Origin of the sequence: Paraburkholderia sp. Tr-20389 (assembly GCF_017104565.1) — a bacterium.
Lineage (GTDB): Bacteria > Pseudomonadota > Gammaproteobacteria > Burkholderiales > Burkholderiaceae > Paraburkholderia.
In genome coordinates this window covers 1-194,510 of sequence record NZ_JAAGPD010000014.1, presented here as the reverse complement: position 1 = coordinate 194,510, position 194,510 = coordinate 1, and the positions used below count along the sequence as shown (strand labels likewise).

At 62.9% G+C, this 194,510-nt stretch carries 180 protein-coding genes and 2 pseudogenes; 103 read left to right on the top strand and 79 right to left on the bottom strand.

Annotated elements, in window-relative coordinates; genetic code table 11:
* Positions 1 to 143, top strand: a pseudogene (locus G3N95_RS16560) (formyl-CoA transferase); the annotation flags it as partial.
* A gap of 61 nt (positions 144 to 204) precedes the next feature.
* Positions 205 to 762: an NADP transhydrogenase subunit beta gene (locus G3N95_RS16555; protein WP_205971155.1), complete on the top strand. Its 558-nt coding sequence runs from the start codon at positions 205 to 207 to the stop codon at positions 760 to 762.
* A gap of 75 nt (positions 763 to 837) precedes the next feature.
* Here G3N95_RS16555 and G3N95_RS16550 read toward each other — a convergent pair whose 3' ends face one another.
* The gene (locus G3N95_RS16550; protein WP_205971154.1) at positions 838 to 1,095 is read right to left on the bottom strand and encodes a hypothetical protein; all 258 of its coding nucleotides are present in this window, start codon (positions 1,093 to 1,095) and stop codon (positions 838 to 840) included.
* 96 nt (positions 1,096 to 1,191) lie between these two features.
* Positions 1,192 to 2,136: a LysR family transcriptional regulator gene (locus G3N95_RS16545; RefSeq protein WP_012403975.1), complete on the bottom strand. Its 945-nt coding sequence runs from the start codon at positions 2,134 to 2,136 to the stop codon at positions 1,192 to 1,194.
* 338 nt (positions 2,137 to 2,474) lie between these two features.
* Between G3N95_RS16545 and oxlT the strand changes: the two genes are divergently transcribed.
* The 3 genes from oxlT to G3N95_RS16530 all read left to right on the top strand — a co-directional run bounded on the left by oxlT (position 2,475) and on the right by G3N95_RS16530 (position 6,390).
* Positions 2,475 to 3,815, top strand: a complete 1,341-nt coding sequence (oxlT, locus tag G3N95_RS16540) for an oxalate/formate MFS antiporter (RefSeq protein WP_205971153.1) — start codon at positions 2,475 to 2,477, stop codon at positions 3,813 to 3,815.
* Positions 3,816 to 3,848: 33 nt separating this feature from the next.
* Positions 3,849 to 4,871 carry a LysR family transcriptional regulator gene (locus G3N95_RS16535; RefSeq protein ID WP_205971152.1) on the top strand — a complete coding sequence of 341 codons (1,023 nt, stop codon included), beginning with the start codon at positions 3,849 to 3,851 and terminating at the stop codon, positions 4,869 to 4,871.
* A 67-nt stretch (positions 4,872 to 4,938) separates the two neighbouring features.
* Positions 4,939 to 6,390 (top strand): aldehyde dehydrogenase family protein, encoded by a 1,452-nt coding sequence (locus G3N95_RS16530; RefSeq protein WP_205971151.1) that lies wholly within the window; start codon positions 4,939 to 4,941, stop codon positions 6,388 to 6,390.
* A 77-nt stretch (positions 6,391 to 6,467) separates the two neighbouring features.
* Here the strand turns inward: G3N95_RS16530 and G3N95_RS16525 are convergent, their stop codons facing one another.
* Together G3N95_RS16525 and G3N95_RS16520 are read right to left on the bottom strand one after the other, a co-directional pair.
* Entirely contained in the window at positions 6,468 to 7,091 is a 624-nt protein-coding gene (locus G3N95_RS16525; RefSeq protein ID WP_205971150.1) for a LysE family translocator, read from the bottom strand.
* A 148-nt stretch (positions 7,092 to 7,239) separates the two neighbouring features.
* Positions 7,240 to 7,866 (bottom strand): hypothetical protein, encoded by a 627-nt coding sequence (locus tag G3N95_RS16520; RefSeq protein ID WP_241018590.1) that lies wholly within the window; start codon positions 7,864 to 7,866, stop codon positions 7,240 to 7,242.
* Between the two features lie 230 nt (positions 7,867 to 8,096).
* On the opposite strand from G3N95_RS16520, the gene G3N95_RS16515 reads away from it, so the two are divergent.
* The 5 genes from G3N95_RS16515 (at position 8,097) to G3N95_RS16495 (ending at position 13,631) form a co-directional block, all read left to right on the top strand.
* The gene (locus tag G3N95_RS16515) at positions 8,097 to 8,885 is read left to right on the top strand and encodes a hypothetical protein (RefSeq protein ID WP_205971149.1); all 789 of its coding nucleotides are present in this window, start codon (positions 8,097 to 8,099) and stop codon (positions 8,883 to 8,885) included.
* Between the two features lie 3 nt (positions 8,886 to 8,888).
* Positions 8,889 to 9,821 carry a glycosyltransferase gene (locus G3N95_RS16510; protein ID WP_205971148.1) on the top strand — a complete coding sequence of 311 codons (933 nt, stop codon included), beginning with the start codon at positions 8,889 to 8,891 and terminating at the stop codon, positions 9,819 to 9,821.
* Between the two features lie 240 nt (positions 9,822 to 10,061).
* Entirely contained in the window at positions 10,062 to 11,504 is a 1,443-nt protein-coding gene (locus tag G3N95_RS16505) for a M23 family metallopeptidase (protein ID WP_205971147.1), read from the top strand.
* 275 nt (positions 11,505 to 11,779) lie between these two features.
* Positions 11,780 to 13,201, top strand: a complete 1,422-nt coding sequence (locus G3N95_RS16500; RefSeq protein ID WP_205971146.1) for a DUF2252 domain-containing protein — start codon at positions 11,780 to 11,782, stop codon at positions 13,199 to 13,201.
* Between the two features lie 178 nt (positions 13,202 to 13,379).
* Positions 13,380 to 13,631 (top strand): GlsB/YeaQ/YmgE family stress response membrane protein, encoded by a 252-nt coding sequence (locus G3N95_RS16495; protein WP_205971145.1) that lies wholly within the window; start codon positions 13,380 to 13,382, stop codon positions 13,629 to 13,631.
* A gap of 26 nt (positions 13,632 to 13,657) precedes the next feature.
* Here the strand turns inward: G3N95_RS16495 and G3N95_RS16490 are convergent, their stop codons facing one another.
* Positions 13,658 to 14,521, bottom strand: coding sequence for a polysaccharide deacetylase family protein (locus tag G3N95_RS16490; protein WP_205971144.1), 864 nt, complete (start codon positions 14,519 to 14,521; stop codon positions 13,658 to 13,660).
* A 188-nt stretch (positions 14,522 to 14,709) separates the two neighbouring features.
* On the opposite strand from G3N95_RS16490, the gene G3N95_RS16485 reads away from it, so the two are divergent.
* The 10 genes from G3N95_RS16485 (at position 14,710) to G3N95_RS16440 (ending at position 23,629) form a co-directional block, all read left to right on the top strand.
* On the top strand, positions 14,710 to 15,585 hold the full coding sequence (locus G3N95_RS16485; RefSeq protein WP_205971143.1) for a LysR substrate-binding domain-containing protein: 876 nt from the start codon (positions 14,710 to 14,712) through the stop codon (positions 15,583 to 15,585).
* A 123-nt stretch (positions 15,586 to 15,708) separates the two neighbouring features.
* Positions 15,709 to 16,959 (top strand): D-amino acid dehydrogenase, encoded by a 1,251-nt coding sequence (locus tag G3N95_RS16480; RefSeq protein WP_205971142.1) that lies wholly within the window; start codon positions 15,709 to 15,711, stop codon positions 16,957 to 16,959.
* Positions 16,960 to 17,036: 77 nt separating this feature from the next.
* Positions 17,037 to 17,897 carry a glutamate/aspartate ABC transporter substrate-binding protein gene (locus tag G3N95_RS16475; protein WP_241018609.1) on the top strand — a complete coding sequence of 287 codons (861 nt, stop codon included), beginning with the start codon at positions 17,037 to 17,039 and terminating at the stop codon, positions 17,895 to 17,897.
* Between the two features lie 48 nt (positions 17,898 to 17,945).
* A complete protein-coding gene (locus G3N95_RS16470; RefSeq protein ID WP_205971140.1) occupies positions 17,946 to 18,722 on the top strand; it encodes an SDR family oxidoreductase in 777 nt (258 codons plus the stop codon).
* A 94-nt stretch (positions 18,723 to 18,816) separates the two neighbouring features.
* Complete coding sequence (locus G3N95_RS16465) at positions 18,817 to 19,041, top strand: oxidoreductase-like domain-containing protein (protein WP_205971139.1); 225 nt, start codon at positions 18,817 to 18,819, stop codon at positions 19,039 to 19,041.
* 39 nt (positions 19,042 to 19,080) lie between these two features.
* On the top strand, positions 19,081 to 19,932 hold the full coding sequence (locus G3N95_RS16460; protein ID WP_205971138.1) for an NAD-dependent protein deacetylase: 852 nt from the start codon (positions 19,081 to 19,083) through the stop codon (positions 19,930 to 19,932).
* A 38-nt stretch (positions 19,933 to 19,970) separates the two neighbouring features.
* Positions 19,971 to 20,576, top strand: coding sequence for a pyridoxamine 5'-phosphate oxidase family protein (locus G3N95_RS16455; RefSeq protein WP_205971137.1), 606 nt, complete (start codon positions 19,971 to 19,973; stop codon positions 20,574 to 20,576).
* A gap of 6 nt (positions 20,577 to 20,582) precedes the next feature.
* Positions 20,583 to 21,197, top strand: a complete 615-nt coding sequence (locus G3N95_RS16450) for a DUF938 domain-containing protein (protein WP_205971136.1) — start codon at positions 20,583 to 20,585, stop codon at positions 21,195 to 21,197.
* 364 nt (positions 21,198 to 21,561) lie between these two features.
* Complete coding sequence (gene gndA / locus G3N95_RS16445) at positions 21,562 to 22,971, top strand: NADP-dependent phosphogluconate dehydrogenase (protein ID WP_205971135.1); 1,410 nt, start codon at positions 21,562 to 21,564, stop codon at positions 22,969 to 22,971.
* Positions 22,972 to 23,308: 337 nt separating this feature from the next.
* The gene (locus tag G3N95_RS16440) at positions 23,309 to 23,629 is read left to right on the top strand and encodes a DUF4148 domain-containing protein (RefSeq protein WP_012403994.1); all 321 of its coding nucleotides are present in this window, start codon (positions 23,309 to 23,311) and stop codon (positions 23,627 to 23,629) included.
* Between the two features lie 173 nt (positions 23,630 to 23,802).
* Here the strand turns inward: G3N95_RS16440 and G3N95_RS16435 are convergent, their stop codons facing one another.
* Positions 23,803 to 24,564: a DUF2968 domain-containing protein gene (locus G3N95_RS16435; RefSeq protein WP_346778379.1), complete on the bottom strand. Its 762-nt coding sequence runs from the start codon at positions 24,562 to 24,564 to the stop codon at positions 23,803 to 23,805.
* Positions 24,565 to 24,619: 55 nt separating this feature from the next.
* The gene (locus G3N95_RS16430) at positions 24,620 to 24,940 is read right to left on the bottom strand and encodes a hypothetical protein (protein ID WP_205971133.1); all 321 of its coding nucleotides are present in this window, start codon (positions 24,938 to 24,940) and stop codon (positions 24,620 to 24,622) included.
* 238 nt (positions 24,941 to 25,178) lie between these two features.
* Here G3N95_RS16430 and G3N95_RS16425 point away from each other — a divergent pair, with 238 nt between their 5' ends.
* The 3 genes from G3N95_RS16425 to G3N95_RS16415 all read left to right on the top strand — a co-directional run bounded on the left by G3N95_RS16425 (position 25,179) and on the right by G3N95_RS16415 (position 27,072).
* Entirely contained in the window at positions 25,179 to 25,490 is a 312-nt protein-coding gene (locus G3N95_RS16425) for a cupin domain-containing protein (protein ID WP_205971132.1), read from the top strand.
* A 272-nt stretch (positions 25,491 to 25,762) separates the two neighbouring features.
* Positions 25,763 to 26,509 carry a peptidoglycan DD-metalloendopeptidase family protein gene (locus G3N95_RS16420; RefSeq protein ID WP_205971131.1) on the top strand — a complete coding sequence of 249 codons (747 nt, stop codon included), beginning with the start codon at positions 25,763 to 25,765 and terminating at the stop codon, positions 26,507 to 26,509.
* A 284-nt stretch (positions 26,510 to 26,793) separates the two neighbouring features.
* The gene (locus tag G3N95_RS16415) at positions 26,794 to 27,072 is read left to right on the top strand and encodes a hypothetical protein (RefSeq protein WP_205971130.1); all 279 of its coding nucleotides are present in this window, start codon (positions 26,794 to 26,796) and stop codon (positions 27,070 to 27,072) included.
* A 260-nt stretch (positions 27,073 to 27,332) separates the two neighbouring features.
* On the opposite strand, the gene G3N95_RS16410 is transcribed toward G3N95_RS16415, so the two are convergent.
* Together G3N95_RS16410 and G3N95_RS16405 are read right to left on the bottom strand one after the other, a co-directional pair.
* Entirely contained in the window at positions 27,333 to 28,976 is a 1,644-nt protein-coding gene (locus G3N95_RS16410) for an NRAMP family divalent metal transporter (protein WP_205971129.1), read from the bottom strand.
* Between the two features lie 41 nt (positions 28,977 to 29,017).
* Entirely contained in the window at positions 29,018 to 29,182 is a 165-nt protein-coding gene (locus G3N95_RS16405; RefSeq protein ID WP_205971128.1) for a hypothetical protein, read from the bottom strand.
* Positions 29,183 to 30,002: 820 nt separating this feature from the next.
* On the opposite strand from G3N95_RS16405, the gene G3N95_RS16400 reads away from it, so the two are divergent.
* From G3N95_RS16400 to G3N95_RS16385, 4 genes are all read left to right on the top strand, one after another.
* On the top strand, positions 30,003 to 31,925 hold the full coding sequence (locus G3N95_RS16400) for a potassium transporter Kup (RefSeq protein ID WP_205971127.1): 1,923 nt from the start codon (positions 30,003 to 30,005) through the stop codon (positions 31,923 to 31,925).
* A 126-nt stretch (positions 31,926 to 32,051) separates the two neighbouring features.
* Positions 32,052 to 32,729 (top strand): nitrile hydratase subunit alpha, encoded by a 678-nt coding sequence (gene nthA / locus G3N95_RS16395; protein WP_241018589.1) that lies wholly within the window; start codon positions 32,052 to 32,054, stop codon positions 32,727 to 32,729.
* Positions 32,726 to 33,391 (top strand): nitrile hydratase subunit beta, encoded by a 666-nt coding sequence (gene nthB / locus G3N95_RS16390; protein ID WP_205971125.1) that lies wholly within the window; start codon positions 32,726 to 32,728, stop codon positions 33,389 to 33,391. The genes nthA and nthB overlap by 4 nt, the downstream gene beginning before the upstream one ends.
* Positions 33,388 to 33,774, top strand: coding sequence for a nitrile hydratase accessory protein (locus G3N95_RS16385; RefSeq protein ID WP_241018588.1), 387 nt, complete (start codon positions 33,388 to 33,390; stop codon positions 33,772 to 33,774). The genes nthB and G3N95_RS16385 overlap by 4 nt, the downstream gene beginning before the upstream one ends.
* 55 nt (positions 33,775 to 33,829) lie before the next feature.
* Here G3N95_RS16385 and G3N95_RS16380 read toward each other — a convergent pair whose 3' ends face one another.
* The 3 genes from G3N95_RS16380 to G3N95_RS16370 form a co-directional block, all read right to left on the bottom strand.
* Entirely contained in the window at positions 33,830 to 33,976 is a 147-nt protein-coding gene (locus tag G3N95_RS16380) for a hypothetical protein (RefSeq protein WP_205971124.1), read from the bottom strand.
* A 144-nt stretch (positions 33,977 to 34,120) separates the two neighbouring features.
* Entirely contained in the window at positions 34,121 to 34,837 is a 717-nt protein-coding gene (locus tag G3N95_RS16375; RefSeq protein WP_205971123.1) for a PIG-L family deacetylase, read from the bottom strand.
* A 276-nt stretch (positions 34,838 to 35,113) separates the two neighbouring features.
* The gene (locus tag G3N95_RS16370; protein WP_205971168.1) at positions 35,114 to 35,701 is read right to left on the bottom strand and encodes a nucleotidyltransferase family protein; all 588 of its coding nucleotides are present in this window, start codon (positions 35,699 to 35,701) and stop codon (positions 35,114 to 35,116) included.
* A gap of 859 nt (positions 35,702 to 36,560) precedes the next feature.
* Between G3N95_RS16370 and G3N95_RS16365 the strand changes: the two genes are divergently transcribed.
* Positions 36,561 to 36,710: a hypothetical protein gene (locus tag G3N95_RS16365; protein WP_205971122.1), complete on the top strand. Its 150-nt coding sequence runs from the start codon at positions 36,561 to 36,563 to the stop codon at positions 36,708 to 36,710.
* Here G3N95_RS16365 and G3N95_RS16360 read toward each other — a convergent pair.
* The 4 genes from G3N95_RS16360 to G3N95_RS16345 form a co-directional block, all read right to left on the bottom strand.
* Complete coding sequence (locus G3N95_RS16360) at positions 36,685 to 38,898, bottom strand: xanthine dehydrogenase family protein molybdopterin-binding subunit (protein ID WP_205971121.1); 2,214 nt, start codon at positions 38,896 to 38,898, stop codon at positions 36,685 to 36,687. The genes G3N95_RS16365 and G3N95_RS16360 overlap by 26 nt on opposite strands.
* Positions 38,895 to 39,905 carry a xanthine dehydrogenase family protein subunit M gene (locus G3N95_RS16355; RefSeq protein ID WP_205971120.1) on the bottom strand — a complete coding sequence of 337 codons (1,011 nt, stop codon included), beginning with the start codon at positions 39,903 to 39,905 and terminating at the stop codon, positions 38,895 to 38,897. Before G3N95_RS16355 ends, G3N95_RS16360 begins: the two co-directional genes overlap by 4 nt.
* Positions 39,906 to 39,918: 13 nt before the next feature.
* Positions 39,919 to 40,698, bottom strand: coding sequence for a 2Fe-2S iron-sulfur cluster-binding protein (locus G3N95_RS16350; protein WP_205971119.1), 780 nt, complete (start codon positions 40,696 to 40,698; stop codon positions 39,919 to 39,921).
* A gap of 334 nt (positions 40,699 to 41,032) precedes the next feature.
* Positions 41,033 to 42,325 carry an aspartate carbamoyltransferase gene (locus G3N95_RS16345; protein ID WP_201656863.1) on the bottom strand — a complete coding sequence of 431 codons (1,293 nt, stop codon included), beginning with the start codon at positions 42,323 to 42,325 and terminating at the stop codon, positions 41,033 to 41,035.
* Between G3N95_RS16345 and G3N95_RS16340 the strand changes: the two genes are divergently transcribed.
* From G3N95_RS16340 to G3N95_RS16320, 5 genes are all read left to right on the top strand, one after another.
* Positions 42,324 to 42,578, top strand: a complete 255-nt coding sequence (locus G3N95_RS16340) for a hypothetical protein (protein WP_205971118.1) — start codon at positions 42,324 to 42,326, stop codon at positions 42,576 to 42,578. The two genes, G3N95_RS16345 and G3N95_RS16340, sit on opposite strands and share 2 nt — an antisense overlap.
* Positions 42,579 to 42,704: 126 nt before the next feature.
* The gene (gene dapA, locus G3N95_RS16335) at positions 42,705 to 43,568 is read left to right on the top strand and encodes a 4-hydroxy-tetrahydrodipicolinate synthase (RefSeq protein WP_205971117.1); all 864 of its coding nucleotides are present in this window, start codon (positions 42,705 to 42,707) and stop codon (positions 43,566 to 43,568) included.
* A gap of 223 nt (positions 43,569 to 43,791) precedes the next feature.
* Entirely contained in the window at positions 43,792 to 44,976 is a 1,185-nt protein-coding gene (locus tag G3N95_RS16330) for a M23 family metallopeptidase (RefSeq protein ID WP_205971116.1), read from the top strand.
* Positions 44,969 to 45,340 carry a hypothetical protein gene (locus G3N95_RS16325; protein ID WP_205971115.1) on the top strand — a complete coding sequence of 124 codons (372 nt, stop codon included), beginning with the start codon at positions 44,969 to 44,971 and terminating at the stop codon, positions 45,338 to 45,340. Before G3N95_RS16330 ends, G3N95_RS16325 begins: the two co-directional genes overlap by 8 nt.
* 37 nt (positions 45,341 to 45,377) lie before the next feature.
* Complete coding sequence (locus tag G3N95_RS16320; RefSeq protein ID WP_205971114.1) at positions 45,378 to 45,824, top strand: polymer-forming cytoskeletal protein; 447 nt, start codon at positions 45,378 to 45,380, stop codon at positions 45,822 to 45,824.
* A gap of 30 nt (positions 45,825 to 45,854) precedes the next feature.
* On the opposite strand, the gene G3N95_RS16315 is transcribed toward G3N95_RS16320, so the two are convergent.
* Positions 45,855 to 47,924 (bottom strand): EAL domain-containing protein, encoded by a 2,070-nt coding sequence (locus G3N95_RS16315; protein ID WP_205971113.1) that lies wholly within the window; start codon positions 47,922 to 47,924, stop codon positions 45,855 to 45,857.
* 212 nt (positions 47,925 to 48,136) lie between these two features.
* The gene (locus G3N95_RS16310) at positions 48,137 to 48,571 is read right to left on the bottom strand and encodes a rhodanese-like domain-containing protein (RefSeq protein WP_205971112.1); all 435 of its coding nucleotides are present in this window, start codon (positions 48,569 to 48,571) and stop codon (positions 48,137 to 48,139) included.
* A gap of 98 nt (positions 48,572 to 48,669) precedes the next feature.
* Between G3N95_RS16310 and ftrA the strand changes: the two genes are divergently transcribed.
* From ftrA to G3N95_RS16290, 4 genes are all read left to right on the top strand, one after another.
* Entirely contained in the window at positions 48,670 to 49,635 is a 966-nt protein-coding gene (gene ftrA, locus G3N95_RS16305) for a transcriptional regulator FtrA (RefSeq protein WP_205971111.1), read from the top strand.
* Between the two features lie 41 nt (positions 49,636 to 49,676).
* Entirely contained in the window at positions 49,677 to 50,249 is a 573-nt protein-coding gene (locus tag G3N95_RS16300; protein WP_205971110.1) for a nitrogen fixation protein NifQ, read from the top strand.
* A gap of 244 nt (positions 50,250 to 50,493) precedes the next feature.
* Positions 50,494 to 51,561 carry an ABC transporter substrate-binding protein gene (locus tag G3N95_RS16295; RefSeq protein WP_205971109.1) on the top strand — a complete coding sequence of 356 codons (1,068 nt, stop codon included), beginning with the start codon at positions 50,494 to 50,496 and terminating at the stop codon, positions 51,559 to 51,561.
* A 101-nt stretch (positions 51,562 to 51,662) separates the two neighbouring features.
* A complete protein-coding gene (locus G3N95_RS16290) occupies positions 51,663 to 52,577 on the top strand; it encodes a recombination-associated protein RdgC (RefSeq protein WP_205971108.1) in 915 nt (304 codons plus the stop codon).
* Between the two features lie 778 nt (positions 52,578 to 53,355).
* Here the strand turns inward: G3N95_RS16290 and G3N95_RS16285 are convergent.
* The 5 genes from G3N95_RS16285 to G3N95_RS16265 all read right to left on the bottom strand — a co-directional run bounded on the left by G3N95_RS16285 (position 53,356) and on the right by G3N95_RS16265 (position 57,136).
* Positions 53,356 to 53,577, bottom strand: a complete 222-nt coding sequence (locus G3N95_RS16285) for a hypothetical protein (RefSeq protein WP_201656897.1) — start codon at positions 53,575 to 53,577, stop codon at positions 53,356 to 53,358.
* A gap of 144 nt (positions 53,578 to 53,721) precedes the next feature.
* Positions 53,722 to 54,630, bottom strand: coding sequence for a glutamate/aspartate ABC transporter substrate-binding protein (locus G3N95_RS16280; protein WP_205971107.1), 909 nt, complete (start codon positions 54,628 to 54,630; stop codon positions 53,722 to 53,724).
* A 215-nt stretch (positions 54,631 to 54,845) separates the two neighbouring features.
* Positions 54,846 to 55,121 (bottom strand): hypothetical protein, encoded by a 276-nt coding sequence (locus G3N95_RS16275; protein WP_205971106.1) that lies wholly within the window; start codon positions 55,119 to 55,121, stop codon positions 54,846 to 54,848.
* Between the two features lie 91 nt (positions 55,122 to 55,212).
* Positions 55,213 to 55,818, bottom strand: a complete 606-nt coding sequence (locus G3N95_RS16270) for a hypothetical protein (protein ID WP_205971105.1) — start codon at positions 55,816 to 55,818, stop codon at positions 55,213 to 55,215.
* Between the two features lie 385 nt (positions 55,819 to 56,203).
* Positions 56,204 to 57,136, bottom strand: coding sequence for a LysR family transcriptional regulator (locus G3N95_RS16265; RefSeq protein WP_205971104.1), 933 nt, complete (start codon positions 57,134 to 57,136; stop codon positions 56,204 to 56,206).
* 131 nt (positions 57,137 to 57,267) lie between these two features.
* On the opposite strand from G3N95_RS16265, the gene G3N95_RS16260 reads away from it, so the two are divergent.
* Entirely contained in the window at positions 57,268 to 58,125 is an 858-nt protein-coding gene (locus G3N95_RS16260) for an NmrA family NAD(P)-binding protein (RefSeq protein ID WP_205971103.1), read from the top strand.
* Here G3N95_RS16260 and G3N95_RS40875 read toward each other — a convergent pair.
* Together G3N95_RS40875 and G3N95_RS16255 are read right to left on the bottom strand one after the other, a co-directional pair.
* On the bottom strand, positions 58,111 to 58,242 hold the full coding sequence (locus G3N95_RS40875; RefSeq protein WP_277398015.1) for a hypothetical protein: 132 nt from the start codon (positions 58,240 to 58,242) through the stop codon (positions 58,111 to 58,113). The genes G3N95_RS16260 and G3N95_RS40875 overlap by 15 nt on opposite strands.
* A gap of 682 nt (positions 58,243 to 58,924) precedes the next feature.
* On the bottom strand, positions 58,925 to 61,249 hold the full coding sequence (locus tag G3N95_RS16255) for an FdhF/YdeP family oxidoreductase (RefSeq protein WP_205971102.1): 2,325 nt from the start codon (positions 61,247 to 61,249) through the stop codon (positions 58,925 to 58,927).
* A 191-nt stretch (positions 61,250 to 61,440) separates the two neighbouring features.
* Here G3N95_RS16255 and G3N95_RS16250 point away from each other — a divergent pair, with 191 nt between their 5' ends.
* Both G3N95_RS16250 and G3N95_RS16245 read left to right on the top strand, forming a co-directional pair.
* Positions 61,441 to 62,868 carry a PLP-dependent aminotransferase family protein gene (locus tag G3N95_RS16250; protein ID WP_205971101.1) on the top strand — a complete coding sequence of 476 codons (1,428 nt, stop codon included), beginning with the start codon at positions 61,441 to 61,443 and terminating at the stop codon, positions 62,866 to 62,868.
* A 33-nt stretch (positions 62,869 to 62,901) separates the two neighbouring features.
* Positions 62,902 to 63,210 (top strand): helix-turn-helix domain-containing protein, encoded by a 309-nt coding sequence (locus tag G3N95_RS16245; protein WP_205971100.1) that lies wholly within the window; start codon positions 62,902 to 62,904, stop codon positions 63,208 to 63,210.
* Positions 63,211 to 63,246: 36 nt separating this feature from the next.
* On the opposite strand, the gene G3N95_RS16240 is transcribed toward G3N95_RS16245, so the two are convergent.
* Positions 63,247 to 64,401 carry an FUSC family protein gene (locus tag G3N95_RS16240; RefSeq protein WP_205971099.1) on the bottom strand — a complete coding sequence of 385 codons (1,155 nt, stop codon included), beginning with the start codon at positions 64,399 to 64,401 and terminating at the stop codon, positions 63,247 to 63,249.
* A gap of 29 nt (positions 64,402 to 64,430) precedes the next feature.
* A complete protein-coding gene (locus G3N95_RS16235) occupies positions 64,431 to 65,042 on the bottom strand; it encodes a LysE family translocator (RefSeq protein ID WP_205971098.1) in 612 nt (203 codons plus the stop codon).
* A 156-nt stretch (positions 65,043 to 65,198) separates the two neighbouring features.
* Between G3N95_RS16235 and G3N95_RS16230 the strand changes: the two genes are divergently transcribed.
* Positions 65,199 to 65,729: a GNAT family N-acetyltransferase gene (locus G3N95_RS16230; RefSeq protein ID WP_205971097.1), complete on the top strand. Its 531-nt coding sequence runs from the start codon at positions 65,199 to 65,201 to the stop codon at positions 65,727 to 65,729.
* A gap of 67 nt (positions 65,730 to 65,796) precedes the next feature.
* Here the strand turns inward: G3N95_RS16230 and G3N95_RS16225 are convergent, their stop codons facing one another.
* Both G3N95_RS16225 and G3N95_RS16220 read right to left on the bottom strand, forming a co-directional pair.
* Entirely contained in the window at positions 65,797 to 66,858 is a 1,062-nt protein-coding gene (locus tag G3N95_RS16225; protein WP_205971096.1) for an alkene reductase, read from the bottom strand.
* Positions 66,859 to 66,936: 78 nt separating this feature from the next.
* Positions 66,937 to 67,269 carry a metalloregulator ArsR/SmtB family transcription factor gene (locus G3N95_RS16220; RefSeq protein WP_205971095.1) on the bottom strand — a complete coding sequence of 111 codons (333 nt, stop codon included), beginning with the start codon at positions 67,267 to 67,269 and terminating at the stop codon, positions 66,937 to 66,939.
* Between the two features lie 291 nt (positions 67,270 to 67,560).
* Here G3N95_RS16220 and G3N95_RS16215 point away from each other — a divergent pair, with 291 nt between their 5' ends.
* Complete coding sequence (locus G3N95_RS16215; RefSeq protein ID WP_205971094.1) at positions 67,561 to 67,875, top strand: helicase; 315 nt, start codon at positions 67,561 to 67,563, stop codon at positions 67,873 to 67,875.
* Positions 67,876 to 68,003: 128 nt separating this feature from the next.
* Here G3N95_RS16215 and G3N95_RS16210 read toward each other — a convergent pair whose 3' ends face one another.
* On the bottom strand, positions 68,004 to 69,683 hold the full coding sequence (locus G3N95_RS16210; protein WP_205971093.1) for an ATP-binding cassette domain-containing protein: 1,680 nt from the start codon (positions 69,681 to 69,683) through the stop codon (positions 68,004 to 68,006).
* 362 nt (positions 69,684 to 70,045) lie between these two features.
* Positions 70,046 to 70,522 (bottom strand): DUF3455 domain-containing protein, encoded by a 477-nt coding sequence (locus G3N95_RS16205; protein WP_346778378.1) that lies wholly within the window; start codon positions 70,520 to 70,522, stop codon positions 70,046 to 70,048.
* Between the two features lie 681 nt (positions 70,523 to 71,203).
* On the opposite strand from G3N95_RS16205, the gene G3N95_RS16200 reads away from it, so the two are divergent.
* From G3N95_RS16200 to G3N95_RS16180, 5 genes are all read left to right on the top strand, one after another.
* Positions 71,204 to 72,259 carry a DUF262 domain-containing protein gene (locus tag G3N95_RS16200; protein ID WP_205971091.1) on the top strand — a complete coding sequence of 352 codons (1,056 nt, stop codon included), beginning with the start codon at positions 71,204 to 71,206 and terminating at the stop codon, positions 72,257 to 72,259.
* A gap of 2 nt (positions 72,260 to 72,261) precedes the next feature.
* A complete protein-coding gene (locus G3N95_RS16195; RefSeq protein WP_205971090.1) occupies positions 72,262 to 72,966 on the top strand; it encodes an MAE_28990/MAE_18760 family HEPN-like nuclease in 705 nt (234 codons plus the stop codon).
* Between the two features lie 226 nt (positions 72,967 to 73,192).
* Positions 73,193 to 74,131 (top strand): ATP-binding protein, encoded by a 939-nt coding sequence (locus G3N95_RS16190; RefSeq protein ID WP_205971089.1) that lies wholly within the window; start codon positions 73,193 to 73,195, stop codon positions 74,129 to 74,131.
* 358 nt (positions 74,132 to 74,489) lie between these two features.
* Positions 74,490 to 75,455 carry a hypothetical protein gene (locus G3N95_RS16185; RefSeq protein ID WP_205971088.1) on the top strand — a complete coding sequence of 322 codons (966 nt, stop codon included), beginning with the start codon at positions 74,490 to 74,492 and terminating at the stop codon, positions 75,453 to 75,455.
* 140 nt (positions 75,456 to 75,595) lie between these two features.
* Positions 75,596 to 76,249, top strand: coding sequence for a hypothetical protein (locus G3N95_RS16180; RefSeq protein ID WP_205971087.1), 654 nt, complete (start codon positions 75,596 to 75,598; stop codon positions 76,247 to 76,249).
* 395 nt (positions 76,250 to 76,644) lie between these two features.
* Here the strand turns inward: G3N95_RS16180 and G3N95_RS16175 are convergent, their stop codons facing one another.
* The 4 genes from G3N95_RS16175 to G3N95_RS16165 form a co-directional block, all read right to left on the bottom strand.
* A complete protein-coding gene (locus G3N95_RS16175) occupies positions 76,645 to 77,061 on the bottom strand; it encodes a hypothetical protein (protein WP_346778380.1) in 417 nt (138 codons plus the stop codon).
* Positions 77,058 to 81,710: a PDZ domain-containing protein gene (locus tag G3N95_RS40570; RefSeq protein ID WP_241018587.1), complete on the bottom strand. Its 4,653-nt coding sequence runs from the start codon at positions 81,708 to 81,710 to the stop codon at positions 77,058 to 77,060. The genes G3N95_RS16175 and G3N95_RS40570 overlap by 4 nt, the downstream gene beginning before the upstream one ends.
* A 2-nt stretch (positions 81,711 to 81,712) precedes the next feature.
* Complete coding sequence (locus tag G3N95_RS16170; protein ID WP_205971086.1) at positions 81,713 to 83,125, bottom strand: toll/interleukin-1 receptor domain-containing protein; 1,413 nt, start codon at positions 83,123 to 83,125, stop codon at positions 81,713 to 81,715.
* 423 nt (positions 83,126 to 83,548) lie between these two features.
* Entirely contained in the window at positions 83,549 to 84,124 is a 576-nt protein-coding gene (locus G3N95_RS16165) for an FCD domain-containing protein (RefSeq protein ID WP_241018586.1), read from the bottom strand.
* 227 nt (positions 84,125 to 84,351) lie between these two features.
* Between G3N95_RS16165 and G3N95_RS16160 the strand changes: the two genes are divergently transcribed.
* The 5 genes from G3N95_RS16160 to G3N95_RS16140 all read left to right on the top strand — a co-directional run bounded on the left by G3N95_RS16160 (position 84,352) and on the right by G3N95_RS16140 (position 89,291).
* Positions 84,352 to 85,551 (top strand): mandelate racemase/muconate lactonizing enzyme family protein, encoded by a 1,200-nt coding sequence (locus tag G3N95_RS16160; RefSeq protein ID WP_205971084.1) that lies wholly within the window; start codon positions 84,352 to 84,354, stop codon positions 85,549 to 85,551.
* A 140-nt stretch (positions 85,552 to 85,691) separates the two neighbouring features.
* Positions 85,692 to 86,441, top strand: a complete 750-nt coding sequence (locus tag G3N95_RS16155) for an electron transfer flavoprotein subunit beta/FixA family protein (RefSeq protein WP_205971083.1) — start codon at positions 85,692 to 85,694, stop codon at positions 86,439 to 86,441.
* Between the two features lie 13 nt (positions 86,442 to 86,454).
* Entirely contained in the window at positions 86,455 to 87,387 is a 933-nt protein-coding gene (locus tag G3N95_RS16150; RefSeq protein ID WP_205971082.1) for an electron transfer flavoprotein subunit alpha/FixB family protein, read from the top strand.
* A 31-nt stretch (positions 87,388 to 87,418) separates the two neighbouring features.
* Positions 87,419 to 88,258 (top strand): CoA ester lyase, encoded by an 840-nt coding sequence (locus G3N95_RS16145; RefSeq protein WP_205971081.1) that lies wholly within the window; start codon positions 87,419 to 87,421, stop codon positions 88,256 to 88,258.
* 79 nt (positions 88,259 to 88,337) lie between these two features.
* A complete protein-coding gene (locus tag G3N95_RS16140) occupies positions 88,338 to 89,291 on the top strand; it encodes a LysR substrate-binding domain-containing protein (protein ID WP_205971080.1) in 954 nt (317 codons plus the stop codon).
* Positions 89,292 to 89,321: 30 nt separating this feature from the next.
* Here the strand turns inward: G3N95_RS16140 and G3N95_RS16135 are convergent, their stop codons facing one another.
* The 5 genes from G3N95_RS16135 to G3N95_RS16115 all read right to left on the bottom strand — a co-directional run bounded on the left by G3N95_RS16135 (position 89,322) and on the right by G3N95_RS16115 (position 95,094).
* Positions 89,322 to 90,725: an MFS transporter gene (locus G3N95_RS16135; protein WP_205971079.1), complete on the bottom strand. Its 1,404-nt coding sequence runs from the start codon at positions 90,723 to 90,725 to the stop codon at positions 89,322 to 89,324.
* 93 nt (positions 90,726 to 90,818) lie between these two features.
* Positions 90,819 to 91,997, bottom strand: a complete 1,179-nt coding sequence (locus tag G3N95_RS16130; protein ID WP_205971078.1) for a CaiB/BaiF CoA-transferase family protein — start codon at positions 91,995 to 91,997, stop codon at positions 90,819 to 90,821.
* A 13-nt stretch (positions 91,998 to 92,010) separates the two neighbouring features.
* Positions 92,011 to 93,174 (bottom strand): acyl-CoA dehydrogenase family protein, encoded by a 1,164-nt coding sequence (locus tag G3N95_RS16125; protein ID WP_205971077.1) that lies wholly within the window; start codon positions 93,172 to 93,174, stop codon positions 92,011 to 92,013.
* 22 nt (positions 93,175 to 93,196) lie between these two features.
* Positions 93,197 to 94,039, bottom strand: a complete 843-nt coding sequence (locus tag G3N95_RS16120; protein WP_205971076.1) for a MaoC family dehydratase N-terminal domain-containing protein — start codon at positions 94,037 to 94,039, stop codon at positions 93,197 to 93,199.
* A 326-nt stretch (positions 94,040 to 94,365) separates the two neighbouring features.
* Positions 94,366 to 95,094 carry an aldehyde dehydrogenase family protein gene (locus tag G3N95_RS16115; RefSeq protein WP_241018585.1) on the bottom strand — a complete coding sequence of 243 codons (729 nt, stop codon included), beginning with the start codon at positions 95,092 to 95,094 and terminating at the stop codon, positions 94,366 to 94,368.
* Positions 95,095 to 95,477: 383 nt separating this feature from the next.
* On the opposite strand from G3N95_RS16115, the gene G3N95_RS16110 reads away from it, so the two are divergent.
* Entirely contained in the window at positions 95,478 to 96,599 is a 1,122-nt protein-coding gene (locus G3N95_RS16110) for a hypothetical protein (protein WP_205971075.1), read from the top strand.
* Positions 96,600 to 96,715: 116 nt separating this feature from the next.
* Here the strand turns inward: G3N95_RS16110 and G3N95_RS16105 are convergent, their stop codons facing one another.
* On the bottom strand, positions 96,716 to 97,129 hold the full coding sequence (locus G3N95_RS16105; protein WP_205971166.1) for a cupredoxin domain-containing protein: 414 nt from the start codon (positions 97,127 to 97,129) through the stop codon (positions 96,716 to 96,718).
* Positions 97,130 to 97,599: 470 nt separating this feature from the next.
* On the opposite strand from G3N95_RS16105, the gene G3N95_RS16100 reads away from it, so the two are divergent.
* Positions 97,600 to 97,899, top strand: a complete 300-nt coding sequence (locus G3N95_RS16100; RefSeq protein WP_205971074.1) for a hypothetical protein — start codon at positions 97,600 to 97,602, stop codon at positions 97,897 to 97,899.
* 63 nt (positions 97,900 to 97,962) lie between these two features.
* Here G3N95_RS16100 and sulP read toward each other — a convergent pair whose 3' ends face one another.
* Positions 97,963 to 99,702: a sulfate permease gene (gene sulP, locus G3N95_RS16095; RefSeq protein ID WP_205971073.1), complete on the bottom strand. Its 1,740-nt coding sequence runs from the start codon at positions 99,700 to 99,702 to the stop codon at positions 97,963 to 97,965.
* A gap of 260 nt (positions 99,703 to 99,962) precedes the next feature.
* Here sulP and G3N95_RS16090 point away from each other — a divergent pair, with 260 nt between their 5' ends.
* The 4 genes from G3N95_RS16090 to G3N95_RS16075 all read left to right on the top strand — a co-directional run bounded on the left by G3N95_RS16090 (position 99,963) and on the right by G3N95_RS16075 (position 103,998).
* On the top strand, positions 99,963 to 100,550 hold the full coding sequence (locus G3N95_RS16090; protein ID WP_205971072.1) for a hypothetical protein: 588 nt from the start codon (positions 99,963 to 99,965) through the stop codon (positions 100,548 to 100,550).
* Between the two features lie 84 nt (positions 100,551 to 100,634).
* Complete coding sequence (locus G3N95_RS16085; RefSeq protein WP_241018584.1) at positions 100,635 to 101,063, top strand: hypothetical protein; 429 nt, start codon at positions 100,635 to 100,637, stop codon at positions 101,061 to 101,063.
* Positions 101,064 to 101,130: 67 nt separating this feature from the next.
* Positions 101,131 to 102,303, top strand: coding sequence for a monovalent cation:proton antiporter-2 (CPA2) family protein (locus tag G3N95_RS16080; protein ID WP_205971071.1), 1,173 nt, complete (start codon positions 101,131 to 101,133; stop codon positions 102,301 to 102,303).
* A gap of 357 nt (positions 102,304 to 102,660) precedes the next feature.
* Positions 102,661 to 103,998, top strand: coding sequence for a hypothetical protein (locus G3N95_RS16075; protein ID WP_205971070.1), 1,338 nt, complete (start codon positions 102,661 to 102,663; stop codon positions 103,996 to 103,998).
* 62 nt (positions 103,999 to 104,060) lie between these two features.
* On the opposite strand, the gene ald is transcribed toward G3N95_RS16075, so the two are convergent.
* The 5 genes from ald to G3N95_RS16050 all read right to left on the bottom strand — a co-directional run bounded on the left by ald (position 104,061) and on the right by G3N95_RS16050 (position 108,269).
* Positions 104,061 to 105,179, bottom strand: a complete 1,119-nt coding sequence (gene ald / locus G3N95_RS16070) for an alanine dehydrogenase (RefSeq protein ID WP_205971069.1) — start codon at positions 105,177 to 105,179, stop codon at positions 104,061 to 104,063.
* A 195-nt stretch (positions 105,180 to 105,374) separates the two neighbouring features.
* Complete coding sequence (locus G3N95_RS16065; protein WP_205971068.1) at positions 105,375 to 106,256, bottom strand: NmrA family NAD(P)-binding protein; 882 nt, start codon at positions 106,254 to 106,256, stop codon at positions 105,375 to 105,377.
* 154 nt (positions 106,257 to 106,410) lie between these two features.
* Positions 106,411 to 106,983, bottom strand: coding sequence for a TetR family transcriptional regulator (locus G3N95_RS16060; RefSeq protein ID WP_205971067.1), 573 nt, complete (start codon positions 106,981 to 106,983; stop codon positions 106,411 to 106,413).
* A gap of 102 nt (positions 106,984 to 107,085) precedes the next feature.
* Positions 107,086 to 107,727 carry a DUF1109 domain-containing protein gene (locus G3N95_RS16055; RefSeq protein ID WP_205971066.1) on the bottom strand — a complete coding sequence of 214 codons (642 nt, stop codon included), beginning with the start codon at positions 107,725 to 107,727 and terminating at the stop codon, positions 107,086 to 107,088.
* The gene (locus tag G3N95_RS16050; RefSeq protein WP_205971164.1) at positions 107,724 to 108,269 is read right to left on the bottom strand and encodes a sigma-70 family RNA polymerase sigma factor; all 546 of its coding nucleotides are present in this window, start codon (positions 108,267 to 108,269) and stop codon (positions 107,724 to 107,726) included. Before G3N95_RS16050 ends, G3N95_RS16055 begins: the two co-directional genes overlap by 4 nt.
* A gap of 292 nt (positions 108,270 to 108,561) precedes the next feature.
* On the opposite strand from G3N95_RS16050, the gene G3N95_RS16045 reads away from it, so the two are divergent.
* The 3 genes from G3N95_RS16045 to G3N95_RS16035 all read left to right on the top strand — a co-directional run bounded on the left by G3N95_RS16045 (position 108,562) and on the right by G3N95_RS16035 (position 110,299).
* The gene (locus G3N95_RS16045) at positions 108,562 to 109,200 is read left to right on the top strand and encodes a cytochrome b/b6 domain-containing protein (RefSeq protein ID WP_205971065.1); all 639 of its coding nucleotides are present in this window, start codon (positions 108,562 to 108,564) and stop codon (positions 109,198 to 109,200) included.
* A gap of 20 nt (positions 109,201 to 109,220) precedes the next feature.
* Positions 109,221 to 109,997, top strand: coding sequence for a molybdopterin-dependent oxidoreductase (locus tag G3N95_RS16040; RefSeq protein ID WP_205971064.1), 777 nt, complete (start codon positions 109,221 to 109,223; stop codon positions 109,995 to 109,997).
* A gap of 68 nt (positions 109,998 to 110,065) precedes the next feature.
* On the top strand, positions 110,066 to 110,299 hold the full coding sequence (locus tag G3N95_RS16035) for a pentapeptide MXKDX repeat protein (protein ID WP_205971063.1): 234 nt from the start codon (positions 110,066 to 110,068) through the stop codon (positions 110,297 to 110,299).
* Between the two features lie 71 nt (positions 110,300 to 110,370).
* Here G3N95_RS16035 and G3N95_RS16030 read toward each other — a convergent pair whose 3' ends face one another.
* Positions 110,371 to 111,432, bottom strand: a complete 1,062-nt coding sequence (locus G3N95_RS16030; protein WP_205971062.1) for a class I SAM-dependent methyltransferase — start codon at positions 111,430 to 111,432, stop codon at positions 110,371 to 110,373.
* Between the two features lie 183 nt (positions 111,433 to 111,615).
* Between G3N95_RS16030 and G3N95_RS16025 the strand changes: the two genes are divergently transcribed.
* Positions 111,616 to 112,035, top strand: a complete 420-nt coding sequence (locus G3N95_RS16025; protein WP_205971061.1) for a MarR family winged helix-turn-helix transcriptional regulator — start codon at positions 111,616 to 111,618, stop codon at positions 112,033 to 112,035.
* Between the two features lie 105 nt (positions 112,036 to 112,140).
* A complete protein-coding gene (locus G3N95_RS16020; protein WP_205971060.1) occupies positions 112,141 to 113,448 on the top strand; it encodes a chloride channel protein in 1,308 nt (435 codons plus the stop codon).
* A gap of 202 nt (positions 113,449 to 113,650) precedes the next feature.
* Here the strand turns inward: G3N95_RS16020 and G3N95_RS16015 are convergent, their stop codons facing one another.
* Complete coding sequence (locus tag G3N95_RS16015) at positions 113,651 to 115,816, bottom strand: SulP family inorganic anion transporter (RefSeq protein ID WP_205971163.1); 2,166 nt, start codon at positions 115,814 to 115,816, stop codon at positions 113,651 to 113,653.
* Between the two features lie 301 nt (positions 115,817 to 116,117).
* Between G3N95_RS16015 and G3N95_RS16010 the strand changes: the two genes are divergently transcribed.
* Complete coding sequence (locus tag G3N95_RS16010) at positions 116,118 to 119,405, top strand: adenylate/guanylate cyclase domain-containing protein (RefSeq protein ID WP_205971059.1); 3,288 nt, start codon at positions 116,118 to 116,120, stop codon at positions 119,403 to 119,405.
* 243 nt (positions 119,406 to 119,648) lie between these two features.
* Here the strand turns inward: G3N95_RS16010 and G3N95_RS16005 are convergent, their stop codons facing one another.
* A complete protein-coding gene (locus G3N95_RS16005) occupies positions 119,649 to 120,587 on the bottom strand; it encodes a LysR family transcriptional regulator (RefSeq protein WP_205971058.1) in 939 nt (312 codons plus the stop codon).
* A 92-nt stretch (positions 120,588 to 120,679) separates the two neighbouring features.
* Here G3N95_RS16005 and G3N95_RS16000 point away from each other — a divergent pair, with 92 nt between their 5' ends.
* Positions 120,680 to 120,913 carry a hypothetical protein gene (locus G3N95_RS16000; RefSeq protein WP_205971057.1) on the top strand — a complete coding sequence of 78 codons (234 nt, stop codon included), beginning with the start codon at positions 120,680 to 120,682 and terminating at the stop codon, positions 120,911 to 120,913.
* A 14-nt stretch (positions 120,914 to 120,927) separates the two neighbouring features.
* Entirely contained in the window at positions 120,928 to 121,698 is a 771-nt protein-coding gene (locus G3N95_RS15995; protein ID WP_205971056.1) for a response regulator transcription factor, read from the top strand.
* On the opposite strand, the gene G3N95_RS15990 is transcribed toward G3N95_RS15995, so the two are convergent.
* The 7 genes from G3N95_RS15990 to G3N95_RS15960 form a co-directional block, all read right to left on the bottom strand.
* Positions 121,695 to 122,663, bottom strand: coding sequence for a quinone oxidoreductase (locus G3N95_RS15990; protein WP_205971055.1), 969 nt, complete (start codon positions 122,661 to 122,663; stop codon positions 121,695 to 121,697). The genes G3N95_RS15995 and G3N95_RS15990 overlap by 4 nt on opposite strands.
* 16 nt (positions 122,664 to 122,679) lie before the next feature.
* The gene (locus G3N95_RS15985; protein WP_241018598.1) at positions 122,680 to 123,420 is read right to left on the bottom strand and encodes an alpha/beta hydrolase; all 741 of its coding nucleotides are present in this window, start codon (positions 123,418 to 123,420) and stop codon (positions 122,680 to 122,682) included.
* A gap of 138 nt (positions 123,421 to 123,558) precedes the next feature.
* Entirely contained in the window at positions 123,559 to 123,888 is a 330-nt protein-coding gene (locus tag G3N95_RS15980; RefSeq protein ID WP_205971053.1) for a DUF4148 domain-containing protein, read from the bottom strand.
* Positions 123,889 to 124,228: 340 nt separating this feature from the next.
* Positions 124,229 to 125,974 (bottom strand): cytochrome c biogenesis protein DipZ, encoded by a 1,746-nt coding sequence (locus G3N95_RS15975; RefSeq protein WP_205971052.1) that lies wholly within the window; start codon positions 125,972 to 125,974, stop codon positions 124,229 to 124,231.
* A gap of 200 nt (positions 125,975 to 126,174) precedes the next feature.
* Positions 126,175 to 126,930 (bottom strand): response regulator, encoded by a 756-nt coding sequence (locus tag G3N95_RS15970; RefSeq protein ID WP_205971051.1) that lies wholly within the window; start codon positions 126,928 to 126,930, stop codon positions 126,175 to 126,177.
* Between the two features lie 54 nt (positions 126,931 to 126,984).
* Positions 126,985 to 128,028 (bottom strand): alpha/beta hydrolase, encoded by a 1,044-nt coding sequence (locus G3N95_RS15965; RefSeq protein ID WP_205971050.1) that lies wholly within the window; start codon positions 128,026 to 128,028, stop codon positions 126,985 to 126,987.
* A gap of 236 nt (positions 128,029 to 128,264) precedes the next feature.
* Positions 128,265 to 129,992, bottom strand: a complete 1,728-nt coding sequence (locus G3N95_RS15960) for an FAD-dependent oxidoreductase (protein WP_205971049.1) — start codon at positions 129,990 to 129,992, stop codon at positions 128,265 to 128,267.
* Positions 129,993 to 130,467: 475 nt separating this feature from the next.
* On the opposite strand from G3N95_RS15960, the gene G3N95_RS15955 reads away from it, so the two are divergent.
* From G3N95_RS15955 to G3N95_RS15925, 7 genes are all read left to right on the top strand, one after another.
* The gene (locus G3N95_RS15955) at positions 130,468 to 131,739 is read left to right on the top strand and encodes an epoxide hydrolase (RefSeq protein ID WP_205971048.1); all 1,272 of its coding nucleotides are present in this window, start codon (positions 130,468 to 130,470) and stop codon (positions 131,737 to 131,739) included.
* Positions 131,740 to 131,880: 141 nt separating this feature from the next.
* Positions 131,881 to 136,977, top strand: a complete 5,097-nt coding sequence (locus G3N95_RS15950; protein ID WP_205971047.1) for a trifunctional serine/threonine-protein kinase/ATP-binding protein/sensor histidine kinase — start codon at positions 131,881 to 131,883, stop codon at positions 136,975 to 136,977.
* Between the two features lie 133 nt (positions 136,978 to 137,110).
* Positions 137,111 to 137,773, top strand: coding sequence for a response regulator (locus G3N95_RS15945; protein ID WP_205971046.1), 663 nt, complete (start codon positions 137,111 to 137,113; stop codon positions 137,771 to 137,773).
* 141 nt (positions 137,774 to 137,914) lie between these two features.
* Complete coding sequence (locus tag G3N95_RS15940) at positions 137,915 to 138,292, top strand: response regulator (RefSeq protein ID WP_205971045.1); 378 nt, start codon at positions 137,915 to 137,917, stop codon at positions 138,290 to 138,292.
* Between the two features lie 200 nt (positions 138,293 to 138,492).
* Positions 138,493 to 138,876: a BON domain-containing protein gene (locus G3N95_RS15935; RefSeq protein ID WP_205971044.1), complete on the top strand. Its 384-nt coding sequence runs from the start codon at positions 138,493 to 138,495 to the stop codon at positions 138,874 to 138,876.
* A gap of 104 nt (positions 138,877 to 138,980) precedes the next feature.
* Positions 138,981 to 139,418, top strand: a complete 438-nt coding sequence (locus G3N95_RS15930; protein ID WP_205971043.1) for a DUF3331 domain-containing protein — start codon at positions 138,981 to 138,983, stop codon at positions 139,416 to 139,418.
* Positions 139,419 to 139,457: 39 nt separating this feature from the next.
* Positions 139,458 to 140,858 carry an amidase family protein gene (locus G3N95_RS15925; RefSeq protein ID WP_205971042.1) on the top strand — a complete coding sequence of 467 codons (1,401 nt, stop codon included), beginning with the start codon at positions 139,458 to 139,460 and terminating at the stop codon, positions 140,856 to 140,858.
* 45 nt (positions 140,859 to 140,903) lie between these two features.
* Here the strand turns inward: G3N95_RS15925 and G3N95_RS15920 are convergent, their stop codons facing one another.
* Positions 140,904 to 141,344, bottom strand: coding sequence for a universal stress protein (locus G3N95_RS15920; protein WP_241018582.1), 441 nt, complete (start codon positions 141,342 to 141,344; stop codon positions 140,904 to 140,906).
* Positions 141,345 to 141,769: 425 nt separating this feature from the next.
* Here G3N95_RS15920 and G3N95_RS15915 point away from each other — a divergent pair, with 425 nt between their 5' ends.
* From G3N95_RS15915 to G3N95_RS15895, 5 genes are all read left to right on the top strand, one after another.
* A complete protein-coding gene (locus G3N95_RS15915; protein ID WP_205971041.1) occupies positions 141,770 to 143,239 on the top strand; it encodes an aldehyde dehydrogenase in 1,470 nt (489 codons plus the stop codon).
* A gap of 46 nt (positions 143,240 to 143,285) precedes the next feature.
* The gene (locus tag G3N95_RS15910) at positions 143,286 to 144,239 is read left to right on the top strand and encodes an AraC family transcriptional regulator (protein WP_205971040.1); all 954 of its coding nucleotides are present in this window, start codon (positions 143,286 to 143,288) and stop codon (positions 144,237 to 144,239) included.
* A gap of 22 nt (positions 144,240 to 144,261) precedes the next feature.
* Complete coding sequence (locus G3N95_RS15905) at positions 144,262 to 144,717, top strand: cupin domain-containing protein (RefSeq protein ID WP_205971039.1); 456 nt, start codon at positions 144,262 to 144,264, stop codon at positions 144,715 to 144,717.
* A gap of 210 nt (positions 144,718 to 144,927) precedes the next feature.
* A complete protein-coding gene (locus tag G3N95_RS15900) occupies positions 144,928 to 145,953 on the top strand; it encodes an alpha/beta hydrolase (protein WP_205971038.1) in 1,026 nt (341 codons plus the stop codon).
* A 22-nt stretch (positions 145,954 to 145,975) separates the two neighbouring features.
* Complete coding sequence (locus G3N95_RS15895; RefSeq protein WP_205971037.1) at positions 145,976 to 146,515, top strand: cytochrome P460 family protein; 540 nt, start codon at positions 145,976 to 145,978, stop codon at positions 146,513 to 146,515.
* Positions 146,516 to 146,605: 90 nt separating this feature from the next.
* Here the strand turns inward: G3N95_RS15895 and G3N95_RS40565 are convergent, their stop codons facing one another.
* The gene (locus tag G3N95_RS40565) at positions 146,606 to 147,046 is read right to left on the bottom strand and encodes a hypothetical protein (RefSeq protein ID WP_241018613.1); all 441 of its coding nucleotides are present in this window, start codon (positions 147,044 to 147,046) and stop codon (positions 146,606 to 146,608) included.
* On the opposite strand from G3N95_RS40565, the gene wecB reads away from it, so the two are divergent.
* The 6 genes from wecB to ilvD all read left to right on the top strand — a co-directional run bounded on the left by wecB (position 146,948) and on the right by ilvD (position 157,170).
* Positions 146,948 to 148,063, top strand: a complete 1,116-nt coding sequence (gene wecB, locus G3N95_RS15890) for a UDP-N-acetylglucosamine 2-epimerase (non-hydrolyzing) (protein WP_241018580.1) — start codon at positions 146,948 to 146,950, stop codon at positions 148,061 to 148,063. The genes G3N95_RS40565 and wecB overlap by 99 nt on opposite strands.
* 98 nt (positions 148,064 to 148,161) lie before the next feature.
* Positions 148,162 to 149,289, top strand: coding sequence for a glycosyltransferase (locus G3N95_RS15885; RefSeq protein WP_205971035.1), 1,128 nt, complete (start codon positions 148,162 to 148,164; stop codon positions 149,287 to 149,289).
* Between the two features lie 5 nt (positions 149,290 to 149,294).
* Positions 149,295 to 150,143, top strand: a complete 849-nt coding sequence (locus G3N95_RS15880; RefSeq protein WP_205971034.1) for an ABC transporter permease — start codon at positions 149,295 to 149,297, stop codon at positions 150,141 to 150,143.
* Complete coding sequence (locus G3N95_RS15875; RefSeq protein WP_241018578.1) at positions 150,133 to 151,545, top strand: ABC transporter ATP-binding protein; 1,413 nt, start codon at positions 150,133 to 150,135, stop codon at positions 151,543 to 151,545. Before G3N95_RS15880 ends, G3N95_RS15875 begins: the two co-directional genes overlap by 11 nt.
* The gene (locus tag G3N95_RS15870) at positions 151,542 to 155,105 is read left to right on the top strand and encodes a glycosyltransferase (RefSeq protein ID WP_205971033.1); all 3,564 of its coding nucleotides are present in this window, start codon (positions 151,542 to 151,544) and stop codon (positions 155,103 to 155,105) included. The genes G3N95_RS15875 and G3N95_RS15870 overlap by 4 nt, the downstream gene beginning before the upstream one ends.
* Positions 155,106 to 155,310: 205 nt before the next feature.
* Positions 155,311 to 157,170 carry a dihydroxy-acid dehydratase gene (gene ilvD / locus G3N95_RS15865; RefSeq protein WP_205971032.1) on the top strand — a complete coding sequence of 620 codons (1,860 nt, stop codon included), beginning with the start codon at positions 155,311 to 155,313 and terminating at the stop codon, positions 157,168 to 157,170.
* 107 nt (positions 157,171 to 157,277) lie between these two features.
* Here ilvD and G3N95_RS15860 read toward each other — a convergent pair whose 3' ends face one another.
* Complete coding sequence (locus G3N95_RS15860; RefSeq protein WP_241018576.1) at positions 157,278 to 158,375, bottom strand: TIGR03118 family protein; 1,098 nt, start codon at positions 158,373 to 158,375, stop codon at positions 157,278 to 157,280.
* Between the two features lie 339 nt (positions 158,376 to 158,714).
* Here G3N95_RS15860 and G3N95_RS15855 point away from each other — a divergent pair, with 339 nt between their 5' ends.
* Entirely contained in the window at positions 158,715 to 160,004 is a 1,290-nt protein-coding gene (locus G3N95_RS15855; RefSeq protein WP_205971031.1) for a condensation domain-containing protein, read from the top strand.
* A 34-nt stretch (positions 160,005 to 160,038) separates the two neighbouring features.
* On the opposite strand, the gene G3N95_RS15850 is transcribed toward G3N95_RS15855, so the two are convergent.
* The 4 genes from G3N95_RS15850 to G3N95_RS15835 all read right to left on the bottom strand — a co-directional run bounded on the left by G3N95_RS15850 (position 160,039) and on the right by G3N95_RS15835 (position 162,685).
* On the bottom strand, positions 160,039 to 160,449 hold the full coding sequence (locus G3N95_RS15850; protein WP_205971030.1) for a hypothetical protein: 411 nt from the start codon (positions 160,447 to 160,449) through the stop codon (positions 160,039 to 160,041).
* Between the two features lie 63 nt (positions 160,450 to 160,512).
* Positions 160,513 to 161,490, bottom strand: a complete 978-nt coding sequence (locus G3N95_RS15845) for a sulfonate ABC transporter substrate-binding protein (protein ID WP_205971029.1) — start codon at positions 161,488 to 161,490, stop codon at positions 160,513 to 160,515.
* A 93-nt stretch (positions 161,491 to 161,583) separates the two neighbouring features.
* Positions 161,584 to 162,411: a MetQ/NlpA family lipoprotein gene (locus G3N95_RS15840; protein ID WP_205971028.1), complete on the bottom strand. Its 828-nt coding sequence runs from the start codon at positions 162,409 to 162,411 to the stop codon at positions 161,584 to 161,586.
* 79 nt (positions 162,412 to 162,490) lie between these two features.
* A complete protein-coding gene (locus tag G3N95_RS15835; RefSeq protein ID WP_205971027.1) occupies positions 162,491 to 162,685 on the bottom strand; it encodes a hypothetical protein in 195 nt (64 codons plus the stop codon).
* Positions 162,686 to 162,817: 132 nt separating this feature from the next.
* Here G3N95_RS15835 and G3N95_RS15830 point away from each other — a divergent pair, with 132 nt between their 5' ends.
* Entirely contained in the window at positions 162,818 to 163,060 is a 243-nt protein-coding gene (locus G3N95_RS15830) for a hypothetical protein (RefSeq protein WP_205971026.1), read from the top strand.
* 35 nt (positions 163,061 to 163,095) lie between these two features.
* Here the strand turns inward: G3N95_RS15830 and G3N95_RS15825 are convergent, their stop codons facing one another.
* The 9 genes from G3N95_RS15825 to G3N95_RS15785 all read right to left on the bottom strand — a co-directional run bounded on the left by G3N95_RS15825 (position 163,096) and on the right by G3N95_RS15785 (position 171,269).
* Positions 163,096 to 163,851, bottom strand: coding sequence for a hypothetical protein (locus G3N95_RS15825; RefSeq protein ID WP_205971025.1), 756 nt, complete (start codon positions 163,849 to 163,851; stop codon positions 163,096 to 163,098).
* 162 nt (positions 163,852 to 164,013) lie between these two features.
* The gene (locus G3N95_RS15820; RefSeq protein WP_346778377.1) at positions 164,014 to 165,261 is read right to left on the bottom strand and encodes an ATP-binding protein; all 1,248 of its coding nucleotides are present in this window, start codon (positions 165,259 to 165,261) and stop codon (positions 164,014 to 164,016) included.
* Positions 165,262 to 165,447: 186 nt separating this feature from the next.
* Entirely contained in the window at positions 165,448 to 166,359 is a 912-nt protein-coding gene (locus G3N95_RS15815; RefSeq protein WP_205971024.1) for a LysR family transcriptional regulator, read from the bottom strand.
* A 65-nt stretch (positions 166,360 to 166,424) separates the two neighbouring features.
* Positions 166,425 to 167,675, bottom strand: a complete 1,251-nt coding sequence (locus G3N95_RS15810; RefSeq protein ID WP_205971023.1) for an acyl-CoA dehydrogenase family protein — start codon at positions 167,673 to 167,675, stop codon at positions 166,425 to 166,427.
* A 21-nt stretch (positions 167,676 to 167,696) separates the two neighbouring features.
* Positions 167,697 to 168,461: an SDR family oxidoreductase gene (locus G3N95_RS15805; protein ID WP_205971022.1), complete on the bottom strand. Its 765-nt coding sequence runs from the start codon at positions 168,459 to 168,461 to the stop codon at positions 167,697 to 167,699.
* A 40-nt stretch (positions 168,462 to 168,501) separates the two neighbouring features.
* Entirely contained in the window at positions 168,502 to 169,530 is a 1,029-nt protein-coding gene (locus G3N95_RS15800; protein ID WP_205971021.1) for a phosphotransferase, read from the bottom strand.
* 24 nt (positions 169,531 to 169,554) lie between these two features.
* Entirely contained in the window at positions 169,555 to 170,229 is a 675-nt protein-coding gene (locus G3N95_RS15795) for a histidine phosphatase family protein (RefSeq protein WP_205971159.1), read from the bottom strand.
* A gap of 234 nt (positions 170,230 to 170,463) precedes the next feature.
* On the bottom strand, positions 170,464 to 170,697 hold the full coding sequence (locus G3N95_RS15790; RefSeq protein ID WP_012404300.1) for a hypothetical protein: 234 nt from the start codon (positions 170,695 to 170,697) through the stop codon (positions 170,464 to 170,466).
* Between the two features lie 107 nt (positions 170,698 to 170,804).
* Entirely contained in the window at positions 170,805 to 171,269 is a 465-nt protein-coding gene (locus tag G3N95_RS15785) for an Lrp/AsnC family transcriptional regulator (protein ID WP_205971020.1), read from the bottom strand.
* Between the two features lie 135 nt (positions 171,270 to 171,404).
* Here G3N95_RS15785 and G3N95_RS15780 point away from each other — a divergent pair, with 135 nt between their 5' ends.
* Positions 171,405 to 172,034, top strand: coding sequence for a LysE family translocator (locus G3N95_RS15780; RefSeq protein WP_205971019.1), 630 nt, complete (start codon positions 171,405 to 171,407; stop codon positions 172,032 to 172,034).
* A 36-nt stretch (positions 172,035 to 172,070) separates the two neighbouring features.
* Here G3N95_RS15780 and G3N95_RS15775 read toward each other — a convergent pair whose 3' ends face one another.
* A complete protein-coding gene (locus G3N95_RS15775; protein ID WP_205971018.1) occupies positions 172,071 to 172,244 on the bottom strand; it encodes a DUF1289 domain-containing protein in 174 nt (57 codons plus the stop codon).
* Between the two features lie 173 nt (positions 172,245 to 172,417).
* On the opposite strand from G3N95_RS15775, the gene G3N95_RS15770 reads away from it, so the two are divergent.
* Positions 172,418 to 172,738: a YnfA family protein gene (locus tag G3N95_RS15770; protein ID WP_205971158.1), complete on the top strand. Its 321-nt coding sequence runs from the start codon at positions 172,418 to 172,420 to the stop codon at positions 172,736 to 172,738.
* 84 nt (positions 172,739 to 172,822) lie between these two features.
* On the opposite strand, the gene G3N95_RS15765 is transcribed toward G3N95_RS15770, so the two are convergent.
* On the bottom strand, positions 172,823 to 173,329 hold the full coding sequence (locus tag G3N95_RS15765) for a DUF1993 domain-containing protein (protein WP_205971017.1): 507 nt from the start codon (positions 173,327 to 173,329) through the stop codon (positions 172,823 to 172,825).
* Positions 173,330 to 173,621: 292 nt separating this feature from the next.
* On the opposite strand from G3N95_RS15765, the gene G3N95_RS15760 reads away from it, so the two are divergent.
* From G3N95_RS15760 to G3N95_RS15740, 5 genes are all read left to right on the top strand, one after another.
* On the top strand, positions 173,622 to 175,184 hold the full coding sequence (locus G3N95_RS15760) for a S53 family peptidase (RefSeq protein WP_205971016.1): 1,563 nt from the start codon (positions 173,622 to 173,624) through the stop codon (positions 175,182 to 175,184).
* Between the two features lie 129 nt (positions 175,185 to 175,313).
* The gene (locus tag G3N95_RS15755; protein ID WP_205971015.1) at positions 175,314 to 176,978 is read left to right on the top strand and encodes a peptidase S1; all 1,665 of its coding nucleotides are present in this window, start codon (positions 175,314 to 175,316) and stop codon (positions 176,976 to 176,978) included.
* A gap of 228 nt (positions 176,979 to 177,206) precedes the next feature.
* The gene (locus G3N95_RS15750; RefSeq protein WP_205971014.1) at positions 177,207 to 177,818 is read left to right on the top strand and encodes a hypothetical protein; all 612 of its coding nucleotides are present in this window, start codon (positions 177,207 to 177,209) and stop codon (positions 177,816 to 177,818) included.
* A 95-nt stretch (positions 177,819 to 177,913) separates the two neighbouring features.
* Complete coding sequence (locus G3N95_RS15745) at positions 177,914 to 178,258, top strand: hypothetical protein (protein ID WP_205971013.1); 345 nt, start codon at positions 177,914 to 177,916, stop codon at positions 178,256 to 178,258.
* A 130-nt stretch (positions 178,259 to 178,388) separates the two neighbouring features.
* Positions 178,389 to 178,658, top strand: coding sequence for an RNA-binding protein (locus G3N95_RS15740; protein ID WP_205971012.1), 270 nt, complete (start codon positions 178,389 to 178,391; stop codon positions 178,656 to 178,658).
* Positions 178,659 to 178,676: 18 nt separating this feature from the next.
* Here G3N95_RS15740 and nadE read toward each other — a convergent pair.
* Positions 178,677 to 179,425 (bottom strand): annotated as a pseudogene (gene nadE, locus G3N95_RS15735) (ammonia-dependent NAD(+) synthetase).
* A 180-nt stretch (positions 179,426 to 179,605) separates the two neighbouring features.
* Here nadE and G3N95_RS15730 point away from each other — a divergent pair.
* Entirely contained in the window at positions 179,606 to 180,667 is a 1,062-nt protein-coding gene (locus tag G3N95_RS15730; protein ID WP_241018573.1) for a L,D-transpeptidase, read from the top strand.
* A 40-nt stretch (positions 180,668 to 180,707) separates the two neighbouring features.
* On the opposite strand, the gene G3N95_RS15725 is transcribed toward G3N95_RS15730, so the two are convergent.
* Positions 180,708 to 181,589: a DMT family transporter gene (locus G3N95_RS15725; RefSeq protein WP_205971011.1), complete on the bottom strand. Its 882-nt coding sequence runs from the start codon at positions 181,587 to 181,589 to the stop codon at positions 180,708 to 180,710.
* A gap of 101 nt (positions 181,590 to 181,690) precedes the next feature.
* Complete coding sequence (locus tag G3N95_RS15720; RefSeq protein ID WP_205971010.1) at positions 181,691 to 183,247, bottom strand: AarF/UbiB family protein; 1,557 nt, start codon at positions 183,245 to 183,247, stop codon at positions 181,691 to 181,693.
* A gap of 277 nt (positions 183,248 to 183,524) precedes the next feature.
* Here G3N95_RS15720 and G3N95_RS15715 point away from each other — a divergent pair, with 277 nt between their 5' ends.
* The gene (locus G3N95_RS15715; RefSeq protein WP_205971009.1) at positions 183,525 to 184,280 is read left to right on the top strand and encodes a DeoR/GlpR family DNA-binding transcription regulator; all 756 of its coding nucleotides are present in this window, start codon (positions 183,525 to 183,527) and stop codon (positions 184,278 to 184,280) included.
* A gap of 15 nt (positions 184,281 to 184,295) precedes the next feature.
* Here G3N95_RS15715 and G3N95_RS15710 read toward each other — a convergent pair whose 3' ends face one another.
* Complete coding sequence (locus tag G3N95_RS15710) at positions 184,296 to 185,405, bottom strand: 2-aminoethylphosphonate--pyruvate transaminase (RefSeq protein ID WP_205971156.1); 1,110 nt, start codon at positions 185,403 to 185,405, stop codon at positions 184,296 to 184,298.
* A gap of 349 nt (positions 185,406 to 185,754) precedes the next feature.
* On the opposite strand from G3N95_RS15710, the gene phnS reads away from it, so the two are divergent.
* From phnS to G3N95_RS15670, 8 genes are all read left to right on the top strand, one after another.
* Positions 185,755 to 186,852 carry a 2-aminoethylphosphonate ABC transporter substrate-binding protein gene (gene phnS / locus G3N95_RS15705; protein WP_205971008.1) on the top strand — a complete coding sequence of 366 codons (1,098 nt, stop codon included), beginning with the start codon at positions 185,755 to 185,757 and terminating at the stop codon, positions 186,850 to 186,852.
* Positions 186,853 to 186,975: 123 nt separating this feature from the next.
* Positions 186,976 to 188,079 (top strand): 2-aminoethylphosphonate ABC transport system ATP-binding subunit PhnT, encoded by a 1,104-nt coding sequence (gene phnT / locus G3N95_RS15700; RefSeq protein WP_205971007.1) that lies wholly within the window; start codon positions 186,976 to 186,978, stop codon positions 188,077 to 188,079.
* A complete protein-coding gene (locus tag G3N95_RS15695) occupies positions 188,057 to 188,992 on the top strand; it encodes a 2-aminoethylphosphonate ABC transporter permease subunit (protein WP_205971006.1) in 936 nt (311 codons plus the stop codon). Before phnT ends, G3N95_RS15695 begins: the two co-directional genes overlap by 23 nt.
* Positions 188,992 to 189,852 (top strand): 2-aminoethylphosphonate ABC transport system, membrane component PhnV, encoded by an 861-nt coding sequence (gene phnV, locus G3N95_RS15690; RefSeq protein ID WP_205971005.1) that lies wholly within the window; start codon positions 188,992 to 188,994, stop codon positions 189,850 to 189,852. Before G3N95_RS15695 ends, phnV begins: the two co-directional genes overlap by 1 nt.
* A 79-nt stretch (positions 189,853 to 189,931) precedes the next feature.
* Positions 189,932 to 190,675: a phosphonate utilization associated transcriptional regulator gene (locus G3N95_RS15685; protein WP_205971004.1), complete on the top strand. Its 744-nt coding sequence runs from the start codon at positions 189,932 to 189,934 to the stop codon at positions 190,673 to 190,675.
* Positions 190,676 to 190,718: 43 nt separating this feature from the next.
* A complete protein-coding gene (gene phnA / locus G3N95_RS15680; protein WP_205971003.1) occupies positions 190,719 to 191,990 on the top strand; it encodes a phosphonoacetate hydrolase in 1,272 nt (423 codons plus the stop codon).
* A complete protein-coding gene (gene phnY / locus G3N95_RS15675) occupies positions 191,987 to 193,444 on the top strand; it encodes a phosphonoacetaldehyde dehydrogenase (protein ID WP_205971002.1) in 1,458 nt (485 codons plus the stop codon). The genes phnA and phnY overlap by 4 nt, the downstream gene beginning before the upstream one ends.
* A 4-nt stretch (positions 193,445 to 193,448) precedes the next feature.
* A complete protein-coding gene (locus G3N95_RS15670; protein WP_205971001.1) occupies positions 193,449 to 194,009 on the top strand; it encodes a phosphonate degradation HD-domain oxygenase in 561 nt (186 codons plus the stop codon).
* Positions 194,010 to 194,510: the final 501 nt, after the last annotated feature.

The following is a 194,510-nucleotide window of genomic DNA, read 5'->3' as shown; positions in this document are numbered from 1 at the left end:
TGGGCAACCCGATCAAGCTGTCGGACAGCCCGACGGAAGTCACACGTTCGCCGCTGCTCGGCGAACACACCGACGAAGTGATGGCCGAACTCGGCTACTCGTCCGCACAGATCGAAGCGCTCAGGACGGCGGGCGCTATCTGAGCAAGCAGCATAGATAAGTATCGAACGAATTTGGCGCGAATGCGCAACGCAAGGAGATGACATGCCGGATGGTGCGGACTTCATCGCGTGGTCGGGACTCGAGCGCCTCGAACTGTATGTATTTGTCTTCTCGGGCGCATTGATGTTCGCGATCGCGTCGATCGTGTTCGTCAAGCGGTTCACGCATGGCAGGCGAAGCGCGCGGCAAGCGGCAGCAGGCGACAAGATTGTCGATCTGCTCGCCATGGGATTGTGTATCTGGCTCGGTTACGCTTTTGTCAACGAGCCGGCGCAACTGCCTGGCGCTGCGGCGCTGTTCGCGGTCAGCCTGCTCGCTGCGGCACTCGGGGCACACGTGATGCTGACCACACATGAGCACGATATGCGTGCGCCTGCGCATTGCGGCATGTTGGCGCGGCGCAGCGCATCGCTGCGCGTCACATGGGACGGCGACGCCGCGCGCATGCAGCCATCCGACGATTTCACGCAGTGCTGGACTTATACGAGCAATCCGCGCCGTACTCAGGCGCGTTGTCTGTCATCAGCGAGAAACGCGCACATGGCGCATGCAACGCTGCGCGTGCGCAGCCGCCAGCGACATCAGGTCAACCGTCACTGAGGAAAACACATGATGTCCGCGCCTGTCTGAAAGCGCGGACGTCGGAGTGAAAAGTCGATGAACTGCAACCCTGCGTCATTGAGCCGTGGACTCGCGAAAGAACTGATTCTTCCTGTCGAAGATCAGTTGCGCGAGAAAGTCGGCGTCATAGGCGTTGAGCAGATGCGCCTGAAAGCGCTCGATGTAGGCGGTGATGCGCGTCACTTCGTTGCTGACGTCGTCGAAGAAGTCGAGCGTGGCCTGGCTCCAGCGAAAGCGCAGGCCGAGATCGCTGAACGCGGCGTTGTAGGCGCTCAGCAGCGCTTCATTGTGCAGTTCGGCAGACTGATTCATCGCAATGCTCCTGGGTCGGGTGACGACGTTCGAGAGAAGCATAGAAGCCGCAACGAATCCGCAATAGTTAAAGTTTTATTGGCAATCCATAGCTCGTCATTTATGGACGGCCAGCTGGTTCACGCGCGTGATCTGCTCGATCAGATTCGCACCTTCTTCCATCAGAAAACGCTTGAACGCCACCGCGACGGGCGGCAAGCGCTTGTTCTTGCGATGCACGACGTACCAGTTGAGCATCACGGGAAAACCCTCGACATCGAGCACGACCAGGTGCCCGACCTGCAGTTCGAGGCTAATGGTATGCGCCGACAGGAACGCGATGCCCATGCCCGCGATCACGGCCTGTTTGATCGTCTCCGTGCTCTTGATTTCCATCGCGATCTTGAGGTTCGTCAGACGTCCCGCAAAGCCTTCCTCCATCGAATTCCATGTATCGGAGCCGCGCTCGCGCACCACGAACGCTTCGCTCGCGAGCTGGCTGAGCTTGATGTTGCGCTTGTTCGCAAGCGGATGCGTGGGCGCCGCGACGATCACATACGGATGCGGCGCGAATGCTTCGTTGATCGCGTCCATCTCCTGTGGCGGACGCACCATCACCGCGAGATCGGTCTGATTGGTCGACAGCTGATGCAACAGTTCTTCGCGGTTGTGCACGGAAAGATTCAGTTCGACACCCGCATAGCGGCGCGTGAATTCACCGAGCAGGCGCGGAAAGAAGTAGTCGCCCGCACTGATCACCGCGACGTTCAGCCTGCCGCCCGACACGCCCTTCAACTGGCCCATCGCTTCATCGACTTCATGAAACTGCTGAATGATCGCGCGGCTGTAGTGAAGCATTTCGGTGCCCGCCGGCGTCAGGTAGATCTTTTTGCCGAGCTGCTCGAACAGCGGCAGGCCAGCATGCTCTTCGAGCTGCCTGACCTGGGTGGATACGGCGGGCTGCGTGAGGTGAAGTTCCTCCGCTGCGCGCGAGAAGCTCAGATGCCGCGCCACCGTTTCGAAGACTTTCAGCTGGCGCAGGGTCGCGTTACGCATTGTCATGGCAGATGTATAAGCGAAGATGAATCTTTATGGTAACAAACTTTAATTATCAGTAATTCAGCATTGACCCTAGCATGGATTATGTAATGGCCGAATCGCAGCGCAAGCATCGGGTTAACGCCTAAAACAAGGCCCCGATGAGGCGACAAGAAGAACAGGCGACCGGAAAAGATCTAATGGAACCGGTAAATCGGCTTAAAGGCTTTTTAGAAAAGAAGAAGTGGAATTGGCATTGCGAATATCCCCGAAGCGGTCGGATCGGGGCACAACTATAAGGTGGCATGCATACAGACCGGCGCTTTGGCCGGCTGCCCTAAATAGATAGCGGAGACAGGCACATGAACAGCATTTCACAGCAAGCTCCGGTTGCGTTCTGGCGCAGCCGTTGGTGGCAACTGGCATTCGGCATTCTATGCATGGCGCTCGTCGCCAACCTGCAATACGCATGGACGCTGTTCGTCGCACCGATGAGTGCGAAGCATCATTGGGGGCAGGCCGAAGTTCAGCTCGCGTTCTCGATCTTCATTCTGACCGAGACGTGGCTGGTGCCTGTCGAAGGGTGGCTCGTCGACCGCTTCGGTCCGCGTCCTGTCGTCGCGGGCGGCGCGATCTGCGCGGGTCTTGCGTGGGTGATGAATTCGTATGCGACGACGCTGCCGGAGTTGTACATGGCGTCCGTGATTGCCGGTATCGGCGCGGGTGGCGTGTATGGCACGTGCGTCGGCAATGCGCTGAAGTGGTTTCCGGACAAGCGCGGTCTCGCAGCCGGCCTGACGGCTGCGGGCTTCGGTGCAGGCGCTGCCGTCACGGTGATCCCGATTGCAAACATGATTACGCGCACAGGTTACGAGCACACGTTCCTGTTCTTCGGCATCCTGCAAGGCGTTTCGATCTTCGTGCTGGCGTTGCTGTTGAGAAAGCCGGAAGGCGTGAAGGTGGCTGCCGTCAAGCGCAAGTTCGCCGTCACGAAGCAGGATTACACGCCGGGCCAGATGATCAAGTCGCCGGTGTTCTGGGTGATCTACGCATCGTTCGTCGCGGTCGCCGCGGGTGGTCTGATGGCGACGGCGCAGATCGGTCCGATCGCAAAGGACTGGGGCCTCGCGAAGCTGCCGATGACGCTGTTCGGCGCCACGCTGCCGCTGCTCACGATGACGTTGTCGATCGACAACATCTGCAATGGCTTCACGCGTCCGTTTTGCGGTTTCATCTCGGACAAGATCGGCCGTGAGAACACGATGTTCGCGATCTTCATCGGCGAAGGCCTCGCGCTGCTGGGCTTGATGCAGTACGGCCAGAACCCGTATGCGTTCATGACGTTCGCGGCGCTGATCTTCCTGTTCTGGGGCGAGATCTTCTCGATCTTCCCGGCGATCTGCGCGGACACGTTCGGCAGCAAGTATGCGGCGGCGAATGCCGGCACGCTTTACACCGCAAAGGGCACGGCCTCGCTGATCGTGCCGATCGCCTCCGTGCTCGCGGCGACGGGCGGCTGGAACCTGGTGTTCATCGTGTCGGCCGTGATCACGATCGCCGCCGGTGTGTCGGCGAAGTTCGTGCTCGCGCCGATGCGCGCACGCTGGATCGCTTCGTCGAACGAGACCTCTCACGAACTCGAGTCGGAACTCGCGGCAAATGGACCGGGCCTGCGTCACTGGCCGGAACAGACGGGCGAATAAACCCGTATCACTTCAACATGGCGACGTGAACACATGAACGTATCGTTGCAGCAATTGAAGGTGTTCGTCGCCGTCGCGCGTCAGCGGAGCTTCACCCGTGCGGCGCGCGAGTTCGATCTGACGCAGTCGGCCGTGAGCCGGTGCGTGCGCGAACTCGAAGAGTCGATTGCCTTGCGCCTCTTCGATCGTACGACGCGTCAGGTCGAGCTGACGACAGCCGGCTCGCGGCTCGAACGGCGCATCGGGCGCCTGATCGAAGAGATCGAGCTCACCTTGCGCGAGGAGCGCGCCGCGCACGAAGAGCACACAGGGCTGGTCGTGGTCGCGTGCGATCCCGTGACGTCGTCGGGCTGGTTGCCCGAACGGCTCGCGCGTAGCGCCGCGCATTTCCCCGACCTGATCGTCACCGCGAAAGAACAGCCTCAACATGCCGTGCTCGCAGCCATCGAGCAGGGCGAAGTCGACTTTGGCGTGCTGTGCGACGCGAACGTCGCGGGTGCGGATGCCTTTCACATGCAGCCGCTCGTGTCGACGCCGCTGTGCGCGGTGCTGCCGCACGCGCATCCGCTTGCGTCCGGCGCCGCGCTGCACTGGGAAGCGCTGCGCAACAGCCGGAGCGCCACGCAGCTCGTCACGCTCAACGCGGAGGCGGGCACGCGCAACGTCACCGAGCGCGCGTTCAACACACACCGGATCGACGCTGCCCGCGCCAACGAATGCGGGCATCTCGCCGCCGCGTTGCGTATGATCGAACTGGGACTCGGCATTGGCGTGCTGCCTGTCGACCCGCACGCTGCCGCGTTGCCGGCTGCGCTCGTCGCGCTTCCGCTCGTGCCTGAAGTGTCTGTGACGACGATGCTCGTGCGGCGCCGCAACCGCTCGTTGCGTCCGAATGCGGAAGCCGTGTGGTCGCTGTTCGCCGGCAAGGAGTTGCCCGCCCATGCCAGTGCGCCCGCGAGCGCTGGCGCAGCAATTGCACACTCGACAATCAAAGGAGCCACACACGAACCGATCCCGTGCGTACCCGATGACGAGGCGCTGATGCGGGCCTCATAGCGCGGGTGCGGGCGGTTCAGCCATCGGTTCGCGAACATGCAATATCGCCAATCGCAAGGAGTATGTGATGGACACTGAAACCGACCTCAGACGCCATGATCTTCTCATCGACGGTAAGCGGCTGCCGCCCGGCACGGGCGAATACTCAGTCAATCTCAACCCCGCGACGGAAGAGCCGATAGCGCTCGTCGCGCAAGGCAGCGCGCAGGATGTCGATACGGCCGTGAAGGCCGCGCGCGCTGCCCTCAAAGTCTGGAACGGCATGCGCGCTGCCGAGCGCGGCCGGATCCTGATGCGCTTCTCCGAAGTGCTGCGCGAGCACCAGGACGAAATCGTCGCGCTGGAAAGTCTCGACGCGGGCAAGCCGCTCGCGGCCGTCAAACGCCAGGACGTGCCCGCCGCCATCGACACGCTCGCTTACTACGCGGGCTGGTGCGACAAGATCAACGGGCAGGTCGTCCCCGTGCGCCCCGATGCGCTCACTTACACGATACGCGAGCCCGTCGGCGTGGTCGGCGCGATCGTGCCGTGGAATTTTCCGCTGATGATCGGCATGTGGAAGATCGCACCCGCGCTCGCGTGCGGTTGCACGATGGTCGTCAAGCCCGCCGAGATCACGCCGCTGTCCGCGCTGCGCGTCGCCGAACTCGCGCTGGAGGCGGGCGTGCCGCCCGGTGTGCTGAACATCGTGACGGGCAAGGGGCGGGTGGTCGGCGACGCGATCGTCGCGCATCCGGACATCGACAAGGTTACGTTCACGGGCTCGCCGTCGGTTGGGCGCGGCATTCTGCAGGGCGCGGCGGGCAACTTCAAGCGCGTGACTCTGGAACTGGGCGGCAAGTCTGCGAACGTGATTTTCGCCGATGCAAATATCGACAACGCCGTGCGCGCGGCCGCTTCCGGCATCTTCTTCAACACGGGGCAGGTGTGTTCGGCGGGCTCGCGCATTCTTGCGCATCGCGATGTCTACGATGAAGTGGTCGAACGGCTCGCGGCGCGCGCGAAAGGGATCAAGGTCGGCGATCCCGCCGAGCGCGAGACGACGATGGGGCCGCTCGTGTCCGCCGCGCAGATGAAGACGGTGCTCGATTACGTGGATATCGGCAGGAACGAGGGCGCGTCGATCGTGACGGGCGGCGCGCGTATCGGCCAGAAAGGCTTTTTCGTCGAGCCGACGGTGTTCGCAAACGTCGAGCACGAGATGCGTATCTCGCAGGAGGAAATCTTCGGGCCGGTGGCGAGCGTGGTGCGTTTCAACGACGAAGAGGACGCGGTGCGCATCGCGAACGGCACGGCCTACAGTCTGGCGGCGGGCGTGTGGAGCGCGGACATTGGCCGGGTGCATCGCGTCGCCCATGCGCTGAAGGCCGGCACGGTCTGGATCAACACCTACGGCTATACCGACGTGCGCCTGCCGTGGGGCGGTTCGGGCGATTCGGGCTTCGGCCGCGAACACGGCGACGTCGCAATCGAAAACTTCACGGAACCGAAAGCGATCTGGCTTGCCATCGAACATTGACGCAGGCTTCGCCATGAAAAAAGCGGATCGTGCGATCCGCTTTTTCTTTTCGTACGACCACGCGCCCGGAAGGCCGTTCAGGTGGTGCGCCGCACCAGCAGAAAGCTCACGCCGATCGCGCCCAGAAACGCGCCGCAGCAGCGATTGAACCAGCGGCGCACGGTGGCGCGCGTCAACCACTTGCCGAGATGCATGCCCGCCCACGAATACAGCGCAATCGCGAACCATTCGAGCACGAGGAAGCTCGCGCCGAGCACGGCAAACTGCGGAAGCATCGGCTTCGAAATATCGACGAATTGCGGCAGGAACGCGGTGAACACGAGAATCGCCTTGGGATTGCCCGCCGCCACGAAGCACTCCTGACGCGCGATGCGCCACAGCGACGCGTCGTCCTGCTTGAGCGCGTCCATCGGTCCCGCGTCGCTGCGCCAGAGCTGGATGGCGAGCCAGATCAGATAGGCCGCGCCCGTCAGCTTGATCGCGAGGAAAAACAGTTCGGACGCATGCAGCACGACGGCAAGGCCCGTTGCGGCCAGCACCAGCATGCCGGCAAACGCCACCAGCCGCCCGCTTCCCGCGACGAAAGCGGTCATGAAACCGTGCCGTGCCGCGACGTTGATCGACAGCAGGTTGTTGGGGCCGGGCGCCATGTTGATCGCGAAGCACGCGGGGAGAAAGAACAGCCAGGCGGTGAGGGACATGACGGCTCGCTCGGATGAGCCGCCGCGCGGCGCGGCGGCGAATTCGGATGGGGAATTCCTGATTGTAGCGAAACGTCGGCCGCGCATGGGCGGCAGCGGAAAGGAGCGCGCTGCGATGGTGCGGCGCGAGGGCGGGTTGTGTCGCGCGCTATTGCACGGGTTGAAGCGCCTGATGAAACGACGGGTCTCTGACGAGCGTATCGACGCTGAGCTTGACGACGTCGTCGAGTGCGAACGCGGGGTTGGTGAACTTCTGCCGGTACAGATGCACCGTGTTGCTCTTTACGTAGACGGTTTCCTTCGTCGACTCGTTGGTGACGAAGTAGCAGACCGTCATCGACCATGTGGCGGGCGAGCGCGCATCGTCGACCGAGAGCACTTCGATCCGGCCGCTCAGCACCAGTCTGTCGTGCGTGGTCACGGCGATGCCCGACTTGCGCCACGCGGACACGACCGCGTCGCGCACGACCGTCCCGACGCCCTTCTTCAGCAGGATCGACGTCGTCGCCGTGTTGGCGATCCGGTCGGCGGTGATATGGCCATCGAGCGCGGGCATGTAGGCGAATCCGCGAGCGGGAGCGATGACGAGCGCGTTGTTTGCGGGCGTCTCGTTCGACGACGCGGAGCGCGGCACGAAGAACGAGCAGGCGGACGTCAGGAGCGCGAAGCAGGCGAGGCTGGAGCGTTTGAGCAGGAGCGGGTTCACGTCGATGGCGCAGCAGGCGTGACGCTGCGTGATGAAGGTCGAAAGCGTGAGAGTCTGTCGTGCAGACATCCCGGCGAATATGAGACGCATCCTAAAATGAGTGCAGCTTCGTCAGAACGCGATGAAAAGCGAGCAAAGAGATGATTACCCGCAAAGCGGCCAGTTTGCATCGCAGGCGCCTTGGTGCAGATCCCGAAAGCGCGCGCCGCTTATCGCATTAAGATTGCTCCTACATTTATTTTTTAGATGGTCAGTGATACTCGTCGACGTTCACTTTCGACTCGACAGGAATCATGTCCATGCTCCCACCGTCCGCACTCCAATCGATGAAGCCGCTGTTCATGACGCCATGCTATGGCGGCAACGTCGCGGCGAACTTCGCAAACAGCATGCTTGCGCTCAATAACGCGTTATGGACGACGGGCATGCAGGGGGCAGTGCGGATCCGTTCCGGCGAGAGCCTGATCACGCGTGCACGCAACGAAGCCGTCGCCGAATTCCTGCTCGATCCGGGCTTTACGCATCTGTTCTGGATCGACGCGGACGTCGGCTTTTCCGTCGATCAGGTGCTCCGTCTGCTGCTGGCCGATCGCGATGTCGTGGCGGGCGTCTATCCGCTCAAGCGCTTCGACTGGCCCGGCGTGCTGCCCGCCGGCATCACCCAGGAAACCTTCGCGGCGCGCTACTTGCGCTATCCCGTGAATGCGCACGACGGCGTGTCTTCCGGGATCGACGGCGACGGATTTCTCGAAGTCAGCGAAGCGCCGACGGGCTTCATGTGCATCCGGCGCAGCGTGATCGAAACGATGATCGCCCGCCTGCCCGAACTGAAATACGTGCCAGACGGTCCGCCCGATTCGCCGCTCTACGATCTCTGCTATCGCTTCTTCGACGTGATGGTCGAACCGTCGACCCAGCGCTACCTGTCGGAAGACTATGCGTTCTGCCGACGCTGGCGCGAGATCGGCGGCCGGGTGTTCGTCGATACGCAATCGAAGCTGTCGCATCAGGGGCTGTACACGTGGCACGGCGACTTCGGCGCGTCGCTCGCGGCGAGTCCGCAGACGGCGATCGGCGGCGAGTGCTGACGCATGGAAGCCAACGAATTGAGCGTGCGTGCGCGCGGCGGCACGGAATTGATGCTGCACGCGCTTCACGCGCGACTCGACCCGCAGCTGGCGCGACAGTTTCAGATCATTCCATCACGCGTGCGCCGGCTCGATCCTGAGCGTAAGCGGATTCTCTGGCTGCACGACAAGCCGAGCCGGGAAGAGGCCAGCTTCCTGGAACACGCTGAGAACCGCGCAGCGTTTGCCGGCATCGTGTGCGTGTCGCATTATCAGGCGGCGTTGTACCAGATGATTCCAAACGTGCCGTACGCGGACATGACGGTGCTTCAGAACGCAATCGAGCCGTTCGACGCCTATCGTCCGCGGCGCGGCGAACGCATCCGCCTGATCTACCACACGACGCCGGATCGCGGCCTCGAAATTCTCGTGCCGGTATTCGAGTACCTCGCGACTCGCCACGCCGACATCGAACTCGACGTTTTTTCAAGCTTCGGCATCTATGACTGGGCGGAGCGCGACGCGCCTTATCGGTCGCTGTTCGAGCGATGCCGCGCGCATCCGCGTATCCGCTATCACGGCGCGCAGCCGAATGCCGTCGTGCGCGGCATGCTGAGCGAATGCGACATCTTCGCGTATCCGAACATCGAGCCGGAGACCAGTTGCATTGCGGCCATCGAAGCGATGTCGGCCGGCTGTCTCACCGTCTGCGCGGCGTATGGCGGTCTGCCCGAGACCTGCGCGAACTACGCGAAGCTCTATCCGTTCACCGAAAACATGCAGGTTCACGCGCAGCGTTTCGCTGCCGCGCTCGATGCGGCGATCGCGGCGGTCCGGGCGCGCAATGCCGACGACGAGCGCTTGCGCGCGCAGCAGGTCGACTACTTCACGCGCTTCTATTCGTGGGACAGGCGCATCGGTGAGTGGGACGCGTATCTGCGCAGCCTGTTGTCATGACGGTCCGATAATCGACGCGACGAGTCTCAGATCGCCTTGAGAGAAATTAAGAATCTGGCGATTCAACCGGACGCGTCCGCTCCTTAAACTTCAAAGATCACTTGCCGGGCCGCGCGGCGCGATGCAACGATCGACAGGTCGCTGGATCGATCGATCCGTTATCGCCACGCGCCGCAGCCGTGCCTCTCAGGCGCGGCTGTTCATGCCCGCAGCCTTTTGTTTCCAACGCGAGATCTTGACGTGAATCACCTGCGATCATTCCTCGCGCGCGGGCAGGGCATCTCCGTGGCACCGGTTCGTCCGCTGCCATTCAAACGCAAGACGCTTTCCAGCGTGGCCGCATTTTCGGCGTTGTGGATCGGGGCCTCGATGGCGCCCGGTGCGTCCACCGCGCTCGCCGCCCAGAAGGCGCACAAACATGGTTTCGCTCACAAGCGGCGGCACCATCTTGCTGTTGCACGGAAGATGACGTTGCCGGGCGCGCAACCCGCCACTTCGTTCGATGCCGTACCGCGTTCGTCGCGTGACGCCGATGCCGCGCGTGCCGAATCCATTGTGAATCCGCCCAAGGCTGGCGCGTCCGTATCGCCGCCCGCCCGCAGCGACGCTGCTACGCAGATGCAGGGCTATTCGATGGCGTCGCTCAGTTTGCGCATGCCGTCGAACGCACTGGTGCTCGGCACGGTCTGCGCGACCACGCCGACGATGTGCGTACCCATCGCCCACGATGACCAGAGTGAGGTCCACGAATGGTCCGGCCGCGTCAAGCAGCAAGGCGCGCCCGATGACGCCGGCGAGGCGACGACAGCGTTCGGCGACGTCGCGGGCTTCAGCATGCAGGGCGGCGACGTCCGGTCGAGCGCCGGCCCGATCGACACGTCGCTGCGTGCGTCGCTCGAACACGCGGGTTTCGCCGCGAGCGTCGTCGAGCAGATCGCCGGGATATTCGCGGGCCGCGTCGACGTGGACGCACCGGCGCAAGCGGGCGACGAGTATCGGATCGTGATGGAGCCAGCCGGCGATTCGGCCGAACCGCGCGTTGCGTCGCTCGAAGTCCGTCTGAACGGACGTGCGTACGATGCGCTCTGGTTCGCCGCGCCGGGCGCGGAGCAAGGCGCGTACTACACGCTCGACGGCGCGCGGATCGCAAGCGAGCCGTTCACGATGCCGCTGGACTATGGCCGGGTGAGTTCGCCGTTCGGCATGCGCCGGCATCCCGTCTACGGCGAGCGCCGCTTCCACACGGGCGTCGATCTGACCGCGCCCGCCGGCACGCCGATCTACGCGGCGGCGGGCGGCATCGTCGAGATGGCCGTCGACGGGCGCGGGTATGGCAAGCACGTCGTGCTGCGTCACGACGACGGCTATTCGACCTGGTACGCGCATTTGTCGCTGTTCGCGGGCGAGTTGAAGCCAGGACAGCGCATCGAACAGGGGCAGGTGATCGGTTATGTCGGCCGCACCGGGACGACGACGGGGCCGCACCTGCACTACGAAGTGCGCAAGGACGACCATCCCGTCGATCCGATGACGCTGACCGCCCATCGGTTCGTCGCGCCGCTGTCGGGTGCCGCGCGCGTCGCGTTCAACGAGCGCGCCGAGGCCGCGCGCACGAGCCTGGCTGCGCTGTCGTCGCAGCCTCCGCGCATCGCGTTGATCCTCCAGCCGCCGCGTTTCTTCTGATGCGGCCACGATGGCGCGCCGCGCGCCATCGCTTCTTTCCTATTGCCTGTCCCGTTGCCGTTCGCCGTTCCGCGGCGCGTGGACTTGCGCGCCTGGGCGCCGCGAGATTTAATACAGTCCATCCGATGGACGTGCGCGCCCCGTTTTCGCTGTGCAGCGCAACACGACCGAGGCGAACATGTCCGCCAGCCCGAAGCCGTCCAACGCATGACGCGCCTTCGGCACGCGGTCGCAGCGCTCCCGATGCAAGCCGATTCACAAGAACGGAGAAAAGCATGAAGGCCAGCACCATCGCGGAACGGGAAGCCAGCGGGCGCTCGGCCCGCGAACACGCAAGACGCTCCAGTCATCGCGCGATCGGTCCCATGCATCGCCATCCCATCGACCTGCTCCGGCAAAGCAGCGAAGGACGCGTCGAGCGTCTCGTGCCGCTTCGTTACGGGCGCATGACGGCGTCGCCGTTCGCGTTCTTTCGCGGCAGCGCGATCCTGCAGGCGCACGATCTGAGCTTGACGCCGCACACGACGCTCACGCTGCCGATCTGCGGCGACGCGCATCTGCTGAACTTCGGCGGCTTCGCGACGCCCGAGCGTCAGCTGATTTTCGACCTGAACGATTTCGACGAAGTGTCGCCTGCGCCGTTCGAATGGGATCTGAAGCGCCTCGCCGCGAGTTTCGTGCTCGCGGCGCGGCACATGCGCTTCAGCCGCGGCGCCGCTCACGATCTCGTGATGACGGCCGTGAAGCAGTATCGCGATCGCATCGCGCAGTACGCGCAATTCGGTGCGCTGGAGCTGTGGTGCGAGCGGATCACGTTCGACCGTATGGTCGATACGGCCGTGAACGCCGAGAACCGCCGGCTGATCCGGCGCGCGATGGAAAAGGCGGCCGCCCGCACGCACGAGAGCATGCTCGACAAGCTGGCCGAGCGCGACGGCGAGCGTTACGTGATGCGCGACCTGCCGCCCGGTCTTTTCCACGTGCATGGGGCCAACACGCTGTTCGATCCGGAAGACGACTGGTTCAAGACCGGCGACTGGCACAAGCTGATCCACGAGACATACCAGGGCTATCTGAGGACGCTCGACGACGACCGCCGCGAGTTGCTCGGCCAGTTCGCGCTGCACGATCTCGTCTTCAAGGTGGCCGGCGTCGGCGGCGTGGGCACGCGTTGTCTCGTGCTGCTCACGGCCGATCCGCAAGGCAAACCGCTCTTTCTGCAGGTCAAGGAGGCGCGGCGCTCGGTGATCGCTCAACATTTCAACGCGGGGACGCGCAAGTCCGAGCCGAAGCACGAGGGCGAGCGCGTCGTGCTGGGCCAGCGGATGCTGCAGGCCGCGAGCGATATCTTTCTGGGCTGGTCGACGGGACCGTCGGGGCGCCCGTTCTATGTCCGGCAGTTGCGCGACATGAAACTGGCGCCGAGCATCGAGCTGTTCGACGTCGAGCAGATGAACGGTTACGCGCGGCTATGCGGCTGGGCGCTGGCGCGCGCGCATGCGAAGGCGGGCGGCAAGGCGATCGAGATCGGCGCGTATATTGGACGCAGTGACCAGTTCGCGGAAGCGCTCGCGGAGTATGCGTCGGCCTATGCCGATCAGGTCGAGCGCGATTATGACGTGTTCATGAAAGCGTGTCGCAGCGGCGATCTCGATGCGCGCACGGACGAGGACATGGCCGCCGATTTCCGTGTCTGATTCGAGTGCGCGCCGCCGTCTGCGAACGATGGCGCGCGTTCGATGGGCTGTGTTCGATCGCGTGCACAGCGACGCGGTACAGTCGCCAAGGGCACCATGGGCGGACGGTTCAGCCGTTAGCCCGTCCGTAGCAGGCAGTAGCAGGGCAACGTAGTGCTAACTCTGACTGGAGGTTCGCATGCTTTCCCTCATTGGCACGATAGTCGTCGGCCTGGTCGTCGGTCTGATTGCACGCGCGCTCAAACCGGGCGACGACAGCATGGGTCTCATCATGACGATCATCCTCGGCATTGCCGGCTCGCTGCTGGCGGGCTATATCGGGCGCGCGCTCGGTTGGTATCAGCCGGGGCAGGCGGCGGGCTGGATCGCGTCGATCGTCGGCGCGATCGTGCTGCTGCTCATCTATCACCTGATCCGGCGACGCACCTAGCATTTCGCACCGTCGCGCGGCGCGTATCAGGCGGCGCCGGCCGCGTCGCGCAGCGTCACGAAGCGCAGTCCGCGCGCGCGCACGGTGTCGATCAGGCGCGGCAGCACGTCGAGCACGACGGGCTCGCCTGACGCGCCTATTGCCGCGCTCGCATCGTGCAACAGCAGGATGTCGCGCGCGGCGAGGCCATCGACGAGCCTTTCCAGCACGCGCTCCGGGTTGCGTTCACGCGTATCGAAGCCGCGGCGCGTCCAGGCGGCGAGCCGCAGGTCGAGCTTTTGCAGCACCGGTTCGAGAAACAGGTTGCGCAGGCCGGCCGGCGCGCGGAAGAACATCGGACGCTCGCCCGTCAGTGCTTCGAGCGTGTGCTGCGCGGCGTCGATTTCGCGCGTCAGCCCGCCCGGCAGCGTGACTGAGAACGTGTGCACGTGAACCTGCGAGTGATTTTCGACGTCGTGCCCACGCGCGACGATCTCGCGCATCAGCGCGGGATGGCGCTGCGCGCGGGCGCCGATGCAGAAAAAGGTTGCGCGCACGCCATGCGCGTCGAGCAGGGCGAGCACCTTCGGCGTGACGACGGGATCGGGGCCGTCGTCGATCGTCAGCGCGACGGCGTCGGCGTTGCGCGGCGTGTCGGGCAGGCGCGTCCAGTTCGGCCCGAGCAGCGACGAGCGCGGCCACAATCCGATCGATACGACGACCAGATGGCTCGCGAAGATGCCCGCGAGCCACCACGGCCACGCGGAAGGCGCGAGCGCCCAGCCGGCCAGCATCGCGACATGCCACGCAATGGTGGCGTTGAACATCGGCGGATTGCCCGTGCTGGGCCAGCGGCGCGCGGGCGCCGATTGCGCGGCCGCGCGCGGCAGCGGCGGATTCGGTGGATTCATGATGCGTTGGGTCTGCCGGATTTCGCGTTCGCGGGAACCGTCAGACTTTCTTGATGCACGTCAAACGCGAACGATACCATTCGCGCGCGTCCCGTCTCGAAATTGGGAGGGTTGGAAAGAGAAAGTGCTCGCCGAAACCCAGTATCCTTGACGCCTTTCCACCGCTCCGCCGCCTGCGGATCCGCGCCATGCGCCTGCGCCACATCGAAGTCTTTCACGCCATCATGCGCACCGGTTCGCTGTCGAAAGCGGCCGAGCTGTTGTGCGTTTCGCAGCCTGCCGTCAGCAAGGTGCTCGCCCACGCCGAGCGCAGCGCGGGCCTCACGCTGTTCAACCGCGTGCACGGCCGCCTTCAGCCGACGCGCGAAGCCGAGCTGCTGTTCTCCGAAACGCAGAAGCTCCAGGCGAATCTCGACAGCATCCGCGACCTCGCGCGCAATCTGGCGCTGCAGCCGGAAGGACATTTGCGCATCGGCTGTCTGCCGAGCCTGGGCCTGAGCCTGATTCCGCCCGCCGTCGAGGCGTTTCGCGCGGCGTACCCGCGTGTGTCGCTGCGCATCCAGACGCGCCACACCGAGGAACTGCTGAACGCGCTGCTGACGCGCGACCTCGATCTGGCCGTGGCGCTGAACCCGCCCGCACGGCCGGGCATCGCGTCCGTCGAACTGGGGCGCACGCCCGTCGTATGCGTCGGTCCTCGCAACGAGACAGCCGCTGATCAGCCGATAACGCTGCAGACGTTCGTCGAAGGCGACTGGATCGGCATTGGCAGTACCGATCCGCTGGGCGAGATGATCGGCAATGCGCTGGAAGCATTGGGACTCGACGGGCACGCGCCGGCTGTCGAGGCGCATACCTGGCATGTCGCCCGTGCGCTGGCCGCGCGCGGCATCGGACATGCGCTGCTGGACGAGTTGACCGCGAAGAGCGGTGCCGAAGCCGTGAGCGTGCGGCCCATTGCGCCGCCGTTGTCGATTGGCGTGTTTGCGTTGTGGCGCGACGGCGGTTTGACTTCGCAGGCGGGCAACGCATTCGTCGACGTACTGCGCGCACGCTTCGCGTAAGACCGATATCAACGGATGCGCCGGCCTTAACCTGAGGTTATGCAGCATCGCATCTCGTCATTTGATGCGCCGTTTTCGGCGCGCGACACTCGCCTGCAATGCAATCGCAAGGTTTGAGCATTCATGCGTGTGTGTGTTCTCGGAGCAGGCGTCGTCGGACTGACGACGGCCTGGAGTCTGGCCCGCGACGGCCATGACGTGACGATCGTCGAAGCGCGCGGCGGCGCGGCGCTCGAAGCGAGCTTCGCCAACGGCGGGCAGCTGAGCTACAGCTATGTCGCGCCGCTCGCCGACCCCGCCGTGCTGCCGAAGCTGCCCGCGTGGCTGTTGAAGCGCGATTCCGCGCTGCGTTTCGTTCCGCGTTTCGATGCGCAGCAATGGCGCTGGTGCGCCGCGTTTCTGCTCGCGTGCCGCAGTCATCGCGCGCGGCAGACGGCGCTCGAGATGCTGAGCCTCGGTGCGCTCAGCAAGGCAGCCTTGCATGAGATCGTCGAACGTGAGTCGATTGCGTTCGACTACGTGCGCAACGGCAAGCTCGTCGTCTATCGCGATCCGCACGAGTTCGAACGCGCGCGGCACAAGATGGAACGGCTCGTCGCGGCGGGCTCGGATCAGCGCGCGCTGGACGGCAGCCAGTGCACCGTGCTCGAACCCGCGCTCGCGCATGCGCAACCGTTGATCGCGGGCGGCATTCATACGCCGTCGGAAGAAGCGGGCGACTGTCAGCGCTTCAGCGTCGCGCTCGCGGATGCACTGCGGGAGCGGCATCGCGTGACGTTTCGCTATGACACGCCGGTGCGCGAACTCGTCACAGCGGGGCCGCGCATCGTCGCGGCGCGCACGGCATCGGGCGATATCGAAGCCGATGCGTTCGTCGTCGCGTTGGGACTCGGCAGCGTGCCGCTGCTCGCTGCGCTCGGCGTGCGTTTACCCATCTACCCGCTGACGGGCTACAGCCTGACGATCGACGGCGCCGATCCACGGCACGCGCCGCGCGTCAGCGTGACGGACCTGCATCGCAAGGTGGTGTACGCGCCGCTTGGCGAGCGCTTGCGGATTGCGGGCATGGTCGAGATCGCGGGCTTGCGTGACGCGCAGCGGGCAGCGCGCATCGACTTGCTCAAACGCCAGGCGCAAGAGATATTTCCCGCCGCCGGCGACTACGCGAACGCGCAGACCTGGTGCGGGCACCGCCCCGCCACACCCGACTCGAAGCCGCTGATCGGCCGGACGCCCTTCGGCAATCTCTGGCTCAACACGGGTCACGGCGCGCTGGGTTTCACACTCGCATGCGGCAGCGCGCGCGTGATCGCGGATTTGATCGCGGGCCGCCCGCCATCCGTCGATATCGCGGCTTACGCATACGACCGCTGAATTCGTTGTACATACACCCACACAACAGGAGACACGACTTGAAAACAAACATCGTAAAGTGCGCTGCATTCGTCGCATTGGCCGTCGCAGGCGGCAACGCCTCAGCGCAGGAGCCGAGCGCGACGTTGAAGAAAATTCGCGAAACGGGCGCGATTTCGCTGGGCGTGCGCGAATCTTCGGTGCCGTTTTCGTACTACGACGAAGAGCAACATGTGATCGGCTATTCGCAGGCCATCGCACTGAAGATCGTCGATCAGGTGAAGAAAGAACTCAACCTGCCCGACCTCAAGGTGCGCGAGATTCCCATCACGTCGCAGAACCGGATCCCACTCGTGCAGAACGGCACGATTGACATCGAATGCGGCTCGACCACGCACACGAAAGAGCGCGACAACCAGGTCGCGTTCTCGAACAGCTTCTTCCAGTACGGCGTGCGCATGATCGCGAAGAAGGACTCGGGCGTGAAGGACTTCGGCGATCTCGCGAACAAGACGGTGGTAACGACGGCGGGCACATCGGAAGAGCGTCTGTTGCGGCAGATGAACGCCGAGAAGTCGATGAACATGCGCCTCATCAGCGCGAAGGATCACGCCGAGTCGTTCCTCAACGTGAAGACAGGGCGAGCCGTTGCGTTCGTGATGGACGATCCGCTGCTGTACGGCGCGAAGGCGAAGGAAGCGAACGCGGACGAGTATCTGATCACGGGCACGTCGCCGATGTCCGAGGTCTATGCCTGCATGTTCCGCAAGGACGATCCCGGCTTCAAGAAACTCACGGATGGCGTGATCGCGCGCTTGCAAACTTCGGGCGAAGCGGCGAATCTCTATCAGAAGTGGTTCACGCAACCCATTCCGCCGAAGGGCATCAACCTGAACTACCCGTTGTCGGCGGAGATGAAACAGCTGTTCGCGAAGCCGAACGACCGGGCGCTCGACTGACGTGTCCGCGTCGTGCGGTGCCGCGCGCAGCCTACCTGGAGATAAGGTGTGACGCAGACATCGGAAACGACGAAAACGGACAAGGTGGCGCTCGTGACGGGCGCGGGTAGCGGCATCGGCCGTGCGACGGCGCGCAAGCTGCTCGCCAGCGGCTACAGCGTCGTGCTGACGGGGCGCAGGCAGGCCCCGCTCGATGCGCTCGCAACGGAAGCTGAACAGCAGGGCAAGGACGCGTTCGCCGTTGCTTGCGACGTGACGGATGCGGCGAGCGTCGCCGCGCTGTTCGACGCGATCCGGTTGCGTTACGGCCGGCTCGATGTGCTGTTCAACAACGCGGGCCGCAATGCGCCGCCCGTCGAAATCGACCAGATCGAACTCGACGACTGGCGCTCCGTCGTCGATACGAACTTGACGGGCGTGTTCCTGTGCACGCGCGCGGCCTTCGCGATGATGAAGGCGCAAACGCCGCGCGGCGGGCGCATCATCAACAACGGCTCGATCTCCGCACACGCGCCGCGGCCCTTGAGCATCGCCTACACGGCGACCAAGCACGCGATCACGGGCCTCACGAAATCGGTGTCGCTCGACGGCCGGCCGTACGACATCGTGTGCGGCCAGATCGACATCGGCAACGCGTCGACGGAAATGGCCGAGCGGATGGCGCGCGGCGTGCCGCAAGCCAACGGCACGATCGCCGTCGAACCGCTGATGGACGTCGAACACGTTGCCGACGCCGTGCTGCACATGGCGAGCCTGCCGCTTTCGGCGAACGTGCAGTTCATGACGATCATGGCGAGCAAGATGCCGTTCGTCGGGCGCGGGTAAGGCACGCGTGACCCGAGACATGACGCAGGCATGACACAGCGCGGCAATCTCGCCCGACTTATACTGGACGCCTCCCGAACCACTGGAAGTGGATGTGACTGCTGACGAGGCGCCGCGCCCGAACGCGCCCGCCGACGACCCGCGCCCCACGCCGCCCACACGGCCCGATCCCGACGATTGCTGCCATAGCGGCTGCGATCCGTGCGTGTTCGATCTGTACGAAGAGGAAGTCACGCGATATCGCGCGGCGCTGGCGGCATGGGAAGCGCGGCATGCCAGGCACGCAAAGCGCGACGGCAAGCCGCGCGGCAAGCGCTGAACCTGCGTCCCGTCCACGTCCGCTCGCTCTATCGACCTCATGTCTACGCTGATCGAACCTCACACGCTCGCCGCGCTGCAAGACTTCGTCGAACGCTATCCGCGGCTCTTCGTGCTGACGGGCGCGGGCATCAGCACCGATTCCGGCATTCCCGGTTATCGTGACGAGAACGGCGAGTGGAAGCGCTCGCCGCCCATTACGCTGCAGGAATTTCTCGGCTCGATCGCATCGCGCCAGCGCTACTGGGCGCGCAGCACGGTCGGCTGGCCCGTCGTTGCGAAGGCGGAGCCGAACGCGGCCCACCGCGCGCTCGCGCGGCTCGAAGCGGCCGGCCATGTGCGCACGCTCGTCACGCAGAACGTCGACGGCCTGCATCAGCGTGCGGGCAGTAGCGACGTGATCGAACTGCACGGCAGCATCGGCGAAGTGACGTGCCTCGATTGCGGCACGCATCACCGTCGCGCGTCGATCCAGCAGACGCTGATCAACGAGAATCCCGCGCTGCTCGATGTCATAGCCGAACCTGCCGCCGATGGCGACGCGCATCTCGAATGGCACGATCTCGGCTCGTTTCGCGTGCCCGCTTGCCCGAATTGCGGCGGCTTGCTGAAGCCCGCGGTCGTGTTCTTCGGCGAAAACGTGCCGAAGCCGCGCGTCGAGGCGGCCTCGCACGCGCTCGACGCCGCCGATGCAATGCTCGTCGTCGGTTCGTCGCTGATGGTGTATTCCGGCTACCGTTTCTGCATGTGGGCGCAGAAGATGGGCAAGCCGATCGCCGCGATCAACCTCGGACGCACACGCGCCGACGCGTTGCTGTCGCTGAAAGTGGAAGCGCCGTGCGGCGATGCGCTTGCTGCGCTCGCGGCGGGTCTGGCGGCCAGTCGATCCTGACGCGCGCCCATCATTTGTCAATTCGAACAGGAACGCCGATGCTCACCTCGATCGAAGAACTGGAAGCGCTGTACGGACAGCCGCACGAGCGCTCGGTGCGCAAGGAGATTCCGTACGTCAACGACTGCTATCGCGCGTTCATCGAACACGCGCCACTCATCGTGCTGGCGACGGCGGGGCCCGACGGACTCGACTGTTCGCCGCGCGGCGACGCACCCGGTTTCGTGCGGCTGCTCGACGAGCGCACGCTGGCGATTCCCGACCGCGTCGGCAACAACCGCATCGACAGCCTGCGCAACGTGATCGTCAATCCGCACGTGGGGCTGCTGTTCATCGTGCCGGGTGTCGGCGAGACGCTGCGCGTGAATGGTCGCGGGCGCGTGTCGGCCGAACCGGCGCTGCTGGAGAGCTTCGCGGTCGACGGCAAGCTGCCGCGTTCGGTGCTGATCGTCGATATCGACGCCGTCTACTTTCACTGCTCGAAAGCGCTCGTGCGCTCGAAGCTGTGGGACCCGGCGCGCCATGTCGAGCGCTCGCGGCTGCCGAGCGCGGGCGACATGCACAAGCGGATTTTCGGTGAGACTTTCGATTCGCTCGCGTATGATCGCGACCTCGCAGAACGCATCCGCACCAGCCTGTACTGAATCACGATGACTACGCCCGATCCGAACCAGCGCCAGCACGCGCCCGCCACCGAACGCAACCGCGAGCCGATCCTCGCCGTGCTCGAACGGGTGCTGCCCGCGACGGGCACCGTGCTCGAGATCGCGAGCGGAACGGGGCAGCACGCCATCCATTTCGCCGCGGCACTGCCGCAACTCGTCTGGCAGCCGAGCGATCCGGACGAAGACTCGCGCGCATCGATTGCCGCATGGACGACGCATAGCGGCCTCGCCAACGTGCGCGCGCCGCTCGCGCTCGACGTGCGCGATGCGTCGTGGGGCATCGATGCCGCCGACGCCGTCGTCTGTATCAACATGATCCACATCTCGCCGTGGGAATCCGCGCAGGGGTTGATGAGCGGCGCGGGCCGGCTGCTGGGACCGGGCAGCGTGCTGTTTCTGTACGGGCCGTATCGGCGCGGCGGCGCGCACACGGCGCCGAGCAACGCCGCGTTCGACGCGCAGTTGCAAAGCCGCAATCCCGCATGGGGTGTGCGCGACATGGAAGCCGTGGTGGCGCTGGCGGACGCAGCGGGTTTCGATGGCGACGAAGCCGTTGCGATGCCCGCCAACAACTTCAGCCTGGTGTTCCGGAAACGTTAGCAGCGGCGCTCGGTCTGACGCTAGAGTCCGCACTTGCCGGACTGCCTGCACGGCGCCTGCGCATGGCGCGTTTCGCGGACTAAGCTGTAGAAGACCGGCACGGAGCAGCGCGGGCAACGCGGCACGGCACAGCCGGTCGAGCGAACCGCAGCGTCGACAGCGCGGCATCACGACAGCACCGGCACAGCGGCGGACGGCGCGAAAGCGCGGCGAAAGCCGATATGCATCGTCCGTGCCCGTCATGGGCATGACGGGCGGGGAGTACGCGAGCGGCATCCCGTCATTTCTTTTATTCTTTCATCCTCGACGCTGCGCCTTGATGGTGGGCGCAGCTTCACGACTTACTGGAATCTGGAGAATTCACATGGGCAAACAGGCAATCGGCGTAGTGGGGCTGGCGGTGATGGGCCGGAATCTGGCGCTGAACATCGAGAGCCGCGGTCACGCGGTGTCCGTGTTCAACCGCACCCGCGAGAAAACCGACGAACTGATCGCGGAGTTTCCCGACCGTAAGCTGGTTCCGACCTACACGCTGGAAGAGTTCGTCGCATCGCTGGAAAAGCCGCGCCGCATCCTGATGATGGTCAAGGCGGGCGAAGGCACCGACGCGACGATCGCGTCGCTGCGTCCGCTGCTGGAGAAGGGCGACATCCTGATCGACGGCGGCAACACGCATTTCACCGACACCATCCGCCGCAACCAGGAACTCGCGAAATCGGGCCTGCACTTCATCGGCACGGGCGTGTCGGGCGGTGAAGAGGGCGCGCTCAAGGGCCCGTCGATCATGCCGGGCGGCCAGCGCGAAGCCTATGACCTCGTTGCCCCGATTCTCACGGAAATCGCCGCGAAGGCGCCGGACGGCGAACCGTGCGTCGCGTATATGGGTCCGGACGGCGCGGGCCACTTCGTGAAGATGGTGCACAACGGCATCGAATATGGCGACATGCAGCTGATCGCCGAAAGCTACGCGGTGCTCAAGCAGGTGGTCGGTTTGTCGAACGAAGAACTGGGCGCCGTCTACACCGAATGGAACAAGGGCGAGCTGGACAGCTACCTGATCGAGATCACCTCGAAGATCTTCGACAAGAAAGATGAAGAGACAGGCAAGGATCTCGTCGACGTGATCATGGACCGCGCCGCGCAAAAGGGCACGGGCAAGTGGACGAGCCAGAACGCGCTCGATCTCGGCGCGCCGCTGCCGCTCATCACGGAAGCCGTGTTTGCGCGCGTGCTGTCGTCGCTGAAGGATCAGCGCGTCGCCGCGAGCAAGGTGCTGGAAGGCCCGGCTGCGAAGCCGTTCTCGGGCGACCGCGCCGCATTCATCGAAGCCGTGCGCCGCGCGCTGTACTTCAGCAAGGTCATTTCGTACGCACAGGGCTTCGCGCAACTGCGCGCGGCGTCGGACGAATACAAGTGGGATCTGGACTACGGCACGATTGCGAAGATCTTCCGCGCCGGCTGTATCATCCGCGCCCGCTTCCTGCAGAAGATCACGGACGCCTACACAAAGGACAAGCAGATCGCCAATCTGCTGCTCGATCCTTACTTCCGCGACATCGCGGCGAACTATCAGACGGCGCTGCGCGACGTCGTGATCGCGGCGACGACGGCGGGCGTACCCGTGCCGGCGTTCTCGTCGGCAATCGCGTACTTCGACGGCTACCGCTCGGCGCGTCTGCCCGCGAACCTGGTGCAGGCGCAGCGCGACTTCTTCGGTGCGCATACGTTCGAGCGCCTCGACAAGCCGGGCAGCTTCCACGCGAACTGGTCCTGACGGAACCGGCTGACGGATTCCCGCTTTCTTCGAGGCGGGGATTCGTGAAGGTCAAAACGCCTCGGCGCCTGCATGGCGCCGGGGCGTTTTGCTTTGCGTGGCGGCCCGTCCGAGCACGATTGTTTCAGCAAGTGCACAAATTCTGGAACACAGTGTTGCAATTACCCGATCCAAAGAAGCAGCATGGTCCGGAAAGGCGACGAATTGTTTCAATCGGCGCAACATAGTTTCGCCGGATAAGGGATTTCCCTAGGGCATTCTCTTCCATAAACTTGCATCAACGCTGACGAACACGGTGTTCGCAGCGAATCAAAAAACAAGTTCTCGGAGGTTGTCCATGAAAGCCCTGATTTCCGCAGTCGTTCTCGCCGCCGCTGTTGCCGCTCCCGTCGCATCGTTCGCACAATCGAGCCAGCAGCCGCTGACGCGCGCCGAAGTTCGCGCCGATCTCGCCCGTCTGGAAAAGGCCGGCTACGATCCGCTGTCCGATCGCCAGAACTACCCGAACAACATCCAGGCCGCCGAAGCAAAGGTCCACGCGCAAGACGTCGCGCAAGCCACTGCAACGGGTTACGGCGTGCAGACGAACGGCACGTCGCAAGCCGGCCGCTCGCTGGCCGATGAAAAGGGCCCGCGTTCGGTGTTCTTCGGCAACTAAATTTGCAGTAGCCGCGCCGTAGACGGTGGCTGAGGTCCGCGAGCTTCAGCCGTCGCAAGCAGGCAGACAATGTAAAAGACGCCCGTCAGGTTGACCCTGACGGGCGTCTTTTTCATTCAACGTTCATTCCGGCTGGAAAAAAGACACGCGCCACGGAAGAAACTTGCAAAGCGTCAGCGCGGAATATGCGGAATCGCCTCGTTATTCGCGACGTTCAGCTGATGCACCTGGCGGTGCGCCTTGTTCAACTGCGCCTGTGCCGCCGTGCGTTGCGCCTCGAGTTGCGCCAGATCCTTGCGCAACTGGTGCTGTCTGCCCGTCACCGCCTGATCCTGCTCGGTCGTGCGCTGCAAGCCTTGCCGCAGCCGCTCCGCATGCGCTTCGGACTCGGCGATCAGGCGCTTCAACTGCTCGTTCTGCGCTTCGAGCTGCAGGCGGCGCGTTTCGCCGTCGGCGAGCCGCGTGGCCTGTTCCTGCATGTGGTGGAACAGCTGCTTGGCCGTGTTCATGTCGCTCGTGGTGAGCACGCGCCACATGCGGTCCTCCTGAAACAGTGCGACGTAGTATTTCAGTTCTTTTGGATAAAACAGCAGGCTGACGGAATAGTCAAAAGTGCGAAATGTGTGAAACGTCTTGAGTTCCGCATCGTCGGCCATGCGTTCTACATCGTTTGCATCTGCCAGTTGGACGGCACGCCCATTCGGCGCGGAAGGCGTGACCTGTACCGCATGCAGCGGCGTGACGGGGCGCGGGGACTGACTCGCGGGCCGCTCGTCGATGGTTGCGCTCGCATCGCTCTCACTTTCAGCGAGGTCGTCGAGCCGGGCGGGTTCGGATTGGGAGGCGGATGGAACAGGGCGTTGCGGCGGAAAATGAAGGTGAGCTGCTGCGCCATTGCTGACGGCGGTGCGGCGCATATTCAAAAGATTTTTCACGATCGATCCTCGGTAGGCGGCCGGGAAGCCATACCTCTTCAGGTTTGCGGGCGCATCAATGCAGCGTGCGTTGCCCACGCGCGATATCGTCGAATAGCGCACCGTCCGGCTCCAGCGCGAACAGCCACGACTGGTCGTATTCGCTGAGCGTTTCGAGCGCCTGGCGCAGCTGCTCGAGCGCGACAGCGGGAATCTCGACACTCGCTTCCACGCCGCTCGACAGACGGCGCACGCTTGCGAGTTGCACGAGGGCATCGGCGGCTTCGGCGACATCGACGGCAAAGACGAGATGGGCATTGAGCAGTTCGACCAGCGCGGGCGATGAAGTCATCTCGTCGACATTCAACTGCACGGCAAGAAACAACGCCTTGTTCATGAGACCTCCTCGTTAAACGGAAACGCTGAAGTGGATGAACCGTCTCGCCGCGCATCGGCTTACGGACATGCGCATTTCATTGCCTGCGGCAAAGTTCAGTATAGGCGAGCACTCCAGCTATGCAATGGCGCGCAAGCCGCATGCAACGGTCATCTCCGGGCAAGTGAGCAAGAGACGTGCATGCTCGCGCGCAACACTATAATGAGCAGTTCGACCACCATCATTGCGCAAGCTCGCCATGAAGATCGTCCGCAGCAGCACCTTTACCGCAGATCGCGCATGGGGCGCACTCGATATCGCCAACATGAACGGCATCACCACTCGCCTTCACTGGACCGACCAGCCCTACAAGTGGCACGTCAACGATGGCGAGGAAGTCTTCGCCGTACTGGACGGACGTGTGGAGATGCGTTATCGCGAAGGGGGCGTCGAGCATTCGACGGTGCTCGAAACAGGTGATGTGTTCCATGCATCGGTCGGCACCGAGCATGTCGCGCATCCGATCGGCGAGGCGCGCATTCTCGTGATCGAAGCCGAAGGCAGCGTATGAATTCGTGCTCTCGCTGAGTGCGATAAATTGATTTGGATTGCAGAAGGAATATCGCCGGCAGGCGGGGAAGCTATCCACGCAGGTGCTTTGCGCGGTCCGGACACACCTGAAAAGAAACCTGTCGAGCCCGCCCGGTTCGCGTTTGCCGACCGTCATTTTTCCGACCGGCGGCCGAGGCATAATATTTGCACTGCATAACCCGCTACACGTTCGAACGATGGGCGGCCAACCTGAGCGCCGTCCAGTCCCACACCGCGTCGAGGGCCACAAAAATGACAGTAAAACGGCAATACGTCGTCACGCAGGCTTTGATCTCGCTCGCCGTCGCGAGCATGCTGGGCGCGTGCACCACGTACCCGTGGGAACCGCAGCAGACGTCCGCGCCCGCTTACCGGACGACGCCTGGCGGCGCGGCCGCCAACGGCGTGCCCGCCGGGTTCTATCGCGTGAATCCGGGCGATACGCTGCAAAGCATCGCGGGCGCGTACGGCCAGCGCACGCAGGATCTCGCGGCGTGGAACGGGTTGACGTCGTCGTCGGCCGTCGCACCCGGCCAGTTGCTGCGCGTCGGGCCGCCTACCTATGCGCAGACCACGCCCGTGCCGACGCCCGTGCCTTCCACCACGCCCGTTCAGCCGGGACCGGCCGCGCAGCCGCAGATCGTGCTGGCGTGGCCGCTGCGCGGCCCGATCCTCAAGCCGTTCGTGGCGGGCAAGTCGAAGGGCATCGTGATCGGCGGACGTCCCGGCGATCAGGTGCGCGCTGCCGCGACGGGGCGCGTGGTCTACGCGGGCACGGGCATCGAGGCGTACGGGCCGCTCGTCATCATCAAGCACGACGACACGCTGATCACCGCCTACGGCCAGAACAGCAGACTGCTGGTGCAGGAAGGCGACGCCGTCACGCAAGGCCAGCCGATCGGCGAAGTGGGCGTCGACAACAACGGCGTGCCGTCCATTCAGTTCGAAGTGCGCAAGGACGGCAAGCCGGTCGATCCGATGGCGTGGCTGCCGCACTGATACTGATTGGGCTGCCGTTCATCATCTCCGGGTAACGTCAGGCGGGAGCGCACACGGCGGGCCACACGCCCGCCGGTCGTCAATCGCCGGCCGCCGTCGAACCGCATCGAACGGCCAACACTTGTTCGCCCGACAGTTGGTCAGGATCAACCAGCCGGCTTCTCCTCTATCGATCAAAGGCCCGTCGCAGCAGGCTTCGCCCCGTTTGGCATGGTGCGTGCAGCACGTCCAGCGAGCGCGGCGCAGCCCGCGCTCGCCATCCTTATCGTTGCTGGAGAACCATCATGACTCACCTGCTTGTGAAAGACCTGTCGAGGGTCGACGAACTCGACCGTCAAACGGCGAAAGCCGTGCGCGGCGGCATCCTCATCATCAGCAAGCCGACGGAGCCGGGCCCTTGGCCGAGCTTCCCGGGCATGCCGTCGATGCCCTGGATGCCGGTGCGTCTTCCGGTTCCACCCGTGCACGCGGGCGGCGGCTGCAACGATGGCGGTAACGGCGGCGGCCCAGGCTACATCGTGCCGTATCACGCCGAAGCGCCGCTGGATCCGCGCCTGCAATGACCTGCGGGCTGACGGCGAACGCCGGGGCGAGCCCTCACGAGGCTCGCCCCGGCGCTTTCATTTCAGGGGAACTGGACGGGCGCGTGCGGACACCGATCCACGTCCCATCAACCGCAATGCAACGCTGATCGCATGCGCTGCTGCTTTACATTGCGTCGGCAGAAACCTGCACCGTGGATCGGCGGCGATACTGTGTCACAACAGTCCCCGCCGGGGTATCAGGATTGTTCGAAAGTCACGTGGGACTGTTCTGACTGTCCTCAGGTCAATGCGAGTTGCACGACCTTCACGATCACCAGCGCGACGGCCACTACCAGATAGCCGCGCAACGCACCCATCCAGATGCGCCGCGACAGCGTCATCACGGGCCTCGGCAACTCGTCGAGCGGCGGCGTGCGCCACGTCGTGCGTTCTGCCTTGCTGATCGCGGGCACGCTTTCCGTCGCGGGCGTGCCGCGCAGACGGCGCAGTGCGCTCGCGGCCACGAGTGCGACCACGGCGAGCAGCGTGCCGCCCGCCAGAATGTCAATGATCGCGTGGCCGCTGATGTCGGGATAGACCACCGACGCCGTCAGCACGACGGATAGCAGCACCAGCGCCCACACGACGGCACCCGTGAACAGATTCAGGCCTTTCGAGTTGACCCACGGCCCGAGCACCGCGCGATCGTTGCACAGCAGAAGCAGGAACACGGTCGCGCTCGGCAGCAGCACGCCCGCGAGCGTCTGCACGGCTTCCGTCAGCAGGCCGAGCGGGCTGCCCGGAATCAGCACGAGGCCCGCCGCCGCGGCGACGATCCCGAAGTACACGAGATAGAAGCCCTTTGCGTCGGCGACACCGCGATGCAGCGAGTGACGGATCTTGAACACGTCGCCGATCGCATACGCCGTCGACAGCGACACGGCCGCCGCGCCGATGATGCATGCGTCGATCAGCGCAATCGCGAACAGGACGGCAGGCGTGCGGCCCGCATACTTTTCGAGCCCGGCGATCACGCCGCCTGAATCGGTGAACTGGCCGAACTCCGGCTTGCCGCCGAACAGCGCCGCGCTGAACGAGATCATCGCGATTGCGCCGATCAGCACGAACACGATGCCGATCCACAGGTCGGCCTTTTCGTACTTCATGAAGCGCGGCGTGATCCGCTTGTCGATCACATAGCTCTGCTGGAAGAACAGCTGCCACGGCGCGACCGTCGTGCCGACGATGCCGATCACGAGCAGCATCACGTCCGACAGCTTCGCGTGCGCGGGCCATGCGGGTATGAAGAGATGATGGGTCATCTGCGAGACGGGCGGATGGATCGTCACGAGCACGGGCACGAGCAGCAGGCTCAGCAGACACAGTACGATCGCAAAGCGCTCGAAGCGCTTGAAGTCGCCGGTGCTGACGGCTGCCATTGTCAGTGCAGCCGCGATGCACACGCCCGCCACCTTCGATACGCCGAAGAAGTCGAGCACGAAGGTAATGCCGATGAACTCGGTGACGATGGTCAACGCGTTGAGGATGAACAGGTCGATCACGCTGAACGCGCCCCAGAACTTGCCGAAGCGTTCGAAGATCAGGCGCGCGTGACCGACGCCCGTCACGGCGCCAAGACGCAGCACCATCTCCTGGTTCACGTACAGCACGGGCACGAGCAGCAGCAGCGTCCACAGCAGCGTGGTGCTGTAGTTCTGGCCGGCTTGCGTATAGGTGCCGAAGGCGCCAGCGTCGTTGTCGCCGACCATCACGATGAGGCCGGGGCCGACGATCGCCAGCAGGGTGCGCAGCCGCGCGCCCCAGCTATTGCGCGGTGCCGTGTCGTGATGCGCGATCGTGCCGAGTGCGCCCCGGATGTCGCCGACATGCGCGTCGTCGAGAACGGCGGAGCGCGTCGGCAGTGCTTGTGGTGGCGTTGCCATTGTTATTCTCCCTTGAACGGATATAGGTCGAATGATTTCCGTTACGCAGCGCTGCGCTTTCTGAGCAGGGCGGCGGCGATGCGATGCAGCGTGTTCGCGAGCGGCGCGGATGCGAGGCGTCGCTCGTGTTTCAGCGAAAGAAACGCGTCGTAGTGCGCGCGTGCTTCGCGGGTTCGAGGCAAGGTCGAAAGAAGCAGGAAGTACATATCGGTTCTCCGGCACGAGGGCTCGTGCGTGCGAGGCGGCAAGCGCCGGAGAATCGATGGGATCGAATAGCCGTGGGCTCGCTTGCCTCAGTTCATTAAAGGCATGTCGGTGTTCAAGGGATGACTGTCACTGTCAGGCATGGCGGCTCCCGGTTGATTGATGAAGCGCATCGCCCATTACGATGCGCGCGTCTGTGCAATGCGTGGCCACGGACGTATCGAATTTTCGCAACGGCAAGCGGCGGTGAGCGATGAAACCAGCGCGGGCATCAGCGCGCGTGCGCCTGTCGGAACGCCGTCGCACGCATGAGCACGCACACGCCGGTACGCGAAACGACGCCGCGATGGCGGCTGCGTATCACGCGCGAACGCGCTGCGCACTCACGGTGTTCAAACCGATGGCGCTAAACAGGATGCACGAGGGATGAAACTGCGACGCGCACCGTCTGCCTGCTGGCAAGACGGCGGCTAGATGAGGAAGGCGCGGACGTCTTGCCGTTCAGGCGGCGAAACTGTTCGAAAACGTACTACTGCAACTGTCCAAGGCAACGCCCCTCAAATTTCAAGATAAAAGAATTTTATGCTCTTACGCAAAGTCTCGTCAATGCACTTTCTTAAGCAGAACCGAAATATGCGGGGCAACGCACATCCGCTGTCGCGCAACGTTCACGTCCGTTCGCTGCGCTTTTCTCGCGGGGCTTTCTATACTGGATTGAGCCGCCAATACAGGTCGCGCGTCCGTGATACGTCCGACCATTCATCCGGCTTTCAGATCGCCCGCTAATAGCCAACGATTACATGGCGATCACTGGAGGGAGACATGAGCCTGTCAGCTGCGCATCCCGGCGCTGATCCGATTGGCGCGCCTGCGCCGCACAAGCCGGCGCTCCGTTCGCTGGCGCTTGCCGCGTTGGGTGTCGTCTATGGCGATATCGGCACGAGTCCGCTGTACACGCTGCAGACTGTCTTCGCGACGTCGAGCGGACTGCCGCTCACGCCGTTGAACGTGATCGGCATCGTGTCGCTGATCTTCTGGTCGCTCACCATCGTCGTGTCGCTCAAGTATGTGGCGCTGATTCTGCGCGCGAACAATCACGGCGAAGGCGGGATCATGGCGCTGCTCGCGCTGGCGGCGTCGTCGGTGGCGGACCGTCCGCGGCTGCGGCATGCGCTGCTGATCGTCGGCGTGATGGGCGCGTCGCTCTTTTACGGCGACAGTATCATCACACCCGCCATTTCCGTGCTGAGCGCCGTCGAAGGACTGGAAGTCGCCGCCCCGTTTCTCAAGAGCTGCGTGATACCCGTCACGCTCGTCGCGCTCGTCACGTTGTTCGTGATGCAGAAGCACGGCACGTCTGGCATCGGTGCCGTGTTCGGGCCGGTGATGGTGTTGTGGTTCATCGTGCTGGCCGTGACGGGCGTGACCAACGTGGTCGCAGCGCCCGCGATTCTCGCCGCGCTCGATCCGCTCGCCGGCCTCGCGTTCTGTCTGCGTCACGAGTGGCTCGCGTTCGTCGCGCTGGGCGCCGTCGTGCTGTCGTTGACGGGCGCGGAGGCGCTCTATGCCGACATGGGGCACTTCGGCGCGCGGCCGATCCGTCTCACGTGGTTCGGTCTCGTCTTCCCCGCGCTCGCGCTGAACTACCTCGGTCAGGGCGCGCTGCTGATTTCGAATCCCGCCGCGCTGAAGAACCCGTTCTACCTGCTCTTTCCGCAATGGGCGCTGTATCCGATGATCGTGCTCGCGACGGTCGCGACGGTGATCGCATCGCAAGCCGTGATTTCCGGCACTTACTCGATGACGAAGCAGGCGATGCAGCTCGGCTTCCTGCCGCGCATGAACGTCGTCTACACGTCGGAGAAAGAGATCGGCCAGATCTACGTGCCGGGCATCAACTGGACGCTGCTCGCTGCAGTGGTCGCGGCCGTGCTCGGCTTCGGATCGTCGACGGCGCTCGGGTCCGCATATGGCATCGCGGTGACGGGCACGATGCTGATCACCACGCTGCTGACCTTCTTCGTCGTGCGCTATGCATGGCACTACAACTGGGCGCTGTGTGTGTTCGCAACTGCGTTCTTCTTCGTGATCGACGCGACGTTCTTCTCGGCGAACCTGCTGAAGATCGTCGAAGGCGGCTGGTTCCCGCTGATGATCGGCTTCGTGGTGTTCACGATCATGGCGACGTGGGGCCGAGGCTGGGAAATCATGCTGGCCGAGGCGCGCGTGCGGGCGGGCACGATGCCGCTCAAGACATATCTGGAGAAGCTGGTCGCGCGGGAACCCGTGCGCGTCGGCGGCACGGCGATCTTTCTCACGCCGAGCCCGGACAGCGTGCCGCACGCGCTCGTCAACAACCTGATCCACAACCATGTGCTGCACAAACGCGTGGTGTTTCTCACGGTAATCAGCGACGAGATACCTTGGGTCGCGGAACAGGACCGCGTCAGTCTGAAGACTGTGTGCGAGGGCGGTTATCAGCTCACGATCCGCTATGGTTTCAAGGACGAAGTCGATCTGCCGAAAGCGCTCGCTGCGGCGAAGTCGCTCGGTCTCGATGTCGAACCGGACGAGGCGTCGTACTTCCTGAGCCGCGCGACCGTCGTGCCGACACCTGGCTCGGGCATGGCGATGTGGCGCGAGCGGCTCTTTGCGGTGATGCTGCACAACGTCGGCAACGTGGCGGCGTATTTCAAGCTGCCTGCCAATCGCGTGATCGAGGTGGGGGCGCGCGTGGAAATCTGAGGCGGTGCCGTTTGTGTGTTGTGTTCAGGTCGGCGCGGGTCCGCGTTGGTCCGCGTTGGTCCGTTTGCATTCGATAATTTGCCCGACCATACTGCGGGCATGTCGTCATCCTTGGGGCACGGACCGATGAGTCACGACGCATCTCACGATCACACGCATACGCACGATCACGCGCACGACGGCAGCGAGCTGCCGGAGATGGATCTGCGCGTTCGCGCGCTGGAATCGCTGCTGATCGAAAAGGGCTACGTCGATCCGAAGGCACTCGATGTGCTGATCGACACCTACGAACACAAGGTCGGTCCGCGCAACGGCGCGCGCGTGGTCGCGAGGGCGTGGAGCGACGCCGGCTTTCGTCGCTGGCTGCTCGACGATGCCACAGCCGCGATCGCGTCGCTCGGGTTCACGGGGCGGCAGGGCGAGCACATGGTCGCGCTGGAGAACACGCCAGGTGTGCACAACATGGTCGTGTGCACGCTGTGTTCGTGCTATCCGTGGCCCGTGCTCGGCCTGCCGCCCATCTGGTACAAATCGGCGCCGTACCGGTCGCGTGCCGTGATCGATCCGCGCGGTGTGCTCGGGGAATTCGGCGTTACCTTGCCCGACGACACCGAGATCCGCGTCTGGGATTCGACGGCGGAAGTGCGCTATCTCGTGCTGCCGATGCGTCCGCCCGGCGCGGACACGCTGAGCGAAGAAGAACTGGCCGATCTCGTCACACGCGATTCGATGATCGGCACGGGTCTCGCGCTCGCGCCGCATGAAGCGAAACCGACGACGCCGGCTCAGGGAGTCCAGTCATGAACGGCGCACAGGATCTGGGCGGCATGCAATCGTTCGGGCCTGTTGTGTCCGAAGCCGGCGAGCCGTATTTCCACGCGGACTGGGAGCGCCACGCACTGGCCTTGACGATCGCGATGGGCGCGACGGGCACATGGAATATCGACATGTCGCGCGCGGCGCGCGAAAGTCTGCCGCCCGCGCAGTATCTGTCGAGCAGCTATTACGAGATCTGGTTCGCCGGGCTGCGCAAGCTGCTGATCGAAAAGGGCCTCGCGACGGCCGATGAGATCGAGCGCGGCGTGTCGCAGCAGGCGGGCGTACCGCTCGCGCGTGTGCTGGCCGCCGACCAGGTCAATCCGATGCTGTTTCGCGGCAGTCCCGCGTCACGGCCGGCGCCGCAACCGGCGCGCTTTGCCGTCGGCGATGCGGTGCGCACGCTGACGCTCAATCCGCCGACCCACACGCGTCTGCCGCGCTATTGCCGTGGCAAGCGCTGCCGGATTGTCGCCGTGCACGGCGCGCATGTGTTTCCGGATTCGAACGCGCTCGGACGCGGTGAGGATCCGCGATGGCTGTACACGGTGCGCTTCGATGCCGTCGAGTTGTGGGGCAAGGACACGACGGCGTCGTCGGTGTGCGCCGACTGCTGGGAGCCGTATCTCGAAGCGGACGACGCGGAATGAGCGCGCACGTTTTCATGTCGACGGAATCGGCCGGTGCGCGCGAATTGCTGGATGCGCTACCCGACTTGCCGCGCGACGACGCCGGCCCGGTGTTCGCCGCGCCCTGGCAGGCGGCAGCCTTTGCGATGACGCTCGCGCTTTACGAGCGGGGCGTGTTCACGTGGCCGGAATGGGCCGCGACGCTCGCCGATGCGATCCGCGATGCGCAGGCGCACGGCGATGCCGATCTCGGCGATACGTACTATGCGCACTGGCTGACGGCGCTCGAACGAATCGCGACGGCCAAAGGCTGCGTGACGCGCGACGGACTGAGCGAGCGCCGGGATGCGTGGGACGCGGCGGCGCGCCGCACGCCGCACGGTCAGCCGATCGAACTTGAATAAATTCCACGTTGCCGGCGCACCGGCGCACCGGCGGATCGTCACAGAACCGTCACTGTCATTGAATGACGGGATCTTTGTCGGGTGGCGCTTCGGGACGCTGCGGCTCGTCGTTGTGATGACCCGGCGACGGCGGCGTGAGCGGATCGCCTTCAGGGTCGCGCGTCGGATCGGCGTGCGGGTCGGGAATCGGACTGGTGTGCATGGTGTGACCTCGTGGCGATGGCCGATGTCGCAATCGGCGGTGGACGTTTCGTGCTGCTCTGGCGGCGAGAAACGAAGCGTCGTGCTTTCACTAGCGTAGGCGATGGCCGCGAAGACTGCTGACGCGATCGGCTGCGACACCCATTCAATGCCACACCCGGCGCGTGAGTTTCCGGTCGACGGTGAGGCGCCAGTAGCGCTCGGCGGCGAACACGTCGTCGCAGCCATGCGGACCGAACGCGCGCAACTGGCTCTCATACGCGGACACGGCCTCGCGTTTGAGCAGAGCCTGGCGCTCATGGTCGAGCGTGTGATCGTCGGCGGGACTTGCGGGTGTCGCGACGATGCCGCGCCCGGCCAGATCGACGAGCCGCTGCTGCACGAGCCCCGGTATCGGCCGGTAGATCGCTTCCTCGTACGCGAACCACAGCAGGTGTGACATGCGCGGCAGGATTTCGCAGCACGCGTCGAACACACGCGCGTGATCGTCGTGAAAGAGGCCGAGCGGCATCAGCAGCGTGTTGGCCGTCGAACCGTAGATTGCTTCTTCGAGCGCGGCGGCGAGCTTGCCGATCGACGGCGAGTCGCCATATTGCGCGTCGCGAAACGGCAGACGTACGGGAATCGCGTCGAGCACGGAGAGCGCGTTGTTGTCTTCGATCGTGCGCGCATGGATCGATTCGTACGCGCTTGCAAAGCCCGCCTTTCCGTCCCAGTCGGTCTGCATGTCCTGCGCGGGCGGCGCGGCGAACACGGTGCAGACGGCGGCATCGGGATGCGCGGCGAGTAATGCGCCGCAACCGAAGACGGCGTCGTCGAAATGCGGCGATACGATGAAAAGACGCGGGCTGGTTTCGCTCATGGGATCCTGGGTCGAATGCGGGATGAGTCGTCCGGCGAGAGGCAGTGTGTGGTGCACGGCCCGGCTTTGTCGCGCTGCACCGTGAACAGCTTAGACCAACGATGCGAAGCGTGCTCGGCCGTTTCGCCGCGCCGCAGCAGCGTGCAAGCGGCGTGCCCGCGGCAGTGCGCGGCGCATCGGCGGCGGGCGCCGCGATCCACGATTTGCTCGCCGTGTGCCGGGGCATTCTTTTAATTCAAGCGCACGGATATTTCAAAAGCGTGAGGGGTGTGGCGCCTAGACGTTGCGCAGGTCGTCGGGCGTGTCGACGTCGCTGAGTATGCCTTTATCGTCGACGTCGATTCGTGTGACGGCGTGTGTGGCGAAGAGGGCGCGCGCGCCGGTGTCGCCGTCGAGTGCGATCAGCGCGTCGCGGTGTTCGATGCCGAAGCCGACCGGATGACCGCGTTGTCCCTGATAGTAGGGTGCGACGATCGACGCACCGTCGTCGACTGCGCGCGCGACGGCTTCGATGGTGGGTATGGCGATGCGCGGCATGTCGGCGAGGGCGACGATCCAGCCGTCCGAGTCGCCGCTTGCTTCGATGCCGGCGGCGAGGCTGGCGCCCATGCCGCGCTCGGCGTCGGCCGAGAAGATTACGTGACAGCCGGCGTCGTTGAGTTCGCGGGCGAGCAGTTCGGAGCCGGGGCGGACGATCGCGATCACATGCGGGACGACGAGCAGGAGGCGGTGTGCGGATTCGTGAGCGACGGGCATGCCGTCGGGGAGGCGGGCGAGGAGCTTGTTGTGGATGCCTTCCGGGTCGAAGCGCGATCCGTAGCCGGCGGCGAGCAACACGCCGGTGGCGAGCGAGGCGTAAGCCATTGGCGGCACCAGAAGGAGGGAATAGCGGTGATTGTGCGGCGCAACCGGGAAGGGGTGCAAGCTGTTTGCTTGCACGGTTTTGGTTTTTGTCTGCGACGCAGTCGCCGTTCTGGTTTTTTTCTGGCGAGCGCCCGTTCTTCGCTGGCATTCGCGATTTGCCTGCGGCGCAGTGTTGCCGGTTTTGGTTTTTTGCTTTCGCTTTTGCTTTTGCTTTTGCTTTCGCTGGCCTCCGCGTTTTGCTCTGGTTTGCTAGCGTTGCCCCTGTGCGGGGCGGCACCTACTTTTCTTTGCAGCGGCAAAGAAAAGTAGGCAAAAGAAAGCCGCTCACACCGCCAGCCCGTGTGATTGCCCAGGAGCCCCGACGTCCCCGTCCTTCTAGCGGCAACACGTTGTTTTCCGCCCGTTGCCAACGCCTTGAACCGGCGCATCACCCACTTCAATCACCCGCAGGCAGCCAGCGGCAGCGACCCGTCTGCGCCGCCCAGGTGGCAAACTGTGTGTAGCTTGTCGCGCCGTATGCGTTGGCGATACTACGACACCGATCCGCTTTCAGTCCGGAGTGGTGCATCTACGTCGAGACGGCCTACACATAGTTTGCCACCTGGGCGGCCGTCGACTTCTGGTAACGCAATTCGTGACGCGGGAGTGTGATGCGGGGGATGCGTGAGTTAGCACGCTGGCAATGGGCGCCAACAAGCGCGTTGCCGTGTGGAGCGTAAGAACTGTTGGGGTCCCGCAGGCAAAAACTAGCACTGGCGGGGTTAGCCCGCTTTCTTTGCTTACTTTCTTTGCGGCGGCAAAGAAAGTAAGTGCCGCCCCGCACAGGGGCAACGCATGAACTACCAACACCAAAACGCGGATGCCAGCGAAAGCGAAAAACCAAAAACCAAAAACCGGCGACGCCGCGCCGCAGGCAAAAACCAAAAACCAAAAACCAAAAACCAAAAACCAAACCGGCGAAGCCCGCGCCACGCAGGCCAAACTCAAACTAGAACCTTATCGAGAGTAACAGGCAAATCCCGAACCCTCACGCCGGTAGCGTGATAAACGGCATTGCCAATAGCGGCAACAACGCCAGTGATGCCAATCTCCCCAATGCCTCGGGAGCCAAGCGAATTGATGAAAGGATCCGGCTCATCGAGCACCACAACATCGAGAGCGCCGACATCGGCATTAACCGGCACGTGATACTCGGCCAGATTCGCATTGATAAACCGCCCATACTGCGGATCGAGCAGGGTCTCCTCCTCGAGGGCCGCGCCGATTCCCCACACCAGACCGCCCATCAGCTGACTGCGGGCAGTCTTCACATTGAGCATCGTGCCGACGTTATAAACGGCGGTAATCCTGGCGACGCGAAGCGTGCCGAGATCCGCATCGACGTGCACCTCCGCGAACACGGCACCCCACGAATGAAACGAGTAGCGCTGCTTTTCATCGCCCGGTTTCGTGCTGGCCGCAGCCTCGACAGGCTGCCCGCCCGCGCGCGCGAGAATGGCCGCAACAGGATCGCGCTTCGCAGAGTCGGACCTGCTCGTCACCCAGCCGTTCTGCACACTCACGTCGTCAGGAGATAAGCCGAACACCGGCGAGCCATGATCCGCCAGCGCCATCGCGACGAGCTTGCCGCGCACCTGCTCGCACGCGTCGCGCACGGCAGGCGACACGCTCGCGACCGACTGCGAGCCACCCGACACGGGCGCCTTCGGCAGCGACGAATCGCCGAGCCCGAAGCGGATGTTCTCCGGCGCGATGCCGAGCGCGTCCGACGCGACCTGCGTCATCACCGTGTAGGTTCCCGTGCCGAGATCCTGCGTGCCCGACACGACCATCGCCGTACCGTCCGGCAGGATGCGTGCAAGCGCCGCCGCTTCGCTGCGATTGGCAGGATACGTGGCCGTGCCCATGCCAAGGCCGATCAGCGTATTGCCGTCGCGCATCGAACGCGGCTGCGGCTTGCGGCGCGACCAGCCGAAACGCTCCGCGCCGACGCGATAACACTGGCGCAACGCCTTGCTCGACCACGGCTTGTTCTCCTGCGGATCGCTTTCGGCATAGTTCTTCAGACGCAGCGCAAGCGGGTCCATCTTCAGCTGATACGACAGCTCGTCCATCGCCGTTTCGAGCGCCCATGAACCCGTCGTCTCGCCCGGCGCGCGCATGAAGGTCGGCGTGCCGACGTTCAACTGCACGAGGCGATGCGTCGTCACCTGATTCGGCACCGCGTACATCATCCGCGTGACCATGCAGCAGGTCTCCGTCCAGTCCTCGATCATCGACGTGTTCGAGAAACTGTCGTGCCGCATCGCGGTGAGCGTGCCGTCGCGCTTCGCGGCGATCACCATGCGCTGCTCGGTGTACGGCCGTCCGCCGACGGGCCCGAACATCTGTGGACGCTCCAGCGCGAGCCGCACGGGACGTCCCGTCTGCTTCGCAGCCATCGCGCACAGCACGACGTGCGACCACGCCGAGCCCTTGCAGCCGAAGCCGCCGCCGACGAACGGCGAGATCACGCGCACGTCGTCGGGCGACATGCCGAGCGTCTTCGCAACAGCCGTGCGCGTGCCCGTCACGCCCTGCGTCGAATCGTAGAGCGTCAGTTGCGGACCGTCCCACACGGCCATCGTCGCGTGCGGCTCCATCGGATTGTGATGCTCCATCGGCGTCGTATAGACGGCATCGACGCGCACCACGCCCGCCGCGAGCCCCGCGTCATAGTCGCCACGAGAAGTGTCGGTCTGCCGGCCTTGCGGCTTGTCAGGTGCGTGCGCGCCTGCTTTGGCCTGGGTGAAATCGAGCGCCGGCGGCTGGGCAGCGTAGGTCACGCGCAACTGACGCGCGGCATCGGTCGCGTGTTCGAGCGTATCCGCGACGACGATCGCGATCGGCTCGTTGCTGTAGTGAATCTGGTTGTCCTGCAGCAGCGACAGATGCCGCCCGGCAGGCGGCGCGAGCGTAGGGCGTCCGCCGTTCGGCAGACGCGGCGCGTTCTGATACGTCATCACGAGCAGTACGCCGGGCAATGCCGACGCGCGGCTCATGTCGATCGAAGCAATCGAACCGCGCGCGATCGCGCTCGTCACCAGCACGCCATGCGCGAGGCGCGCTTCGGGAAACTCGGCCGCGTAGCGCGCCTCGCCCGTGACCTTCAGCAGACCGTCGGTGCGGTCCAGCGGATGTCCAACGATCGTGCTCATGCGAAACCTCCCGCGCCGCTCGTGCCGAGCGCTGCCTGGTTCACCGCGCGCACGATCGCGTTCTGCGCGAGGCGCACCTTGAACGCGTTGTCGCGCAGCGGTCTTGCATCGCTCAACGCGGCATTCGCTGCGTTGCGCAGCGTCGCGCTGTCGAGCGGCTTGCCCGCGATCATCTGTTCGGCCGCCGTCGCGCGCCACGGCTTGTGCGCGACGCCGCCCAGCGCGATGCGCGCGCTGCGCACGGTGTTGCCGTCCATCTGCAGCGCGGCCGCGACCGACACCAGCGCGAACGCATAGCTCGCGCGGTCGCGCACCTTCAGGTAATGCGCGTGCTCGCTGTAGATGGGCGGCGGCAGATCGACGGCCGTGATCAGTTCGCCGGGACGCAGCGTCGTGTCGAGATCGGCACGCTCGCCGGCCAGGCGATGAAACTCGCCGAACGGAATCACGCGCTCGCCTTGCGGGCCGGTCACGCGTACGTTCGCATCGAGTGCCGCGAGCGCGACGCTCATATCCGACGGATTCACGGCAATGCATTGCGTGCTTGCGCCGAGGATCGCGTGCATGCGGTTGTGGCCGTTGATCGCGGCACAGCCGCTGCCCGGTTCACGCTTGTTGCAGGCGGTGAACGCGGTGTCGTAGAAGTAAGGGCAGCGCGTGCGCTGCATCAGATTGCCGCCGACGGTCGCCATATTGCGCAACTGCGCTGAGGCCCCCGCGACCAGCGCCTGTGTCAGCAGCGGATAGCGCTCGCGCACCAGCGAATGATTCGCGGCGTCGCTGTTGCGCACCAGCGCGCCGATCCGCAGCCCGCCATCGGGCAGCGTCGATACGGCATCGAGTCCTTGTATGCGCGTGATATCGACGAGCTTCACGGGCCGCGTCACGCCGCCCTTCATCAGATCGAGCAGATTGGTGCCGCCGCCGATGAACATCGTGCCCGGCTGCTGCGCGGCGCGCACAGCGCCCGCGATGTCGGCGGCGCGTTCGTAGGAGATCGCTTCCATGATGGTCTCCCCGTTACGCGACGTCGCTCGTCTTGATGACGAACGTCGTATAGGTATCGCCCGTGCCGCTGCCGACCGTGCCGCGATGAGCGGACTGCACGGCCGCGACGATGTTCACATACGCGCCGCAGCGGCAGATGTTGCCGCTCATGCGCTCGCGGATTTCTTCGTCAGAGAGTTGCGGCGGACGGCGCCGCACATCCGCTGTGACCGTGCTGGCTGCGCCGGCGTCGAATTCCGAGAGCAAAGCCGTCGCCGAACAGATTTGCCCCGGCGTACAGTAGCCGCACTGGAACGCGTCCTGTTCGATGAATGCGCGTTGCACGGGGTTCAGCGTGCCGTTGCTCGCGAGCCCTTCGATCGTGGTGATCCTGTCGCCTTCGTGCATCACGGCGAGCGTCAGACATGAATTGATGCGGCGTCCGTTCGCGAGCACCGTGCACGCGCCGCATTGTCCGCGGTCGCAGCCTTTCTTCGTGCCCATGAGTCCGGCGTATTCGCGCAGCGCGTCGAGCAGCGTCACGCGCGGTTCGAGGTGCAGCGCGTAATCGCGTCCGTTGATGTTGAGCTTGACGGGGCGCGGCGGCACCGTTGCGCGTGCAACCGGTTGTTGCTGTGGCGTTTGCGTCTGCGCATGAGCGTAGGGCGCGGCGCCCACGGCTGCGGCAGCCGCCGCCGATTGCAGGAAGCGGCGCCGTGCGGCGCTCGAAGGCGTGGCGTCATGCTCGTCGTGGCGGTTCGTGTCCGCGTCATGTTGCGAACACGAGCCCTGACAGTCGATGTGGTGGGACATGATGTTCTGCTTGCTCCGTGAAAGATCGATGCAGGCTTGCGCCGCATCGCAGCCGAAGCAGGCGGACGGTGCATGGCAAGCCTTGTCGTTGAGCAATTTCGATGCCGCTCGTGCGGAACATCACAGGAGCACGCGCACGCGCGGCGAACTGCTGCGAGTCTTCATCGTGGCATATCGGGCGTGGCGCAGCCGTGACGGGTAGATGGCGCGAAGATGGCGCCACGCTGTCTGTAGCGCCATGTGCGATCGTTCGCATGGAGCGCAGAATAAAAAACGCGCGTCGAACTTCGACGCGCGTTTTGCAAGAGCGTGCTGCGAATCAGGCTTGAGACCGTCAATCGATGCCGTGAAAGACAGCGTCGTCCGGTCCGAGATACGCGGGCGGGCGCCACGCGGCATCGCGCATCGAATGCTGAACCAGCTTCTCGACGCCGAGCAGCACCGCGAAGATCGCCATCCGCACGGGAATGCCGTTGTCGGTCTGACGGAAGATCGCGAGACGCGAATCGTGGTTCAGGTCGGTGCTCAGATCGTTCGCGCCGGGGCGGCTGTCGCGCGGCAGCGGGTGCATGATCAGCGTGTCCGCGCCGCACACGGTGTCGACGAGCGCCTGGTTGATCTGGAAGTCGGGCGTGTAGCCTTCGAACGATTCGTCGGCGAAGCGCTCCTTCTGGATCCGCGTCGCGTAGACGACGTCCGCGCCGCGCAGGCCGTTGGCGAGATCGTGGGTCTGCTCGACCACGTGACCGTTGCGCGAGATCTGATCGACGATGTACGCGGGCATTTCGAGCGACGGCGGCGAAATGAGCGTGAACTTGATGCCGCGATACAGCGCCAGCAGCTTGACCAGCGAATGCACGGTGCGCCCGTACTTCAGGTCGCCGACCAGCGCGATATGCGCACCGTCGACGATCTTGCCGAGACGCGAGAATTCGCGCTGGATCGTGTACAGGTCGAGCAGCGCTTGGCTCGGGTGCTCGCCGGGGCCGTCGCCGCCGTTGATCACGGGAATGTTGGTCGCGCGCGCGAATTCGGCCACCGAGCCCTGTTCGGGGTGGCGGATCACGAGGGCGTCGACGTAGCCGGACATCACGCGGCTCGTGTCGTAGATCGACTCGCCCTTCGCCATCGACGAAAACGTGAAGCCCGTCGTGTCGCACACCGAGCCGCCCAGACGGCAGAACGCCGCGCCGAAGCTCACGCGGGTCCGCGTGCTGGCTTCGAAGAACAGATTGCCGAGCACCGCGCCTTCCAGCACGCGCGAGATTTTCCGGCGGCGCGCGATGGGCTGCATGATGTCGGCGACGCGGAACAGTGCTTCGACGGCGTCGCGCGAGAACTGGTCGACGGACAGCAGCTGCGGCTTGCCCTCGAACAGCATCTGGCTGGCGAGCGACTGGGAATCTACGCTTTGCGTATGTTTTTCGGCGGGCGCGCCGTTGACGACGATCTCCGACACGAAGCGCTCGACGATTTCCGGCATCGCGCGCGATTCCTGCGAATCGTCGGGCAAGAGCCACGTGTCGAGCGCGCGCTTCGACACGCCGATGCGCGTCGCGAAGCCGTCGCGGGTGAGGTTCAGACGCCGCATCGCGTCACGGAGAAAAGCTTGTTGCGGGACGCTCATGGGCTGCCTCTTTTGGTCAGATGGATTGGTTGATATACGCGGTGCGTATATTAATTCGCCGAGCGAGGAAGTCAAGGAATTTCTCCGGTCGATGCGCCGCGTGCGGGTCGGATCTCAAAAAGGGCCGTTTCCGGTTACACTGCCGGACATGGAAAACGGCTCGATGCTCCTTCGTCGTGTAGAAACCGGTCTGCGCTCGCTGGCCGCACCGGCACGCGCCGTTTCCAAAGCCAAAAAACAGTTGCTCATCTGACCGGAGCCGCTGTTCCGTCAGATGTGCGACGGAACAGTCTTATCTAGCCCGGTTCTCGAAACTCCCGCTCCGATACTGCTTCCTCGCCGCTGAACGGTTCTCGTACGGTCGCGTTTGAGGTTAGTCATGTCCAATTTTTCGGGTATCTGGATTCCCCTTGTCACGCCGTTTTCCGCTGACGGCGCCGTCGACCATGCCGCACTGCGTCGCTTGATCGCGTCGTATGCCGAAGCGGGCATCGCGGGTGTCGTTGCGCTCGGCACGACGGGCGAGCCGTCGTCGCTCGATGCCGACGAACAGGAGGCCGTGCTCGCGACCACGCTCGATGCCGCCGGCGGCGCGTTGCCCGTGATCGTCGGCGTGTCGGGCAACAATGCCCGCAGCATGCGCGAGCGCGTGTTGCGCCTGAACGCGCTGCCGCTTGCGGGCCTGCTGATTTCCGCGCCGTACTACGTGCGGCCGTCGCAAGCGGGCATTGCCGATCACTTCGCGATGCTCGCCGACGCCAGCGAACAGCCCGTCGTGCTGTACGACATTCCGGCGCGCACGGGCGTGCGCATCGAACTGGACACGCTGTTGCAGCTCGCCGCGCATCCGCGCATTCAGGCGATCAAGGATTGCGCGGGTTCGCTCGACACCACGCACGCGCTGATTCTCGACGGACGGCTGCAGGTACTCGCCGGCGACGACATGCGCATCTTCGACACGCTTTGCATGGGCGGCAGCGGCGCGATCGCAGCGTCGGCACACATCTGGACGGAGCGCTTCGTCGCGCTCGATCGCGCGCTGAAGGCGGGGCATCTTGCTGAAGGGCGCGCGCTGTTCCATGCGCTCGTGCCGCTGATCCGCGCGTTGACGTCCGAGTCGAATCCCGCGCCCGTGAAGGCCGCGCTCGCGGCGCAGGGCATGCTGGCAGGTGTGTTGCGCGCGCCCATGACGCAAGCAAGCGAAACGTTGCGGGCGCGCTTGCAGCAAATGCTCGCGATGTGAAGCGCTTGCGACGATTCCGATATCGTCCAATTTGAGATGCGGCTCTGGCGGGTGGCGTGATAATGCGCGCCACCGTTTTCCGACATCTACGAGATCGATTCGTCATCCTGCGTATGCTGGTTCATTGTTACTTTGTGTTGTCCGCTGAGCGCACGCAGACATTTGCCGTACGCCGTGGATGCTTGCGGCAACATCGCGGGATCGCGACGAAGGGCGGCTGCTGATGTCGCCGATCTGGGGAACCGGCAGGAACCTGGCGAACGGCTCGGTGCGCTTCGTCACGCGGCGTACGGCGCTCACGATCGCCGCCTGTGCTGCCTGCGGCGGCGCGGCGCTGGCGCTGGCGGCGGGCATCGCGATCGGCCGCGATCATCCTAAGCTCGACGAGGCGGGCGGGAGCGGCGACAGCCGCGTCAGACTCGACTACACGATTACGGAACTCGGCAGGCTGAATGCGGCCATCGAACAAATGGATCCGCGGCTGACCCGGCTCGCGTCGCAAGTGGCGACGCTGCACGACTTCGAAACGCGCCTGCAAACCATCAAGACTTTGCCGCGTCCCGTGTTCGCGCCGCCCGTGCTGCCCACGAGCGATGTGCTGGGTGACGATGCAGGCGACGATGTGGTCGACGGCACGCCGAAAAAAGCCCAGGCGGCCGGGCTGCCGGCCAGACGTGGGGCGCGGCCCGCTGCGGATGAGAAGCATGAACCGTCCGGCAAGCCAGTCGACAAAGCCGACAAGGAAAGCGACAAGGCCAAAGGCAACGCAACCGACAAGCCAAACGACAAGCCAAGCGCCAAGCCAAACGACAAGGCCAGCGAAACAGCGGCGGGAGACGCCGAAGGCGGCCCTTCGCTGCCGCCGCGCCGCTGCGATGAGTCCATCGCGCATCCTGCGCGCGATGCCGGCGCGGTTCACGAGCAGATCGCCTGTCTCGCCGCGACGCTCTCGGCGCTCGAACAGGAGGTCACGCTGCACGTCGCGAACTGGGAGTCGTTCCCGGGCCGCATGCCCGTCGACGGCGCGCGCTTCGGCTCGCCGTTCGGCAATCGCATCGATCCGTTCACGCATCATCTGAGCTTTCATCCGGGCGTCGATCTCGTCGCGATGACGGGCACGCCGATTCTCGCCGCGGCGGGCGGCCGCGTGATACACGCGGGGCCGCAGGGCGGCTACGGCAACGCCGTGGAGATCGACCATGGCAATGGCCTGATCACGCGCTACGGGCATGCATCGAAGATCGCCGTGCAGGAAGGCGATCTGGTGTTGCCGCGCCAGCATATCGCCGATGTCGGCTCGACGGGCCGTTCGACGGGGCCGCATCTGCACTTCGAAGTGCTCGTCAACGGCGCGCCGGTCGATCCCACCGACTATCTCGCACTTTTCATGGGGCCATCGCATGGCTGATTTTTTTCGCCCGGGACGCCAGAGCGCCCGGGCCGTCACGCAAGGCACGTATGCGCTGCGGCCGGTGCGCTCGCGCGCGATGCGCGTCTTGACGTGGGTGTCGGTATGCGTCGCGTGCGCTGCGGCGGGCGCGGCAGCGATGTACGGCTACGCGACGCGCGCGAGGTCGGAGAGCGTGCCGTGCGTGGCGTCCACGTCGCACGACGGACTGGATGACGCGCTGGCGCGCGCGCAACTTGCGCTGAAGCAGGAAGGCGCTTCGCGCGCCACCGTGCAGCGCTCCGCCGACGCGCTCACCGCCGAAGTGCGCCAGCTCCAGGCGCAAGTGCTGTTTCTGCAGGGGCAAAGCCGCTCGCGCCATTGATGCGCGCGGCGTGTTTCAACTTCACTCGATACCGATTATGTTCAGCAAGAAGAAGTCACCCGGCGTTTCCCAGAACAAACTGGCGACGCTCATTGCACACGACGTGCACCTCACCGGCGACCTCGAGTTCAGCGACGGCCTGCGCATGGACGGCCACGTGAAAGGCAACGTCACGGGCAAGCCGGGGTGCGAGACGCTGCTGGTGCTGAGCGATCGTGGCTCGATCACGGGCAATGTGTACGGCTACGATGTGATCGTCAATGGCCGCATCACGGGCGATGTAATCGCCGATCACTTCGTCGAGTTGCAGGAGAACGCGCATATCACCGGCAACATCTACTACCAGCAATTGCGGATGGATGTGGGCGCGTCGGTCGACGGCAAGCTGACGCGCCGCGATGTGCTGCCCGCTGTCGCGAGTCCGCATATCGAGCCCGCGACGTTCGCGTTGCAAAGCCCGGACGAGGCGGGCGCGGGGCGCTGACCCCGCAAATGGCTGGTACGCCGGCGCGCTTCAGGCGGCCGTCATGCGCTCCTGAAGCAGTTCGCTGAAAGCGTCGGCCGTGAGCGGCCTGCCGAGCAGAAAGCCTTGCATCTCGTCGCATTGCAGGTCTTTGAGCTTGTCGAGTTGCGAGGCGGTTTCGACGCCTTCCGCGACCACGTCCATTTCCAGCGAGTGCGCGAGCGCGATGATCGCCTGCACGATCGCGCTGCCTTCGTGGCCGTCGGCATCGAGTCCGTTCGTGAAGAATCGGTCGATCTTCAGCTGCTTCACACGGAAGCGTTGCAGATAGGCGAGGCTCGAATAGCCGGTGCCGAAATCGTCGATCGAAATCTCGAAGCCGCTGTCCTGGAACTCCCGAATCATTTCCGTCGTTTTGGCCGCGTCCTGCATTGCCACCGTTTCGGTGATCTCGAACATGATCTGGTTGCAATCGACGCCTTCCGTATGCACGATCTCCAGCGTCTTCGCGACGAGATCGGGCTGCGTCATCTGGCGCGGCGACAGGTTGATCGCGACTTTCATCGACGGCAGGCCGGACGTTTCCCAGCGGCGGATCTGGCGGCACGTTTCGCGCACGACCCAATAGCCGATCTGCACGATCTGCCCCGAGCGTTCGGCGATCGGAATGAAGTCCATCGGCGCGAGCACGCCGATCTCCGGATGGTTCAGACGGATCAGCGCTTCCGCGCCCGCGACCTCGCCGCTGTCGCCGCGAAACTTCGGCTGGAAGTGCAGCGAAAAATAACCCTTGCCGAGCGCTTCGTGCAGCGCGCTCTGGATCTTGAGCGTGCGCATCGCGGCTTCGTTCATGTGCGCTTCGAAGAAGCGATAGGTGCTGCGGCCGCCGCGCTTCGCTTCATACATCGCGGCGTCGGCATGCTTGAGGAGTTCGTCGACGGATTGGCCGTCCTGCGGGTACAACGAAATGCCGATGCTCGGCATGACCTGCAGTGTCTGGCTCTGCGTTTCGATGCCCTTGCGCATCCGGTCGAGCACGGCTTCCGCCATCTTCTCGGCGTCCTGCGGTGCGCCGAGGTTTTCGGCGAGCACGACGAACTCGTCGCCGCCAAGCCGCGCGACGGTATCGACGTTGCGCACGCATTGCCGCAGGCTGTGCGAGAACGACTTCAGCACTTCGTCGCCGAAGGCGTGGCCGAGCGAATCATTGATGGTCTTGAAGCCGTCGAGATCCATGAACAGGATCGCGAAGCCGCGGCCATTGAGCTTCGACGCGTGAATCGCACGCTCGATGCGCTCGGTCAGCGTGCGGCGGTTCGGCAGATCGGTGAGCGTGTCGTAGGTGGCAAGACGCACGATCTGGTTGTTCAGCAACGACACGGAGCCGGCGAGGAACGTAGTGCGTGCGTCGAAGCGCGACAGGATCAGTGTGACGATCAGAATCGCGAACGTGAACAGGATGATCGTCGTCGCGAGCCATTGCGCGTTGACGCCGCGCGCGGCGCCGCAGATCGAGCCGGGCAGGAAGTCGGCGGCGGCCATGCCCGTGTAGTGCATGCCCGTGATCGCGAGGCCCATCACGCATGCAGCGCCCAGGCGCTTGAGCAGCACGCGATGCTGGCTCGAGTCGCGCAGTGTATGCGCGATCCACAGCGCGGCCATCGACGCCGCGATGGCAATGGCGATGGATACGGCGAAGAGGCCCGGACGATAGTGAATGCCGGGCTCCATCCGCATCGCGGCCATGCCCGTGTAGTGCATGCCCGCGATGCCGAAGCCCATCAGCACGCCGCCCGTGACGAGACGCGTGATGGAGAGTGTCGGACGCGCCACCTGGTAGAGCGCGAAGTACGACACAACCATCGCAATGCCGAGCGAGTAGCCGGTGATCGAGAAGTCGTAGCCGAGCGGGATCGGCAGCGAGAAAGCGAGCATGCCGATGAAGTGCATCGACCAGACGCCCGTGCCCATTGCCGCTGCGCCGCCTGCGAGCCACAGGCGGCGCAGGCGTGCCGATGCCATCGTCGAAATACGTCCGGCCAGGTCGAGCGCCGTGTATGAAGCCAGTGTTGCGACGGCGAGCGACACGACAACCAGACCCAGATTGTAAGTGCTCTGCATGTCAGTTCCGTCGCGAAAGGAGGTTCCCTCAACTGGTTATCGGCAGCATTATTAAAATATTGAGCAATTTTTTAAAGGGCCGGCTCGAAAAATTTATTGAAGCCTTTTTGAAGCCGCATTCAGTTTTTTTGAAGTCTTTCAACGGCATGTAATGACGTGAAGCGACCCGGAAGCGATTCGGCAGACAATTGCATGCCGCTCGCCGGCCTGGCTCAGGGTTGTTGTCGCATTTCTGTACAGCCGCTTGCCGCCTGCGTTTCCAGCGAGAAGCCTTCGTCGAGCCAGCCGGTCACGCCGCCGATCATGATCTTCACGGGCCGGCCGAGTTGCGCGAGCCGGATTGCGCCGCGTGTCGCGCCATTGCAATGCGGACCCGCGCAATAGGTGACGAATAGTGTATCGGCCGGATATTCGCGCAATTTAGATTGGGTGATCTTCCTATGCGGCAAATTGATCGCACCCGGAATATGGCCGCGCGCGAATTGCTCGGGACCGCGCACATCGAGCAGAACGAAGTCCGCGTTGCCCGATGCGAGGCTGTCCGAGACGTCCCAGCAGTCGGTCTCGAAGCGCAGAGACGATTCGAAATGCGCGAGTGCCGCTGCGCTGTCGGCGGCGGGTACCGCGCTGACGGTGGAGGGGGGCATGCGTGTTCTCCTGTTGTGCGTTGAAGGTGTGTCGATTATCGGCAGCGGCTCCCATTGGTGTAAGTGGCGTGATCGTCAATCTTCGGTAATATCACGCCATGCGAGATCACCTTGTCGCGGCGCTCGTCTATGACCGCCTGTGCACCTTCGAATTCGGCTGTGTGACCGAACTGTTTGCGCTTGATCGTCCGGAACTGGGCGTCGAGTGGTATCGCTTTGCCGTGTGCGCCGTCGAACCCGGTCCGATTCGCGCGGCAGGCGGAATCAGCGTCGCGGCGCCGTACACGCTCAGGATGCTCGATCGCGCGTCGACGATCGTCGTGCCCGGCTGGCGCGATCCCGATGAACGTCCGCCCGAGCCGTTGCTGAAGAAAATCCGCGCGGCGGTCGCGCGCGGTGCGCGCGTCTGTTCGATATGCTCGGGCGTGTTCGTGCTGGCGGCGGCGGGCGTGCTCGACGACAAGACGGTGACGACGCACTGGCGCTACGCGGACAAGTTGCAGCAGCGTTTTCCGCAACTGCGCGTGAAGCCCGATGCGCTTTACGTCGACGAAGGGCAGGTGATCACGTCGGCGGGATCGGCGGCGGGACTCGACATGCTGCTGCATCTCGTGCGGCGTGACTACGGCAGCGCGATTGCGAATCGCGTCGCGCAGCGGCTCGTGGTGCCGCCGCATCGCGAAGGCGGACAGGCGCAGTTCGTGCCGCGTCCGATGCCGCAGGACGACAGCAGCCGGCTCGCGCGTCTGATGGACTATGTGCGCGCGAATCCTGCGCGGGAGCATACGCTGGCGTCGCTTGCCGGGCAGGCGGCGATGAGTCCGCGTACGCTGCAGCGGCAGTTTCGCGATGCGACGGGAATGGCGCCTTACGAATGGCTGATTCGCGAGCGCGTGGCGATCGCGCGGGATCTCCTCGAATCGCCCGCCGATCTGCCGATGTCGCGCGTCGCCGAACTGGCGGGTTTCGGTTCCGAAGAGTCGTTGCGCCGGCACTTCAGGCGCATTGCGCTGACGAGCCCGGGTGCGTACCGGAAGAAGTTCGGCGCCTCGGGTGTGACGTAGCATTGGCGTTGCATCCTGTCGACGCAAACGGAGGCGTTCACATGGCAGCCGGTTCGAATCAGGCGCGTGACGGGGCAGTCGCGCGATTGCTGGATCGCGCGTTGAATCGCGACTCATCCGATACGGTGATGTTCGCGCGCTTGATCGGCGCGAAGATCGCGAGCGATGAACTGCTGCATCCCGGCTTGACGCGCGCTGCGCTCGACGCGCTGCTCTCGCGTCACTTTTCCCACGTCGCGTTGCCTCACGCCGCGCCCGAGCCCATCGCCGCGAGCGAGCATCGCGCATTCGTCGACGCGATGCACGCGATGCTGTTGCAACACGAGTCCTCGCTCGCGGCGACCGACGACGACGCGCAATGCCTCGCGACGATCATCGCGACGGCGTGCCTGCGTCCCGACCATCTGTGGCGCGACCTTGGCCTCGATGGACGCGACGACGTCACGGCGATCCTCACACGCCACTATCCGCGGCTCGTCGCGCGCAACACGGACGGCATGCGATGGAAGAAATTCCTCGCGCGCGAACTGGCGCTCGCCGAAGGCCGCGCGCCTGCGCCCGCACCGGGCTGCCCCGGTTGCGAAGACTACGGCTTCTGCTATCCGCCGGGTTGAACGCTTGTGCGTGGATCGAACGTAAGCGCAAACACAAGCGCGAACAGATTCGCGCAAACCCCAACGTAGAAACCCGAAGTTGAGCGGGACTCATACCCGGCATCAAAAAACATCGCTTCATCGGCGAAAAAAACGGACCCCACAATCGCGATGCCATGTCACGCCCCTGCGATGGCGCGGCGGGTCGCGCAAGCCGTGCGACCGATCACAACAAGATCCGAGACATTCGCACAGGAGACATTCGATGATGCGATCCATCAAGCTGCGCGCGGCCTTGTTCGCCGCCGTTACGACTGCCGCAACCTTCACGGCGGGCAGCGTTCATGCTGCCGACAGCAACGCCGCGAAACCCGGAAGCTGGTGCAGCACGGGCAAGACCGTGCACTTCGCGGGCATCACATGGGAGAGCGGCGCGTTTGCCACGGAAGTACTGCGGCAGATTCTGGAGAAAGGCTACGGCTGCAAGACGGACGTCGTGCCGGGCAGCACGGCTGCGACGGAAACCGCGCTCGCGCACAATGACGTGCAAATCTGGGCCGAGCAATGGACGGGTCGCAGCGAGATCACCGCGAAGGCGGTCGAGTCGGGCAGCGTGAAGCTCGTTGGCGATACGTTGCCGGGCGGCACGAAAGAGGGCTGGTTCGTGCCCGACTACGTGGTGAAGGGCGATCCCTCGCGCGGCATCAAGGCATCGGCGCCGGGGCTCGCGTCGGTGGCGGATCTGCCGAAGTACAAGAACGTGTTTAGCGACGACGAAGAGCCGAACAAGGGACGCTTTCTGAACTGCCCGAGCGGGTGGGACTGCGAGCGCGTGAATACGCGTCTGCTGAAGGTGCTCAAGCTCGATGACTCGTACACGAACTTCCGTCCCGGCACGGGCGCGGCGCTCGATGCAGCAATCGCGTCGGCCTACACGCGAGGCGCGCCGATCCTGTTCTACTACTGGGGGCCGGCCGCGTTGATGGCGAAGTACAAGCTGACCGAGCTGAAAATGCCCGCGTTCAACGATGCGTGCTGGCAGACGCTGCGCAACGAGAGCAGCACGCAGCAGTGCGCGTCTTCGTACATGGTGTCGCACGTGACGGTTGGCGCGTCGACGCCGTTCTACCACGCCGAGCCGCAACTGATGACGATGTTCTCGAAGGTCAAGTTTCCGATGGACTTCCTGAACGCGACGATTCTCGACATGAGCGTCAAGAAAATGGACGCATCGACGATGGCCGCGCAGTTCCTGCGCACGCATCCTGAGATGTGGAAGACGTGGGTGCCCGCCGATGTTGCGGCGAAGGTGCAGGCGGGGATGGCAGGCTGAGTTCGTCCGGCTCGAACGGGTGATGACGGCGGGGCGGTGCAAACGAAAATCCGCTGCGCCGCCGTCGTCATATAGAATGACGCGCTTTGCCCGTTCTCGCCATGTGGTTCAAGAATCTACAGCTTCACCGTCTTCCCGCTCCGTGGAAAGTGAGCGTCGAGCAAATGGAAAAGTGGCTCGCGCCACATGCGTTCCAGCCGGCCAACAGTGTCGAGACGACGCGTCAGGGGTGGACGTCGCCGCGCAATGACGGCTCGCTCGTCTATTCCATCAACAAGCAGATGCTGCTCACGTACCGCGCGGAAAAGAAACTGCTGCCCGCGTCTGTCGTGACGCAGGTGACGAAGGCGCGCGCGCAGGAACTCGAAGAGCAGCAGGGTTTCAAGCCCGGCCGCAAGCAGATGCGCGACCTCAAGGAGCAGGTCACCGACGAACTGCTGCCGCGCGCATTCAGCATCCAGCGCGACACGCGCGTGTGGATCGATACCGTCAACGGATGGCTCGTGATCGATGCCGCGTCGCAGGCGCTGGGCGACGATGTGCTGGGGCTGCTGGTCAAATCGGTCGACCGTTTGCCGATTTCGAGTGTGCGCGTCGCGCAGGCGCCGGTTTCCGCCATGACGGACTGGCTGCTGGCGGGTGAAGGCCCTGTCAATTTCACGCTGGATCAGGATACTGAGCTGCGCTCGCCTGCCGAGGGTAACGCGACCGTGCGTTATGTCGGTCACGCGCTCGAAGCGGAAGATATGCGCCGGCATATCGAGGCGGGGAAGCAGTGCATGCGGCTAGCGATGACGTGGAACGATCGTGTTTCGTTCGTGATGACGCCTTCGCTCACTATCAAGCGTGTGACTGCGCTCGATGTGATCAAAGAGGCGGGTGATCCCACCGCGCAGAATGATGATGAGCAGTTTGATTCTGATTTTACTTTGATGACTGGTGAGCTTGCCAAGTTGTTCGACGGGGTCGTCGAGGCGCTCGGGGGTGAGCTGGAGGACGGCGTTAAAGCTGCTTAATGTGCTTTTGGCTGCGAGGCAGTCGTTGTTTGGTTTTGGTTTTGCCTTCGGCCTTCTTCGCTGGCATCCGCGTTTTGCTTCTGGTTTGCTGGCGTTGCCCCTGTGCGGGGCGGCACCTACTTTTCTTTGCCGCGGCAAAGAAAAGTAGGCAAAAGAAAGCCGCTAACCCCGCCAGCCCGTGTTCTTGCCTGCGGGCCCCCAGCAGGTCCCGCACTCCACACGGTAACGCGCTATCTTCCGCCCGTTGCCAGCGCCTCGAACAGGCGCATCACCCACTCCAATCACCCGCAGGCAGCCAGCGGCAGCGACCCGTCCGCGCCGCCCAGGTGGCAAACTGTGTGTAGCTTGTCGCGCCGTATGCGTTGGCGATACTACGACACCGATCCGCTTTTCAGTCCGGAGTGGTGCACTTCCGTCGCGACGGCCTACACACAGTTTGCCACCTGGGCGGCCGCGAACGCCTGGTAACGCGGCCCGTGACGCGAGAGTGTGAAGTGGGTGATGCGCCTGTTCAGGGCGCTGGCAACGGGCGCAAACAAGCGCGTTGCCGCGTGGAGCGTAAGAACTGTTGGGGGCCCGCAGGCAAGCACAAGAATTGGCGGTGTTAGCCCGCTTTCTTTGCTTACTTTCTTTGCGGCGGCAAAGAAAGTAAGTGCCGCCCCGCACAGGGGCAACGCATGAATCACGACATGAAACCGCGGACGCCAGCGAAAATAAGGCGCTCGCCAGCAAAAAAAAACCAGAATGGCGACTAGCGTCGCAGACAAAAAAACCAACCCTAATCAAACATATTCCGAAACGCAACAGCAACAATAACAGGCACACACATCACGAGCGGGATGGCGAAGTAAGGCACTTCAAGATCGACATACCAGCTATAAACGAGCCAGCCAATCCCGGCACACAACGTGCCAATCCCAATCAGTGCGGTCAGCACGTTCAACAACGTGGGAGACGGTTTCCAGCGCGTCTTTTCTTCTTTTGGCGAAGGCGGGTTCATTGCAGCTCCGGAGCAGGACCGTTACGAGTTTCCATTCGTTCGATTCTACTCCGGCGGCCTGCACATGACGGAATGCGACCGCACCACACGCGCCGCGAGTGAAAGCACCCTGCAAGGGCAGCGCGAGCACCGTTGCGAGCGACCTTACTCAAATGCCTTGTCGTTCGGATTCTTGTACAACGTACGCAGGTTGTCGCTCATCGGGAAGTCGAAGTTCATGTTCTTCGGCGGCACGGGTTTCATGAACCACCTGTCATACATCGCGTCGATTTCGCCGCTCTTCATCACCTGCGCCAGCGTGTCATCGACGAGCTTGAGGAACGCAGGATCGCCCTTGCGCAGCATGAAACCATACGCTTCCGACGACTGCGGCGTGCCCACGATCACCCAGTCCGCAGGCTTCGCCGTCAGCGTCCGCGTGCCGGCAAGCAGCACGTCGTCCATCATGTAAGCGGCGGCGCGTCCCGTTTCCAGCGTCATGCGGCCCTCGCCATAGTCCTTCGCGCTGATGATCTGCATGCTCATCTTCTTCTCTTCGTTCATCTTGCGCAGGATGCGCTCGGACGTCGTCCCCTGATTCGTCACGACCGTCTTGCCGGCAAGGTCTGGAAAGTCCTTGATGCCCGAATCCTTGCGCGTGAGCAGCCGCGTCGTCGCGACGAAGAACGTGTCGCCGAACGCCACCTGGTTCTGGCGCGACGTGAGGTTCGTCGTCACGCCGCATTCGAGATCGACAGTGCCGTTCTGTACCAGCGAAATGCGGTTCTGCGACGTCACAGGAATGAAGCGCACCTGCAGGTTCGGCTTGTGCGTCTTCACCTTCACCGCATCGATGATGCGGTTGCACAGATCCTGCGAAAAGCCGATCACCTGATTGTTCGAATCGACATACGAGAACGGCACCGAGGTCTCGCGATGGCCGATCGCGATCAGATTCGCAGCTTCGATCTTGGCCAGCGTCGGCTGCGATTCCTGCGCCGTGGCGCCCGTCGTCGTCATCAGGCAAGGCGCTGCCACGCACAAGGCAAGCGCGAGCGAAGTCAGTCGGTTCATTGCAGGTCCCCAGGTTGAATCCGTTGAGTCGTCCGGACCGACATGCGCGCGGTCCGTAGCGTGTTTACGAATGTTGCCATGAAAAAAATAATGGCAACATATGTTTTAACCCTGGGGGGCTGCACTGCAATGCGCGCCGCTTACCGCGGTAAGGGATGTCGGCGCGACGTGGTGTGCGCCGACCAGGCAGAACGGCTTGCAGATGGGGAAAATCGTCAACGCACGAGGCCGATCACGAAGGTGCGGTGGTGCGGTACGACATCGGCGGCACGATCGCTGTCGGGCCGTTGCTTGTTTGCAATCGCTTTGGCTTCCGCCTTGCGTCGCTCGACGATGCGTTCCTTGATCCTGATGAGCTGGCAGAGGATCACGCACGCATCCTTTGGCTCGCCGCGTGCGATCGAGTACATCAGCAATTGTTCGTCGGCCTTGGTGAAGGCACCCGATATTTCTTTGAGCAGCTCGGCGCAGGTGATGGGGTCCTGGATCACCTCGTTACCGACTTCGTTCGGCGAGCGTGTCGCGCATGAGGTGTCCTGCGGTGCGGTGTATTGTGAGTGCATGATTCACTCCGGTGAGAGATCACTCTGCTTCGCGCTCGGCGAGGCGCAGAAGCGTCTGGACGCGCAGCTCGATGGCTTTGACATCGAGGCCTTCAAAATTCGTGCGCTGTTCCAACGCACAGAGATATCGACGCAGAACGCTGGGTGCGTCTCTGCGTCCCGCCAGACGTTCGACGAGGTGGATTTCGTCGATGGTGGTCCAGCCGCACGGTGTCGACATATTCGCCGCCGCCGTCTCGAAGCGGCTTTTGAGGTCGCTTTCGAGCGCGTCTGCCAGCTGGGTCAGGATGTGATGCCTGATGGTCTCCGGCGCGATTGCACATTCATCGGCCGCTTCGTGACGCGCCTTGTCGATCAGGCTTTCGACGGTAGTGCGTTTTGCGCGAGATTCCTTGAGACCCCGGTCGAGCAGCATCGCGATTCGCCCGTAGATCGAGACTGTCTGCGCGTGTGAAATGCGGTTCGCAGCTTCGATCTGGCGCGCCTGCTTGATCAAGCCGCCACGAGAGAGCCGGCCGCTCGAAATGGGCCGCATCACGCCGCGTCTGCAAGCACCGCAGTCCTTTCCATTGCCGCTATTCGGTGTCGACATGCCACAACGAATGCAGCGGTAGATCTGGTACATGGCTGTTTCCTTCCAGAATCAGCTTCCAGCAGACGATCAACGTGTCGCTTGGTTTCTGGTTTGCTTTTGCGAGTTCCTGATCGCGCGGGGCGGCGATTCACAGTGGACACCAGTCATCGAGACTTCGGCGCAACCTGAGTTGCCCAGAACCTCGTGGTGTTGTGCGAATCTTGATCGGATAAATTTCAGGGCAAACCTATCCGTTTGGGCGGGATGATGGGGGGGCCTGTTTTAACCCATTCTTCTGCTCGTCGCAGTCGAATGGACAACGCGGACGGCCCTATATATCAGCGGCAGTGTGGAGAGCTATTAGACATACGATTACAACGCGATTGCGTGGCCGGCTCGCGCGAAGAACAGCAAATGAGCGCGCGTATCCGCAGCGTCAGTACCAGGGCTTGTCGTCGAGCGACGAGCCTGTGATCTTGACGATGAAGTCGAGAAACGCGCGCACCTTTGCGGACGGATGACGTCGCGAAGGGTAGAGCGCGTAAAGTGGGAAGCGCTCGTCGGGCCAATCGGGAAAGAGATCGACGAGCCGGCCGCTGTCGAACAGCGGTTGCGTGCCGAGCGCCATGATCTGGGCGATGCCGTGACCGGCGAGGCAAGCGCCATGCATCGTCGACACGTCGTTGACCATCAGTCTGCCGCGCGCGTCGATGATGACTTTTTTGCGCGGCCGGTGAAATTCCCATACGAACGGCCGTCCCGTTTCCGGATCGCGATACTGGATGCAACTGTGCGGCTCGCGCTCGAGGTCGGTCGGCTTGAGCGGCCGGCCATATTTCTTCAGATAGCCCGGCGATGCGGCCGTCACAATGCGCGTGTCGAGCAGTTTGCGCGCGATGAGCGTCGATGGACGCGGCTCGCCGAAACGCACCGCGACATCGAAGCCATCGGCGACCATATCGCCGGCCTGATCGCGCGTGATCAGGTCTAGATTCAGTTCAGGGTAGCGCGCGACGAACTCGCCCACACGCGGACTCAGCACGATTTTCGAGAAGAACGGATCGACGTTGACGCGCAGCCGCCCACGCACGGCCGTTGCGCCCCCGGCTGCCGACGCGGCTGCTTCTTCGAGGCCGTCCATCAGCGGGACGATCTGCTCGTAGAGGCGCCGGCCTTCGTCGGTGAGCTTGACGATGCGCGTCGTGCGATCGAACAGGCGGATGCCGAGCCTCGCTTCCAGCCGTGCGACCGAGCGGCTCACGCCCGATTGCGACATGTCGAGCCGCTCGCCCGCGCTCGCGAAGCTGCCGCTTTCGACGATCGCCGTCAGCACGCCCATGCCGTTGAGAATCCGTTCGTCGAAGGACATCGTGCGCTCCTGCGTTTTGTCTGGATGCCATTGTGTCATGAATCAAATGACATTCATGTCATGGTATCAAGTGCCTGCGAGGCCCAGAATCAATCCCGTTGCAGGTCATTCATTTGAACGGGAGTACGCAGATGTTCGCTGTTACAGGGATTACGGGGCAGGTTGGCGGTGTAGTTGCGAATACGCTATTGACGCAGGGCCAGGCGGTGCGGGCGGTGGTGCGCAGCGAAGCAAAGGGTGCATCGTGGGCCGCCAGGGGGTGCGAGGTGGCGCTTGCGGATATGCATGACGCGGATGCGCTGCGGCGTGCGTTCGAGGGCGTCGAAGGGGTGTTCGTGCTGTTGCCGCCAGTCTTCGATCCGTCGCCGGATTTCGCCGAGTCGCGTCGGACTATTGCGGCGTTGCGTGAAGCGCTGAGCGCGGCTCAGCCGTCGCGCGTGGTGGTGCTTTCGACGGTCGGTGCGCAGGCGACGCAGCCGAATCTGCTGAACCAGCTTGGACTCATGGAGCAGGCGTTGCGCACGCTGCCGATGCCGGTCGCGTTTTTGCGCGCTGCGTGGTTCTTCGAGAACTGTGTGTGGGACGTCGAGCCCGCACGCGCGGACGGTGTGATTCCGAGCTTTCTTCAACCGCTCGACAAGCCGGTGCCGATGGTCGCCACTGCTGATATTGGCCGCGTGGCCGCGGGATTGCTGCAGGATTCCTGGGTGGGGGTACGGGTCGTTGAGCTGGAAGGTCCTCGACGTGTGACGCCGAACGAAATTGCTCATGCGTTTGCGGTCGCGCTGGGGCGCGAGGTGCGTGTGCAAGTCGTTCCTCGCGAGGAGTGGGAGCCGTTGTTTTGCTCACAAGGCATGCAGAATCCGCTGCCGCGGATGCAGATGATCGATGGGTTTAATGAAGGATGGATCGAGTTTGAATCGCCTTCGGCGGTGGTCAAGGGTAGTGTCACTCTGGAACGGGTGATCGGCCAGCTACTCAAGGGGTAGTGCCTTCTCGGCGCGGGCTTCGCCGGTTTGGTTTTTTGCCTGCGGCGCGGCGTCGCCGGTTTTTGGTTTTTGGTTTTTCGCTTTCGCTGGCGTCCGCGGTTTCATGTCGTGATTCATGCGTTGCCCCTGTGCGGGGCGGCACTTACTTTCTTTGCCGCCGCAAAGAAAGTAAGCAAAGAAAGCGGGCTAACCCCGCCAGTGCTTGTTGTTGCCTGCGGGCCCCCGACAGTTCTTACGCTTCACGCGGCAACGCGTCCGTTTGCGCGCGTTGCCAGCGTGCTAACTCACGCATCACCCGCTTCACACTCTCGCGTCACGGGCCGCGTTACCAGGCGTTCGCGGCCGCCCAGGTGGCAAACTGTGTGTAGGCCGTCGCGATGGAAGTGCACCACTCCGGACCGAAAACCGGGATCGGTGTCGTAGGATCGCGAACGCATGTGGTGCGATTACCTACACACAGTTTGCCACCTGGGCGGCGCGGACGGGTCGCTGCCGCTGGCTGCCTGCGGGTGATTGGAGTGGGTGATGCGCCTGTTCGAGGCGCTGGCAACGGGCGGAAGATAGCGCGTTACCGTGTGGAGTGCGGGACCTGCTGGGGGCCCGCAGGCAAGAACACGGGCTGGCGGGGTTAGCGGCTTTCTTTTGCCTACTTTTCTTTGCCGCGGCAAAGAAAAGTAGGTGCCGCCCCGCACAGGGGCAACGCCAGCAAACCAGAGACATAGCGCGGATGCCAGCGAAAAAAAACGCTCGCCAGCAAAACCCCCAAAATCGCGACTAGCGTCGCAGACACAAAAAAAAATCAAGCAGCGACACCCACATCAGCGGCCGACGGCCACAACAAAACCGGAATTGACTTGGATGTAGGCGTATTACATACATCAGCGGTGCTGGACAAAGGCACGAGCGGATTCGTCTCAGGATAGTAAGCCCCAAGACATCCACGCGGAATATCATACTCAACCAGCAAGAACCGCTCAGCACGCCGCTCGATCCCATCATCCCAGATGGTTTCCATATCGACCCAGTCACCAGCCCTGAACCCAAGCATCGCAATGTCAGCCGCGTTGGCAAACACAACACGACGCTGGTTATACACACCACGATAGCGATCATCGAGCGCGTAGATAGTGGTGTTGTACTGGTCATGCGAACGCGTGGTCATCAACGTCATCGCACGCTCGCCGTGCAGCTTCTTCGCGCGTTGGATCGGCGTGTCGCGCTGAATCTGATGCACGACGAAATTCGCCTTGCCCGTGTCCGTCTTCCAGTCGCGCTCACGCGACGCAACGCGCAGATGGAAACCGCCCGGCTGAGCAATGCGCTCGTTGTAATCGTAAAAGCCGTCAATCGACCATTCGATCGCATCGCGAATCTTCGCGTAATCGTTCGCATAGCCGAGCCAGTCGACCTTCGCGCTGCCAAGCGTCGCATGCGCGATCTGCGCAACGATGCGCGTCTCCGACACGAGATTTTCCGACGCCGGTTGATTCATCCCATACGACACATGCACCATGCTCATCGAGTCTTCAACGGTCACGCCTTGTGCGATGCCGTTCTGCAGATCAATTTCAGTGCGGCCGAGCGTCGGCAGGATCAGCGCTTCCTTGCCATGCACGAGATGGCTGCGATTCAGCTTGGTCGTGATGTGCACGGTCAGGTCGCACGCACGCAGCGCGTCCCACGTGCGCGGCGTGTCCGGCGTCGCGATCGAGAAATTGCCGCCGAGTCCGATGAACACCTTCACGTGGCCTTCCAGCATCGCTTCGATCGTTTCGACCACGTCGTAGCCGTGACCGCGCGGCGGCTCGAAATCGAACACCTTGCCGAGTCGGTCGAGAAACGCGTCCGTCGGCTTTTCCTCGATGCCGATCGTGCGGTTGCCCTGCACGTTCGAGTGGCCGCGCACCGGGCACAAGCCCGCGCCGAGCCGGCCGATATTGCCGCGCATCATCATCAGGTTCGACAGCATGTGCACCGTCGCCACCGAATTCTTGTGCTGTGTGATACCCATGCCCCACGTCGAAATCACACGCTTGCCGTTCACGTAGATGCGCGCAAGATCTTCGATGTCTTCACGCGGCACGCCTGCTTCTTCGACCAGCGCGGCCCAGCTCTCGGCGCGCAGATCGGCGGCGAACGCCTCGAAGTTGGCCGTGTGCTCTTCGAGAAACGCAACGTCGAGCACGCGCTCCGCATTCTGTTCGACGGCGAGGTCGTCGAGTTCCAGCACGCGCTTCGCGACGCCCTTGATGAGTGCAAAGTCGCCGCCGATCTTCGGCTGGATGAAGGTCGACGCGATCTTCACGCCCGACATCGTCATCATGTCCGTCACGTGCTGCGGGCTCGCGAAACGCTCCAGCCCGCGCTCGCGCAGCGGGTTGATCGACACGATCGTCGCGCCGCGCTTCGCGCATTCGCGCAGTTCGCCGAGCATGCGCGGATGGTTCGTCGCGGGATTCTGGCCGAAGATCAGCAGCGTGTCGGCGTGCTCGAAGTCCTCGAGTGTCACCGTGCCCTTGCCGATGCCGACGGTCGTCGGCAGGCCTCGGCTCGTGGCCTCGTGGCACATGTTCGAGCAGTCGGGGAAGTTGTTCGTGCCGTACATGCGCACGAACAACTGATACAGGAACGCGGCTTCGTTGCTCGCGCGGCCGGATGTGTAAAAGGCGGCGCGATGCGGACTGTCGAGTCCTTTCAGATGCTTTGCGATCAGTCGATACGCGTCATCCCACGAAATGGATCTGTACTTGTCCGTGAGAGGATCGAACACCATCGGATCGGTCAGGCGGCCGTGCTGTTCGAGCGTGTAATCGTCCTGCTTCATCAGTTCGTCGACGGTGTGCTGCGCGAAGAATGCGGGCGTCACGCGTTTGCTCGTCGCTTCCGCTGCGACGGCCTTCACGCCGTTTTCGCAGAACTCGAACGTCGACGCATGCTGACGATCAGGCCATGCGCAGCCCGGGCAGTCGAAGCCGTCCGGCTGGTTCTGTTTGAACAGCGTCTTGTACTTTCCGCCGGCAACCTTCTCCTTCATCAGGTTGAGCGCGACGTACTTCAATGCGCCCCAACCGGCGGCAGGCCCTGTGTACGGTTCGATGCGGCCAGGCTTGGTGGTCTTGTCCATGTCTTTGCGTGCGGTATGACGTTACGTTGATGCTAGGGTAGTGGGGAATACGCGTAGCCGGTGTGTACACAAGGTGCGAAAGAAAAAGAGTACAGTTTCGACTGTTATCCACCTAAATGTCCCGTTGCGGTGAACTGTGCTCAAAAATTGGGCGCCGTGCCCGTCGGCTGTGCGTGAGGCAGAGGCAGCGATTGAAGCTCTACGAAGAACTGGCGAAGGAAATCGAAGGGCAGATCCGGCGCGGCGTGTTCCGTCCCGGCGAGCGCGTGCCGTCTGTGCGTCAGACCAGCCAGCATCGGCAGATCTCGATCACGACCGTGCTGCGCGCGTATCTGATGCTGGAGAGCAAGGGGGTCATCCAGAGCCGTCCGCAGTCGGGTTACTTCGTGCGGCTCGGCGCGAACGATGCGCCGCCGCCCGTGCAGGAGCTGGACGTCTCGAAGCCGATCGCCGTGTCGGCGCAGGTCGACGTGAGCCGGCTCGTGCTGTCCACCCTGCGTTCGATCGGCAGCGATGAGGCCGTGCCCCTCGGCTCGCCCTATCCCGATCCCAGTCTGTATCCGTTCCAGAAGATCAACCGCTACGCGCACGCGATCGGGCGGCGCAAGACACAATGGGGCGTCACCGACGAGTTGCCGCCCGGCAATCCCGACCTGATCCGGCAGATTGCGCGGCGCTATCTGGAGAACGGCATCGCCGTCGATCCGAACGAGATCGTCGTGACGGTCGGTGCGACGGAGGCGATCAACCTGTGCCTGCAGGCCGTCGCGAAGCCGGGCGATACGGTGGCCGTCGAATCGCCCACTTTCTATGCGATGCTGCACGCGATCGAGCGCATGGGCATGCGCGCGATCGAAGTGGCGACGCATCCGCGCGAAGGCATCGATCTCGGCGCGCTCTCGCAGATACTCGACAAACGCAAGATCGCCGCGTGCATGGTGATGCCGAACTTCCAGAATCCGCTCGGCTTCCAGATGTCCGACGAAAAAAAGCGCGAACTCGTGAAGCTGCTCGCGCGGCACGATGTGCCCGTGATCGAAAACGACGTGTATCACGAACTGTACTTCGGCGAGGTGCATCCCGGCGCGCTGAAAAACTTCGATAAAAAAGGACTCGTGCTGCATTGCGCGTCGTTTTCGAAGACGCTGACGTCCGCGTACCGGATTGGCTGGGCGATGCCGGGCCGCTACCGCGAACAGGTCGAGAAGCTCAAGTTTCTCAACACCTTGACCACGCCGTCGATTCCGCAGCTGGCCATCGCCGAGTATCTGAAGCAGGACGGCTATGAGCATCATCTGCGCAAGCTGCGCAAAGGCCTCGCGCAGCGCGCGAAACTGATGACCGCGATGGTGACGCGTTTCTTTCCCGAAGGCACACGCGTGTCGCATCCGATGGGCGGTTACGTGCTATGGATCGAACTGCCGCCCACCGTCGATTCGATGCAGATATACAAGCTCGCGCTGGAACACGGCATCACGGTCGGGCCGGGCTATATGTTCTCGACGACCGACGGGTACAGCCATTGCATCCGCCTGAATTACAGCTATGCATGGTCGCCGGAAATCGAGAATGCGCTGGTGACGGTCGGCAAGCTGGCGGCCGCCAGCTCGCGTCAATGAGCAGACGATGAACAGCGAACGAGGAGACCTCACATGAACCCCAACGATTCCGCACACGACAAGCATTGCGACGACGATGACGACGACAACGAACTCGATCCCACCGTCGAGCAGTTGTTGCAGTTGCTGTGGGAAGCGGCCAGCGAATCGCCGGAAAAGCCGTGGTCGCTTGCGAAGATCAGCAAGCGCACCGATCTTCCGATGAGCACGCTGCGGCGCTATCTGACGCAGTTGCAGTCGGCGGGAGTGATCGCCGTGCAGATGGACGAGGAAGGGCGCGGCACGGCGACGTTGACGGACGAAGGCCGCGAGCTTTGCGAGGCGCTGTTCGGCGAGCCTTGAGCCGTCTCTCAAGAGGGCGCCTTGCACGCACCGCATTCATGGCGTCGCTTCTTCGGAGATGGGCAGGAACGACAGCCGCGACGCGATCAGCATCACGCAGGTGAGGATCGCGATGCCCGTGAGGATACCGGCGAGACGCATCATCGCGGGGTGCGGATCGGCGGACCATGCGTGGTCCTGCACGAAGACCATGATGAACGCGATGGTGAACTGCCGCCCGATATAACTCGCGCCCTGTGTGCCCGTCTGAACGTGACAGCCGGCCCACACGCCCGCGGCCAGCGCGAGCAGGCACGGCAGGATCCGGCCTTGCATCAGCGGCAGCAGCGCGACGCCGACGGCGCCCGCAATCAGGCACCCCACTACGCGCTGCACCATCTTGTCGGCGACAGGCTTCTGGGAGCGCACGACGATCGACGTCGGCGGCAAGATCAGCACCGCGATCGTCGTCACGAGCGCCTGCGCGAAGCCGGGCAGCTTGAGCGCATACGTGAGCGCCGCGAGAATCGCCACCGCCACACCCGCCTGCACGGCGAGCACCATGCGCGCGTGGCGCAGCGTTTCGAACGTGGGCGGGGCGGCGTTCGCGGAAGCCGCCGCTGCCGCCGCGACTTTCGACGCAGGGCGTCGTCGTTCGTACCACTGTATGCCGACGTGGAATACACCCGACACGACGAGGCATGCAAACGTGCCGACGCACACCTCGGCCACGCGGAGCGTCGCGAATGAAGCCGTCGGGCCGAACGTCAGCAGTTCGTGCGCCTGATACGTGACCATCACCCACGTGATGCCGCCGAGCACCCATGCATACGATGCCGACGAACCGTTTGCGCGGTACACGCAGACGGCGCTGATGGCGCCCAGCGCGGGCACGAAGAGCCACGGACGGTCGCCGATGAGCGGGCCGACGAGCGTCCCGAGCAGCCCGCCGACGATCGTGCCGAGCACGCGATGCAGCGCGCGTTCGGCCGAGGCCGAGAAACGCGTCTGCATGACGGCGAAGCCGCTGATCGCGGCCCACCACGTATTGGGCAGATGCAGCAGATGCGCGAGCGCTACCGACAGCACGACCGAGAGCACCGCTTCGACGCCGAACAGCGCGCGCTCGGGCGTCGGCTTCCATGCGGCGAGTTCGCGGCCGAGCGCGACGATCGCATCGCGGCCGATCTGCCTGAACATGTGGGCGCGCATCGAGGCTCCCGTCGGATTGGAGTGCGGCGCTAGCGTGTCGCGATCGCGGCTGCCGCGCCCGCCATCATCGTCGCGCTGGTGCGGTTCGCGATCTTCACCGCGCGGCGGCTGGTCAGTAGCGTGCGCGCTTTGGTGGCAAGCAGCGCCCAGACGAAATCGACGGTCATCAGCACAGCGAGCATCGTCAACGTGAGTTCGAGCCACGCCAACGTGCCGACGCGCGACACGTCGACGAGCGTCGGCAGCAGCGCGAGATAGAACACCATGATCTTGGGATTGCCGAGCGTGACCATCAGTCCCGCGACGAACATGCGCCACGGCGACTGGCCGCGCGGCAACGTGCCTGCGTGCACGTCGGTGGGCGCGAACCACATCTTCCACGCGAGAAACAGCAAATAGCAGACGCCCACGAATTTCAGCGCGATGAACACCAGCGCGAAAGTCTGCGCGACGACGGCAAGCCCGGCGACCGCGCAGGTGAGCCACAGCGCTTCGCCGATCCACATCGCGGCGAGGAACGGCAGCACGTCCCGGAAGCCGTTGGTGAGCACGCGCGCGACGAGTGCCGCGATACTCGGGCCGGGCGAGCCGGCCGCGACGATCAGCGCGAGCGCGAAGACGAGAAGACCGGAAAGTGCCATTGAACGACTCCTTTGCGAGAATGTCTCTGGCTGGATTATATCGGCGTGTCGTGTGCGTTCGTTCGAGACGCGAGAAAACGGGGCGCGCCGGGTTGAATTGCGCAGGCGGGCGGTGTCAATATGTTCGCTTGTCGAAAGCCTCGCATGTTGCGTCCGATGCCAATGCCCGCAGTTCACTATCGAAACGCCGTACCCGAAGACGTTCCTTCCATTCGCGTAGTCGAATACGAGGCGGCGCAGCGGTTCGTGAGCGTCGGGCTGACGGGTATCGCGGCCGCGCGGCCGATGGATGCGCCGTTCGTGCTGAAGAAGGTGAGTGCGTCGGAAGTGATCGTCGCGCAATGCGACGGCGTGTGCGTCGGCTTTGTGATGTTCGCGATGCTGCGCACATGCGTTTATGTCGAAGCGCTCGACGTCGTGCCTCAGCATGCCGGCCGCCGCATCGGCGCGGCGTTGCTCGATCAGGTCGACACAAGAGCGCGAGCGGCTGGTGCGACACAGGTCGAGCTGTCGACGTTCCGCCATGTGCCATGGAATGCGCCGTATTACCAGCGGCTCGGGTTCAGCATTCTTGACGACGACGAACTCGATGCCGCGCTGCTGCGCATCCGCAAGCTGCGGATCGCGCGTGGCGTCGACGAAACGAAGCGGGTTTTCATGCGGCGCGCGGTGAAACCGGCGGAATAAAAAACGCGGCGGGAATCGCTCCCGCCGCGTTCTCACCGCTATCTGCCGTTGCCGATGTGGCGTGGTCTTAGTTCACCGCTTCCAGCGAAGGATAGTCGGTATAGCCTTCCGCGCCTTCCGCGTAGAACGTTGCCGGGACCGGCTCGTTCAGCGGCGCATCCAGTTCGAAGCGGCGCACGAGGTCCGGATTCGCGATGTACAGCTTGCCCCATGCAACAGCATCCGCTTCGCCCGAATCCAGCAGCTTCTGCGCGCTTTCCTTCGTGAACTTCTCGTTGGCGATGTACACGCCGCCGAATTCTTTCTTCAGTTGCGGGCCGAGCCGGTTGTCGCCGAGCGCTTCGCGTGCTGCGATGAACGCGATCTTGCGCTTGCCGACTTCACGCGCGACATAGCCGAAAGTCGCTGCCGCATCGGAATCGCCCATTGTGTGCGAATCGCCGCGCGGTGCGAGGTGCAGGCCGACGCGATCGGCGCCCCACACGTCGATACAGGCGTCCGTCACTTCGAGCATCAGGCGAGCGCGGTTTTCGATCGAGCCGCCATACGCATCCGTGCGCTTGTTCGTGCTGTCCTGCAGGAACTGGTCGAGCAGATAGCCGTTTGCGCCATGCACTTCGACGCCGTCGAAGCCGGCCTTCTTCGCGTTCTCCGCGCCCTTGCGATAGGCCGCGACGATGCCCGGAATCTCCGAGATGTCGAGCGCGCGCGGCGTCACGTACGCACGCTGCGGACGCACGAGGCTCACGTGGCCTTCCGGCGCGATCGCGCTCGGCGCAACGGGCAGTTCGCCGTTCAGGAAGACAGGGTCCGACACGCGGCCCACGTGCCACAGTTGCAGGAAAATCTTGCCGCCTGCGTTGTGCACGGCCTGCGTGACGAGCTTCCAGCCTTCCACCTGCTCATCCGACCAGATGCCCGGCGTGTCCGCGTAGCCGAGACCTTGCGGCGTGACGGAGGTGGCTTCCGAGATGATCAGGCCGGCGCTCGCGCGTTCGGCGTAATACGTCGCCATCAACGCGTTGGGTACGCGCACGTCGCCGGCGCGTTGACGCGTGAGCGGCGCCATGACGATACGGTTCTTCAGCGTGACAGCACCAATCTGGAGCGGGTCGAAAAGAGTCGGCATGTTGTTTCATTCCTTGCGGGCGCATAGCCCGGCTATGTCAAGACTGCGTTCAGGAAGAGCGAAGATGCGGGCGCGCTGTCAGAGATCCGCATTCATGTGCGCGAGAAACGCGTCGATGACGGCCTCGTTCCGCTTGAAGAACACCCATTGGCCCACACGCTTCGACGTGATCAGTCCCGCGCGCTGCAACGTGGCGAGATGCGCGGACACGGTGGACTGCGACAGACTGCAGCAGTCGTCGAACTGACCCGCACAGACGCCGTGCTCGTACGACAGCTCCTGCTCCGGAAAATACTTCTCCGGCTCGCGCAGCTTCGCAAGAATCACGCGACGCGCCGGGTTGGCCAGCGCCTTGTGGATCGCGTCGATGTCGATTTCGGTGGACTTCCTGGGGTTGGGCTTCGTGCTCATGAAATGGCGGGCAAACTCTCTGGCCGGAACGTCGGCATCTGCATCGCTATGGGCCGAATCTTATATCGGATTTTAACGATATGCACGAATGGCCTTATTTGCAATGGGGGTGATAGTGTCGGCACACAAAAGAGCCCGCACGCGACGTCGGATCCGCTCGCTTCGTTCCCCGCGTCGGCCTTATCACGGGCTTCGCTGGACGATGGTTGAATTGAGGGAGTAAGGTGGCTGTCCGGAGCGAGTCCGTTGCGCCCACTGTTAAAATCGCAAACTTTTTCCTGGGAGCGGAAAATGTCCTGGTTCATCTACGAAGTGCCTGAATACAACGAAGACGGGGCGCGCATCGAACCCTTCAACGATCTTCGTGCCCGCGTCCTGAAAGTCAGTGGGCAGGCAATGGCTGACGAGCTGGAAAGCGTCCGCGAGAACGCCGCGACGACGGCGGACACGCCCACGCACCCGCTCCGCGCCGCGGAAAATCCTCACGTATTCCCGATCCCCTATGCCGACTCCATGATCCTCGTCGGATTCATTTTCGAACTGAAACGCGAGTTCCGACATCTGGTGGTGTCACCCGTGGAAATGCCCTGGCTAAAAGACGCATAAAAAGCGGGCCGGTCGAGACGGCCCCAAACCTGCGACGCAAACTGCACGGCCAGCGGCATCAGGTCGCGAAGCGGCCTCCGTGTATTCTCTGGACACCTGAAACGCCCAGCGCCCGCTTGCGGGACAACTCAGGTGACGACCTTCTGCTCTGCGTTAGCCTCCTCGCGAATGCGACGGGCTTCGTCGCGCAGGAACTGCTGATAGTCGTCCAGATCGCCGTCGAAGGGCTCGACGCCGCCCTTGGTGACCAGCCAGAACTCATCGCAAACCGCGCGTAGCAGGGCCCGGTCGTGACTGACCAGCATCACCGTGCCTTCGAATTCGTTGAGCGCCATGGCTAGCGCTTCGCGTGTGGCCAGGTCGAGGTGGTTGGTTGGCTCATCGAGCAGCAAGAGGTTGGGGCGCTGCCACACGATCATGCACAACACGAGCCGCGCCTTTTCGCCACCGCTCATCGTGCCAACCGCCTGATGGACCATGTCGCCACTAAAGCTGAAGCTGCCGAGGAAGGTGCGCAGCGATTGTTCCGTTCCACTCTGGCCGGGCGCGCGCATGTGAGCCGGCGTGTCTCTGGCGAGGCGAATCATGTGTTCCATCGGCGTGTCGAGCGGGCGCAGCACGTCAAGCTCCTGCTGTGCGAAGTAGCCGATGTTCAGGCCTTTGCCTTCGCTGATTTCGCCGGCAATCGGCGCCAGCGCGTGCGCCACCGTCTTCACCAGGGTGGACTTGCCCTGGCCGTTTGCACCGAGAATGCCGATCCGCTGCCCGGCCAGCACCGAACGGTTGATGCCCCGCACGATGACCGTGGGCGGCGTGCCCGGTAACGCGTCGGCCGGCGCGGGGTAGCCGAAGCTCGCGTCCAGCATCGACAACAGCGGGTTCGGGACGTTGAGGGGTTCCTTGAACTCGAAGTTAAACTCGGCCTCGGCCAGCACCGGTGCAATCTTCTCCATGCGTTCCAGCGCCTTGACCCGGCTCTGCGCCTGTTTTGCCTTCGAGGCCTTGGCCTTGAAACGGTCGATGAATTTCTGCAGGTGAGCGATCTTGTCCGCTTGCCGGGCTACCGCGGCCTGCTGCAACACGAGCTGCTCCGCGCGCATGTCTTCGAACTTGCTGTAGTTGCCGCCATAGCGCACGAGCCTGGCGTTGTCGACGTGCACCGTCACCTCCGTCACTGCATCGAGGAATTCGCGGTCGTGGCTGATCACGACCATCGTTCCCTGATAGCGCTTGAGCCAGGCTTCCAGCCACACCAGCGCGTCGAGGTCGAGGTGGTTGGTCGGCTCGTCGAGCAGCAGCAGGTCGGACGGGCACATGAGCGCGCGCGCCAGTTGCAGCCGCATGCGCCAGCCGCCGGAGAAGCTGTTGACCGGCTGGCCAAGCTGCGCAGCACTGAAGCCAAGGCCCAGGATCAGCGCTTGGGCACGTGCGGGGGCATCATGTGCGCCGGCGTCGTGTAAGGCCATGTAGGCGTGCGCCATGCGCATGCCGTCGTCGCTAGCTTCGGCGGCCGCTACTTCGGCCTGCGCGGCCAGCAACACGGTGTCACCCTCGATCACGAAGTCCGTCGCGCTCTGCTCGGTCTCCGGCATCTCCTGCGCGACCTGGCCCATCCTCCACGCGCCGGGAATCGAAAACTCGCCGCTGTCTTCGTGCAGCGTGCCGTTGAGAAGGCCGAAGAAAGACGATTTTCCGGCGCCATTGCGCCCGACAAGGCCAATCTTTTCCCCTGGCGTGAATGTGATGGAGGCGCGGTCGAGTACGACATTGACGCCGCGGCGGAGTGTGAGATTACGGACTGAAATCATAAGAAGCTACTTCGGAGAGGATCGCCATGATAGCCGAGCCGACCTGCAGGACTGTCTCTTCTCCGATTCTCTTCCGCTTGCGGCGCCGTAAGCAGGCTCGGCGGCGTCGACACACCAGCGTCGGCTATGGCCAACGAGCGGGCATATCGGGCGACGCCGGGGAGGGCGTGGACGTGGCGAGCCGAATGCGGCCGCTCGACACAAAAATCCGATGTGACTCTCATCGGGTTCGACGATTCGATGACGTGAAGCGCCAGCATGGCGCGGTGCGAGATGCGCAACGCCGGCAATAGGCGCGGAGTTACCACGTTCTGACGTTAAGGCCGGAATTGGTCGGCAACGGCGCATGTAACGCGGCAGCGTTACCTCAGGAATATGTAGCGTGCAAAGTAGGGGGAACTACCGGTTTGATGTTCGTCGATGCAAGATTCGGTCGGCGCGGTGCCGCCTGCGGTGTCGAGTCGTTGCACGAATCGCACGGCAGACAGGCTGCCTTCAGCCGTAGTGTGAGTTTCGAGCAGCAGTTGCGGAATACTGTTCGGGTTGGCACTCGGTGCCTGCGCTAGCACATGGCCGACGATCCGGCTGCCATCGGCGGCTTCCCAGGACGGGCCGGCGTCATGCTGAATGGACACTCGTCCGGCTGCATCGTAGAGCGTGGCCTTCGGATGCTGGAACACCCAGCCAAGATGACGGCTGCTGTCGTATTCGCAGCTATAGATCTGCACGCCCGTGGCCGTCGTGACCGCGAAGGTCTGGACGTCTGAAGGCGAGAGTGTGGGTGGGGCGGGATCGGCCGCATTCGCTGCGACGGGCGACGTCAGCGCAACACAGGCCACTACCGCGGCTTGAGCGGCGGGCTGTCGTGGCCCGCCAGCGCATAGCGAGCGAATGGCGCTAATCACGCAAAACCGAAAAGGAAACATGATGACTATCCTGGTTGGGTACCACGCAAATGGGCGACGTCTCTGCGGTTCGCTTTACCAGAACAGCCAGGCGTGATGATCTATTCCATCGCTGCTATCCGCCGCTGCGTTCGGCGTGCCGCTCGTTACCGGTCGCGTCTATAACAGTGCGAAAACGCCAGACAGGCATTCGAACGGGATTCTCTCGGGCTACAAGTCCAAGGAGTACCGGAGCAGTGGATACGCCCAGATGGTAATGAGTGGGGTTGTGCGCTGCCACTCGCGCAACGCGCTCGCCGATTGCAAACGGATTGGCAATTATCGGCCCAGATTCGGCCAGTCGCCCGTATGCGAAAATGGTCATTCAAACGGCAAGTTCACCCCGATGGCAGTCATTCGCTCTGACGATCCGTCGGCCGTTCCCCAGTTTGCGTAGACGCTGGCAAGGGCGGCGCCCGTCCGACGTTTCACCCACCATGCGCCCCTAGTGCAGTTCGGCCCGGTGTTGTATTGTTTCGGCTATTCTACGCCCAGAGATAATGCTTGGTCACATATAGCCCAAAAGACCGACAGGTCAAGCGGACGCAGAAACTGACACTACAAGATCGTTAACATATGTCACAAAAGCCCTTCTCCTTCGTGGAACTCCAACAGCAGCTGGACAGTGAACGCCGCCTAGTGTCGTTCGACAGTTACGACATGACCATCCGGCAGATTTACGACATGTTCGTCGAGGGCGCTATCTTCGTTCCGCCGGAGTACCAGCGGCAGTTCGTATGGGATGAGGCGCGTGAATCGGAGCTTATAGAGTCGATTTTCCTTGGAATCCCGGTGCCGAGCCTGTTTATGGCAACGAATCCTGACGCAACATGGGAAATCGTCGATGGGGTTCAACGTCTATCGACGATTGCCCACTTTGTCGGGGATAGCTCGAAGCTGCTTGGAACCATTAACCGAAAAGCCCCTCTTGGAGTCGCTGGTCTTGAAAAACTGAGCGCATTAAACGATCTGACGTTTAGCGAGCTTCCAAAATCGATGCAGCTCATGTTTATGACGCGACCGATTCGAGTCACTGTTCTTAACGACAAGAGCGACCTCAACGTTCGCTTCGATCTTTTTGAGCGACTGAATACGGGTGGCGTTCTTTTGACCAACCAAGAGATACGGAACTGTATCTATCGCGGACCTTTCAATGATTCATTAAGAAAGATAGCGGCCCTTAATGATTTCAAGCAGGTAGTGCGACTACGGGAGGGTGACACTAAGAATGGCACTTCTGAGGAGTATGTTCTCAGATACTTTGCGTATCTCTATAACTACAATAATTTCGAAAAGAGCGTCAAAGATTTTCTCAATAACTATATGAAAGAAAATTCGAGCAAACTCATCCCTAGTTCCAAAATAAACTTATTCAAGAAAGTTTTGTCGGCCTTAGCGACAGCCTTTCCGAAGGGAATAACACGAGGTCAGTCCACTATCACGCCCGCCAATCTTTTTGAGGCGCTATCTGTAGGAACTGCCTTGGCCATTCAGGCCGGAATCGACCCTGATACAAAAAAATTACGGGACCTCGTTAGTAATAAAGAGCTGAAAAAGCTTACAACGGCCGGAACGAACAACAAACGAATGGTGAGTGGAAGGATTGAATTGGTGCGCGACTATTTGCTATAAAAATGGCACTGTCAATTCCGCGCACGCCGATGGCCGAAAGATTTCGGGAAATACGAACGTTATTGTCCCATATCAAGGCGATCGAATCGGCTGATGTGCCGCCAGTAGATACCGAAGAAGTGAAAATTCTTCGCGGGCTGTTTTATGTCCATCTATACGGCGCACTAGAGCAGTCGTTAAACGAAGCTACGGAGAGCTTTCTTCGATCTGCGTCTGCCCTTGGGCTTCAAAACTTGGATTTGTCACTGCGGTTCTTGCCTACGGCCATGAATGCTCAGTTTAAAGCTCTATCAGAGGCTCAGTCGCAGAGAAAATGGAAAAAACGGTTGGATTTTGTCGATGCCATCTATGACGGCCGTGCATGTCGAATAGAGAGTTCCGTCTTCGCCCCTCATTTGCAAAACTCCGAAATGGAGACTATTGCCGATATCGCAAGCTATCTCGGCATTGCCACCGATTCGATAATAAACAGTCCAGATCGCTTCTACGTTGACGAGGTGGTCCAAAAGCGTCATCAAGTGGCTCATGGTCGGGTAAGCCCCGCTTCAGTGGGAGCGAGAGGGCGTTCAGCCGACTTGGAACTCCGACTCGATGGCGTTCGACGCACCGTGGACTTGTTTGTGGAGTTGCTGGAAAAGCACTATGAATCGTATGCGTTTCTTAACACCCCAGCTCAAACGCGATTCCTAGAGGCCGAACGGGACTAAATTCGCGAAGTGTCGCGATCTTCGGCTTTGGCACGTTCGCGCGTTCGTAAGTTGCGAGCCTGTGAAAGAATGAGGAATCAGGTCATGCTGATTTCCCATGAGCTCGAATTCCAAACTCACGCCTACTGCCGCGAAGAGGGTTCGGGCGGCCATAAATCAATCGACACGAATGGCTGCTCTATAGTGTCGTCAACACACTAACCTTCGGTACCGGGACAGGGTCACTATGGAAGACGATTTCCTTATAGAAAGGTTGCTCTACAGCAGCGAAGGCGATGCGCTGGACTTCAAGCTTCAGCAGTATCCGTTCGAAAACGCGGACGACGATAGCAAGTCTTCCTTGCTGAAAGATATTTTGGCGTTTGCCAACGCATGGAGGACAACGACAGCATATATCGTGATCGGCGTACGTGACGGATCAAAGGAGATCGTCGGCTTAGACAATGATATCGACGACTCTCGACTGCAACAGTTCGTAAATGCAAAAGTCAATCGCCCTATACAGTTTGCATATCGCTCAGTTGACTTTAGAGGGCAGACTCTCGGACTTTTTACGATTCCGCCGCAGGCTCGCCCGTTCTATTTACCGAAAGGTTTCGGGAAGGTGACGGCCCGGACAGTGTACGTACGACGCGGATCCTCTACTGCCGAAGCGAGTCCGGACGAGATTGCCAAAATGGGCGAATCTGATTCGGCACAAGCTCGTGTAAATACAGTACATAAGCTTTCTATCGTGATTGGTCAGGACGGTAGCTATGTGGAAGCTCAGAAACACGGCCCCGTCAATATTACGAAGACCGTACTGGTTGGGATAAAAAATACTGGAAACGCGTATTTAACGAATTGCAAGATTCACTTCGAGGCAACAGGCATGAATGCTGTCAGCCCCGAACGATGGCTTCGTATGGACGCGTTCAGTCTTAACCCGGGAGAGGAAAGGCTCGTTAGTTTGGCCATGTACGGAGAACCGATTTCATCGGAGCAGCCCGGGTTGGATTGGATAAGCTTGTCTGCGCCACCTAGCGGAAATTTCTGGAGACCTCCGACGCTACCCAAGGTTGGCGGCGTAGTCATCATCACTGCTACGGCACTTGAATGCGCGCCATGCACGGCGTTATGCAAGCTTTGGGTAGATGGAAGTAAGCTGAAGTGGGAGAAGATTTGACCTTATAAAAGGCATCTTCAGCAACGCCGCCATTGGCAGAGCCGAAGTCTAGGAATGCCACAACGGCCGCTACACCTTGGAAGCGGTCCGTTATACGCGCATCGTTTCGAACGGCGGAAGTGGGTCGCTTTATGCCCTTTGCATGAATCGCGCACCCGAGGCGATCATCGAGCTCCGCCGGGGGCGCTGGTCGGCCACGAAGCGTTGTTCGTCTCGACGCTTCATGCGACATTCAAACGGCGCCTTCGTATCCGAAAACAAACCGCTCACCCGCGCGCTTCTACTACACTATATCGGCAGTGACGCTCTGGCGCGTCAAATCGAGATTTTAAATGGACGGCGGAATGGGGGCTAATTTATGAGCGACGTCGCGGGTTCGGAGATTCGGACGCAGTTTCGAGAGCTGTGGGATGCGGCTGCAAAGTATTTTGATGAGGCTCGGAAATGTGCCGTTTCGCAAGAGGCCCCGACGCCCTTCGGCGGAGGCTACACGAGTAGTGACCCAAATTTTTATTGGGATCAGTTGTCTGAAGATCTTCGTGGACTTGCGATGGCGTTGGTGGATCGATTGCTGATCCCGTGCGCTGCCTTGGCAGAAGCAGCGCGAGTATCGCCGTTGACCGGCAGCGAGGATCAACTCGACGTGAAGATTGCCGCAAAGGCGATGCGCGCCGCTCTTCGTCTTAGGCGCTACATATTCCAGGAAGCAAGCGTCATTCACGACGAAGACGTCGTACTTGGTTTTCGTCCCGCTGACCAGTCCGAGTTATCAGGTTTGCCTCCTGATCAAGCTGAATCGGAATTCTATGCTCAGCTGGACAAGGTAAGTCTGGTTCTAAAGCTGGTCGAAGCATCTCCGGCTAGCGCGGGCCAAGTGGTATCCAGGACGCAGAATGACAGCTCGAAATATCGGATTGGTACCGCATTCATTATGATGTGGATGGACCCGTCGAATCCGGAATTGACAGATACGGTTGAAACTGTGCGCAATATATTCCAGCAATTTGAAGTTCGTGCTCTTCGCGCGGATGACATCGAACACGAGGGGTTGATCAGTGAGCGAGTCCTGAACGAGATACGGACCAGTGAATTCTTGTTTGCGGACCTCACAGGGGCGCGACCGAATGTCTATTACGAAGTTGGCTATGCGCATGCGTTAGGGAAAAGGGTTATTCTTTTCCGGAAGTCGGGGACGGGGATTCACTTCGATTTGTCTGGCTACAATTGCCCAGAATACGTCAATCAGACAGATCTGCGCAAGAAACTCACAAACAGACTGATCGAATTGACGAATCGTAAGCCGCGCGAAATCGAACCTCTATAGCGAATTAAAGCGATATCGCATAGTCTATTAATCGGTGGATGCAATAGTCAGTTTAAGAAGTTATTGAGGCATTCTTCTCAAAGCGGAAATATGACGCATTGGCTGCATGCCAGTCAGTTCCAAATCAAGACTGGGGATCCATGAAGATCGACGAAAAAAAGTATAAGAGTGACTTCGGCATCGAGCCGGAGAACAAAGAAAAATTGAAAGCATCGTTAGAACACGCCCTCGATATACGAAAATTTGAGATCGAACTCTATTGGAAGCGGGCGACGTATTTTTGGACGCTTATTGCTGCTGCGTTCGCTGGTTATTTCATTATCCTGAACGCGCAAAATTTGGACGATAAGAAATTCTTGGCCTTTATCGTTGCATGCATTGGATTTCTATTTACATTCGCTTGGTTTCAAGTTAATCGCGGCAGCAAGAAATGGCAGGAGAATTGGGAAAACCACGTAGACATTCTTGAAGATAAGGTCACAGGGCCGCTCTACAAGACTATTCTAGTCCGTCCATCGCGAGACAGTTTCTTTGAAAAGCATGTCACAGGGCCGAGCAACATCTCCGTATCAAAGACAAATCAGATTGTCAATTTGTTTACGTTATGCATTTGGCTTGCTTTGGCCTACTTCACCTTGGACACCGTGGGATTTGAATACCCTCTCAGCATCAAGCATGTTGCGGTAGGAAGCCTTACCCTATTTTTTTGCATTCTTATTCTTTGGAAGGGGAGAACGCATATTGGCAATCACACCCACATTGCCAATCAACGGACAACCAGCGTTGCAAATTGATTCTTAACACAACGTTCGAGCGGGCGTTGCTTCGAATATGCAGTATTCACAAACTTCGGCGATTGGTGACCCAGAAGTGGTGCTGTCGGTGTCTGCGTGGATGACCGCTCTGTCTTCGAAAGCGGTCGATGCCTTCAGCGTCAATGACCGGCAGCAACGGGTCGAGAGTACGCGTTCGTTGACACAAACCGGGAAATTCGCGATCGTGCACGTCCGAACGACAGAAAAGCACTTGAAGTGGCCTCGCAAACGGGGAGTCTGAACTTCCGCGACGGCCGAGCGGGCGTTTCCAGCGGCGCCGGGATGACGGGTGTTGCGAGAGGACCGAAATCGACACTGCCATTTCTTTACGCCGTGCCCACCAGATAGAAGCCGATATGACTGGTTATCGCTGTTCAGATGGGAAAAGCCATCAAAACGTTGGGTCGAAGATGTGAGTCCTGGCGACTCAGCGAAGTGACAGTACGCCGCGACCGTTCGATAAACGTCGGTTGGAGAGAAGGTGCTTGAATGGCTCGGAGGCGGAAAATAGCTGTCAGATTCGATCGCGGCCCATGCATGGGCTTGAGCAGCGACGACGGTCCGGTGAGCAGAGGTGTTACTCCTGGGCCGTGGCCGCTAACTGTGCTGTCGCCATGCACAATCACACCGATTGTCACGCGGTCTTGCGCATAGATTGGACCTTGTCGCGCATCGGCGTTTGTAATAGCGACAGGGGCGCCAAAACGCAGGCTGCCGAGCCGGTAGCGCTGGCGCGTTGCACGGTCTGCCAGCTGGATATCGTAGTCACCGCGCCCTTCTTGCGCCCTTATCGTGCAACTAAAAGCTGTGTGCCATCGGTGAACCCGAGCCGTCCCGGCTTGACTTGCAGCGAGATCAGCTTGCCATCTCGGAGAACCTTGAGCTCGCGGGAATCCCCTAGAGATTGACGGGTCAGGCGCGTCATCGTTTCGGAAGATTCGATTCGGAATCCGGCATAACTCACGATGATGTCGCCTTTTTTAAGCAGCTTTTCCGCCTGACTGTTCGGGTCGACGTTCAGCACGACCTCATGGTATTCGAGCGCCTCACCATGCGTACCTGCATAACGCACGGCGGGTGTTTTTTCATTTGCATCCAGATCAAATGTCGCCGTGACGAGGACATCCCCGTTCGGGCCCACGTACCGTATTGATTTCAGTCTGCCGATGGCGTCATAGGCAAACTCCTTCGTGCAGTATCGTGTGTAGACGATATCTGGACACGTGCGCGCGCCAGATCGGTCGAAATATGCTTCGCTAATCTGGTGATCGTGCATGTCGTAGTGCGATCTGACAGACGCGTATCCTCGTATCGACTGCACTGGCATTTCGTCGACCCCAAAGTACGCGTACTCGATCTGATTTCCCCGGCTGTCGAATTTTCCACGCTCGATCGCATAGCCGTCGGACTGTTGAATCAAGCGCCCCATCTCATCATAGAAAGCCAGTTCGGTCTGATTGTTGTTGCGATCGAATTGTCTACGCACGATCGCATAACCTTCCGGCTGAAGCCGCGGTTTCGCGTCTGTACCGAGGTAAGCGGTTTCGATCTGGTTGTCACGATCGTCATACGCATAGCGAGCCATTGCGTAACCGTCCGGTCGAAGCGCAAGCTTCTCATCAGTGCCATAGTACGATTCTTCGACCAGATTGGTGCCGTCATATTTACTACGCATGCTGGCGTAACCAAACGATTGCATCACCAGCTTCCCATCGGTAGCGCGGAAATCCTGGCCTGTGACATCGTCGAACTGATTGTACGTTTGAGCGGCCACGGCATACGCATTCGGAAGCTGCAGTAGTTGCCCATGCTCGTCACGGTATGCATCCTCTGTCCTGTTCCCGTGCGCGTCATATTCGACCGTTCTGATACTGAAGCCGTTGGCAGAGCGGACCGGTTTCATATCGGCGCCGAGACATGTCTGGTCGAGCAAGCTTCCGCGTGCGTTTTTCGTGAATCTGAGTGCCCAACATCCGTCGCGTTCGGCGATGTGATGTCCGTCAGCGTCGAATTGGCTTTGGGTGAAGGTCGAGCCATCGGCGTCGAAGATGTTACGCAACATCGCGTAGCCTTTCTCGGCGACGAACGGTTTTCCGTTCGTATCGAAGTAGGCTTCCTCGATCATGCGATCGCGGTCGTCAAACTTCCATCGCACGCCCGCTTGGCCCTGCGCAACGGGGCGATGATCGATATCGAGAAGCGTTTCCTCGATGAGATTGTCGCGGCCGTCATATCTCCTCTTCAACGCGACGTAGCGGCCGCCCAGTAGAATCGGTTTGTTGTCCATGCCGAAATAGCGAAGTTCGGCGATCCGGTCGCGTTCGTCGTAGGTTTTCTCGAGCGTGGCATAGCCCTTATTGCCAATCGTCCGCTGACCATACTCATCGTACAGTTCTTCCTTGATGACATTGCGTCGATCATCGTACGTTGACACCATCTTCGCGTATCCTGTCTCGCTTAGCAGGACGGGATGATCAAGCGCGTCGAAATATGCAGTCTCGGTCTGATTGCCTCGATCATCGTATTTGAAGCGCATTTTTGCGTAACGATGGTTACCCGATAGGGGCGCACCGTTTCGATCGATGAACACAATCGACGTCGTTTCTCCGCGGTCGTCGTAACCAAGCAATGTCCCGTACGCGAAAGAGCTCAACACTTTGCTGCCGATCGTCCAGCCTTTTCCACGAGTGGGTTTTCCCTCTATATCGAGCGTCGTTTCCCGGACCGGACGCCCCTTGCTGTCATAGACCCAGATTCGCTGATGAACACCCATCACATCGAACGCAGGCGACCCGTCTGCATGGACGAACGATGCAGACCCTATATTGCCGTCGGGATCGTAAGTGAGCTTACCTGCCTCTGTGCCTCCCGCAGCCGCTACTGGCTTTCCGCGAACATCGAACATGCGCGTTTCGATCAGACGGTCCCGGTCGTATGACATGACGATCTTGTGTACCAGCATGTTGCCGTGAACCGGACTACCGTCCACGTCGAAAAACGCGTTCTCGACGGCATGCCCGTGTTCGTAGCGGGTCCGTATTTCATGAAAGCCTTCGTCCTTGAGCCTCACCGGACGATCATCGGTTCCGAAATAGCGTTGAGAGATGCGATTGCCATTATCGTCGTAGGTCATCCGCGTCAGGTGATAGCCGCTTTTCGACAGCACCGGGCGACTGGATTTGTCCCACTCCGCGATCTCGACCATATTCCCTAGCGTGTCGCGCTTCACGGTTTCAATAGCGACGCCATCCTGATTGTTCACGATCGTTCGCCCGTCGCTTCCAAGTGACGTCTCGCGAATGACGAGCCCGTTGGCGTCCCGTTCGCGCGTGACTCCATATACGTTGTCTTTTCCTGGCTCGGGCTTCTTGGCGCCTTCCGCGTACGTGAAATACCGTTCAGTAATCTGTAGCCCGTCACGTTGCCTGTTTTTGTTGTCTATCACGTAGTCAACCTCGACGCTGTGCAAGCGAATGTTTTTTTGTGCCTTTAGCGAGCCGTCAGGACCGACGTAGTACGCCTGTTGATGTTGCCTGTCTGTTTGTGGCGGAAAGGCCAATCCCCAAACGAGTTCGTCGTGACGATTGAGCGCCTTCTCGTAGATGAGGCCGTGCTCGTCCGTATCGGGCACGTAGACCCATTTGCATTCGTTAAGGCTTCTCTGGCTGGTGAGCGGGTTGTTGTCGGAGCCGTTGTCGAGCGGCTGTGTGATCGAGTTTTCCGGTTCGCAGTCACCGAAGCTGTTCACCGCTTCCATGCGCAACACGCGCCCGAAGCGGCCGTGCGTCACGATCCTGATCGACAGTGGACGCTCGCGCACCTGCGCCTCAGTGAGGCGCCCATAGCCCTGTGGAACGCCCCAATGTTCAACGAACGTGTTGTAATAGGTTGCGTATTCCCTTTGGGTCGCATACCAATAGATCGCAACGGCGCCTGAGGTCAGAATAAGCAGGGCGATCAGTCCATAAACGGTCTGTCTGTAGCGCCGCAGTTGATGACGCCGCGATGCCTCTTTCGCCGCCACGTCCGCCTGGTGTCTGGTTTCGCTAGCTCTGAGAAACTCCATTGCGCGGTCGAAATCGCCGCCGTAGCGACGCGCCCACGTGGCCGTTGGCTTTTCCCTCGCCTCCCACGCCAGGGCATTTTCGAGGTCAGGCGTACTCCAAAGCGCCGCTTCACCTTTCTTCCAGCGGCGGGCTGTCTGTTCGAGGAGCCGATATGTCTCCGCGGACAACGCTTCTTTCTCGGACCACTCACTCAGTCTTGTCCACTGCCGGATCAGGCTCTCGTGACAGATGTCCAGCATGCTGTCAGCGCGAAGTGGTCCTTCGGGCACGAGCAGGAGACCGCGGTCGGTCCGTGCAAAGGCCTCCACAACGGCGATGACCTCTTCAGGCGCGACGCACGCGATCTCTGCCACCTCTGCGACGCGCGAGGGTGCGCGCACGTCTCGCCGGCCGCTTGAGGAGCCCGTGAGCCGCCTGAACATTGCCTGTGCGATGTGCTGCTGATCAGATGGCAATTCCGCGAGAATCGCATCCGCCTGATTGGAGAGGGCCATGCGCACGCCTCCGATGGCCTCGCAGTCGGCCATCGTGAGATGGGGCGAGTCGCTACCGCTATCGACCTGCCGTTCCCACATGCAGGCGAGCGCATGCTGCAAAAGAGGTAACTGGTCTGCCTCGTTGTCGAAGTCATTGAGGAGACGATTCAGCAGCTTTGGATCGATCTGCCCGCCGAAAACGCGGGCCGGACCTTCGATGGCGAGTTTTAGCTCGCCTCGGGTGAGCCGTGGTGTCAGATACTGGCTATTGCTAACAGCTTCGGCAAGATCACGGAAAGCTGCACAATCGCCCAGATAATCGGAGCGCATGGTGAGAACTACATAGATCGGAACATTCCGTTGAGCGGTGCTTGCAAGAATGAGCGCGACGAACGCTTCCGCCTCATCGAGGGGACGGGGCTCGCTGTAACGGAAGGTTTCCTCGAACTGGTCGACCAGTAGGAGCAGCGCCTGATCTCGCAGCGCATCAGCACTATTCAGGACCTCGACGATGCCGAGTGGTCCGCGTCTCAGACAGGCCTCGATGAACGCGCTCGCTTCCTCGACAGGAAGTGTTGGACCAAACAGATGTGCATCCGTTAGCGCGCAAGTGAGTCGCTGGACAGGATGGTCGCCCGGACGCATCTCGACGATTCGCCATCTCGACCCGACTTGTGCCATGAACCCCGCGTTGAGTGCGGGCAGCAGTCCCGCGCGGACCAGCGAAGATTTTCCGCAACCCGATGAACCGATAACTGCAAGAAAGTGATTGCGCGCGAGCCGCTCGATGAGTAGATCGATCTGCCTTTCTCGCCCGAAGAAGACGTCGGACTCGTCATATCGAAACGGGCGCAGACCGGGATAAGGGCTGTTGCTGAATTCGATGACAGTTGTCATGTTCAGACTCCACCGCTCATCTTTAGCAGGAATGTCTCCAAGGCGTTTGCACTTAGGTTCGATCTGCCGTCGAGCATGATCAGGCCGGGAAGGGCCATCGCGATTTCCTTCTTTTCGTCCGGCGGACCAAGGCAGATTGCCATCGCTGCCAGGGCGCGCGAGCGCTGGCTAAGGATCTTGCGCCCCTGCCGAAGCTGGTCTCGAACCCATGACGGCTCAGTCGCGCCATACACGAGAATCAGGCCATCGCAATCCTTCAGATTCTCTTCGAGATCGAGTCGCACTCTTTCGGGACTTCCATCACGAAGGGGCCAAGCGCATTCCACACCTTTGTCCGCGAGGATTTCCGCGACCCGTTGGGCCACCTCCATGTCATCATGGTCCGCGTTGACAAAAACCGATAAGCCAGAAGTTCTCGCCTTCTGCATCGGGGGCGCGCGTCGCGCCAGTTCGATGACATCGCGTTTAAAGTCCTCGAAGCTGCATGAACGAGCGTCCTCCAGTAATGCACGATGTACGGTGTCGCTCACGTCGGAGGGAGCGTCGCGCGGATCGCGCCACCGCAGAACAGGCTTTCCGCTTGCCAGGGCGAGGTCGCTCTGTAGCGCGGGGTATCGGCGCTCGCCGCCGAATTCAGGCTTGCGTCCGCGAGTTTTTCCAAGCAACTGCACGATCACCGAGGAACGTTGTAAGTCTGCATTTATTGCGGCACAGAAAGCATCTTCGCTCGTCTCCGGATACCACTTTCGCGGCAGGCGCTCAATGCCCGCCTGGCTCAGGTAACCATACAGTTCCTCCTCACGATCGAGCAGGTCGTCGGTCGAGCGTGCAATGAAGATTGCGTCGGCAGAGGGGGCGACGTTCTCTTGATCACTTGCTACGGCTGAGTCAAGCGACTGCAGCGCCTTCGCCAACTGACCGCTCAGATCGACAAGGCGTTCGTGATACCGGCGTTCCTGTGCGTCAATGAGACCCAGCGGACGCGCAATGTCGCCCGCGCCGTCGTCTTGCACCCAGAACGCAAAGCCTTTCAGGTCACGAAGTTCGACGGGCATCTCACTCCGCTCGGTTCGCCACGCATCGACGACAAAGACACGTTGCTTTTCAATACGAGCCGCGGTGATATTCAAAAATGCGTTGCGTTCCTTGAGACACCACTCCGACTGCAGGTAACCGCGCGACATGATGATGAGCAGCGTCGCCGATCTCCGCACCGCCTGTATTATCTCGGGAGTGATGGCCTGGTTGCCGCCGAGCGCATGATCCATCCAGACGCGAAGGGGGCGGCCGAGTCTCTGCGATCCATAGTTCGTGAGGGTCGTGACCAGAGCTGTCACCCATGGACGAGCACCTTTATCGTCGAGGTGCGCGTAGCTAACGAAGATATCGTGGTCGTATTCAGCTAGAACGGTCATCTTGTTACCCTCATGGCAGTGACATAGTTACGTTCTGGTAACTCAACAATCCATTGTTGCCGCCTCATCGCAACCATCAGGTCCCAATGTTCTGTTATGCCCGATTCACGAATTGACTTGTACTTTTGATTAAAGAAGGTGGTTAATTCATGTCGTCGTGCAAACAGCACCAACATTTAAAGTTAAACGGGCGTCGGCGTGCGGCTTTTCACCACAAGACGTGACCTTCCTGGGAGCCGCATCTCCGTATTGAACACACATGTTAAGCATCGGGGAGATGTTTATTTTGTGTATTGTTTGAGTATTCAAAATTCAAGGGGAAACCGTTGACCGAAGCGAAATGCGGCTCGCGGCGCGCCACCTCAGTCAGACGAGTTACAGGTGAATTTCTCGATCGACAGAGCAGCCGGACACGGCGCGCGATCATTCCCCAAACAGCCGCGCGATGCCGCTCCTGATGTGAGAGACCATGACGTGGCGCGCCTCGTCCGGGTCGCCTCTCGCAATCGCCTTGTCGATCAGCAGATGCTCTTCACGGATGTCGTGAACCCGGCGCAGTCGAGGTTGAGTTGAGCGTTCGCGTATGACATGCGTCGCCATGCGCCGATGGTCCCGGATGGCCATCATGGTCATCAGATAGAACTTGTTGCCACTGGCTTTCGCGATCGCTTCATGGAATGCGATGTCTTCCTCGATGCTTTCCGTGCCGCGGCGGATCGCCAGTTCGAGAATGCGTCGGCGTGTGCTGATTTCATCGCGCAGTTGGCGGTCCTCGCTGACGGCAGCCCATGCAGCGCATTCGCCTTCGATCACACAGCGAAACTCGAGAAACGCGCGCACCTCGTCGACGCTTTGAATCGGACCGAACGGCGCGCTGCGCAAATGAGGTTGACCGACATAGTTTCCCGATCCTTTGCGCGACACCACCCATCCTTCGGACCTCAGCCGGGCCAGCGCCTGACGCACGACAGGTCGCGATACGCCCAGCAATTCGGCCATGGGGTTTTCACCAGGCAGTTTGTCATCGGGCATCAGCCGGCTTCGGTCGATGAAAGCCAGAATGCCTTGATATGCAACGTCTGTGAGGGGAGAGACAGTCATCGTAGCGAACCCGAGCCGAACTTCGCTTCATCTTAAACCTGTAATACAGGTTGCACGAATCTTTGACGACGATCTGGAAGCCCTGCGAGCATCGCTACAACTCGTCAACAACCGCGCACAGAGCCATGTCGACCATCACGAAGCTACGCACGATACGTATCGCCGAAAGGCCAAACCTGATCTGGGTCGAGGTCGAAACTGACGAAGGACTGATTGGCCTCGGCGAAACATTTCGCGGCGCGCTGGCGGTGGAAGCCGTCATTCACGAGCAGATCGCGCCGCAGATCATCGGCCAGGATTCGCGGCGGATCGATGCGATCTCGCGCCAGTTGCTCAGCCCGTACGTGGGATTTCAAGGGGCGAGCGCGGAGATACGTGCGGCGAGTGCGGTGGATATCGCGTTGTGGGACATCAAGGGAAAGCGTCACGGCATTCCGGTCCACGAGGCCATTGGCGGAGCGAACCGCCTCGAAATCCAGGCCTACAACACCTGTGCCGGCTACTCGTACAACAGCAATGACATTGCAAGACGCGTGATCGCCGGACACGATGCATCGCAGGGCCCGTATGACGATCAGATCGCGTTCAATCGGGACGCAGGACGCCTTGCGATGAGCCTGCTGGAAGAGGGCTATCGCGCGATGAAGATCTGGCCATTCGACGTGTTCGCGGCGGCAACGGGTGGGCAGACGCTGTCGCTTGCCGATCTCAAGAAAGGCCTCGATCCATTCAGGAAGATCCGCCAGGCAGTCGGCGACGATATCGAAGTGATGTGCGAACTGCACAGCTTGTGGGGCGCGTTGCCCGCCGAGCGCATCTGTCGCGCGCTGGAGGACTTCGGCGTGTTCTGGGCAGAAGATCCGATCAACAAGATGCACGACGTCGAGGCATTGGCAGACCTGCGCTCGCGCGTGCGCGTGCCGATTTGCGGCAGCGAAACGTTGTCGGGCAGCACGCAATTCCGTGAACTGATGGCCGCCGATGCCATCGACATCGTGATGCTCGATCTTGCGTGGTGCGGCGGCCTGACGGAAGCGCGAAAGATTGCGGCCATCGCCGAGTCGCACAGGCGCGCGCTGGCGCCGCACGATTGCACGGGTCCCATCACGCTGATGGCGGGACTGCATCTCGCGCTGCATGCGTCCACGGCGATCTACCAGGAAGTCGTTCGCGCGACGCTTTCGACCTGGTATCGCGATCTGGTCACCGAACTCCCCGTCATCGAGCGCGGCATGGTTCAGGCGCCCGTTCTTCCCGGGCTTGGCACGGCGCTTCGCCCCGAAATCAAGCTTCGCGCCGATGCAACGGTGCGTGAATCGGCCTGATACGTCGAATTCGATTTTCGAAACGGCAAGACGGCCCTAGGTAAAACCTATGACGGCCAGAAAAAACTGGTATTTGCAATGACATGTGGCTGGCCGTCAAATGGAGGTTTTCGGGCCGGGCCGAACATTGGGAGACGACATTGAAAATTCTTGTGCCAGTCAAGAGAGTGGTTGACTACAACGTGAAGGTCCGCGTGAAGTCGGATCAATCCGGCGTTGACATCGCCAACGTGAAGATGTCGATGAATCCGTTCGACGAAATCGCTGTTGAAGAAGCGGTGCGTCTGAAGGAGGCGGGTGTGGTTAGTGAGGTCGTGGCGGTTTCTTGCGGTGTCACGCAATGTCAGGAAACGCTGCGCACGGCGCTGGCGATCGGCGCGGACCGCGCTGTGTTGATCGAGTCCAACGAGGACTTGCAGCCGCTGGCTGTGGCGAAGCTGCTCAAGGCGCTGGTCGACAAGGAGCAGCCTTCGCTGATTCTCCTGGGCAAGCAGGCCATCGACGACGATTCCAACCAGACGGGTCAGATGCTGGCTGCTTTGGCTGGCCTGCCGCAGGCGACGTTTGCATCGAAGGTCGTCGTGGCAGATGGTAAGGCGACGGTGTCGCGCGAAATTGATGGCGGTGCCGAAACGCTGTCGCTGAAGCTGCCCGCAGTCGTGACGACCGATCTGCGCCTGAACGAGCCGCGCTACGTGACGCTGCCGAACATCATGAAGGCGAAGAAGAAGCCGCTCGAAACCGTGAAGCCCGGAGACCTGGGCGTCGATGTCACGCCGCATCTGAAGACGCTGAAGGTCAGTGAGCCGCCGAAGCGCCCGGCCGGCGTGAAGGTGGCGGACGTGAAAACGCTGGTCGAGAAGCTCAAGACAGAAGCCAAAGTCTTGTGAAGCGAGGGACGAAATGACGATTCTGGTAATTGCTGAACACGACAACGCGGCGCTCAAGGCAGCGACGCTGAACACGGTTGCTGCCGCGCAGAAGATTAGCGGCGACGTGCATGTGCTGATCGCAGGTCACAACGCACAAGCCTCGGCCGACGCGGCGGCGAAGGTGGCAGGCGTTGCGAAGGTGCTGCTCGCCGATGCGCCGCAACTGGCCGAAGGCCTCGCGGAAAATGTCGAAGCGACGGTGCTGAACATCGCGAAGGACTACTCGCACATCCTCGCGCCCGCTACGGCGTACGGCAAGAACATCGCGCCGCGTATCGCCGCGAAGCTCGACGTTGCACAGATCAGCGAGATCACTGCGGTACTCAGCGGCGATACTTTCGAGCGCCCGATTTACGCGGGCAATGCAATCGCTACGGTTCAATCTCAAGATGCCATCAAGGTCATCACGGTTCGCGCGACGGGTTTCGATCCGGTGGCGGCGGAAGGCGGCAGTGCATCGGTCGAGAAGATCGAAGCTGCGGCCGACTCCTGCCTCTCGCAGTTCGTGAGCCGCGAAGTGACGAAGCTCGACCGTCCGGAACTGACTAGCGCCGAGATTATCGTTTCAGGTGGTCGCGGACTGGGCAGCGGCGAGAACTACACAAAGGTGCTGGAGCCTTTGGCCGACAAGCTCGGCGCAGCGATGGGCGCATCGCGCGCGGCCGTCGATGCCGGCTACGTGCCGAACGACTATCAGGTCGGCCAGACCGGCAAGATCGTCGCGCCGCAGTTGTACATCGCGGTCGGCATCTCCGGTGCGATCCAGCATCTGGCCGGCATGAAGGATTCGAAGGTGATCGTCGCGATCAACAAGGACGAAGAGGCGCCGATTTTCAGCGTCGCGGATTACGGCCTGGTCGGCGATCTGTTCACGGCAGTGCCGGATCTGTCCGTTACCTTGTAATCAACGCGCCACTGGTTTCCAGGGAAAAGCAATGTCGGAGAATAGCAAGCCGTATCGCTCGTTTCTGTTCGTTCCGGGTTCGCGCCCGGAGCGGTTTGAAAAAGCGCTGCACAGTGGCGCGGACGCCGTCATTCTCGATCTCGAGGATGCCGTAGCCCCTGAAGACAAAGAAGGGGCAAGGCAGACCATTGCGGCATGGCTTGCGCCGGAACGCGCGATTCTCGTTCGGATCAATCCGGCCAGTACGCCGTGGTATGAGCAGGACGCGCAGTTGGGAAAACTGCGCGGGGTGGCAGGCATCGTACTGCCGAAGGCCGAAAGTGCGCGCGATGTCACTGACCTGATCTCCCGTATCAAGCGGCAGGTTCCCGTCTATCCGTTGATCGAAAGTGCGAAGGGTATGTGGAATGCGCTGGAGATTGCCAGGGCACCATGCGTCCATCAACTCATGTTCGGTACGCTGGATTTCGGCGCCGACATGAACATGGAGACCGACGGAGACAGCCTGGACACGTTTCGGGCTCAGTTGACGATGATCTCCAGGGTGGCAGACATTCATGCGCCCATCGACGGTGTCACGCCGTCCATCGATGACGCTGAACTGCTGCAAGCAGAGACGATAAAAGCCAAACGCTTCGGGTTTGCAGGGAAACTGTGCATTCACCCGAGGCAAGTGTCGATCGTCAACCGCACCTTTGCTCCGGGCGAGTCCGAGTTAGCATGGGCGCGGCGCGTGCTTCACGCGTTCGGGAGCGCGAATGGCGCCGCAGTGGCTGTCGATGGAAAGATGGTCGACCGGCCTGTGATCCTCAAGGCGCAGAGCATTCTTGATGCGGACCGGTCGACCCGCTCCGGAACGGACGCGGTATAGAATTGGTGTCCCGCTGATCGGCGTGCCTCAGTGCTCCGATCAGCAGCCGATCTCTATCACCGCCAGTTCAAATCCTCTCATGGACGTTCGCCAGCTCCGCTACTTCGTAAGCATTGTCGATTTCGGCAGCTTGGGCAAGGCAGCGGAAAAACTCTTCGTCGCTCAGCCGTCCCTCAGTCAGCAGATGGCGCGACTCGAAGAGGAACTGGGCGTGTCACTGCTTCTGCGAAGCAATCACGGCGTCACGCCGACAGCCGAAGGCGATGCGCTATATCGTCATGCACGCACGGTCCTGCGGCAGATGGAGCAATTGAAGCAGGAAGTCACAAAGGGTGCTGGCGCCGAGTCGGGGACAGTGGCGCTAGGCCTGCCGACGACGATGGCCTCCGTGCTCGCGGTCCCGCTATTCGAGCGGGTGCAGGATCGATATCCGGGCATCCGCTTGCAGTTCTTCGAAACCATGAGCGGTTACCTGAATGAATTGCTGGCGAACGGACGGTTGGACCTTGGCATTCTCTTTCGTGAATCGGATACACCCGGTATCACGGCGCTGCCCGTTCTGGACGAGACGCTGTATTTGCTGGGCGACCCCGGTGGCGATGTCTCGCCGCGCTCGATGACGTGTTCTCTGGCGAAACTCGGCGGGATCCCGCTGGTTGCACCGGGCGCCTCGAACGGTTTGCGTCTTCTGCTCGAACGTACGTTCCTGAGAGAAAAGGTCGACCTCAATATCGTGGCCGATATCGACTCGCTGCCGTCATTGCTGCTCATCGCACATTCGGGCAGGGCATGTACGATACTGCCCGGCTCGGCAGTCGCGCAGTGGGACCAGTCCCGTCTTCCGAAGATGCGCAAGATCGTCGACCCGATCATCCGGCGTCCCGCCAGTATCTGCTGGCCGAATGGCGTTCCCATTCATTCGGCGACGATTGCCGTACGCGAAACGCTGATCGAGTTGATCGGAGAGCAGGTGATGCGCGATTCATGGAAAGGCGTGACACTACGCGAACGCACGGCCGATGCGGGAGAATGACGCCGGCAAGCAGCCGGCGTCATTCGCTGTCTATGCGCTCTGCGACGAGTGTGTCGTCGAATGCTGGGCCTGGGCGGGCGTTGCCGTGTCGCTCGTACCCGGCGCGACGTCTTCGAGCGCATGGCGGCTCGTCTCGACGCGCAGCGCGAGAATGGCCGCACACAAGATCGCGAACACGATGCTCACCATCGCGATGACACCGGAAACGCCGACATTCTGATAAAGCAGTAGCGCAAGATAAGGCGTTGCTATCGATGCGGCACGCCCAGCCGTTCCTGCTACACCCGTGCCGCGCAGACGGACTTCCGTCGGAAAGAGTTCGGGGATGTAGCCGAACAGACCGAGCGTCGTAATCGTGTAGATCGCGGTGACGAGGCAGAAGCCGACGAACACGATATACATGGGCTCGCGCAACGTCACGTAGATCCAGCCCAGCGCGATGCTGACGAGCGCGGCAAACACGATCCCTTTTGCACGCCCGATGCGATCTGCGATCAGGTAGCCGACGAGGCCGCCCACGGGCGAGCCGATCGACATCAACAGTACGAAGCCAAGCGACTTGACGATGGACAGGCCCTCGCTGACAAAAAATGTCGGAAGCCACGCGATAAATCCATAGAGACCGATATTGACGCCAATCGCTGTCAATGCTGCGACGAACGTGCGGCCTCGCATGCCCGGCACGAACAGCGCGCGCAACGGAACGGCGCCGACATGCAGATTGACGACTCTCTGCACCGGGGGCAACGCGCCGACACGCGCTTCGACCTGGCGCTCGATGGCCGCGAGGGTCGCTTCCGCGTCTTCGAGTTTGCCTGTCGATTCGAGCCAGCGCGGCGATTCAGGCATGCGATGACGGAGGAACCAGACGACCAGCGCGCCGACGCCCGCAATCGCGAACATATAGCGCCAGCCGAGATTGGGGATGATCCAGTAGCCCGCCGCGAGCGCCGCGAAGAGCCCGCTGTTGATGATGATGGCCAGTAGCGAAACCCATTTGCCGCGCGTTGCCGGCGGTACGAATTCGGCAAGCGTGCCCGCTGCAACGACGAGTTCGGCGCCCAGTCCGACGCCCATGATGAAGCGCAGCACGATCAGCCATTCGATGTTCGGTGCAAAGCACGCAGCAATCGATGCCAGTCCGAAGATCCCGAGATTAAGCTGATAGGAGTAGCGCCGACCGAGCTTGTCACCGATGTGGCCCGCCGCATACGCGCCGATCATCATGCCGACGAAGGTAGCCGATACGAAGAAGGCGCCGTGACGTAAGTCCGTGAAGCCTTCCTTCACCATCGCTGCAACGGAACCGTTTGCCAGATAGATATCGAACGCGTCGAGAAAAGCGCCGCCTGCAATCAGGCCGAGAATCTTCCAGTGAAAGCTGCAGATAGGCAGGCGATCGAGCCGCCCGGCAGCATTGACCGTTACTGACATGTTGTCTCCTGAAATGAAGTCTTGTTGTAGAGCGTCGAGTAGGGGGGATTGTTTGAACTTATGCCCCCTTGTTTCTTGCGGGTGTTGTGCGGTCTAGATGGCGCCCGCCGTTCGCATCGCTTCGATGTCGGATGCAGTGAAGCCGAGTTCGTCGAGAATGGCGTCGGTGTTTTCGCCCAAAGCGGGGACTGCATCCATGCGCGGCTCGTCGGTTGCCGTTTGACCCGGCGGATACAGCGCCGGAATCTCTCCGGCTGCCGTTCGCACGGTCGTCCATCGTTGCCTTGCCTTCAGCTGCTCGTGATCCCACACGTCATGCATGTCGTTCATTCGTGCATTCGCAATGCTCGCCTGCTCGAGCCGCTCGATCACCTGTGCTGCCGTCAGCGTCGCAAACGCGCGGACGATGATGCGTGTGAGTTCGTCGCATTTGCCGACGCGCCGGCTGTTGGAACTGAAGCGCTCGTCCGTGGCAAGCTCGGGTTGCTGTATCACGGTCTCGCAAAAGCTCTTCCATTCGCGTTCGTTCTGAAGGCCGAGCATGACCGTCTTTCCGTCGCCCGCCGGAAATGGACCATACGGAAAGATGGTTGCATGCGACGCACCGGCCTGGCGAGGCGGCGTCTGCCCATCGATCGAGTAGTAGAGCGGGTAGCTCATCCACTCGACCATGCTTTCGAGCATCGACACGTCGATGTGTTGGCCGCGTCCTGTTTTCCCGCGCTCGATCAGCGCCGCGAGGATGTTGGTGTAGCCGTACATGCCGGCGGCGATGTCCGCGATGGAACAACCCGCCTTCGCCGGTTTGCCTTCGGAGCCGCTGATGCTGAGAAAGCCGGATTCGCTCTGGATCAGCAGGTCGTAGGCTTTCTTGTCGCGGAACGGGCCGTCGAGTCCGTAGCCGGAGATGTCGCAGACAATCAGACGTGGATACGTCTCGCAGAGAGACGCGTAGTCGAGGCCCAGTCTTTGCGTTGCGCCGGGCGCCAGGTTCTGCACGAAGACATCGGCATCGGCGAGTAGCCGGTGCACGACGTCGAGTGCCTGCGTCTGCTTGACATCGAGCGTGATGCTTTCCTTCGACCGGTTGGTCCACACGAAGTGGGACGCAAGACCCGACACGCGTTCATCGTAATTGCGTGCGAAGTCACCCGTGCCGGGCCGTTCGACCTTGATCACGCGGGCGCCCAGGTCGGCAAGCTGCCGTGTGCAAAACGGCGCGGCGATCGCATGTTCGAAGGTGACAACCTTGATACCTTGAAGCGGACGCATGATCGGCTACCTGTCAGAAGGAACGGGGCAGACCGAGAATGTGCTCGGCGACGTACGACAGGATCAGGTTGGTCGAGATCGGTGCCACCTGGTAAAGGCGGGTCTCGCGGAACTTGCGTTCGACGTCGTACTCCGCCGCGAAGCCGAACCCGCCGTGAAACTGCAGGCAGGCGTTCGCGGCTTCCCACGATGCATCGGCCGCGAGCAGCTTGGCCATATTCGCCTGCGCCCCGCAGTGTTTGTGCGCGTCGAACAGTTCGCAAGCCTTGTAGCGCATCAGGTTCGCTGCTTCGACATTGACGAAGGCTCTTGCGATCGGGAACTGCACACCCTGGTTCTGGCCGATAGGACGGCCGAAGACGACGCGGTCCTTGACGTACTGGGTGACCTTGTCGAGGAACCAGTACCCATCGCCGATGCACTCCGCTGCAATCAGCGTGCGCTCCGCATTCAGGCCGTCAAGGATGTACTTGAAGCCCATGCCTTCTTCGCCGATCAGGTTTTCAGCCGGAATTTCGAGGTTGTCGAAGAAGAGTTCATTGGTTTCGTGGTTCACCATGTTCAGAATCGGACGAACCGTCATGCCATGTCCGATCGCTTCGCGCAGATCGACGATAAAGATGGACATGCCCTCGCTCTTCTTCTTGACGTCCGAAAGGGGCGTCGTGCGGGCAAGCAGAATCATCAGGTCGGAGTGCTGGATGCGGGAAATCCAGACCTTCTGACCGTTGATCACATAACGATCGCCCTTGCGCACCGCCGTCGTCTTGATCTTCGTCGTGTCGGTGCCCGTGGTCGGCTCGGTGACACCCATCGACTGAAGGCGCAACTCACCGGTGGCGATCTTCGGCAGATAGCGCTGTTTCTGCCCGGTCGAACCATGCCGCACGAGTGTGCCCATGTTGTACATCTGGCCGTGGCAGGCACCCGAATTGCCGCCCGAACGGTTGATCTCCTCCATGATGACGGACGCTTCAGTCAAGCCAAGACCCGAGCCGCCATATTCCTGCGGAATCAGCGCAGCGAGCCATCCTGCTTGCGTCAGCGCATTGACGAAGGCCTCGGGATAGCCGCGCTCTTCGTCGACCTTGCGGAAGTACTCGCCCGTAAACTGTTGGCAGAGGTCGCGTACGGCTTCGCGGATGTCCTGGTGTGAGTCGATTGTCGTGTTGAACATGGGGAATCGTCTGTCGGTAGGTTTAAGCGAGGGTCGCGCGCGCGGTCATGGTCAGCCAGCCTTCGTGGTCGTGTGACCAAAGCTCGACCGTTGTGCCGTCGGCAGAAGGCGTGCCGCAGAGATGAAGCGAGTTACCCATGAAACTCGGGCGCATCGCCTTGTATGAGAAGTCGAGTACCGCGGCATCGGGGCGGTGCCTGCGCACCAGATCCATCAGCAGCGTCGCGATGAGCGGGCCATGCACGACGAGGTTGGGATAGCCCTCCGTCTGCGTCGCATACGGCTTGTCGTAGTGAATGCGATGCGCGTTGAACATCAGTGCGGAGTAGCGGAACATCAGCACTTCGTCCGGAACGAGTTCGCGCTTCCATTGCGCGTCGTCCGGTGCGGCGGTCGGCGCAGGTGCCGGCGTGCCCGGAACGGCCGGCTCGCGATAGACGATGTCCTGCTCTTCATCGACAGCGAGTGTGCCCGCGCAGCGGATCCGGTGATTGACGGTGACAAAGCCTAGCTTGCCGCTTCTACCTTCCTTTTCGCTGATGTCGAGGATCGTCGACTCGCGACTGATCTCCTTGCCGACGATCAGTGGCGACAGGAAGCGCAAGCGGCCGCCGGCCCACATGCGCCGCGGCAGTCCGAGGTCAGGGAGAAAGCCGCCTTTTTGCGGGTGCCCGTCTTCAGCGATGAGATGGTGCGGAACGGTCGGCCTGAAAAAGATCCAGTGCCAAAGATGGGGAAGGGCTTCGCCGGATTGCGGAGGAACTTCGTAGTCCAGCGTCGCACTTAGCGCTGCCGCAGACGTTTGGGCAAGAATGTCGCTCGCGCATTCCGTGTGCCCGCCGACGTCAGCGTTCTGTTGGTTCATGCGTGTCTCCGTCGTCGGCCAGACGGCCGATATTCGTATCGATACGGAGACTCTATGTGAACGTCCGGATGCGCGGAAATACCAGATTCATGTGGCGGTCATAGGTCGAACCTATCGCGCTCCCCACGAGGATGACGGCCACTTGGCGCATGGCCGCCAGTATGCGCAGGTTGTTCGGTAGAACCGGCGTGCTTTTGCATTTGAATCGGATCGGGGAGCGGCGCCGCGATCAGCGCCCCCGTGCGATGTCGCTATCAAGGTATCAACGGCGATCGGTCCACACCGTTTGCGCATTGCAGAACTCGCGAACGCCGAAGTGCGACAGTTCACGACCGAAGCCGCTTTTTTTCAGCTTCCAGCTTGCTGCCGCCGATAAGCACGGTCGCGCCATCTTCCACGGTACGCTGCACTTGCCGGTCAAGCTCATCGCGAAGGTCGTATCGCGCCATCGGGCCGATATAGGTGGCCGGGTCCATCGGATCGCCGGCCTTCAGTTCGCGCACGGCCGCGACGAACCGTTCCGTGAACTGCTTCAACACGGTTTTCTCGACGATGTAGCGCTTTGCCGCCGCGCACACCTGTCCGGTGTTCTGGAAGCGGCCTTTCACGGCAGCATCGACGGCAAGATCCATATCGGCATCGGCGAGCACGATGAAGGCGTTGGAGCCCCCCAGTTCGAGCACGCATTTTTTCAGCGCGGCGCCCGCTTGCGCACCGATCGCCGAACCTGCACGCACGCCGCCGGTGACGGTCACCGCTGCGATACGGTCATCGGCGATCGCGACCGACACCAGATCGTTGGTCAGATTCACGACTTCGAACGTGCCGTCTGGAAACGACGTGCGAGCGACTGCATCGCGCAGCAAATACGCGGACCCCATCACGTTCGGCGCGTGCTTCAGCACGTAGGTGTTGCCTGCCAGAAGCGCGGGGACGAGTCCGCGGATCACCTGCCAGAGCGGGAAGTTTCTGCAATGCGGCGCGAATCCTCGCGAATTGCCTTGCCGAGACGGACCAACGCTTCGCTGCGCTCCACAAGCGTCGTGCGCCGCCATACGCCGTATCCGGCCGCTGCGCGATCGAAGGCTAATTCAGGCTCAAGAGGCCTGAGAGGTCAGGCCCACTCTTTTATCGCCAACCCGGAATATCGGGCGCGCGGTGCTCGTTTACAGGGCACCGTCCGATCATCACGTGAATCGACGCGACTCTCTACATCGGACACGTTTCTCCCTTTGGCCCTTCCGCAGAGGGCGATTGCCTCTTCGTCGGCGCTGCGCAATCGGATCCAGCGCACGCTCGCGGGGGCGTGCCGGTCATGCAGGAGGATCTGATCTGCTCGCGGTATGGCTGCGCATTCCTGCCACCGCGGCCTCAATGGAGAATTGCCATGAATCGCGTCGTTTCACGCCCTACGTCAGATGGCGACCCCAGGCTTCGCTTGCAAGCAGTTGACAGAAAAGGCCACGCATTCAAAGGTCTCGTGATCGAGATGCTGTGCGGCACATGCTTCATGATGGCCGCAAGCGTTCCCGCGATCGCGGGCGATACCCAATTGCTGCCGCCACCTTCCGTCACCTCTTCGACCGTGCCACCGAACGGTGACCTCAATCCTTATGGCGTCGCCTTCGTGCCGCGCGGATTTCCGTCTTACGGCACTATCGCCGCAGGCGATCTGCTTGTTTCCAATTTCAACAATGCAAAGAATCTGCAAGGTACGGGGACGACGATCGTCAAGATCGTCGCGAACGGCAATCCGACCGTCTTCTTTCAGGGACCGAAAGGACTCGGTCTGACGACGGCGCTCGGCGTGCTACGAGCAGGCTTCGTGCTGGTCGGCAATGTGCCTGCCGACGACGGAACGTTTGCAAGCATCAAGCCCGGCTCCCTTCTGGTACTGAACCGGACGGGCGGTGTCGTCACGCAATGGACGCCCGCCAATGCCGGGCTCGACGGGCCGTGGGATCTGACTATCTTCGATATGGGCGATCGCGCGAAAGTCTTCGTGTCGAACGTGCTGAACGGGACCGTCGTGCGTCTCGACGTCGCGATCGACGATAACGGCGTTCATCTTCGGAAAAGCACGCAGATCGCATCCGGCTATCCGTTTCGCGGCGACTCGGCAGCGCTCGTCGTGGGGCCGACGGGGCTCGCTTACGATGCTCAGCGCGATGTCCTCTATGTGGCGTCAACGGTCGATAACGCGATCTTTGCTGTGTTTGGTGCTGGCAACACGCAACACGACGGCGGCAAGGGTGTGCTGATATATGCGGACAACACGCACCTGCATGGGCCGCTCGCTCTTGCACTGGGTCCGAATGGCCATCTCTTCACGGCCAACGGCGACGCGATCAATAGCGATCCGAACCATCCGAGCGAGATCACCGAGTTCACACCGCAAGGGCGCTTCGTCGCGGAGCTTCAGATGGACGCGGCGCAGGGCGGCGCATTTGGCCTGGCCTTCTCGCAGCCGCGCAATGACGTCGTGCACTTTGCAGCCGTCGACGACAACGTGCCGAACATCACAGACTGGAGCCTGCCGTTCGACTCCGATGGACGTTGATGCCAACGCATGACGCGACGATGTCACGTCCGTCGATACCGTGCAAGAGCGCGGCGTCGACGGCGTAAACATCAGCGCATGCGCTGTCGCCCGCTGGTATGCGGACGGACTCGTCATCAGCGCGCGACGACAAACGACGTATGCATACCCATCTCATAGTGTCCTGGCCGGTTGCAGATCAACACATAGCGCCCGGGTGCAAGCTTCAGTGACAGGCGTTTTGTCGAGCCCTGCGCCAGGTCCTCCACCTCGCCCATTTTCTTGAACCGGTTTTCCGCAACCAGTCCTTTATGAACGGGCAGATGCGCATCGTCCGCGTCTGTTTTCAGCACCACGAACTCGTGTTCGGTATTGCCGTTCGCCGCGTTGTTCACCTCGAAGGTGACGCGCCCGGCTTTTGCCGTGTCGCTATCGAGTTGAATCGTGTTGTCCGTGAGCTTGACGTGGATCATTTCGTCCGCGTGAGCGCTGAGCGGAGCAACGAGTGCGACCATCGCCAGCACGTACGCGGTATGCCTTCTGTCGATCATCATCTTTCTCCTCGCAAGGGCGGTGTTGCTGCTGGGACGCACCGACGGGTGATCGTCCGTTCGGGCGGACCTCGGTGATAAAACGTGAGTGGGCTGTGAAATATTCCGCCGGTGCCGATGGTGACGAACGCGGAAAAGAGAAGAGGCGGTTTTTACAGGCGGCAAGTGCGCATCCAGGCGTGCTGGTGGAGATCAGAAGCCTGGCAGTGAAGCGAGAGAGGGCGGGAGCGGGAAGGTGTGCAAGCGGCCGATATCGGCCGATGGCCGAAAGCCTGGCGGCGGACCGCGATGACACGGATGCCAGGCTGGAACCTTCGATTCTAAACGCTTCGCAACGCACCGCAACCCTACCGTTGTTTCAAACCCAACACTTGCGGTCATCGCCCGGCAGGTTTGCGCCGGATGTGCAACGATAGCCGTGCAGCTCGCACCTGTCTGAAGACGCTGGACAACCCGAACGGGGAGGGTAGATGAGAGAAGACGCCAAGACGCTATTCGTCGCATCGGATGACATTGCAACCGCGTTGAACCTGCTGGAGAGCATCGAAGTTGAAATCGGGTTCGATTGCGATGATCCGGAGAGCATCGAGCAGGCGATTCTCGCCGTCGAGGAGGCGATCAATACCCGCCTGAGCGGCCATCGCGGCGACGTCCGTATTGAATCGGCCATCCTTCGCGTGAAGCTGGACTTCCGCTGCGCGATCCTTGAGCAGGCCTCGTCCGAAGAGGACGATGACGAGGCCATCGGCATCGTCCACACCGTGCATTGATCTCGTCGTGCTCATGTCACCCGGTCGCCTGTCGGGACCGGGCTGACGGCGCGTGGTGCATGATCACCGCGCGCTGTCTTCGCGACCCAGGTAGTCATCGACCGCGCTGCCGACGGTAGGGTGAAAGCGCTCGTCGCCGATGATGTCGAACAGCTCGAAGCGCCTGAGTTTGTCGCGCACAGGGTCCTTCATTTCCGCGAAATGCAGCGCGATGCCACGCTCGTCGAACAGCCGGTTCAGTTCGCGCAGCATATCGGCCGAGGTGACGTCGACGCTGGTCACGGGTTCCGCGGCCACCACCACTCTCTTGATGGACGATGGCGATGCGTCGACGGCTTCCAGCAGGCGTTGCTGGAAGAGTTCGGCATTCGCGAAGAACAGCGGTGCATCCCAGCGAAACAGCAGCAAGCCCGGAATACGCGCCGCGTGCGGATAGCGCGTGACGTCGTGATAGCCGCGCAGACCTTCAACGCGGCCCAGCACCGCGAAATGCGGGCGCCAGCCGTCCCAGAGAAATTCGATCACGGCGAGCACCACCGCAATGCAGATGCCGGGAATCGCGCCGAAGACGGCGACACCGGCGAAGCAGACCACCGATAGCCAGAACTCCCATTGCTGGATGCGGTAGATGCGCTTGAGGTCCGCGAATTCGAACAACCCGATGGCCGCGGCAATGACGACGGCCGCCAGTGCGCTATTGGGCAGGTAGCGCATCAGGTTGGGCGCGGCCATCAGCAGAACGGCGACCGCGATTGCGCCGACGATGCCCGTCACCTGGCTTCTGGCGCCCGCTGCTTCGGCTACCGGCGTGCGCGAAGAACTGCTGCTGATAGGGAAACCCTGAAAGAACCCGGCCGCCAGATTGGCCGCGCCCAAGCCGACCATTTCCTGGTTCGGATCGACGCGCGTGTGATAGCGCGCGGCGAAGGTTCGCGACAGCACGCTCGTGTCGGCAAACGAGATCAGCGCGACCGCGCAGCCGCCCAGCACGATCTTGACGAAATCAACGTCGCCGACCCACGGCAGTGCAAAGGACGGCAGGCCTTGGGGAATCTTCCCCAGTACCTTCACGCCGAGGCTGTCCAGATTGAACACGGTGACGCTAAGCGTCGCGAGAATCACCGCGATCAGAATGCCCGGCACCTTCTCGAAACGCTTGAGCAGCAGAATCAGCACGAGGCTTCCCGCACCCACCGCGAAGCTGTACCAGTTGGCTTTACCCGCGACGATCGCGCTGCCAAGCGTCAGCAGATCGCGCAGCGGTCCGCGATCATCGAACGATATCGCAAAGAGCTTCGGCAACTGGCTGATCAGCACGGTCAACGCGATACCGTTCATATAACCGTAGCGGATCGGCTTCGACAGCAGTTCGGTGATGAAGCCGAGCCGCAGGAGTCCCATCACGATACAGAACAAGCCGGAGACGATGGCCATCATGCTGGCGATCGCGATGGCACGCGACGGATCGCTGCCGGCGATGGCGACGACGACCGCGAGAATCGGCGCGGCCAACGCCGAGTCGGGGCCGAGCACGAGAATCCGGCTAGGGCCGAACAGCGCGTAGGCCAGCAGCGGAATGATCGTCGCGTACAGACCGTAGACACCTGGAACCCCGGAAGCCTCGGCGTACGCGATGCCGACGGGCACCAGCATGGTGGTCAAAACCAGCCCGGCAGCCAGATCGTTCGGCAGCCAGCTGGCACGATACTCTTTGAGCAGAATCAGGCCGGGCAGCCAGCGCAACCATCCCGGCGCCCTGACCGCAACCTGTCCGCCTTCAGGAACTGGATGATCGGATTGCATTTGTCTGATGGTCGCAATTGAAAGAGCCGCTATCCGGATTGAGGTCGCCACCGCCGTTCACACTGAAGAATAGTCCAGTCGTGCCGACGGCAACAAAATAATCGCCCCCTGAAATCCCCCTCATGTATGGGACCAAAGTCCAATACTCTCGCTGTCAGGCAGTGCCTAGACTGAGGGTGAGAGCACCGGCCTTGGGCGTTGCGTGGATGAGTGCGGGCGTCATCGGTGCTGATCTCTCCAATCTGATCGTGAGGGCAGGAATGAAAACGAATCGCCTCGTTATCGCAATGGCTGTCCTGATGGCGGTGAGCCCGGCATTTGCCCAGCCGCAGACATCAGTCGATGTCACGAAAGCACCGGGCAGTGTCACGGCGGTGGGGACGGCGAAGGTGACGGCCACGATCGTCGCGATCGAGCCGTCGACGCGCACCGTCACGCTCAAAGACAAGAAGGGCAAGATGGTCGAACTGCAGGTCGGCGAAGAAGCGCGCAACTTCGACCAGCTCAAGATCGGGGATATCGTCACGACCGAATACCAGGAGGCGATGTCGCTCAGTCTGTCGAAAACCAGTGGCCCGCGTTCGGCGACACAGCGGCTGATCGAAAAACGCGCAGAACCGGGTGCCAAACCGGGCGGCACGATCGGCCGGGAGATCACGGTGATGGCGGATGTCGTCGCGGTCGACCAGAAGGCGAAGACGGTCACGCTGAAGGGACCACACGGCAACCTCGTCGATGTGCATGTGGAGGATCCGGAGCAGATGAAAAACGTCCACAAGGGCGATCAGGTCCAGGTTGTCTACACCGAAGCCGTGGCGATCACCGTTACGCCTGGCGCGGCCCAGTAGAAGGCGGCCCGCGACATCGAGTATCGGCCCCGAACGCCGGCGGCAAGCAGTGCGCAGAGTCGTGTTCAGTCGAGGTGAGCGGTGATGATGCTACGGGGAACGGATCGGTCTCATGCCGTCACGCGCGAGCGTGTTCGAGGCGAGCGCAATGCGGGCGTGGTCGCCGCGTTCAGGCGCCTCTTGCTGATGGTGGTCTGCGGCTCGCTGCCGCTCATGGCGGGTTGTCCCTACTACGCGGTGCCTCCTCCAGGCACCGTGATCACCACGCCCGCCAGTTTCAACCGGTCTTTTTCCGCTGCAGCGGGTGCGATGCAAGACGAAGGCCTCGCGATTACCGTGCAGGATCCCGGGAGCGGCACGATCGTCGGCGGAATCGACGGAGGTGTCGTGCAGGCGAGCGTACGGCAGCAAGCGGATGGCAGTGTCGTCGTACAGTTCGATTCGAAAAATGCACGCGATCCCTCACTGCTCGATCGCATTTCGCGCAGCTATGACAGACGTATGGGGCGCTGAACGCAGCAGGAACGGGACGAGGGGAGGCGCGGGTCGAAGGTCTGGGCAGGATGCAGGAGGACAGTGCATGACGAAGCTTCTCATCGACGTGGTCATCTTTCTTGCGGCGGCGCTCATCGCCGTGCCATTGACCGTCCGCCTCGGATTCGGTTCGGTGCTGGGCTATCTGGTGGCGGGCATCATGATCGGTCCGTGGGCACTGGGGCTCGTGACCGACGTCGACGCGATCCTCCATTTTTCCGAGTTGGGAATCGTGCTGATGATGTTCGTGATCGGCCTCGAAATGCAGGTCGACACGCTATGGGCGATGCGTCGCACGATCTTCGGCTACGGCACGATGCAGATGACCGTGTGCGCCGCCGCGCTGTCTGGGATCTTCATGCTGCTGGGGCTACCCTGGCGGATTGCGTTGGCGGGCGGGCTCGCACTCTCGTTGTCGTCGACGGCCATGGTGATGTCGGAGCTTCAGGAGCGCAAGCTGATGGACATGCCGACCGGCCGCGCCGGGTTCGGCATTCTGCTGTTCCAGGATATGGCGGCTATCCCGTTGATCGCACTCCTGCCGCTGCTTGGACCGGCGGTGCCCGTCTCCGCAGCGGAGCCCGGCTGGCTCATTGCGCTGAAAGCGCTCGGTATGCTGATTGCGGTTGCGCTGGTCGGCCGTTATCTGTTGCAGGTCGTGCTTCGCGTGATCACCAGCATCGGCGTTCCGGAGATTTTCACCGCATTTGCACTGCTCTGGATCGTCGGCATCGCGTTGCTGATGCAGAGCGTTCATCTGTCGATGTCGCTGGGCGCCTTTCTCGCCGGCGTGCTGCTCGCGGATTCGGATTATCGTCACCAGGTCGAAGTCGACATGGCGCCCTTCAAGGGCTTGTTGCTCGGTTTGTTCTTCATTGCAGTGGGAACATCGATCGACTTTGGTGTGCTGATGCGCGAGCCGGTACGTGTCGCGGTTCTTGTCGTGGCCGTGGTCGGTATCAAGGCGATAGCGCAGTGGTTCCTTGCAAACCGGTTTGGCGTGCCGGCATCGGAACGCAGCTACTTCGCCATTCTGCTGTCGCAAGGCGGCGAGTTCGCGTTCGTGGTGATGGCCGCGTCACTGGCGGCACGCGTCATCGATCAGCGCCAGTCGTCGCTGGTCACACTGGTGGTCGCGCTTTCGATGGTTTCGACGCCTTTGCTGTTGCTCGTGCATCGCCGGTTCGTGCAGCCGGTCGTGAGTCGTGAGCCCGGATAGCGGCGACGCGCGAACACGTTATGGGCGCACGTCGCCGCTTACCTGTCAGCCCGACACCGATTCAATGAACTGTGCGGCTCGAGCCGTCGACGGCGGTTGCGTGGTCCACGGAGCGGGTCAATCCGCTCGTGGAGGCGGCGGTCGCGGCGCTATCCCGAAGCAGGATAGTCCAGCCCGCGTTGTCGGCCGCTGTGCGCAAAGGCGGGCGCTAGCTTCGCTTTCATGCTTCTCTCTTCAGGTGCGTTACGAATTTGCAGGCATCGGCGCGTAGATTCGCGCAGGTCATATGCAGCGAGGCGACGCACGATGCCCGAGCGCCGCGCAACCGATTGAACGTGCCTCTTTGGGAGCGAAGTCATGAACGTGTCCGGTATCCAGACCGGTTTGGTCACCTCGATCGCGCGAGACCCGCAAACGCCCGATGCCTCGCAGGAAGACGCAATCAAGGCCTTGCTCGACGATCTGGCGCCGATGCTGGATCGCGCATTCAATCCGGGCACAGCGGCCACGGCGAGTGCGTTGCCTTCTGGAACGTCGGCATCCGGCGCTTCGACATCTTCCACACCCGCCAGCACGTCAAGCGTCAATGCGCAGCAAGGTGGGACGGACCTCGAAAACGCGATGTCGTCGACGCAGGCCAAAGATCCCACGCTGTTTGCGAAAACTATGAAAGACGCGCAGAGCGGCGACGGCAATGCACTTGTCGAAGACGAACTGCAAGCCTATAAGGAAGGCGCGATCACCAGACAGCAGGCGATCGAAGAAGTATCCGGCGCGCAGAAAATGGCCAACGATCACGGCGGCGGCAAGATCAATGGGCACGTGAAAAGCGATGCGCAGGATTTGCTGGGTGGAAGCTATATCAAGGGCGGTCAAACGCGGGCGGGTCATGCCGTTGCAAAGTTCTTCGAGAGCTTCAACCCCATTGGCGCGATCGTCAAAGGTGTCAAGGACAAGACCTCGAAACCCTCCGAAGATATTCTTTCTGCGGCGCAGCCCGCACTTTCACAAGGCGTTCAGCGTGCGATGGCCGACATGCAGGCCGCGGATCCGATGCTTGCCCAGAAGTTTCAGCAGGACGCGAGCAAGGGCGATGGCAACGCGATGGTCGACGATATGGTGAGCCTGAAGAACGAGCAGCAAAGCGGCGCCGTACCCAACACATTCAGCGATCAGGATGCGCAGTTGTTGGGAAGCCAGGTGGGCGCGCTCGGCAAAGGCAAAGTCAATTCGACGGAAGATCAGAAGTTCGCGCAGGCGTTCGGCACCGACACGCTGTATCGCGGATCGAGTGCGGCGTCGAAGACCTGGAACAAGATCGAAGACTCGGCTGGAAACTTCATGCAGCAGATCGTATCGCCCGTCACCGATACCGTAGGCGGGGCGATCGATCTCGTACACGGCAACATCAAAGGCGCATTGTCGGAGTTCGGACAGGCGTTCGTCGGCGCAGCGACCGACGCGGCAATGGTCGTCGCGCCCGAGGCCGCGCCGGAAGTCGAGGCAGGCGTCATGGCGGCGCGCGGCGGCGTAGAAGCGGCGAAGATCGGGACCACATCGGACAGTGCGGTAAACGGCCTGATGAAGGGCGCGAAACTGGTCGACAAAAGCAACGACTACGCGAACCATGCAAACGACGCCATCAACTACCTGACGGGCGACAACAGCAACGGAAACACGCAGCAGGTCGGCTAACAGGCGTCGAAATCGCGGAAGGACGGAGGCGTGGCCGGCCGCACTCCGTCTTCTGCCTGCTGCTATTCGGCCGCAATGGCCCCCGCGTCTTCGCAGGTGTAGTCGAGTGCTTCGGCGACTTCGGGGCAGGTCACCTTGCCGAACGCCACGTTCAGACCGCGGCGCAGATGCTCGTCGTCGGTGAGCGCCTTGCGCCAGCCTTTGTCCGCGATCTGCAGCACGAAGGGCAGGGTCGCGTTGTTCAATGCATAGGTCGATGTGCGAGGCACGCCCCCAGGCATGTTCGCGACGCAGTAGTGAACGACCTCGCCGACCTTGTACGTGGGCGCCGCGTGAGTCGTGGGCCTGGCCGTTTCGCAGCATCCGCCCTGATCGATCGCGACATCGACGATCACCGAACCCGGGCTCATCGCCTCGACCATCTTGCGCGTGACGAGCTTCGGCGCGGCGGCGCCCGGCACGAGAACGCCGCCGATCACGAGATCGGCCGCGAGCACATGCTGCTCGATATTGTCCTGATTCGAATACACCGTGATCACGCGCGCGCCGAGCAGCCGGTCCATGCGCCGCAGCGCATCCACATTACGGTCGATCACCACGACCTGCGCGCCCGTGCCGACGGCGATCTGCGCGGCATTGCTGCCGACCACGCCCGCCCCGAGGATCACGATCTTCGCGGACGGCACGCCGGCCACGCCGCCCAGCAGGATGCCCTTGCCGCCATGCGCGCGCTCCAGGCAGAAGGCGCCCGCCTGGATCGACATGCGGCCCGCGACTTCGGACATCGGCGCGAGCAGGGGCAGTCCGCCGCCGGGTTGCGTGACCGTCTCGTACGCGATGCAGACTGCGTTGCTCTTGACGAGATCGGCGCATTGCGCGGGGTCGGGCGCGAGGTGCAGATAGGTGAAAAGGATCTGGCCGTTGCGCAGCATCGCACGCTCGGGCGCTTGCGGCTCCTTGACCTTGACGATCATGTCGGCGGCCGCGAATACGGCGCCTGCGTCGGGTGCGACCTGTGCGCCCGCCGTGCGGTATGCGTCGTCCGATGCGCCGATACCCGCACCCGCTCCCGCCTCCACGCTCACCGTGTGTCCGTGCGCGACGATCTCACGAACGGAAGACGGCGTGAGTCCGACGCGATATTCGTGGTTCTTGATCTCCTTCGGAACGCCGATGTGCATATTGCCTCCTTGTATGGACTGCAAGCCCGCCGCGAAACGCGTTCGTTCATTTCATTCGTCAGACATTCACTGCGGCAGCCAACAGCGTTTGGTATCGGTGATCGTCTCCTCCCTATAGCCTAAACCTGAATCCTTCGCGGTGCCGTAGCGCACGCACACATGCGGCCCGCCAGCGCGAACCGCTTGCATCGACGATTACTGCTCGAATGCCTGGCGATTCGCTTTCACGAAGTCGCTGACGGTTTGCGGCGCAAGCCCCGTAATTTCACCGATCACACCGTCCGCGCCCGAGAAAATGCCGTTCTGATAGTCGATCGCGATCGCAAGAAAATGCTGGATCATGAACTCGGGCAGTTGATAACGCTCGAGATGGGCGCGGTATTGCTCGATGGTCGACGGACGGTAGCTGATCTTGCGGCCGAGCACTTCACCGATCTCATCGGCGATTTCCTGCTGGTTCATTTCGACAGGTCCAAGCAGCGGATAGGTCTTCCCGATATGCCCTGACGGTTGCGCGAGCACGGCGGCGATGAGACGGGCCTGATCCTCGCCTGCGATCGGCGCATGACGTCCTTCGCCGTAGGGCAGGGTGATCTTGCCTTCCTGCACGATCTGATCGCGGACCCACGGGAACACCAGCCATTCGGAAAAGAAGGTGGGACGAATGTGCACGGTCGGCACGCCCGACCAGTCGAGCACGCGTTCCGCGATCCAGTGATCGCGTGCGGCATGGCTCTTCGAATCTTCGCGCGCGGAGATCTGCGACATGTCCACGACGACCTCGACGCCTGCGCGGCGTGCCGCGTCCGCAAAGTACGACGTGGCCTGGATGAAGCCCGGCCGCACGGGATAGCACAGGTAGGCGCCCGTGACGCCGTCCATTGCGCGTCGCACATCATCGTGTTCGAGCAGATCGCCGACGACGATTTCGGCGCCTTGAGCGCGCAACGCCGCGCTGCGTTCGTCTTCGCTATGAACGAACGCGCGAACGGCATGCCCGTCGTTCAACAGATGCCGGATGGTATGGACGCCCGTTTTGCCGGTGGCGCCAGTGATGAGGTATTTGTGTTGCTGCATGATGGACTCTCCAATCTAACGTATGAGCACTCGACATGAGTGCAGGGGACTGTCAGATATCGCCGCGATCGGAACTTCACTTCGATATCTAATGAAAGTGCATACGCACATATCAGCGCGTGCGTGATGGGTTCGAATTCAACGGTTGGGGCGTCTACATCGCGGTGAGATGTTCCCTGACGTTCTGCAGAATAGCGGCCGACGCTTCCGGGTCTTCGACGATACGCGCCATCGTGACCGCGCCGATCATGGCCGAGAGCGCGAAGATGGCTTCCGACCGGGCTGTCGTCTTCTGCCGGCGTTTCGATCGCCTGGCGAGGACCTCGACGAGATCGTCGAACCCGCGTGCCGCTACGGCTCGCGTCTGTTCGTCGGCGCGGGCAAGCTCGCTGCCCATGCCGGCAAGCGGGCAGCCGTCGGCCCGTTCGTCGCGATGCGAGGTGGAGGCGTAGGCGTCGACGATCGCCTTGAAACCGTCGTGTCCGGCGCTTTCGCCCGCTGCGGTGTCCAGCTTGTGGATGATCGCGCTCAGCCCCGTCTCGCACGCTTCCGCGACCAGTTGATCTTTGGAATCGAAATGCCGGTAAAAGCCGCCGTGCGACAGCCCCGCTTCGGCCATCAGATCGGCCAGGCCGGTTGCCTGGATGCCGTTGGCGCGGAATTCCCGCGCCGCGACCTCGACGATCTTGCGGCGCGTATCGGCCGTTTCCGCTCTCGATTTCCTCATGATCGTATCGCTTCGTAACAGGTTATTTAGATGGTAGTCATCATCTAAATGGATGTCAACCCGTGCCTCGCGACAACACTGCGTTTCAGTTTTCGAGCGGCGCTACCACCGCAGCAACTTCGGCCCCAGCCACGCGCCGATGCCCGCCGGCACCAGCATGCCGATCGCGTACCACACGCTCCAGAACGCCGGGCTCATCTCGGGGCAATGCAGGCAGTACACGATCGTGGCCGTCGAACTCGCGAGCAGACCGGCGACGGCGCCAGCAAGCCGCAGCTGCGTCGGCGCGAGCGATTTGACGGCCCAGAACACGGCGGGGAAGGTCGGCAGCGACAGCAGCATGATGTTGAACGGACACGTGCGCCAGGTGTGACCGAGCACGAGCGCCCAGCGTCCGCCCGGTGCCGCGCCGTCCAGCACGAACATGCTCGCCGCCCATACCGCGACGAACGGCAGCGCGATCAGCGCCCACGAGTAACCTGTGCGCGCGCCCGGACGGCCGAGCCGCATCACGGCCAGCATCGCGCCGACCGCAATCGCGAGCGGATACGCCATCTTGGCCCAGAAGATGGTGGTGCGCGCGACGCTCGCCAGATCGTGGCGCACGCCGAACACCACGCTCATCAGGATCAGCGAGCCCAATCCGCCGAGCAGCAGTGCCTTGACGAAACGTCGTGCGACCGCGCCGCGCTCGATGCGGGTGACCTGATTCGACAGGAGGCCAATGAGATCGTCGGTCTTCATCGCAGCCCCCGGATAAGTGCAGCCAGTGCCTTGAGACCCCGATGCACGCCGACCTTGACGGCCGATTCGGACAGCCCCGTGATACGCGCCGTCTCGGTGACGGACAGGCCTTCGAGTTTCATGTGGACGATCGGGAGCCGCTGCTTGTCGGGAAGATGATCGAGCAGCTTGCCGATATCGTGACGCGCTTGCGCGGGTTCGTCGTCGGTGTCGGCGAGCAGTTCGGCGTGGTCGTCGAGCGGATCGTTGAGGGATTCGCGGCGCGCGCGCGAACGGAAGAAATCCATCAGCTTGTAGCGGGCGATCGCGTGCAGCCAGGCCGTCAGCGGTTCGTCCGGACGGTAGGTGTGACGCGCGTTGTGCACGGCGAGCAGGATCTCCTGGACGAGGTCTTCCACGTCGTCGCGATACTGCGGGATGCGTCTGCGCAGAAATCCGCGCAGATGCCGCGTGAGTGCTTGAAGAAAGCTTCGATAAGCGTCGGCGTCGCCGTCGAGACCGCGGGTGAACAACGCTTTCAGGCGGCTTTCCGCGTCTTGCAACATGGCTCCTCGATGGGCGGGACGACGGGACGGTGACGCTTGCGCGTGGCTCGCCGCCGCAACGAGCGGGGCGCCCAGCTTCAGATCGAGCGCTTCGGCATAGCCGAAGCCGTGATGCGCCACTATAACGCGGTCGTCGTCCATCGTCGTCACCCGCCTCCTTTAACGGGTTAATTCGCGCTTTCGCATCGGGCGGTTACAGCCTGCGGAAAAAAGTTTTTTTCGCGTTGTGCTGTAACCCGGCGCGTGTCCCCGACGAATTGACGTGTATCCGACCGTCATGGTGATCGACATGGACACGACAAAAGCGACACTCACGCCGGCGCACGACAGCGTTCCGCGCAGTTCGCCCATTCATCCGCTGTGGTTGCGCGTCACGCATTGGCTCAATGCGTTCGCCGCGCTGATCATGATGTTCTCGGGCTGGCGCATCTACGACGCGTCGCCCGTTTTCCGCGGCATTGTGATTCCGCCGTCGATCACACTTGGCGGCTGGCTCGGCGGTGCACTGCAATGGCACTTCGCGGCGATGTGGCTGCTGGTGTTCAACGGCATCGTCTATCTCGCGCTCAACCTCGCGAGCGGGCGCTTCGTCGCAAAGTTCTTTCCGCTTTCGCCGCGTGCCGTGCTGCGCGACTTCATCGCGGCCGTGAGCGGCAAGCTGTCTCACGCGGATCTGCGTCAGTACAACGCGGTGCAGAAGCTCGCCTATCTGGCCGTCATCGTCGATCTCGTGGTGCTCGTGCTGTCGGGTCTCGCGATCTGGAAGTCGGTGCAGTTTCCGCTGCTGCGCGAACTGATGGGCGGCTACGACAACGCGCGCATCGTTCACTTCTGCGCGATGGCGGTGATGGCGGCGTTCGTCGTCGTGCACGTCGCGATGGTCGCGCTCGTGCCGCGTTCGCTGCTGACCATGCTGCGCGGCCGTTGATCTTTGCACGAGGAGACCCCATGAAAACCAGCGACAAACCGATCATGAAGCTCGATCGTGCCGCGATTCTCGCCGATGCGAGCCGCGAACTGGAGATGCCTTCGCGCCGTCTGTTCGGCAAACGCATGCTGACCCTCGGAGGGCTGTCGTTGTTGACCGGCTGCTCGATCACCGACGAGGACTCGGTCAACAAGTTCTTGACGGCGGTGTCGCGTCTAAACGACCGCGCGCAGGCATTGCTGTTCGATCCGAAGGAACTTGCGCCTACTTACACGGAAGCGCAGATCACGCGGCCGTTTCCGTTCAACGCGTTCTATGGCATCGACGACGTGCCCGAGGTGGACGGCAGCGACTATCGCCTGAAAGTCAGCGGTCTCGTGACGGGGCAGCGCGTGTGGACATTGCCGGAGCTGTATGCGCTGCCGCACGCTGAACAGATCACACGGCATATCTGCGTCGAAGGGTGGAGCGCGATCGGGCGCTGGGGCGGCACGCCGTTCGCGGGATTCCTGCGCCGCATCGGCGCCGATACGACGGCGAAGTATGTCGGCTTTCGCTGCGCGGACGACTACTACGAGAGCATCGACATGCCCACTGCGCTGCATCCGCAGACCTTGCTCACGTTCGAGTACGACGGCGAGCGTTTGCCCGCGAAATACGGCTATCCGATGAAGCTGCGCATGCCGACCAAGCTCGGCTACAAGAACCCGAAACACATCGTCGAGATTTTCGTGACCAATACGTATCCCGGCGGCTATTGGGTCGATCAGGGCTACAACTGGTTCGGCGGTTCCTGAGTGCTGTTCTGTTTTTTCTGGTTCCGGTATGGCCGGATACCACTTTCAACCCACCAAGGAGATGAGCAATGAAACGACTGATGACGGCGGTATTCGTCGCAACGCTGGCGATGGGCACGACGGCTGCATTTGCGCAGGCGAGCGGCGCGATGGGGAACGACGCGATGAGCAAGGACGCCATGTCGCATGATGCGATGAAGAAGGACAACATGTCGCACGATACGATGAAGAAAAACAGCAAGATGAAGAAGCACGATGCGATGGGGATGGATCATCCCGCATCGGGCGCGATGTCGCAGTAAGCAGCGCATGCTGTGAAGCCGGGCGTGCGTGCGCGCCCGGCTGTATTGCGATTTTGCAAAGGCCGGGCCGCTTAGGCCTGTGCCTGGAAAATCAGATTGAACGGCGTTTGCGTCGCGCGCCTGAAACGCGTGAACCCGCCCGCCGTCACGACATCTCTTAGCCGCGCTTCGCCCGCCTGCGCGCCGAGCGCCTTTCTGCCTTCCTGCGACAACGACGCGCCCGTGCAGATCATCGTCGACGCGGAATAGAACACGCGCCCGACGGGATTCAGATTGTCTTCGAGCCGATCGTTCGCAAACGGCTCGACGATCATCCACGACCCATCGGGTTTCAACGACTGCAACACGTGCGCCGCTGCGCCCGTCGGGTCGCCCATGTCATGAAGGCAATCGAAGAACGCGACGAGGTCGTAGTCGTTGCCGGGGAATGCTTGCGCACTCGCGACTTCGAACGTGACTCTTTCGGCGAGGCCCGCTTCGTCGGCAAGCTCGCGCGCTCTCTGCACGGACGGCTCGTGATAATCGAAGCCGACGAACGTCGCGTCGGGATAGGCATCGGCCATCAGCATCGTCGATGCGCCATGTCCGCAGCCGACATCCGCGACCTTCGCGCCGCGCCCCTTGAGTATCGCTTCGACGCCGTTGAGCGCGGGAATCCAGTCATCGACCAGATGCGCCGCGTAGCCCGGACGAAAGAAGCGCTCCGTGCCCTTGAACAGCGACGGATGATGCTGATGCCAGCCGACGCCCAGGCCCGTGCGGAATGCGGCTTCGAGCTTGGGCAGGCTGCGGAACATCGCTTCGGCGCAGTCGGCGAAGCCGGGTATGAACGTCGGGCTCGTTTCTTCCGCGAAACACATCGCCATTTCGTTATCGAGTTGATACCGCGCGGTTTCGGGCTCGTAGCGGATGAAGCGTGAAGCGGCCTGCGCCGCGAGCCATTCGCGCACGTATCGTTCGGCGAGACCGGCGCGTTCGGCGACCTGCTCCGAGGTCATCCAGCCTTGCTCGGTCATGGCCTTGTAGAGGCCGAGCCGGTCGCCCAGCGCGATCAGCGGCGCGGACGCCACGGCGCCGAACTCTTCGACCATGCGTTTCATGAAGTCCTGCACCTTTTGTTCGTCGTATTGCATGTGCCACCTCCTTGACGAAGGCAGAATTGATCTGACGAAAAGGGCGCCCGCCCATGCATGCACGTTGCGGGCGACGTCCATGCAAAGTATAGGCAGCGGAAAGGCGGACGAAAGGCTGAGTTCAGCGCATCTCGTGCGCGTGTATGATCCGCGAACATCAAGGCCATTTCACCGGGACGACAGATGAGTTCAAGCAGGCAAGCCAAACGTGGCGTTCCAGCCAAACAGGATCTGGAGGCGATGTCGGTATTCCGTTACGAACTGCGCAAGTTCCTGCGCGTGTCCGAGGAGATCTCCAACGCGGCGGGCATCACGACGCTTCAGTATCAGTTGCTGCTGCACGTGCGCGGGTTCGAGGGGCGCCAATGGGCCACGGTCGGCGAACTGGCGGAACGTCTGCAGGCGGCGCCGAACGGAACGGCCGCGCTGGTGTCGCGCTGCGAATCGGCCGGGCTCGTAACGCGCAAGCCCGACGCGGCCGATCGCCGTCAGGTGCAGGTGCATCTGACGCCCAAAGGCGAGCGCTGTCTGCTCAAGCTCGCAGCCGAGCACAAGGCGCACTATGGCTCGTTCGGCTGGGTGTTCGGCGAGACGAACGAGTAACCCGAACGAGTAACCGTTCCGCAGCCGGTCGCACGAGTCGAAATGGAGAAGCGCACATTTATGTCACAATGTGCCTTATTTCGTTTCGACCACTCAAGCATTCCGATGCGCATTCCCGCATTTTTCGACCGTCGCGCGATGCTGCGCGCGAGGCGGCTCTGGCTTCACTACGGCGTGTTCTGGCTGGGCGCGGTCGCAACCGGCCTCGTCGCCGTCATGTATGCGCGGCTGATCGATTTCGGCTACGACACGTTCCTGCATTACACGGCTGAGCACTGGTGGCTGCCGCTGGTGCTGACGCCGGCCATCGGCGCGTTCGGCGTCTGGATTACCCGGCGCTGCTTTCCTGGCGCGGAGGGTAGCGGCATTCCACAAGTCATCGCGACGCTGCACGATGGGCGCGACCTCGGGCCGCGTCTGCTGAACCTGCGCATTCTGGCCGGCAAGATCGCCGTATCGTTTCTGTCGATACTCGGCGGCTTCACGATAGGTCGCGAAGGACCGACGATCCACGTCGGCGCTTCGCTGATGTTCAGCCTGCGGCGCTTCTATCCGGCGCGTTTGCGCAACCTGCGCGGCGGCGAACTGGAGCGCAAGCTCGCGCTGGCGGGCGCCGCCGCCGGGCTCTCCGCGGCGTTCAACGCGCCGCTTGCCGGCGTCGTGTTCGCGATCGAAGAACTGACGCGCAGCTTCGAACAGCGAACCAGCGGCGTGCTGATCACGGCGATCATCTTCGCGGGTATCGTCTCGCTTGGCTTGCAGGGCAACTACACGTATTTCGGCACGATCGATATCGACGGCCATTTTCCGGATCTGCTGGCCGTTGCCGTCGTGCTGCTGGGCGTCGTGACGGGCGTGGCAGGCGGTGCGTTCTGCTGGCTGTTGCTGAATACCGAACGCTGGATGCCCGCCAGGCTCGTCGCGTGGAGAAAGGTGCATCCCGTTGCGTTCGGCGCGGCGTGCGGCCTCTTCATCGCCGTGATCGGCGTGGCCGCCGGCGGTCACACGTTCGGCAGCGGCTATGCCGAAGCGCGCGGCATGCTGGAAGGCAACTCGCAACTCGGCGCGAGCTATCCGCTGCTCAAGATGGCGTCGATGGTCGGTTCGTATTTGCCCGGCGCGCCGGGCGGACTCTTCGCGCCTTCGCTGGCGATCGGCGCGGGAATCGGCAACGCACTGCATCTCGTGTTCGGGCAGATGCAATTGCCGATGTTGATCGCGCTCGGCATGGTCGGTTATCTCGCTGCCGTCACGCAAAGTCCGATCACGGCATTTGTGATCGTGATCGAGATGATCAACGGACACGCGCTGGTGCTTTCGTTGATGGCGACGGCGCTGATCTCGAGCCAGGTGTCGAAGCTGTTTGCGCCGCCGCTGTACGAGGCGCTGGCGCAGCGCTATATCGCCCGTTGAGAGCGGGCGTTGCGTGTACTCCGATGATGCGTAAGGCCTGTTCTTCCGAAGGACTTTCCAGCAAGTTGCGCATCTGCCCGGCCGTGACCTTCGCGCGCTGCATGTGCTGCCCGTACTCAAGACCTTTCTCGACCGGCATCGCAGGCTCAAATCGACATCGTTCTCGACTTCGCGCGCTGAGAGCCTGAAGCGTGCCGCGCGATCAATACGCGGCGCGCAGCGCCTCGTCGGCGACGGCGAGCCGCGACGCGATCGTCTTGATCAGGAAGCGATGAAACTGCTGCGCGGCGACCGGGTCTTCGCGTTCGAGCGCGAACAGCGCAGGCACCGACAGACGGTGCACGCGCGTCCGTGCTTCGGCGATGACGTCGGCGCTTCGCGGGGTCTGCGTGTACACGGCCATTTCGCCGACGACCGTGCCGGGTCCGAACGAGCGCAGCCGCACGAGCCGGCCGCCCGATAGCGGCAGCGACACGGCGACGCGTCCGCGTTCGACGATATAGAGCGCGTCGCCGGGGTCGCCATGCAGGAAGAGCGGCTCGCCGGCGTCGAGATCGCGCACTTCGAGGCACGCGCACAGCCTGGACAGCGCGGAAGGCGTGAAATGCGGCGCGAGTGTCGCACGTAGATCCTGTTCGCCCGATGGTTGCGTGAGCGAGCACGATTCGAGCAGGCGATCTTCGATCCATTCGAGTCCGGCATCGAGTGTCGCGAACTCGTGGATGCGCAAGTTGAGCGTGCCCGACTTCGCGAGCAGGTTGCGCGAACGCGCGGGCAATGCAGTGAGCACGAGGTCGGCGCCCGACGACGCGCACAGTTGCCGCAGCTTGACGAACGCAATCGATACTGACGCATCCATGCCGTTGGTCGATGCGAAGTCGAGCACGACATAGCGCACGGGAACGGCGCCGTTGGCCTTCAGCCGCTCGCGCACGCGCTGCAGGATCGAATTCGCGGTGCCGAAGAACAGAAAGCCTTGCAGGCACAGACCGCACAGTTGCGCGCCGCATTCACGCAGATGCGTGGAATCCTCGATACTGCGCTCGACCGACGACGTGCGTGTGGAGGCATCGAACTCCATGCGCACGCAACTGACGCGCCCGTACAGCAGTGCGAACATCACGCACGCGGCGATGACGCCCGCGATCACGCCCGCAACCACGCCATACAGCGCGACGGCGGCGAGCATGCCCGGCACGAGCGCGTACTCGTACCAGTTGAGCCTCGCATACGCGCCGACCAGCCATTGCAGCATCAGCCGCAGTCCCATGAACAGTTGCAGCCCGACCAGCACGGGGACGGGAAAGAGCGCCACCAGATCGGGCGATGCCGCGAGCGCGACGAGGCACGCGAGCGCGGCGAACACGCCCGCGAGCCGGCTCGTGGCGCCTGCGCGCGCATTGAGCATCGAGCGGTTGTACGACTGATAGCCGACCATCCCGCCCAGCAATCCGCTCGCGATATTGGCAAGCCCCGCCGCGCGCATTTCGCGATTCAGATCGATGTCCTCGCCCGTTGCGGCGCCAATGGCAGTGGAGTTCATCAGGATCGTGATCGCCGACGCCGACGTCACGATCAGCGACTCGGGCAGGTGCGCCGCGATCGCGGACCAGTCGATCGCACTCTGCGCGAGCGATGTGGGCACGTGCAGATCGGGGAACACGTGCAACCTGACCTGGGGCAGCAGCAGGCCCAGGCGGCGCGCATCGTCGATCGAGAGTCCCGCGAGGTGCAGCGCCAGATAGAACAGCGCGATGCCGCACACGAGCACGAACGGCAACGCGGCGATGTGCTGGCGTCCGCGCGTGAGTACGGTCGTCAGCACGCCGATGAACAGCGCCGGCGTCCACGCGAGCCAGTGCAGATGCGTGAGCAGACCGAGCGTGTGCCACTGCGGCGATTCCCCCGTCAGCACGCGGAACGCACCCGCCAGCAGCAGATAACCCGTGCCTGCCAGAAATCCGCCTACGACGGGATACGGCAGGAATTGCAGGGAACGGCTGCGCTTCGACGAGCCGATCGCGAACAGCACGATACCCGTCAGCACCGAACACAGCGCGATCGCGATCAGCACGGTTAAGAGAATGGTTTGCGGCGAGCCGCCGTCGGCATGCACGCTGCTCGCGACGCCTGCCGCGACGCCCGCGAGAAAGGCGGTTGCGTTGCTGTCGGGCCCGGCGATGTTCAGGCGCATCGAGCTGGTCAGCGCGATCACCAGCGCGGTGACGATGCAACTGATCAGCGCGGTCGGCACGCCGAGTTCGGCGTAGCGCGCGAGGTCGGCGCTGAAGATCAGCGTGCCGAGGCTCATCGCGTAGCAGAGCATCACGAGCGTCGAGACGGCGCCCGCCGTCAGGTCGCCGAGCAAGCCGGCGACGCGTGGCGCGCTCGCGCCTCGAGACGTCGATGCGGACGCGGACTCCGACTCCGACTCCGACTCCGACGTAGAACCTGTAGCACCCTGCTTCACGGCGCTCTCCCGGAACGCGCGGCGCCCGGTGCAGGCGGAGGCCGCGCGAGCCAGTATCCGCCGCGGTTCTCGCGCCTGTCAAACGGCCGGCAGGCGAGCAGCGCCGCCATCCGTCGACGGGCGCAGCACCTACACTGGAAAAGGCGCGCGTCGTCGTATTTCTTAAGCGCTCAACGGGAACCAGATTCGGGCGATGACGATGGATATCGAACCGTGGCTCGACGGACTCGGGCTCGAGCGGTACACGCAGTCGTTTGCCGACAACGACATCGACGCGTCGATGCTGCCTCGGCTCACCGACGCGGATCTAAAGGAACTCGGCGTGCGTTCGCTCGGGCATCGCAAGCGGCTGCTGGCGGCGATCGCGCAATTGACGTGCGCGGGCGGCGCCGAGGTGTCCGTGCGCGCCGTCGGCACACCGGCCGACGAGCGCAGGCAGGTCGCCGTTCTGTTCGCCGATCTGTGCGGCTTCACGGACCTGAGCCGCAAACTCGATCCCGAGGAGTTGCTGGTCGTGCTCGATGGATACTTCGAGCAGGTCGATGCGATTGTCGAGCGGCACGGCGGGCACATCGACAAGCATGTGGGCGACTGCGTGATGGCGGTGTTCGGCGCGCCGCGTTCGCATGGAAACGATCCGGAACGCGCCGTGCGCGCCGCGCTCGCGATGATTGACGCGATACCGGCGTTGTCCCGTACGCTTGCGCGTCCGCTCTCCATTCACGTCGGCATCGCCGTCGGTCAGGTCGTGGCCAGCGGCATGGGCAGCACGGCGCACAGGGAATACACCGTCACGGGCGACACAGTCAATCTCGCGTCGCGTCTCACCGACGCGGCCGGACCGGGCGAGATACTGATCTCGGAAGCGGTGTGGCGCGCGCTGGCCGATCGCCTCGACTGCGCGGCACGGGGCGCGCTGGCCGTGAAGGGTTTCGCCGAGCCCGTTTCGGTGTGGCGTCTCGACGGCCTCCGGCGTTCGGCGCCGAGTCGGCCGTTGATCGGCAGGCTCGACGAACTGAGCCGCTTCCGCGACATACTCCGATCGTGCCGTGAAGCCGCACGCGGCGGCATCGTGCAGATTCGCGGCGAGGCCGGCATCGGCAAGACGCGTCTCGCCGAGGCGTTTCAGCGCGAGGCGACCGAGCGGGGGTTCGCCTGCCATCACGCGTTCGTGCTCGACTTCGGATCGGGAGCGGGCCGCGACGCCATCCGGTCGCTGGTGCGCGGCCTTCTCGCGCTCGACGATTCGAGCAACGCCGATGCCGCCACGCTCGCCGTGACGCGGGCCATTGCCGATGGTCTGATCGATGCCGGCGACGCGCCGTTCGTCGATGACCTGATCGATGTGCCGCAGCCGCCCGAAGGCCGCGCGGTGTACGAGGCCATGAACCATGCGATGCGTGTGCGAGGCCGGCAGAACGCGATGATCCGGCTGATGCAAAGCGCGAGCCGCAAGCAACCCCGCTTGCTGGTCGTCGAAGACATACACTGGTCGGACCGATCGACGCGCCAGGATCTCACCGAACTCGCCTCGGCGGCGGCGGAAAGTCCTGCCGTGCTGGTGCTGACGACGCGGCCTCGAGACGATCCGCTCGACAACGCGTCGAACGCAGCGTGCTCGTTCTTCGATCTCGGCCCTTTGAACGACAGCGATGCACGTCTGATGGCCGGATCGTTTCCCTGCGCAGACGAACTGGCCGAACGTTGCATCGAACGGGCTGCCGGCAATCCGCTCTTTCTCGAACAACTGCTCAGCAACGCGGAGAAAACGGCAAATGCGGGCGTGCCGGGTTCGGTGCAAAGCCTCGTGCAGGCGCGGCTGGATGGGCTCGATCCCGTGGAAAAAAACGTCTTGCGGGTTGCCTCCATATTCGGCCAGTTCTTCGAGAAGGAGGCGGTCGGCCATATGCTCGACGGCGCCGCTCCGGCACTGGAGCCCTTGATCACCGGCCGCCTGCTGCGTCAGCAAGGCAGCGGCTACAGCTTCCATCACGCACTCATTCGCGACGCCATCTACGACGGGCTGCTGAAAAGCCAGCGCCGCGAATTGCATCGCCGTGCCGCGCAATGGTATGCACAGCGCGACGCCGTTCTGCGGGCCGAACATCTCGACCGCGCAGCCGACGTCGAGGCGCCACGCGCCTATTGCGACGCGGCGCAAACGCAGGCCGCGGGATATCGCTATGAATTCGCGCTGCGGCTCGTCGAACGCGGGCTCGAACTGACATCGGCCCAGAGCGACCGCGTGGCGCTCGAATGCCTGCGCGGCGACATCCTGCACGACACCGGCGACATGCCGGCGGCGCTCGGCGCGTTCGAAACCGCGCTCGCGGCTGCCGCGACGGATACAGAGCGCTGTCAGGCGTGGATCGGGCGTGCCACTGTGAAGCGGATCGTCGACGATCTCGATGGTGCGTGGGCCGATCTCGACTGCGCGGCTGCCGCCGCTACGGCCGACGGTCTGCTGCGCGAGCAGGCGCGCATTCACTTTTTGCGCGGCAATCTGTGCTTTCCGCGCGGCGAGATCGACGGTTGTGTCCGCGAACACGAGCGCAGCCTCGCGATAGCACGCGAGGCCCGCGACTTCGAACAGGAGGCGGCCGCGCTGGGTGGACTCGGCGACGGCGAATACATGCGCGGGAGAATGATCAGTGCGCATCACGCCTTCAGCCGCTGCATCGATTTGTGCCGGCTCCACGGGTTTGGACGAATAGAAGTGGCGAACCTGCCCATGCTTGCGATTACGGCATGGTTCGCGGGCAAGACGAACATGGCAGTCGATACCGCTCACGCCAGCATCGCTGCGGCGGAGAAGGTCGGTCATCTACGCGCGCTCGCTGTCGCGCATCATGCCGCCTGGCACTGCTTTCACGATCTCGCGCAGTGGGATCGTGCGTGGGAGCATGTCGGCCCTGCGCTGCAGTGCGCGCGTGATCTGAAATCGCGGCGCTTCGAAGGCGAGGCGCTAGCCCTTCGCGCGGAGTTGCAGCGGGTGGCCGGGCGTCGGCGCGAAGCACTCGACGATATCGGCGAGGCGCTGGCGATCAGCCGGGAGACGGGCATGGCTTATCTGGGCGCGGCCTATCTCGGCACGCTTGCGCGCGTAACGCATGAACGTGCCGTGTTCGAACGCGCTATCGAGGAGGGCGAAGCTGTGCTCGCCGCCGGAGCGGTGAGCCACAATCACTATCTGTTTCGACGCGATGCAATCGAAGCGTGTCTCGACCGCGGACAGTGGGATGCGGCCGCGGTACACGCCGCCGCGCTCGAACGATACGTGTGCCGCGAACCGTCGCCGTTTTCGGGCTTCGTCCTCGCACGGGCCCGTGTGCTCATTGCTCACGGAAGAGGCAAGCGGAGCGCGGCAGCCTCGGGCGAACTCAGGCGCATCAGGGAAGAGGGCGCAGCACTCGGTTTCCTGTATGCGCTGTCGGCAATCGACGCCGCGCTTGCGGATCACGCGAACCAAACAGGGCCGGCGACCTGAAACCGCCAGCGCGCTTCCGTTCGATTTGCACCTAAGCCTTGCGCCACGCGATCTCCTGAAAGTCGATGGAAACCAGCAAAGGCTCGTCGATCTTGCGATGCGACTCGTCGTACGCAAAAACGCGACGCGACATCGGCACCATGATCCCATCGACGTTGCGATAGTTTGCTGCATAGTTCGCGCCGCTCGCAACGCGTGCGTTGATCCTGCATGGGCAGGGCGAGGCTTGGACTCACGACGGCGCTACACCGTCACTCCCGCAACCGCTTTCCCCACCGCGAAGACCGAAAGCCGCTGCTGGATCCAACGCAGCAGTTCCAGCGGTCCGGGTGTGAGCGCGCGGCTCGATTTCACGAGCAGCCTGGCGTGCGTGCCCTGAAGCAGCGGATGATCGACGGGCACGGTGGTCAACTCGCCGCTCGCCACTTCGCGTCGCGCTGCGAACTCGCCGATCAGCGTGACGAAGTTGCCGGCGGCGACCATGCGCTTGAGCACGGCTAGCGAATTGCTCGTCATCGCGGGCTGGATCTGCATGCCTTCGGCGATTTCGAGCATCTTCACCGCATGACCGATGCCGAACGACTGCGGCATCAGCGCGAGCGGAAAGGCACGCAGGTCCTGCACGGTGGCGGGCCGCTTCTTCTGCGCGAGCGGATGTTCGCGGCGCAACAGCAGCACCGCGCGCTGGAGCGAACTCGCGAGACAGCGCAGGCGCGGATGCGGCGGCGGATTATAGGCAAGCCCGATATGCGCGCGATCGCCGGCGACTTCATCGACGATCCCATCGCGCGCCAGCATGCTCATTTCGATCGTCAGCGCAGGGTACTTCGCGCAAAACGGCACGAGCACATCCTCAGTCAGCGTATCGACGAAACCCTCGCTGACGGCAAGCTGCACGCGGCCGTGCCGCAAGCCGCGAAACGCATGCAGCCGGTCTTCGAGCTTCTCCTGCTGAGACTGGCAACCTTCCCAGAATTCCAGCAGATGCGTGGCCGGCTCCGTCGGCCGGACGCCTTTCGCACCGCGCTCGAATAGCGCGACGCCCAGTTCTTCTTCGAGCAGCCGGATCTGCCGCGTGATGACGGAAGGGGACGTGTTCATGTCGTCGGCGGCACCACGTATCGAGCCGTGCGCGAGCACAGCGTGGAAATACCTCAGGCGCTGGTGATTGATTGTTCGCATCGTTGTCGGACCTGTGAATTCTCGAGTGTTGACCAGAAGGCAACAGGGAGTGCGCATTGTTGCTGTTGTGTTGCCCATGCGTTCCTGCCACCATGCGCGGCACATCGACGGAGATCGTCGAGGCCGCACTGGCGCGCATCGTCGAGGTTCATTTGAGCAGCCGGATGTATCTGCCGCGTGTCTGGAATGGTTTCGCGTGCAACGGCATGTATCGCCGCGTGAAGACGGGATACCTGCGCATACAGACGCGGCGGTCTCGCTTTGCAGCGCAAGGGCACCGCGCCGTCAGTGGAAGCAGCAGCCTGAGTATTTCGCCGTATCCGTAGTCGAAGAACCTGTCATGAAGAAGCTCGAACACGTCCTGATCGTCGACGACGATCGAGAGATCCGCGAACTGGTCGCCGCCTATCTGGCACGCAACGACATGCGGGTCTCGCATGCGGCCAACGCACGCGCGATGCGCGCTGCGCTCGTCCTCGACCGGCCCGATCTCATCGTTCTCGACGTGAGATTGCCGGACACCGACGGCCTGTCGCTGTGCCGCGAATTGCGTGCCGGCGATTTTCACGCAATACCCATCGTGATGCTGTCCGCGCGCCACGAAGAAGCGGACCGGATCGTCGGCCTCGAAATGGGCGCCGACGACTACCTGTCCAAGCCGTTTGCGATCCGCGAACTGCTGGCGCGCATTCGCGCGGTTCTGCGCCGCACGAATATGCTGCCGCCCGGCATGCAGATCGCGGAGTCGGCGGCGATGCTGCGCTTCGGCGACTGGCGGCTCGACACGGGCGCCCGTCATCTGCTCGATGCAGAAGGCACGATGGTTGCGCTGAGCGGCGCCGAGTACCGGCTGTTGCGCGTGTTTCTCGATCATCCGAACCGCGTGCTCACGCGCGACCAGTTGCTCAACATGACGCAGGGACGGCACGCCGATCTGCTCGACCGTTCGATCGACCTGCTCGTGAGCCGCGTGCGTCAGCGCTTGCAGGACGGCGTGCGCGACGGCCGCTACATCAAGACGCTGCGCAACGAAGGCTATCTGTTCTCCGCGACGGTGACGGCCGTCGATAACCACGCGTCGCGCGCGCCCATGTCCGCCTGCTGCGCCTAGGGCACGAGCAGCAGCTTGCCCGTCGTGCGGCGGCTTTCCATATCGGCATGCGCGCGCGCCGCGTCCGCCAGCGGATAGACGCCGCCGATCCTGACCTCCAGCACGCCCGCGATGATCCAGTCGAACAACTGCTTCGTCCGCGCGCGCAGCAGCGCAGGCGTAGGGATGTGATCCATGAAGGTCGCATAGCCGATCTTGATGCTCTTCGGCAGGCTCATGATGTGGATCGGCCCCGCATCGCCCAGCACGGGCCCATACCAGCAGAACGTGCCCGAACGGCGCAGCGACGCGAGCGAGCCCTGAAACGTCGCCGGTCCCGAGCCGTCGTAGACGACATGCACGCCTTCGCCGTCGGTGAGGCGCATGACCTCGTCGGCGAAATGGCCTTCGCTGTCGACGATCACATGATCGGCGCCCGCATGCCGCGCGGCTTCGATCTTGTCTTCGTGCGACACGCGGCCGATCACCATGCCGCCGCGCAGCCTGATGATCTGCGTCAGCAGCAAACCGAGGCCGCCCGCTGCCGCATGCACCAGCGCGATATCGCCTTGGCGCACGGGATAGAAGTCAGTCGCGAAGTGACTCGCCGTGAGGCCTTGCATCATCACGGCAGCGGCGGTGGTGTGATCGATTGCGTCGGGAACGGGCACGAGCGAGGCGGCGGGTATCGCGATGCGCTGCGCGTAGCTGCCGGGTGCATAGACCCACGCGACGCGCTGTCCCGGCCGGATATCCGCCACGTTCTCGCCGACCTTCAGCACGCGGCCCGCGCCTTCGACGCCGAGCGTCTTTGGGTTCGGCATCGTCGCCCAGATGCCGCCGCGCCGCACGCCGATGTCCATGAAGTTGACGCCTGCGGCATCCACTTCGACGAGCACTTCGCCGGGTCCGGCGACGGGTTCGTCGCGCTCGGCGACGCGCAGCACCTCCGGCCCGCCCGGACCGTCCATCACGATTGTCTTCATGTCGTGCGTTCCCGGCTCAGTGCGCGTTGCGTGCCGCCGCGAGAATCGCGTTGGCGACGGCTTCGGGCTGGCTCAGCATCGCGACGTGGCTCGCGTCGACATGCGTGACCTGCGCGTGAATATCTTTCGCCATCTTGTCCTGCAGATGCGGATCGATCATCTTGTCGCGGCCGGGAATCACGAAGTACGACGGCTTCTCGTGCCATGCAGCCTGGGTCACCTTGTCGGCTGCGCAGCCGGAAAACCACGGGCCTTGCGTCGCGGCGACGATGCGCTGCTGGGCCGCGGGCAGATCGAGCGCGAAGTCGTCGCGCACAGCCTTGTCCGATAGTGTCAGATAACCCGCCGAGTCCTTCTGCAGTTCGTTGGCCCATGCGGGCGCCTTCATGCCTTGCGTGATATCCGCGATCGACTGGTTCGCATCGGGCGCGAACGCGGCGACGTACACGAGCGACTTGACCTTGTCGTCGTTGCCCGCCTGGCTGATCACGACGCCGCCCCACGAGTGACCGACCAGCACGACGGGGCCTTTCTGCTGATCGATCACGCGCTTCGTCGCCGCGACGTCGTCGGCGAGCGAGCTGAGCGGATTCTGCACGGCGACGACATGCAGGCCATGCGCTTCGAGCAGCGGAATCACGCGGTTCCAGCTGGAGCCGTCGGCGAACGCGCCGTGCACGAGCACGACGTTCGTGCCTTTGAGATCGGCTTGCGAGGCCGCGTGTGAAGTCTGAATGGCGAAGAGTCCGCACAACATGATGGCGAACGCGAGAAAGGACCGGAAGGTTTTTGTCATTGTGTTGCCCCTGAGTACCACGTTATCGATGAAAAGGCGCGTGTTGCGTGGCCTGGTTGCAGACGGCTGCGTGCCGTGTCTGCAACCAGGCCGTGGCGATCACGAGTGCGCGTAGACCGGTTCGAGACCGAGCACGTCCTGCTGTTGCGGAGCGGGCGTTTGCGCGGTGTCGCGACGCACGCCCGAGTTCGACTGGCCCGCTGCAACGCCGCCGTATGCCGAGCCTTGTTGCGCCTGGATGTGCGACAGTGCGGCTTCGATGTTCTTCGGGTATTGCGTGTTGTCGCTGGCGGGGTTGTAGCCGGCCTGCTGCAACTGAACCAGTTCGGCGCGAACCTGCGCGCGGGTCAACGGCTGGTTCGACTGTGCGAACGACGCGGCGGGAACGGCGATCAATGCTGCAACGACGAGGGATTGAACGAGTTTCATGAGATTTCTCCAGTAGATGAATGGACTGCGTTGACTTCATCCGGGGGCTTCGCGCTTTGCACCTGGCGGTCGCGATGCCTTGTTTGCCCGGTCAGTTCGCACTGTCATGAATCAACCTTGCGTGTCGTTATTTGAACCCGCTGACGTATCTGGCTTGTTTCCAGAACGCGCTGGAATGTAAGCCAGTATTTCTCGATCGCCGTTATATACATTCAGGTACAAATGGCGGCAGTTTTGCAGGCGCGTTTGCATTCAAGGGATTCTTCGCGGCTTCGCAAATGCAAACGCCACTGCGCTTCGATAGCGCAGTGGCGTGGGATGAAGCCCGCGGTTTCAGCGCTCAGCCGAATGTGAACGAGAAAGCCTGTACGCCCGGATCGAGGAATTCGATCGTGAAGGTCCGGTCGCGTACGGCATCGCGCTGACGAACCAGCTGATACAGCCGCGCGCTCGTCACCACGCCCCTGCCGTCGGCCGCGACGTCGGCGCCGTGCGAATCGCCGGGCGCGGCACCGTCGATCGTTACGCGAAAGCGCACGGGCTTGCCATTCGCACTGGGTCCGAGCACGAGATGCAGGTCGCGTGCATGGAAGCGGTACGCGATGCGCCCATTCGCTTCGCTCGCCACGGCCGCTTCGCCGCCGACGATCCATTTGCCGCCGAACGCCCAGCTATTGAGCGGCAACTGCGACGGGATGCTGTACGCGGCGGCATCGTCGGGACGAATGTCTTGCGGCGATGCGAAGCCGCGCGCCTGCTGATAGCCGACGTAGGTCTCGCCCGATTCGACATTCGACGCATCGGCAGCCGCCTGCGCGCCCAAGCCGTGGATGGGCGGCAGATCGTGCGCCTGCATGGTATGTCCCGAGTCGGCCAGCAACTGCTGGATGACCTGTTCCGCTTCGCCATAGCCGCCTTCGCCGAAATGGTGATAACGGATGCGGCCTTGCGCATCGACGATGTAGAACGCCGGCCAGTACTGGTTGCCGAACGCCTGCCAGATGCGGTAGCCGTTGTCGATCGCGACAGGATAGTGGATGCCGAGATCGCCCACGGCGCGCTTCACGTTCGACGGATCGTGCTCGAACGCGAACTCCGGCGTATGGACGCCGACCACCACGAGACCGTTCTTGCCATAGCGGTCCGACCACGTCTTCAGATACGGCAGCGTGCGCAGGCAGTTGATGCACGAATACGTCCAGAAGTTGACGACCGTGACCTTGCCGCGCAACGCATCGGCCGTGAGCGGCGGCGAGTTGATCCAGCTTTCGGCACCCTCGAGCGAGGGCAGCGTGCCTTCCACCGGCAGCTTCGACGGCGTCTGCAGGCTTATGCGCTGCACGTGCGGACGATTGCTGCGATCGGCGGAGAGCAAGCCGACCAGACGGCTTTCGACGCCCGTCGTCGAGGTCGACGGCACGTGAGCGAGGGCGCGCGTATCGAAGCCGAAGCCGATGCCCACGACGCTCAGCAGCACCAGCGCGCCCATGAAGCGGCGCACGCGCTCGCCGAAGCCGAGCGAACGCTTGAGGCCGTCGAGCGCCTGCTTGCCGAGTCCCGAGACCACGGCGAGCGAACTGGCCGCGCCGAACGCATAGGCCGTCAGCGCTGCCGCCGTCGTCCAGCTTGCGCCATGCAGCGCGGCACCCGTCAGGATCAGGCCGAGGATCGGCCCGGCGCAGGGCGCCCACAGCAAGCCCGTCGCTGCGCCGAGCAACAGCGCGGAGATGACCTGGAAGCGCGTGCCCTGTGCATGCGACAACGCCTCGACACGGTTGCCGATGTCGAAGAAGGGACGCGACACGCGCGTCCACAGCGCCGGGAACAGCAGCGACAGGCCGAACACGGCAAACAGCGCGAGCGACACCCAGCGGCCGTAATGGCTCAGTTGCGCGGCCCCCGCGAGGCCGGCCACGCCGACACCCGTGACGACCGCGAACGTGACAGCGAGCCCGATGAGCAGCGGCAGCCGGCCCGTGACGAACGGCCTGTCGGAGCGTGCGAAGACGAACGGCACGACGGGCAGAATGCAGGGGCTCAGTATCGTGAGCACCCCGCCGAGAAACGCAATGACGATGAGTAACATGAAATCGACCTCCTGATCCGCGATGGATGGATTCAACCGGTTGGCACGCGCAGCGCGTGCCCTTGTGCAGCATTAGAGGCTGCGCATGTATCCGGCGAATGTCAGGAAGGTGGGGTTTGCGTATCGCGATGTATCGGCGGCGCGCGCCGGATACATGGCGATACAAAGACGGCAACACGAACGGAAAGGCCGCCGTCGAGTCAGGCGTGCTGCATTTCGCGGACTTCCTCGACGGCCTTCACAGTCGAAGAAAACACATAGCCTTCGTTGCGCAGCGTCTTGATGTAGCGCGGCACGCGCGCGACATCGCCGAGCCGTTGACGAAGCCGGCTGACGAGCAGATCGATCGACCGGTCGAATGGTTCGGCATTGCGCCGTTGTGTCAGATTCAGCAACTGGTCGCGCGTGAGCACGCGGTTGGGATGATCGAGAAACACGCGCAGCAGCCGATACTCGGCGCCGCTCAGCGCGACCACGGCGTCGTCGTGGTCGAGCAGATGGCGGGCCGTCGTGTCGAGCCGCCACTCGCCGAAACCCAGCATCTCCGACGACTCCGCGATCAGCATGCCGGGCGGCAGCATGCGCGTGCGGCGCAGTACGGCGCGGATACGGGCGAGTAGCTCGCGCACGGCAAACGGCTTCGCGAGAAAGTCGTCTGCGCCCATCTCCAGTCCGATGATGCGGTCCATTTCGTCGCACTGCTCGGTGAGCAGCAGCAAAGGCACCGCGCGATGACGGCCCGCGCGCAGCCAGCGGCACAGCGCGAGACCGTCTTCGCCGGGCAGCATCAGGTCGAGCAGGATCACATCGGGCGTGTCCCGTTCGAGCACGGCGTGCATGTCGCGCCCGCTCGACGCGAGCGTGATGCGCATGCCGTTTTTCTCCAGATAGGCAGCGACGAATTCGCGTACGCCGCGATCCTCGTCGACGATCAGAACGTGGTCGGGTTTGTCCATGATGTCAGGTCGAAATGCGACGGATTGCGCGGCATGGGTTGAACGCGTCCGGGATCACAGGCGTGCCACTTGCATGACGGCATCGGCGAACGCCTTGGGCGCTTCTTGCGGCAGGTTGTGACCGATGCCGCCGCTCACGTCGCGATGCTGATACCTGCCCGTGAACATCTTTGCGTAGGCGGTTGCGGGCGGGTGCGGTGCGCCGTTCGCGTCGCCTTCCATCGTGATGGTCGGCACGGAGATGGTCGGCAGCTTCGCGATGCGGGCCTCGATCTCGTCGTATTGCGGCTCGCCCTGCACGAGGCCGAGGCGCCAGCGATAGTTGGAGATCACCACGGCCACATGATCGGGATTCGCGAACGATGCCGCCGTGCGCTGATACGTGGAGTCGTCGAAATGCCACTTGGGCGAAGCGAGTTCCCAGATCAGCCGGTTGAAGTCGTTGCGATTGGCCGTGTAGCCCGCTTCGCCGCGTTCGGTCGCGAAGTAGAACTGATACCACCATTCGAATTCGGCCTTCGGCGGCAGCGGCTTGCGGTTCGCTTCCGGCGTGCCGATCAGATAGCCGCTCACGGAGACGAGCGCCTTGCAGCGCTGCGGCCACAGGGCGGCGATGATGCAGGCGGTGCGCGCGCCCCAGTCGAACGCGCCGAAGATGGCCTGATCGATCTTCAGCGCATCCATCAGCGCGATGATGTCGACGGCGACGGCGGCCTGCTGGCCGTTGCGCGGCGTCTCGTTGGACAGGAAGCGCGTCGAGCCGTAGCCGCGCAGATAAGGCACGATCACGCGATAGCCCGCCGCAGCGAGGATCGGCGCGACATCGACGAAGCTGTAGATGTCGTAAGGCCAGCCGTGCAGCAGGATGACGGATTGCCCGTCTTTCGGACCCGTGTCTACGTAGCCGATGTTCAGCGTGCCCGCGTCGATCTGGTTGATCGCGTCGAACGACGTATGGTGCGCGGCTTTCTTCGTGGCATGGGCGCTTTTCGACGTCTGTGCGAACGCGAGATTGCCGAGCCCGAGTTCGAGCAGTCCGAGGCCCGCTGCCGTCGTTCCCACTAGCCGGCGGCGACGCAGATTCACCGTGTCTTGCATTGCGTTCTCCTTTTTTGTCATGCAGATTTTCTTTTCAGAGCCGTTCGGACGACCGTTCGCTACAGGAGCGCATCGTGCCGTTGCCGCTTCATTGCATCGATGTGCAAAGGTTAGACTGTGGGGTCCATGTGTTCCATACAATCTGCAGCTAGGCAGTTGATTCCAATGGATGGGCGACCGCATACGTTCGTATAGGTGCGGGCCCGGGTTGCCCCTGTAAACCGCGCCGGCCGGGCTTACGCAACAGGTGAGGGCGCGCTCAGAAACTGATGGATCTCGGCCACGACAGCCGCGCCGTCGCCCACGGCAGCCGCGACGCGCTTGGCCGATGCGTTGCGCACATCGCCGATCGCGAAGACGCCGGGCACGTTCGTCTGCAACGCAAAGCAGGCTGTATCGGCGCGCACGCCTGCCGCCAGTCCCGTTTTCACGAAACCGCGCTCGTCGATTTCGACGCTGCAATCGCGCAGCCACTGCGTGTTGGGATCGGCGCCCGTGAACAGGAACAGATGCCGCGTGTCGAACACGCGCTCGCCTTCGGGAGTATTGCAGATCACGGCTTCGAGTCCCCACTGATCGCTTCTGACGGACGAGATGACGGTCTGCGTATGCAGCTCCACGTTGCCGAGCGATGCAATGCGGTCGATCAGATAGCGCGACATGCTCTTATCGAGGTTGTCGCTGCGAATCAGCATGTGGACGCGGCTTGCCTGCGAGGCCAGAAACACGGCAGCCTGTCCCGCCGAATTGCCGCCGCCGACCAGTACCACTTCCGCGCCACGGCACAGCCGGCCTTCGACTGACGAAGCCCAGTAGTAGACGCCGGGGCCCGCGACGTCGTCGAGGCCTTCGATGGCTGGCCGCCGGTACGCGGCGCCCGTTGCGATCACGACGGTGCGCGACGCGATGCGTTGACCGCCTTCGATTTCGAGTTGCAGCGGCGACTGCGCGCAATCGAGTCTGTCGATGCGCGTCGGGATCACGACTTCGGCGCCGAACTTGACCGCTTGCGCGAATGCGTTGGCTGCGAGTTCGCGGCCGGATACGCCCGTCGAGAAGCCGAGATAGTTTTCGATGCGCGCGCTCGCGCCTGCCTGTCCGCCGGGACCATGGCTGTCGAACACGATCACCGACAGGCCTTCGGATGCTGCGTAGACGGCTGCAGCGAGACCGGCGGGCCCGGCGCCGACCACGGCGACGTCATAGGTGCGCGCCGAGTCGAGTTCGGGCAGCAGGCCGAGCCGTGCGGCCAGTTCGCGTCCGTCGGGATTGCGCAGCGGCGTGCCGTCCGCGAGCATCACGATGGGCACGTCGTCTTGCCACAGGCCCCATTCTTCGAGCAGCGCGCGGATGTCGGAGTCCGTTGCGGGATCGGCGACCGTATAAGGGTGATCGAGCCGGTGCAGCAGGCCTTCGAGAGCGAGCAGTCTCAGGTCGCTCGAACGTCCGATCAGCACGGGCCCCGCGCCGTCGCGCACGAGACCAAAGCGGCGCAGCACGAGCGAGCGCATGATGCGCTCGCCGAGCTGCGCTTCGGCCACGAGCATGTCGCGTATCCGTTCGGGCGGAATCATCAGTGCTTCGACGTCGTCGAGTGCGAGGCCGTCGGCGAGCGCGGGCTTGCCTGTGAGTTGTGCGACTTCGCCGAGGAACTGGCCTTCGCCCAGTTCGACGATGGTCTGCGACCGGCCGAGCCCGTCGCGCCGCGAGAGCCTTGCGCGACCGCTCAGCAGCACGCGCATGCCGAGCCCCGGCTGACCGATGCGGAACATCACGTCGCCCTCGCGCCAGCGCTCGATGATGCCGAAGCGCATCATCTTGTCGACGTCGGCCTTGCTGAAGCGTGGATAACGATCGTGCGCCGAGGCGTTGGCGTGAGAGGGCGCACTGGAATCCGGACGTACGTCTGCACCGGACGGACGGCCAGTATGCGGATCTACGTTGTCGTGTCGATGTTGAGTCATCGGATTCCTTGTTTTGCGTGCGCGGGAATAATCGCTTTTATGCGGAAACGGGTCAATCCAAACGAACGTATGATAGTCACGACCGGCGCTTTAACAATTCCCCGACGCAACTTCAAGATTGATAGAACCTTGGCAAGGGGCCTGAATCAGCAAGTTGCCGCGAGAAGGACGGGGACGTAGAGAGCCCGCGGGTAATAACCAGAACTGGCGGTGTGAGCGGCTTTCTTTTGCCTACTTTTCTTTGCCGCTGCAAAGAAAAGTAGGTGCCGCCCCGCACAGGGGCAACGCCGGCAAACCAGAAACAAAACGCGGACGCCAGCGAACACAGCCAAAGCACTGATAGTTACGAACAACTACACCACAGACAAACGCGAGATACATTCGCCGTTTCTAATGAGCGGGACGCTTCGGACCAGACACTCCGCAAGCCAGTCGGGCCTTGCCCTGCCCATCATCCGAAACAGGACGACACCGCATGTCTTCTACACCGTTTTCGCCGATGCGGCGCAACGTGCTTGCCGCAACCGTCGCGGCCGGCGCATTCGCGCTATTCCCCGAAGCGATCTATGCCGCAAACGACGCGGAAAATATCCGGCCATTCAAAGCCCATATCCCCGACAGCCTGCTAGCCGATCTACGCCGGCGTCTTGCCAATACACGCTGGCCGGGTAAGGAAACAGTCTCCGACGAGTCGCAAGGCGTTCGTCTCGCCCGCATGCAGCAGCTCGTTCAATACTGGGGCAACGAATACGACTGGCGCAAGGGCGAAGCAAAGCTCAATGCGTTGCCGATGTACATGACGGAAATAGACGGACTCGATATCCAGTTCATTCACGTGCGCTCGCGCCACAAGAATGCAATGCCGATGATCATGACGCACGGCTGGCCCGGCTCGATCTTCGAACTCGTCAACGCCATCGACCCCCTCACGAATCCGACTGCCTACGGCGCCAGCGCGGACGACGCGTTCCATGTGGTCGTGCCGTCGCTGCCCGGCTTCGGCTTTTCGGGCAAGCCGACGCAACCCGGCTGGGGCTCGGACCACATTGCGCGCGCATGGGGCGTGCTGATGGAGCGGCTCGGCTACACACGCTTCGTCTCGCAAGGCGGCGACTGCGGATCCGTGGTCTCTCACCGGATGGCGATGCAGCACGTGAAGGGGCTGATCGGCATTCATGTGAACATGCCCGCGACGGTGCCGCCCGACATCGCGCGTTCGCTGGCGCTCGACGCGCCCGCGCCCGCTGGGTTGTCGCCAAAAGAGAAGGCAGCCTACGAGAAGCTCGCCGTGTTCTATCGCGACAATTGCGGCTACGCGGCGATGATGGTCACGCGTCCGCAGACGGTCGGCTATGCGCTCGCCGATTCGCCCGTGGGCCAGGCCGCGTGGATGTACGACAAGATCTCGCAGTGGACCTATAGCGGCGGCGTTCCCGAACGTTCGCTCACGCGCGACGAGATTCTCGACGACATCTCGCTGTACTGGCTGACCGACAGCGCTACGTCGTCGGCACAGATCTATTGGGAAGATCACTCGAACAACTTCAATGCCGTCGATATCTCCCTGCCGGCCGCGATTACGGTCTTCCCCGGCGAGATCTATCAGGCGCCTCGCAGCTGGGCCGAACGGGCGTATCACAATCTGATCTATTTCAACGAGGTCGACAAGGGCGGCCATTTTGCGGCGTGGGAAGAGCCGCTGCTGTTCGCTCAGGAAGTGCGGGCGGGGTTCAGGCCGTTGCGATGAGTTCCGACCGATCGGTCGTTTCCATGCGGGCCGCGCATTTTGCAATCTGAGGCGGGCGTCACATACAGGGGTTGATATGTAACAGGCACGGTACAGTATCGGGCCTGTTGCGCCTATCGCCGAGGCTGTCACGTCTTTCGCATGATCGATCTTTCCAACCGAAGCTTCATTGAACTGGGTGCGGGAGCGCCCCGTCTGCAAAGAGCGGTAGCCAGCGAAGCGGCGCCCGTTCTCGTCGCCGGCCGTACCAACGCGACGCCGGCCGAACTGGCGGCGCTGCAACGCGAATATGCGTTGCGCGACGCGTTGCACGAAGCCTGGTGCGCCGTGCCTGTCGCGCTGCAGCCGCACGGCAATGGCGCGTTGCTGATCCTGGCCGACCCGGGCGGCGAACCGTTGCGAGCAGACGCAACGCGTTCGGCAGGACTGAGGTCGTTCTTCGCACTGGCCGTGAGCCTCGCTGCTGCGGTGAGCGCGATGCATGCGGCGGGTGTGGTGCATCGGGCGCTGACGCCAGCCAGTTTTCTCATCGATGACGAAGGGCGCGCGTACCTCACGGGTTTCGGCTTCGGCTCGTGTACCTGCAAAGACACGGCGAACCTGCACGATGCCGACTTTGAATGGAGCGAGGCCAGCTTCATCTACATGGCGCCCGAACTCGGCGCGCGAATGAACGTACAGGTGGACGAGCGCGCGGATCTTTATTCGCTGGGCTGCATCTTCTATGAACTGCTGACGGGTGCCGTGCCTTTCGAAGGCGCGACGGATGCCACCGCGCGCGTGCACGCGCATGCCACGCATCGCCCGCGTCCGCCCGTCGAACTCGCGGCGGACGTGCCGCCGCAGCTTTCGCACATCGTGATGAAACTGCTCGAGAAGACGCCCGGGCAGCGCTACGCCGATGCCGCGAGTCTGCTGGCCGATCTGCGCCGGTGTGCCGATCTGCATGAGCGCCTGGGGCATATCCCATCTTTTGGGCTCGATGCGCAGGCGGCGCTGCAATCGCTGCGGCGCGCCGACCGTATGTTCGGGCGCGACGATGAACTCGATGCGCTGCTGGCGCTTTACGCTGACGTCGCCGATAGCGGCAGGGCGCGTGTCGCATGGGTCGTCGGCAATTCGGGCATCGGCAAGTCGACGTTGCTTCAGGAAGCCCTCGCGCGCATACGCCGCGAGCACGCGCCGCTGCTTGCTGCAGGCAAGAGCGAAGAGGGCCGCCGCGCGGCTCCTTATGCGATCCTGGTGCAGGCGCTGGAACCGTTGCTGCAATACGTGCTGGGTTGTCCCGACAACGAATTCGCGAACTGGCGCAACCGTATCCGCGAAGCCGTGGGTCCGGCGGGCCGCACGCTCGGGGGCCTGCTGCCTACGTTGACGGCCGTGCTCGGTTCGCAGTCGGGCTTGTCCGAAGCGCCCGACGCGCAGCCTTCGCTCGAACGCGAGCGCGTCTTGCAGGGCATGGCGCGGCTGATCGCCTGCTTCGCGACGGCGGAGCGTCCGCTCGTGCTGTTGCTCGACGATCTGCAATGGGCCGACGTCGGTACGCTGCATGTGCTCGAACGGCTGATGAAGCATCACGCGGAGGCGGCGCTGCTGTTCGTCGGCGCGTTCCGGGGCAACGAGGTCGGCGCGGATCATCCGTTGCGCGTTGGCCTGCTGGAAGCGCGGCGTGAGGCGGTGAACATCGAACTCGGGCCGCTGCATGACGATGCGTTGTGCGAGCTGATCGCGCTGGCGCTGCATCGCGATGCACACGCGCTCGCGCCGCTGGCCGAGGCGATCGGCCGCAAGACGGGACGCAATCCTTTCTTCGTTCGTCATCTGCTGCGCGTGCTGGCCGATGAGGGTGCGCTCGAATACGACCTCGAAGCGGGCGCGTGGGGATGGCATCTCGAACGCGTGATGAACCATCGCGGCGCGGACAACGTGGTCGATCTGCTCACCCACGAACTCGAACAGCTGCCGCTGCCGGCGCAGATCATGTTGCGCGTGCTGGCCTGTCTGGGCGACCGCGCATCGGGCGAGGCGCTGAGCGTCGTGGCGGCGCTGCCCGACGGCGAGGCCGGGCTGGGTCTGCAGGCCGCGCTCGAAGCGGGCATCCTGTATCGCGACGGCGCGGACTGGGTGTTCCTGCACGACGGCATCCGCGAGGCCGCCTATGCGTCGATCCCGACGGAAGAGCGGGCGCCGCTGCATTTGCAGATCGCGCGGCGCCTGCTGGCACACGGTGCCGCGCGGGCCGACGTATTCGTGATGGCCGCGCAGGTCAATCTCGCGCGGCCCGTCGTCGACGACCATGACGAACGCCTCGTCTTTGCTCGGCTCAACCTCGATGCCGGGCGCGAAGCCAAGGCGGCGACCGCGCATCATTCGGCGCTGGTGCTGTTTCGCGCGGCGCTCGACTTTCTCGGCGACGACGACACCAGCGACGACGGCCTGAAGGCACGCATGCTGTGCGGCGAGGCGGAGTTCGTGACGGGTGCGCTCGAACCTGCCGAAGCGCGGCTCTCCGCGCTGGAAACAGTAGCGGGCGAAGACATCTTCGGCGCGGATCTGGCGCGTCTGCGCGCGGCGCTCTACACGACGCTCGGCCGCTACGATCTCGCACTGCAGGTGGGTATCGCCTTCCTGCGCAAGGCGGGCATCGACGTGCCGCTGCATCCGCAGGCCACCGACGTCGACCGTGAATATGCGCGCTTGCGAAGCTGGCTCGACGTGCATGGCATCGACGGTTTGCGCGGCCTGCCCATCGTCGCTGATCCATTGCGTCGCGCGATCACCGATATCTTCGCCGACCTGATTCCGCCCGCGCTCTACACGGACCAGGATCTCGTCGACCTGATGCTGCTGCGCGCCGTCAATCTGGCGATCGAGCACGGACACTCCGACGCATCCGCGAACGTGTACACCTGCATGCACCAGATTTTCGCCGCACGCTACGGCGACCATACGGCGGCGCTGCCGTTCGGCGAACTTGCCTTGCATCTGGTCGACGAGCGGGGCCTCGCGCGTTATCGCGCGCGGGTCTACATGGTGTTCGGCACGTGGGTGGTGCCGTGGGCGTTGCCCGCGAGAGCAGGGCGAGACTACATTCGCCGAGCGTTCGACGTGGCCGTTGCCAGCGGCGACCATACGTTCGCGATGTACTGTCCGAGCAACCAGGTCACGGGCATGCTGTTCGCGGGCGAGTTTCTCGGCGACGTGCGCGCGACCATCGCACGCGGACTTGCGCTGGTGCGCGACGCGAATTTCCGCTTGGTGATCAAGTCGTTTCTCGCGAAGTGGGCGCTCGTCACGACGCTGCAAGACGGCGAGCCGGACCCCGGCGAAGAGCCGCCGCCCGTTCCCGTCGAAGGCGCGCCCGTGACGCTGGTGGATCTCGCGTACTGGGTGTATCGCATGCAGCGGGCCTTCCTGTTCGGGAACCTCGCCGATGCACTCGAATCGCGCCGGCGGGCCGAGGCCTGCTCGCACTTCGCGCGCTCTTTCGCGGAGTCAGCCGAGCTGCCCTACTACGGTGCGCTCACGCTGCTCGCGTTGCCCGCGCGCGACGCGGAACAGGAAGCCGCGCTGCGGCGTCACATGGAACGGCTCGATACATGGGCGGGCTCATGTCCGATGAACTTCGTCGCCCGGCGCGAACTGGTGCGCGCCGAGTATGCGCGCGCGTACGGCGTGGCGCATGAAGCGGGCGAGGCCTACGCGAAGGCGGTATCGCACGCGCGACGCAACGGCTTCACTCAGGTCGAAGCGCTCGCTGCGGAACTGGCGGCGCGCTTTCACGCCGCTCGCGGCGAAGAGGTGCCCGCACAGGCCTATCTGAATCATGCGCGCGGGGCGTGGCAGCGCTGGGGCGCGACGGCCAAGGTGCGGCAACTGCAGGCCGATTATCCGGACTATGTGGACACCGACAGCGGCGCGCCGGGCGCGAGCCGTTTGCAGGAACTCGACGTGCAGGCGGTGCTGCGCATTTCGAATGCGCTCGCCAGCAACATCGTGCCCTCGCGTCTCGTCGAAACGCTGCTGCGTACCGCGCTCGAAAGCGCGGGCGCCGATCAGGGCGCGCTTGTGTTGTTGCATCGTGGCGTGTGGCGCGTGCCGGCACGGGCGCATGTGATGGGCGGCGCGATCGTCGTGTCGCACGAAGCGGCCGGGTTCTCGTCGGACACGCTGCCCGTGTCGATCGTGCATGCGGTGGCGCGTACACAGGAAAAGCTCGTGCTCGACGATGCCTGCGATTCGCCCGCGTATGCGCAGGACGACTATGTGCGTCGTCATCGTCCGCGCTCGGTGCTGTGCGTGCCGCTGATGCGTTACGCGATGCTCGTTGGCGTGCTCTATCTGGAGAACAATCTCGCCGCACATGTGTTCACGTCGGCGAAAGCGGCCTTGCTCGAAGTCGTCGCTTCGCAGGCCGCGTTCGCGCTGGAAAACGCGCGTCTCTATGAAGAACTGTTCGAGCAGAACCGTCAGCGTGCGCAGGCCGAGGATCAGTTGCGCAATGCGCTCGGTGAACTCGAACGTGCGAGCCGTCTGAAGGCGATGGGCGAACTCGTTGCGTCGATCGTGCACGAAGTAGGGCAGCCGCTCGCGGCTGTCGATACCTCGGCGAGCGCCGCGCTGCGCTGGCTCAATCGCAATCCGCCCGAGATCGGCGAGACGCGCGAGATGCTCACGCATATCAGCCTGAGCGCGACGCGCGCGCGGGCAATCATTCAGGCACTGCGCGCGAAGGCGCGCCGGGCCGAGCCGCAGTTCGCGACGCTCGATCTGAACGAAGCGTTGCGCGAGGCGGCCGCGCTCGTCGCGGGCCAGCTCGACGCGATGAAGATCAGGCTCGAACTGCGCGGCCTCGATTGCCCCGTGCAGGTGCGCGGCGACCGTATCCAGTTGCAGCAGGTCGCGATCAATCTGTTGACGAACGGCGCCGAATCGATGGCGGCGCTCGCGCAGGGCGAACGCAAGCTGAAGCTGATCTGCACGCAGGAGGAAGACGGGCGCGTGTGCGTGTCGGTGGAGGATCTCGGCAGCGGCATCGATCCGCAGATAGCCGAACGTCTGCTCGAACCGCTCTTCACGACGAAGGAAAACGGCATGGGCATGGGGCTTGCCATCTGCAATTCGATCGTCGAAGCACATGGGGGAACACTTACGCTTGCGCCGCGCGAAGTGCGGGGCACGCGCGCCACGTTCACGCTGCCGCGCTTCGCCGTGAGTGCGTCGCATACGATCGTATGATTGCGTCCCGCGCGCGGGTGAGCTTCGTGGACCGGCCCGATCCCATTTGTTACCATGAGCGGCCGTTTAGTCCAGCGGCTATTCTCATCAATCGCGCAGCATCGCGCGTCATCGACAACACCAACAGCAAACGATGTCCAACTCCACGCCCTTCCTGACAGGTTCCTCCGAATCCGATGCTCGCCTCGTGTATGTCGTCGACGACGATGAACTCGTGCGCGGTGCGCTTTCGGGGCTGCTGCGCTCGATCGGTATCGACGTCCGCACGTTTGCGTCGACGGAAGAATTTCTTGCTGCGGAGAAGCCGGCCATTCCGTCGTGCCTCGTGCTCGACGTGCGGTTGCGCGGCCAGAGCGGTCTCGCGTTGCAGCAGACGCTGATCGATGACGGCCGGCTGCATATGCCCATCATCTTCATGACGGGCTATGGCGACATTGCGATGTCGGTGAAGGCGATGAAAGCGGGAGCGATGGATTTTCTGGCGAAGCCGTTCCGCGATCAGGACATGATCGACGCCGTCATCGCCGCGCTGGAACGCGACGCGCGGCGTCTCGCGTCGGATCGCTCGCTGCATGCGATGCGCACCGCATGGGAGTCGCTCACGCCGCGTGAGCGCGAGGTGCTGCAGCATGTCGCAACGGGGCTGTTGAACAAGCAGATCGCCGCGAACATGGGCATTGCGGAAATCACCGCGAAGATCCATCGCGGCCAGGCGATGCGCAAGATGAGTGCACGCTCCGTCGCCGAACTGATGCGCAAGATGGAAGCGCTCGGGATCGTGCAGGTGCCGCGCTAGCGGCACTCATGTCTCGCGGAATGCGGGCGGCGATATATACGATCATATGATGGCGGCCCGGGTCAGCGCGCCGTATCCTGACGCTGCCGGGCAAGCTTGGGATCCGCTCATTCGTTTGCCTCGTCATCAGCGAGAGTGTCCTTGTCCCAGCACAATAACGAGCTAGTCTCCATCGTCGACGACGACCCCCTCGTGCGCGCCGCGACCAGCAGTCTGGTGCGTTCGTTTGGTTGGGACGCGCGGGTCTTCGCATCCGGCGCGGAATTTCTTGCTTCCGATGCGCTCCAGCGCACACGCTGCCTCGTCTGCGACGTGCAGATGCCGGACATGGACGGCATTGCGTTGTCGAGTGCACTCGAACGCCAGGGCATTCGCATCCCCACTATCTTCATCACCGCGTTCGCCACGGTTCGCATACGCGAGCGCGTGCAGGCAGGCGCGGCGCTATGCATGATCGAAAAGCCCATCGATGCAGCGGAACTCGAAGCATGGATCGGCCGCGCGCTGGCCCCTCGCTGACATCCGATGGTGCGGGCGTCGGCATCGCGTGTGAATGCATGCGATGAACCGGTGCGCCGCAATGCAACCGTAAGCCCGATACATTTGGATACGTCGAGGAAACACAGACGATACATTGCGCGTTTCTAATCCTTGGCAGGCGTCGGAGTCAGTGCATCCGACAGCCTGCAGCCAGTTTTCACAACGACAAGGACAAGACAATGAAACTCCGCCAATTCTTGATGAGCAGCGGCCTCGCCGCAGTAGTAGCATTCTCGTGCACCCACGTGTTCGCTGCGGATGCGGCAGCATCGGCAACGGGCGCGGTCGCGACGACGGGCACGCAGGCCGGCGCGACGAAGAAGTCGATCCGCACAGCCAATCGCGCATTCTCCAAGACCGTGCAAAAGACGATCACCAAGACGAAGGGTCTCGAGGACACGTCGATCACCGCGTTCGGCAACGCGAAGACGGGTGCCGTGACGCTGGCAGGGCAGGTGACGAGCGAAGACCAGGATCGTCTCGCCGTCGATACCGCCAAGCAGGTGCACGGCGTCACGTCGGTCACCAGCAAGCTGACGCTGCGCCAGCAAGGCGGCGGCTGATCGCTGCACGACAGGCACGCCGGCGTCTTCGTGCGCATGCAATGTGCGCGAGCGCGCCGGCCGAACAAGAACGTATTGACGATATAGCCGCGGGAGATGAGTCGATGAACGCGCTATCCAAAGACAATATCGTGGTTCGCACGCTGCTGAATGTGCTCGATCCATCGGCAGAACAGCGCCACGCCTGCACGAAAAACCGCTATGCGGCGCTGAAGAAGCTGCGCGTCACGATACCGTCGCCGGTTTCCGCCGAGCGCTCCGTGCAGCAGACGAAGCCCGCGCATATCGTGGTGCAGGAACGGCTCTCGTCATGCACGATCAGCGTATCGTGGAGCGACCCGTGCTCGGGCCGGTACACCGAACAGATCTGGCGCAGCGGCCTCGCGCGCGATGCAGCCGTGTGCGTGCTGACGGGCCGTGCGATCAGCCGCGGCGATCCCGTATTCAGGCCGCGCGCGCACGACTTTCATGTGCCGTCCAACCAGCATCAGATGATCCTCGCCGCCACCGTCGACCAGCACGCTGGACTGACCGTCGCGTGAGCGGTGCCATTTACAGTCGGAACCCTTAACGAGGACAACATGAGCGAACTGTGGCGTTTGTCCGCGGCTGAACTTGCCAGGCGTGTTCGGGCACGCGAAGTATCCGCGCGCGAGGCGGCGCAGTCCGCGCTCGCGCGTCTCGACGCGGTGAATCCCATCATCAACGCAGTCGTCGCGCACAAGCCGGAGTGGGTGCTCCAGCAGGCGGACGAGATCGATCGCGCGATTGCGCGCGGTGAAGATCCGGGGCCGCTCGCGGGCGTGCCCGTCACCGTGAAGATCAACACGGACCAGGCCGGCTTCGCGACCACCAACGGCACGCGTCTGCAGGAAAACCTGATCGCCGAAGCGAGCAGTCCTGCCGTCGACAACCTCGCGAAAGCGGGCGCCGTGCTGCTCGGCCGCAGCAATTCGCCAACCTTCGCGCTGCGCTGGTTCACGTCGAATCAGACCCATGGCCGCACGCTCAATCCGCGCGACGCGTCGCTGACGCCGGGCGGATCGTCGGGCGGCGCGGCGGCCGCCGTCACCGCGGGTATCGGCCAGCTTGCGCTCGGCACCGACATCGGCGGTTCGATCCGCTATCCCGCGTATGCGTGCGGCGTGCATGGACTCAGGCCGAGCTTCGGGCGCGTGCCCGCGTTCAATGCGTCGTCGCCGGAACGTGCGATCGGCGCGCAGTTGATGTCTGCGACGGGTCCGATCGGGCGCACGATCGAAGATCTGCGCCTCGGTCTGCATGCGATGGCCGCGCCCGATCTGCGCGATCCGTGGTACATGCCAATGCCGCTCGAAGGGCGCGCCGTGCCGTTGCGCGCGGCGCTGTGCCTGCGTCCGGGCGGCATGCCGATCGCAAAGGAAGTCGAAGACGCGCTGCACGATGCGGCACGCCGGTTAGTCGACGCGGGCTGGACCGTGGAAGAAATCGACGACGTGCCGTCGCTGCGTGAGGCGGGGCAATTGCAGGAGCGTCTATGGCTGGGCGACGGCTTCGACGCGCTCGCCGATGCCGTCGCGCGTGACGGCGATCCGGGCGCGAGCGCGGTGATTGCGGCAGCGCGTCTGAAGGTGAAGGATCTGCCCGCCGATGTGATCAGCCGGTCGCTGGTGCGGCGTACCACGCTGGTGCGTCAATGGCGTCTTTTCCTCGATCAGTATGCCGTCGTGCTGATGCCCGTCTCCGGCGAACTGCCGTTCCCCGACGATCTCGATCAGCGCGGGCCGGAAGGATTCGACCGCGTGTGGGAGGCGCAACTCACGATGCGGGCGCTGCCCGCGATGGGTTTGCCGGGACTTGCCGTGACGACGCAGCTTGTCAATGGCGTGCCCGTTGGGGTGCAGATCGTCGCGGCGCATTATCGCGAGGACCTGTGTCTGCTCGCAGGCGAAGCGATAGAGGCGCGCGGCGTGCCGATGTCACCCGTCGACCCTACTATCTAGGCTTGCCGTTCGAGCGTGCCAGGCGGCTTTCGCAGCCGTCTGGCATCAGGGCGTCACCGTGACGATCGTCGAACCTCGCAGGCGTTCGGCGAGATCGAGATGAACGGGGCGCTCGCCCCACCAGCGCGCAAATCCCGTTTGCACGCGATGGCCGATCACCACGATATCGGCATGAAAAGCCGCCACGTGCAGTGAAATGACGTCGGCGGGGCGTCCATGCTTGAGGTGCCCGTATGCGGTGACACCCGAGTTCGCGAGATGTTCGACGGCGGCGTCGAGCGCGTGGCGCGCATGTTCTTCCATGCGGCTGTACGCGAGATCCGACAGCATGCCTGCACAACTCGCAGCGGCCGTGACCGAATCCACGACGGAGACGACGTCGACGTGTGCGGACAGTGCCAAAGAAAGTTGCGAGCAACGATTCAACGCGGCTTGCGCTTCAGTGCTGCCGTCGTACACGAGCAGCATTCTCGAGAAGGATGACATGTTCTATCAAGACCGTATCGGATTACGCTTGTCGTCGTATTCCGGTTAAAGAGAAGGTTGGGCAGAGCATTAGCGTCGGCAATATCCAACGCAAAATTTCGGATGCCTGATTCGACAACACTTCGCTATACGGATCTATTCCGTGCGCATTTGCGCGTGTGTCGGTAACTGCCGCGCGGCGCACGATGTGCCGATAAGCTTGCGTGCCGTGCACATCTCAGCACCGGATACATTCCGACATATTCCAGCGAGGCCAATACGCTATAAAAGAGGCGCTTTCATAAAGCGCGTTTTGGACAAGCTTCATACCGCCCCGGACAATTTCCGAAAGCGTCGAGTCACTACACTGAAAGACAGCGGGCTGCGCTTAGGCGCGCAACCTGTGAACCCTTTTCACTGTAGATAGACTTCGTGGCGGATTGACCATGATCGAGTACTCCACTGCACTGTCGTCGAACGTTCGTGATCGTTTCTTTATCGATGGCGAATGGGTTGCAAGCCATTCCGGCGCGCGCCATGTTCTCGTGTCGCCCGCCACGGAAGAGCCGTTCATGTCGGTGCCGCTCGCGGATTCAATAGATGTCGAACGTGCGATCGCGGCAGCGCGCCGCGCATTCGATAGCGGTCCGTGGCCGAAGATGTCGGGCGTGGAGCGAAGCGCGTATCTGAAGCGTATGACGGAGGAAATCCGCCGGCGGCTGCCATTGCTCGCGCAGCTTTGGACGGATCAGGTCGGTGCGCCGATCACGTTTGCTAAGGGCTTGCTGCCCGCCGGCATCACGCGCTTCGAGTTCTTTTCAGCGCTGGCGGAGACGTTCGAATTCGAGGATGCGCGGCCGACCCGGCGTGGGCACGCGCGCGTGCGCCGCGAACCGGTCGGCGTCGCAGCGTTGATCGCGCCGTGGAATGCGACGTTCCCGATCGTGTCGCACAAGATTGCCGCTGCACTGGCGGCGGGCTGCACGGTCGTCGTGAAGTCGCCGCCCGAGAGTCCGCTGGATGCATTGATCATCGCGGAATGCGCTGCCGCTGCGGGCCTTCCGCCCGGCGTGCTGAACGTGATCACGGCGGGCCGCGACGAAGGCGCGCAACTGGTGCAGTCGCGCGATGTCGATAAGATCAGCTTCACGGGCAGCGTGGCAACGGGGCAGTGGATCGCGCATGCGGCCGTCGACAGGATGGCGCGCGTGACGCTCGAACTCGGCGGCAAGTCGGCGGCGATTCTGCTCGACGACGTCGATCTGCCGTCGGCGCTCGCGGCACTGACGCCGTTCACGATGCCGTTTTCCGGGCAGATCTGCTTCGCACAGACGCGCATTCTTGCGCCGAGAGCGCGGCATGACGAGGTCGTCAGCGCGTATGCTGAGATCGTGTCGAAGCTGAAGGTGGGCGACCCGCACGATGCCGATACGCGCATCGGGCCGCTGCTCAATGCGGTGCAGCGCGATCGCGTGCGCGCTCATATCGAGCGCGGCATCAGCGAAGGCGCGCGCCTCGTATTGGGTGGAAGTGGCAACGGTGGCTTCGACAAGGGCTATTTCGTCGAGCCGACGGTATTCGCCGACGTCGCGCCGCATATGACGATCGCACAGGAAGAGATCTTCGGACCGGTCGTGTCGATTCTTCCATACGACACCATCGACGAGGCCGTGCGGATTGCGAACGATACGCCGTATGGTTTGAGCGGCTCGGTTTATGGGCGTGATCCGGAGCAGGCGTATGCGCTCGCGTGCCGCATGCAGGCAGGCAATATCGGCATCAATGGTGTCGAGCTGGCGGCCAATGTGCCGTTCGGCGGCTACAAACTATCAGGAGTCGGCCGGGAGGGCGGCCGTGAGGGACTGGAGGCATACCTCGAAACCAAGGCAGTGTTCATGCCGACGGCGGCGAGTTGACGCGTGCGCGCGTGCGCTGTCCGTTTCAGATTCATGAGGCGTTTTCATGCATTTCGACACGCATGAGTTGACTTTCGATTCCGGCCTGAGTGCGGGCGAGCGATGGTCGGATGTGCTGCTGAACAGTCACGGGTTGCGTTGTGCATTCGACGCGCAGCAGTCGGTCGAATCGACGGTGAAAAGCTGGAAGCTGGGCGACGTGGGCGTTTCGCTCGCCGACCTCGCGATGCAGACGCTGTCGCCCGTCGGCGAAGCGTGGCCGTCGTGGCAAGGCGGCTGGATGTTCGTCAAGCTGGTGACGGCCGGGCACGTGCACGTGCAGTGGCGCGGCCTCGTGCAACGTTTCGACGCGGGCAGCATGTTCATCGTCGACCCGGTCTATCCGTTCGCCGAAGTCTTTCCGGAGCGGGCACAGTTGACGGTGCTGCGCGTTCCCAAAGCCAGTCTGCGCGAGCGCGGCGTGCATCATTCGAGCGCGGGGCCGCTGGTCGGCGATGCGCGTTCGCCCGATGTGCGGGCGACGTGGGAATTGATTCAGTGCATCGCGAGGCAGTCGACTGCGCCGAGCGCGATCGCGCAGACTATGATGGGCGACCAGTTGCTCGAACTCATCGAATTTTCGATGATCGAGCCGGGTGCGCGCTCGAAGCGGCGCTGTCCCGAAGCGTTGATTCACCAGGCGAAGCGTTACATCGAAACCCATCTCGGCGATACCGGGCTGGACGTCGCCGCGATTGCAGCCGGCGTGCATGTGTCGTCGCAACATTTGCAGCGCCTGTTCCGCACGCGGGGTATCTCGCTGATGCGTTACGTGTGGCAGGCGCGGCTCGAACGCGCGGCGCTGCTGCTGCGCGCGGGGGCAATGCGCGCCAGTTCGATTCAGGAAATCGGATGGCAGTGCGGCTTCGCAACGGCCGCGCATTTCAGCCGTCTTTTCAAGCGGCAATACGGCGTGTCGCCGTCGGATTTCCGCTATGCGGGCGTTCAGATTCAGCAATAACCAGTCACAAGGATAATCATCGATGAACAAGGCTCTATTCGCGTCAATGGTCTTGATGGGTGCGATTGCATCGACAGCGTCGCATGCGGAAACCATCAAGCCCGTCAGGGTATCGCAAGCCGATCTGGCGGGTTCGATCTTCAATCGCAAAGACACTGTCACGAAGAACGAAAACGGCAACAGAAGCTCGGACGCCGTGACCTACACGTCGCCGGATAACGCGTATCAGACGGGTGTCTACAAGTCGGGTCCGCTGCACGAGGAGATCAAGGGTCCGGAAGGGCTGCCCTATAACGAGTTTCTTTATTTCCTGTCGGGCAGCGTGAAGCTGACGTCGTCGGACGGTTCGGTGATGGTCGTGAAAACAGGCGAGGGCGTCACGCTGCCAAAGGGATGGACCGGGCAGTTCGATACGAAGGGCTATACGAAGCTCTACGTCACCTACGATCCCGCAGAAGCGAACAAGGCGAAGCAGTAGCGCGAACGTTCGCATCCGTCGCTTTCCGTTCGTCGCCAAGGGCCGCGTTTTCGCGGCCCTTTTGTATCCCAATGTATCTGCACCCCCGTCTGATACATAGCGACTCAATCGCGGGTATTGCGGACACAACGCAGATACGTCCGCCGTGTTTAATCGATCCATGTCAGCCGGTCTGGCTTTGCAAACCAACTTCACCTCGGGAATATCACCATGTCGGATCAGATCAACACACGGCGCCGTCGTTTGCTGGGAACGACCGTTGCGGGCATCGGCTTGCTGGAACTGGGCTTGAGCGGATTCGCGCAGGCGCAAACCACGAAGACGGGATCGAGCGTCGGCTCGTATGCGGAAATCAAGCAGATCAACGCGGGTACGCTGAACATCGGCTACGCCGAAGCGGGGCCCGCAAATGGGCCGGTAGTGATTCTGGTGCACGGCTGGCCATATGACATCTACAGCTACGCCGAAGTCACGCCGCTGCTCGTCGCTGCAGGCTATCGCGTGATCGTGCCGTATCTGCGCGGCTACGGCAGCACGCGTTTCCTGTCCGCGGATACGGTGCGCAACGGCCAGCAGGCCGTGATCGCTCTCGACATCATCGCGCTGATGGATGCGCTGAAAATCGACAAGGCGATTCTGGGCGGCTTCGACTGGGGCGCGCGCACCGTCAACATCATTGCCGCATTGTGGCCCGAGCGCTGCAAGGCGATGGTGTCGGTGAGCGGCTATCTGATCGGCAGCCAGCAGGCGAACCGCGCGCCGCTGCCGCCGAAGGCGGAATTTGCGTGGTGGTACCAGTTCTACTTCGCGACCGAGCGCGGCTATGCCGGCTATGACGCGAATCGCCATGACTTCAACAAACTGATCTGGCAACTGGCGTCGCCAAAGTGGAATTTCTCCGATGCAACCTTCGACCGCACGGCCGAATCGTTCAATAACCCGGATCACGTCGCCGTCGTGATCGACAACTACCGCTGGCGTCTCGGGCTGTCGCGAGGCGAGGCGAAATACGACGACATCGAGAAGCGCCTTGCGACCGCGCCGACCATCGCGGTGCCGACCATCACGATGGAAGGCGACGCGAACGGCGCGCCGCATCCGCAGCCGGAAGCGTATGCGAAGAAGTTCACGGGCAAGTACGCGCATCGGAACATCGGCGGCGGGGTCGGACACAACCTGCCGCAAGAGGCGCCGAAGGCATTCGCCGATGCGATCATCGACGTCGCGCATTTCTGACAGACGAGAGAGGAGCCATCCAATGCGACCCATCCGGACCGCGTATGTCGTCCTCAGTGCGGCGCTGCTGGTCGGCGCCGTGTCGGCGGATCATGCGATCGCCGAGTCGGCCAAGCCGGGCCAAGCGGCGTCTTCCGCCAAAGGGGCGGCCTCGCCGATCTACGGGGTCACGATCCCCGAAGGCTACCGCAAGTGGCAGATGATCGCGCCCGCCGAAGAGGGCGCACCGCTCGACGAACTGCGCGTCGTGCTCGGCAATCCCGCTGCCGTGAAGGCAATCGAAAACGCGACGCTGCCTTATCCGGACGGCGCGATTTTCGTGAAGCTCGCGTACAAGCGCAAGCAGTCGCCGGATTTCGAATCGGCTACCGTGCCGGGTCAGCCGACGACGGTGCAGGTGATGGTGAAGGATTCGCGCCGCTATGCGTCGTCGGGCGGATGGGGCTACGGGCGTTTCATCAACGGACAGCCCGCCGATCTCGCGCAGCATCAGACCTGTTTTGCGTGTCACGCGGCGCGGGTGAAGGATCGGGATTACGTCTTTACGCATTACGCGCCGTAGGCGGTTTCGACGGTCTCTACCTGAACGTCGATCCCGCCTCAATCTGACCGGAACCCTGATCGGCGTACGTCCTGGATATGCCGTTGCGCTTTACCCAAGCCGCCCGCACTTCAAGTTGCGGGCGGCTTTTTTTCGTTCCGACGATTCATCATGAAACACCACCCGTAATGCAAATTGCATAAATGTAGTACATTTCCTTAAACTAATAGTTAGGAAACCGTAATATAGGAGAACTCTTATTGAATCGACGTTGCGGTCGGGCAACCATTCATGGCGTTTACGAACTTCGTCTGTCGGCATTGCATGACAGCCATTCCAGCCAAATCGGAAAAGCGCCATCGCCCGCGATAACCCGCAATCAGTTGCTAGAGCGCCAAGACCATGAAAAGAAAAATCGCCGTGCTTTTCGGTACCCGTCCAGAAGCAATCAAAATGGCACCGGTTGTCCGGGCGCTTCGCGAATCTTCCTATCTCGAACCTCTGGTTATCGCGACCGCGCAGCATCGCGAAATGCTCGATCAGGTGCTCCATGTATTCGGCATCCGGCCGGATCATGATTTGAATCTGATGCGCCCCAACCAGACGCTCGCCGGCCTCACTTCACGGCTGACTGCTTCCATCGACGACGTGCTGCGCAACAGCTCGCCCGCCGCCATGCTGGTGCAAGGCGACACCACGAGCGTGCTGGCGGGATCGATAGTGGCGTTCTACAACAACATTCCGGTCGGACACGTGGAAGCGGGACTGCGCACGCACGATATCCGCAATCCGTTCCCGGAAGAAATGAACCGCGTCGTCACGGGCCGCTTGACGCGTTGGCACTTCGCGCCGACGGCGTCGTCCGCACAAAACCTGCTTGACGAGCGTTATCCGGAAGAGACCGTGTTCACCACCGGCAACACCGTGATCGACGCGCTGTTCGAAGCGCGCAGGCATCCGGACAAGGTTGCGCGCAACGTGCGGGAGGGTCGCCGGTTGATGCTCGTCACGACGCACCGGCGTGAAAATTTCGGCGAGCCGCTGCGGCGCATATGCGCAGCGGTGCTCGAGTTGCTGGACCGCGACCCGGCCCTCGAAGTGCTGTTCCCGGTGCATCCCAATCCCAACGTGTCGTCCGTTGTGTATCAGGTGCTTGGCAAGCATTCGCGGGTCAACCTGTGCGCGCCGCTTGACTATCTGTCATTCATCGCTGCCATGGAGGCCGCGCATCTGATACTCAGTGATTCCGGCGGCGTGCAGGAAGAGGCGCCTGCGCTTGGGAAACCCGTGCTCGTATTGCGCGACGAAACCGAGCGTCCCGAGGCGATTGACGCGGGCGTGGCGGAACTGGTCGGTACGGACGCCGGCCGGATCGTCCAGAAGGCCTGGCAATTGCTCACCGACCCAGCCGTCTACCGTGAGATGGCGCAGGGCGCGTCGCCGTACGGCGACGGTTACGCCGCACGGCGCATCGTCGGTATCCTCGAACAGGAACTGGGATGCCGCGAACATCCCGCTCAGGCGGGCAAGGCGCCGGCGCCGACCGAGCTTGTCGGCGATCCGGCATGACCGCGCCCGCTGTTCGGGATGTGTCATGTCGTGCCCGCTGCCGGCTGATCTATTTTTCGTCAGTCCCGTATGCGAGCTATGCCCAGCGACCACATTTCATGACGAAGGCATTCGCCGATAACGGCTTCGACGAAATCCGCTGGATCGATCCCTATCCCACGCGCTTGCCGGTTTTGTCCGATCTCAAGCGCTTGCGCAAGGGGAGCGCGGATGTTACGCATCCCGTGGACCCGCGGGTGGGCGTGGTGCGGCCCACCGCGCTGCCGATCGAGCCGCTGCCGATGAGCGGCGTCGTCAACCGCCTCGCTGTGTGGCGTGCGGTGTGCGATCAGCTGAAGACATTCGCGGGCGGCGCCGACCACTGCGTATTGGGCATCGGGCGTCCGAGCAAGCTTGCTGACTGGGCGCTCCGGCACGTGCCTCATGACCGCTCTTTCGTCGATGTGCTGGATAATTTTCCGGCGTTCTATCGCGGTGTGTCGAGTCTTTCGATGCGCGTGCGTCTGCGCGCGCTGCTCGAGAATGTCGACGACATCTATTGTTCGTCGTCTGCGCTTGCGGCCGACGTGCGCTGCCGTCGTCCCGACGCGGTCACGATCCTCAATGGCTATCCGACGGCCGGTTTGCCCGCGCCGTCGGAGGCCGGACAGCGGCGCGTCATCGGTTACGTCGGGGCTATCGCGGACTGGTTCGACTGGCCGCTGGTGCAGTCGCTCGCCGAAGCGCTGCCCGATGTGCCCGTCCGGCTGATCGGCCCGGAATTCGTCGAACGTCCGGCCAACTTGCCGGCGAACATCGAGCTGATCGGCGAGGTGCAGCAGGAACGGATTGCTGCGATGGTGCAGGAGTTCGCTGTCGGACTGATTCCGTTCCGGATCAACACGCTTACGGCGGGCGTCGATCCGATCAAGTTCTACGAGTACCGCAGTCTGGGCGTGCCCGTCTGGTCGACCGCTTTTGGCGAGATGCGTCACCGCGATCACGCGGACGGTGTTACGCACATCGCGCCCGGCAGCATGTGGAGGGCCCTCTGGGACAGCGCGCGCACGGGTGTGTCCACAGCCAGGGACATCGCGTCGTTCCGTCTGGAGGTGGACTGGAGCCGACGCTTCGCACCCATGCTTGCGCGCTCGCAATTCGCCGCCGCACAGTCCAAACAGAAAGCTGGAATTCATGGACTTCCGCTTTCGCCACGTCAATCCCAGCGGCGGTCGCCGCGCACCTGAAAGTGATGAGTCAAACCATTTTTGTCAAGGAAGGCGCCGAACTCAAGCATCGCGCGCCTTTCTGGAAAGTCCTGCTCGACCTGCTGATTCATCGGCAACTGCTGTCACAACTCATGCGACGCGACATCGCGAGCCGCTATCGTGGATCGCTGTTCGGCACGATCTGGGCGTTTTTGAACCCGCTGCTGATGCTGTCTCTGTACACGGTCGTGTTCGGCGTGTTCCTCCACGCACGTTGGGCTGGCGCGTCGAACAGTCTGCAATTCTCCGTGGTTCTATTCGCCGGCCTGATCGTTTTCAATTTTTTCGCCGAGTGTCTGAACCGCGCGCCGATGCTCATCGGTGGTCACGTCAACTATGTAAAAAAGGTCGTCTTCCCGCTCGAGCTTCTGTCGTGGATGACGGTGGGCACGGCGCTCTTTCACGCGTGCGTGAGTCTGATCGTGTGGGTCGCTTTTGCCGAGTTCGTCTACGGCACCGTGCAATGGACGCTGGTGTTCCTGCCTTTGATCTTCGTGCCGCTGATCCTCATGACGGTCGGTACCAGCTGGATCGTCAGTTCGCTTGGCGTGTATGTGCGCGACATCGGCCAGATCATCGGCGTGGCTACTTCGTTCATCATGTTTTTGTGCCCGATCTTTTACGCGATCGAGTCGTTGCCGAAGGCGTTTCAGACGCTGCTGCGTGCGAATCCACTGACGTTCATCGTGGAGCAGGCGCGCGCCGTGATGATCGGCGGCCAGTTGCCGGACTTTCGGATGTTGGCGTGCTACACCGTATCGAGCTACCTGTTCGCGTGGCTGTCGCTCGCCTGGTTTCAACGCGCACGGGATGGATTTGCCGATGTACTCTGATTCGACCACGTGCTCGTCCATGCATTCGGCGCAAGACGACATCACCATCCGTATCGAAGGACTTTCGAAGCGCTTCGCGGTATATCACACGCCGCTGGAGCGTCTGAAGCACGCGCTCTTACCCGGCCGCCAGAAGGGCTGGAGCGAATTCTGGGCGCTCGACAACATCAATCTGACCATCGCGCGCGGCGAAACCTGTGCGATCGTCGGACGCAACGGCTCGGGCAAATCGACGCTGCTGCAAATTCTTTGCGGCACGTTGCGCGGCACGTCGGGTCGGGTCGAGATCAACGGGCGCGTCGCGGCGCTGCTGGAACTGGGCACGGGATTCAACAACGACTTCACCGGACGAGAGAACGTCTACCTGAACGGCGCGGTGCTTGGCTTGTCACGCACGGAAATCGACGCGCGTTTTGCCGATATCGAAGCGTTCGCGGAGATCGGCGCCTTCATGGAGCAGCCGGTCAAGACGTATTCCAGCGGCATGTACGTGCGTCTCGCGTTTGCCGTCGCGATTCATGTCGAGCCGCAAATCCTCATCGTGGACGAAGCGCTCGCAGTGGGCGACTCGCGCTTTCAGGCCAAGTGCCTGAACCGCATCAAGGCGATGCAGGCCGACGGTGTCACCATCCTGTTCGTTTCGCACGATGTCGGCGCGGTTCGCACGTTATGCGAGCGCGCGCTCTGGCTGGATCAGGGCAAGGTACGCCTGCTCGGCGACGCGTTTTCCGTGACTGCGCAATACAACCAGTTTCTATTCGAAACAGATGCCGACGACGGGCTCGGCAAGGGGGACAGCGCAGGTTCGAGCAAAGCACGTTCGGTCGAACCTGCGCTCGCTGCCGAGGCCGTTCGCCCGGATGACGCCGAAGAGGCCTCCGGCGCGTCGGCCGGTAATGCAGCCGCCGATCTGATGGCGAAGCATCGCCCGATCAATCACTGGGGCAGTCACGTCGGATCGATCCTCGAAGCCGGCATTTTCAATGCGTGCGGTGAGCGTCTCGGGACCATGAAGGCGCTCGACGACATCGAGATTCGGGTCCGGGTACGGCCGCCCGCGGCCGCGGATCGTTCCACGTTGAGCGTCGCGTTTTCTCTGAAGGATCTGCGGGGCACGGACCTGATCGTATCGACTACGTGGGATCAGCATTCGCTCGACTTCACGCGGGCCGGTGAAACCGTGCTCGTGCGCTTCAAGCTGAAAAACCGGCTCAATGCCGGCAACTATCTGCTGGCGGTGGCGCTCGAAGACCGCGCCAGCGTCTTGCCCCAGTACTACGAGTACATCGAGGGGGCGCATTACTTCACCTCGCTCACCGAAAACAAACTGTATGGCGCTTTCGTCGCCGACGTCGAGCAAACCATGGACGCGGAGCCTGCCGCGCTGCGAGTATCCGCATGAGTGATCGGAATCACATCAATAGCAACGCGTATTGGAACAGCCGTTTCGAAACCGATTGGGAATCGAACTGCGGCCGGGAACAGAGCCGATTTTTTGCGCGCATCGCCGTTGAAGCGCTGCCGCAGTGGCTGTTGCATAAGGTACGCTGGGACAATCTCAGCGTTTGCGATTGGGGGTGTGCACAGGGCGACGGCACCGATGCGCTTGCACAATTGCTATCGTGGGATGTGACCGGCATCGATTTTTCCCAGGCTGCCGTCGAACGCGCGGCGGACACTTACCGTACCGTCCCGTTCCTGCACGAGGATCTTCTCTGCAGGCCCGAGCGCTCTCCATTCGACGTTCTTTTTTCATCGAATACGCTGGAGCACTTCGCGAAACCGTGGGATGTGTTCGAGCGGATCTCGCACTACGCATCGAAGTTTATCGTTCTGCTGCTGCCGTACCGGGAATTTGACCGGCATTTCGAACACGAAGTTACCTTCGACGCGACCAACATCCCGCTCGCGCCGAGCGCAGACTGGGTGCTCGTGTACGAATCGGTGATCGATACACGTTCTTGCGAGCCGACATACTGGTCTGGCCATCAGATCCTGCTGGTGTACGCACGTAACGCGCAACTGGGTGCCCAACGGCTGTCGCTTGTGGACGCAAGGCTCTCCGGCCGGGAGGCTAGTGGCGCCGGCATGCAAGCGGCGCACTCGACAGGCCAGATCGAAGCAGAAACTCGTGCCGATAGGGCGCTGATGTCGCTTGACATTGAAAAATCGCGCGCGAACCGGGCGCTCGCGGAACTCGATGTGCAACGGCTGCGCACAGAGCAGGCACTGACAGAGATCGACGGCGAAAGGTCTCGTGCCGAAGAGGCGCTGGTGGCGCTCGAAACGGAGAAATCGCGCGTGCGCGAAGCGCTCGCGCAACGCGATGCGGAGAGGCTGCGCACAGAGCAGGCATTGACGCAGGTCGCGGCGGAAATGTCCCGCGCTGATCAGGCGCTGGCCCGGCTTGAGGCGGAAACGTCTCGTGCCAATCATGCGCTAGTCCGGCTTGAGGCGGAAACGTCTCGTGCCAATCAGGCGCTAGTCCGGCTTGAGGCGGAAACATCTCGTGCCAATCAAGCGCTAGCCCGGCTTGAGGCGGAAACATCTCGTGCCAATCAGGCGCTAGCCCAGCTCGAATCTGAGAAATCTTCTGCAAGCGATGCGCGGCGTGGCCTGGCGAGCGCGTCCACGCGTATCTCGACGCTCGCAAGCGAATGCGACGCCTTGCGCGGCAAGTTCAAACAGCTGGCCGATGAGTACGCCCAGCTGGAGATAGAGTCGAATCGGCGCGACGAGCGCATTCATTTTCTGCAGTACCGCGAACACTCGCTCACGGCAGAGGTAAAAACCTTGCTCGCCACCCGCAGTTGGCGGATGACTGCGCCGCTGCGGGTCGTTCGCCGCATGCCGGGTTGGATGCGGGGGCGCATGAACGACGTCAACTACGCTTATGTACACGGCGGCGTCGGGAACGTGGTGCGCCGTTCGCTCACGTATATCCCGAAGCATATGAACGCGCGCGGCACCCCCCCGGCTGCCGGGACGATGCCCGCTGTGCCTGTCCTGCGGCCGGACAATGCCGGACCGGGAGCTTCTGCTCCTATGCGGCGGGCGACACCCCGTGCGTTGCCCGACGTGCTGATGTTCAGCATCATCGACTGGCACTTCCGGATTCAACGGCCGCAGCATCTCGCGCGCGAATTCGCGCTGGCCGGGCATCGCGTGTATTTCTTCTCCAATCATTTCGAGGACGCGCGGGAGCCGGGCTATTCGTTGGAGCGATTGGACGACACGCTTCCGCTTTATCAGGTCAAGCTGAAGGTTCACCGGGCACCCCCCATTTATTTCGCTTCGCCCACCGCCGAGGCCATCGAGCAGATCCGGGCCGGCATGCAGCTTTTCTTCGACTGGAGCGGTACCGATCGCTCGTGGTCGATCATCCAGCACGGCTATTGGTATCCGATCGCGGCCAGCCTGCAGTGCGAATGCGTGTCGTACGATTGCATGGACCATCACGAAGGGTTCGGCAATGTTCCGCAAGAACTGCTGACGCTTGAAGAGGAGATGATGGAGCACGCCGATCTGCTGGTTGCTACGTCATCCTGGCTGGAAGGTCATGCGCGCAAACGCAATCCGCAGGTGTCGGTCATCCGGAACGCGGGCCAGTATCGCGATTTCTGCGACCCGCCTGCCGAGCGCTTCGTTGACCCGGAGGGTCGCCGGATCATCGGTTATTACGGGGCGATTGCGGAATGGTTCGACGCGGAGCTTGTCGCAAGGGTTGCGCAGTCGTTCCCCGACGCGCTGGTTCTGCTCGTGGGCGCAGACTCTGCGGGCGTCGGCGACAGACTCTCGCGATATCAGAACGTGCAGATGACGGGCGAGGTGCCGTACGGCAAGCTGCCTTACTACCTGTATGCGTTCGATGTTTGCCTGATGCCCTTCCGCGTGATTCCGCTGACGCTCGCGACCAACCCTGTCAAGATCTATGAATATCTCGGCGCTGGACGTTCGGTCGTCGGAGTCGATCTGCCCGAAATGGTGCAGTTCGGCGACCTGGTGCGTATCGCGGAATCGCATGAAGGTTTTATCGATCAGGTGCGCGCCGCGCTGGCTGCACTACCCGATTCGGAGGAAGTTGTCGCGCGCCGCAAGGCATTTGCAGCCGGGCAAACCTGGGCGCATCGTGTCGCGGACTTTCGCGATGCCATCCAGGCCCTGCCGCGACCGAAGGTCAGCGCGATCGTGCTGACCTATAACAACCTTAATTTGACGAAGAACTGCCTTGATAGCCTCGAGTGCTATAGCGACGGCGTCGATCTGGAGATCGTGATCGTCGATAATGCGTCGAGCGACGGTTCGCCCGCGTACCTGTCCGCTTGGGCGAACTCGCGTCCGAACGTCAAGCTGATTCTCAACGACGACAACCGCGGGTTTGCCGGTGGCAACAATCAGGGGCTCGCAGCCGCTACAGGCGACTACCTCGTCATCCTGAACAACGACACCGTCGTCACGCGCGGCTGGGCGCTGCGCCTGGTGAATCATCTGCGCCGCAATCCGGGGCTCGGAATCATTGGGCCGGTAACCAACAACATTGGCAACGAGGCGCGTATCGATACGTGCTACACGGATCTCGACGCGATGCATGTCGAAGCGAAGACGCTGACGGATCGTCGTCTCGGCGAGTGGTTTGAATTGAACACGGTTGCATTTTTCTGCGCGATGCTGCCGCGTAGCACCTACCTGCGGTGCGGTCCGATCAGCGAGGACTACGGCATCGGCTTTTTCGAGGACGACGATTATTGCCGCCGGGTTCAGGCGACCGGTCTGCGCGTGGGCTGTGCCGACGATGCATTCGTCCATCATCATCTGTCGGCGTCGTTCAACAAACTGGGCGAAGAACGAAAACGCGCACTTTTCGAAACGAATCGTGCCATCTACGAAGCGAAGTGGGGCCCGTGGATACCGCACAAGTATCGTGAGATCAGGCAGGTCGTGAGCGAAGGTTCGATTGTATGAAGAGCGCGGGGGCGTGACGTTGCCCGAGTCGGCTCGATTCGTTCCCGGTCACCACCCGCCCGCATTTCCAACACCCCCAAATACTGTGTGGGATAATCGCGAGGTTTGCCCAGGGCGCGACTCACGAGGTTGTTCGCACGGGCGCACGAGGGGCCTTTATTCGCGTGGCCCGCTTTCTCTCTGCGATAACTCTCCCACAACCACGATGCCCGCATACCGTTCCAAAACCTCCACCGCCGGCCGCAACATGGCTGGGGCGCGCTCGCTGTGGCGCGCCACCGGCATGAAAGACGAAGACTTCTCCAAGCCGATTATCGCGGTGGTGAACTCGTTCACCCAGTTCGTGCCCGGACACGTGCACCTGAAAGACCTCGGCCAGCTCGTTGCGCGCGAAATCGAAGCGGCGGGCGGCGTCGCCAAGGAATTCAACACCATCGCCGTCGACGACGGCATCGCGATGGGCCACGACGGCATGCTGTACTCGCTGCCGAGCCGCGACATCATCGCGGACTCCGTCGAGTACATGGTCAACGCGCACTGCGCCGATGCGATGGTGTGCATCTCGAACTGCGACAAGATCACCCCCGGCATGCTGATGGCCGCGATGCGCCTGAACATCCCCGTGATCTTCGTGTCGGGCGGCCCGATGGAAGCCGGCAAGACGCGCCTCGCGAACCCCGCCACGGGCACGATCGAGTTCAAGAAGCTCGACCTCGTGGACGCAATGGTGATCGCCGCCGACACGGCCTATTCCGACGCCGACGTGGCCGAAGTCGAACGCTCCGCGTGTCCGACTTGCGGCTCGTGCTCGGGCATGTTCACGGCCAACTCGATGAACTGCCTGACGGAAGCACTCGGCCTCTCGCTGCCGGGCAACGGCACGGTGGTCGCGACGCACGCGGACCGCGAGCAGCTTTTCAAGCGCGCCGGCCGCCGTATCGTCGAACTGGCGCGCCAGTATTACGAGAACGAAGACCAGCGCGTGCTGCCGCGTTCGGTGGGATTCAAGGCCTTCGAAAACGCGATGACGCTCGACATCGCGATGGGCGGCTCGACCAACACGATCCTGCACCTGCTTGCCATCGCGCGTGAAGCCGAGATCGACTTCACGATGACGGACATCGACCGCCTGTCGCGCATCGTGCCGCAGTTGTGCAAGGTGGCGCCGAACACGAACAAGTACCACATTGAAGACGTGCATCGCGCGGGCGGCATCATGGCCATCCTCGGCGAACTGGAGCGCGCGGGCAAGCTGCATACGGATGTGCCGACGGTGCACGCGCCCACGCTGAAGGACGCGCTGAACGAGTGGGACATCGTGCTCAGCGACGACCAGGCTGTGAAGACGTTCTACATGGCGGGCCCCGCCGGTGTCCCGACGCAGGTCGCGTTCAGCCAGAACACGCGCTGGCCGAGCCTCGATCTCGATCGCGCCGAGGGCTGCATCCGTTCGTACGAGCACGCGTTCTCGAAGGAAGGCGGCCTCGCGGTGCTGACGGGCAACATTGCGCTGGACGGCTGCGTGGTGAAAACGGCGGGCGTCGACGAAAGCATTCTCGTGTTCGAAGGCACCGCGCATGTGACGGAATCGCAGGATGAAGCCGTCGAGAACATCCTCAACGACAAGGTCAAGGCCGGCGACGTCGTGATCGTCCGCTACGAAGGTCCGAAGGGCGGTCCGGGCATGCAGGAAATGCTGTACCCGACCAGCTACATCAAGTCGAAGGGTCTGGGCAAGGCCTGCGCGCTGCTGACGGACGGCCGTTTCTCGGGCGGCACGTCGGGCCTGTCGATCGGTCACTGCTCGCCCGAAGCGGCGGCTGGCGGCGCGATCGGCCTCGTGCGCGACGGCGACAAGATCCGCATCGACATTCCGAACCGCACCATCGACGTGCTGCTGTCCGACGAGGAACTGGCACGCCGCCGCGAGGAGCAGAACGCGAAGGGCTGGAAGCCTTCGAAGCCGCGTCCCCGCAAGGTGTCGGCGGCGCTGAAGGCGTATGCGAAGCTCGTCATGTCGGCAGACAAGGGCGCGGTACGCGACCTGTCGCTGCTCGACGATTGATACGCGGGCGGGCTTCGCGTCCGCTCGTGATGAAGGCCGCTCAATGGAGCGGCCTTTTTTATTGCACGTCACTTATTGCACGTCACGCAGACTGAACCAGGCCGGCTTCAATTCGCCGACGCGTCGATCCGACCGAACATGCCCGTCGTCTTGCTCGGGCCCGCTGCATAGAACAGCGTGTTTTTCGGCTGGTTGTCGACGTCGTTGCCGAAGCTGATACCCCACAGACCCTTTTGCGCAAACGGCTGGCCGTCGTGCAGCGTGAGCTTGCCGAGATCTTTCGCGGTAGCGGGATCGAATGCTTCGATCGTGCCGTCGCCGAAGTTGCCGACCAGCAAGTCGTTGCTCAACGGACCGAAGTTCGCGGGCGCCTGCGCGATGCCCCACGGCGCATTCAGCACGCCGCCCGCATGCACGAACTGCCTGACGAGATGGCCGCTCAAGTCGAATTCGTCGAGCACGCCGAGGCCGGCGCCGACGACCTGCGCGTTCGCCGTCGCGTTCTGCTGCGCGTACGTGACGAAGATGTTGCTGCCGATCGTCTGAATGCCGAACGGCGCGAAGCCCGCCGGAAGATTCGGATCCTTGAACTGTCCGTCGAGCTGGATCTTCTGGAACGTCGCATTGAACACGTCGATCTTGCCGTTGTGGAAATCGGCCGCATAAAGCAGGTTCTGGCCGTTCAGCGTCGCCGTGGTCAAGCCTTTGTAGTTCGCGCCGCCGCTGGCGTCGTCGAACGCGGTGACAGCTTGCGTCGGCAGAACTTTCGGCGACCACGCGGCGATCGTGCCGGCATCGGTGGCCCAGACGAAGACGGCGCTGCTGCTGTTGCTGCCGCTGCTGATGACGAAATCCGACGTCGAATTGAAGATGATGCCCGTCGGGCCGGCAGGACCATTCTGTCCATCGGGAATCGTCACGACGAGCGATTGCACGACACCATTGCCGTCGTAGAGCGTCGACTTGTGTGTCGTGTTGTCCGACACCCAGAAGGTGCCCTTCGGATTGAACGCGACGCCCCAGCCATTCTGCAGGTTCGGATCGGTATGGGCCGCCGCCGTGCTGCCGTCCGAAACCAGTGCGGTCGATACGAAGGGACTGGCAGGCGGGGGAGGCGTGTCGTCACCGCCGCCACAGGCCGCGAGTCCGCTCGCCGCGATACCCGCGAGCGCGATTGCAATGAGCGATCTATACGATTTCATCATCAGCTTCCTCATTCGTTGTCATGCGTGTAAGCAGGATGGCTAAACATCTGAATTGAAATCTGCTTGTCGATTTCAATGGCCTGCGTGAAGCGAGGCCTTCCTTCAGAACGCCTGTCATTGCCGCGCTATTCCAGCGTTTTATCGACATGACGATGTTTCCGAATGCGCTTCGTTTCTCACGATTCAACTTCGCGATGTGCATCGGATGAAGCGCGCAGCGTGCTATTGATCGCGTTAGCCGAAATCATCCAGAGATGAAAACGCGCACTGCGACGGAATAAGCGGAATGGGGCGGGTGTTCTTCCAGATGCAACCGTCAATCAAACATGGAAGGACGTCATGAATTCGCTAGTTGAACCCGTCATGTCACGCACCGCACGTTCGTTGGGCGCGATCGAAAAATTCTTTTATCTGCTGAGCCAGAGTCATCCGAATCATTTCGTCATGGCCGGCGAAGTGTCGGGCCGAACGCGCGTCGATCAATGGCAGGACGCGCTCGACTGTGTCGCGCATCGTTCGCCGCTCGTCTGGTCGCGCATCGAACGCGATAGCCGGGGCGCGCCTGTGTTCGCGCCCGTTCCGCATGGCGCGGTGCCCTTGCAGGTGAAGCCGTACGAATCGACGAAGTGGACGGATGAAGCTGCCGCGCAAGTCGCGCAACCGTTCGACGAACTGAATCCGCCCTTGATGCGCGCCACGCTGCTTCATGGCGAAGAACGTTCGATCATCGTGCTGGTCGCGCATCATTCGATCGCCGACGGCGTGTCGCTGACCTCGCTGCTCGGCGATCTGTTGCGCGCGATGGCAGGACAGCCGCTCGTGCGCAGCCAGGAAACGATGGCCGTCGAGCGTCTCATCGAACGCACGCATGGCATGCCGACAAACAACCCCAGCGCGCCTGTGCCTGCGGCCGCGGATGCGCCGGCCGCGCCCGTGCGTACGCCGCCCGCAATGCGCGAGCCTGATGGCTCGATGCCGCATATTGAAGCGTTGCGGTTGACGTCTGCGATCACGCGCAACTTGCGCGAGCGCGCCCGCATCGAGCGCACGTCGGTTCAGTCGGCGCTGGTCGCGGCTTTCACGAAGGCGGTGTGTTTCCTGACGGCCGCTACGCCGCGCGAACCGATGCGCGTGCTATCGCCCGTCGATCTGCGGCGTCGCTTGCTGGGTGGGAGCGATCATCTGGCGATGTGCGCAAGTGGCGTCGTGCATCCCGACGACCACTCGCGCGATGCCGATCTGTGGAGCCGTGCGCGTCTCGCGGCACAGGCTTTCGCCGGCATCCAGTCGCCGGCGCATCTTGCGGCGCAGGTGTTGGGCACGCATGCGATTCTGGACACGGTGAATGGCGTGGCGGAGGCCAAGGCAGTGTTCGCTCAGGCATTCGGCAACGATGCCGTGATCACGAACCTCGGCGTCGTCGATCTGCCGAAGCAGTTTGGAGCGCTCGTGCTTGATGCTGTGTGGGGGCCGTCGGTTGTCGTGGGTGTCGAAGGCGAGCAGGTGATCGGCGCGGTCACATTCGACGATCAACTGCATCTCGTGCACACGAGTTTTGCGCCTATGCGTGGACTGCTCGACCAGATGACGGCCGAAATCGAGGTCGCGCTGGCGCACGCAGATCAATGACCGTGCGGACGGGGAAAGACGTGGTGCAAGTCTCTCAATCGTCGCAGCGCACGTCCTTCTTCTGCACAACGATGATTGCGGGGTAGGTCTGCCCGTGTTCGAGTTCGATGCGCGCGACGACGGAAATCGTCGCGCTGTCGATCTCGTCATACACGCTTACTTTCTCGTGGCGCAGGTTGTCGAGGCCGGTGCAGCCCGTCGCGCGTCCGTCGTCGGACACCTTGCATTGAATCGGGTGATCGGCGACGTAGCGGTAGCGGTCGCGGTCCGGCGTCGCCAGGTATTCGCGCATGCTGTCGGCGGCTCCGCCGACGCCCGTGACATAGCCGATTGCACAACTGAGATTGTCGCCGCTGCCGGGCGTGGCCGCCATGGCCGCCGTGCCCGTAAGCGCGAGAGCTGCCGCAGCAGCTGTCGCGAGTGTCGATGCAAGAGAGAATTTCATCGCGCAATATGCCTGTGTCCGATCCAAGTGCTGGATTGTAACGGCAACGCGCGCAACAGGTCGTCAAGCCAGATTTGGCGGCGCGGCCTTCGACACGTCGATGTGCTTCGGAAGCAGCCCGAGATCGAGGAAGGTATCGGCGATCTGCTGCTGCTCGGCGAGTATCGCTCGGGTAATCGGCTCGGTGCCGAACTGCTGACGGCCCACCACCACGTCGACGACGGGCTTCGGCAGGCCCCATAGCTGCGCGAGTTCGCTCGCGAGCTGATCCTTGTTCTGCTTGCCCCACCGATCGATCTTGTCGAGTTCCTCGATCAGGATGCGGATCACGTCGGGATTTTTCGCGGCATACGGCTGCGACGAAAAATAGAACGCGCGATTGCCGACCACGCCGCTCGCATCCGCAATCAGGCGCGCGCCCAGCGATTTCTCCGCTGCCGCGAAGAACGGATCCCAGATCACCCACGCATCGATCGAGGCGCGTTCGAACGCGGCGCGTGCATCGGCGGGTGCGAGGAATACCGGGTTCACGTCGCTGTATCGCAGTCCGTGCTGACGCAGCAGTTTGACGAGAAAGTAATGGACGTTGCTGCCCTTGTTGAACGCAACCCGCTTGCCCTTCAGATCCTTCACAGTGCGTATCGCCGATTGCGGCGGCACGAGCACCGCTTCGGATTGCGGCCGCGTGACCGTCGCCGCCACGTAGGCGAGTGGCGCGCCCGCTGCCTGCGCGAAGATGGGCGGCGCTTCGCCGACGTCGCCGAAATCGATCGAACCGACGTTCAGCGCTTCGAGTTGCACGGGGCCCGCTGCAAACTCCGTCCAGCTCACCGATACGTTCAGCGGAGCGAGCCGCTTTTCGAGCGTGCCGCGTGCCTTGAGCAGCGTCAGATAACCCTTCTGATTGCCGATGCGCAACACACGTGACGAGCCTTGCGCGAACGCAGCGGGCACCACGGCGCTGGACACGACAGCCGCGGCAGCACCCAGCGAGTGCTTCAGGAATGTACGCCGGTCGTGGGATGGTTTGACAAGAGACATGAGGGATCGAGGCGCTGAAGAAGGAGAGGGCGTTCGCTTGCGAGATGCACGCGAACGCCTTTGCGTGTACGACCTGTGCCGGGTATGCCGCGCTCAGTGCTGCGGCGCGCCGTCCCATGCGGGCAGTGTCGCGCCGTGATAGACGGTCAGGATCGACGAAGCGACGTTGGCCTGCTGGTAGCTGTCGACGATCGTCTTCACCCACGGCGCCTTCGCATCTTTCGCGTTCACCGCGATGAAGTTGCGATACGGATTGCCGGGCACCTTCTCCTGCGCAATGCGTTCCTGCGGAATCTGGATGCCCGCCTTGATCGCCCAGTCGGTGTTGACGACGGCTGCATCGAGATCGCCGATCGCGCGGCCGACGATGCCCGCATCGAGTTCCTTGATCTGGATGTGCTTCGGGTTGTCCGCGATGTCGCGTGCCGTCGGCAGCAGGCCGATGTCGGGGCGCAGCTTGATGAGCCCGTTGGCCTGCAACAGCAGCAGCGCGCGGCCTTCGTTGCTCGGGTCGTTCGGCACGCCGATGGTCGCGTTCTGCGGCAGTGCGGCGACCGACTTCACTTTGCGTGAGTAGAGGCCGATCGGCTGCACATAGGTAAAGCCGACAGGCACGATGTCATAGTGGCGCGCGGCGATCTGCGCATCGAGATACGGCTTGTGCTGGAACGAATTCGCGTCGAGATCGTGCTGCGCGAGCGCTTCGTTGGGCTGCGTGTAGTCGGAGAACGTCGTGATCTTGACGGTGATGCCGTGCTTCGCCGCATTGGCCGCGACGGCGCGCCATACGTCCTCGTCCTCGCCGGACATGATGCCGACGCGCACCGTCTTGTCGGCGGCGAGCGCCGGCTGTGCGCTCACGATGCCGAAGGTGAGCAGAACGGAGAGAAAGGCGGCCTTGAGCGTCGTCGTTGTTTTCATGGTTCAGAAGTTATCGGGTGAAGATGCGGAGATCGTAGAGAGACGCTCGTGGCCGCACAAATAATATCGAGCACTATCGTTATGCCGTATGAGCGCAAGCGGTGCGATGCGCGTTGCCGCGCACGCCGGCAAGCGGCGCCGCTTGCGTGGTGCCGAAGTAGCACAGCGCGAGGGCGGCTGCTGTCGTCGTCAGGAAGTCGCGCAATACGCGCGAGCGGCGCTGGGGCGACGTGCGTGCCCGAGCGAAGTATGCGAAGCCCCAAACCCGTGCCATCGATTGTCCTTATGGTCGCGTGTGATCCAGACTTCGAATGTAGCGAAGGCCGTTCTGCAAGCGAACCAATTAAAGATCACAATCAACGCAGTTCTGGCGCTATTGCGGCGTGTCGCGTGTGGAGGGTGTGTGATGCCGTCAGCATTCGCGATCGTGCGTGTGTTCGCCGCGCTTGCCGTGATGTGCGGCGCGGTGTCCCCGCTCGCCGCAGCACAAGGCGACGCCGCGGCAAGCGAACCCAAAACGCTCAAGGAACGATTGGGCGACAAGGCGAGCGACGACCAGCGCGTCGACAACTGCAAGGTGCCCGTCGCCGAACGTGGCAGCAAGGTGCGCCCGGACGATTGTTCGCACGGGCGCGCTTCTGGCAATTAATCGCTGCGCAAGGGATGAAGCGCGCGATGCGCTCCCTAGTGCGAAACCCTGGCCGGACGTTGCCGGAAGAGCGTCCCGCACACCAGAATGAACGCAACGAGCGCGATCGATGCGCCATACCGGCTCAACGCGAGACCACCGTTCGCGATCGGCTTGTCGAGGAAGTCGCCGACCACGGCGCCGAGCGGCCGCGTCAGGATGAACGCCGCCCAGAACAGCAGCGTGCGCGGCAGTTGCGTCGCGTAGTACGCGATCACGATCGCGAGCAGCAAGCCGCCGAAGATCAGCGCCGCGCCCGCATAGCCGAGACCGGCAGTGTCTGCCGTCCAGTCGCCGAGCGCAGTGCCGAGCGTTTGCGAAAACATGATCGTCACCCAGTAGAACATTTCGGCCTTCGGCGACGATACGGTGGTCACGGACACGGAACCCATCACGCGATACCAGACGAACAGCGACGTCAGCAACAGGAACAGCAGCAATGTGCTGCCGCCCGCATAGCCGATGCCGAGCGAACGGTCGGCGAAATCGGCGAGCGTCGTGCCGACGGTGGTCGTCGCGATGATCGTGACCCAGTACAGCACGGGATTGAAGCGGTCGGCCTTGATCTGCGCGATCACGGCGACGATAAAGATGACGGCGAAGATGAGAGTGCTGATCAGATAGCCCAGATTCATCGACATCGAAGCGGCATCGCCGCCCGTTTCGCCGAGCGTGGTGGCGGCGATCTTGATGATCCAGAATGCGAGCGTGAGCTCGGGTACCTTGGCGACGGCTTTGCTGGCTGTATCCATGACGTGTGCGCGGGAAAGTGGCTGATGGGCGCCGCATCGACTGAATATTGCTGCGGTGCGGCGCAAAGGCCACAGACTAAAAGCGCTTGCCTTAAGAGATCCTTAGACAGATTGAAAGCATATCGCCCCCGTTTGGTGCATCGCCTAGCGGATCATGGCGCGTCAATGCAGAACGGCTTTGTGCATCGGCACGATCACACGCACCCACAGGCCGCCGTCCGGGTGATTGCCGAGCTTGAGCTTCGCGCCGCAATGCTGCGCGAGCCGGCTGACGATCGACAGCCCGAGTCCCCAATGTTCGCCGCGCTCGCTGAGGTCTTCATCGTGAGGTTCGTTCGATGCAAGCCGTACGAACGGCTGCGTTGCCGCTTCGAGGTCGCGTTCGCTGATGCCGTTGCCGTGATCGCGCACGCTCAGCATCCAGGTGCGTACGCCGCGCATCGTGCAGATTTCGACGGGCGGCGCGCCGTGCGCAAGCGCATTGCCCACCAGATTGCCGACGAGCCGTTCCAGCGCGTTGCGCGGCAGCGCGAAGTCCGCGCCGGCGTTCAGCCGAAGCACGATCTTCGCGTCGTCGAGCGCGGCGCCGTGCACGAAGCGATCGTGCAGCCAGGCATCGACGCACACCTGCGCGGCTTGGGTTTCGCTGCGACCCACCACGTCGACGAACTGACGCGCGACGTTCGAAAACAGATCGATATCCTCGATGAATCCCACGCGCTTGTGCCATTGCGCGACGTTCAGCGCACGCGCGCGCAGCCGGGCCACGCGCGCATCGATCTGCCGCGAGAATCCCGCAAGCGCCGTCGACTGTTCGTCGAGCGCCTGGCTGTGGCGGCCCATCAGATCGTTCAGTGCCCGCGCAAGCAGGCGCACGTCGCACACGCCGCGGTCGGGCACGCGCAACGTGGTGCCGCCCGCGTCTGCGTTGCGGGTCAGTTGCGCGAGTTCGCACAGGTGACGCCGCATCTGGCAGAACCAGTACGCGCACAGCGCGATCAACGCGGCCGGCAGCGACAGGATCAGCGGCGCGAAACGCGTGTCGTCGGCGAACGCGAAGGGTGTGTCGTCCCAGATATCGGGCGACGCGCCGTCGGCGAGCGCGAGTGCGCTTATCGGCATGGACAGGGACGCGGCGGGCAGCCAGACGGCCGTGCGCAGGCTCGGCGCAACGGGCGTGCCGAGATCGACGAGACGCGGACGGATCGACAGCGCGGGACCGATGCCCGTGGTGTCGTCGGCATCGAGCGCGGCGTCGTCGCGTGCGGCATACGTGGCGCCCGGCCGAGGCGCGCTGGACGGAAATGGGGCGGCGGCTAAAGAAACGGACTCGATCAGCCGATAACCGATATGCACGGCGAGCAACATGGCCACCGATAACAGCACCGTTCGTGCGAACAAGGTATTCACGTCTTTCTCTACGTCGATGTTTCGCTCAGGTCTCGTCGCGAAGGGCTGCACGCAATCTGTACGCGTGCCTTCGGATTCAAGCGATGATCGCCGAAAGAGGCTGTTTCCAATCCGCGGAACAGCCGTGGAAAGAGGTCGTTCCTTACCAGATGTTTCCCGCTACGCCGATGCCTGGCTGCCTTGTTGTCAGGCGGCATCCGGCGCGGTCATCTCCTGCATCAGCCTGATTACTTCGCCGCGCACCCAGCGGTTCGCCTGGTCCTGCTCGCCGCTGCGATGCCAGTACAGATGCCATTCGAGTTTCGGGAGCGGAAACGGCAGTTCGAGAATGCGCGCGTCGTAGCGTTGCAGCAATTGCACGGGCGCCGTCAGCGCGAGATCGGTGCGCAGCGCGATCAGCGGCGCGACCATGTAGTGCTGCACGCGCATCTGCATCTGCCTGCGCCGGCCCAGTTTGTGCAGCTCGGCATCGACGAGGCCGCTGCCCTGGCGGCGGCTCGATACCTGGATGTGGCCGAGCGCGAGATAGTCGTCCATCGTCAACGCATTGCCCGCGAACGGGTGGTCGTGACGCAGCATGCACGCGTAACGGTCGCTGCCGAGCGGCACCTGGTGCAGTTGCGGATCGTCGATCAGCGGCACGTCGATCGCGAAGTCGATCTTGCCCGTTGCGAGCGCGGCGGCCACTTCGCTGCGCGGCGTGAAGTAGCTTTCGATGCGCATGCCGGGCGCCTGCTGCTGCAGCAGTTCGCCGAGCGCGGGCAGCAGGATCGCCTCGGTCAGATCGGGCATGCTCAGTCGAAACGTGCGCTCCGATGCGGCGGGCACGAACACGTCGCCTTCCGTTGCGCTCGTCTCCAGCAGTTGCAGCGCCTCGCGCACGCGGCCGATGATGTTCTCGGACAGCGGCGTCGGCACCATGCCCGTCGGCGTGCTGACGAAGAGGGGATCGTCGAACGCGCGGCGCATGCGTGCGAGCGCGTTGCTGACGGCGGGCTGCGTGATGAACAGCGTTTCGGCCGCGCGCGTCAGGTTGCGCTTGTCGTAGATCGCTTCGAATACGACGAACAGATTCAGATCGAGCTTCGGTGGACGCATCGCACAGTCTCCTTACGCCCGACATCATAAGCGTGCTCGTGCGCAAGGCGTCCAGCGTCCATGCTTCAATCGCGCAGCGGCGCAGTCAGATAGGCCGCCGACGCACCAAGCGTCGCCTTGCTCGCGCCGATCTCCATCCGGGCGATGGCCTGCAGGTGCACTTCGTCGGGGCCGTCCGCGTAACGCAGCGCGCGTCCCCACGTCCAGTGATCGGCGAGCGGCGTGTCGGGGCTCACACCCATGGCGCCGAACACCTGCATCGCGCGATCGCAGACGGTGGTGTGCAGTTGGGGCACCACTGCCTTGATCATCGAGATTTCCTTGCGCGCGGCCTTGGCGCCGACTTCGTCGATGAGCCATGCCGTCTTCAGTACGAGCAGCCGCGCCTGATCGATTTCGATGCGCGACTTCGCGATCCATTCGCCGACGGTGCCGTGCTGATGCAGCGTCTTGCCGAAGGTCTTGCGCTCCTGCGAACGCTCCGTCATCAGTTCGAGCGCGAGTTCCGCCGCGCCGATCGAGCGCATGCAGTGATGAATGCGCCCCGGCCCGAGCCGCGCCTGCGCGAGCGCGAAACCGCTGCCTTCTTCGCCCAGCAGATTCGAGGCAGGCACGCGCACGTTCGTGAACGTGACCTCGCAATGGCCTTCGGGCGAGATGTGGTTCATCACGGGAATGTTGCGCACGATCTTCAGGCCGGGCGCATCGGCGGGCACGAGAATCATGCTTTGTTGCCGGTGCGTTTCCGCTTCGGGGTCGGTCTTGCCCATCACGATGAAGATCTTGCAGTTCGGGTGCGCGGCGTTCGTGATGAACCATTTGCGTCCGTTGATCACGTAGTCGTCGCCGTCGCGGCGGATCGACGTCGTGATGTTGGTCGCGTCCGACGACGCCACGTCCGGTTCCGTCATCGCGAACGCGGAGCGGATCGTGCCGTCGAGCAGCGGCGCGAGCCATTGCTCGCGCTGCGCGGGCGTCGCGAACATGTGCAGCAGTTCCATGTTGCCCGTGTCGGGCGCATTGCAGTTGAAGACTTCGGGCGCCCACGAAATGCGGCCCATGATTTCCGCGAGCGGCGCGTATTCGAGGTTGGTCAGGCGCGTGCCGGGCTCGTCGTCCTTCAGATGCGGCAGGAACAGATTCCACAGGCCTTCGGCTTTCGCCCTCGCTTTCAGGTCTTCCATGAAAGAGGCGGGAAACTGACCCGCATGCACCTCGTCGAGCCACTGGCGATGGCGCGGCACGATATGTTCGTCCATGAAGTCGCGCACGCGGCGGCGCAAGTCTTCAACCTTGGGGCTGTAGCCGAAATTCATGATGTGTTCCTTCGTGAAGTGCTAGATCGTCAGGCCGCCGTCGACGACGATGCATTCGCCGTTCGTGTAGCTCGCCGCGTCGGACACGAGATACAGCACCGTGCCCGCCATTTCGTGCGGCTCGCCGTGGCGGCGCAGCGGAATGTTGTCGATCCAGTGTTGATAGATGTCTTTGTTCTCGAACAGCGCGCCCGCGAATTTCGTTTTCGTGAGGCCGGGCAGCAGCGCGTTCACGCGGATGCCGAGCGGCCCGCATTCTTTCGCGAACGCCTTCGTCATGTTGACGACGGCGGCTTTGGTGATCGAGTAGATGCCTTGCCGGTCGCCCGGCTGCAATGCGTTGACGGACGCCGTGTTGACGATCGCGCCGCGGCCTTGCTCTCTCATCAGCTTGCCCGCTTCGACGGACATGAAGAAGTAGCCGCGCACGTTCACTTCGACCGTCTTGTTGTAGGCGGCGAGATCCGTATCGAGGATATGGCCGAAGTACGGATTCGCCGCGGCATTGTTGACGAGGATGTCGAGCTTGCCGTGCTTCTCGCGGATATGCGCGAACGTTGCCGCGATGTCCTCCATGCGGCCGACGTGGCATGCGAACGCCTCCGCGCTGCCGCCTGCCGCGCGAATCGTTGCGGCCACCTGTTCGCATTCGTCGATCTTGCGGCTCGATACGATCACGTGCGCGCCCTGTTGCGCGAGCAGCGAAGCAATGGCTTCGCCGATGCCGCGGCTTGCGCCCGTCACGAGTGCGATGCGGCCCGTCAGGTCGAAAAGGTTCGTGCTCAAGCTTGTCTCCTTCATGTTTTATGGTCGATGTGTGTGATGCTTACCCGATCAGTTCGGCCGCGAGTTGCGCGAGCGGCTCGACCATCGCGCCCACGCGATGCGCTTCGGCGCTCGACGCATTGCCTTGCAGCGCGCGCGCCTTCACACCCTGCGCAATCGACGCCAACCGGAAAAAGCTGAACGCGAGATAGAACGGCCAGTTGTCGATCGCGGGCAGGCCACGCAGCGCACAGTACTGCGCGACGATCTCCTGTTCTTCGGGCACGCCGAGGGCCGCGCGATCCTGGCCGCGCAACCCGGTGATATGGCCTTGCGACGGCAGCCGCAGGCACATGCAGAAGTACGCGAGATCGGCGAGGGGATTGCCGAGCGTGGACAGTTCCCAGTCGAGAATCGCGCGAACCTGTGGCGTGTCGCTCGCGAAGATCAGGTTGTCGATGCGGAAGTCGCCGTGCACGAGCGACACCTGCTGTGTATCGGCGGGGCAGTGCGTGGGCAGCCAGTCGATCAGCGCTTCCATCGCGTCGATGCGTTGCGTTTCGGCGGCGCGGTACTGCTTCGTCCACACGCCGATCTGACGCTCGAAGTAATTGCCCGCGCGGCCATAGTCGCCAAGGCCGACGGCTTGCGGATCGACTTCGTGCAGCGCCGCGAGCGTCTTCACGATCGACGTGTAGTAATCGCGCCGGGCGTCGCGATCCACGTCGGGCAGCGCCGGGTTCCAGAAGATGCGGCCTTCCTCGTAGCTCATCAGATAGAACATGCTGCCGATCACGTCGCGCTCTTCGCACAGATGCCATGCGCGCGCGACGGGGACGGGCGTATCGGCGAGCGCGCTCAGCACGCGAAATTCGCGATCGACGGCGTGTGCCGACTTCAGCAGTTGTCCGGGCGGTTGGCGCCGCAGCACATAGCGGCCGCTTTGCGCGTCGAGCAGATAGGTCGGATTGGACTGGCCGCCGGCGAACTTCGTCGCGCGCAACGGGCCGCGAAAGCCGGCGACGTGTTGCTCCAGATAACGCGCGAGGCGGTCGAGGTCGAGCGTGGTGTCGTGTTGATCGCAAGTCATGTCGTTCGAGGCGTCGTTCGTCGATTAACCGTAGGTCTGAAAGGCGCGGCGCTGCGGATCGTCGAGATGACCGATGCCGTTGAAGCTCGACAGATGCAGCGTGTCGCGATTGAAGAAGTAATGGCTGACGCTGCTGTTGCGGATCTGCATGTTGAGCGCGATAGCCGTCGCAGCAGGCGCCTGCAGGATCTGCTGCGTGATCGCGGCGATCACGCCGCCCGAACTGACGACCAGCACGCGCTGCCCGTCGCCGCGCTGGATCGCAGTGCGCGCATCGGCGACGCGTTGCTGGAACGCTTGCCAGGTTTCGGGCGCGCGTCCGTCGAGCACGCCTTCCGCCCACAGTTGCAGCACCTCGCGCAATGCCTTGAAGAAATCGCGCGGACTGCGCCGCGCGCGTTCGGCGAGCGCCGCGTGTTCGTCGCCGAGCGCGCGAAACAGCGCATGGAAATCGTATTCGTCGAGACCGGGATGAATCTCGCATTCGACGGGCGGCGCGTCGAGGCCTCGCCAGATGGCCGCGAGGGTTTGCGCATGACGCCGCAGGGTGCCCGTCATCACGCGGTCGAAGCGGATATCGCGTTGCGCGAAGTATTCGCCGAGCCAGACGCCTTGCTGCTCGCCGACGTCGGAGAGCCGATCGTAGTCGTCGGCGCCGAACGACGCCTGGCCGTGCCGTACCAGATAGAGTTCCGCCATCGCATGTTTTGCCGAGGACAAGGTGAAGTCAGCTTAGCGGCGGCGGAGGCATTACCGAAGTTTATTTGATGAATCTGCGGGTATTCATTGAAGTGATGATCGTTGCCTGTTCAATCGCAACTAACCGTCAGCCGCCATCGGCATCCACAATGCCCGCGAGACGCGGCGGAGGTCCGTTAAACGCCCACGCCGCGCATAACGCCGGACGCAATCAGCGCCCGGCGAATAGTCCGCTCAACGGTTGCCGTCAAGCAGATCGTTCAGCATCGTGTCGAACGCGGCCTGGGCGTCTTCGAGTTCCTGAAGGGCGGCGTCGAAGGTCTGCAGGGCGATTGGCGAAGGACGGCCGCTGCCTTCAGGCGGGAATTGCGATTGCAGTGCGGCGAAGGCCGTCTGCACCCGTTTCGTTGCGTCCAGAACGCGCTCCATCGCGCGGGTTTCTTCGGCTCGTGCCGCTGCGTGATCCATGCCAATGCTCCGTATTTCATCGTGCCGTGTCGGCGAGGCGCCCACTATGCCACGAGTCGCGCGTCAATTCGTTTTTGTCGGTGCATGTCGCGCCCGGTTGGGTGGGATCAGCCCAGCGGCAACCCGCCGTTCGCCTTCACTTCGCGCAGCGACAGTGACGATTCCACCGACGTCACGCCCGGCAGGCTGCGCAACTCGTCGCGCATGAAGGTGCCGTAATCGTCGAGATCGCGCGCGACGACCTGCAACACGTAGTCGGCGCTGCCGGAGACGTTGTGACACGACAGGATGCGCGGGATCGCCAGCACCTCGCGCTCGAAGCGCGTCGCGGTGGCGCGGTCGTGCACGGCGAAGCGCACGTACACGAACGAAACGACGCCGAATCCGAGCGCCGAGCGTGACAGCATCGCGCGGTATCGCTCGATATAGCCATCGCTCTCGAGCCGCTTGAGCCGGCGCGCGCACGGCGTTTCGCTGAGTCCAACCGTTTCGGCGAGCTTCGCGTTCGACATGCGGCCGTCCGTTTGCAAGGCGGCGAGGATTGCGCGGTCTGTTTTGTCGAGTTCGTTCATATGGGAGTGGAAGGCTTTGCTGATTGTGTGGATTGTAGGGTAATCCACCAATCCATAGCGGAAGGCGACCGAAAATCGCCAGCATCCGCTAGTAGGGTCAATGCATCATGAGTGCCTCGATACGTGAGGTTTTCCATGATTTCCGCTCATCTTCTGATTCTGTATGTCACGGCGCTCGTCGTGGTATTCGCGCTGCCTGGGCCGGACATGGCGCTCGTGCTGCAGACGAGCATCGGGCGCGGCGCGCGCCACGGTTTCGCCGCCGCGCTCGGGCTCGGCATCTCGCGCGCGACGCACGTGACGCTGTCCGCGTGCGGCGTGGCAGCGCTGCTGCGCAATGCGCCGTGGCTCTACGAAGTGGTGCGTTATGGCGGCGCGATCTATCTGGCGTGGGTGGCCGTGCAGATTTTCCGCTCGCCCGTGTTCGCCCTGCCTTCCGGCGGCGTGGCGGCAAGCGACGACGGCGCGCTGCGCACGGTCTTCGTCAAAGGGCTGTTCACGAATCTGCTGAATCCGAAGGCGCTGCTGTTCTGTTCGGTGCTGTTGCCGCAGTTCGTGCGTCCGGAAGCGGGGCCCGTCGCGTGGCAGATGGTCGAACTGGGCGGGGTGCTAGTCGCGCTCGGCGCGTGCTTCGACGCCATCTATGCGATCGGCGCCGCGCGCATCGCCGGCTGGATGCGTGCGCATCCGCTCGCGCAGACCTTGCAGCGCTGGACGTTCTCGGCCGCGCTGATCGGCTTCGCGGTGCGGCTGTCGCTCGATTGATGCGTGCTCGCCGCGCGACGCGTGCTGGCCGGGTGCTTACTTGCGGATCGTCGCCGCGCGTTCGGATTTCTGGTCGATGACCTTGCGGCGGTGCTTGTCCTTCATCTTCTTCCAGCCTTTGCATTCTTCGCGGGTGCGCAGACAGCCGATGCAGTAGCCGGTCTTGCTGTCGAACTTGCAGACGTCGATACAGGGCGATTTGACACTCATGCCGGCGTGCTCGTGATGGTTGGTGGAACGGGTGAAAGGGGACTGTCGCACGGTGGGCATGCCGCCAGCAAAGTGATTGTGTTTATAAAGGCGATAGACTGCAGGGCCGCGCGTTTTCCATGAACGCGACTCACGCGCATGGACCGCGCATCGATCGTCACTCGCCTCCGCCGATGAAAACCCTGTTGCTCTATGTCGTGACTGCCATCGCTGAAATTGTCGGCTGCTATCTGCCGTGGCGCTGGCTCAAGGAAGGCGGTTCCGTGTGGCTGCTGCTGCCGGGCGCGTTGAGCCTCGCGCTGTTCGCGTGGCTGTTGACCTTTCACGGCACCGCAGCGGGCCGTGTCTATGCTGCATACGGCGGCGTCTATGTGGCCGTGGCGATTCTCTGGCTATGGTGCGTCGACCATGTGCGGCCTAGCGCGTGGGATCTCGCTGGTGTCGCGCTGACGCTGGCGGGCATGAGCATCATCGCGTTTCAGCCGCGCGTGTGACGCGTTTGCGCGTGATCCTGTTCCTGCACGCGACCGGCCGCACTGGCCGGGTCGCGCATCATTCAGCGACGTAGCTTTCGGCGATCAAGGCTTGCCGAGGAAATCCAGCTTGCCGAGTTCTACGCCGTTATGACGCAGGATGTCGTAAGCCGTCGTGACGTGGAAATAGAAGTTCGGCATCGCGAAGCCGAGCAGATACGACAAACCGCTGAACTCGACGGGACCGCTGCGCATCTTCAACGTCACGGCACGCGTTTCCGATCCGTCGATCTGGGCGGCATTGAACTCCTTCAGATAATCGATCGTTTTCTGAATGCGTGCGTGCAGTTCGTCGAACGTGAACTCGACGTCCTCATACCTTGGCGCTTCGACGCCGGCCAGACGCGCCGCGCAGCCTTTTGCCGTATCCGTCGCGATGTGCACCTGGCGGGCCAGCGGATGCATGTCCGGAAAGAGGCGCGCGCCCGTCAGCACGGACGGATCGATCTGTTTTTCTGCCGCATGCGCCTGTCCCTTGCCGAGAATGGCCTGCAGGTTGGTGAGGCCGCGAATCAGTACGGGAATGGATGCCTGAAACATCGAGATGGTCATGGAGGGTCCTCGAATTCGTGGGGTCGCGCGCGCCCATGGGCACGCGGTCGCATAGCGTAACGCAACAGCGCAAATACTGCTGGAGCAGCGTAACGCGAATCCCGTTCGCCGCAAAAGCTGGCTGTTCGGCCAGGTGCCGGGCGCGCTGGAACTGTGTTCGAATGGATTGGTCGGATGGTTGTCGTTGCCTCGTGAAGCAAGCGGGCATGTGGCGCGCCGACGTTTTGCTGCACCCTGCGTGCGCCGTGTTCTAACGCGTGGCTTCGCGCCATGCACAGGGAGAATCGCATCCATGACGAAGCATCCATTGCCCGGCAGCGAGCGTGCGCCCGCGCCCGGTTCGAAGGTGGTCGCGCAGTGCGATCCGTCGGAAACGATCCAGGTCGTGGTCGTGCTGCGCCGCAAGGACGAGCAGCAGTTCGCCCAGATGATGAAGAAGATCGAGTCGGGCGCGGCGGACGCCAGGCCGCTCACGCGGGAAGAACTCGAACAGCGCTTCGGCGCATCGGCGGAAGACATGGCGAAACTGAAGGCCTTCGCCGCGCAACATGGTCTGACTGTGGTTCGTGAAGACGCGTCGGCGCGTACCGTCGTGCTGAGCGGCAAGATCGGGCAGTTCCAGCAGGCGTTCGACGTGCAGTTGCAGCATTACGAGCATCAATCGATGGGCCGCTTTCGCGGCCGCACGGGCGCGATCAGCGTACCCGACGACCTGCACGGCGTCGTGACGGCCGTGCTCGGTCTCGATGACCGTCCGCAGGCGCGGCCACATTTCCGCATCCGTCCTCCGTGCCAGCCGGCCAGGGCGCAGTCGGCGTCGTCGTTCACGCCGCTGCAACTGGCGTCGCTGTACCAGTTCCCGCAGGGCGACGGCAGCGGACAATGCATCGGCATCATCGAACTCGGCGGCGGCTACCGTACGGCCGATCTCGACAGCTATTTTTCGAGCCTCGGCGTCGGTTCGCCGAAGGTGGTCGCGGTCGGCGTCGACCAAAGCGGCAATCACCCGACTGGCGACCCGAACGGCCCCGACAGCGAAGTCACGCTCGACATCGAGATCGCGGGCGCCATCGCGCCGGCCGCGACGCTCGCCGTGTACTTCACCACTAACAGCGATGCCGGCTTCATCGACGCCGTCAGCCAGGCCGTGCACGACAAGACCAACAAGCCATCGGTGATTTCGATCAGCTGGGGCGCACCGGAAAGCGTGTGGACCGCGCAGTCCATGAACGCCTTCAACGACGTGCTGCAATCGGCCGCGGCGATCGGCGTGACGGTCTGCGCGGCATCGGGCGACAGCGGCTCCAGCGACGGCGTCGGCGACGGCAGCGACCACGTCGACTTTCCCGCGTCGAGTCCCTACGTGCTCGCCTGCGGCGGCACGAGTCTGCAAGGTTCCGGGCAAACGGTCTCGCACGAAGTGGCATGGAACGACGGTTCGAACGGCGGCGCGACGGGCGGCGGCGTGAGCGGCGCGTTTCCCGTGCCGGCGTGGCAGGAAGGCCTGTCGACATCGGCTGCGCGAGGCGGCCAGCGCGCCTTGACGGGGCGCGGCGTACCGGACGTGGCCGGAGACGCGTCCCCGCTCACGGGCTACGACGTGATCGTCGACGGCAACAACACGGTGATCGGCGGCACCAGTGCCGTTGCGCCGCTGTGGGCCGCGCTGATCGCGCGCATCAACGGCGCGAAGGGCGCTCCCGTCGGCTTCGTCAATCCGAAGCTGTACAAGGCGTCGGGCGCGTGCAACGACATCACGCAGGGCAACAACGGCAGTTATGCCGCCACCACGGGCTGGGACGCCTGCACGGGATTGGGCAGTCCCAATGGTGTGAAGGTGGCAGCGGCTTTATAGTCTGGGCAGCGGGCTCGCCCGGCTTTGGCGGCGCGCAAGCGGTAAGCAGGTTGCATAAGGGTGGCATACAGGCGGCGATCAACGCATCGCAACAGTGGGCAACACGTACCGGCTTTCGATGGAGCGATCATGACGAATACCGAATCAGCTTCCGGCAGTTTGCAGTCGCCTCACAACTCACACGCCGCGCAGGAGGCATCGGCCGCGAGCGTGTCGCACAAGGCCGGCGACCAGCCGTTTTTCGATCCCGTCGCGTACGGCAACGGCCCCGACGACTCCGTCACGGACACGAGCGAGAATGCCGCGATCACGAAGCATTCGATCACGATCGGCGGCAAGAAGATCAACTACACCGCGATGGCCGGCCATCTGGTGACCGTGGATCCTTCCAGTTCGCAGCCCGCGGCGAAATTCTTCTATGTCGCCTTCACGCAGGACAACCAGAAGGAAGAGACGCGGCCGGTGACGTTCTTCTATAACGGCGGGCCGGGCTCGTCGTCGGTGTTCGTGCTGCTCGGGTCGTTCGCGCCGCGCCGCATCAAGACGTCGATGCCGAGCTTCACACCACCCGCGCCGTATCAGATGGAAGACAACCCGGACAGCCTGCTCGACAAGAGCGATCTCGTCTTCATCAATCCGGTCGGCACGGGCTATTCGGCGGCTGTCGCGCCGCGCAAGAACCGCGATTTCTGGGGCGTCGACCAGGATGCGGATTCCATCAAGCAGTTCATCAAGCGCTATCTGACGAAGAACAACCGCTGGAATTCGCCCAAGTTCCTGTTCGGCGAGTCGTATGGCACGGCGCGCAGTTGCGTGCTCGCCTACAAGCTGCATGAAGATGGCGTCGATCTGAACGGCATCACGCTGCAGTCGTCGATCCTCGACTACACGCAGGCGGGCAATCCCATCGGCGCGTTGCCGACGGCCGCCGCGGACGCGTGGTATCACAAGAAGCTCGGCGTCGCGCCCAGGCCCACCAATCTCGGCCAGTTCGCCGAAGAGGTCGCCCAGTTCGCGCGAACCGACTACCTGAACGCGCTGCGCAAGTTCCCGACCACCGACAATACCGTGGTCGAGAAGCTCAGCGAGTACACGGGCATCGACAAGACCACGCTGCTGGCGTGGAGCCTCGACATCGCCGGGTACGACAGCCGTGGCAATTCGCTGTTCCTGACCACGCTGCTCAAGTCGAAGGGACTGGCGCTCGGCGCGTATGACGGCCGCGTCACGGCGATCGAAACGGGCATCGCGGGGAAGATCGATCCGAACTCGGGCGGCAACGATCCGACCATGACGGCTGTCACGGGCGTCTACACGACGATGTGGAACGTCTATCTGAACGAGCAGTTGAAGTTCACGTCAAACTCGGCGTTCACGGACCTCAACGATCAGGCGTTCAAGTTCTGGGACTTCGGCCACATCGATCCGACGGGCGCGCAGAAGGGCCTCGACAGCAAGGGCAACATCATCCTGTACACGGCGGGCGACCTCGCGGCCGTGATGGCGCTCAATGTCGATCTGAAGGTGCTGTCGGCGAACGGCTTCTACGATTTCGTCACGCCGTTCTATCAGACCGTGATCGACTTGCAGCAGATGCCGCTCGTGAGCCAGCAGGTACGCGAGAATCTGTCGGCGCGTTTTTATCCGTCGGGGCATATGGTGTATCTCGACGGCGGCTCGCGCACTGCGTTGAAGGCCGACCTCGCGTCGATGTACGACGCCGCGGTGAGCAACGCGGAGGCGCTCGGACGCGTACGGGCATTGCAGGCGCTCACGGCTGCGAAGATGCATTGAACGGCACGGTATTCTGATGCGGCGGATTGACGGCGATGCAGTCCGTCGAAATGCCGCCGGGCGAGGGCGTCGCGGCCTGATTGCGATGCCCTCGATGCCGCCGGCATCGAAAAAGCGCGTCGATTCAAACGGGCCCTATAACGGGCCATATTTACGACATGCGTCCCGAATGTGTTTTAATTGCCTTGCGAATTAACTCTTCCGCGCTGTTCGAAGGCGCGCTGATTAATGAATGCAGGGAAGGTGAACGCGCCCGTTCAGGCGCATGGCAGTGACCGAATCGTATCCATCGTCCGTGACGTGCATCGCGTCGCGGGCCGCGCGCGGGCGATACGCGTGCGCGGCGTGGCGCTCGTCGTCATGTCGGCTGGCTTGTATCTGCATGCCGCGTCGGCGTTTGCGCAAGACGCGTCCATGCTCGACGAAAGGGTCACGCAGCAGAACATCGCCGCGACGATCTGCCGGCCCGGTTACGCCGACACGGTTTCGCCACCGTTCGACGACATGATGGAGCACAAAGACCGGCTGCTGGCCGAGCGCGGCATCGATAGCGAGCACGGCACGCGCTACGCGCTGGACCGTCGCGTGCCGATCGTGCTGGGCGGCTCGCCGGATGCACCGGACAACCTCGATCTGTTGCCGTGGGGCGGACACAAGGGCGAGCGCCGCAAGGAATTGCTGACGGCGAAGCTCAAACGTTGTGTCTGCGAAGGGCGCATGAGCCTCGGCGACGCGCAGGCTGCCATCGCCGGAAACTGGTCGGCGCACTATGCGGGCTTCGGCAGCGCACCGTGCAGCGACGAGCGCGGCGTCGCGTCGATCGGCAGCGACGGCTCCTGATGTCAGCGGCGGCTGCCGTGCCCACGTCCGTCAGTTGAGTCCGCCTTCCCGCACGCCGCGATACGCGGCAAACCGTCACATTCTGGAGAATCAACATGAAGCAATCATTCATCGCTATCGCCCTGGCCGCGCTCGGCTGCGTCGCGGCGAGCCAGTCCGCGCTGGCCGCGTCGCCCTGCGGCACAAGCGAAGCGCTGCAGATCCGCGGCGACACGCCGGGCGCAATCAGCTACGACGTGTACAGCCAGCTGCGTCCGCTCGACGCTCACCGCCTCGCGCTCTTCCAGGATGCGGGTACCGTCAAGCGTCTGCCTGACGGACTGAGCGTGTGCGAGATCTCCGACGACGGCGTCGCCGATCCTTCCGCCGTGCTCGTGCACGTGCCGCAAGGCAAGATGGCGTGGTGGGTCAGCGCAGCGAACGTCGAGAGCGCGGACTGAGCTTGCAGGGGTGCAAGCGGGGCACGTTTCTGGCTACGTTGACATGCGTCACAGCCAGGCCCCGAGGGCCGGCATACAGTCCTGAGACCGGCCAGTAGCACGTCCATCATTAACCGAGAGCGTGGCGCATATGAAGATCATCGTGTGGAACATTCCCGAGTCCTGCTCGGAGCAGGAGGTCCGTGATTTTCTCGGCCACGAACTCGGCCATTATGCAAAAGACATCGAAGTGTTCGAGCAGGGCACGTCGAACGCGTATGCCAAGGTCGACGTCGACGCCGACGATGCCTATGTCGCCGACGTCATCGCGCAGCAGTTCAACGGCAAGCAACTGGGCGGCGTATCGCTGCAGGTGAGCGCCGTGCCGTTCGGCGGCGACGAGACGCGGCCTCGCCAGTAAGTTCGCGCCGACGCGCGTTCAATCGAAAGGCGTATAGGGCAGCGCGCGTTTGTGACGCGTGCTGTCGTAAAAACGCATGACGGTGTCAAACACCGCATCGCTCACCGGCTTGCCTTCGAGAAAATCGTCAATGTCCGCGTAACGGATGCCGTACGCGTCCTCGTCGGGACGTTGAGGGCGCAACATTTCGAGGTCGGCGGTCGGTACTTTGTGCGCGAGTGCGTCGCTGGCGCCGAGCGAGGCGGCGAGCGCACGCACGCGACGCTTGGTCAGGCCGGCGAGCGGCAACACGTCGGCGCCGCCGTCGCCGAACTTCGTGAAGAATCCCATCACCGATTCCGCTGCGTGGTCCGTGCCGATCACGACCCCGCGCCGCACGCTCGCCGCCGCATACTGCGCGATCATCCGTTGGCGCGCCTTGATATTGCCGTGCACGAAGTCCTGCTGCGATTCATCGGCGAATGACAGGCCGCTTGCCGTAAGCGAAGCCAGCATCGCGTCGGCGGCGGGGCGGATGTCGACCGTCAGCGTTTCGTCGGCGCGGATGAACGCGAGCGCCTGCTGCGCATCGGCTTCAGTCGCCCCGCCGTCGACGAATCGACGCCGCCGCTGATGCCGAGCACGTACGTGCCGAGAGCGTTCGCGCGCAGATAGTCGGCGAGAAACGCGACGCGCCGCGCGATTTCGTGCTTGGCGTCGAACGCGTCCGAGACGTGCAATTCTGCTGCGATCTGCCGCTGACGCGCGGCGCGTTGCTGCTGATCCATCGGTGTTCTCCTCGCAAGGCGCGGTGATGTCGGCTTCGATGATTGCATGAACTGCGGAATTCGGTGCGCGGTCATGCGTTGTCTGGTTTAATGATGCAGACCCTAATCAGATCCGAACGTCCGGCGGCCCGCCACGAACGGCCGCACGGACGGGGTGACAGGCAGTGATGTTCGAACAAAATGACCAGCAAAAAAGAGAACAAGGTGTCCAGCCCGCCTGCACGAGAGAAGGCGGATTCGCACAGCAGAAATCTGCGCGGCGATAACGGGGACATGCGCATCGGCAGCATGGCGTTGGCCGTGCGACGGTCGGCGTTGTCGCTGGGTTTGACGCTGGCGGTATCGCTGGCCGCGACTTTCGTTGCATCCGCATTCGCGCAAAGCGCGCAGGCTGCCGACCCATCGCAAGATGCTGCCAATCCTGCCGTCGACGCATCCGCTGTCGCCGCGCACGATGCCGTCGGCGGCGTCGACCCGCGCCGGGCGTTCCTGATGCGCGATGTGTTCGCGAGCAGCGTGACGCGCCGTCTGAAAGTGCCCGCCGCCGAGCAGCGCGCGTACGGCGAGCGCTTGCAGCAGGCGCTCGTACAGAACGATCTGGGCAATCTGTCCGGCGAGTATGTGGTGCTCGTCGATCGCAGCGAGAACGTGCAGGCGCTCTTCATCTATTTCCGCGCGGCGCCTTCCGATGCCTGGCAGATGATCGGCGCGTCGCCCGTCGCGACGGGCAGACCGGGACAGTACGATCACTTCATCACGCCGCTCGGCGTCTTCGAGCACACGCCGGACAACATGGATTTCCGCGCGGAAGGGACGATGAACCAGAACGGCATCCGCGGCTACGGCAATCACGACATGCGTATCTTCGATCTCGGCTGGGCGGAGGGCGAGCGCGGCTGGGGCAAGGGCGGCATGTCGCAGATGCGCTTCCAGATGCACGCCACCGACCCCGACAAGCTCGAACCGATACTCGGCATCCGCCATTCGAAAGGTTGCGTGCGGATCCCGGCGTCGTTGAATGTGTTTCTCGATCACTACGGCATTCTCGACCGCGATTACGAGGCACTCGTTGCCGACGGCCGCTCGCTATGGGTGCTGCATTCGAACCGCGTGGCGACGCCGTGGGCGGGACGCTATATCGTCGTCGTCGATTCGCAGCGCAAGGCGCGGCCCGCGTGGTCGCCGGCGCCGGGCAGCAGGGTGCGCGCAAAGGTGCCGGCGAGCGCCGACACGGCCGACTAGCCTCGCAGGCAGGCGCGCACGATGCTTCCTCGAGAAACGATCACGAGCGCGCCAGCAACACCCCGATCAGCGCGACGACGAAGCCCGCCACCTGAATGCCCGTCAGCGTCTCGCCGAAACCGAGATAGCCTTCGAGCGCGGCCAGCGGCGGCGCGAGGAATAGCAGCGCGGTGGCGCGCGACGCGTCGCCGCGCCGAACCATCCATACCAGCAGCGTGACGCTCACGCCCGACAGCATCACGATGCCCCACGCAAGCGACACCCACAACGCCGGCGACGGAATCCACCGATGCTCGCCGAGCGCCAGAGCGAACACAAGCACGACGACGGCGGCGCCGACGTTCTGCACCGCGCTCGCGCTGCGGATATCGGCCTTCGACAACGAGGTCTTCTGGATCAGCGTGCCCGCCGTGATCGCGCACACGGCGAGAATCGACACGCCGACGACGAGCCATTGCGGCACGTCGCCCGCATGGCCTTGCGCAATGGGCGCGGAGGCTGCCGCGAGTTTCGGTTCGAGCACCAGCGCGACGCCCGCGAGACCGAGCAGCATGCCCGTCCAGCCGCGCCCCGACAGGCGTTCGCCGAACAGCGGCGCGGCGACGGCCGCCGTCAGCAGCGGCTGCAGCGCGCCGAGCAGCGCCATGATGCCCGCGCTCATGCCTTGCGCGACGGCCCAGTACCCGGCACCCAGATAGACGCCTTGCAGCAGCGCGCCCGCGATCAGATGCTTGCCGAGCGCGCGGCCCTTCGGCCATTCGACGCGCGCGAACAGCGCCGCCGCCATGAACAGCAGCGCGGTGCCGCCGAAGCGCGCGAGCAGGAAAAGGTTGGGGTCGGCGTAGGGCTTGATCGCGCGCGCGACCACGAACCCCGTCGACCACAGAACCACGAAGACAACCGCATTGAAGACAGCCAGCATCGGACGACCCGAACCACGGACACGAAGCCCGCAGTATCGGCCGAAGCGACGACGCGTGTCTTGTTCGAAGCTGCACTGCGTAACGGCAGTGCGCGCAGGACTCAATAAGCCAGCAGCACGGCGATCGCCCCGAGCAGCCCGCCGCAGACCGTGCAGGCCCACAGCAGCGTGCGGGTGCGCCGGTATTCGAGCAGCACGTCGCTGACGAGCTGAGTCTGCTGCCTCACGGGAACAGCTTCGTTCCGGTGTTGCAGATACCGCACCGCGAGCTGCGGCATGCGCGGCACCAGATGCGCGAGATGCGGCAGTTCCTGCGCGAGATGCTTGATCCAGCCGCGATGATCGCGTTCGCGGCGCGCGAGCGTCAGCAGCACCGAGCGCGCGATCTTCCACGTGTCGACGCCCGGATGCAGCGCGTTCGCCAGCATTTCCGCCTGTCCGAAGGCGCGCTGCGCGGCGGCGAGACGCGGCGGCACGTCGCCGCCGAACGGATGCACGGCGAACAGCAGATGATGAAACAGCGCACCCGCCGAGCGCTCGTGCGACTGCGGCGCGAAATGTCCTTCGGCGCGCGTGCGCAACTCGGCTTCGAGCTTCTCGGGGCGTGTGTCCTGAGACACGTGTCCCGCATCGCGATGCAGATGGGCGAGACGTCCATAGTCCTGATCGAACAGCGCCGTCGCGCCGTGCACGAAAAACTCGCGCTCCTGCGACGAAAGACTCGACATCACCGCGAAGTCTGCCAGCACGATCCGTCCGAGCGTGTCAGGCTCGACGCTCACGCGCACGCGCCGGGCATCGAGTGTCGCGTGGAAGAAGCCGTGCTCGAACGCTTGTTCGGTGATCACTTCGATGATGTGCTCGGCGAGCGGCGCGAGCTTCACGCCGTGCGCCGACAGACCGCCGATGTCGAGCGCGGGCAGAGACTCGATATGCTGCATCGCGAGCGTGCGGTCCGTGCACAGTTCCCAGATCACGGCGGGAATCGCGAGCCGCTTGTCGCCGTCGAAATGATGCGCGGTCTGGCTCAGGTTCGCGGCTTCGGCGCGCAGATCGAAGCGGCGCAAAATCTCTTGCGTGAAGGTGTCGGCGAGTTCGCGCAGGCGCAGACGCCGCGCGTTCTTCGACAGCTTTTCCATCCAGCGCGCGACCCAGCGCAGCAACGCGGCTTCGTCGGCGATTTCCTGGACCTGTGCGGCGCGCACGAGCTTGATCGCGAGATCGCAATGGCCGTTGATCGGCTCGGCGAGCCGCGCGACATGTGTCTGTTCGGCGAGACCGGTTTTCGCGGGCGTCAGATCGATCGCCGCGAAGAGCGTCGATACGGGGCGCCCGAGCGCCGCCGCAATCGCGTGTTCGACTTCGTCGGGCGGCAAGGGCGTTTCGAGGTGGCTGACGGCGTCGATCGCATCGTGCAGCGTGCCTGTCGCGAGTTCGGGGTGCCGCGCGAGCGATTCCGCGAAGGCGCTCGCCAGCGGGCCGAGATTGGGCAGCGCGCGATGCACGCCCGCCCGGCCGCCCGGCGACGCATGGACGCGCGATGCAAGCGTGACGATCCAGTGCAGCTTGTGATGCTCGGGTGCGGCGAGCCAGATCAGACGCGCGCCATAGCGCAGTGCGTGAAACAGCAGTCGTAGTCGGCGAAACAGAGGCGGCATCGGCGGTTGGTTCGACGGGGTACATCGCGAAGCTGAAGAAGACCGCTCAGATTAGCAGGGATGCGGCGCGCGGAATATCGGCACAGGTACGGGCGCGCGCTGCTTGCGCCATGCGTCCGGCATCCGCGAAGCCGACGCCGAACCTACGGCGAGCCGACAATGACCCGACAATCGACCACGCGCGACTTCCGCGCCTGACACGCATGCGTAATACAATACGGCGGGCTTGCCCATCCATGAACACATGCTCGCCGGCTGACGGCGGCCTACACAACCTATGCTGGCAGAACAACGTCACCAATACATACTGGCTAAGGTCACAAAGACGGGCGCACTGTCGGTCGCCGAGCTGGTTCGCGAACTCAACGTGTCGCGCGAGACGATCCGCCGCGATCTGAACGCGCTGGCCGAACGCGGTCTGATTGTGACGACGCATGGCGGCGCATTATCGAGCGACCGGCGCGAGCCCGACCTCGATACACGCGATGCCGCGAACGCCAGCGCGAAGCGCGCCATCGGCGAACGCGCGGCGCAACTGGTGCCCGACGGCGCGTCGGTGATCATCGATTCGGGTAGCACGACGCACGCCGTCGCGCGCGCGCTCACGGACCGTCACCGTCTGACCGTCTATACGAACGACTGGCGCATCGCGCTGCTGCTCGGCAGGCGCAACGACAATCGCGTGACGCTGCTCGGCGGCGAGCTGTCGGACAACGAAGACGCCGCGTTCGGCCTCGATACGATCACCCAGTTGTCGCACTACCACGCGGACTTCGCTGTGATCGGCGCGGGCGGCATCACGCCCGACGCGCAGCTGTCCGACTACTCGCGGATGGCGGCCGAGGTGCGCAGCCGGATGATCGGCGCGGGCGCGACCGTGATCGTCGTCGCCGACAACTCGAAGTTCGGCCGCGAGACGCCCGTGCGTATCGAAGGGCTGGAGAAGGCGCGCTATGTCGTCACGGAGCTGGCGCCCGATCGCGCGCTCGCGAAGGCGATCACTGCACGCGGCCCCGAAATCCTGATCGCGTGAGTGTCGCGCTTCATTTCACTTCACGCTGATACCGAGGCTCGCCAGCGTCCGGCCGATTGCCGCGACGGCGTTGTGCATCTCGTTCGTGTCGATCGAACCGATGCAGCCGACCCGGAACGTCTCCACCTGCGTCAGCTTGCCCGGATACAACACATAGCCGGCCTCGCGCACGGCCGCATAGAACTCCGCAAATTGCCACTTCGGATCGCGCGGCGCATGGAACGTGACGATCACGGGCGCCTGCACGTCCGCTGCCAGGAACGTCTCGAAGCCGAGCGCCTTCATGCCGTCGACGAGCGCCGCGCAGTTGCGCGCGTAGCGCGCGCCGCGCACCGGCTGGCCGCCTTCCGCGATGAACTGGTCGAGGGCCGTGCGCAGCGCGGCGAGCACATGCGTCGGTGGCGTGAAGCGCCACTGTGTGGTTTTCTGCATGTACGCGAACTGGTCGTACAGGTCGAGCGCGAGCGACGGCGAACGTCCCTCGCAGGCTTCGAGCACGCTGCGCCGCACGATCACGAAGCCCATGCCGGGCACGCCTTCCAGACATTTGCCGCTGGCCGACACCAGCGCATCGATGCCGCCCCGGCGCAGGTCGATGGGCAGCGCGCCGAACGAACTCATCGCATCGACGATCAGGCTCTTGCCGTGGTGCTTGCAGACGGCGGCGATCTCGTCGAGCGGATTCAGCAGGCCGGCGCTCGTCTCCAGATGCACCTGCGCGACGTGCGTGATGCGCGGGTCGCGATTGAACGCATCTTCGATAGCGGCGGCGCTCACGGGCTCGTCTTCGCGCAACTGCAGTTCTACATACGCGATGCCGAGTCGCTGCAGCACCTTGACGATGCGCGCGCAGTACGCGCCGTTGTTCGGCACGAGCACGCGGCCGTCGCGCGGCACCAGCGTGCCGAGCGCGGCTTCGACGGCGAAGGTGCCGCTGCCCTGGAGCGGCACGCAGACGTACTCGTTTTCGCCATGTACGATCTCGACGAGATCGGCGCAGACGCTTTGCGTCATGCGGTTGAACGCGGCGTCCCACGAGCCCCAGTCGCGCAGCATCGCCTGGCGCGTTGCGGGCGAGGTTGTCAGCGGTCCCGGCGTGAGCAGGATAGGGTCGTTTCCAAGAATCACACAGCCTCCTTCGTCTGGATCGGATGCACCGCAGCGGGCGCCTATTGCATTGCCTGTTGCTTTGCATATTATTGGCTAATTGTGTCATTTTGTGGAAATCGACAGAATCTTCATGTCGGTGTCACAAAAAGAGACGATCCTTGCCGTGCCCGTTCAGGCAAGGCGACCGGCAGTGTGTAATCGTCGGAGGGATGCCTTGGCAGAAACGCCGCAAAAAAAGTTGTCAGCAATCTGCAATTTGCGCGGCTTCGGCTGCGACGTCAGGCGGACCGCGCCCCCGAAGCGCTGTCCGGACACCACAACTATCGGGTTACCCACAGGTTTATTGCCTTTCGGAGAGAACGACATGAAAAAGACGGATCACCATCGCTCGACGGGCCACATCGGTCGCCATGCGCGCAAGCTGCTGCCCGCGCTGGTCGCGGCGGCCGCGTTCGGCGGCGCGATGTCCGCGCACGCGGCGGGCGCAGTCGTGCTGTACACGGCTGACGGCCTCGAAAATCTCTATAAGGACGTGCTGCCCGCGTTCGAAAAGCAGGAAGGCGTGAAGGTCAACATCGTGACGGCGGGCAGCGGCGAAGTCGTGAATCGCGCGACCGTCGAAAAGGACGCGCCGAAGGCCGACGTGATCGTCACGCTGCCGCCGTTCATCCAGCAGGCGGCGCAGTCGGGTCTGCTGCAGAACTACCAGAGCGTGAACTACAAGAACGTGCCCGCCATCGCGAAGGCGTCGGACGGCGCATGGGCGACGTTCGTGAACAACTATTTCTCGTTCGCGATCAACCCGGAAGTGGTGAAAAACGAGCCGAAGACGTTCGCGGATCTGTTGCACCCGGATTACAGCGGCAAGGTCGCTTACTCGAACCCGGCGACGGCGGGCGACGGCATGGCCGTGATCATCCTGACCACGTCGCTGATGGGCGAAGACAAGGCGTTCGACTACCTGAAGAAGCTCGAGCAGAGCGCCAAGTTCCACACGAAGGGCACGGGCTATCTCGATGTGCTGCTGTCGCGTAACGAAATCGCGGTGGCGAACGGCGACCTGCAGATGGATCTCGACGACGCGGCCAACGGCGGCCTGTCGCTGCGGCCGATCTTCCTCGCCGCCGAGCCGGGCGGCCAGCCGACCACGTTCCAGTTGCCGTACGCAATCGGTCTGATCAAGAACGGTCCGAACCAGGCGGGCGGCAAGAAGCTGATCGACTATCTGATGTCGACGGAAGTGCAGGCCAAGGTGCCGGATATTTTCGGCATTCCGGGCCGTAGCGACGTGCCGCTGTCGGGCAAGAACGGCACGGTCGTCAAGCAGGCGATTTCCGGCGTGAAGCTGATCCCCGTCGACTGGAATCAGGTGATGGCGAAGAAGGCTGACTGGACGGCCCGCTGGAAGAGCGAAGTGATCGGCAACTCGGGTAAGCAGATCGAAGTCGTCAAGCCGAAGTAATTCCGGCGTCTGATGGAAAGCGCGCGGTGCGGCGAGAGCAAAAGATTGCCGCCGCGCCGCGCGAGAAGCATGCTGGCGCTGTGACGCGCCATTCAAAGTCACCCACGTAGGAGGATGGTCCCGGTGAACACTGCAACAACTCTTGCCGGTTCCGGCCCGCTCGACGCCACGCCGATGGCGCAAGGCGTCGCGCAGACAGGCGCGCCGGGCGGCGTGCAGATCGATCACCTGACGGTGCGCTTCGGCTCGCGCACGGTGCTCGACGATCTGTCGCTGACGATCGAACGCGGCGAACTGTTGACCGTGCTCGGCCGAAGCGGCTGCGGCAAGACGACGTTGCTGCGCTTCATCGCCGGTTTCATCGAGGCGGATGGCCTGGCGGGCACGCTGACCATTGCGGGTCGGGATCTCACGCATGTGCCGCCGCACAAGCGCAATCTGGGTCTGCTGTTCCAGAGCTATGCGCTGTTTCCGCATTTGTCCGTGTTCGAGAACGTCGCGTTCGGTCTGCGCGCGCGGCGCATTTCGACGAAAGAAATCGCGCGGCGCGTCGCCGATGCGCTGAAGCTCGTGCAGCTCGGCGACGCCGGCCATGTGATGCCCGCGCAGTTGTCGGGCGGCATGCAGCAGCGCGTGGCGCTGGCGCGCGCGCTTGTGATCGAGCCCGATGTGCTGCTGCTCGACGAACCGCTTTCCGCGCTCGACGCCAATCTGCGCGCGTCGGTGCGTTCCGAACTCAAGGCGCTGCATGAGCGGCTGCCGAATCTGACGATCGTCTGCGTGACGCACGATCAGGACGACGCGCTCGTGCTGTCCGACCGTACGCTGCTGATGCGCGAAGGTCATATCGCGCAGCTCGGCACGCCGCAGGAACTCTACGACAAGCCGAACGACGGCTTCGTCGCGCGCTATCTCGGCGCGGCCAATCTGTTGCCGCCGAATATCGCGTTTGCGCTCGGCGACGCGCGCTATGGCGAGCGCGATCGCGTGGCGTGCCTGCGGCCGGAAGCGATGCGCATCGTGCCGCTCGGCGAAGGGCAGTTGCACGGCACCATCTCGACGGTCGAATGGTACGGCTCGGTGCTGTCCGTTCAGGTCGCCCTCGACGCGATGCCCAACGAACCCGTGCTCGTGTCGATGCAGCGCGGCACCGGCGTGACGCCCGAGAAGGGCGCGCGGATTTCCTTGCGTTACGAGGCTGACGATGTCGTCCTTATTCAGCCCTGATTCCAGCCCTGATCCGATCGCCGCGTCGAGAGACGCGCAGCGCGCCGCAACGGCGGCATCGCACGCGGCCGCGAAGCGCCGGCGCGAGCGGCTGTCGCGATGGCATCTGCTGTTTCTGCTGGTCGTCGTGCTCGGGCCGCTCGTGATCTATCCGCTGATCCGTCTCGTGCTGCTCAGCCTGACGGGCCAGCATGGACTGACCTTCCACGCGTATGCGGCGTTCTTCCAGAACCCGGAGACGAGCGGCGTGATCGGCACGACGTTGTGGATTCTGTTCGCGAGCGCAGGCCTCGCGTCGATTCTCGGTGTCGCGCTCGCGTCGCTGTTGTTCTTCAAGCCGTTTCCGGGCGCGCGGCTCGTCACGCGGTTTCTCGAACTGTTCGTGGCGTTCCCGTCGTTTCTCGTCGCGTTCACGCTGATCTTTCTGTACGGCTCGCAAGGCTCCGTCAGCATCGGGTTGCAACGGCTCTTCCATCTCGAAGCGCCGCCGCTCGATTTTCTGTTCGGCATCGGCGGCGTGATTCTCGCGGAAGTGGTGTTCTACGCGCCGTTCGTCGTGCGCCCGACGCTCGCGTCGTTCGCGATGCTCGACATGCGGCTGATCGAAGCCGCGCGCAGTCTCGGCGCGAATGGCTGGATGGTGGCGTTTCGCGTGATCGTGCCGCTCGCGTGGCCGGGCATCGCGGCGGGCACGATCCTGTGCTTTCTGCTGACGCTGAACGAGTTCGGCATTCTGCTCGTGCTCGGCAGCGCGCATCTGATCACGCTGCCCGTGGCGATCTACAGTTCGGCCACCGTCGATCTCGATCTGCCGACGGCGGCGGCGGGCGCCGTCGTGATGCTGGCGATGTCGCTGTCGCTGTATGCGCTGTATCGCCAGGTCAACCGGCGCAAGGTGGGAGGAGCGAAGTAATGTCCGATGTCGATCAAACCGTGCTGCCCGCCGTGCATCATCGCGCGCGGCCCGTTCAGCACGGACTCGTCGCGCGTATTGCGGGCGGCCTGTTCATGGCGTTCGCCGCGTTGCTGTGCTTCTGGCTCTTCGTGCTGCCCGTGATCGTGGTCGCGCTGTCGAGCGTCGCTGCGCACTGGTCGGGCACGATCCTGCCCGACGGCTTCAGCATGCGCTGGTTCGAGCGCCTCGGGGGCAGCGATTTCGATGCGCTCGTCACCAGTCTGCAGATCGGCTTCGGCGTCGCGATTCTCGGCACGATTCTCGGCCTGTGGCTCGCGCTGGCGCTCGAAGGCCGCGACCGGCGCGGACTCGGCGCGCTAGTCGACACGATCGCGATGGTGCCCAACGGCGTGCCGAGTGTCGTGCTCGGTCTGGCTGTGCTGATCGCGTATCACAAGAAGCCCGTCGATCTGTCGAGTTCCGCCGCCATCGTCGTGTTCGTGCAACTGGCGCTCGTTCTGCCGTTTTGCTACCGCTGCGCCGCGGCTGCCTTGCGGCCCGAATTGACCGTGTTGCGCGAAGCGGCCGCGAGTCTCGGTGCGCCGCCGTCGATGGTGTTGCGTCGCGTCGTGCTGCCGCAACTGGTGCCGGCGATCCGCGCGTCGCTCGCGCTTGGTTTTGCGCTGTCACTCGGCGAACTGGGCGCGACGCTCACGGTGTATCCGCCTGGCTTCGCGACCGTTCCGATCGTCGTCGTCGGACAGGTGGAGCGCGGCTATTACCTGCCGGCATCGGCGCTCTCGCTGATTCTGCTGATTGCGTCGCTGGCCGCACTGCTTCTGATCGCCGCTCGCGTGCCGCGTCGCCGAGTGGACTGATCTACAACGTTTCCTGATTTTTCGTGAGGTGTGTCGACGTCGGCGCGCCGCGCATATTGATGTGGCAAATATTGTCGAAATGACCGAAAATATGGAAATCGAGTCGGATAGCCCGATCGACGTAGTGAGGCGGCATTCGCTGACGGCGCTGGTGCGCGACGAGATCGAGCGCCACATCGTCGACGGCAAGCTCGCGCCAGGCGACAAGCTGAACGAAGCGGAATGGGCCGCGCGTCTGCAGGTGTCGCGAGGTCCCGTGCGCGAGGCGTTTCGTGCGCTGGAGCAGGCAGGGCTCGTGCGCAACGAAAAGAACCGTGGCGTGTTCGTGCGGACGGTGTCGCTGGCGGAAGCCGACGAGATCTACGCCGTACGGGCCGTGCTCGAAGAAGCGGCGTGCCGGATGCTCGCGCCGCGCATCGACGCCGTGCAACTGGCTTCATTGCGCGCACATGTCGATGCGATGCGCGCCGCGCTCGAGGCCGGCGATCACGATGCGTATGCACGCTCGAACGTCGCGTTTCACGACGCGATCGTCGCGAGCGCGGGCAACGGCAAGCTGTATGAGACGTATCGCAGGCTGGTGGGCGAACTGAGTCTGTTCCGGCGCGCCGCGCTGGGCGTGCGGGGCGACGCGATGGAACGTTCGCTCGCCGAGCATCGCGCGATCCTGTCGGCGCTCGCGGCGCGCGACGCGGACGAAGCCGCGCGCCGGATGCTCGCGCACGTGGACGGCGGCAGGCAGCGCGCGCATGAAGCTGCGCAGCCGCGCGCATCGGACGCGAGCGATGACGATGACAACGGGTTGAGCGCACGGCTCGCCTGAACGAATCAAGAACACGCGTCGGCGACGCGTAGGGAAGAGTGCAATGGCAATCCAATCCGCAATCCAGTCTGGACGTGATGTTGAAGTGAATGGCCGCAGCTACCGGCTGCCCGTCAAGCCGACGGTGGTCGTGTGCGTCGACGGCTGCGAGTACGACTATCTCGAAGCCGCCGTGAAGGCGGGCGTCGCGCCGTTCATCGGCAAGATGCTGCGTGACGGCGCGGCGTTCAAGGGCGACTGCGTGATTCCGTCGTTCACCAACCCGAACAATCTATCGATCGTGTGCGGCGTGCCGCCGTCGGTGCACGGCATCTGCGGCAACTACTTCTGGGACCCGCAGGCCAACGACGGCAAGGGCGCGGAAGTGATGATGAACGACCCCGCCTACCTGCGCGCGCCGACGCTGCTCGCAGCCGCCGCCGATGCGGGCGCCGCCGTCGCCGTCGTCACCGCGAAGGACAAGCTGCGGCGTCTGCTCGGCAACGAGATGACGGGCATCTGTTTCTCGGCGGAAAAGGCCGACACGGTGACGCGCGAAGAAAACGGCATCGACGAAGTGCTCGAACTCGTCGGCCTGCCGCTGCCCGACGTGTACAGCGCGGGTCTGTCGGAGTTCGTGTTCGCCGCGGGCGTGCGGCTCGCGCAGACGCGCAAGCTCGACCTGATGTATCTGTCGACCACCGACTACATCCAGCACAAGTGGGCGCCCGGCACAGAAGGCGCGAACGCGTTCTACGCGATGATGGACGGTTATCTGTCGAAGCTCGACGCGCTCGGCTGGGTGATCGGCCTCACCGCCGATCACGGCATGAATGCGAAGCACGATCCGCAGACGGGCGAGCCGAACGTGATTTATCTGCAGGACGTGATGGACGAATGGCTCGGCGCACGCGCGGCGCGCGTGATCCTGCCCATTACGGATCCGTATGTGGTTCACCACGGCGCGCTCGGCTCGTTCGCCACCATCTATCTGCCTGCGGACGCGAACGCGCGCCAGGTGATCGAGCGGCTTGGCGGAATGAAAGACATCGAAGTGGTGCTCGACAACCAGGCGGCGTGCGAGCGCTTCGAACTGCCGAACGATCGCGTGGGCGACATCGTGGTCGTGAGCAGGAAGGATACGGCGCTCGGCACGCGTCGCGAAGAACATGACCTGTCGGGGCTGACCGTGCCGCTGCGTTCGCACGGCGGCATCTCCGAGCAGGTGGTGCCGCTGATCTTCAATCGACGCATCGACGAAGCGCGCGTCGCGGGCAAGCGTCTGCGCAATTTCGACGTGTTCGATATCGCACTCAATCACGTGGCGGCATTATGAACGCAATCATACAGTCCAACGACCACCCTGCGTTTCGTGCGGAGGCGCTGCGTCTGAAGGGCGAGCGCGCGGCCCGCTCGCGCACGCTCGATGTGTTCGATCCGTACACGGGGATGCGCGTCGGCACGGTGCCGATGGCGAGCGTCGACGACGTGCGCGCCGCGTTCGAATACGCGGGTGCCTATCAGGCGAAGCTCACGCGTTACGAGCGCTCGCAGATTCTCGAGCGTGCGGGTCTGTTGCTGCGCGAGCGGCTCGAACAGGCGTCGGATCTGATTTCGCTCGAATCGGGTTTGTCGAAGCAGGACTCGCGCTATGAAATCGGACGCGTCGCCGACGTGCTGAAGTTCGCGTCGATCGAAGCGTTGCGCGACGACGGCCAGAGCTTTTCGTGCGATCTGACGCCGCATGGCAAGAAGCGGCGCGTCTTCACGCAGCGCGATCCGCTGGCGGGCGTGATCGTCGCGATCACGCCGTTCAATCACCCGATGAACCAGGTCGCGCACAAGATCGCGCCGTCGATCGCGACGAATAATCGCGTGATTCTCAAGCCTTCCGAGAAGGTGCCGCTATCGGCCTATTATCTCGCCGACATTTTGTACGAAGCCGGGTTGCCCGCGCCGATGCTGCAGGTGCTCACGGGCGATCCGCGCGAAATCGCAGACGAACTGATCACGAATCCGCTCGCCGAACTCGTGACCTTCACGGGCGGCGTGGCGATCGGCAAGCATATCGCCGAGCGCGCGGGTTATCGGCGTGTCGTGCTGGAACTGGGCGGCAACGATCCGCTGATCGTGCTCGACGACGCGGATGTCGAGCGCGCGGCCGCTTTGGCCGTGCAAGGCTCGTACAAGAATTCGGGGCAGCGCTGCACGGCCGTCAAGCGGATGATCGTGCAGAAGAGCATCGCTGCGCGCTTCACGGAACTGGTCGTCGAGAAGACGCGGGAATGGACGTACGGCGATCCGTTCGACGAGTCGAATCAGATGGGCACGGTGATCCATGCCGAGGCGGCGCGTCTGTTCGAAGCGCGCGTGAACGAGGCCGTGGCGCAGGGCGCGCGCCTGTTGACGGGCAATCAGCGCAAGGGCGCGCTGTATGCGCCGACGGTCGTCGACCGGGTCGATCCGTCGATGACGCTGATCCGCGAAGAAACCTTCGGCCCGGTCTCGCCAATCATCACGTTCGACACGATCGACGACGCCATCCGTATCAGCAACGGCACGCCGTTCGGACTGTCGTGCGGACTGTGCACGAATCGGCAGGACGCGATTCCGCGCTTCGTCAACGAATTGCGCGTCGGCACGGTGAACGTGTGGGAGGTGCCGGGGTATCGCGTCGAGCTGACGCCGTTCGGCGGCATCAAGGACTCGGGCCTTGGCTACAAGGAAGGCGTGCAGGAAGCGATGAAGAGCTTCACGAACCTCAAGACCTTTTCTCTTCCATGGGAGTGATGTTGTGGCATTGAATCTGGGCGATATTCGCGGGTTGTTCGAGGCGCACGGTCAGCTCGCCTATAGCGGCGAACCGGTGACGCAGCTAGAGCATGCATTGCAAAGCGGCGCACTGGCCGAATCGGAGGGCGCTTCGGAAGAACTGGTCGCGGCGGCGTTCCTGCATGACCTGGGGCATTTGCTGAACCGGCAGGGTGAGACGCCGACTGTGCGTGGGATCGACGATCTGCATCAGTATTTCGCGCTGCCGTTTCTGCGGCCGGTGCTGCCGGAGGCGGTGCTGGAGCCGATCCGCTTGCATGTCGACGCGAAGCGCTGTCTTTGCGCGATCGATGCGGCTTACTTTGGGAAGCTGTCGGCGGATTCCGTCCGCAGTCTTGAACTGCAGGGCGGCATTTTTAGCGACGACGAGGCGCAGGCGTTCCTGGGTAAGCCCTATGCGGAGGATGCGATCCGTTTGCGTCGCTGGGACGATCTCGCCAAGGAGGCGAATCGCGAGACGCCTGATCTCGAGCACTATCTGGGCGTCGTGTCGCGAGTGATGGAGCGGCATGCCGAGGGTTGATCGATATCTGTGCGTGTAGACAGTGCTCAGATAAGCTCGCGGCCGGCTGCTACCCGCCTCATATGTCAGGCGTTTTACGCATATCAAAAAAGTGCTTGCAAGCGCTGCTTCAGGCGCCTAGAATTCCGGTCTTTCGCGCTGCGGCCAACGCGGCGCGGGAGAAACGGAGAAGGGCGGGAGAGCCAGCATTGACGGGCTTTCCGGTGGAGTCGGCAGGTTAGGAAGTTAAAAAAACCGGTTGACGAAACGAAAAAGGTTCTTCATAATCTCGTTTCTCTGCTGCTGACGCAGCAACGCGGTGAAAGCAAGGTGCTTCCTGCGAATGTTCTTTAAAAACTAACAGCCGATAAGTGTGGGTGCTCGATGGCGGCGCACGGTGATCTTCGGGTCGCCGGAATAGCGAAAGTAATCGAGTCTCACACGGAAGTAATTGAGGAAGGTTCGAGAGATCGAATCATTCGTCAGTGATTTTGAGTGAGCGACCGGTTTCTAACGAAACCG

Excerpts from the sequence above, each read along its gene's own strand:
- G3N95_RS16055 (WP_205971066.1), bottom strand. The coding sequence starts at position 107,727 with ATGAAGACCGACGATCTCATTGGCCTCCTGTCGAATCAGGTCACCCGC.
- G3N95_RS16500 (WP_205971146.1), top strand. The coding sequence starts at position 11,780 with ATGAAGGCCAGCACCATCGCGGAACGGGAAGCCAGCGGGCGCTCGGCC.
- G3N95_RS15915 (WP_205971041.1), top strand. The coding sequence starts at position 141,770 with ATGATCGAGTACTCCACTGCACTGTCGTCGAACGTTCGTGATCGTTTC.
- G3N95_RS16260 (WP_205971103.1), top strand. The coding sequence starts at position 57,268 with ATGTTCGCTGTTACAGGGATTACGGGGCAGGTTGGCGGTGTAGTTGCG.
- G3N95_RS16270 (WP_205971105.1), bottom strand. The coding sequence starts at position 55,818 with ATGTACCAGATCTACCGCTGCATTCGTTGTGGCATGTCGACACCGAAT.
- G3N95_RS15765 (WP_205971017.1), bottom strand. The coding sequence starts at position 173,329 with ATGACCATCTCGATGTTTCAGGCATCCATTCCCGTACTGATTCGCGGC.
- G3N95_RS16115 (WP_241018585.1), bottom strand. The coding sequence starts at position 95,094 with ATGGCGGCGCACGACGCTTGTGGAGCGCAGCGAAGCGTTGGTCCGTCT.
- G3N95_RS16195 (WP_205971090.1), top strand. The coding sequence starts at position 72,262 with ATGGCACTGTCAATTCCGCGCACGCCGATGGCCGAAAGATTTCGGGAA.
- G3N95_RS15740 (WP_205971012.1), top strand. The coding sequence starts at position 178,389 with ATGAAGATCATCGTGTGGAACATTCCCGAGTCCTGCTCGGAGCAGGAG.
- G3N95_RS16320 (WP_205971114.1), top strand. The coding sequence starts at position 45,378 with ATGTTCAGCAAGAAGAAGTCACCCGGCGTTTCCCAGAACAAACTGGCG.
- G3N95_RS16065 (WP_205971068.1), bottom strand. The coding sequence starts at position 106,256 with ATGCAGCAACACAAATACCTCATCACTGGCGCCACCGGCAAAACGGGC.
- G3N95_RS15840 (WP_205971028.1), bottom strand. The coding sequence starts at position 162,411 with ATGAAAACAACGACGACGCTCAAGGCCGCCTTTCTCTCCGTTCTGCTC.
- G3N95_RS15860 (WP_241018576.1), bottom strand. The coding sequence starts at position 158,375 with ATGATGAAATCGTATAGATCGCTCATTGCAATCGCGCTCGCGGGTATC.
- G3N95_RS16235 (WP_205971098.1), bottom strand. The coding sequence starts at position 65,042 with ATGGCACTTTCCGGTCTTCTCGTCTTCGCGCTCGCGCTGATCGTCGCG.
- G3N95_RS16085 (WP_241018584.1), top strand. The coding sequence starts at position 100,635 with ATGATGCTACGGGGAACGGATCGGTCTCATGCCGTCACGCGCGAGCGT.
- G3N95_RS16150 (WP_205971082.1), top strand. The coding sequence starts at position 86,455 with ATGACGATTCTGGTAATTGCTGAACACGACAACGCGGCGCTCAAGGCA.
- G3N95_RS16220 (WP_205971095.1), bottom strand. The coding sequence starts at position 67,269 with ATGAGCACGAAGCCCAACCCCAGGAAGTCCACCGAAATCGACATCGAC.
- G3N95_RS15990 (WP_205971055.1), bottom strand. The coding sequence starts at position 122,663 with ATGAAGACAATCGTGATGGACGGTCCGGGCGGGCCGGAGGTGCTGCGC.
- G3N95_RS15985 (WP_241018598.1), bottom strand. The coding sequence starts at position 123,420 with ATGTTGTGCGGACTCTTCGCCATTCAGACTTCACACGCGGCCTCGCAA.
- G3N95_RS16405 (WP_205971128.1), bottom strand. The coding sequence starts at position 29,182 with ATGTACTTCCTGCTTCTTTCGACCTTGCCTCGAACCCGCGAAGCACGC.
- G3N95_RS16075 (WP_205971070.1), top strand. The coding sequence starts at position 102,661 with ATGAACGTGTCCGGTATCCAGACCGGTTTGGTCACCTCGATCGCGCGA.
- G3N95_RS15850 (WP_205971030.1), bottom strand. The coding sequence starts at position 160,449 with ATGAAATTCTCTCTTGCATCGACACTCGCGACAGCTGCTGCGGCAGCT.
- G3N95_RS16100 (WP_205971074.1), top strand. The coding sequence starts at position 97,600 with ATGAGAGAAGACGCCAAGACGCTATTCGTCGCATCGGATGACATTGCA.
- G3N95_RS40875 (WP_277398015.1), bottom strand. The coding sequence starts at position 58,242 with ATGAATCACGACATGAAACCGCGGACGCCAGCGAAAGCGAAAAACCAA.
- G3N95_RS16535 (WP_205971152.1), top strand. The coding sequence starts at position 3,849 with ATGAACGTATCGTTGCAGCAATTGAAGGTGTTCGTCGCCGTCGCGCGT.
- G3N95_RS15895 (WP_205971037.1), top strand. The coding sequence starts at position 145,976 with ATGCGACCCATCCGGACCGCGTATGTCGTCCTCAGTGCGGCGCTGCTG.
- phnV (WP_205971005.1), top strand. The coding sequence starts at position 188,992 with ATGTCCGATGTCGATCAAACCGTGCTGCCCGCCGTGCATCATCGCGCG.
- dapA (WP_205971117.1), top strand. The coding sequence starts at position 42,705 with ATGTCCAATTTTTCGGGTATCTGGATTCCCCTTGTCACGCCGTTTTCC.
- G3N95_RS16380 (WP_205971124.1), bottom strand. The coding sequence starts at position 33,976 with ATGCACACCAGTCCGATTCCCGACCCGCACGCCGATCCGACGCGCGAC.
- G3N95_RS16125 (WP_205971077.1), bottom strand. The coding sequence starts at position 93,174 with ATGTTCAACACGACAATCGACTCACACCAGGACATCCGCGAAGCCGTA.
- G3N95_RS15970 (WP_205971051.1), bottom strand. The coding sequence starts at position 126,930 with ATGGACAAACCCGACCACGTTCTGATCGTCGACGAGGATCGCGGCGTA.
- G3N95_RS15955 (WP_205971048.1), top strand. The coding sequence starts at position 130,468 with ATGTCTTCTACACCGTTTTCGCCGATGCGGCGCAACGTGCTTGCCGCA.
- G3N95_RS16415 (WP_205971130.1), top strand. The coding sequence starts at position 26,794 with ATGACTCACCTGCTTGTGAAAGACCTGTCGAGGGTCGACGAACTCGAC.
- ilvD (WP_205971032.1), top strand. The coding sequence starts at position 155,311 with ATGCCCGCATACCGTTCCAAAACCTCCACCGCCGGCCGCAACATGGCT.
- G3N95_RS15795 (WP_205971159.1), bottom strand. The coding sequence starts at position 170,229 with ATGGCGGAACTCTATCTGGTACGGCACGGCCAGGCGTCGTTCGGCGCC.
- G3N95_RS16240 (WP_205971099.1), bottom strand. The coding sequence starts at position 64,401 with ATGCGCGCCCACATGTTCAGGCAGATCGGCCGCGATGCGATCGTCGCG.
- G3N95_RS40570 (WP_241018587.1), bottom strand. The coding sequence starts at position 81,710 with ATGACAACTGTCATCGAATTCAGCAACAGCCCTTATCCCGGTCTGCGC.
- G3N95_RS15775 (WP_205971018.1), bottom strand. The coding sequence starts at position 172,244 with ATGAGTGTCAAATCGCCCTGTATCGACGTCTGCAAGTTCGACAGCAAG.
- G3N95_RS15695 (WP_205971006.1), top strand. The coding sequence starts at position 188,057 with ATGTCGTCCTTATTCAGCCCTGATTCCAGCCCTGATCCGATCGCCGCG.
- G3N95_RS16555 (WP_205971155.1), top strand. The coding sequence starts at position 205 with ATGCCGGATGGTGCGGACTTCATCGCGTGGTCGGGACTCGAGCGCCTC.
- G3N95_RS16105 (WP_205971166.1), bottom strand. The coding sequence starts at position 97,129 with ATGATCGACAGAAGGCATACCGCGTACGTGCTGGCGATGGTCGCACTC.
- G3N95_RS16310 (WP_205971112.1), bottom strand. The coding sequence starts at position 48,571 with ATGCCCCCCTCCACCGTCAGCGCGGTACCCGCCGCCGACAGCGCAGCG.
- G3N95_RS16020 (WP_205971060.1), top strand. The coding sequence starts at position 112,141 with ATGCGCATTCCCGCATTTTTCGACCGTCGCGCGATGCTGCGCGCGAGG.
- G3N95_RS16330 (WP_205971116.1), top strand. The coding sequence starts at position 43,792 with ATGTCGCCGATCTGGGGAACCGGCAGGAACCTGGCGAACGGCTCGGTG.
- nthA (WP_241018589.1), top strand. The coding sequence starts at position 32,052 with ATGAGTCACGACGCATCTCACGATCACACGCATACGCACGATCACGCG.
- oxlT (WP_205971153.1), top strand. The coding sequence starts at position 2,475 with ATGAACAGCATTTCACAGCAAGCTCCGGTTGCGTTCTGGCGCAGCCGT.
- G3N95_RS16145 (WP_205971081.1), top strand. The coding sequence starts at position 87,419 with ATGTCGGAGAATAGCAAGCCGTATCGCTCGTTTCTGTTCGTTCCGGGT.
- G3N95_RS16480 (WP_205971142.1), top strand. The coding sequence starts at position 15,709 with ATGCGTGTGTGTGTTCTCGGAGCAGGCGTCGTCGGACTGACGACGGCC.
- G3N95_RS15760 (WP_205971016.1), top strand. The coding sequence starts at position 173,622 with ATGACGAAGCATCCATTGCCCGGCAGCGAGCGTGCGCCCGCGCCCGGT.
- G3N95_RS16245 (WP_205971100.1), top strand. The coding sequence starts at position 62,902 with ATGAACCCCAACGATTCCGCACACGACAAGCATTGCGACGACGATGAC.
- G3N95_RS16420 (WP_205971131.1), top strand. The coding sequence starts at position 25,763 with ATGACAGTAAAACGGCAATACGTCGTCACGCAGGCTTTGATCTCGCTC.
- G3N95_RS16010 (WP_205971059.1), top strand. The coding sequence starts at position 116,118 with ATGGATATCGAACCGTGGCTCGACGGACTCGGGCTCGAGCGGTACACG.
- G3N95_RS15975 (WP_205971052.1), bottom strand. The coding sequence starts at position 125,974 with ATGTTACTCATCGTCATTGCGTTTCTCGGCGGGGTGCTCACGATACTG.
- G3N95_RS16430 (WP_205971133.1), bottom strand. The coding sequence starts at position 24,940 with ATGAACAAGGCGTTGTTTCTTGCCGTGCAGTTGAATGTCGACGAGATG.
- G3N95_RS16360 (WP_205971121.1), bottom strand. The coding sequence starts at position 38,898 with ATGAGCACGATCGTTGGACATCCGCTGGACCGCACCGACGGTCTGCTG.
- G3N95_RS16365 (WP_205971122.1), top strand. The coding sequence starts at position 36,561 with ATGCCAGCGAAAGCGAAAAACCAAAAACCAAAAACCGGCGACGCCGCG.
- G3N95_RS16080 (WP_205971071.1), top strand. The coding sequence starts at position 101,131 with ATGACGAAGCTTCTCATCGACGTGGTCATCTTTCTTGCGGCGGCGCTC.
- G3N95_RS16045 (WP_205971065.1), top strand. The coding sequence starts at position 108,562 with ATGGACACGACAAAAGCGACACTCACGCCGGCGCACGACAGCGTTCCG.
- G3N95_RS16230 (WP_205971097.1), top strand. The coding sequence starts at position 65,199 with ATGCCAATGCCCGCAGTTCACTATCGAAACGCCGTACCCGAAGACGTT.
- G3N95_RS15780 (WP_205971019.1), top strand. The coding sequence starts at position 171,405 with ATGATTTCCGCTCATCTTCTGATTCTGTATGTCACGGCGCTCGTCGTG.
- G3N95_RS15855 (WP_205971031.1), top strand. The coding sequence starts at position 158,715 with ATGAATTCGCTAGTTGAACCCGTCATGTCACGCACCGCACGTTCGTTG.
- G3N95_RS15900 (WP_205971038.1), top strand. The coding sequence starts at position 144,928 with ATGTCGGATCAGATCAACACACGGCGCCGTCGTTTGCTGGGAACGACC.
- G3N95_RS16340 (WP_205971118.1), top strand. The coding sequence starts at position 42,324 with ATGGGCTGCCTCTTTTGGTCAGATGGATTGGTTGATATACGCGGTGCG.
- G3N95_RS15770 (WP_205971158.1), top strand. The coding sequence starts at position 172,418 with ATGAAAACCCTGTTGCTCTATGTCGTGACTGCCATCGCTGAAATTGTC.
- G3N95_RS16515 (WP_205971149.1), top strand. The coding sequence starts at position 8,097 with ATGCTCCCACCGTCCGCACTCCAATCGATGAAGCCGCTGTTCATGACG.
- G3N95_RS16185 (WP_205971088.1), top strand. The coding sequence starts at position 74,490 with ATGAGCGACGTCGCGGGTTCGGAGATTCGGACGCAGTTTCGAGAGCTG.
- G3N95_RS15960 (WP_205971049.1), bottom strand. The coding sequence starts at position 129,992 with ATGACTCAACATCGACACGACAACGTAGATCCGCATACTGGCCGTCCG.
- G3N95_RS16140 (WP_205971080.1), top strand. The coding sequence starts at position 88,338 with ATGGACGTTCGCCAGCTCCGCTACTTCGTAAGCATTGTCGATTTCGGC.
- G3N95_RS16120 (WP_205971076.1), bottom strand. The coding sequence starts at position 94,039 with ATGAACCAACAGAACGCTGACGTCGGCGGGCACACGGAATGCGCGAGC.
- nthB (WP_205971125.1), top strand. The coding sequence starts at position 32,726 with ATGAACGGCGCACAGGATCTGGGCGGCATGCAATCGTTCGGGCCTGTT.
- G3N95_RS16345 (WP_201656863.1), bottom strand. The coding sequence starts at position 42,325 with ATGAGCGTCCCGCAACAAGCTTTTCTCCGTGACGCGATGCGGCGTCTG.
- G3N95_RS16035 (WP_205971063.1), top strand. The coding sequence starts at position 110,066 with ATGAAACGACTGATGACGGCGGTATTCGTCGCAACGCTGGCGATGGGC.
- G3N95_RS16000 (WP_205971057.1), top strand. The coding sequence starts at position 120,680 with ATGCGCGGCACATCGACGGAGATCGTCGAGGCCGCACTGGCGCGCATC.
- wecB (WP_241018580.1), top strand. The coding sequence starts at position 146,948 with ATGGCACCGGTTGTCCGGGCGCTTCGCGAATCTTCCTATCTCGAACCT.
- G3N95_RS16280 (WP_205971107.1), bottom strand. The coding sequence starts at position 54,630 with ATGAACCGACTGACTTCGCTCGCGCTTGCCTTGTGCGTGGCAGCGCCT.
- G3N95_RS16025 (WP_205971061.1), top strand. The coding sequence starts at position 111,616 with ATGAGTTCAAGCAGGCAAGCCAAACGTGGCGTTCCAGCCAAACAGGAT.
- G3N95_RS16550 (WP_205971154.1), bottom strand. The coding sequence starts at position 1,095 with ATGAATCAGTCTGCCGAACTGCACAATGAAGCGCTGCTGAGCGCCTAC.
- G3N95_RS15925 (WP_205971042.1), top strand. The coding sequence starts at position 139,458 with ATGAGCGAACTGTGGCGTTTGTCCGCGGCTGAACTTGCCAGGCGTGTT.
- G3N95_RS16400 (WP_205971127.1), top strand. The coding sequence starts at position 30,003 with ATGAGCCTGTCAGCTGCGCATCCCGGCGCTGATCCGATTGGCGCGCCT.
- G3N95_RS16450 (WP_205971136.1), top strand. The coding sequence starts at position 20,583 with ATGACTACGCCCGATCCGAACCAGCGCCAGCACGCGCCCGCCACCGAA.
- phnA (WP_205971003.1), top strand. The coding sequence starts at position 190,719 with ATGGCAATCCAATCCGCAATCCAGTCTGGACGTGATGTTGAAGTGAAT.
- G3N95_RS15685 (WP_205971004.1), top strand. The coding sequence starts at position 189,932 with ATGACCGAAAATATGGAAATCGAGTCGGATAGCCCGATCGACGTAGTG.
- G3N95_RS15905 (WP_205971039.1), top strand. The coding sequence starts at position 144,262 with ATGAACAAGGCTCTATTCGCGTCAATGGTCTTGATGGGTGCGATTGCA.
- G3N95_RS15980 (WP_205971053.1), bottom strand. The coding sequence starts at position 123,888 with ATGAAACTCGTTCAATCCCTCGTCGTTGCAGCATTGATCGCCGTTCCC.
- G3N95_RS15935 (WP_205971044.1), top strand. The coding sequence starts at position 138,493 with ATGAAACTCCGCCAATTCTTGATGAGCAGCGGCCTCGCCGCAGTAGTA.
- G3N95_RS15910 (WP_205971040.1), top strand. The coding sequence starts at position 143,286 with ATGCATTTCGACACGCATGAGTTGACTTTCGATTCCGGCCTGAGTGCG.
- G3N95_RS15800 (WP_205971021.1), bottom strand. The coding sequence starts at position 169,530 with ATGACTTGCGATCAACACGACACCACGCTCGACCTCGACCGCCTCGCG.
- G3N95_RS16255 (WP_205971102.1), bottom strand. The coding sequence starts at position 61,249 with ATGGACAAGACCACCAAGCCTGGCCGCATCGAACCGTACACAGGGCCT.
- G3N95_RS15825 (WP_205971025.1), bottom strand. The coding sequence starts at position 163,851 with ATGGATACAGCCAGCAAAGCCGTCGCCAAGGTACCCGAGCTCACGCTC.
- G3N95_RS15885 (WP_205971035.1), top strand. The coding sequence starts at position 148,162 with ATGACGAAGGCATTCGCCGATAACGGCTTCGACGAAATCCGCTGGATC.
- G3N95_RS16180 (WP_205971087.1), top strand. The coding sequence starts at position 75,596 with ATGAAGATCGACGAAAAAAAGTATAAGAGTGACTTCGGCATCGAGCCG.
- G3N95_RS16130 (WP_205971078.1), bottom strand. The coding sequence starts at position 91,997 with ATGCGTCCGCTTCAAGGTATCAAGGTTGTCACCTTCGAACATGCGATC.
- G3N95_RS16425 (WP_205971132.1), top strand. The coding sequence starts at position 25,179 with ATGAAGATCGTCCGCAGCAGCACCTTTACCGCAGATCGCGCATGGGGC.
- G3N95_RS16350 (WP_205971119.1), bottom strand. The coding sequence starts at position 40,698 with ATGTCCCACCACATCGACTGTCAGGGCTCGTGTTCGCAACATGACGCG.
- G3N95_RS16170 (WP_205971086.1), bottom strand. The coding sequence starts at position 83,125 with ATGACCGTTCTAGCTGAATACGACCACGATATCTTCGTTAGCTACGCG.
- G3N95_RS16460 (WP_205971138.1), top strand. The coding sequence starts at position 19,081 with ATGTCTACGCTGATCGAACCTCACACGCTCGCCGCGCTGCAAGACTTC.
- G3N95_RS40565 (WP_241018613.1), bottom strand. The coding sequence starts at position 147,046 with ATGGAGCACCTGATCGAGCATTTCGCGATGCTGCGCGGTCGCGATAAC.
- ftrA (WP_205971111.1), top strand. The coding sequence starts at position 48,670 with ATGCGAGATCACCTTGTCGCGGCGCTCGTCTATGACCGCCTGTGCACC.
- G3N95_RS16090 (WP_205971072.1), top strand. The coding sequence starts at position 99,963 with ATGAAAACGAATCGCCTCGTTATCGCAATGGCTGTCCTGATGGCGGTG.
- G3N95_RS15920 (WP_241018582.1), bottom strand. The coding sequence starts at position 141,344 with ATGTCATCCTTCTCGAGAATGCTGCTCGTGTACGACGGCAGCACTGAA.
- G3N95_RS15785 (WP_205971020.1), bottom strand. The coding sequence starts at position 171,269 with ATGAACGAACTCGACAAAACAGACCGCGCAATCCTCGCCGCCTTGCAA.
- G3N95_RS16525 (WP_205971150.1), bottom strand. The coding sequence starts at position 7,091 with ATGTCCCTCACCGCCTGGCTGTTCTTTCTCCCCGCGTGCTTCGCGATC.
- G3N95_RS16325 (WP_205971115.1), top strand. The coding sequence starts at position 44,969 with ATGGCTGATTTTTTTCGCCCGGGACGCCAGAGCGCCCGGGCCGTCACG.
- G3N95_RS16385 (WP_241018588.1), top strand. The coding sequence starts at position 33,388 with ATGAGCGCGCACGTTTTCATGTCGACGGAATCGGCCGGTGCGCGCGAA.
- G3N95_RS16295 (WP_205971109.1), top strand. The coding sequence starts at position 50,494 with ATGATGCGATCCATCAAGCTGCGCGCGGCCTTGTTCGCCGCCGTTACG.
- G3N95_RS15930 (WP_205971043.1), top strand. The coding sequence starts at position 138,981 with ATGAACGCGCTATCCAAAGACAATATCGTGGTTCGCACGCTGCTGAAT.
- G3N95_RS16135 (WP_205971079.1), bottom strand. The coding sequence starts at position 90,725 with ATGTCAGTAACGGTCAATGCTGCCGGGCGGCTCGATCGCCTGCCTATC.
- G3N95_RS16375 (WP_205971123.1), bottom strand. The coding sequence starts at position 34,837 with ATGAGCGAAACCAGCCCGCGTCTTTTCATCGTATCGCCGCATTTCGAC.
- G3N95_RS16495 (WP_205971145.1), top strand. The coding sequence starts at position 13,380 with ATGCTTTCCCTCATTGGCACGATAGTCGTCGGCCTGGTCGTCGGTCTG.
- G3N95_RS16005 (WP_205971058.1), bottom strand. The coding sequence starts at position 120,587 with ATGCGAACAATCAATCACCAGCGCCTGAGGTATTTCCACGCTGTGCTC.
- G3N95_RS15875 (WP_241018578.1), top strand. The coding sequence starts at position 150,133 with ATGTACTCTGATTCGACCACGTGCTCGTCCATGCATTCGGCGCAAGAC.
- G3N95_RS16210 (WP_205971093.1), bottom strand. The coding sequence starts at position 69,683 with ATGATTTCAGTCCGTAATCTCACACTCCGCCGCGGCGTCAATGTCGTA.
- G3N95_RS15950 (WP_205971047.1), top strand. The coding sequence starts at position 131,881 with ATGATCGATCTTTCCAACCGAAGCTTCATTGAACTGGGTGCGGGAGCG.
- G3N95_RS15815 (WP_205971024.1), bottom strand. The coding sequence starts at position 166,359 with ATGCGTCCACCGAAGCTCGATCTGAATCTGTTCGTCGTATTCGAAGCG.
- G3N95_RS15755 (WP_205971015.1), top strand. The coding sequence starts at position 175,314 with ATGACGAATACCGAATCAGCTTCCGGCAGTTTGCAGTCGCCTCACAAC.
- G3N95_RS16490 (WP_205971144.1), bottom strand. The coding sequence starts at position 14,521 with ATGAATCCACCGAATCCGCCGCTGCCGCGCGCGGCCGCGCAATCGGCG.
- G3N95_RS16440 (WP_012403994.1), top strand. The coding sequence starts at position 23,309 with ATGAAAGCCCTGATTTCCGCAGTCGTTCTCGCCGCCGCTGTTGCCGCT.
- G3N95_RS16060 (WP_205971067.1), bottom strand. The coding sequence starts at position 106,983 with ATGAGGAAATCGAGAGCGGAAACGGCCGATACGCGCCGCAAGATCGTC.
- G3N95_RS16030 (WP_205971062.1), bottom strand. The coding sequence starts at position 111,432 with ATGCAATACGACGAACAAAAGGTGCAGGACTTCATGAAACGCATGGTC.
- G3N95_RS16285 (WP_201656897.1), bottom strand. The coding sequence starts at position 53,577 with ATGAACCCGCCTTCGCCAAAAGAAGAAAAGACGCGCTGGAAACCGTCT.
- G3N95_RS16215 (WP_205971094.1), top strand. The coding sequence starts at position 67,561 with ATGTCCTGGTTCATCTACGAAGTGCCTGAATACAACGAAGACGGGGCG.
- G3N95_RS15945 (WP_205971046.1), top strand. The coding sequence starts at position 137,111 with ATGTCCAACTCCACGCCCTTCCTGACAGGTTCCTCCGAATCCGATGCT.
- G3N95_RS16455 (WP_205971137.1), top strand. The coding sequence starts at position 19,971 with ATGCTCACCTCGATCGAAGAACTGGAAGCGCTGTACGGACAGCCGCAC.
- G3N95_RS16290 (WP_205971108.1), top strand. The coding sequence starts at position 51,663 with ATGTGGTTCAAGAATCTACAGCTTCACCGTCTTCCCGCTCCGTGGAAA.
- G3N95_RS16165 (WP_241018586.1), bottom strand. The coding sequence starts at position 84,124 with ATGGCCGAATTGCTGGGCGTATCGCGACCTGTCGTGCGTCAGGCGCTG.
- G3N95_RS15715 (WP_205971009.1), top strand. The coding sequence starts at position 183,525 with ATGCTGGCAGAACAACGTCACCAATACATACTGGCTAAGGTCACAAAG.
- G3N95_RS16370 (WP_205971168.1), bottom strand. The coding sequence starts at position 35,701 with ATGGCTTACGCCTCGCTCGCCACCGGCGTGTTGCTCGCCGCCGGCTAC.
- sulP (WP_205971073.1), bottom strand. The coding sequence starts at position 99,702 with ATGCAATCCGATCATCCAGTTCCTGAAGGCGGACAGGTTGCGGTCAGG.
- G3N95_RS15870 (WP_205971033.1), top strand. The coding sequence starts at position 151,542 with ATGAGTGATCGGAATCACATCAATAGCAACGCGTATTGGAACAGCCGT.
- G3N95_RS16265 (WP_205971104.1), bottom strand. The coding sequence starts at position 57,136 with ATGTCCTTCGACGAACGGATTCTCAACGGCATGGGCGTGCTGACGGCG.
- G3N95_RS15995 (WP_205971056.1), top strand. The coding sequence starts at position 120,928 with ATGAAGAAGCTCGAACACGTCCTGATCGTCGACGACGATCGAGAGATC.
- G3N95_RS16520 (WP_241018590.1), bottom strand. The coding sequence starts at position 7,866 with ATGTCTGCACGACAGACTCTCACGCTTTCGACCTTCATCACGCAGCGT.
- G3N95_RS16545 (WP_012403975.1), bottom strand. The coding sequence starts at position 2,136 with ATGACAATGCGTAACGCGACCCTGCGCCAGCTGAAAGTCTTCGAAACG.
- phnY (WP_205971002.1), top strand. The coding sequence starts at position 191,987 with ATGAACGCAATCATACAGTCCAACGACCACCCTGCGTTTCGTGCGGAG.
- G3N95_RS16510 (WP_205971148.1), top strand. The coding sequence starts at position 8,889 with ATGGAAGCCAACGAATTGAGCGTGCGTGCGCGCGGCGGCACGGAATTG.
- G3N95_RS15730 (WP_241018573.1), top strand. The coding sequence starts at position 179,606 with ATGACCAGCAAAAAAGAGAACAAGGTGTCCAGCCCGCCTGCACGAGAG.
- G3N95_RS15845 (WP_205971029.1), bottom strand. The coding sequence starts at position 161,490 with ATGTCTCTTGTCAAACCATCCCACGACCGGCGTACATTCCTGAAGCAC.
- G3N95_RS16300 (WP_205971110.1), top strand. The coding sequence starts at position 49,677 with ATGGCAGCCGGTTCGAATCAGGCGCGTGACGGGGCAGTCGCGCGATTG.
- G3N95_RS15810 (WP_205971023.1), bottom strand. The coding sequence starts at position 167,675 with ATGAATTTCGGCTACAGCCCCAAGGTTGAAGACTTGCGCCGCCGCGTG.
- G3N95_RS15720 (WP_205971010.1), bottom strand. The coding sequence starts at position 183,247 with ATGCCGCCTCTGTTTCGCCGACTACGACTGCTGTTTCACGCACTGCGC.
- G3N95_RS16355 (WP_205971120.1), bottom strand. The coding sequence starts at position 39,905 with ATGGAAGCGATCTCCTACGAACGCGCCGCCGACATCGCGGGCGCTGTG.
- gndA (WP_205971135.1), top strand. The coding sequence starts at position 21,562 with ATGGGCAAACAGGCAATCGGCGTAGTGGGGCTGGCGGTGATGGGCCGG.
- phnS (WP_205971008.1), top strand. The coding sequence starts at position 185,755 with ATGAAAAAGACGGATCACCATCGCTCGACGGGCCACATCGGTCGCCAT.
- G3N95_RS16315 (WP_205971113.1), bottom strand. The coding sequence starts at position 47,924 with ATGCAGAGCACTTACAATCTGGGTCTGGTTGTCGTGTCGCTCGCCGTC.
- G3N95_RS16410 (WP_205971129.1), bottom strand. The coding sequence starts at position 28,976 with ATGGCAACGCCACCACAAGCACTGCCGACGCGCTCCGCCGTTCTCGAC.
- G3N95_RS15790 (WP_012404300.1), bottom strand. The coding sequence starts at position 170,697 with ATGGATCACGCAGCGGCACGAGCCGAAGAAACCCGCGCGATGGAGCGC.
- G3N95_RS16200 (WP_205971091.1), top strand. The coding sequence starts at position 71,204 with ATGTCACAAAAGCCCTTCTCCTTCGTGGAACTCCAACAGCAGCTGGAC.
- G3N95_RS16040 (WP_205971064.1), top strand. The coding sequence starts at position 109,221 with ATGAAAACCAGCGACAAACCGATCATGAAGCTCGATCGTGCCGCGATT.
- G3N95_RS16530 (WP_205971151.1), top strand. The coding sequence starts at position 4,939 with ATGGACACTGAAACCGACCTCAGACGCCATGATCTTCTCATCGACGGT.
- G3N95_RS15835 (WP_205971027.1), bottom strand. The coding sequence starts at position 162,685 with ATGGCACGGGTTTGGGGCTTCGCATACTTCGCTCGGGCACGCACGTCG.
- G3N95_RS16225 (WP_205971096.1), bottom strand. The coding sequence starts at position 66,858 with ATGCCGACTCTTTTCGACCCGCTCCAGATTGGTGCTGTCACGCTGAAG.
- ald (WP_205971069.1), bottom strand. The coding sequence starts at position 105,179 with ATGCACATCGGCGTTCCGAAGGAGATCAAGAACCACGAATATCGCGTC.
- G3N95_RS15725 (WP_205971011.1), bottom strand. The coding sequence starts at position 181,589 with ATGCTGGCTGTCTTCAATGCGGTTGTCTTCGTGGTTCTGTGGTCGACG.
- G3N95_RS16485 (WP_205971143.1), top strand. The coding sequence starts at position 14,710 with ATGCGCCTGCGCCACATCGAAGTCTTTCACGCCATCATGCGCACCGGT.
- G3N95_RS15965 (WP_205971050.1), bottom strand. The coding sequence starts at position 128,028 with ATGCAAGACACGGTGAATCTGCGTCGCCGCCGGCTAGTGGGAACGACG.
- G3N95_RS15745 (WP_205971013.1), top strand. The coding sequence starts at position 177,914 with ATGAAGCAATCATTCATCGCTATCGCCCTGGCCGCGCTCGGCTGCGTC.
- G3N95_RS15880 (WP_205971034.1), top strand. The coding sequence starts at position 149,295 with ATGAGTCAAACCATTTTTGTCAAGGAAGGCGCCGAACTCAAGCATCGC.
- G3N95_RS16190 (WP_205971089.1), top strand. The coding sequence starts at position 73,193 with ATGGAAGACGATTTCCTTATAGAAAGGTTGCTCTACAGCAGCGAAGGC.
- G3N95_RS15830 (WP_205971026.1), top strand. The coding sequence starts at position 162,818 with ATGCCGTCAGCATTCGCGATCGTGCGTGTGTTCGCCGCGCTTGCCGTG.
- G3N95_RS16160 (WP_205971084.1), top strand. The coding sequence starts at position 84,352 with ATGTCGACCATCACGAAGCTACGCACGATACGTATCGCCGAAAGGCCA.
- G3N95_RS15750 (WP_205971014.1), top strand. The coding sequence starts at position 177,207 with ATGAATGCAGGGAAGGTGAACGCGCCCGTTCAGGCGCATGGCAGTGAC.